General features: G+C 62.4%; 211 protein-coding genes, 1 tRNA gene and 2 pseudogenes (1 of these 214 running past the window's edge). 129 read left to right on the top strand and 85 right to left on the bottom strand.

What is annotated here, in order from left to right; translation table 11 throughout:
* The 3 genes from GYH35_RS22970 to glmS form a co-directional block, all read left to right on the top strand.
* On the top strand, window positions 1–3,206 hold the 3' portion of the coding sequence (locus GYH35_RS22970; protein WP_161829589.1) for an amidohydrolase family protein. 115 nt of this gene lie to the left of the window's left edge; only the last 3,206 of its 3,321 coding nucleotides appear in the window; the start codon falls outside the window, past its left edge; its stop codon occupies window positions 3,204–3,206.
* A 71-nt stretch (window positions 3,207–3,277) separates the two neighbouring features.
* Window positions 3,278–4,648 carry a bifunctional UDP-N-acetylglucosamine diphosphorylase/glucosamine-1-phosphate N-acetyltransferase GlmU gene (glmU, locus tag GYH35_RS22965; RefSeq protein ID WP_202624517.1) on the top strand — a complete coding sequence of 457 codons (1,371 nt, stop codon included), beginning with the start codon at window positions 3,278–3,280 and terminating at the stop codon, window positions 4,646–4,648.
* A 135-nt stretch (window positions 4,649–4,783) separates the two neighbouring features.
* Window positions 4,784–6,619 carry a glutamine--fructose-6-phosphate transaminase (isomerizing) gene (gene glmS, locus GYH35_RS22960; protein WP_161829588.1) on the top strand — a complete coding sequence of 612 codons (1,836 nt, stop codon included), beginning with the start codon at window positions 4,784–4,786 and terminating at the stop codon, window positions 6,617–6,619.
* A gap of 65 nt (window positions 6,620–6,684) precedes the next feature.
* Here the strand turns inward: glmS and GYH35_RS22955 are convergent, their stop codons facing one another.
* Window positions 6,685–7,467: a PEP-CTERM sorting domain-containing protein gene (locus GYH35_RS22955; protein WP_161810332.1), complete on the bottom strand. Its 783-nt coding sequence runs from the start codon at window positions 7,465–7,467 to the stop codon at window positions 6,685–6,687.
* Between the two features lie 168 nt (window positions 7,468–7,635).
* The gene (locus GYH35_RS22950; RefSeq protein ID WP_161829587.1) at window positions 7,636–10,317 is read right to left on the bottom strand and encodes a LuxR C-terminal-related transcriptional regulator; all 2,682 of its coding nucleotides are present in this window, start codon (window positions 10,315–10,317) and stop codon (window positions 7,636–7,638) included.
* Window positions 10,318–10,454: 137 nt separating this feature from the next.
* Between GYH35_RS22950 and GYH35_RS22945 the strand changes: the two genes are divergently transcribed.
* The 12 genes from GYH35_RS22945 to GYH35_RS22890 all read left to right on the top strand — a co-directional run bounded on the left by GYH35_RS22945 (window position 10,455) and on the right by GYH35_RS22890 (window position 25,264).
* Entirely contained in the window at window positions 10,455–12,014 is a 1,560-nt protein-coding gene (locus tag GYH35_RS22945) for a hydantoinase/oxoprolinase N-terminal domain-containing protein (RefSeq protein ID WP_161829586.1), read from the top strand.
* On the top strand, window positions 12,011–13,132 hold the full coding sequence (locus GYH35_RS22940) for a DUF917 domain-containing protein (RefSeq protein ID WP_161829585.1): 1,122 nt from the start codon (window positions 12,011–12,013) through the stop codon (window positions 13,130–13,132). Before GYH35_RS22945 ends, GYH35_RS22940 begins: the two co-directional genes overlap by 4 nt.
* A gap of 4 nt (window positions 13,133–13,136) precedes the next feature.
* Window positions 13,137–14,390, top strand: a complete 1,254-nt coding sequence (locus GYH35_RS22935) for a cytosine permease (protein ID WP_161810336.1) — start codon at window positions 13,137–13,139, stop codon at window positions 14,388–14,390.
* Between the two features lie 123 nt (window positions 14,391–14,513).
* Complete coding sequence (locus GYH35_RS22930) at window positions 14,514–16,616, top strand: TonB-dependent siderophore receptor (protein ID WP_161829584.1); 2,103 nt, start codon at window positions 14,514–14,516, stop codon at window positions 16,614–16,616.
* Window positions 16,617–16,634: 18 nt separating this feature from the next.
* Window positions 16,635–18,434, top strand: a complete 1,800-nt coding sequence (locus GYH35_RS22925) for an amidohydrolase (protein WP_161829583.1) — start codon at window positions 16,635–16,637, stop codon at window positions 18,432–18,434.
* 5 nt (window positions 18,435–18,439) lie between these two features.
* Window positions 18,440–19,927, top strand: a complete 1,488-nt coding sequence (locus tag GYH35_RS22920) for an aldehyde dehydrogenase (protein ID WP_202624515.1) — start codon at window positions 18,440–18,442, stop codon at window positions 19,925–19,927.
* Between the two features lie 56 nt (window positions 19,928–19,983).
* A complete protein-coding gene (locus GYH35_RS22915; RefSeq protein ID WP_161829582.1) occupies window positions 19,984–20,754 on the top strand; it encodes an SDR family NAD(P)-dependent oxidoreductase in 771 nt (256 codons plus the stop codon).
* Window positions 20,755–20,774: 20 nt separating this feature from the next.
* On the top strand, window positions 20,775–21,974 hold the full coding sequence (locus GYH35_RS22910) for an ABC transporter substrate-binding protein (protein WP_161829581.1): 1,200 nt from the start codon (window positions 20,775–20,777) through the stop codon (window positions 21,972–21,974).
* Complete coding sequence (locus tag GYH35_RS22905) at window positions 21,974–22,849, top strand: branched-chain amino acid ABC transporter permease (RefSeq protein WP_161829580.1); 876 nt, start codon at window positions 21,974–21,976, stop codon at window positions 22,847–22,849. Before GYH35_RS22910 ends, GYH35_RS22905 begins: the two co-directional genes overlap by 1 nt.
* On the top strand, window positions 22,846–23,838 hold the full coding sequence (locus GYH35_RS22900; RefSeq protein WP_161810342.1) for a branched-chain amino acid ABC transporter permease: 993 nt from the start codon (window positions 22,846–22,848) through the stop codon (window positions 23,836–23,838). Before GYH35_RS22905 ends, GYH35_RS22900 begins: the two co-directional genes overlap by 4 nt.
* Complete coding sequence (locus tag GYH35_RS22895) at window positions 23,835–24,557, top strand: ABC transporter ATP-binding protein (protein ID WP_161829579.1); 723 nt, start codon at window positions 23,835–23,837, stop codon at window positions 24,555–24,557. Before GYH35_RS22900 ends, GYH35_RS22895 begins: the two co-directional genes overlap by 4 nt.
* The gene (locus GYH35_RS22890; RefSeq protein WP_161810344.1) at window positions 24,554–25,264 is read left to right on the top strand and encodes an ABC transporter ATP-binding protein; all 711 of its coding nucleotides are present in this window, start codon (window positions 24,554–24,556) and stop codon (window positions 25,262–25,264) included. Before GYH35_RS22895 ends, GYH35_RS22890 begins: the two co-directional genes overlap by 4 nt.
* A 4-nt stretch (window positions 25,265–25,268) precedes the next feature.
* Here GYH35_RS22890 and GYH35_RS22885 read toward each other — a convergent pair whose 3' ends face one another.
* A complete protein-coding gene (locus GYH35_RS22885) occupies window positions 25,269–25,754 on the bottom strand; it encodes a hypothetical protein (RefSeq protein ID WP_161810345.1) in 486 nt (161 codons plus the stop codon).
* Between the two features lie 16 nt (window positions 25,755–25,770).
* Window positions 25,771–26,178 carry a c-type cytochrome gene (locus tag GYH35_RS22880; RefSeq protein ID WP_161810346.1) on the bottom strand — a complete coding sequence of 136 codons (408 nt, stop codon included), beginning with the start codon at window positions 26,176–26,178 and terminating at the stop codon, window positions 25,771–25,773.
* A gap of 134 nt (window positions 26,179–26,312) precedes the next feature.
* On the opposite strand from GYH35_RS22880, the gene GYH35_RS22875 reads away from it, so the two are divergent.
* From GYH35_RS22875 to GYH35_RS22865, 3 genes are all read left to right on the top strand, one after another.
* Complete coding sequence (locus GYH35_RS22875; protein WP_161829578.1) at window positions 26,313–26,795, top strand: FKBP-type peptidyl-prolyl cis-trans isomerase; 483 nt, start codon at window positions 26,313–26,315, stop codon at window positions 26,793–26,795.
* A gap of 200 nt (window positions 26,796–26,995) precedes the next feature.
* Window positions 26,996–27,265 carry a DUF2934 domain-containing protein gene (locus tag GYH35_RS22870; protein ID WP_202624513.1) on the top strand — a complete coding sequence of 90 codons (270 nt, stop codon included), beginning with the start codon at window positions 26,996–26,998 and terminating at the stop codon, window positions 27,263–27,265.
* A gap of 69 nt (window positions 27,266–27,334) precedes the next feature.
* Complete coding sequence (locus GYH35_RS22865; RefSeq protein ID WP_161810349.1) at window positions 27,335–27,763, top strand: CBS domain-containing protein; 429 nt, start codon at window positions 27,335–27,337, stop codon at window positions 27,761–27,763.
* Between the two features lie 18 nt (window positions 27,764–27,781).
* Here the strand turns inward: GYH35_RS22865 and leuA are convergent, their stop codons facing one another.
* On the bottom strand, window positions 27,782–29,479 hold the full coding sequence (leuA, locus tag GYH35_RS22860) for a 2-isopropylmalate synthase (protein ID WP_161829576.1): 1,698 nt from the start codon (window positions 29,477–29,479) through the stop codon (window positions 27,782–27,784).
* A gap of 376 nt (window positions 29,480–29,855) precedes the next feature.
* On the opposite strand from leuA, the gene GYH35_RS22855 reads away from it, so the two are divergent.
* The gene (locus GYH35_RS22855; protein ID WP_161810351.1) at window positions 29,856–30,365 is read left to right on the top strand and encodes a hypothetical protein; all 510 of its coding nucleotides are present in this window, start codon (window positions 29,856–29,858) and stop codon (window positions 30,363–30,365) included.
* Between the two features lie 42 nt (window positions 30,366–30,407).
* Here GYH35_RS22855 and GYH35_RS35170 read toward each other — a convergent pair whose 3' ends face one another.
* Window positions 30,408–30,530, bottom strand: a complete 123-nt coding sequence (locus GYH35_RS35170) for a hypothetical protein (RefSeq protein ID WP_268894954.1) — start codon at window positions 30,528–30,530, stop codon at window positions 30,408–30,410.
* A gap of 53 nt (window positions 30,531–30,583) precedes the next feature.
* On the opposite strand from GYH35_RS35170, the gene GYH35_RS22850 reads away from it, so the two are divergent.
* A complete protein-coding gene (locus GYH35_RS22850) occupies window positions 30,584–30,751 on the top strand; it encodes a hypothetical protein (protein WP_161810352.1) in 168 nt (55 codons plus the stop codon).
* 9 nt (window positions 30,752–30,760) lie between these two features.
* Here the strand turns inward: GYH35_RS22850 and cysQ are convergent, their stop codons facing one another.
* From cysQ to cysD, 3 genes are read right to left on the bottom strand one after another with little or no spacing between them, the layout of a single operon-like run.
* Window positions 30,761–31,561: a 3'(2'),5'-bisphosphate nucleotidase CysQ gene (gene cysQ, locus GYH35_RS22845; RefSeq protein ID WP_161810353.1), complete on the bottom strand. Its 801-nt coding sequence runs from the start codon at window positions 31,559–31,561 to the stop codon at window positions 30,761–30,763.
* Window positions 31,562–31,571: 10 nt separating this feature from the next.
* Window positions 31,572–33,497, bottom strand: coding sequence for a sulfate adenylyltransferase subunit CysN (gene cysN / locus GYH35_RS22840; protein ID WP_161810354.1), 1,926 nt, complete (start codon window positions 33,495–33,497; stop codon window positions 31,572–31,574).
* A gap of 2 nt (window positions 33,498–33,499) precedes the next feature.
* The gene (gene cysD, locus GYH35_RS22835) at window positions 33,500–34,402 is read right to left on the bottom strand and encodes a sulfate adenylyltransferase subunit CysD (RefSeq protein ID WP_161810355.1); all 903 of its coding nucleotides are present in this window, start codon (window positions 34,400–34,402) and stop codon (window positions 33,500–33,502) included.
* A gap of 271 nt (window positions 34,403–34,673) precedes the next feature.
* Here cysD and GYH35_RS22830 point away from each other — a divergent pair, with 271 nt between their 5' ends.
* The 9 genes from GYH35_RS22830 (at window position 34,674) to GYH35_RS22790 (ending at window position 44,575) form a co-directional block, all read left to right on the top strand.
* Window positions 34,674–36,170, top strand: coding sequence for an efflux transporter outer membrane subunit (locus GYH35_RS22830; protein WP_161829575.1), 1,497 nt, complete (start codon window positions 34,674–34,676; stop codon window positions 36,168–36,170).
* Window positions 36,171–36,213: 43 nt separating this feature from the next.
* Window positions 36,214–37,656 carry an efflux RND transporter periplasmic adaptor subunit gene (locus GYH35_RS22825; protein WP_161810357.1) on the top strand — a complete coding sequence of 481 codons (1,443 nt, stop codon included), beginning with the start codon at window positions 36,214–36,216 and terminating at the stop codon, window positions 37,654–37,656.
* Between the two features lie 5 nt (window positions 37,657–37,661).
* A complete protein-coding gene (locus tag GYH35_RS22820) occupies window positions 37,662–38,378 on the top strand; it encodes an ABC transporter ATP-binding protein (protein WP_161811328.1) in 717 nt (238 codons plus the stop codon).
* Window positions 38,378–39,589: an ABC transporter permease gene (locus GYH35_RS22815; RefSeq protein WP_161810358.1), complete on the top strand. Its 1,212-nt coding sequence runs from the start codon at window positions 38,378–38,380 to the stop codon at window positions 39,587–39,589. The genes GYH35_RS22820 and GYH35_RS22815 overlap by 1 nt, the downstream gene beginning before the upstream one ends.
* A gap of 27 nt (window positions 39,590–39,616) precedes the next feature.
* Window positions 39,617–40,411, top strand: coding sequence for a phosphatase PAP2 family protein (locus tag GYH35_RS22810; protein WP_161829574.1), 795 nt, complete (start codon window positions 39,617–39,619; stop codon window positions 40,409–40,411).
* Window positions 40,412–40,477: 66 nt separating this feature from the next.
* On the top strand, window positions 40,478–41,587 hold the full coding sequence (locus tag GYH35_RS22805; protein WP_161829573.1) for an S-(hydroxymethyl)glutathione dehydrogenase/class III alcohol dehydrogenase: 1,110 nt from the start codon (window positions 40,478–40,480) through the stop codon (window positions 41,585–41,587).
* A 27-nt stretch (window positions 41,588–41,614) separates the two neighbouring features.
* A complete protein-coding gene (fghA, locus tag GYH35_RS22800; RefSeq protein ID WP_161810361.1) occupies window positions 41,615–42,460 on the top strand; it encodes an S-formylglutathione hydrolase in 846 nt (281 codons plus the stop codon).
* Window positions 42,457–43,638: a multidrug effflux MFS transporter gene (locus GYH35_RS22795; RefSeq protein ID WP_161829572.1), complete on the top strand. Its 1,182-nt coding sequence runs from the start codon at window positions 42,457–42,459 to the stop codon at window positions 43,636–43,638. The genes fghA and GYH35_RS22795 overlap by 4 nt, the downstream gene beginning before the upstream one ends.
* 70 nt (window positions 43,639–43,708) lie before the next feature.
* The gene (locus tag GYH35_RS22790) at window positions 43,709–44,575 is read left to right on the top strand and encodes a DUF4351 domain-containing protein (RefSeq protein WP_161829571.1); all 867 of its coding nucleotides are present in this window, start codon (window positions 43,709–43,711) and stop codon (window positions 44,573–44,575) included.
* Window positions 44,576–44,586: 11 nt separating this feature from the next.
* Here GYH35_RS22790 and GYH35_RS22785 read toward each other — a convergent pair whose 3' ends face one another.
* From GYH35_RS22785 to def, 4 genes are read right to left on the bottom strand one after another with little or no spacing between them, the layout of a single operon-like run.
* Window positions 44,587–45,018 (bottom strand): OsmC family protein, encoded by a 432-nt coding sequence (locus tag GYH35_RS22785; protein WP_161810364.1) that lies wholly within the window; start codon window positions 45,016–45,018, stop codon window positions 44,587–44,589.
* A complete protein-coding gene (locus GYH35_RS22780) occupies window positions 45,015–45,458 on the bottom strand; it encodes an OsmC family protein (protein ID WP_161829570.1) in 444 nt (147 codons plus the stop codon). The genes GYH35_RS22785 and GYH35_RS22780 overlap by 4 nt, the downstream gene beginning before the upstream one ends.
* Window positions 45,458–46,936: an NADP-dependent succinate-semialdehyde dehydrogenase gene (gene gabD / locus GYH35_RS22775; protein ID WP_161829569.1), complete on the bottom strand. Its 1,479-nt coding sequence runs from the start codon at window positions 46,934–46,936 to the stop codon at window positions 45,458–45,460. Before gabD ends, GYH35_RS22780 begins: the two co-directional genes overlap by 1 nt.
* A gap of 38 nt (window positions 46,937–46,974) precedes the next feature.
* On the bottom strand, window positions 46,975–47,508 hold the full coding sequence (def, locus tag GYH35_RS22770) for a peptide deformylase (RefSeq protein ID WP_161829568.1): 534 nt from the start codon (window positions 47,506–47,508) through the stop codon (window positions 46,975–46,977).
* A gap of 85 nt (window positions 47,509–47,593) precedes the next feature.
* Between def and GYH35_RS22765 the strand changes: the two genes are divergently transcribed.
* The gene (locus tag GYH35_RS22765; protein WP_161810368.1) at window positions 47,594–48,214 is read left to right on the top strand and encodes a nucleotidyltransferase family protein; all 621 of its coding nucleotides are present in this window, start codon (window positions 47,594–47,596) and stop codon (window positions 48,212–48,214) included.
* Between the two features lie 161 nt (window positions 48,215–48,375).
* Entirely contained in the window at window positions 48,376–48,558 is a 183-nt protein-coding gene (locus GYH35_RS22760; RefSeq protein ID WP_161810369.1) for a hypothetical protein, read from the top strand.
* Window positions 48,559–48,567: 9 nt separating this feature from the next.
* On the opposite strand, the gene GYH35_RS22755 is transcribed toward GYH35_RS22760, so the two are convergent.
* Complete coding sequence (locus GYH35_RS22755) at window positions 48,568–48,969, bottom strand: response regulator (RefSeq protein WP_161829567.1); 402 nt, start codon at window positions 48,967–48,969, stop codon at window positions 48,568–48,570.
* A 348-nt stretch (window positions 48,970–49,317) separates the two neighbouring features.
* Between GYH35_RS22755 and GYH35_RS22750 the strand changes: the two genes are divergently transcribed.
* From GYH35_RS22750 to GYH35_RS22740, 3 genes and pseudogenes are all read left to right on the top strand, one after another.
* A complete protein-coding gene (locus tag GYH35_RS22750) occupies window positions 49,318–49,740 on the top strand; it encodes a response regulator (protein WP_161829566.1) in 423 nt (140 codons plus the stop codon).
* A 118-nt stretch (window positions 49,741–49,858) separates the two neighbouring features.
* Window positions 49,859–54,199 (top strand): annotated as a pseudogene (locus GYH35_RS22745) (response regulator); the annotation flags it as partial.
* A complete protein-coding gene (locus GYH35_RS22740; RefSeq protein WP_161829564.1) occupies window positions 54,181–56,274 on the top strand; it encodes a response regulator in 2,094 nt (697 codons plus the stop codon). The pseudogene GYH35_RS22745 and the gene GYH35_RS22740, both read left to right, overlap by 19 nt.
* A 1-nt stretch (window position 56,275) precedes the next feature.
* Here GYH35_RS22740 and GYH35_RS22735 read toward each other — a convergent pair whose 3' ends face one another.
* On the bottom strand, window positions 56,276–58,609 hold the full coding sequence (locus GYH35_RS22735; protein ID WP_161829563.1) for a penicillin acylase family protein: 2,334 nt from the start codon (window positions 58,607–58,609) through the stop codon (window positions 56,276–56,278).
* A 349-nt stretch (window positions 58,610–58,958) separates the two neighbouring features.
* Between GYH35_RS22735 and GYH35_RS22730 the strand changes: the two genes are divergently transcribed.
* The 6 genes from GYH35_RS22730 to GYH35_RS22705 all read left to right on the top strand — a co-directional run bounded on the left by GYH35_RS22730 (window position 58,959) and on the right by GYH35_RS22705 (window position 62,965).
* Window positions 58,959–60,494 (top strand): DEAD/DEAH box helicase, encoded by a 1,536-nt coding sequence (locus GYH35_RS22730; RefSeq protein WP_161810375.1) that lies wholly within the window; start codon window positions 58,959–58,961, stop codon window positions 60,492–60,494.
* Window positions 60,495–60,948: 454 nt separating this feature from the next.
* Window positions 60,949–61,140, top strand: a complete 192-nt coding sequence (locus GYH35_RS34645; protein WP_202624511.1) for a hypothetical protein — start codon at window positions 60,949–60,951, stop codon at window positions 61,138–61,140.
* A gap of 110 nt (window positions 61,141–61,250) precedes the next feature.
* Entirely contained in the window at window positions 61,251–61,523 is a 273-nt protein-coding gene (locus GYH35_RS35165; protein WP_161829562.1) for a helix-turn-helix domain-containing protein, read from the top strand.
* Window positions 61,520–61,735 carry a hypothetical protein gene (locus GYH35_RS22715; RefSeq protein WP_161829561.1) on the top strand — a complete coding sequence of 72 codons (216 nt, stop codon included), beginning with the start codon at window positions 61,520–61,522 and terminating at the stop codon, window positions 61,733–61,735. The genes GYH35_RS35165 and GYH35_RS22715 overlap by 4 nt, the downstream gene beginning before the upstream one ends.
* 247 nt (window positions 61,736–61,982) lie before the next feature.
* Window positions 61,983–62,606, top strand: coding sequence for a hypothetical protein (locus tag GYH35_RS22710; protein ID WP_161829560.1), 624 nt, complete (start codon window positions 61,983–61,985; stop codon window positions 62,604–62,606).
* A 5-nt stretch (window positions 62,607–62,611) separates the two neighbouring features.
* Window positions 62,612–62,965, top strand: a complete 354-nt coding sequence (locus tag GYH35_RS22705; protein ID WP_235936850.1) for a nuclear transport factor 2 family protein — start codon at window positions 62,612–62,614, stop codon at window positions 62,963–62,965.
* 18 nt (window positions 62,966–62,983) lie between these two features.
* On the opposite strand, the gene GYH35_RS22700 is transcribed toward GYH35_RS22705, so the two are convergent.
* The 3 genes from GYH35_RS22700 to GYH35_RS22690 are packed head-to-tail and all read right to left on the bottom strand — an operon-like array spanning window position 62,984 to window position 66,368.
* The gene (locus GYH35_RS22700; RefSeq protein ID WP_161829558.1) at window positions 62,984–64,153 is read right to left on the bottom strand and encodes an ABC transporter permease; all 1,170 of its coding nucleotides are present in this window, start codon (window positions 64,151–64,153) and stop codon (window positions 62,984–62,986) included.
* A gap of 8 nt (window positions 64,154–64,161) precedes the next feature.
* Complete coding sequence (locus tag GYH35_RS22695; protein WP_161810381.1) at window positions 64,162–64,890, bottom strand: ABC transporter ATP-binding protein; 729 nt, start codon at window positions 64,888–64,890, stop codon at window positions 64,162–64,164.
* On the bottom strand, window positions 64,887–66,368 hold the full coding sequence (locus GYH35_RS22690; protein WP_161810382.1) for an alpha/beta hydrolase: 1,482 nt from the start codon (window positions 66,366–66,368) through the stop codon (window positions 64,887–64,889). The genes GYH35_RS22695 and GYH35_RS22690 overlap by 4 nt, the downstream gene beginning before the upstream one ends.
* Before the next feature lie 138 nt (window positions 66,369–66,506).
* Between GYH35_RS22690 and GYH35_RS22685 the strand changes: the two genes are divergently transcribed.
* From GYH35_RS22685 to GYH35_RS22675, 3 genes are read left to right on the top strand one after another with little or no spacing between them, the layout of a single operon-like run.
* Window positions 66,507–67,316: a class I SAM-dependent methyltransferase gene (locus GYH35_RS22685; protein WP_161810383.1), complete on the top strand. Its 810-nt coding sequence runs from the start codon at window positions 66,507–66,509 to the stop codon at window positions 67,314–67,316.
* A gap of 47 nt (window positions 67,317–67,363) precedes the next feature.
* Window positions 67,364–68,167 (top strand): DUF3014 domain-containing protein, encoded by an 804-nt coding sequence (locus tag GYH35_RS22680; RefSeq protein ID WP_161810384.1) that lies wholly within the window; start codon window positions 67,364–67,366, stop codon window positions 68,165–68,167.
* A gap of 33 nt (window positions 68,168–68,200) precedes the next feature.
* Entirely contained in the window at window positions 68,201–69,340 is a 1,140-nt protein-coding gene (locus GYH35_RS22675) for a hypothetical protein (RefSeq protein WP_161810385.1), read from the top strand.
* Here the strand turns inward: GYH35_RS22675 and GYH35_RS22670 are convergent.
* Complete coding sequence (locus tag GYH35_RS22670; RefSeq protein WP_161810386.1) at window positions 69,337–70,215, bottom strand: alpha/beta fold hydrolase; 879 nt, start codon at window positions 70,213–70,215, stop codon at window positions 69,337–69,339. The two genes, GYH35_RS22675 and GYH35_RS22670, sit on opposite strands and share 4 nt — an antisense overlap.
* A gap of 102 nt (window positions 70,216–70,317) precedes the next feature.
* Here GYH35_RS22670 and GYH35_RS22665 point away from each other — a divergent pair, with 102 nt between their 5' ends.
* Window positions 70,318–70,776 carry a hypothetical protein gene (locus GYH35_RS22665; RefSeq protein WP_161810387.1) on the top strand — a complete coding sequence of 153 codons (459 nt, stop codon included), beginning with the start codon at window positions 70,318–70,320 and terminating at the stop codon, window positions 70,774–70,776.
* Window positions 70,777–71,189: 413 nt separating this feature from the next.
* Window positions 71,190–72,128: a putative Ig domain-containing protein gene (locus tag GYH35_RS22660; RefSeq protein WP_161810388.1), complete on the top strand. Its 939-nt coding sequence runs from the start codon at window positions 71,190–71,192 to the stop codon at window positions 72,126–72,128.
* A 63-nt stretch (window positions 72,129–72,191) separates the two neighbouring features.
* Here GYH35_RS22660 and GYH35_RS22655 read toward each other — a convergent pair whose 3' ends face one another.
* Entirely contained in the window at window positions 72,192–73,109 is a 918-nt protein-coding gene (locus GYH35_RS22655) for an alpha/beta fold hydrolase (protein ID WP_202624509.1), read from the bottom strand.
* A gap of 172 nt (window positions 73,110–73,281) precedes the next feature.
* Between GYH35_RS22655 and GYH35_RS22650 the strand changes: the two genes are divergently transcribed.
* Window positions 73,282–74,112, top strand: a complete 831-nt coding sequence (locus tag GYH35_RS22650; RefSeq protein ID WP_161829557.1) for an SDR family oxidoreductase — start codon at window positions 73,282–73,284, stop codon at window positions 74,110–74,112.
* Between the two features lie 2 nt (window positions 74,113–74,114).
* A complete protein-coding gene (locus GYH35_RS22645) occupies window positions 74,115–75,212 on the top strand; it encodes a glycerophosphodiester phosphodiesterase (RefSeq protein WP_202624507.1) in 1,098 nt (365 codons plus the stop codon).
* On the opposite strand, the gene GYH35_RS22640 is transcribed toward GYH35_RS22645, so the two are convergent.
* Window positions 75,181–75,996: an alpha/beta fold hydrolase gene (locus tag GYH35_RS22640; RefSeq protein ID WP_161829556.1), complete on the bottom strand. Its 816-nt coding sequence runs from the start codon at window positions 75,994–75,996 to the stop codon at window positions 75,181–75,183. The genes GYH35_RS22645 and GYH35_RS22640 overlap by 32 nt on opposite strands.
* A 183-nt stretch (window positions 75,997–76,179) precedes the next feature.
* Here GYH35_RS22640 and GYH35_RS22635 point away from each other — a divergent pair, with 183 nt between their 5' ends.
* Window positions 76,180–78,558, top strand: a complete 2,379-nt coding sequence (locus GYH35_RS22635; RefSeq protein WP_161829555.1) for an autotransporter outer membrane beta-barrel domain-containing protein — start codon at window positions 76,180–76,182, stop codon at window positions 78,556–78,558.
* Between the two features lie 4 nt (window positions 78,559–78,562).
* Window positions 78,563–80,194, top strand: coding sequence for a caspase family protein (locus GYH35_RS22630; protein WP_202624505.1), 1,632 nt, complete (start codon window positions 78,563–78,565; stop codon window positions 80,192–80,194).
* A 3-nt stretch (window positions 80,195–80,197) separates the two neighbouring features.
* Here the strand turns inward: GYH35_RS22630 and GYH35_RS22625 are convergent, their stop codons facing one another.
* A complete protein-coding gene (locus GYH35_RS22625) occupies window positions 80,198–80,974 on the bottom strand; it encodes an SDR family NAD(P)-dependent oxidoreductase (protein WP_161810393.1) in 777 nt (258 codons plus the stop codon).
* 310 nt (window positions 80,975–81,284) lie between these two features.
* On the opposite strand from GYH35_RS22625, the gene GYH35_RS22620 reads away from it, so the two are divergent.
* From GYH35_RS22620 to GYH35_RS22605, 4 genes are all read left to right on the top strand, one after another.
* Window positions 81,285–81,473, top strand: a complete 189-nt coding sequence (locus tag GYH35_RS22620) for a hypothetical protein (RefSeq protein ID WP_161829554.1) — start codon at window positions 81,285–81,287, stop codon at window positions 81,471–81,473.
* An 89-nt stretch (window positions 81,474–81,562) separates the two neighbouring features.
* Window positions 81,563–81,871: a DUF559 domain-containing protein gene (locus GYH35_RS22615; RefSeq protein ID WP_161810394.1), complete on the top strand. Its 309-nt coding sequence runs from the start codon at window positions 81,563–81,565 to the stop codon at window positions 81,869–81,871.
* 90 nt (window positions 81,872–81,961) lie between these two features.
* The gene (locus tag GYH35_RS22610) at window positions 81,962–82,360 is read left to right on the top strand and encodes an MbcA/ParS/Xre antitoxin family protein (RefSeq protein WP_198683052.1); all 399 of its coding nucleotides are present in this window, start codon (window positions 81,962–81,964) and stop codon (window positions 82,358–82,360) included.
* The gene (locus GYH35_RS22605; protein WP_161810395.1) at window positions 82,357–83,061 is read left to right on the top strand and encodes an RES family NAD+ phosphorylase; all 705 of its coding nucleotides are present in this window, start codon (window positions 82,357–82,359) and stop codon (window positions 83,059–83,061) included. Before GYH35_RS22610 ends, GYH35_RS22605 begins: the two co-directional genes overlap by 4 nt.
* Here the strand turns inward: GYH35_RS22605 and GYH35_RS22600 are convergent.
* The 6 genes from GYH35_RS22600 to GYH35_RS22575 form a co-directional block, all read right to left on the bottom strand.
* The gene (locus GYH35_RS22600; protein ID WP_161810396.1) at window positions 83,052–84,107 is read right to left on the bottom strand and encodes a 2-oxoacid:ferredoxin oxidoreductase subunit beta; all 1,056 of its coding nucleotides are present in this window, start codon (window positions 84,105–84,107) and stop codon (window positions 83,052–83,054) included. The genes GYH35_RS22605 and GYH35_RS22600 overlap by 10 nt on opposite strands.
* Window positions 84,108–84,109: 2 nt before the next feature.
* Window positions 84,110–85,948, bottom strand: a complete 1,839-nt coding sequence (locus GYH35_RS22595; protein ID WP_161810397.1) for a 2-oxoacid:acceptor oxidoreductase subunit alpha — start codon at window positions 85,946–85,948, stop codon at window positions 84,110–84,112.
* On the bottom strand, window positions 85,909–87,738 hold the full coding sequence (locus tag GYH35_RS22590; protein WP_161829553.1) for an FAD-dependent oxidoreductase: 1,830 nt from the start codon (window positions 87,736–87,738) through the stop codon (window positions 85,909–85,911). Before GYH35_RS22590 ends, GYH35_RS22595 begins: the two co-directional genes overlap by 40 nt.
* 84 nt (window positions 87,739–87,822) lie before the next feature.
* A complete protein-coding gene (locus GYH35_RS22585) occupies window positions 87,823–89,100 on the bottom strand; it encodes a lipase family alpha/beta hydrolase (RefSeq protein ID WP_161810399.1) in 1,278 nt (425 codons plus the stop codon).
* A 19-nt stretch (window positions 89,101–89,119) separates the two neighbouring features.
* Window positions 89,120–89,557, bottom strand: coding sequence for a copper chaperone PCu(A)C (locus tag GYH35_RS22580; RefSeq protein ID WP_161810400.1), 438 nt, complete (start codon window positions 89,555–89,557; stop codon window positions 89,120–89,122).
* Window positions 89,554–90,444, bottom strand: coding sequence for a LysR substrate-binding domain-containing protein (locus GYH35_RS22575; protein WP_161810401.1), 891 nt, complete (start codon window positions 90,442–90,444; stop codon window positions 89,554–89,556). Before GYH35_RS22575 ends, GYH35_RS22580 begins: the two co-directional genes overlap by 4 nt.
* 221 nt (window positions 90,445–90,665) lie before the next feature.
* On the opposite strand from GYH35_RS22575, the gene GYH35_RS22570 reads away from it, so the two are divergent.
* The 4 genes from GYH35_RS22570 to GYH35_RS22555 all read left to right on the top strand — a co-directional run bounded on the left by GYH35_RS22570 (window position 90,666) and on the right by GYH35_RS22555 (window position 93,645).
* Window positions 90,666–91,205, top strand: coding sequence for a peroxiredoxin (locus GYH35_RS22570; protein ID WP_161810402.1), 540 nt, complete (start codon window positions 90,666–90,668; stop codon window positions 91,203–91,205).
* Between the two features lie 83 nt (window positions 91,206–91,288).
* The gene (locus tag GYH35_RS22565) at window positions 91,289–91,846 is read left to right on the top strand and encodes a carboxymuconolactone decarboxylase family protein (protein ID WP_161829552.1); all 558 of its coding nucleotides are present in this window, start codon (window positions 91,289–91,291) and stop codon (window positions 91,844–91,846) included.
* An 11-nt stretch (window positions 91,847–91,857) separates the two neighbouring features.
* Window positions 91,858–92,337: an NUDIX domain-containing protein gene (locus GYH35_RS22560; protein WP_202624503.1), complete on the top strand. Its 480-nt coding sequence runs from the start codon at window positions 91,858–91,860 to the stop codon at window positions 92,335–92,337.
* Window positions 92,338–93,645 (top strand): NAD(P)/FAD-dependent oxidoreductase, encoded by a 1,308-nt coding sequence (locus GYH35_RS22555; RefSeq protein ID WP_161810404.1) that lies wholly within the window; start codon window positions 92,338–92,340, stop codon window positions 93,643–93,645.
* On the opposite strand, the gene GYH35_RS22550 is transcribed toward GYH35_RS22555, so the two are convergent.
* From GYH35_RS22550 to GYH35_RS22530, 5 genes are all read right to left on the bottom strand, one after another.
* Window positions 93,626–94,108, bottom strand: coding sequence for a YajQ family cyclic di-GMP-binding protein (locus tag GYH35_RS22550; protein WP_161810405.1), 483 nt, complete (start codon window positions 94,106–94,108; stop codon window positions 93,626–93,628). The two genes, GYH35_RS22555 and GYH35_RS22550, sit on opposite strands and share 20 nt — an antisense overlap.
* A 9-nt stretch (window positions 94,109–94,117) precedes the next feature.
* Window positions 94,118–95,173, bottom strand: a complete 1,056-nt coding sequence (locus GYH35_RS22545; RefSeq protein ID WP_161829551.1) for a Gfo/Idh/MocA family oxidoreductase — start codon at window positions 95,171–95,173, stop codon at window positions 94,118–94,120.
* Window positions 95,174–95,215: 42 nt separating this feature from the next.
* On the bottom strand, window positions 95,216–96,349 hold the full coding sequence (locus tag GYH35_RS22540; protein WP_161810407.1) for a DUF3667 domain-containing protein: 1,134 nt from the start codon (window positions 96,347–96,349) through the stop codon (window positions 95,216–95,218).
* Window positions 96,350–96,476: 127 nt separating this feature from the next.
* Window positions 96,477–98,147 (bottom strand): amidohydrolase, encoded by a 1,671-nt coding sequence (locus GYH35_RS22535; RefSeq protein WP_202624502.1) that lies wholly within the window; start codon window positions 98,145–98,147, stop codon window positions 96,477–96,479.
* The gene (locus GYH35_RS22530; RefSeq protein WP_161810408.1) at window positions 98,144–99,103 is read right to left on the bottom strand and encodes a LysR family transcriptional regulator; all 960 of its coding nucleotides are present in this window, start codon (window positions 99,101–99,103) and stop codon (window positions 98,144–98,146) included. The genes GYH35_RS22535 and GYH35_RS22530 overlap by 4 nt, the downstream gene beginning before the upstream one ends.
* Window positions 99,104–99,201: 98 nt before the next feature.
* Here GYH35_RS22530 and GYH35_RS22525 point away from each other — a divergent pair, with 98 nt between their 5' ends.
* The 3 genes and pseudogenes from GYH35_RS22525 (at window position 99,202) to GYH35_RS22515 (ending at window position 103,833) form a co-directional block, all read left to right on the top strand.
* The gene (locus GYH35_RS22525) at window positions 99,202–100,401 is read left to right on the top strand and encodes a CaiB/BaiF CoA transferase family protein (protein WP_161829550.1); all 1,200 of its coding nucleotides are present in this window, start codon (window positions 99,202–99,204) and stop codon (window positions 100,399–100,401) included.
* Window positions 100,395–101,671 (top strand): annotated as a pseudogene (locus GYH35_RS22520) (MFS family transporter). The gene GYH35_RS22525 and the pseudogene GYH35_RS22520 overlap by 7 nt, the downstream one beginning before the upstream one ends.
* Before the next feature lie 11 nt (window positions 101,672–101,682).
* The gene (locus GYH35_RS22515) at window positions 101,683–103,833 is read left to right on the top strand and encodes a PQQ-dependent dehydrogenase, methanol/ethanol family (RefSeq protein WP_235936839.1); all 2,151 of its coding nucleotides are present in this window, start codon (window positions 101,683–101,685) and stop codon (window positions 103,831–103,833) included.
* Here the strand turns inward: GYH35_RS22515 and GYH35_RS22510 are convergent.
* A complete protein-coding gene (locus tag GYH35_RS22510; RefSeq protein WP_161810410.1) occupies window positions 103,830–105,113 on the bottom strand; it encodes a peroxiredoxin family protein in 1,284 nt (427 codons plus the stop codon). The genes GYH35_RS22515 and GYH35_RS22510 overlap by 4 nt on opposite strands.
* A gap of 175 nt (window positions 105,114–105,288) precedes the next feature.
* Here GYH35_RS22510 and GYH35_RS22505 point away from each other — a divergent pair, with 175 nt between their 5' ends.
* The 3 genes from GYH35_RS22505 (at window position 105,289) to GYH35_RS22495 (ending at window position 107,105) form a co-directional block, all read left to right on the top strand.
* Window positions 105,289–105,684, top strand: a complete 396-nt coding sequence (locus GYH35_RS22505) for a DUF4398 domain-containing protein (RefSeq protein WP_161810411.1) — start codon at window positions 105,289–105,291, stop codon at window positions 105,682–105,684.
* Window positions 105,685–105,720: 36 nt separating this feature from the next.
* A complete protein-coding gene (locus tag GYH35_RS22500; protein WP_161810412.1) occupies window positions 105,721–106,530 on the top strand; it encodes an OmpA family protein in 810 nt (269 codons plus the stop codon).
* A 104-nt stretch (window positions 106,531–106,634) separates the two neighbouring features.
* Entirely contained in the window at window positions 106,635–107,105 is a 471-nt protein-coding gene (locus tag GYH35_RS22495) for a host attachment protein (protein ID WP_161810413.1), read from the top strand.
* Window positions 107,106–107,201: 96 nt separating this feature from the next.
* Here the strand turns inward: GYH35_RS22495 and GYH35_RS22490 are convergent, their stop codons facing one another.
* Complete coding sequence (locus GYH35_RS22490; protein WP_161829549.1) at window positions 107,202–109,628, bottom strand: ATP-binding protein; 2,427 nt, start codon at window positions 109,626–109,628, stop codon at window positions 107,202–107,204.
* A 140-nt stretch (window positions 109,629–109,768) separates the two neighbouring features.
* Here GYH35_RS22490 and GYH35_RS22485 point away from each other — a divergent pair, with 140 nt between their 5' ends.
* The 12 genes from GYH35_RS22485 to ygiD all read left to right on the top strand — a co-directional run bounded on the left by GYH35_RS22485 (window position 109,769) and on the right by ygiD (window position 125,078).
* Entirely contained in the window at window positions 109,769–111,562 is a 1,794-nt protein-coding gene (locus tag GYH35_RS22485; protein ID WP_161829548.1) for an ABC transporter ATP-binding protein, read from the top strand.
* Window positions 111,559–112,644, top strand: a complete 1,086-nt coding sequence (locus GYH35_RS22480; protein WP_161810416.1) for a sulfate ABC transporter substrate-binding protein — start codon at window positions 111,559–111,561, stop codon at window positions 112,642–112,644. The genes GYH35_RS22485 and GYH35_RS22480 overlap by 4 nt, the downstream gene beginning before the upstream one ends.
* Window positions 112,641–113,477, top strand: a complete 837-nt coding sequence (gene cysT / locus GYH35_RS22475; protein ID WP_161810417.1) for a sulfate ABC transporter permease subunit CysT — start codon at window positions 112,641–112,643, stop codon at window positions 113,475–113,477. Before GYH35_RS22480 ends, cysT begins: the two co-directional genes overlap by 4 nt.
* A complete protein-coding gene (gene cysW, locus GYH35_RS22470; RefSeq protein WP_161810418.1) occupies window positions 113,477–114,337 on the top strand; it encodes a sulfate ABC transporter permease subunit CysW in 861 nt (286 codons plus the stop codon). The genes cysT and cysW overlap by 1 nt, the downstream gene beginning before the upstream one ends.
* On the top strand, window positions 114,334–116,469 hold the full coding sequence (locus tag GYH35_RS22465; protein ID WP_161810419.1) for a sensor histidine kinase: 2,136 nt from the start codon (window positions 114,334–114,336) through the stop codon (window positions 116,467–116,469). The genes cysW and GYH35_RS22465 overlap by 4 nt, the downstream gene beginning before the upstream one ends.
* Before the next feature lie 3 nt (window positions 116,470–116,472).
* Window positions 116,473–117,147: a response regulator transcription factor gene (locus tag GYH35_RS22460; RefSeq protein WP_161810420.1), complete on the top strand. Its 675-nt coding sequence runs from the start codon at window positions 116,473–116,475 to the stop codon at window positions 117,145–117,147.
* 151 nt (window positions 117,148–117,298) lie between these two features.
* A complete protein-coding gene (locus GYH35_RS22455) occupies window positions 117,299–118,669 on the top strand; it encodes an FAD/NAD(P)-binding protein (protein WP_161829547.1) in 1,371 nt (456 codons plus the stop codon).
* 4 nt (window positions 118,670–118,673) lie between these two features.
* Window positions 118,674–119,348 carry a response regulator transcription factor gene (locus GYH35_RS22450; protein WP_161810422.1) on the top strand — a complete coding sequence of 225 codons (675 nt, stop codon included), beginning with the start codon at window positions 118,674–118,676 and terminating at the stop codon, window positions 119,346–119,348.
* 593 nt (window positions 119,349–119,941) lie between these two features.
* The gene (gene mprF / locus GYH35_RS22445; protein ID WP_161829546.1) at window positions 119,942–122,494 is read left to right on the top strand and encodes a bifunctional lysylphosphatidylglycerol flippase/synthetase MprF; all 2,553 of its coding nucleotides are present in this window, start codon (window positions 119,942–119,944) and stop codon (window positions 122,492–122,494) included.
* Window positions 122,491–123,828 (top strand): virulence factor family protein, encoded by a 1,338-nt coding sequence (locus tag GYH35_RS22440; protein WP_161829545.1) that lies wholly within the window; start codon window positions 122,491–122,493, stop codon window positions 123,826–123,828. The genes mprF and GYH35_RS22440 overlap by 4 nt, the downstream gene beginning before the upstream one ends.
* Window positions 123,829–124,000: 172 nt before the next feature.
* The gene (locus GYH35_RS22435) at window positions 124,001–124,198 is read left to right on the top strand and encodes a hypothetical protein (protein WP_161810425.1); all 198 of its coding nucleotides are present in this window, start codon (window positions 124,001–124,003) and stop codon (window positions 124,196–124,198) included.
* A 94-nt stretch (window positions 124,199–124,292) separates the two neighbouring features.
* Window positions 124,293–125,078, top strand: a complete 786-nt coding sequence (gene ygiD, locus GYH35_RS22430) for a 4,5-DOPA-extradiol-dioxygenase (protein WP_202624500.1) — start codon at window positions 124,293–124,295, stop codon at window positions 125,076–125,078.
* Window positions 125,079–125,234: 156 nt separating this feature from the next.
* On the opposite strand, the gene GYH35_RS22425 is transcribed toward ygiD, so the two are convergent.
* From GYH35_RS22425 to GYH35_RS22410, 4 genes are all read right to left on the bottom strand, one after another.
* Window positions 125,235–125,690, bottom strand: coding sequence for a DUF4168 domain-containing protein (locus GYH35_RS22425; RefSeq protein ID WP_161810426.1), 456 nt, complete (start codon window positions 125,688–125,690; stop codon window positions 125,235–125,237).
* Between the two features lie 143 nt (window positions 125,691–125,833).
* Complete coding sequence (locus tag GYH35_RS22420; RefSeq protein ID WP_161810427.1) at window positions 125,834–126,805, bottom strand: YcjF family protein; 972 nt, start codon at window positions 126,803–126,805, stop codon at window positions 125,834–125,836.
* Between the two features lie 28 nt (window positions 126,806–126,833).
* Window positions 126,834–127,757, bottom strand: a complete 924-nt coding sequence (locus GYH35_RS22415; RefSeq protein WP_161829544.1) for a DMT family transporter — start codon at window positions 127,755–127,757, stop codon at window positions 126,834–126,836.
* 174 nt (window positions 127,758–127,931) lie between these two features.
* Entirely contained in the window at window positions 127,932–129,776 is a 1,845-nt protein-coding gene (locus GYH35_RS22410; protein ID WP_161810429.1) for an ABC transporter ATP-binding protein, read from the bottom strand.
* 80 nt (window positions 129,777–129,856) lie between these two features.
* On the opposite strand from GYH35_RS22410, the gene GYH35_RS22405 reads away from it, so the two are divergent.
* Complete coding sequence (locus tag GYH35_RS22405) at window positions 129,857–130,294, top strand: hypothetical protein (RefSeq protein ID WP_161829543.1); 438 nt, start codon at window positions 129,857–129,859, stop codon at window positions 130,292–130,294.
* A gap of 265 nt (window positions 130,295–130,559) precedes the next feature.
* On the opposite strand, the gene GYH35_RS22400 is transcribed toward GYH35_RS22405, so the two are convergent.
* Together GYH35_RS22400 and GYH35_RS22395 are read right to left on the bottom strand one after the other, a co-directional pair.
* Window positions 130,560–131,582: a sulfate ABC transporter substrate-binding protein gene (locus GYH35_RS22400; RefSeq protein ID WP_161829542.1), complete on the bottom strand. Its 1,023-nt coding sequence runs from the start codon at window positions 131,580–131,582 to the stop codon at window positions 130,560–130,562.
* A gap of 32 nt (window positions 131,583–131,614) precedes the next feature.
* The gene (locus GYH35_RS22395; RefSeq protein WP_161829541.1) at window positions 131,615–133,027 is read right to left on the bottom strand and encodes an OprO/OprP family phosphate-selective porin; all 1,413 of its coding nucleotides are present in this window, start codon (window positions 133,025–133,027) and stop codon (window positions 131,615–131,617) included.
* A gap of 416 nt (window positions 133,028–133,443) precedes the next feature.
* Between GYH35_RS22395 and GYH35_RS22390 the strand changes: the two genes are divergently transcribed.
* From GYH35_RS22390 to trpA, 7 genes are read left to right on the top strand one after another with little or no spacing between them, the layout of a single operon-like run.
* Window positions 133,444–134,829 carry an anthranilate synthase component I family protein gene (locus tag GYH35_RS22390; RefSeq protein ID WP_202624498.1) on the top strand — a complete coding sequence of 462 codons (1,386 nt, stop codon included), beginning with the start codon at window positions 133,444–133,446 and terminating at the stop codon, window positions 134,827–134,829.
* Window positions 134,826–135,431, top strand: coding sequence for an anthranilate synthase component II (locus tag GYH35_RS22385; RefSeq protein ID WP_235936838.1), 606 nt, complete (start codon window positions 134,826–134,828; stop codon window positions 135,429–135,431). The genes GYH35_RS22390 and GYH35_RS22385 overlap by 4 nt, the downstream gene beginning before the upstream one ends.
* Window positions 135,428–136,471 (top strand): anthranilate phosphoribosyltransferase, encoded by a 1,044-nt coding sequence (trpD, locus tag GYH35_RS22380; protein ID WP_161829540.1) that lies wholly within the window; start codon window positions 135,428–135,430, stop codon window positions 136,469–136,471. Before GYH35_RS22385 ends, trpD begins: the two co-directional genes overlap by 4 nt.
* A 1-nt stretch (window position 136,472) precedes the next feature.
* Window positions 136,473–137,345, top strand: coding sequence for an indole-3-glycerol phosphate synthase TrpC (locus GYH35_RS22375; protein ID WP_161810434.1), 873 nt, complete (start codon window positions 136,473–136,475; stop codon window positions 137,343–137,345).
* Between the two features lie 58 nt (window positions 137,346–137,403).
* Window positions 137,404–138,012: a phosphoribosylanthranilate isomerase gene (locus GYH35_RS22370; protein ID WP_161829539.1), complete on the top strand. Its 609-nt coding sequence runs from the start codon at window positions 137,404–137,406 to the stop codon at window positions 138,010–138,012.
* Window positions 138,009–139,253, top strand: a complete 1,245-nt coding sequence (gene trpB, locus GYH35_RS22365) for a tryptophan synthase subunit beta (RefSeq protein WP_161810436.1) — start codon at window positions 138,009–138,011, stop codon at window positions 139,251–139,253. Before GYH35_RS22370 ends, trpB begins: the two co-directional genes overlap by 4 nt.
* On the top strand, window positions 139,253–140,023 hold the full coding sequence (gene trpA / locus GYH35_RS22360) for a tryptophan synthase subunit alpha (protein ID WP_161810437.1): 771 nt from the start codon (window positions 139,253–139,255) through the stop codon (window positions 140,021–140,023). The genes trpB and trpA overlap by 1 nt, the downstream gene beginning before the upstream one ends.
* A gap of 535 nt (window positions 140,024–140,558) precedes the next feature.
* Here the strand turns inward: trpA and GYH35_RS22355 are convergent.
* Window positions 140,559–142,055 (bottom strand): putative bifunctional diguanylate cyclase/phosphodiesterase, encoded by a 1,497-nt coding sequence (locus GYH35_RS22355; protein ID WP_161829538.1) that lies wholly within the window; start codon window positions 142,053–142,055, stop codon window positions 140,559–140,561.
* 188 nt (window positions 142,056–142,243) lie between these two features.
* On the opposite strand from GYH35_RS22355, the gene GYH35_RS22350 reads away from it, so the two are divergent.
* The 3 genes from GYH35_RS22350 (at window position 142,244) to GYH35_RS22340 (ending at window position 143,946) form a co-directional block, all read left to right on the top strand.
* Window positions 142,244–142,804: an LOG family protein gene (locus tag GYH35_RS22350; protein WP_161810439.1), complete on the top strand. Its 561-nt coding sequence runs from the start codon at window positions 142,244–142,246 to the stop codon at window positions 142,802–142,804.
* Window positions 142,805–142,907: 103 nt separating this feature from the next.
* Window positions 142,908–143,279, top strand: coding sequence for an aspartate 1-decarboxylase (gene panD, locus GYH35_RS22345; RefSeq protein ID WP_161810440.1), 372 nt, complete (start codon window positions 142,908–142,910; stop codon window positions 143,277–143,279).
* A 13-nt stretch (window positions 143,280–143,292) separates the two neighbouring features.
* Entirely contained in the window at window positions 143,293–143,946 is a 654-nt protein-coding gene (locus GYH35_RS22340) for a DedA family protein (protein ID WP_161810441.1), read from the top strand.
* Window positions 143,947–144,162: 216 nt separating this feature from the next.
* On the opposite strand, the gene ubiB is transcribed toward GYH35_RS22340, so the two are convergent.
* The 9 genes from ubiB to dapF are packed head-to-tail and all read right to left on the bottom strand — an operon-like array spanning window position 144,163 to window position 152,059.
* Window positions 144,163–145,800, bottom strand: coding sequence for a ubiquinone biosynthesis regulatory protein kinase UbiB (gene ubiB, locus GYH35_RS22335; protein WP_202624496.1), 1,638 nt, complete (start codon window positions 145,798–145,800; stop codon window positions 144,163–144,165).
* Between the two features lie 3 nt (window positions 145,801–145,803).
* Window positions 145,804–146,397, bottom strand: coding sequence for a ubiquinone biosynthesis accessory factor UbiJ (locus GYH35_RS22330; protein WP_161810442.1), 594 nt, complete (start codon window positions 146,395–146,397; stop codon window positions 145,804–145,806).
* A gap of 1 nt (window position 146,398) precedes the next feature.
* Window positions 146,399–147,166, bottom strand: a complete 768-nt coding sequence (gene ubiE, locus GYH35_RS22325) for a bifunctional demethylmenaquinone methyltransferase/2-methoxy-6-polyprenyl-1,4-benzoquinol methylase UbiE (RefSeq protein ID WP_161810443.1) — start codon at window positions 147,164–147,166, stop codon at window positions 146,399–146,401.
* Between the two features lie 42 nt (window positions 147,167–147,208).
* Window positions 147,209–147,607 carry a gamma-butyrobetaine hydroxylase-like domain-containing protein gene (locus GYH35_RS22320; RefSeq protein ID WP_161810444.1) on the bottom strand — a complete coding sequence of 133 codons (399 nt, stop codon included), beginning with the start codon at window positions 147,605–147,607 and terminating at the stop codon, window positions 147,209–147,211.
* Window positions 147,608–147,632: 25 nt separating this feature from the next.
* Window positions 147,633–148,961, bottom strand: a complete 1,329-nt coding sequence (gene hslU / locus GYH35_RS22315) for an ATP-dependent protease ATPase subunit HslU (protein WP_161811339.1) — start codon at window positions 148,959–148,961, stop codon at window positions 147,633–147,635.
* A 19-nt stretch (window positions 148,962–148,980) separates the two neighbouring features.
* The gene (gene hslV, locus GYH35_RS22310) at window positions 148,981–149,517 is read right to left on the bottom strand and encodes an ATP-dependent protease subunit HslV (RefSeq protein WP_161810445.1); all 537 of its coding nucleotides are present in this window, start codon (window positions 149,515–149,517) and stop codon (window positions 148,981–148,983) included.
* 20 nt (window positions 149,518–149,537) lie between these two features.
* Window positions 149,538–150,440, bottom strand: coding sequence for a tyrosine recombinase XerC (gene xerC / locus GYH35_RS22305; RefSeq protein WP_161829537.1), 903 nt, complete (start codon window positions 150,438–150,440; stop codon window positions 149,538–149,540).
* Between the two features lie 24 nt (window positions 150,441–150,464).
* Window positions 150,465–151,205 (bottom strand): DUF484 family protein, encoded by a 741-nt coding sequence (locus tag GYH35_RS22300; RefSeq protein ID WP_161810447.1) that lies wholly within the window; start codon window positions 151,203–151,205, stop codon window positions 150,465–150,467.
* Window positions 151,206–151,240: 35 nt separating this feature from the next.
* Window positions 151,241–152,059 carry a diaminopimelate epimerase gene (gene dapF, locus GYH35_RS22295; protein WP_202624556.1) on the bottom strand — a complete coding sequence of 273 codons (819 nt, stop codon included), beginning with the start codon at window positions 152,057–152,059 and terminating at the stop codon, window positions 151,241–151,243.
* Window positions 152,060–152,165: 106 nt separating this feature from the next.
* On the opposite strand from dapF, the gene GYH35_RS22290 reads away from it, so the two are divergent.
* Entirely contained in the window at window positions 152,166–152,807 is a 642-nt protein-coding gene (locus GYH35_RS22290; protein WP_161810449.1) for a ParA family protein, read from the top strand.
* Here the strand turns inward: GYH35_RS22290 and GYH35_RS22285 are convergent.
* Window positions 152,804–153,685: an SDR family oxidoreductase gene (locus GYH35_RS22285; RefSeq protein WP_161810450.1), complete on the bottom strand. Its 882-nt coding sequence runs from the start codon at window positions 153,683–153,685 to the stop codon at window positions 152,804–152,806. The genes GYH35_RS22290 and GYH35_RS22285 overlap by 4 nt on opposite strands.
* Before the next feature lie 202 nt (window positions 153,686–153,887).
* On the opposite strand from GYH35_RS22285, the gene GYH35_RS22280 reads away from it, so the two are divergent.
* Window positions 153,888–154,409: a GbsR/MarR family transcriptional regulator gene (locus GYH35_RS22280; RefSeq protein ID WP_161810451.1), complete on the top strand. Its 522-nt coding sequence runs from the start codon at window positions 153,888–153,890 to the stop codon at window positions 154,407–154,409.
* Window positions 154,406–155,380: a TIGR01777 family oxidoreductase gene (locus GYH35_RS22275; RefSeq protein WP_161810452.1), complete on the top strand. Its 975-nt coding sequence runs from the start codon at window positions 154,406–154,408 to the stop codon at window positions 155,378–155,380. Before GYH35_RS22280 ends, GYH35_RS22275 begins: the two co-directional genes overlap by 4 nt.
* Here the strand turns inward: GYH35_RS22275 and GYH35_RS22270 are convergent.
* The 6 genes from GYH35_RS22270 to GYH35_RS22245 form a co-directional block, all read right to left on the bottom strand.
* Entirely contained in the window at window positions 155,358–156,437 is a 1,080-nt protein-coding gene (locus GYH35_RS22270; RefSeq protein ID WP_161810453.1) for a 2Fe-2S iron-sulfur cluster-binding protein, read from the bottom strand. The two genes, GYH35_RS22275 and GYH35_RS22270, sit on opposite strands and share 23 nt — an antisense overlap.
* 8 nt (window positions 156,438–156,445) lie before the next feature.
* Window positions 156,446–157,687, bottom strand: a complete 1,242-nt coding sequence (locus GYH35_RS22265; RefSeq protein ID WP_161829536.1) for a heme biosynthesis HemY N-terminal domain-containing protein — start codon at window positions 157,685–157,687, stop codon at window positions 156,446–156,448.
* 6 nt (window positions 157,688–157,693) lie between these two features.
* Window positions 157,694–158,668, bottom strand: coding sequence for a uroporphyrinogen-III C-methyltransferase (locus tag GYH35_RS22260; RefSeq protein ID WP_161810455.1), 975 nt, complete (start codon window positions 158,666–158,668; stop codon window positions 157,694–157,696).
* A 134-nt stretch (window positions 158,669–158,802) separates the two neighbouring features.
* Window positions 158,803–159,573, bottom strand: coding sequence for a uroporphyrinogen-III synthase (locus GYH35_RS22255; protein WP_161829535.1), 771 nt, complete (start codon window positions 159,571–159,573; stop codon window positions 158,803–158,805).
* Window positions 159,570–160,505, bottom strand: coding sequence for a hydroxymethylbilane synthase (hemC, locus tag GYH35_RS22250; protein WP_202624554.1), 936 nt, complete (start codon window positions 160,503–160,505; stop codon window positions 159,570–159,572). The genes GYH35_RS22255 and hemC overlap by 4 nt, the downstream gene beginning before the upstream one ends.
* 49 nt (window positions 160,506–160,554) lie before the next feature.
* Window positions 160,555–161,667 carry an AI-2E family transporter gene (locus GYH35_RS22245; RefSeq protein ID WP_161810458.1) on the bottom strand — a complete coding sequence of 371 codons (1,113 nt, stop codon included), beginning with the start codon at window positions 161,665–161,667 and terminating at the stop codon, window positions 160,555–160,557.
* A 114-nt stretch (window positions 161,668–161,781) separates the two neighbouring features.
* Here GYH35_RS22245 and GYH35_RS22240 point away from each other — a divergent pair, with 114 nt between their 5' ends.
* The 3 genes from GYH35_RS22240 to GYH35_RS22230 are packed head-to-tail and all read left to right on the top strand — an operon-like array spanning window position 161,782 to window position 162,851.
* Complete coding sequence (locus GYH35_RS22240; RefSeq protein WP_129641315.1) at window positions 161,782–162,093, top strand: DUF883 family protein; 312 nt, start codon at window positions 161,782–161,784, stop codon at window positions 162,091–162,093.
* A gap of 27 nt (window positions 162,094–162,120) precedes the next feature.
* Window positions 162,121–162,558, top strand: coding sequence for a phage holin family protein (locus GYH35_RS22235; RefSeq protein ID WP_161810459.1), 438 nt, complete (start codon window positions 162,121–162,123; stop codon window positions 162,556–162,558).
* Window positions 162,555–162,851 carry a YqjK family protein gene (locus GYH35_RS22230; protein WP_161810460.1) on the top strand — a complete coding sequence of 99 codons (297 nt, stop codon included), beginning with the start codon at window positions 162,555–162,557 and terminating at the stop codon, window positions 162,849–162,851. Before GYH35_RS22235 ends, GYH35_RS22230 begins: the two co-directional genes overlap by 4 nt.
* On the opposite strand, the gene GYH35_RS22225 is transcribed toward GYH35_RS22230, so the two are convergent.
* From GYH35_RS22225 to GYH35_RS22195, 7 genes are all read right to left on the bottom strand, one after another.
* Complete coding sequence (locus GYH35_RS22225) at window positions 162,845–163,585, bottom strand: LytR/AlgR family response regulator transcription factor (RefSeq protein ID WP_161810461.1); 741 nt, start codon at window positions 163,583–163,585, stop codon at window positions 162,845–162,847. The two genes, GYH35_RS22230 and GYH35_RS22225, sit on opposite strands and share 7 nt — an antisense overlap.
* A gap of 23 nt (window positions 163,586–163,608) precedes the next feature.
* On the bottom strand, window positions 163,609–164,724 hold the full coding sequence (locus GYH35_RS22220) for a sensor histidine kinase (protein ID WP_161810462.1): 1,116 nt from the start codon (window positions 164,722–164,724) through the stop codon (window positions 163,609–163,611).
* Window positions 164,725–164,734: 10 nt separating this feature from the next.
* Entirely contained in the window at window positions 164,735–165,646 is a 912-nt protein-coding gene (locus GYH35_RS22215) for an NAD(P)-dependent oxidoreductase (RefSeq protein WP_202624494.1), read from the bottom strand.
* Window positions 165,637–166,086, bottom strand: a complete 450-nt coding sequence (locus tag GYH35_RS22210) for a DUF4124 domain-containing protein (protein WP_161829534.1) — start codon at window positions 166,084–166,086, stop codon at window positions 165,637–165,639. The genes GYH35_RS22215 and GYH35_RS22210 overlap by 10 nt, the downstream gene beginning before the upstream one ends.
* Window positions 166,087–166,110: 24 nt before the next feature.
* Window positions 166,111–166,449: a P-II family nitrogen regulator gene (locus tag GYH35_RS22205; RefSeq protein WP_161810464.1), complete on the bottom strand. Its 339-nt coding sequence runs from the start codon at window positions 166,447–166,449 to the stop codon at window positions 166,111–166,113.
* Window positions 166,450–166,638: 189 nt separating this feature from the next.
* Entirely contained in the window at window positions 166,639–168,075 is a 1,437-nt protein-coding gene (locus GYH35_RS22200) for an ammonium transporter (protein WP_161829646.1), read from the bottom strand.
* 154 nt (window positions 168,076–168,229) lie between these two features.
* Window positions 168,230–168,568 carry a P-II family nitrogen regulator gene (locus GYH35_RS22195; RefSeq protein WP_116807584.1) on the bottom strand — a complete coding sequence of 113 codons (339 nt, stop codon included), beginning with the start codon at window positions 168,566–168,568 and terminating at the stop codon, window positions 168,230–168,232.
* 319 nt (window positions 168,569–168,887) lie between these two features.
* Between GYH35_RS22195 and ubiK the strand changes: the two genes are divergently transcribed.
* Entirely contained in the window at window positions 168,888–169,130 is a 243-nt protein-coding gene (ubiK, locus tag GYH35_RS22190; RefSeq protein ID WP_161810465.1) for a ubiquinone biosynthesis accessory factor UbiK, read from the top strand.
* 121 nt (window positions 169,131–169,251) lie between these two features.
* On the top strand, window positions 169,252–170,763 hold the full coding sequence (locus GYH35_RS22185) for a YifB family Mg chelatase-like AAA ATPase (RefSeq protein ID WP_235936836.1): 1,512 nt from the start codon (window positions 169,252–169,254) through the stop codon (window positions 170,761–170,763).
* An 81-nt stretch (window positions 170,764–170,844) separates the two neighbouring features.
* Here GYH35_RS22185 and GYH35_RS22180 read toward each other — a convergent pair whose 3' ends face one another.
* Window positions 170,845–171,354 carry a c-type cytochrome gene (locus tag GYH35_RS22180; protein WP_202624492.1) on the bottom strand — a complete coding sequence of 170 codons (510 nt, stop codon included), beginning with the start codon at window positions 171,352–171,354 and terminating at the stop codon, window positions 170,845–170,847.
* 242 nt (window positions 171,355–171,596) lie between these two features.
* On the opposite strand from GYH35_RS22180, the gene GYH35_RS22175 reads away from it, so the two are divergent.
* The 3 genes from GYH35_RS22175 to GYH35_RS22165 all read left to right on the top strand — a co-directional run bounded on the left by GYH35_RS22175 (window position 171,597) and on the right by GYH35_RS22165 (window position 172,259).
* A tRNA-Arg gene (locus GYH35_RS22175) sits at window positions 171,597–171,673 on the top strand.
* A 26-nt stretch (window positions 171,674–171,699) separates the two neighbouring features.
* A complete protein-coding gene (locus GYH35_RS22170) occupies window positions 171,700–171,885 on the top strand; it encodes a hypothetical protein (protein WP_161810467.1) in 186 nt (61 codons plus the stop codon).
* Between the two features lie 71 nt (window positions 171,886–171,956).
* Window positions 171,957–172,259, top strand: coding sequence for a hypothetical protein (locus tag GYH35_RS22165; protein WP_161829532.1), 303 nt, complete (start codon window positions 171,957–171,959; stop codon window positions 172,257–172,259).
* Here GYH35_RS22165 and GYH35_RS22160 read toward each other — a convergent pair.
* Together GYH35_RS22160 and GYH35_RS22155 are read right to left on the bottom strand one after the other, a co-directional pair.
* Window positions 172,252–172,581: a hypothetical protein gene (locus GYH35_RS22160; RefSeq protein WP_161810469.1), complete on the bottom strand. Its 330-nt coding sequence runs from the start codon at window positions 172,579–172,581 to the stop codon at window positions 172,252–172,254. The genes GYH35_RS22165 and GYH35_RS22160 overlap by 8 nt on opposite strands.
* 21 nt (window positions 172,582–172,602) lie before the next feature.
* Entirely contained in the window at window positions 172,603–172,950 is a 348-nt protein-coding gene (locus GYH35_RS22155; protein WP_161829531.1) for a hypothetical protein, read from the bottom strand.
* 476 nt (window positions 172,951–173,426) lie between these two features.
* Here GYH35_RS22155 and GYH35_RS22150 point away from each other — a divergent pair, with 476 nt between their 5' ends.
* The 4 genes from GYH35_RS22150 to GYH35_RS22135 all read left to right on the top strand — a co-directional run bounded on the left by GYH35_RS22150 (window position 173,427) and on the right by GYH35_RS22135 (window position 179,817).
* The gene (locus tag GYH35_RS22150) at window positions 173,427–173,930 is read left to right on the top strand and encodes an Ig-like domain-containing protein (protein ID WP_161829530.1); all 504 of its coding nucleotides are present in this window, start codon (window positions 173,427–173,429) and stop codon (window positions 173,928–173,930) included.
* Window positions 173,931–173,997: 67 nt separating this feature from the next.
* Window positions 173,998–178,251, top strand: coding sequence for an RHS repeat domain-containing protein (locus GYH35_RS22145; protein ID WP_161829529.1), 4,254 nt, complete (start codon window positions 173,998–174,000; stop codon window positions 178,249–178,251).
* Window positions 178,248–178,586 (top strand): hypothetical protein, encoded by a 339-nt coding sequence (locus GYH35_RS22140; protein WP_161829528.1) that lies wholly within the window; start codon window positions 178,248–178,250, stop codon window positions 178,584–178,586. Before GYH35_RS22145 ends, GYH35_RS22140 begins: the two co-directional genes overlap by 4 nt.
* A gap of 31 nt (window positions 178,587–178,617) precedes the next feature.
* The gene (locus GYH35_RS22135; protein WP_161829527.1) at window positions 178,618–179,817 is read left to right on the top strand and encodes a hypothetical protein; all 1,200 of its coding nucleotides are present in this window, start codon (window positions 178,618–178,620) and stop codon (window positions 179,815–179,817) included.
* A gap of 52 nt (window positions 179,818–179,869) precedes the next feature.
* On the opposite strand, the gene GYH35_RS22130 is transcribed toward GYH35_RS22135, so the two are convergent.
* Window positions 179,870–180,241 (bottom strand): response regulator, encoded by a 372-nt coding sequence (locus GYH35_RS22130; protein ID WP_161810475.1) that lies wholly within the window; start codon window positions 180,239–180,241, stop codon window positions 179,870–179,872.
* A gap of 257 nt (window positions 180,242–180,498) precedes the next feature.
* Between GYH35_RS22130 and GYH35_RS22125 the strand changes: the two genes are divergently transcribed.
* The 3 genes from GYH35_RS22125 to GYH35_RS22115 all read left to right on the top strand — a co-directional run bounded on the left by GYH35_RS22125 (window position 180,499) and on the right by GYH35_RS22115 (window position 181,944).
* On the top strand, window positions 180,499–180,978 hold the full coding sequence (locus GYH35_RS22125; protein ID WP_161810476.1) for a hypothetical protein: 480 nt from the start codon (window positions 180,499–180,501) through the stop codon (window positions 180,976–180,978).
* A gap of 167 nt (window positions 180,979–181,145) precedes the next feature.
* Complete coding sequence (locus GYH35_RS35490) at window positions 181,146–181,430, top strand: hypothetical protein (RefSeq protein ID WP_161810477.1); 285 nt, start codon at window positions 181,146–181,148, stop codon at window positions 181,428–181,430.
* Window positions 181,420–181,944, top strand: coding sequence for a helix-turn-helix transcriptional regulator (locus tag GYH35_RS22115; RefSeq protein ID WP_161810478.1), 525 nt, complete (start codon window positions 181,420–181,422; stop codon window positions 181,942–181,944). Before GYH35_RS35490 ends, GYH35_RS22115 begins: the two co-directional genes overlap by 11 nt.
* A 70-nt stretch (window positions 181,945–182,014) precedes the next feature.
* On the opposite strand, the gene GYH35_RS22110 is transcribed toward GYH35_RS22115, so the two are convergent.
* From GYH35_RS22110 to GYH35_RS22100, 3 genes are all read right to left on the bottom strand, one after another.
* Window positions 182,015–182,434 carry a type 2 periplasmic-binding domain-containing protein gene (locus GYH35_RS22110; RefSeq protein ID WP_161810479.1) on the bottom strand — a complete coding sequence of 140 codons (420 nt, stop codon included), beginning with the start codon at window positions 182,432–182,434 and terminating at the stop codon, window positions 182,015–182,017.
* 9 nt (window positions 182,435–182,443) lie between these two features.
* On the bottom strand, window positions 182,444–183,634 hold the full coding sequence (locus GYH35_RS22105) for a hypothetical protein (RefSeq protein WP_161829526.1): 1,191 nt from the start codon (window positions 183,632–183,634) through the stop codon (window positions 182,444–182,446).
* A 249-nt stretch (window positions 183,635–183,883) separates the two neighbouring features.
* Complete coding sequence (locus GYH35_RS22100) at window positions 183,884–184,786, bottom strand: LysR family transcriptional regulator (protein WP_161829525.1); 903 nt, start codon at window positions 184,784–184,786, stop codon at window positions 183,884–183,886.
* An 86-nt stretch (window positions 184,787–184,872) separates the two neighbouring features.
* On the opposite strand from GYH35_RS22100, the gene GYH35_RS22095 reads away from it, so the two are divergent.
* Window positions 184,873–185,664 carry an NAD(P)H-dependent oxidoreductase gene (locus GYH35_RS22095; protein WP_161810482.1) on the top strand — a complete coding sequence of 264 codons (792 nt, stop codon included), beginning with the start codon at window positions 184,873–184,875 and terminating at the stop codon, window positions 185,662–185,664.
* On the opposite strand, the gene GYH35_RS22090 is transcribed toward GYH35_RS22095, so the two are convergent.
* Window positions 185,661–186,401, bottom strand: coding sequence for a sulfite exporter TauE/SafE family protein (locus GYH35_RS22090; RefSeq protein WP_161810483.1), 741 nt, complete (start codon window positions 186,399–186,401; stop codon window positions 185,661–185,663). The two genes, GYH35_RS22095 and GYH35_RS22090, sit on opposite strands and share 4 nt — an antisense overlap.
* Window positions 186,402–186,640: 239 nt before the next feature.
* Here GYH35_RS22090 and GYH35_RS22085 point away from each other — a divergent pair, with 239 nt between their 5' ends.
* Window positions 186,641–187,009, top strand: coding sequence for a RidA family protein (locus tag GYH35_RS22085; protein ID WP_161811343.1), 369 nt, complete (start codon window positions 186,641–186,643; stop codon window positions 187,007–187,009).
* Here the strand turns inward: GYH35_RS22085 and GYH35_RS22080 are convergent.
* Window positions 187,006–187,422 (bottom strand): Lrp/AsnC family transcriptional regulator, encoded by a 417-nt coding sequence (locus tag GYH35_RS22080; RefSeq protein ID WP_161810484.1) that lies wholly within the window; start codon window positions 187,420–187,422, stop codon window positions 187,006–187,008. The two genes, GYH35_RS22085 and GYH35_RS22080, sit on opposite strands and share 4 nt — an antisense overlap.
* On the opposite strand from GYH35_RS22080, the gene GYH35_RS22075 reads away from it, so the two are divergent.
* From GYH35_RS22075 to GYH35_RS22055, 5 genes are all read left to right on the top strand, one after another.
* A complete protein-coding gene (locus GYH35_RS22075) occupies window positions 187,406–188,299 on the top strand; it encodes a TolB family protein (protein WP_161810485.1) in 894 nt (297 codons plus the stop codon). The genes GYH35_RS22080 and GYH35_RS22075 overlap by 17 nt on opposite strands.
* A gap of 16 nt (window positions 188,300–188,315) precedes the next feature.
* Window positions 188,316–189,143 (top strand): uroporphyrinogen-III synthase, encoded by an 828-nt coding sequence (locus GYH35_RS22070; RefSeq protein WP_161829524.1) that lies wholly within the window; start codon window positions 188,316–188,318, stop codon window positions 189,141–189,143.
* A 191-nt stretch (window positions 189,144–189,334) separates the two neighbouring features.
* Window positions 189,335–190,048 carry a response regulator gene (locus GYH35_RS22065; protein WP_161829523.1) on the top strand — a complete coding sequence of 238 codons (714 nt, stop codon included), beginning with the start codon at window positions 189,335–189,337 and terminating at the stop codon, window positions 190,046–190,048.
* Window positions 190,045–191,412 (top strand): sensor histidine kinase, encoded by a 1,368-nt coding sequence (locus GYH35_RS22060; protein ID WP_202624491.1) that lies wholly within the window; start codon window positions 190,045–190,047, stop codon window positions 191,410–191,412. The genes GYH35_RS22065 and GYH35_RS22060 overlap by 4 nt, the downstream gene beginning before the upstream one ends.
* Before the next feature lie 320 nt (window positions 191,413–191,732).
* Window positions 191,733–194,696: a TonB-dependent receptor plug domain-containing protein gene (locus GYH35_RS22055; protein ID WP_161829522.1), complete on the top strand. Its 2,964-nt coding sequence runs from the start codon at window positions 191,733–191,735 to the stop codon at window positions 194,694–194,696.
* A 58-nt stretch (window positions 194,697–194,754) separates the two neighbouring features.
* On the opposite strand, the gene GYH35_RS22050 is transcribed toward GYH35_RS22055, so the two are convergent.
* Window positions 194,755–195,678: a LysR family transcriptional regulator gene (locus GYH35_RS22050; RefSeq protein WP_161810488.1), complete on the bottom strand. Its 924-nt coding sequence runs from the start codon at window positions 195,676–195,678 to the stop codon at window positions 194,755–194,757.
* A 119-nt stretch (window positions 195,679–195,797) separates the two neighbouring features.
* Here GYH35_RS22050 and GYH35_RS22045 point away from each other — a divergent pair, with 119 nt between their 5' ends.
* Window positions 195,798–196,160 carry a rhodanese-like domain-containing protein gene (locus GYH35_RS22045; RefSeq protein ID WP_161810489.1) on the top strand — a complete coding sequence of 121 codons (363 nt, stop codon included), beginning with the start codon at window positions 195,798–195,800 and terminating at the stop codon, window positions 196,158–196,160.
* Between the two features lie 65 nt (window positions 196,161–196,225).
* Window positions 196,226–196,642 (top strand): DoxX family protein, encoded by a 417-nt coding sequence (locus tag GYH35_RS22040; RefSeq protein WP_161829521.1) that lies wholly within the window; start codon window positions 196,226–196,228, stop codon window positions 196,640–196,642.
* A 117-nt stretch (window positions 196,643–196,759) separates the two neighbouring features.
* Here GYH35_RS22040 and gcvA read toward each other — a convergent pair whose 3' ends face one another.
* Entirely contained in the window at window positions 196,760–197,680 is a 921-nt protein-coding gene (gene gcvA, locus GYH35_RS22035) for a transcriptional regulator GcvA (RefSeq protein WP_161810491.1), read from the bottom strand.
* 143 nt (window positions 197,681–197,823) lie between these two features.
* Here gcvA and GYH35_RS22030 point away from each other — a divergent pair, with 143 nt between their 5' ends.
* From GYH35_RS22030 to GYH35_RS22005, 6 genes are all read left to right on the top strand, one after another.
* A complete protein-coding gene (locus GYH35_RS22030; protein ID WP_161829520.1) occupies window positions 197,824–198,315 on the top strand; it encodes a GNAT family N-acetyltransferase in 492 nt (163 codons plus the stop codon).
* A gap of 145 nt (window positions 198,316–198,460) precedes the next feature.
* Window positions 198,461–198,787: a LysR family transcriptional regulator gene (locus tag GYH35_RS22025; protein WP_161829519.1), complete on the top strand. Its 327-nt coding sequence runs from the start codon at window positions 198,461–198,463 to the stop codon at window positions 198,785–198,787.
* Between the two features lie 66 nt (window positions 198,788–198,853).
* Complete coding sequence (locus GYH35_RS22020) at window positions 198,854–200,086, top strand: cytochrome-c peroxidase (RefSeq protein ID WP_161810494.1); 1,233 nt, start codon at window positions 198,854–198,856, stop codon at window positions 200,084–200,086.
* 1 nt (window position 200,087) lies between these two features.
* A complete protein-coding gene (locus GYH35_RS22015) occupies window positions 200,088–201,161 on the top strand; it encodes a metallophosphoesterase (RefSeq protein ID WP_161829518.1) in 1,074 nt (357 codons plus the stop codon).
* 38 nt (window positions 201,162–201,199) lie between these two features.
* Entirely contained in the window at window positions 201,200–201,601 is a 402-nt protein-coding gene (locus GYH35_RS22010; RefSeq protein WP_161810496.1) for a c-type cytochrome, read from the top strand.
* On the top strand, window positions 201,601–201,993 hold the full coding sequence (locus GYH35_RS22005) for a rhodanese-like domain-containing protein (RefSeq protein WP_161810497.1): 393 nt from the start codon (window positions 201,601–201,603) through the stop codon (window positions 201,991–201,993). Before GYH35_RS22010 ends, GYH35_RS22005 begins: the two co-directional genes overlap by 1 nt.
* Before the next feature lie 4 nt (window positions 201,994–201,997).
* On the opposite strand, the gene GYH35_RS22000 is transcribed toward GYH35_RS22005, so the two are convergent.
* The 8 genes from GYH35_RS22000 to GYH35_RS21965 form a co-directional block, all read right to left on the bottom strand.
* A complete protein-coding gene (locus tag GYH35_RS22000) occupies window positions 201,998–203,119 on the bottom strand; it encodes a trans-sulfuration enzyme family protein (protein ID WP_161810498.1) in 1,122 nt (373 codons plus the stop codon).
* 136 nt (window positions 203,120–203,255) lie between these two features.
* Window positions 203,256–206,363 carry an efflux RND transporter permease subunit gene (locus GYH35_RS21995; protein WP_161829517.1) on the bottom strand — a complete coding sequence of 1,036 codons (3,108 nt, stop codon included), beginning with the start codon at window positions 206,361–206,363 and terminating at the stop codon, window positions 203,256–203,258.
* 3 nt (window positions 206,364–206,366) lie between these two features.
* A complete protein-coding gene (locus GYH35_RS21990; protein WP_161829516.1) occupies window positions 206,367–207,437 on the bottom strand; it encodes an efflux RND transporter periplasmic adaptor subunit in 1,071 nt (356 codons plus the stop codon).
* 2 nt (window positions 207,438–207,439) lie between these two features.
* Window positions 207,440–208,855, bottom strand: a complete 1,416-nt coding sequence (locus tag GYH35_RS21985) for a TolC family protein (protein ID WP_161829515.1) — start codon at window positions 208,853–208,855, stop codon at window positions 207,440–207,442.
* A 97-nt stretch (window positions 208,856–208,952) separates the two neighbouring features.
* Window positions 208,953–209,612 carry a TetR/AcrR family transcriptional regulator gene (locus tag GYH35_RS21980; protein ID WP_161810502.1) on the bottom strand — a complete coding sequence of 220 codons (660 nt, stop codon included), beginning with the start codon at window positions 209,610–209,612 and terminating at the stop codon, window positions 208,953–208,955.
* 51 nt (window positions 209,613–209,663) lie between these two features.
* Entirely contained in the window at window positions 209,664–211,460 is a 1,797-nt protein-coding gene (locus tag GYH35_RS21975; RefSeq protein WP_161829514.1) for a DAK2 domain-containing protein, read from the bottom strand.
* 46 nt (window positions 211,461–211,506) lie between these two features.
* On the bottom strand, window positions 211,507–212,316 hold the full coding sequence (locus GYH35_RS21970; protein WP_161829513.1) for a general secretion pathway protein GspB: 810 nt from the start codon (window positions 212,314–212,316) through the stop codon (window positions 211,507–211,509).
* A complete protein-coding gene (locus GYH35_RS21965) occupies window positions 212,316–213,959 on the bottom strand; it encodes an ExeA family protein (protein WP_161829512.1) in 1,644 nt (547 codons plus the stop codon). The genes GYH35_RS21970 and GYH35_RS21965 overlap by 1 nt, the downstream gene beginning before the upstream one ends.
* Before the next feature lie 245 nt (window positions 213,960–214,204).
* Between GYH35_RS21965 and GYH35_RS21960 the strand changes: the two genes are divergently transcribed.
* The 10 genes from GYH35_RS21960 (at window position 214,205) to GYH35_RS21915 (ending at window position 228,483) form a co-directional block, all read left to right on the top strand.
* Window positions 214,205–215,131, top strand: a complete 927-nt coding sequence (locus tag GYH35_RS21960) for an ABC transporter ATP-binding protein (RefSeq protein ID WP_161810506.1) — start codon at window positions 214,205–214,207, stop codon at window positions 215,129–215,131.
* Entirely contained in the window at window positions 215,124–215,948 is an 825-nt protein-coding gene (locus GYH35_RS21955) for an ABC transporter permease (RefSeq protein WP_161810507.1), read from the top strand. Before GYH35_RS21960 ends, GYH35_RS21955 begins: the two co-directional genes overlap by 8 nt.
* Window positions 215,949–216,143: 195 nt before the next feature.
* Entirely contained in the window at window positions 216,144–216,662 is a 519-nt protein-coding gene (locus GYH35_RS21950) for a RidA family protein (RefSeq protein ID WP_202624489.1), read from the top strand.
* Between the two features lie 9 nt (window positions 216,663–216,671).
* The gene (locus tag GYH35_RS21945; protein WP_161829511.1) at window positions 216,672–217,493 is read left to right on the top strand and encodes a MerR family transcriptional regulator; all 822 of its coding nucleotides are present in this window, start codon (window positions 216,672–216,674) and stop codon (window positions 217,491–217,493) included.
* Between the two features lie 184 nt (window positions 217,494–217,677).
* The gene (locus GYH35_RS21940) at window positions 217,678–221,397 is read left to right on the top strand and encodes a DUF4132 domain-containing protein (RefSeq protein WP_161829510.1); all 3,720 of its coding nucleotides are present in this window, start codon (window positions 217,678–217,680) and stop codon (window positions 221,395–221,397) included.
* Between the two features lie 28 nt (window positions 221,398–221,425).
* Window positions 221,426–222,490: an ATP-binding protein gene (locus GYH35_RS21935; protein ID WP_161829509.1), complete on the top strand. Its 1,065-nt coding sequence runs from the start codon at window positions 221,426–221,428 to the stop codon at window positions 222,488–222,490.
* Window positions 222,487–224,829, top strand: a complete 2,343-nt coding sequence (locus GYH35_RS21930) for a DUF5682 family protein (RefSeq protein ID WP_161829508.1) — start codon at window positions 222,487–222,489, stop codon at window positions 224,827–224,829. Before GYH35_RS21935 ends, GYH35_RS21930 begins: the two co-directional genes overlap by 4 nt.
* The gene (locus GYH35_RS21925; RefSeq protein ID WP_161829507.1) at window positions 224,826–225,953 is read left to right on the top strand and encodes a VWA domain-containing protein; all 1,128 of its coding nucleotides are present in this window, start codon (window positions 224,826–224,828) and stop codon (window positions 225,951–225,953) included. Before GYH35_RS21930 ends, GYH35_RS21925 begins: the two co-directional genes overlap by 4 nt.
* Window positions 225,950–227,962, top strand: a complete 2,013-nt coding sequence (locus GYH35_RS21920) for a hypothetical protein (protein ID WP_161829506.1) — start codon at window positions 225,950–225,952, stop codon at window positions 227,960–227,962. The genes GYH35_RS21925 and GYH35_RS21920 overlap by 4 nt, the downstream gene beginning before the upstream one ends.
* A complete protein-coding gene (locus GYH35_RS21915; protein WP_161810513.1) occupies window positions 227,962–228,483 on the top strand; it encodes a GNAT family N-acetyltransferase in 522 nt (173 codons plus the stop codon). Before GYH35_RS21920 ends, GYH35_RS21915 begins: the two co-directional genes overlap by 1 nt.
* A gap of 14 nt (window positions 228,484–228,497) precedes the next feature.
* On the opposite strand, the gene GYH35_RS21910 is transcribed toward GYH35_RS21915, so the two are convergent.
* Window positions 228,498–229,010, bottom strand: a complete 513-nt coding sequence (locus GYH35_RS21910) for a hypothetical protein (RefSeq protein WP_161810514.1) — start codon at window positions 229,008–229,010, stop codon at window positions 228,498–228,500.
* Window positions 229,011–229,087 lie beyond the last annotated feature (77 nt).

The following is a 229,087-nucleotide window of genomic DNA, read 5'->3' as shown; positions in this document are numbered from 1 at the left end:
CCGAAGCGGGCGCCGCTTCCAACCTGGTTCGCCCCAGGCAGGAACGCGATCAGACGCTGCCGCTGCAGCCCACGCGTCAGATCAAATTCGATACCGACGAAGGCACGTGGCTATCCGTCGATGTGTCACCCGATAGCAAGCGCGTCGTGTTCGACATGCTTGGCGACATTTACACGCTGAGCGCCGCGGGCGGGAAGGCAACCGCAATCGCACGCGGCATGGGGTTCGATACTCAACCGACCTATTCTCCCGACGGCGCCTGGATTGCATTCGTCAGCGACCGCTCCGGCGCCGAGAATGTCTGGGTCATGCGGCTCGATGGCTCCGACGCCCGGCAGATCAGTTTGGGCGGCGACGATAGTGTATTGGTGTCTCCCGCATGGAGCGCCGATGGCAAAGCCATCTATGTGAGCCGATTCCTGTGGAGCGCTGACAGCTATCAGCTGTGGCGTTACGACCTGGACGGCACGGAAACATTGGTCGTGCCGATCAAGGCGCCCGGCCAACCGCGTGACAAAGGACAAAGCTCACTTGGCGCGGTCGCTTCTCCCGATGGCAAGTACATCTACTTCGCGCGTCGCAATGGCACCTCGAACGATCGCAAGGTTGACGAGTGGTCCATCGTTCGTCGCGAGATCGAGAGCGGCGCCGAGCAAACGCTGGTGCCCACGCCGGCAGGGCGCGGCCGCCCGAACGGCGCGTATTTTCGGCCGGCGCTTTCGGCCGATGGCAAGTTGCTGGCGTATGCCACGCGTTTCGAAGGCCGCACGGGCTTGCGACTCCGCAATCTGAAAACCAACGAAGATCGCTGGCTGGCGTTCCCGATCGAGCACGATCAGATCCATGCTCAGAGCTGGCAGGACCTCGTGCCGCGCTATGCGTTCACTCGCGATGGTCGATCGGTGATTCTCAGCCGTAACGGCAAACTCGAAAAACTGTCGGTCGATGGCGGCGCCAGCGCTGCAATCCCATTCACTGCGACCGTCGATGTTCCGCTAGGGCCGCTGACGCGCGTTGCCGTGAAGCAGGAAACAGGTCCGGTGCGTGCGCGTCTCATACAAGCGCCGGAGCAATCGCCCGATGGCAAGCTCGTCGCGTTCTCATCGCTGGGTCACGTGTATGTCATGCCTCTTGTCGACGGCGCGAAACCGCGGCGGCTGACCTCGAGCGAGACGCCGGAGTTTCATCCGAGCTGGTCGCCGGACGGCAAACAGATCGTTTTCATCACCTGGACCGCGAAGCAAGCCGGGCAGGTGTGGATCGTCGACGCGAACGGCGGCGCGCCTCGACAGATCACGAGCGTCGCCGGCTATTACTCACATCCGATCTTCACGCCCGATGGCAAGTCGGTGCTGGTCGTGCGATCGGAGAATGAGGCGCGCCTGCGCAGTTCGATGGAATTCGGGCAGCATGTTCGCGACGCCGCGCTGATATCGCTGCCGGTCGAAGGCGGGGTGGCGAAGGTCGTTGCGACCGGCACGTTCGGTGGCAAGCCGCATTTCTCGGCAAGCCCGAATCTCGTTTACCTGCGCCAGGCTGCCGGTCTGAGCAGCGTCGATCTCGGCAACGGTGAAATCCAACCTGCAGTGGATGTGCAGGGCCCGAACTGGTATTTCGCCGAGAATCTCGCGCAGGTGGATGACAGTCGTTTGAGTCCCGATGGCAAGTGGGTGCTGGCCATCATTGCGCAGCAGGCTCACATCGTCGCTGCGCCCAAGCCCGGAGAGACCGTCGATCTGCTCAATCCGGGGCGCGAACATCGTCGCATCACCGATGTGGGGGCCGACTTCATCGAGTGGGCCGACGGCGGCAAGACAGTCACCTGGTCGGTGGGATCGACGTTCTACCGTCGCTCGCTCGCAGACATCGAACTGAATCCCGCGACGAAGCCTGGTTGGAGCGCCGATGTTTCGAAGCGCGGCCTGGATTCGTTTCCAGCAGTTGTCGAAGTGCCACGCGACGATCCTCGCGGCAGCCTGGTGCTTCGTGGCGCTCGCGTGATCACCATGCGCGACTCGGAAGTGATCGAGAATGCCGATGTGTTGATCCACGACGGCCGCATCGCTGCCGTCGGCCCGAGTGGCTCGCTCAAGCTCCCGGCCGACACGGAAGTTCGCGATGTCACAGGCAAGACCGTCGTGCCCGGGTTCATCGACGTGCACGATCATGTGGCCGACATTCGTCGCGATGTGATTGCGATGGAGAGCTGGGGCCTGCGTGCGCGACTGGCTTATGGCGTCACGACCGCATTCGATCCGTCCTCGCTCAGCATCGATATGTTTGCTTATCAGGACCTGGGCGATGCTGGCATTCTGGTCGGCTCGCGCGTGCCGAGCACGGGAACGGCGATGTTCTCGTTCAACCGCTTGTCTTCGGTGGATGAGGCGCGTGCGCTGCTGACTCGCTATCGAGATCACTATCGCACCCGGAACGTGAAGCAATATCTGATCGGCAACCGGCAGCAACGGCAATGGCTGGCGCAGGCCGCGAAGCAAGTCGGTGTGATGCCGACCACCGAAGGCTCGCTGTCCTTGAAGCTCGATCTGTCTCAGATCATGGACGGCTATTCCGGCAGCGAACACGCTTTGCCGACGCCGCTGTATAACGACGTCATCCAATTCGTCGCGCGCAGTGGCACGAGTTACGACGCCACGTTGCAGATCAAGAACGGCGGTCCCGGCGCGCAGGATAACTTCGTCGCTCGCGATCGGCCCTTCATGGATGAGAAGTATCGCCGCTTCCGGCCGTATTACATCGCAGCTCAGCAGACATTGGCGCGGGAATGGATCGAGCCGTCGACCCTGCTTTATCCACGCATCGGTGGCGACGTGGCTCGCATTCAACGCGCCGGCGGCGTCACCGCGATGGGCTCGCATGGTGAGATTCAAGGGCCGGGATTCCATTGGGAGCTGGAGGCGCATGTGGAGGGCGGCATGACTCCGCTCGAGGCTCTGCGTGCCGGCACTATCGGCGGAGCGGAGGCGATAGGTCGGCGCGACGAATTCGGCAGCATCGAGCCGGGCAAGTTCGCGGATCTGGTCGTGCTCAATGCCGATCCGCGGGACGATATCCGGCGCAGTCGGGATATCGGGTTCGTCATGAAGAACGGCCGCCTTTATGACGCCAATACGCTCGACGAGCTCTGGCCACGCCAGCGGCCGCTCGAGCAGCCCTGGTTCGGCGTCGACGGCCCGCCCGTCCACTAGCGATAGCGGGCGCATGTCCCGATAATGCGGCCCTACCCTGGCCGCATTGGCCTGCCACCGTTCAATCGCCCATGCCCTTGTCCATCGTCATCCTGGCCGCCGGCCAGGGCAAACGCATGAAATCGGACCTGCCCAAGGTGCTGCAGCCCCTGGCCGGTCGGCCCATCCTGTCGCACGTGCTGGATACCGCCAAACAGTTCAACGCCGACGCCATTCATATCGTGTACGGCCACGGCGGCGAACAGGTGCAAAAGGCGCTCGCGGCCGAGCCGGTGAAGTGGGTGCTGCAGGCCGAGCAACTCGGCACCGGGCACGCAGTGGCGCAGGCCATGCCGGCGATCCCCGACGATCACGATGTGCTGATTCTGTATGGCGACGTGCCGTTGGTTCGTCAGCCGACCTTGCAAACATTGCTCGAGCAATGCAACGCCAAGGCCATGGGCGTGCTCACGGTCGTGCTCGCCGATCCGACCGGCTATGGCCGCGTGGTTCGTGACAACGCCGGCAATGTCGTGCGCATCGTCGAACAGAAGGATGCGAACACCAAAGAGCGCGCCATCGGTGAGATCAACACCGGCCTCATGGCCGTGCCCGCAGCCTCGCTGCGCAAGTGGCTCGCCGAGCTGAAGAACGACAACTCACAGGGCGAGTATTACCTCACCGACATCATCGTCATGGCCGTGCGCGCCGGCATGAAGGTGAACGCGGTGATCGCGCCGACGGAAATGGAAGTGCTCGGGGTCAATGACAAAGTGCAGCTCGCTCAGCTCGAAGGCTCGTTGCGCGCCGAGCGTGCGCGTGAGCTGATGATCAATGGCGTTACGCTGGCCGATCCGGCGCGCATCGACATTCGCGGCAAGGTCACTGTCGGCCGCGATGTTTTCATCGATGTGAATGCGGTGCTCGTCGGCGATGTCGAGTTGGGCGATCGCGTCCGCATCGGGCCGAATTGTTACTTGAAGGACTGTCGCATCGCCGCCGACACGGAGATCCATCCGAACTGTGTCATCGATCGTGCTGTGGTCGGGCCGCGCAATGTCATCGGCCCGTTCGCCCGCCTGCGCCCGGAAAGCGTCCTGCACGGCGACGTGCACATCGGCAATTTCGTCGAGGTGAAAAAGAGCGAGATCGGTCAGGGCAGCAAGGCCAACCATCTGACCTACCTGGGCGACGCCACCGTCGGCAGCAAGGTCAACGTCGGCGCCGGCACGGTCACCGTGAACTACGACGGCGTGAACAAACACCGCACCGAAATCGGCGACGGCGCCTTCGTGGGGTCCGGCTCCATGCTGATCGCCCCGGTCAAGATCGGGCCGAACGCCAACACCGGCGCCGGCTCGACCATCACCAAGGACGCCCCGGAAGGCAAGCTGACCCTGGCCCGCGCCCGCCAGGTCACCATCGAGGGCTGGAAACGGCCCCAGAAAAAGCCCAAGGAGTAGGGGCGGTAGCGAGCGCCCTTAAGGGCGCTTCCCGGCCGCCAGCCGAGTTGTGAGACTTTCCGCAGCCGCTGGGAACCCCGGTCGGCTACACTCACTTTTTCATAAACCTGCGACTCAAACGGATCCTTATCCCCCATGTGCGGCATCGTCGGCGCGATTGCGGATCGCAACATCGTTCCCATCCTGATCGAAGGCTTGCGACGCCTGGAGTATCGAGGTTATGACTCGGCCGGCCTCGCCATTCTGAATGGCACCGGCCACCTGCGCCGGCTGCGCACTGTCGGCAAAGTTCGTAAATTGCAGGATGCCCTGGCCGAGACCCCGGTCGAAGGCCACCTGGGTATCGCGCACACCCGCTGGGCGACCCATGGCGTGCCGTCCGAGCGCAACGCCCACCCGCATATCTCGCGGGACGGCATTGCCATCGTTCACAACGGCATCATCGAGAATCATGAAGAGTTGCGTGAGGAGCTGAGCAAGCTCGGCTATCAGTTCACCTCCGAGACCGATACCGAAGTGATCGCGCACCGCATTCACTTCCACAAGCAGAAGCTCGGTGACATCTTCCGCGCGGTTCGGGCTACGGTCGCGGAGTTGGAAGGCGCCTATGCGCTCGCCGTCGTTTCCGAAGATGCGCCCGACAGCATGATCCTCGCCCGTGCCGGTTGCCCTGTGGTCATCGGTGTCGGCAACAACGAAAACTTCGTCGCCTCCGACGTCGCCGCGTTGCTGCCGGTGACTCGCAAGTTCATCTTCCTCGACGAAGGCGATCTCGCCGAGATCCGTCGCACCAGCGTGCGCATCGTCGATCACGAAGGCAACAACGCCCAGCGCGAAGTTCGCGAAAGCTCGCTGTCCGCCGATGCGGCCGAGAAGGGCGAGTACGCGCACTACATGCTCAAGGAAATTCACGAGCAGCCCCGCGCCATCGCTCAGACGCTGGAAGAACGCGTCGCCGGCGGCAAACTGCTCGAAGCCGCGTTCGGTCCGCTCGCGACCGAAGTGTTCCGTCGCTGCGAGGCCGTGCAGATCGTCGCGTGCGGCACGAGTTATCACGCCGGCGCGGTTGCCAAGTACTACATCGAGCAGATTGCGCGTCTGCCTTGCTGGGTCGAGATCGCGAGCGAATATCGCTACCGCAATCCGGTCGTGCCCAAGAACACGTTGTTTGTTTCGATCTCGCAGTCCGGCGAGACCGCCGACACGCTGGCCGCGCTGCGCATGGCCAAGCAGTCCGGTTATCTCTCGACGCTGTCGATCTGTAACGTTCCGGAAAGCTCCCTGGTGCGCGAATCCGAGCTGGTGCTGCTGACGCGCGCCGGCCCGGAAATCGGCGTCGCGTCGACCAAGGCGTTCACGACCCAGCTGTGCGCGCTGGGCATGCTGGTCATCGCGCTCGCCAAATTTCATGGCACCGATCCGGAGCGCGAGCGCGGCCTGGTGCAACGCTTGATCGAAATCCCCGGCCTGATCGAGAAGACCCTGCATCTCGATGAGACCATCAAGAAGCTGGCCGAACGCTTCGCCGACAAGCATCACGCGCTGTTCCTCGGCCGCGGCCAGATGCATCCGATCGCAATGGAAGGCGCGCTGAAGCTCAAAGAGATTTCATACATCCACGCCGAAGCCTATCCGGCCGGCGAGCTCAAACACGGCCCGCTCGCGCTGGTCGATGCCGACATGCCGGTCATCGCCGTCGCCCCGAACAACGACCTGCTGGAAAAGTTGAAATCGAACCTGCAGGAAGTGCGCGCCCGCGGCGGTGAGTTATATGTATTCGCCGATCCGGATTCCGGCTTCCAGCCCTCCGAAGGCGTCACCGTCATCACCATGCCGAAGCATGTCAGCCACTTCCAGGCTTCCGCGGTCTACACCGTGCCGCTGCAGCTACTGGCGTATCACTGCGCCATCCTCAAGGGCACGGACGTGGATCAGCCGCGAAACCTGGCGAAGTCGGTGACGGTGGAATAACAGCGGTATTTGCGGGCGACCTGGCTTGCTAAGCCAAGGTCGCCGCCGCTTCGAGTTGGGTCAAATCAAATCGGGGCGCGCCGACGGCGCCGCCCCAGGAATGCGCCAAGCGCCACACCGAACGCGAGCAGGCCCAGGCTGCCGGGTTCCGGCACGGGGGTGGCGGGCGGTTCTCCGTTGGGGGAGTCACCGCCGGGGACAGTGCCCGGGGGGTTGTCCAAGCCACCGCAGCCCGTGAAAACATCGCAGCCTCCGTCTTCAGGGTCGGTGCCGACGTCGCTGGGATCCGGCCGGTTGGAGGGCGAATCGGGCGGCAGCAACGGTTCGACATCCAACGGATCCTCCGGCGTAGAGGCGCCGGGCTCAAACGGACTTTGCGGGCCTGGCATGCCGCCACCGCCACCGCCGCCGCCGAAAGAGCGCTGATTGAGCGCAAGGATCGACTCGGCCGTGCCAAACCCAGCGTTGAAACTCGAGGGCGCCGCCGAGCTATTCGTGGTTTCGACTGCAGCGGAAGGCCCCGAACCGGTTTCAGACGGCGCGTCGCCCGTGGAGTCGGTGCCGCCGGCCGGCGCGTCGTTGTCTTCGGCAGGCAGAGTGAATGCATCTGAGTAGCGCCCGGACTCACCGCTGACGGGATGGAGAAGCGCCAAGGTTTGATCTGTGTGCCCGGCCACGTCGACGTTCTCAGCCATCTGTGCAGGCAAGGTCTGCGGCGTCGATCCGGAGGTAGCCGCGTCGGCGTCGGGGCCAGCGTCGGTGTGGAACGTCAGCACCGCCACGGCAGTGGATGAAGCCAGCAGGCTTCCGAGTGCGATGAAAAGTGTCTTCTTCCTATTTGCGGACATACGACCTCCGGTCAATTGCAAAATAGGATCAGCAAGAACTGAGCCAGCCGGGTCGATGTTCGCGTTTTCAAAGGATTACGCTAAGAGGACATCGGCATCGCAAGTGTCGCCGTTAGCTCTCTCGACACACTCCGCCAAAGCGCTCAAAACATAATGCATGCGTGCTTGTCATAACGTGCGATCCAGCAGCTTCTGCTCTCGCGACAAGCGCACAGCATCTCTCCGTGAATTTACGCCTAGCTTTTCGTAAAGCGATTTCAAGTGATACTTCACCGTGTTCGGCGAGATCTTGAGCAGGCGCGCGATCTCTTTGTTTGTGTAGCCTTGATCGAGATGCTTGAGCGTCGACAGCTCCGGCGCGCTCAGCAGCGTCGACTCGCGGCTTTGAGCGGAATGTCGCTCGAGGGATTTGCGCAGGCGGCGCAGGAAATTTTCGCGAAAACGATCGGTGTTGCGCATCGTGCTGTGACGCGCGTCGATGGTGGCGGACAGGCTGATGAAGCGCCAGCAATCGAGGAACGGCCCGATGAAGCCCTGGAACATGGACATGCCGACCGCTTCGTCGAAGCGGGCGATCGCCGGCTCGGGCTCTTTCGCGAGCCGATGCGCATGCGCGGCGAGAATACATAACGTTATCAGCAGCCGGCCGTGACCATGTTGCCGGGCCCAGCGCTCGGTGCTGTCGATTTCCGCCAGGGCAGCCTGATGATCGCCGCTGCACAGATGAATCTTCGCGAGACACACAGACGCCGCGAGCGCGACATGTCGGTAAGCAGGAATCTCTTCCTGCATCGCTGCCGCCAGCTCATGAATGCCGATGTCCTGTGCGCGCTGGCTCGCCGAGTCGTTGCGTCCGGCGTGGATCAGCGCCTCGACTTCATAGATATCCGCCAGCATCTGCAACTGCTTCAGATGACGCCGATCCGCGATCGCTCGCATCCCCGCGATCAACCGCTCCGCATCCGCCGGGCTCTTGCCGAACGCCGCGCGAATGGCGGTACAGAATCCTGAGGCATAGATCTCGAACCAGCCGTCGGACTGCTCCATGTGAGGCAACGCCCAATCGAGCAGCGCCATCGCTTCATCGATGGAATCCCGTTCGAACAGAGCCTCCGCCTGATACACAGCGCAGTTCGCGGCGAGATCGGATCGCGGCCCGTACGCGTGATGGATGTCCGCGGCGGCTTCTTTCAATACGACTTGAGCCTCATCGAGTCGACCTTGCGCGAGCCGGATCCGTGCTTCGAGCAGGCGAGTAAACATCTCTCCATAAAGCGAGCCCAGCGCACGATGATGTTCGCGAGCGCGTCGGGTCGGCTCGACCGCTCGCTCGAGCCAGCCGCAATCGCAATATTTCTCCCCCAACGTCTCGCAGACGTTGGAGAGCATCAGGTGATCGTTCGACGGCAGGCTGAGGATCAGCGCTTCCTTGGCGAGCAGGTCTTCGCGCTTCACCGGCGCGTTCTCGTAGCCCGACAGCACTTCGCCGACCAGATTGACTTCGGTCCAAAGATCCGGCGACAGGCTGGCGCGATCCACCGAGTTGCGGAACAGATCGTAACTGGCGCGCGCCGTCGTCATCTCGCCTTGCTTGATCAAGCGATAAACATTCGCCAGCGTGAGTCGCGGATAACGCGCGATAGTCGCGCTGGACACATGAGTGAGTCCGGCGAGCAGCGTCTCGATTCTTCCTTCCGGAATCATGCGCCAGCCGCCGGCATCGTCGAGAATGACGGCGAGAAACTCTTCGTCGGCCGCGCCGATCGCATGAGCCACTCCTTCGGCCATCTGTCCATGCGAGCTGAACCAGTTCGCCGCCTGCCGATGCAGCTGTCGGAACATCGCCGGATCGCGGCGGGCGAGCCGATCGCGCAGGATCTGGGCGAACAGCTGGTGATAGCGATAGGTGAGATGTTGCGAGTCCAGCGGCATCAGAAACAGATGCTGCTTCTCCAACTGCTCCAACATCATCTGGCCATCGGTGCGCTCACACAGCAGATTGACCAGGTCGCCGTTCAACCGCTCCAGGATGGCGGTGCGCGCGATGATGTTCTCGATCTCGGGCGGCAGACTCGCCAGCACTTGCTCCGAAAGGTAACTCGCGAGCTCCCACGCCGGACCGGAGAAATTTGCGATCAGCTCCGCGCGGTCACAACCTTTGCGCAAGGACAATGCAGTCATCTGTAGCGCAATCGGCCAGCCTTCCGTGCGTTTCACGAGGCGCGCGACGTCGTCATCGGCGAGTTGCTCGGACGCCGCACGATTCAGCAGCACCTGCGCCTCGTCGAGCGTGAACTTCAGATCGTCGACGCCGATCTCGACCAGATCTTCATTCGCCGCGAGCACGGCTTGTCCCAGCTTGGGGTAATCGCGTGAGGCGATCACGATGTGCAGTCGGGCGGGCGCGAGCTTGATCAGCCCACGCATGAAATGAAGAACGTCCTCGCTCTCGGCGCGGTGGAAGTCATCGAGGATCAGGACAGTGTCGCGTTCGGCATTCGAAAGCCGGTTCACGATGGCGGACAGTGCGGCGCGCGTGGGCATGCTCTCGCCGCTGGCGCCGCCGCCGATCGCCACCATCAGGTACTCGGCGAAGCGGGCCGCGTCGGACTCTTCTTCTTCGAGCGTGAGCCAGGCGACCTCAACGCCGCGCTCTACCAGCAGCCGATGCCACTGCGCGAGCAAGCTGGTCTTGCCATAGCCGGCCGGCGCATGCAGAAGGGTGAGCCGGCGCGAAACCACGTCGGCGAGGCGCTGAATCAGCAGATCGCGCGGTACGTGCTGGCTCGGCCGGGCCGAAGGCGCGATCTTGGTGAGTATCGGATCACCGAGGCTGTTCACGGGTGCCATGGTAACGGTCGGGGGTTCGGTCGAGCATAGCAAATCAACAGCGCTACCCATCGTCGCGCCCCGACTGCCCATCGGCGTCGCCAGTCTTACCCGTCTTAGGGCTGGGCGTGCGCCGTGGCCCACGTAGACTGCCGGCCATGCGACTGGGTATCGATGTAGGAGGCACGAATACGGATGCCGTTCTGATTTCAGGACGGACCGTGTTGGCCTCGGCAAAGCGGCCGACCACCGGCGACGTGAGCAGCGGCATTGTGAGCGCGACTCGCGCCGTGCTCGATGCTGCCGCCGTTCAGGCGGCGGAGATCGAAGGCGTGATGATCGGCACCACGCACTTCGTCAATGCACTGGTCGAGCGCAAGGGGCTGCTCGGTGTCGGCGTACTGCGTCTCGCGGGTGCAGCCGGCGAAGCCTTGCCGCCGATGAGCGGCTGGCCCGACGACCTGAAGCGTTGCATCGGCGGCGTGAGCTTTCAGCTGCCCGGCGGCTACGAGTTCGACGGCCAGGAAAACACGGCGTTCAACGAGACCGCGGTCCGCAACGCCGCCCTGCAATTGCGCCGGAAAGGGCTGCAGTCCGTCGCCATCTCATGCGTGTTCTCGCCGATCAATCGATCGATGGAGCAGCGGGCGGCGCAGCTGGTCAAGGAGGTCGCGCCGGACATTTCGGTCACAGTGTCGAGCGCGCTCGGCCGCATTGGCTTTCTGGAGCGTGAGAACGCGACCATCTTGAATGCCTCGCTCTCTCGCATGGCTCGCCATGTGATGGCGTCGTTCACCGCCGCCTTCTCCGAGATGGGCATTCACGCGCCGCTGTACGTGAGCCAGAACGACGGCACATTGATCTCAGCGAAGTACGCCGCGCAGTATCCCGTGCTCACGCTGGGCTCCGGCCCGACCAACAGCATGCGAGGCGCAGCGTTTCTGACCGGCATTCAGGACGCCATCGTCATGGACGTAGGCGGCACGACGACTGACATTGGCGCGCTGGTGAATGGCTTCCCGCGCGAATCTTCCATCGCGGTCAACATCGGCGGGGTCCGCACCAACTTCCGCATGCCCGACATCCTGTCGATCGGCCTGGGCGGCGGTACACGCATTCATTTAGATAGGGACGGTTGGCCGAGCGCCATCGGACCCGACTCGGTGGGCTATCGCTTGCCGGAAGAGGCTTACCTGTTCGGCGGCTCGACGCTCACCGCGAGCGATATCGCTGTGAAGGCGGGACTGGCGCGTTTCGGCAATCCAGAGAACATTCCATCGCTCAAAGCGGGCGTGACCGAACAAATCCTCGCGCGCTTCCGCTCCATATTCGAGGACGGCATCGATCGCATGAAAACGTCGGCCGGCGATGTACCCGTCGTGCTGGTCGGCGGTGGCAGCATTCTGGTGCCGCCGGAATTGAAGGGCGCGTCGCGAGTGGTCAAGCCCGATCACGCCGCGGTCGCGAACGCCGTCGGCGCGGCCATCGCTCAAGTGGGCGCCGAAGTGGACCGCATCGTCGCCTACGACAACCAGAATCGCGATGAGGCGCTTCAAGACATAGAGCGCGAGGCGGCAGAGCGCGCAATCGCCGCCGGCGCCGATGCGAGCACCGTTCGATTGGTCGATGTCGAAGAAACCTTCCTTTCTTATCTTCCCGGGAACACCGTGCAGCTGCGTGCAAAGGTGGTAGGAGATCTGGCGGTGAGTGCCGCATGAGCGCCTCACCCAAACTTCAAGGCAGGACGCTGAGTCTCGACGACGTGGCCGATCTGGCGCGCGGCTGCGCCTTCCTCGGCTCGGGCGGCGGCGGCGATCCGCACACGGCATTCATGGAAATCGAGGCGGCGCTGGCCGATGGCAATGTCATCGAGCTGATCGATGTGACTTCACTGCCCGACGACGCGTTCCTCGCCCCGTGCGGCTGGATCGGTGCGCCGACGATTTCAGCGGAGAAGTTGCCGAGCGGACGCGAGGCGTTGCAAGGACTGCGCAGGCTGGAGTCAATTTCCGGCCGCCGGGTAGACGCCGTGCTGCCCGTCGAAGTCGGCGGCAGCAACGGGCTCGCCGCGCTGGTATTGGCGCTGCGGGCCGGCGTTCCAGTCGTGGACTGCGACGGCATGGGCCGTGCATTCCCCGAATCGCAAATGGTGATTTTCAATATCCGCGGCCAGAAGGCCTGTCCCGCCATCCTCACCGATGACAAGGGCAATTGCGTCGTGCTCGAGACGGTCGATAACGTCAGCGAGGAGCGCCTGGCGCGTTCCGTGGCGGTGACGCTCGGCGGCTCGTGCCATCTCATCGAATATTCCGCGTTTGCTCGCGACATGAAAGCGAACGCCCTGCGCGGCACGATCTCCGATGCGCTCGCCATCGGCAGAAGCATTCGCATTGCGCGCGAGGGCGGGCGCGATCCTTTCGAAGCATTGTTCGACGCGCTGAAGACGTCGCGACAGTTCGACAAGGCCGGCGTGCTGTTCGACGGCAAGATCGTCGACCTGAAGCGCGAGACTCGCAACGGATTCTCCGTCGGTCGCGCCGTGATCGATGCGTTCGGCGGCGGGCAGCGCCTCGAAGTGGAATTCAAGAACGAAAATCTGATCGCGCGCCTGAACGGCGAAGTACGCGCGCTGGTGCCCGACATCATCAGCATCCTCGACCGCGAGACGGCCGAGACCATCGTCACCGAATGTTTGAAATACGGTCAGCGCGTCAAGGTCGTCGGAGCGAGCGCTCCGCAGGCGTTGCGTTCACCGCAGGCTTTGGCTGTTCTGGGACCCGACGCTTTCGGGCTCCCCGGGCCCTATCGCTCGATCGCCGAGCTCAACGGCTGGTAATCCCATGGTCAGCGCCGTCACCGAATCCAAGCCGACCGAGCATTTCGCCAATGAGCCAGTGCCGGAAAGCGAGACCGTCGGTGGCTGGCGAGTCGCGCTGATCCTGATTGGCTTCGCGATCTCGCTGCCAAGCTTTCTCAGTAGCGCGCAGATATCCACCGCGTTGGGAATGCGCGATGCGGTGGTAGTCGGCCTCGCCGCCGGATTGATTCTGTGCGCGATGGGATGTCTTACTGCGTTGGTCAGCGTTCGCACCCGGCTCACTACCTATCTGCTCGTGCAGCGGTCGTTCGGCGTCCGGGGCGCGGCGTTAGTAAACATCGCGATCGCCTTTGTGCACTTCGGCTGGTTCGGCGTGAACGCGTCGTTCTTCGGTGATGCGATGGTCGCGGGCACGCAAGAAGTCCTGGGTGTGTCGGGACCGTTCGCAGCGTTCGTTGTGGTCGGCGGCCTGCTCATGGCAATCACGACGATTTACGGATTCCGCGCGCTCGACCGATTGGCATTGATCGCAGTTCCGATCCTTGCACTGATTTTGGGCGCGGTGGTCGTGATGGCCGTGCGCCGTTACGGCGTCGTATCCGCGCCCGACCCCACGCCGCCGGAGCCGATGACGTTCGGTATCGCGCTGTCCGCACTGATCGGCGGCAACATGCTGACCGTGGCGGCAATGCCCGATCTCACTCGCTATATCCGCACCGCCGGTCAGTCGGTGTTGGGCATGGTGCTGTCGTTTCCGGTAGCAACGCCGCTGCTCACGATGGCGGCGGCCATCCCGGTGTTGGCCACGGGTGAAATCGACATCATGAAGCTGATCATGGGCTTCGGTCTCGGTGTGCCGGCTCTGCTGGTGCTGATTCTGTCCACCTGGACCATCAATTCCGCGAATCTCTATTCGGCGAGTCTCAGCCTCACCGCGACTTTCCCCAGCGTTCCGCAGTGGAAATTCACAATGGTCGCCGGCGTATTGGGCTCGCTGCTGGCGGTCGGCGGCATTCTGGACGCGTTCGTGTCGTTCCTGCTGTTGCTCGGCGCGATCATTCCACCGATCGCCGCCATCTACGTCATCGATGCGTTCCGCTCGAACAGCACACAGGCGTCGGTGCATTGGCCGGCAATCGTCACCTGGGCGGTGTCGGCCGGCATCGCGCTGCTCGCCAATTCAGGTTACTTCACGTTGACCACGGTGCCCGCGCTCGATGCAACGCTCGTTGCGTCATTGATTTACGGCATCTGGTCGCGGCGTGGGCGGGTATGAGCGCCGCCTGCATGGGTAGTTCGTGACACGCGATGGGTAGTGGGCTAGCCACCGTCGGCTTCCAGCCATAGCTTCCATTTCAACGCTGGCGATATTTCCAAAGATCAGCATGGGGAGTGAAGGATGAACAAGATTTCCATGGCCGTTGCCTGCGCGCTGGCACTAGCGTCGGCGCAGCGCACGCAGGCCGCCGAAGGCGAAACGCTCGAGGAAGTGACTGTCCTCGCGGATCGCGCCGGCGCCGCGACCAAAACAGACACATTGCTCGTCGAGATTCCACAGTCCATCAGCGTCGTGACCGCCGAGCAGATCATGGAGCGCGGCGCGACCAGCTATCAGGAAGTATTTCGTTACTCGGCCGGTGTCGCGACCGAGCTCTCCGGTGGCGACACTCGCTCGGACTACTTCGCAGCCCGTGGCTTTGCGCTGAAACAGTTTCTGGATGGGCTCAACAAAACGCCGAAGGGTTTGTATGGCTCGACCACGGAAGTATTCACGTTGGAGCGAGCCGAAGTTCTGCGCGGCCCGTCGGCGGTGTTGTATGGCGCCGGCAGCTCGGGCGGTTTGCTGAACGCGGTCAGCAAACGGCCGCAGTGGGAAGCTGGCGGTGAGATCGGCCTGCAGGCCGGCAACTGGGACCGCAAGCAATTACAGGCGGATTTCACCGGCCCGCTGAGCGATGAATTCGCCGCCCGCTTCGTCGGCGTGGTCCGCGACGGCGATCTGATGTGGGAAGGTCAGGCCAACGACAAATACGTCGCCATGCCGTCGCTCACCTGGAAGCCCGGCGAGAATACCGACGTGACGCTGATCGGCTTGTATCAGAAGGAAGACATGGGCACGCAGACCTATCTGCCCATGTCGAAGACGCTGCAAGCCAATGCCGACAATCCGAAGATTCCCATCGATTTCTTCGCCGGCGAGCCGGGCTTCAACCACATGAAGACGGATCAGTACGCCATCACGCTGCTGGTGAACCATCGCTTCAACGATCTGCTCGCGGTGTCGAGCAACACCCGTTATCTGGATCAGAAGGTGGACTACGGCGAGGTGTATCCGACCTTCAACTTCGGCGTCGATACCTTCATCGATCCGGAGCGGACGACGTTGTCGCGCGCGTTCTATCTGCTCGACGACTCGTACACCATCGTCAATTCCGACAATCACGCGCAGTTCGATTTCGACACGGGCCCGTTCTCGCACAAGGTGCTGGTCGGCATCGACTACACCTTGTTCGAACAGGATCGGCGCGAGGGCTATTCGTGCGTCGCCTACTACCCGGGCTGCTTCGAGGCGATGACGATCCCGCTGAACGTCTACAACCCGGTGTACGGACAGGCGTTCAACTATGGCTACAGCAATGGGTTCGACAGCCGCAGCACTCAGCTAGGCGTGTATCTGCAGGATCAGATGAAGGTCGGCGACCGCGTTTCGTTCGTACTGGGCGTGCGTCGTGACCGCGCCACGTCCGAAGCGACCTTGAGCCCGAAGGACACGGTGGATGCGACCACCTTCAAGGTCGGCGTGATTGCCGAAGTGTTCAAAGGGTTCTCGCCCTTTGCGAGCTACTCCGAATCGTTCTCGCCGATCTTCGGCGGCGACTTCTACGGCAATCCCTACAAGCCGCAGGAAGGCGAGCAGTACGAAGCCGGCATCAAATGGCAGCCGTTCCGGAACAGCTTGATCACGGCGACCTACTTCGACATCGAAGACAGCAACTTTCTCACCAGCGATCCGACCAACCTGCAGAACTTCATTCAAAGCGGCGTGATCGGCTCCAAGGGCGTCGAGCTGGAAGCGGAGGTGAGTTTCGACATGGGCCTGCGGGTCAACGCCAGCTGGAGCTACACCGACGCCGAAGTGATCGAAGGCACGTCGTCGCATCCGGCCGGCGATCGCATCGAGGACCTGCCGAATCATCTCGCCTCGCTGTGGTTGAGCCAGATGCTCTACGTCAACAACGATCTCACGATGCGCTTCGGCGCAGGCGTGCGTCGCGTGGGCGACAAGCTGGATTACTACCAGATCCAGAAGACGCCGGCGGTGACGCTGGTGGATGCGAGCGCCGAAGCGACTTACAGGGATTGGAGCCTGTCGCTCAATGTGAACAACCTGGCCGACAAGGAGTACTACGCCACCTGCGCCGCGTGGGCCGTGCCGTTCGACGGCATGTGCACGCCGGGCCAGACGCGCAGCATCCTCGGCACGGTCAGCAAAAAGTTTTGAAGCAGGTGTGAAGGTTCGATGAGAGTGCAAGCAACGCGGCTCCTGGTGCTGGCGATTGCGGGTCTGGCGGCGGCGTGCTCGAAACAAGAGCCGCCCGCTGCGAGCGCCGCGGCCGCAGATATCGTTTTCAAGAACGGCCACATCTACACCGTGGATCCTGCGTCGCCGACGGCGACCTGGATTGCAGTCAGTGGCGGGAAGATCGCCGCGCTCGGCAACGACGAAACGACCCAAGCGCTCATCGGACCCGACACTCGCGTGATCGATCTGCAAGGCAAGCTGTTGTTGCCAGCCTTTCACGATGCGCATACCCATCCGGTGTGGGGTGGGTTGAGTCACAGCGGCTGCAATCTCTACGACGGCAACTCGCCCGAGGACTATCAGAAGATCGTCGCCAAATGCGCGGCCGAGGAGCCGGGCGACGGCTGGATCTACGGCTCGGGCTGGAAGGACGGGTTGTTTCCGCCCGACGGCGTGCCGGATAAAAAGTTGCTCGATGCGGTCGTGCCGAATCGGCCGGTGGCCTTCACGAATGTCGGCGGACACGGCATTTGGGTGAACTCCAAAGCGCTCGAGGTCGCAGGCATCACTCGCGCCACCAAGGACCCGCAGAACGGCCGTATCGATCGCGACAAGAAGGGCGACCCGATCGGTTCGTTCCAGGAAGCGGCGGTCAAGTTGATCGTCGATAAATTGCCGCCGCCTTCGGACAAGGCGCGCGAGCAGGCTCTCGGCTACGCGCGCGATTACTTCAACAGCAACGGCATCGTCGGTTGGCATGACGCGCTCGTGCCGATTGGCGGCGGTGAGGCCGGCCAATCGATTCCGCCGGGCGTGCCTGAGACCTACGCGACGATGGCGAAGAACGGCGCGCTGAAAGGCCACGTGCGTCTGGCGCTCGCATGGGATGCGAAGCGCGGCGTCGAACAGGTTGCAGATTTGATCGCGGCCGCGGACAAGCTGTCGGCGGCCGGCGTGTCCGCGAAGTCAGTGAAGTTTCTATTGGACGGCGTGCCGGCACAGCGGACTGCCGCGCTGATCGAGCCGTACTCCGACATGCCGAATTTCAAAGGCGATCTGCACATCGAGCCAGCCGTGCTGAAGGATGCGGTGACGCGCCTCGATGCCGAAGGTTTCCAGGTGCATATCCACGCGATTGGCGATCAAGCGGTGCGCACAGCATTGGATGCATTCACGCAGGCTCGCGACAAGAACGGCGCGAAGGATCATCGGCACCTGCTGTCGCATGTGAATCTGATCTCTAAAGAGGATCTGCCGCGCTTCAAGGATCTGGGCGTCGTCGTGATCTTCCAGCCGCTGTGGGCGTGCATGGACGATTACATGGTCCTGGTGCGCGATCGGGTCGGGCCGACTCGCATGGAGCATATGTATCCCGTCATGAGCCTGCTGAAGGCGGGAGGAAAGGTTGCGTACGGATCCGATTGGCCGGTCGCATCCGCCAATCCGCTCGAAGGCATCGAAGTCGCATTGACCCGGCTTGCTCCGGGCACAACCAGCGGCGAAATGCTTGCTCCGGATGAGCGTGTAACGCTCGAGCAGGCGATCCAGAGTTACACCATCGACTCGGCGTACGCATCTCACTTGGACGATCGCAGCGGCTCGCTCGTGGTCGGCAAGAGCGCCGACCTGGTCGTGCTCGATCACGATCTGTTCAGGATTCCCGCGAACGAGATCGCCAAGACCAAAGTATTGCTGACGATGTTCGCTGGCGAAGCCGTGCATGGCGATCTCGCTCTTGTGCCCGCACCTGTCGAAAACGCCTCGGCTGCTCTAGGCCGGGCGGCTCATCCGGAGTAAGCGCGGTGACTGCGGACAAGCTGGTCGAGTATCGCAATCTCTTTATCGGTGGCGCATGGGTCGCGCCGGAAGACGGCGGAATGCTGGAGAGCATCGACCCCTCCACTGGCAGGCCGTGGGCGTTGGTCGCCTACGGTGGAGCGAAGGACATCGACAAAGCCGTGGCTGCTGCACGCCAGGCGTTTGGTCCCTGGAGTCGGATGCCTGGGCATGAACGCGCCGCGCTGATGCGCCGGTTCGCCGATATATATCGTGCGCGAGCACCTGAGTTGGCGGTCTTGGAGACGCGTGACAACGGACGCGCGCTCCGCGAATCGCGCGTCGATATTGGCGGTCATGCCACTGCCTATCACTGGTACGCGTCGATGGCCGACAAGAACGGCGGCCGAACCATTCCGATCGACGACAGTGTTCACGCCTTCACTACACGCGTGCCGGTCGGTGTTGTCGGTGCGATCACGCCGTGGAACGTGCCGATGATGGCGGCGATGTGGAAGCTCGGCCCGGCGCTGGCTGCAGGCTGCACCGTCGTGCTGAAGCCTGCCGAACAAACGCCCGTGACTTCATTGGAGCTGGGCAAGCTGTTCGAAGAAGCCGGATTCCCAGCCGGTGTCGTGAACATCGTGCCAGGTTACGGCAAGGGCGGCGCGGGCGAGCGGCTCGTTCAACATCCGGATGTGAACAAGATTGCGTTCACCGGCGAAGGCACGACGGCGCAAGCCATCCTGCGCGCAGGGGCGGATACGCTCAAACGTTTCACCTTCGAACTTGGCGGCAAAGCGCCGCACATCATCTTCGCCGATGCGGATGTCGAGCAGGCGCTCAATGCCGCGACTGGCTCTGCTTGGGCGCTGTGCGGCCAGAGCTGCGCCTTGGGTTCGCGTGTTCTGGTCGAGCGGCCCATCTACGATCAAGTCGTCGCTGAATTCTCTCGCCGCGCCAAACGTGTGCGTGTCGGAATGCCGCTGCAGGAAAGTACGCATATGGGCCCGCAGGCGCACTCCGAACAGCTTGCAAAGACGCTTTCGTACATCGATATCGGTCGCAATGAGGGTGCGAAGTTGGTCGCCGGCGGTCGGCGGTTGCAGGAAGGCGAGCTCGCTGCCGGCTACTTCATCGAGCCGACGGTGTTCGCGAACGTTCGCAACGACATGCGGATCGCTCGCGAGGAAATCTTCGGTCCGGTGGCGGCGTTGATCCCGTTCGATGGCGAAGACGAAGCCATCGCGCTCGCCAATGACAGTTCCTATGGTCTCGCGGCCGGGCTGTGGACGCGCGATGTCGGTCGATCGCTGCGGGTTTCGTCGCGCATCGAAGCGGGCATCGTTTGGGTCAACACCTATCGCTTCATTCGCTGGTCGACGCCCTACGGCGGTTTCAAAGCCAGCGGCTGGGGTCGCGAGAACGGGCTGGAAGGTTTCGACGCGTATCTGGAAACACGCACCACCGTCATCAGCACCGCCGGTCGCTTTCCAGACGCCTACGCTCAGTAAACAACTCGCCGGCGCCGCGACTGCGCGCCGGGCCCAAGATTCGGGAAGGGGGATTCATGCGCCTTGCAGGCAAACTCGCCGTCATCACGGCGGCAGCTTCGGGAATGGGACGGGCGGGCATCGAGCTGTTTCTGCGTGAAGGCGCCAAGGTCGCAGCTATCGATATCAATGCCGGTGCGCTCGCAGAGCTCGCTGCGGAGATGAAGCAGCGAGGCCACACTATCGAAACAGTGCAGGCCGATCTGTCGCGGCCGGAGGAATGTCGTCGCTCGATCAACGATGCCGCGGCGAAGCTCGGCGGCATCGATGCGCTCTGGGCACACGCGGGCACTCCCGGCCCCGGCAACGTCGAGGGCATGGATCTGGCCGAGTACGAGAAGGCGATGATGCTGAATGTGACTTCGGCTGTCCTCGGTGCTGGCGAAGTCATCGGTTATATGCGCAAGCGCGGCGGTGGCTCACTGATCTTCACTGCGTCGGTCTCCGGTCTCGTCGGTTCGATGTTCAGTCCCATCTACTCAGCCGCCAAATTCGCGGTGGTAGGGCTGACCAAATCGCTCGCGCTTCGATTCGCGGCGGACAACGTGCGAGTCAATGTTGTGTGCCCAGGCCTTGCGGATACGCCGATGAAAAGCGGCTTCACCGGACGTTCGGGCGACCCCGAGGAAGCGGCGGCGAATCAGACGCGATTGCTCGCGAATGTTCCGATGGGACGGCTCTGCAAGGCCGAAGAAGTGGCGCATGCCGCGCTGTGGCTCGCCTCCAATGACTCGTCTTTTGTTACTGGAGTGGCGCTTCCCGTGGACGGAGGTTTCACCGCGCGCTGATCCATGGAGGGGGACTCGCGTTGGCCCGATTGAACAAACAACTACTGCTGCGGCTCGCCGGCGTGGTGGCGGCAGTGTGCTACATGTCCGCACACGCAACGGAGCCGCTCAAGATCGGCGTATTGGCGCCCATCACAGGCGCGACGGCGGCGGACGGTGCGAGATTGCTGAAGGCGCATCAGCTCGCGGCCAGGGAGATCAACGCTGCCGGCGGTATTGCGGGGTTGGACGGCGCGAAAGTCGAGCTGCTGATCGCCGATACTCAATCGAAACCAGAAGTCGGACGACACGCCGCCGAGCGCCTGATAGCACGCGATGAGGTCAGTGCGCTGCTCGGAGCCTGGGCATCGGCGGTCACGATGCCTTCGATGCAAGTGGCCGAGCGCTATCGCACGCCGTTCATTGTCACCAGCGCCGTTACCGATTCGATCACCGAACGCAATCTGCAGTTCGTGTTTCGCGTGTCGCCTAAGGGCAGCTGGGCGGCGCGGGACGTCGGCGGCTTCATCAATTATCTGCGCAGCAAAGGCGCCGCGATCGATAAGGTGGCGCTTGCGTACGAGGACGGCCCGTTCGGTCAGGCCGTGTCGAAAGGCTATAAGAAAGGTCTGCCCGCGCAAGGCATTCGGATCGTCGGCGAGGAAACCTTCCGCACCGGGTCGCCCGACATGTCCACGCAGGCTGCCAAACTGAAGGCGACCGGCGCCGACCTCGTGCTGATCGTCTGTTATGTCGACGATGAGGTCGTTCTGCTTCGAGCGCTCGCGGCTCAGCGCTACAAGCCGATGGTGTTGGGCTACGGCGGCGGACATGTGCATCCGACGTTGCTGCAACTCGGGCCGATGGTCGAAGGTGCGTTTGGCATCGTCGAATGGATGCCCGATCTGAAGAAGGCCGCGACCGAACAGTTCGCCAAAGCTTACAAGGCGGCGTACGGCGAGATGCCTCTGAGCAATGCGGCTCAGGCATACGCCGCGACTTGGGCCGTGGCGCTTGCCGCCGATGCTGCCCGAACTCGGGATCCCATCAAGCTGCGCGATTCGTTGCGAGCCCTGCGGCTCGATAACGGGCCGGCATCGTTATTGCCCAACGATGCTTTGGATTTCGATGCGGCGGGCCAGAACAACGTCGGCAACGTGATCTCACAGGTCATCGGCGGTCGCTTCGTCACCATCTGGCCGGAAGCTGTCGCGAGCCAGCCCCTCAGGTTGACGCGCTGATGTCGTTCGAAATCTTCCTGCAAGCCATTGTCGGCGGCCTCGCAAACGCGGCGCTTTATGCATTGATCGCGGTGGGGCTGACGCTGGTGTTCGGCGTGATGCGCATCATCAACTTCGCTCACGGCGAATTTCTGATGATCGCGATGTATGCGGGCTACTTCGCGTGGTCGTTGTTGGGCATCGATCCCATTGTCGCGATTGCCCTGGTGACGCCGGTGCTGATGGTTCTGGGTGCGCTGCTGTACAGCTCGGTCATGCGATTCGCGTTGCGCGTGCCGGAGATCAATCAGATGGCAGCGACACTCGGGCTGTCGTTGCTGCTCCAGCATCTGGCGTTGGTTGCGTTCACTGGCGACAACATGCTGGTGACTCAAGCGCGTGCGATTGCGGGTGTGGAACTTGGGCCCGTCGTCGTGCAGGTCAATCAACTCATCGCTTGCGGAATTTCGATTGTGCTGCTCGGCGCGTTGTATGTAGTTCTGCAACGTACGGACTTCGGTTTGATCATGCGGGCGGTTGCGCAGTCGCGCGATGGCGCGGCGCTGTCCGGCATCGATGTGACTGGCGTTTACAAATGGGCGGTGGCGGTGGGCATCGGCACGCTCGGTGTGGCCGGGCCGCTGCTCGTGTCCCTTCTGTATGTGAATCCGCATGTCGGTGCGTTGTTCACCTTGAAGGCTTTTGTGATCGTGATCCTGGGTGGCCTGGGGAGCTTCACGGGTGCGCTAGTGGGAGCGTTGGTGGTTGGCTTGGCCGAGAGCATCGCCGGTGCATGGTTCTCTGCTTCGATTGCCGCGGCCGTGCCATTCGTGATTCTGATCCTGATCCTGCTGACGCGACCGGAGGGACTGATGAATCGGAGCGTCCGAGCATGAGCAATTTTCGGACTGCGACGATCGTGGCCGGCGTGCTCCTTGTCGCCTTTGCGGCGGTGAGCGGCGATCGCTACTTCATGGACATCTTCATCTTCACCTGCTTCTACGGGACGCTCGCCGTCTGCTGGAACATGATGGCTGGGCTGACCGGGCTCATGTCGCTCGGTCACGCGCTGTTCGTCGGCATCGGAGCATACAGCGTCGCGTGGGGACTATCGGTGCACGGATGGTCGCCCCTTGTGACGTGGCCGCTGGGCGTGGGCCTTGCTGTGGCGGCTGCGGCCGCTATTGGAATGCTTTGCTTTCGCTATGGATTGCGCGGCTACTTCTTTGCCATCGCGACGCTGGCGTTTGGCGAGGTCGCGTTCTTCACGGTGTCCGCGACCGAAGCGTTGGGCCGCTCGGATGGGATGATCATGCCGATCTCCGCGGAAGACATTCCTGGGCAGCTGCAGTTTTTCGAGAAATGGCCGTATGCGCTGATCATCATGACCATTCTGATCGGCACTATCGCTATCGGCGAGGCGCTGATGAAGTCGCGCACGGGCTATTACTGGCGTGCGTTGCGTGACAACGAGCAGGCGGCGGAAGCGCTGGGTGTGAATGCGCGCGCGTTCAAGCTGCGATGTTTCATGCTCAGCGCCGGCATTTCGGCGCTCTGCGGCGCGTTCTATGCGAACTATGTCGCTTTCGTCGATCCGCGCTCGGTGCTCGGCGTGGAGTTGTCGATTCAGATGCTCGTGTATTCGATTGTTGGCGGCATGTCGCTGTTGTGGGGACCCTTGATCGGCGCGGCGGTGCTTGTGCCATTCAGCATTCTGTTGCGCGACTACAGCGCGATTCCAGGTAGCGACATCGTTGTCTATGCGGTGTTGCTTGCCGTGCTGGCACTGGTGCTGCCGCAAGGTATCGCCGGTTGGTTCGTTGCCCGGTGGCAGCGGCGCCGGCTAGCTCGTCGAGCCAGCCGAACGGCGGAAGTCGTTTCATGACGTCGCTGCTCGAAGTTCAAAGGGTCAGCAAGTCGTTCGGTGGCTTGCACGCGCTCAGCGATGTCAGCTTTGAAGTCGGAGCTGGCGAAATATTCGCCGTCATCGGACCAAACGGTGCTGGCAAGACGACTTTGTTCAACTGCCTTGCCGGCGCGGCGACGCTCACGTCAGGTGCGATTCGCCTCGGCGGGCAGCGCATCGACGGCCGACCGCCGCATGAGATTTGCCGTCGTGGTCTTGCGCGGACGTTTCAGCTCGTGAAGCCGTTCCGTGGCATGACAGTGCTGGAGAACGTCAAGGTCGCGGCATTTTCTCGATATCCCTCAACGAAACAGGCGACGGCGGCGGCACGGGCCGTGCTCGATCGCATCGGCATGGCGGGTCTGGCGGAGCACGATGCTGAAACGTTGAATGTCGCGCAGCTGCGCCAGCTCGAGATTGCGCGAGCGCTGGCGACGGAGCCGCAGCTGTTGTTGCTCGATGAGATGTTGGCCGGGCTGACTCCGACAGAGTCGACGGCGATGTGCGAGCGCATTCGTCAGCTGCCGCGCGCTGGAATCGCGGTGATCGTCGTCGAGCATTCGATTCCGGTGGTCACCAGCCTTTGTGCTCGGGCGGTGGTTCTATGCTTTGGGAAAGTTCTTACCCAGGGTTCTACATGCGAGGTCATCGCTAACCCGCGTGTGCAGGAAGCGTATCTGGGTAACGCACAGTCATGAGCGCGCTCCGGCTGAAGAATGTCTGCACCGGCTACGGCCCTATCGACGTGGTTCGTGGCATCGATCTCGACATCGCCCCCGGTCAGCGGGTTGCGCTCGTCGGATCGAATGGTGCGGGCAAGAGCACGCTCGTGCGGGCGATCAATGGATTGCTACCGTTGCGTGAGGGCCGCCTCGAGTGGGGCGGCGAGTCCATCAGTTCCTCGAGCGCCCCTCAGCGCACGCGTGCCGGCATCGCAACGGTGCCGGAAGGGCGGCTGCTGTTTCCGGAATGCACGGTGCTCGAGAACTTGATTGCTGCCGCGACGTACGGCGAACCGAAAGCTCATCGCACGCAAAGTCTGGAGACGGTGTTCGAGTTGTTTCCACGCCTGCATGAGCGGTCGAAGCAGACGGTGGGAACACTTTCGGGTGGCGAGCAACAGATGGTCGCCATCGGCCGCGCTCTGATGACTCGGCCGCGGCTGCTCATCCTCGATGAGCCTTCGATCGGCCTCGCGCCGAAAGTCGTCGCCGAGATTTTCGATGTCCTGGGCCGCCTGGCGAAGAGCGGCTTCAGTTTGCTGCTGGTCGAGCAGAACGTACAGCTGAGCCTGCGCTCCACCGATTTCGCCTACGTGCTGCGCCAGGGGCAGATCGTGTTCTCTGGCGAAAGCAGCGCGCTGCTGGATCATCCGGAAGTGAGACGCGCTTACCTGGGCGATTGAGCCGCTACGTGGGGCGGGTGTTCGCCGATTCCATCTGCGATAGAAACGACGCCGGATCGAGTACGAAATGCGCGGCTCGCGATTCGGCGGCAGCCCGCAGCAGTTGCAGGACATCCCGCGGCACGACGGTCATCGTTTCAAGCGTCACGATCGCGAGGCGCAGTTCCTGCGCGATGCGAATCACTTGTTGGAAAAGCGCCATGTTCGGCTGGCGCAGATCGAAGCGTACGAGGATCGAGTCCACCCGGCCTTTGCTACGGAACAACTGGATGTCGTCCGTCTGCTCGCTGCCCCAGATCGTGAGCTCCGAGTGCCACGACTTGCCTTTGCTCAAGGCGCGGCCAAGGATTTCCTCCAGCTTCGGATGACGATATGACGACCACGCCGGGCTGGCGTCGAACGTTCCTTCTGCGGACAAAGACAGCACGTCGCCGTCGGCGTCGAGCCAGTCTTGCGGCAGAAATACGATGGTGAATTGCCAGACCGCCATCAGCTGAGGATCGGCCTCACTTCTTGCACTGACTCGGATCCTTGCTCGACTCTTGCAGATACGCGATCACGTCGCGGCGATCGGCCTCTTGGGAAAATCCCGGGAAGCCCATGATCGTGCCAGGCAAGGTGAGATACGGCGCGGTGAGGAACTCATCGAGCGTCTGCTCGTTCCAGACCCAGCCGGACGCGCGCATCGCTTCGGAATAAGGAAATCCAGGGACGGTGCCGGCTTTGCGGCCGAACAGGCCACAGTGCATCGGTGCGTTTTCGGTGCTGGCGGAGAGCGAGTGGCAGGCGGCGCATTCCTTGGTGTACAGCTCGCGGCCGCGAGCTGCATCGCCACCTTTCGAGCCGCACGCCGACAAAACCAGCGGCAGAGCACAGGCCAGCAACCAGGATCGATTCAACTTCGGCACAGACATTCAGACACCTACCGTCGCCCCAGACGGCGCCGGAGTATATCCAACCTGCCGCGGCTGTCCCGGGTCGGCGATGCGTTTGCGCCCTCGATGGTCCATAATGCCGGGTTTCGGCCACCTGACTTTCGGGCCCTGTCATGCAAATCACCAAAGACGCCGTCGCACTGATCCACTACACGCTGACCGACGATGAGGGCAAGACCATCGACAGCTCGGCCGGCGGCGAGCCGCTCGCCTACATTCATGGCAACGGCAATCTGATCCCGGGCCTGGAGCGCGAGCTCGAAGGCAAGGGCGAGGGCGACAAGCTGGACGTGAAAATCACGCCGGCCGACGGCTATGGCGAATTCGACAAGGCGCTGATCCAGCAGGTGCCGCGCCGGGCGCTCAAGGGTGTAGGGAATCTTCATGTCGGCATGCAGTTGCATGCTCAATCGGAGCATGGCGTGCGCGCCGTGACCATCACCCACATGCAGGGTGACATGGTGACGCTCGACGGCAATCACCCGCTCGCCGGTAAGAATCTGAACTTCAAGGTCGAGATCGTCGGCGTGCGTGCCGCGACCGAAGAAGAGCTGTCGCACGGCCATGTGCATGGTCCGGGCGGGCATCATCACTAACTGACGAATCGCCGCGGCGTGCGCACTATCGGCGTGCGTACGCCGGAGATCCCGCACCAGCCGGGTCGCGATCGGCAGCTTCGTTGATCGCGATTTTCCGACATTTCCCGGTCATATCCGCACCGTAGAATGGCGCCGCCTCGGTGGCACATTCCATGCTTAATTGAGGGAGTCATCCCTCACGGTTCGAGGAAATGTCGATGGAATTCACCCCTGATTCCTCACCCGCCAAGCGCAGCCGCGCCCAGCCCAAGCCAGCAGCGGCAAAAAAACCGCGCGCTGCTCGCAAATCACCGACAGCTACAGCTGCTGTAGTCGCCGCCACGCCCGAGCCGACACCGGAAGATGTGGGCGGCATGATTGCGACGGCCGCTTACTACCTGGCGGCAGCTCGTAATTTCTCCCCGGGTCACGAGCTGGACGACTGGCTGGAGGCCGAGCGCGCCGTGCACGCCAAGCTGTACGGCTGACGTCTGCACGCATTTCATCGCATCCGCTTTTGGGAGTAGGCTGGTCCTCGCATACGAAGGAGGGCCGCGATGCTACGCGTTAGTTACCTGCTTGCCTTCAAGAACAAGACCGTCTGGACCATCGGTCCGGAAGAGCCGGTGCTGGAGGCCATTCAGCTGATGGCCGACAAGCACATCGGCGCCCTGCCAGTGATGCGCGATGAGGAACTGGTCGGCATCGTCTCGGAACGCGACTACGCCCGCAAAGTGATCCTGCTGGGCCGCTCCAGCTCCGACACCCCGGTCTGGCAGATCATGAGCTCGCCAGTGACGACGGTCTCTCCCGATGAAGGAGTCCACCGTTGCATGGAGCTGATGACGGAACTGCGCATCCGCCACCTGCCGGTCATGGAAAAGAACCGGCTGGTGGGAATGATCTCGATCGGCGACCTGGTGAAGGCGGTGATCGAAGAGCAACAGCAAACCATCACCCAGCTGGAACGTTACATCGCTGGGTAATGGTTGCCGTTTGGCTGCTTATCCCTGCGCGGTCGCGACGGGCATCGCGTCGTCGAGCAGGCCGCGCTGAAGGGCGCGGTTGACGGCGCTCAGCACTGCGAGCAGGGAGGCGGTGACGATGTTCTCGTGATAGCCGACGCCGAACAGCGTGGCGCGTGCCGGCGTGGTGATTTCGACGAACGCCATCGCTTTGGCGCCGCTGCCGGTGCCCACCGAATGTTCTTCATACGACAGCACGTCGAAGCGCAGGCCCAGCGCGTCGACGATGGCGTCGATCGGGCCGTTGCCTTCGCCGTGCAGGAGCGCGCCTTGGCCGTGGCATTTGAGCTTCAGGGACAGTCGCTCGATCTCGTGCTGATCTCGCAGGGACGTCAGCTGGTGACCGCCATAAACATACGCGCCGTCATCGGCGAGGAATTCTTTCTGGAACAGCGACCAGATCTGCTCCGACGACAGTTCCTTGCCGGTCGCGTCGGTGACCGCCTGCACGACCTGGCTGAACTCGATCTGCAAGCGCCGTGGCATGGTGATGCCGTAGTCGCGCTCGAGCAGATAAGCGATGCCGCCCTTGCCTGACTGGCTGTTGACGCGAATGACCGACTCGTAAGTGCGGCCGACATCGCGCGGATCGATCGGGAGATACGGAATCTCCCAAATATCGCCATCGCGGCGTGCGGCGAAACCTTTCTTGATCGCGTCCTGATGCGAGCCGGAGAACGCGGTGAACACCAGGTCGCCGACATACGGATGGCGCGGATGGATCGGCAGCTGATTGCAATGCTCGGCAATGCGCGCCGCTTCGTTGATGTTCGAGAAATCCAGGCCCGGGTTCACGCCCTGGGTGTACATGTTCAACGCCAGCGTGACGACATCGACGTTGCCGGTGCGCTCGCCGTTACCGAACAACGTGCCTTCAACGCGATCCGCGCCGGCCATCATGCCCAGTTCGGCGGCGGCGACACCGGTGCCGCGGTCGTTGTGGGGATGCAGCGACAAGATGATGCAATCGCGGTTCTTTACGTGACGCAGGAACCATTCGATCTGATCGGCATAGATGTTCGGCGTGGCCATCTCAACGGTCGCGGGCAAGTTGATGATGACCCGACGCTCGGGCGTCGGCTGCAGCACCGCGTTCACGGCGTCGCAGATCTCCACGGCGAAATCCAATTCCGTGCCGGTGAAGCTTTCCGGGCTGTACTCGAAGCGCCATTCGGTTTCGGGATGACGATCGGCATGCTCGCGTACGCACTGCGCGGCTTTCACAGCGATATCCGTGATGCCGGCGCGGTCCAATCCGAATACCACGCGACGTTGCACCGTGGACGTGGAGTTGTAGAAATGAACGATCGCGCGGCGGGCGCCCTTGAGGGCCTCGTACGTGCGAGCGATCAGCTCGGGGCGACACTGCACCAGCACCTGAACGGTCACATCGTCCGGAATCAGGTTCTGCTCGATCAGCTCGCGGCAGAAGTCGAAGTCGGTCTGCGATGCCGCCGGGAAGCCGATTTCGATTTCCTTGAAGCCGGTCTTCACCAGCAGGTCGAACATGCGCCGCTTGCGGGCGCCGTCCATCGGCTCGATCAGGGCCTGGTTGCCATCGCGCAGATCGACGCTGCACCACATGGGCGGCGCGCTGATGACTTTGTTGGGCCAGGTGCGGTCTGGCAACGGGATCGGGGCGAACGAACGATATTTGGTTGAAGGTTCCTGCAGCATGGTTCCGTTTCCTGTATCGCAGCTGGCAATGACCTTGTCAGCCGCTGAAGCGATGGCGAACTAGAAGCTTGTTTTTTGCGCCAGTCCCGAATCTCATTTCAGAGGGGGAGGCGGGGGTGTGATTTGTTGCGTCTAGCGACGCAGGTGCAGGCGCGCACGCAGCAGCCCACTGCCATGGGGGGGCAGAGCAGACATTTGCTGGATCGTACGCATGTGCATGAATCTAGCAGGGCACTTGCGCGAAACGCAAGGAGTTCCTGCGGCAATCCGTTATCGGCGTCCCCTCGGGGTAGGGGAACTGCTCCCCGGGGCCCTGGGTTGGTTGGATATGGTGCAACGGACCAATCCTCGGTTCAGCCTTTGGAGGATGGGCTTGATGGCCCTGGTGCTGGCGGTGTTTCAGCCGGCCGCGAGCCAGGAAGGGCCTTTCCAGATCGTCTGGGTGGTGATCGGCGAGGCGTCCAGCGGCTCCGACACAGGTCCGGCATATGCTGGACGCCAATTATTCATGGCCTCCGACCTGGTCTCCAGGAGCCTCGCCAACGTGCGCATCGAGCACGTCGAAGTCGAGCCCGTCGTCAACGAGCTCGCCATAGGGCAGCGACTGTGTCTCGCGAAGATGAGCATCCGGACGCTCGGGCCCGGCAAGGAGAAGGTCGGCGGAGCGCCGCTATCGATCTCCGTGCGACAAGATCAAAAGCCTCGTCTGGGCCTAAAGCGAAGCAAGCGAGATATTTGTTTGCAACCGACCGCAGCCGGTGAATATCCGGTGCGCCTCACCAGCATGTTGCCGGCAAGCGATGGCAGCACGCGCGGCGCGCAAGTGTACTTGCGGGTGAGCGATCCGAACAAAACAAACGACCCGGCCGCCGCGGACATTCCCTAAAGTCCGTTAGCGGGTATTGCCCTATCGGGCGGACCGCAAATTTCACGCGTTCTTCACGCGCGCTATCACTTTGCCGTCACGATGCGGCGGCAAAGTCGCCAGCATGAAAACCAGACACTCATTGCATGACTGCATGGCCGCGCCTTCGGTTGCTGAAGCGCTCATGTCGCGCACCTGGAGCCGCTCTGGACAGGTTTTACAACTGTGGAGTACGACTCGTGAACATTCATACCAGGCTCGTTGGCGCTTTCGATGCCATTATTCTTTCTACGCTGGCGGTCATGACCGTCGTGGTGACGGCCGTGTTGCTGAATCCGTCGCTCAGCAGCGGCTCGTTTGAAACGATGGGCAAGCGTGCGACGGTGACGATCGAGCAGATCGCCTAGAGCAAGGGACTAGCGCAGCGACAGGATCTGCAGCCAATCGCGCCCGCGATCGCCGTACACAAGGAAGTGCGGGTTCAGCAGATCCGCCTTGGTGTTGTAAGCCAGGCGCTCACCGTTTGTTTTGATCACCACGCCACCGGCGGCCTCGACGACTGCTTGCGCGGCTGCCGTATCCCATTCGCTGGTCGGACCGAAGCGCGGATAGAAATCCGCGCTGCCTTCCGCGATCAGGCAGAACTTCAGCGAGCTGCCGACGGCAACCAGTTCGTACGGCGCCAGCTTCGGCAGATATCGATCGAGCGAATCGCCACGATGCGAGCGGCTGCCGACGATGCGTAGCGGAGTGTTGGCCGGCGAGCACACACGCAGCGGCTCTGGCTTTTGCCCGTCTACTTGTTTGAACGCGCCGACGCCAGCTGCGCCAGTGTACGTCGTGCTCGTTACAGGCACATGTACGACGCCGAGCGTGGGCACATGGTCCTCGATCAGCGCGATGTTGACCGTGAACTCGCCGTTGCGAGACACGAATTCCTTCGTGCCATCGAGCGGGTCGACCAGCCAATAGCGCGTCCATTGACGCCGATGCTCGAAGGAAATGTCGCTCGCTTCCTCCGAGAGCACCGGCACATCCGGTGTCAGTGCACGCAATCCCTGGGCGATGATCTCGTGCGAGCGCAGATCGGCGACGGTCAGCGGCGACTGGTCGGTCTTGTGCGTGACTTCGAACTGTTCGCTGTAGACGCTCAGGATCGCGTCGCCGGCCTGCTGGGCCAGCTTGACGACATTCGGCAACAGTTCTGATGCAGCCACGACGGTTTCCTTACAGGCCGGACAACTCGTCCGCCGGATACAGCATACCGGCGTCGCGCAGCTTGTTCATGATGTCCTCGGCCGCGGCTTCCGGGGACGAGAGTGCGGTCCGCAAATGAATCTCCGGCTTCTCCGGCGCTTCGTATGGAGAATCGATGCCGGTGAAGTTTTGCAGCTCGCCGCGACGGGCCTTCTTGTACAGGCCCTTCGGGTCGCGCTTCTCGGCTTCTTCCAGCGGCGTATCGACGAACACTTCCAGGAACTCGCCCGGTTGCATCAGCTCGCGCGCCAAACGCCGCTCTGAACGGAACGGCGAGATGAACGACACGAGCACGATCAGGCCCGCGTCCACCATCAGCTTGGAAACTTCGGCGACGCGACGGATGTTCTCGACGCGGTCCGCATCGGTGAAGCCGAGGTCCTTGTTCAGGCCGTGACGCACGTTATCGCCGTCGAGCGTGTACGTGTGTCGACCGAGCGAATGCAGGCGCTTCTCCACCAGATTCGCGATCGTCGACTTGCCAGCGCCCGACAAGCCCGTGAACCACAGCACGCAGGCGCGCTGACCCTTCAATCCTGCGCGCGCATGTTTGTTCACATCGAGCGCCTGCCAATGGATGTTCTCCGCACGACGCAGCGCGAAGCTGAGCAGGCCCGCGCCGACGGTGTCATTCGAGATCTTGTCGATCAGGATGAAGCCGCCGGTTTCGCGATTGTCCGTGTACGGATCGAACGCGACGGCGCGGTCCAGGCTGAGATTGCACACGCCGATCTCGTTGAGCTCCAGCTGCTTCGCGGCCAGATGCTCCAGCGTGTTCACGTTCACCTTGTACTTCGGCGCAGTGATGCTGCCGGTGACGGTGCGCGAGCCGAGCTTGATGAGATACGGACGGCCGGGAAGCATCGCTTCCTCGTGCATCCAGATGATGGTCGCCTGGAACTGATCGGCGACGGCCGGCGGCGAGGCCGCTGCGGCGATCACGTCGCCTCGGCTGATGTCGACTTCATCGGTCAGAGTGAGTGTGATCGATTGTCCTGCGACTGCCTGCTCCAGATCGCCGTTGTGAGTGACGATACGGGCGACCTTGCTGGTGCGTCCTGACGGCAACGCGCGGATCGTGTCGCCCTTGCGGATCACGCCGCTGGCGATGGTGCCGGCGAAACCACGGAAGTCCTGATTCGGACGATTCACCCACTGCACGGGCAGTCGGAACGGCCGGTGCTGCAGATCGTCTTCGATCTCGACGCTTTCGAGATACTCCATCAGCGTCGGGCCCTGATACCAGGGCGTCGCGGAGCTGCGCTCCAGCATGTTGTCGCCGCGCAAAGCGGACAACGGCACGGGCACGATGTTTTCGAGCCCGATCTGGGACGCGAACTCGCGATATTCGGTGACGATGGTGTCGAAGATCTGCTGCGAATAGCCGACCAGGTCCATCTTGTTGATGGCCAGCACGACATGTTTGATGCCGATCAGAGACACGATGTAGCTGTGCCGACGTGTCTGAGTCAGCACGCCTTTACGAGCATCGATCAGGATCACGGCGACGTCGGCGGTCGAAGCGCCGGTCACCATGTTGCGCGTGTATTGCTCGTGGCCCGGCGTGTCGGCGACGATGAACTTGCGTCGATCGGTGGAGAAGAACCGGTACGCAACGTCGATGGTGATGCCTTGCTCGCGCTCGGCGGCGAGGCCATCGACCAGCAAGGCGAAATCCAGCTCGCCGCCCTGCGTGCCGACTTTCTTGGAGTCGGCTTCCAGCGTGCTCAGCTGGTCCTCGAAGATCATCTTGGATTCGTACAGCAGCCGGCCGATCAGGGTCGACTTGCCGTCATCGACGCTGCCGCAGGTGATGAACCGCAGCAGGCTCTTGTGCTCGTGCGACTTCAGGTAGGCCTGAATGTCGGTGGCGATGAGATCGGATTTGTGAGCCACGATTAAAAGTAACCTTCCTGCTTCTTCTTCTCCATCGACGCGGCGCTGTCGTGATCGATCACGCGGCCCTGTCGCTCGGAGCTGGTCGTCAACAGCATTTCCTGGATGATCGCGGGCAAGGTCGCGGCCTCGCTCTCGATGGCGCCGGTCAGCGGGTAGCAGCCGAGCGTGCGGAAACGCACCGACCTCATTTCCGGCCGTTCGCCGGGCTTGAGCGGCATGCGGTCGTCATCGACCATGATCAGCGTGCCGTCGCGCCGGACCACCGGGCGCATGGCGGCGAAATACAGCGGCACGATGGGAATGTTTTCCAGATAGATGTACTGCCAGATGTCCAGCTCGGTCCAGTTGGAGAGCGGGAACACGCGCAGGCTCTCGCCCTTGTTCTTGCGGGCGTTGTATTGGCTCCACAACTCGGGGCGCTGACGCTTCGGGTCCCAGCGATGCTGCGCGGAGCGGAACGAGAACACTCGCTCCTTGGCGCGCGACTTCTCCTCGTCGCGACGGGCGCCGCCGAAGGCCGCGTCGAAGCCGTATTTATCCAGCGCCTGCTTCAGGCCCTGGGTCTTCATCACGTCGGTGTGCACGGCCGAGCCGTGCGTGAACGGGCCGATGCCGCGATCGAGGCCGTCCTGATTGATGTGCACCAGCAGCTGCAGACCGAGCTCCTGGGCCATCTTGTCGCGGAACGCGATCATGTCGCGGAATTTCCACGTGGTGTCGACGTGGAGCAGCGGAAACGGCGGCTTGGCCGGATAGAACGCCTTCATCGCCAGGTGCAGCATCACCGCGCTGTCTTTGCCGATGGAGTACAGCATTACCGGCCGCTCGCACTCGGCTACCACCTCGCGGAGGATGTGGATCGACTCGGCTTCGAGTCTTTGTAAATGGGTCAGTCTGGTCATCGAAGAATTGTGCGTTAACACCCTTATGCCTGCATATCGCAACTGGTACGGCGCCGCTCACGTCTGGTTATAAGCAGGTCACCGGTCAGCGCGCCGTCAGCTTCGTGAAGCTAAAATCGCGGCCTTTTCAGATACATATGCTTACAATTGTTTAACACTACTTGGCCTGCCCCCGTGCTGAACTTGCATCCTGGCGCGGCAACTAACAGCAGGCCAGCTCCTGGCCGGCCATGTGTGTCGAGGGCTGGCCATCACGATTGAAGCCGTCAGCATGCCCAGAACGCTCTCACACCTGCACTTGCCGTCGCCGTCGAAAACGGCATCCCGCGTCGGCGCGTTCCGCTCGGTCGTGGCCGGCGCTGTTGCCCTGGCGCTGACCGGCTGTGCCGTGGGGCCGGACTATCGCCCGCCTCAGACAGCCACGCCGGACGAGTGGCACGAGTTGCCGACGACCGGCGTGCGCGTGGAATCTCCCGACGCGCCATCGCTCGCCGCCTGGTGGACCACGCTCAACGACCCGCAATTGAATGAATTCATCGAACGGGCGCTCGCCGAGAATAAGTCGGTGAAGCAGGCTTACGCCCGCGTCGTTCAGGCTCGTGCTCAACGCGCCATCGCTGCTTCAGGTTTCTGGCCGAACATCGGCGCGTCGACCGGGGCCAGCCGCACCGAGTCCGAGTCGAACTTCAACGAGCGCGGCGAGGCGGTCAGCACGGTGGGCGAGAGCTATAGCACCGGTCTGTCAGCAAGTTGGGAATTGGATCTTTTCGGCGGTCAGCGGCGCTCGTACGAAGCGGCCACTGCGCAGCTGGCCGCGACGGAAGCTGAGTTGCGGGACGTCCTGGTCGTTCTGCTCGGCGATGTGGCGTTGAGCTACGTTGGAGTGCGGACCGCGCAATCGCGGCTCGATTTCGCCGAGCGCAATCTCGAATCACAGCGCGAGGCGCTCGACATCACTCGCTGGCGGGCCGATGCCGGTCTGACGACGGTGCTCGATGTCGAGTCGGCGAATACCAGCTACCAACAGACGCGCTCGCAGATTCCGTTACTGGAATCGAGCCTGGTCCAGAACATGAACCGGCTGGCCGTGCTCACGGGCCAGACCCCGGGCGCGCTGGAAGCCGTGCTTCAACAGCGCAAACCCATTCCGATTGCGCCGGTCGATATCGTCGCGGGTGTGCCTGCCGATGTATTGCGACGTCGCCCGGACATTCGCAGTGCCGAACGCCAACTGGCGGCGCAGACGGCGCAGGTCGGCGTCGCGACGGCGGCGCTGTATCCGAGCCTGTCGCTGAATGGCTCCATCTCCTGGCAATCGTTGACGGCCAGCGATCTGCTCGACGGCTCCAAGGTCGAGCGCAGCGGGTTGACCTTGAGCTTGCCGATCTTCAACGGCGGAGCGCTTCGTCAGAACATCAGAGTTCAGAATGCGCTGGTCGATCAAGCGCTGGCCTCGTACGAGTCTGTCGTACTCGCCGCGTATGAAGAAACGGAGAACGCGTTGGATGCCTGGACCAGCGAGCAACGGCGTCATGCAGCGCTGATCGAGGCGGTCGGAAGCGCGCGGCGCGCGGCAGAACTGGCGCTGGTTCAATACAACTCCGGTCTGGTCGATTTCCAGACCGTGCTCACCGCCGACCGGCAGCTGATTTCGCTCGAAGATTCGCTCGCAGTCAGCGACGGCGAGATGACATCCAATTTGATTCGTTTGTACAAGGCGCTCGGCGGTGGCTGGTCGGTGTTCCCGGCTGCGACCACTGGCAGTTGATCCCGCATCTCATCTATAGCCCCAGCGCAGTTGCAAGGCCCGCATGGATACTGAAACCACCAACTCCACCGATCTCTCGCGCACGTTGCGAGAAGGGCTCGACGCTGCGCCGGCGTGGCAGCGCTACCTCAAGTGGGCAGCGATCGCGCTGGTAATCCTCGCGGCTGCCTATTTCACATTCGGGCGTGGCGACAGCAAGGCGGTCACCTACACCACGCAGGACGTGGTCAAAGGCGATCTGACCGTCACTGTCACGGCCACGGGCAACCTCGAGCCGAGAAATCAGGTCGAGATCGGCAGCGAGCTGTCCGGCACGGTCGCCAAAGTGAATGTCGACGTGAACGACGAGGTCAAAGCGGGCCAGGTGCTCGCGTCGCTCGACACGACTCGTTTGAAAGCGCAGGTGCTCCAGCAGGAAAGCTCGCTTGCTTCGGCCGAAGCGCGCGTGTTGCAGGCGGATGCCAGCGCCAAAGAAGCTCGAGCGAACATCGCGCGCTTGCAGAAGGTGCGTGAGTTGAGCGGCAACAAGCTGCCTTCGCAGCAGGATATGGATGTCGCGGAAGCTGCTGTCGCGCGTGCCGATGGCGAGCTCGCCGCTGCGAGAGCGGCAGTCGCTCAGTCGCGTGCAAGTCTGGAAGCCGTGCGCACCGATCTCGGCAAGACCGAGCTCCGCTCTCCTATCAATGGAGTGATTCTGGTCCGCTCGGTCGAGCCGGGTCAGACCGTCGCCGCTTCGTTGCAAGCGCCGGTGCTGTTCATCATGGCGGAAGACCTGAAGAAGATGGAGCTGCACGTGTCGGTGGACGAAGCCGACGTGGGCTCGGTCGAAGTCGGCCAGGAAGCCTCGTTCACGGTCGATGCCTATCCGAACCGGCGCTTCTCGGCGCACATCACGCAGGTTCACTTTGCGTCGAGCAACACCAAGGCGTCGACGTCTTCGAGCAGCTCCAGCCAGGCGAGCGCGACCTCGACCGGCGTTGTGACTTACGAAACCGTGCTCGAAGTGGACAATCCCGAGTTGCTGCTGCGTCCGGGCATGACCGCAACCGCTGAGATCGTGACAACGAATATCGAAGACGCCGTGCTGGTGCCCAACGCGGCGCTGCGCTTCTCTCCGGAAACCGCCGAGCCGGCCGACGCCGCGCGAGGCGGCGGCCCGTTGTCGGCGATCATGCCGAGAATGCGATTCGGCGGTCCCCGACAACAGCAGAAGGGCACCGGCCGCCGCATGGGCCGTGCCTACATTCTCGAAGAGGGCAAGCCGGCGTTGGTGATGTTCCGCGCGGGGGCAACCGATGGCCGCATGACTCAAGTGCTGCCGTTCGAGCGGCCGCCCAATGCTCCCGAAGGCGGCGCCGTCCGCATGGGCGGCGGCAATGGCAATGCGCCTCCGGGCATGACGCCGGAAGAAATGCAAAAGGCGTTCGAGCGCAAGCTCGAGCCGGGCACGAAGGTCATTACGGACTCTGGGACGTCTGCGCCGTGACCGGCATGCCTTCCGGTCCGACGCCTATCATCGATCTGTCGCAGGTGACCAAGATCTATGGTCACGGCGAAGGCGAGGTGCGCGCGCTGCGTGGCATCGATCTGCGCATCAACGCGGGTGAGTTCGTCGCGGTGATGGGGCCCAGCGGCTCCGGCAAATCGACGTGCATGAACATTCTCGGCTGCCTCGATACGCCGAGCGGTGGGGCTTATAAATTTCTCGGCGTGCCGGTCGGCAACATGAATGCCGATCAACGTGCGTTGTTGCGCCGGAATTATCTCGGCTTCGTGTTCCAGGGCTTCAATCTGTTGAGTCGCACGACGGCGCTGGAAAACGTCGAGCTGCCGCTGGTGTATCGGCACGTTCCCAAAGAAGAGCGCCGTGCGCTGGCACACAAGGCATTGCAGGAAGTCGGACTCGGCGGCCGTGAGACTCACGTCCCCAGTCAGCTGTCCGGCGGTCAGCAGCAGCGCGTCGCGATTGCGCGCGCCATCGTGACTCAGCCGCAAGTGCTGTTCGCCGACGAGCCGACCGGCAATCTCGATACGGCCACCAGTGTCGAGATCATGAAGCTGCTCACCAGCTTGAACGAGCAGCGCGGCATCACCATCGCGATGGTCACGCACGAGCCCGACATCGCTGGCTGGACCCGTCGCATCGTGCGCTTCCGCGACGGCCACATCGAAAGCGATCAGGCCAATGAGCCGGTGCGGGAACACTGATGTTCGGTAACGCCATCATCCTCGCGTTGCGAGAGATCCGTCGGAACGTACTGCGTTCGACGCTGACTATTCTCGGCATCGTCATCGGCGTCGGTGCGGTCATCACCATGGTCACCATCGGTGAAGGCGCGACCGCGCAGGTCCAGGCGGACATTCAAAAGCTCGGCTCGAATCTGCTGCAGGTCTTTCGCGGCCAGGGATTCGGTGGCGGCGGCGGTTCGCGTCAGGCCGCTCCGCCGTTTTCCATGGACGACGTCGAAGCCATCAAGAACGAAATTACCGGCGTCCGCACGGCGGCGCCGACCATAGGCAACGGCGCTCAGGCCATCTACGGAAATTCCAACTGGGCCACTCAGGTACAGGGCACCGACGATCAATACATCTCGGTGCGCGACTGGCCGCTCGCCAACGGTCGTAACTTTTCCGAGTCCGAGCTGCGCGCCGGCGCGGCAGTGTGCATTCTCGGCGCCACGGTTCAGCGCGAGCTGTTCGGCGCGGAAGATCCGATCGGCACGAGCATTCGCCTGGGCAAGCTGTCGTGCCAGGTCATCGGCACTTTGTCCTCGAAGGGCCAGTCGGGTTTCGGTCAGGATCAGGACGACCTGGTGGTCGTGCCGATCAGGACCATGCAGCGACGGATCGTCGGCAACTCCGACGTGAGCTCCATCATGGTGTCGGCGCGCGATGGCGTGTCGACCGAGAAAGTACAGGCCGACATCGAATCGCTGATGCGCGAGCGGCGCAAGATCCGCCCGGGCGCCGATCCCGACTTCAACGTGCGCGATCTCAAGGAGATCAGCAGCGCGATGACTCAGACGACACGCGTGCTCACAACCTTGCTGGCAGCCGTCGCGGCGGTCAGCTTGCTGGTCGGCGGCGTGGGCATCATGAACATCATGCTCGTGTCCGTCACCGAGCGAACGCGTGAAATCGGTACACGCCTGGCGGTGGGCGCCATGGCGCGAGATGTACTACTGCAATTCCTGATCGAAGCGGTCACGCTAGCCGCGTTCGGCGGCATCATTGGAATCGCGTTGGGATTGACGGCCGGTGCGCTCGCCACCAACGCGTTCAATGTGCCGTTCGTGCTCAACATGGGCATCGTGATGCTGTCCTTCGGCTTCTCGGCGGCGGTCGGCATCATCTTCGGTTATTTCCCTGCACGGCGCGCCGCGCAGCTCGACCCCATCGAGGCTTTGCGACACGAGTAGCGGCAGGGATCCAGATGAGTGACGGTCATGCCATCACGCTCTGCGATCATCTTGTGTGCACTGCTGTTGTCCGCCTGCGGCACGTTGCCGGACGGCAAGGGTTGGGGAGAAGAGGCGACGCTGACGCCTGGCTGGGATCGCGTCCGCGAATCTGCCGTTAATGCGGCCAAGGACCCCTGGACCTGGGGTCCGCTGCTCGGCGCCGCTGCTTTTCAAATCGACGACTTCGACCGACGCACCTCCGATTGGGCGCGTGAGCACACGCCGGTGTTCGGCTCACAGAGCAGCGCCGAGCAATGGAGCGATGACCTGCGCTCCGCTTCCAGCGTCGCTCACTACGCCACCATTCTCGCGACGCCGGGCGGCGACGAGGCCGGCGAGTGGCTGTTCAACAAGCTCAAAGGAACATTGGTCGGCGTGGCCGCGGTGAGCGCGACGGGACAGATCACCAACTTGATGAAAGAAGAGTTCGATCGCGAGCGGCCGAACGGCGCCGATGGCGAAAGTTTTCCCTCCGGCCACAGCTCCTCGTCCGCCGTACACACACGACTCGCGTCTCGCAATCTGCAGTCGATAGAAATGTCCGACGCCACGCGCACTACCCTCGACGTTGGATTGCATGCGCTGACCATCGGCACGTCGTGGGCTCGCATCGAAGCGGGGTGGCACTATCCGGCGGACACGCTCTTCAGCATGGCGCTCGGCAATTTCATCGCATCGTTCGTCAACGACGCCTTCATGGGCCTGGCCGAGTCGAATTCGGCGCTGGCGTTGCAGGTGGTCGATGAAGGCGCGGTGCTTCGGGTGCAGATGCGCTTCTAGGCGGGTGGCGCGGCCTCGCGCGAAGGAGGACAATCCTCCTTCATCAATAACACCAGCAATCCGAACATGAAAACCCGCGCCGCCGTCGCTCTTGCCGCTGGCAAGCCCCTTGAAGTCATGACCCTGGACCTGGACGGGCCGCGCGATGGCGAAGTGCTGGTGGAGATCAAGGCGTCGGGCGTCTGTCATACCGACGAATTCACGCGCTCGGGCGCCGACCCGGAAGGTTTGTTCCCGGCCATCTTCGGTCACGAAGGCGCCGGTGTCGTGGTCGACGTCGGCCGCGGCGTGACCACGCTGAAGAAGGGCGATCATGTCATTCCGCTGTACACGCCGGAGTGTCGGCAATGTAAGTCGTGCCTGTCCCAAAAGACGAACCTGTGCACGGCGATTCGCGCCACGCAGGGCAAGGGCGTGATGCCGGACGGCACCAGCCGCTTTTCCATCGGCAAGGACAGGGTGCATCACTACATGGGCTGCTCGACGTTCTCCAATTTCACCGTGATGCCGGAGATCGCGCTCGCGAAGATCCGCGAGGACGCGCCGTTCGACAAGGTTTGCTACATCGGCTGCGGCGTCACGACTGGCATCGGCGCCGTCATCAACACGGCCAAGGTCGAGCCGGGCGCGAACGTCGTCGTGTTCGGCTTGGGCGGCATCGGCTTGAATGTGATTCAAGGCGCGCGTCTGGCCGGCGCGAACAAGATCGTCGGTGTGGACATCAATCCGGCCCGCAAGGCGCTGGCCGAACAGTTCGGCATGACTCACTTCGTCAACCCGAAGCAAGTGCAGGGCGACCTGGTGCCTTATCTCGTAGCGCTCACCGATGGCGGCGCGGACTATAGTTTCGAGTGCGTCGGCAATGTCGATCTGATGCGCCAGGCGCTGGAGTGCTGTCATCGCGGCTGGGGCGAGTCGATCATCATCGGCGTGGCCGGCGCGGGTCAGGAAATCAAGACGCGGCCGTTCCAGCTGGTCACGGGACGCGTGTGGAAAGGCACGGCGTTCGGTGGCGCGCGCGGCCGCACCGATGTGCCGAAGATCGTCGACTGGTATATGGACGGCAAGATCAAGATCGATGAGCTGATCACGCATCGGATGCCGCTCGACGACATCAACAAGGCGTTCGATCTGATGCATTCGGGCGAATCGATCCGCTCGGTGGTGATCTATTGATTCAACCCTGAATTCGAGGGCGCGGTCATGACACTCAATCTGATTTCGGAGCATGCCTGTTTCGGCGGCTGGACGCGTTTCTATTCGCACGAGTCGCGCGAGTGTCGGACGGAGATGCGCTTTTCCGTGTACGTGCCGCCGCAAGCGGCGCAGGGCAAAGTGCCGGTGTTGTACTACCTCGCCGGCCTGACCTGCACCGAAGAAACATTCATGATGAAAGCGGGCGCGCAGCGTGTTGCCGCTGAGTTGGGTTTGATGCTGGTTGCGCCGGACACCAGCCCGCGCAAGGCGCGGCAGCCTGGCGACGACGCCAGTTGGGATTTCGGGCTCGGCGCGGGGTTCTATGTCGACTCCACTCAGGCGCCGTGGTCGCAGAACTATCGCATGTACAGCTATGTGACGAAGGAGCTGCCGGAGATCGTTCAATCGCTCGACTCGGGACGTGCCGATCGGCAGGGAATCTTTGGTCACTCGATGGGAGGGCATGGCGCGCTCGTGTGCGCTTTGCGGAATCCCGATCGGTATCTCTCGGTCTCGGCGTTCGCGCCGATTTCGGCGCCCATGCAGTGTCCGTGGGGGCAGAAAGCGTTCGGCGGCTATCTGGGCGCGGATCAGAGTCAATGGAAGCAATATGACGCCAGCGAGCTGATCCGCACGCAGCGTTATGCGCGGCCAATCTTCATCGATCAGGGCGCTCGCGACAAATTCCTTACCGAGCAGTTGAAGCCGGATATTTTTGCGGACGCTGTGCGTGAATCGGGCAGTGAGCTGCAATTTCGTATGCATCCGGGTTACGACCACGGCTATTACTTCATCGCCACCTTCATGGAAGATCATCTGCGGCATCACGCGAGGCAACTGACTCCTTCGTGACCCGATCGTCGCGCCGCCTACCCAGCTGGCTGATCCTTGTCGCTGCGATGACCGCCATCGGGCCGGTCTCGATCGACATGTATTTGCCCGGCTTTCCCGACATCGAGCGGGAGTTCGCTACCCGTGGTGTCGAAGTCACGATGGCGGCTTTCATCATCGGCATCGCCGTCGGGCAGCTGTTCTACGGCCCGATCAGCGATCGCTTCGGCCGCAAGCCGCCGCTGTATGTCGGCTTCGCCGTTTATATGGTCGGCGCGCTGGGCTGTGCGTTGGCCGCCAATATGACGATGCTGACAGTGATGCGCGTCGTGCAGGCGCTGGGCGGCTGTGCGGGGTTGGTCATCGGCCGGGCGATCGTGCGCGATCGGTGTGAGCCTCACGAAGCGGCGCGCGCCTTTACTACGCTGACGATGATTGTCGCACTAGGACCCGTCTTTGCGCCGGCAGTGGGCGGCGTGATCGTCACATACCTCGGTTGGCGCGCGACCTTTGTTGTGCAGGTGGGAATTGCGCTGGCGCTGATGCTGACCATGCATCGGGTGCTCACGGAGTCGCATGTGACTCGCGATACTTCCGTGAGCTTCGGCGACATTCTCGGCAACTACGCGCGGCTGAGTCGCGATCGTCAATTCATGGCGCTGTCTTTGCTACTCGGCTTCTCGATGGCGTCGATGTTTTGTTACGTGACCGGTGCGCCGAAGGTGATCACCCAGAACTATGGGCTGTCGGCCCAGCAATTCGGCGCGCTCATCGGCTTGAATGGACTGGCCTTCATGTCGGCCAGCGTCTTGAACATGCGTGCACTGCGGACGATGACGCCACGTCAGGTGCTGGGCCGCTACGTGTGGGCGTCGCCTGTGCTCGGGCTCGCTTTGCTTATCTTGAGCTTATTATTTGCTCTGCCGCTCTACGTGGTCGTTGGCCTGCAACTGATTTTCTTCCTCACCGTCGGCCGCGTCGGCCCCAACGTCTCCGCCCTCGCCCTCGCTCCTCACGGCCGCGCCGCCGGCACCGCCTCCGCGCTGATGGGTGCTACGCAATCTGCTCTGACTACTTGCGCGGGCATTGCCGTCGCCATCTTCAACGACGGCACCGTGCATACGCTCGCCGCCATCATGGCGACGGGCGCGGCGCTCGCGTTGTTGTGTTATCTGTGGATCAGGCGGACGCTGAATTAGCGGGTTAATTCGTTTCTTAGCGTCAAGATTCAGGTCACGGCCGGGGCGAACTTCGACTTATGGTTCGCCCATGCCAACACAAGAACACGAAGCCCTGGTCCATCTATTTCGTAACAGCCCGAACCTCGCGCCAAAACTCATGCGCGATACGTTGGGCGTTGAGTTGCCCGCGCACTCGGATGTAAAGATCGCGTGCGCGGATCTAACTGAGGTGCAGCCCACGGAATATCGCGCGGATCTCGTCCTATCGCTTTCGAATGGCGAGCCAGCATATGGCCTGATCGTCGAGATTCAATTGAGCATGGATGCGAGAAAGCGCTTCGTCTGGCCAGCATACGTTGCCAGCTTGCGCGCGCGCTGGCGTTGTCCGGTTTGTTTGCTGGTGGTGTGCGCTGACTCTGCTGTGGCCCGATGGGCGGCGAAGCCAATCCAGCTCGGATGTAAGAATCTGTTCGCTCCACAGATCCTCGGGCCTGACGTGGTGCCTGAAATCCTTGATGCCGTCGATGCAGAAATGGACCCGGAGCTGGCGGTGCTATCGGCGATGGCGCATGGTCACGATGCCGATGTGGCAAAGGCCGCGCGTATTGCAGCTCTTGCGCAGGGGGTCAGCTCAGGACTCGACGATGACCGGTCCAAGTTATATCTTGATTTGGTAATCAATTCAGTCAGTGAGGCCGTCCGTAAGGAGCTGGCGAAAACTATGCTTCCCTTCAAATATGAGTATCAGAGTGATTTTGCCAAGCACTATGTGGCGGAGGGGCTGACGCAAGGGCGCGTCGCGCTCATTACACGGCTGCTGGCTGCGCGATTTGGTTCTTTGAGCGACGCAGTGCGGGGGAAAATCGCAGCCAGTACCATAGAGGAACTGGATGCGATCGGCGATCGCTTGCTCACCGCCGCGAGCTTGCAGGAAGCGTTAGCTCCGAAGAGCTAACGCCCGTCCAATCAGGTCCAGCCTTCCAGCTTCGTTTCCATCGTGATCTCCGCCTTGAGCAGGCGAGAGATCGGGCAGCCGGCTTTCGCGGCTTCGGCGGCTTTTTGAAAGTCCGGAGGTGTCGCGCCCGGGACCTTGGCGCGGACTTTCAAATGTACGGCGGTGACCGTGAAACCGGCGTCGGTCTTCACCAGAGTCACGGCGGCCTCGGTCTCGATCTTCTCGGCTGTCTTGTTCTCCGTGCCCAACTGCGCCGACAAGGCCATGCTGAAGCATCCGGCATGAGCTGCGGCGATCAGCTCTTCGGGATTCGTGCCTTTGCCTTCCTCGAAGCGGGTCGAGAAGGAATATTGGGTGTCGCTGAGCACGCCGCTTTCGGTGGAGATCGAACCCTTGCCGTCTTTCAGGCCGCCTTTCCAGACGGCGGATGCGGTGCGTTTCATGCCGTTGCTCCAGTGGGAGTGGGTTGAGACTCGACGAGAGTGATGGTGTGCGACAGCTCGGCTGTCTTCGCCATGATGGCGCTGGCCGAGCAATATTTCTCAGCCGACAGCTGCACGGCACGCTCGACCTTTTTACGGTCGAGCGCGTGACCCGTCACGGTGTAGTGCATCTGGATCTTGGTGAAGACTTTCGGATCGGTGGTGGCGCGTTCGGCCTCGATGTCGACAACGCAATCGGTCACCGCCTCACGGCCGCGCTTCAAGATCAGCATGACATCGAACGCGGAGCAGCCGCCCAGGCCGAGCAGCAGCATCTCCATCGGCCGGAATCCGAGATTCCGGCCTCCGGCGTCCGGGGCGCCGTCCATGACGACGGAATGTCCCGAGCCGGACTCGCCGAGGAACATCACGTCCTGAACCCATTTGATCCGCGCTTTCATCAATTGATTCCACCGATGCAGAGGTACTTGATCTCGAGGTAGTCCTCGATGCCGTACTTGGAGCCTTCGCGGCCGATGCCGCTTTCCTTCACGCCGCCGAACGGCGCGACTTCGGTGGAGATGATGCCTTCGTTGATGCCGACGATGCCGCTCTCCAGCGCTTCGGCCACGCGCCACGCGCGGGCGATGTCACGCGTATAGAAATAAGAAGCCAGGCCGAACTCCGTCGAGTTCGCCAGCCGAATGACTTCCTCTTCGGTATCGAACTTCATCAGCGGCGCCACCGGGCCGAAGGTTTCCTCGCGTAACACGAGCATGTCGGCCTTGATCCCCGTCAGCACCGTAGGCACATAGAAATGCCCGCCGCCTTCGACGCGCTTGCCACCCACGACGACCTTCGCGCCCTTGCTCACCGCATCGCGCACGTGCTCTTCGACTTTGACAACCGCTTTGTCTTCGATCAGCGGCCCGATGATCGTGCCCTGATCCAGGCCATTGCCGACCTTCATCGCAGCAACCTTCTCTGCGAGGCGCGCGGCGAAGCGGTCGTAAATGCCGCTCTGAACGTAGATGCGATTGGCGCAAACGCAGGTCTGACCGGCATTGCGATATTTGGAAGCGATCGCGCCGTTGACCGCAGGCTCGAGGTCCGCGTCGTCGAATACGATGAACGGCGCGTTGCCGCCCAGCTCCAGCGAAACCTTCTTCACCGTGCCCGCGCACTGAGACATCAGCAGCTTGCCGACCGGCGTGGAGCCGGTGAACGTAAGTTTGCGCACCAGAGGATTGCTGGTGAGCTCGCCGCCAATGGGCTTCGAATCGCCCGTGACGACGGAGATGACGCCGGCAGGCAAGCCTGCCTTCTCGGCCAGCACGCACAAGGCGAGTGCCGAGTACGGAGTGAGCTCGGACGGTTTGATCACCATCGTGCAGCCCGCCGCGAGTGCCGGGCCGACTTTGCGAGTGATCATCGCGGTCGGGAAGTTCCAGGGCGTGATCGCCGCACAGACACCGATGGGCTGCTTCAACACGACGATGCGCTTGTCCGGGCCATGCGACGGAATCACATCGCCATAAACGCGCTTGCCTTCTTCCGCAAACCATTCGATGAACGCCGCGCCGTACGCAATCTCGCCGCGGCTTTCCACCAACGGCTTGCCCTGCTCGACGGTCATGAGCACGGCGAGGTCTTCCTGATTCGCCATGATCAGATCGAACCATTTGCGTAACAGCTGCGCGCGCACTTTCGCAGTACGCGAGCGCCAATCGGGCAGCGCTTTATCGGCCGCTTCGATGGCTTCGCGCGTTTCCTTGGCACCGCAATTCGGCACCGTGCCGATGAGTTGCCCATTGGCGGGATTGAGGACTTGTTTCACTTCGCCGCTGGCTGCATCTACCCAGCGCCCAGCGACGAAGGCTTGCTGGCGAAACAGACTCGGATCGCGAAGAGAAAGCGTGCTTTGAGGGGCGGCGGCCATGGAATGCTCCGGCGGGAAATGAGGGACAGCGCGGCGACTCAGTCGTCGACCAGCTGCTGACCGGGAAACAAAGCTTCGTTGAAACCGAAACTGCGCAGATCGCGGATGCGCATGGGATAGAGGATGCCGTGCAGGTGATCGACCTCGTGTTGCACGACGCGCGCGTGAAAACCATCCACCGTGCGATCGATGGGCTCGCCCTTGGTGTCGAAGCCGCGATAACGCAGCCTGGTATAGCGCGGCACCAGGCCCCGCATGCCCGGCACCGACAGGCAACCTTCCCAACCTTCTTCCATCGTATCGGTGAGCGGCTCCAGCACGGGATTGATCAGCTCCGTGTACGGCACTTCCTCGGCCTGCGGGTAGCGGGGATTCTTGCCCACGCCGAAGATCACGACTTGCAACGACGTGCCAATTTGCGGAGCCGCGATGCCGGCGCCGTTCAGCGCGGCCATGGTGTCTTTCATATCCTGGAGCAGGGCGTGCAGCTCGGGCGTGTCGAAGCGCTCCACAGGTTTCGCTACCTGCAGCAGCACGGGATCGCCCATTCTCAAGACCGGTCGGACCGACATAACTCTTCGCGCGGGAGTGGAGTGAGATACCAGTATAGTATCGCCCTGCGTCCTGGAGCTTGACCCAAAACGTCTGTCATCCATCATGTCTTCGCCCCCTCATGTCCTGGTGTTGGCCGCCGGCGCGTCCCGGCGCCTGGGTCAGCCGAAGCAACTGGTGAAACTGGCCGGCCGGCCGGCGCTGCACATCGTTGTCGCGAATGCAGTCGCCGTCGCGGGCCATGCGGTCACCGTGGTGGTGGGGGCGCACGCGAAAGAGATGACTCATCTGCTGGCGCATTCGCCGGCATCGGTGATCGTCAATCGTCACTGGGAAGAGGGCATGGCGTCGTCGCTGCGCTTCGGAGTCGCATCGCTGCCGCCCGGGTGCCAGGCCGCGATGGTGCTGCTGGGCGATCAAGTGGCGGTGACCGCCGACGATCTCAAGCGTCTGGTGAGCGCCTGGAAGGGCGAGGAAAGTATGATTGCGGCCAGCGTGTACGAGCAGCGCGTCGGCGTTCCCGCGATCTTTCCACGGTTGAGTTTTACCGAGCTGGCCGAGTTGCGCGGCGATCAAGGCGCACGCATGGTGCTCGAACGTAATAACTACCGTCTGGTCCGCGTGCCCATGGCAAACGCCGCCATCGACCTGGATACGCCGGAAGATCTAGCCCTGCTGAACGAACGCTTTCAGCGGGTGGAATCGGCCTACAGCGAAGGACATTAAAAGATTGCGCGTTGTCATCATCCTGCTGCTCGTCGCCTTCGTGATTGCCGTCATCTGGATGCGCGCCAGGCGCAAGCGCTGAGCGACTGCCGCCAGCGGGGAAACATCGCCACTCGCTCGGTCGTTTACCTCTGGACACACGTTCGCAGAGGTAAAAGGCCATGCAGGAATTCTTCCAACAGCATCTGGCTTGGGCGATAGGGCTGATCGTGCTGGCGATCGCGCTGACCGTCTTCGTGTTCCGCAAGCGGCTGTTCGAGCGCGGCTATCGCAAGGGCGAGGCGGCGAATCCGCAGCGTGTGAAGGAGCAGAACCGGCCCGATGAATGGAGCCGGAGTCACTGACGCGGATGCCTAATCCTGCGGCGACGGGGCGGCGACGCCCAACGATGCGAGCGCGCCGATGAGCATCGATGCCGTGTATGGCTTCACCAGCACGCCGATGCGCTTGTCGGCCGCGAACTTGTCCTTGAGCTCGCGCTCGCTTCGGCCGCTGGCGATGAGGATGGGCACATTCTGTAATCTGGCGCGCATTTCAGCGGCCAGTTGGTCGCCCGGTCGATCCGGCAAGCCCATATCGACGATCACCGCCGCCACATGCGGCGCATCGGCCAAAGCAGCGGTCGCTTCGCTGGCGTCTCCCGCCTGTAGCACCTGGAAGCCCACATCTTCGAGGGCATCCACGGCGAACATGCGTACCAGCATTTCGTCTTCGACGATGAGAACGCTGGCGGGTCCGGAGTGCTGATCTGTCATGGGTTGTGGTTATTGCGTGGCTGCGCCATGCCGTCCATTTAGCGCCAAGCGGCGGAGTGTACTGTAGTCGTGGAGTCGAGCGTATAACCTCCGGTAATGCTTGGGGAAAGTACGTCATAACGTACCTCGTGTAAGATTTTCAAGGACATATTTGCCGTCATACCGTGGCGACGCGGAACTTTCTACACGAGCGGCGCATTGGGTGGTCTGCGTCGCGACCTGACTCGAAACAACGACATATTCTCAAGGTGCCGCGAGTTCGGGTGCAGTAGGGCGTGACACCCCGACGGGTCGTTTTTGGCGCAAACACATTTCCGGGAGTAGCGGCGCGGTGGACGTGCTCATCGCATGCAAATGAATTCCGATCCCTCCGCAACGACCGCTCCGCGCGTACTGCGCGTATTGATAGTCGAGGACGAATCGCTGGTGAGCCTGTTCCTGCAAGGCGTGTTGCGGGACCTGGGGCATGAAGTCAGCGGTATCGCCCCTTCCTTGAGAACTGCCCTGGCGTTTGCCGCGGGCACGCCAACGGACCTGGCCATTGTGGATGTCGGCCTGGCTGGCGACGGCGGGGACGGCATCGATGCGGCCGTCGCTTTGCGCGCCCGCCATGGAATTCCCGCCCTACTCATGACCGGAGCCCCGCTGGCTTCGCTGGGTGAGCGGGTCAAGGACGCCCAACCTCTGGGTTTCCTCGCGAAGCCTTATACAGAAGCGGACGTGGAGCGAGCGTTGACAGCGGCAGTGGCACAGCTGCCGTTACAGATCTGAGCAGCTCCGTCCCGTACCTGGACCGTCGACGGGTGAGCTAATGGCCCAAGCTGTAATTGATACGACATCGTCATTGGAACGAGGCGACATCCTCAAGGCCCTGCGCCTGTTGAAGCGCGGCGACTTTTCGGTGCGCATGCCGATGGATCTCGCCGGCATCGACGGCGAAATCGCCACGGCCTTCAACGATGTCGTCGAGCTCAACGACTCCATGACGCGGGAGTTCGCCCGCCTGCGCGAAATGATCGGCCGCGAAGGCCGCATCTCCGAGCGCGCCCGCCTCAACACCGCCAGCGGCAGCTGGTCGCAATGTATCGATTCGGTGAACGGCCTGGTCGGCGAGATGGCGTATCCGGTGTCCGAAGTGGCGCGCGTCATCGGCGCCGTCGCGAACGGCAACCTGTCGCAGACCATGAACCTCGAAGTCGACGGCCGGCCGATGCGAGGCGAATACCTCCGCATCAGCACCGTCGTGAACACGATGGTGGATCAGCTTGGATCGTTCGCCTCCGAAGTGACGCGCGTGGCGCGCGAAGTGGGCACGGAAGGCAAGCTGGGTGGTCAGGCAAACGTGAAGGGCGTGGCCGGCACCTGGAAGGATCTCACCGACTCCGTGAATCACATGGCCGCGAATCTCACCGGCCAGGTGCGAAACATCGCCGAAGTCACCACCGCGGTGGCCAGCGGCAATCTTTCCAAGAAAATCACCGTCGACGTCAAAGGTGAAATGCTGGAGCTGAAGAACACCGTCAACACGATGGTGGACCAGCTCAACTCGTTCGCGTCCGAAGTGACGCGCGTGGCGCGCGAAGTGGGCACCGAAGGCAAGCTCGGCGGCCAGGCGAAAGTGGAAGGCGTCGCCGGCACCTGGAAGGACCTCACCGACAACGTGAACCACATGGCCGCGAATCTTACCGGCCAGGTGCGAAACATCGCCGAAGTCACCACCGCGGTGGCCAGCGGCAACCTCTCCAAGAAAATCACCGTCGATGCGCGCGGCGAAATTCTGGAGCTGAAGAACACCGTCAACACGATGGTGGACCAGCTCAACTCGTTCGCGTCCGAAGTGACGCGCGTGGCGCGCGAAGTGGGCACCGAAGGCAAGCTCGGCGGTCAGGCGAAAGTGGAAGGCGTCGCCGGCACCTGGAAGGACCTCACCGACAACGTGAACCACATGGCCGCGAACCTCACCGGCCAGGTGCGAAACATCGCCGAGGTCGTGACCTCGGTGGCCGACGGCGATCTCAAGCGCAAGCTGGTCGTGGAAGCGAAAGGCGAGATCGCCGCGCTGGCGAACACCATCAACGGCATGATCGACACGCTCGCGACATTCGCCGACCAGGTGACGAACGTGGCGCGCGAAGTGGGTACCGAAGGCAAGCTCGGCGGTCAGGCGAGCGTGCCCGGTGCTGCCGGGTTGTGGCGCGACCTCACCGATAACGTGAACCAGCTCGCCGCGAACCTCACGACGCAGGTGCGCGCCATCGCCGAAGTCGCGACCGCCGTGACCAAGGGCGATCTCACCCGATTCATCACGGTGGAAGCCTCGGGCGAAGTGGCCTCGCTCAAGGACAACATCAACGAGATGATCCGCAATCTCAAGGACACGACCCAGAAGAACAACGAGCAGGACTGGCTGAAGACCAACATCGCGCGCTTCAATCGACTGTTGCAGGGCCAGCGCGACATCCGCCACGTCTCGAACCTGATCCTGTCGCAGCTGGTGCCGCTGGTGAACGCGCATCAGGCGCTGTTCTATCTCACGCGCCAGGATGGCGGCGAAAACATTCTCGAATTGGTGGCGAGCTATGCCGCGCCCAATCGTCGTCGGCCGCCGCAGCGCTTGCGGTTGGGCGACGGCCTCGTCGGTCAGTGCGCCGTCGAGAAGCGCTCGATGCTGTTGACCGATGCGCCACACGACTACATGCGCATTACTTCCGGCCTCGGCGAAGCCAAGCCTTCGACCGTGATCGTGCTGCCCGCGCTGTTCGAAGGCGAAGTGAAGGCCGTGCTGGAATTGGGCTCGTTCGAGCGCTTCAGCACCATTCACACGCTGTTCCTCGATCAGCTGATGGAAAGCATCGGCATCGTGCTCAACACGCTGGCCGCGAACATGCAGACCGAAGCGCTGCTCGCACAGTCGCAGTTGCTCACGGGCGAGCTGCAGAGCCAGCAGGAAGAGCTGAAGAAGACCAACGACCGTCTCGAGCAGCAGGCCACGACGCTGCAGCGGTCGGAAGATCTGCTGCGCTCCCAACAGGAAGAGCTGCGCGCCAAGAACGAAGAGCTGGTGGAAAAGGCCAACCTGCTGTCGTGGCAGAACAAGCAGGTGGAAGCGAAGAACCAGGAAGTGGAGCGCGCCAAGGAGATGCTCGAGGAGAAAGCCGAGCAGCTGGCGCTCACGTCCAAGTACAAGTCCGAGTTCCTCGCGAACATGTCGCATGAGCTGCGCACGCCGCTCAACAGCCTGCTGATTCTTTCCAAGCTGCTCGCCGACAACGCCGACGCCAATCTTACCGGCAAGCAGATCGAGTTCGCGCAGACCATCAATCGCGCGGGCACCGAGCTGCTGGCGCTCATCAATGACATTCTCGACCTCTCGAAGATCGAGTCGGGCACGGTGACCCTCGACGTGAGCACCGTGCACTTCGCCGAAGTGGTGGACAACTTGCAGCGCAGCTTCGAGCAGGTGGCCAGCGATCGGAAGCTACAGCTGAAGATCGAGGTGGATCCGTCGTTGCCACGGACCATGATCACCGACGAGAAGCGCCTTCAGCAAATTCTGAAAAATCTGCTGTCGAACGCGTTCAAGTTCACGCACGAGGGCGGCGTCGAGCTGTCCATCTATCGCGCCAGCAACGGCTGGAATCCGGGCAATCAGTCGCTCAATTCGGCATCGTCCGTGGTGGCGTACTCGGTGCACGACACGGGCATTGGCATCGCAGCGGACAAGCTGCGCGTGATCTTCGAAGCGTTCCAGCAGGCCGACGGCACGACCAGTCGCAAGTACGGCGGCACTGGCCTGGGCCTGTCCATCAGCCGTGAAATCTGTCGCTTGTTGGGCGGCGAGATCATGGTGGAGAGCAAGCCCGGTGTCGGCAGCACGTTCACGCTGTATCTGCCGATGACCCACGATTTCTCGAAGGCGGCAGTGACGCACGCTCCGGTGCAGCCGACCACGCTGCTGCATACCCATGCGCCGTCGCAGATCGTGGTGAGCCGCGAGTCGACGCCGCTGCTGGTTGCGTCCGAGCTCACCGACGATCGACAAAACATTCACCCGGGCGACCGGGTGCTGCTGATCATCGAAGACGATGCGAAGTTCGGCCGCATCCTGCTCGATCTCGCGCACGATCGCGGCTTCAAGGCAGTCGTGTCCGCGACCGGCAGTGGCGCGTTGCCCCTGGTGCGTCGATTCAATCCGTCCATCATCACGCTCGATATCAACTTGCCGGACATGGACGGTTGGCGTCTGCTGGACATTCTCAAGCGCAGCGCCGAGACGCGGCACATTCCCATTCACATCATCTCAGTGGACGACCCGCGCGAGCGTGGTTTGCAGATGGGCGCGTTCTCGGTGCTGGAGAAGCCGGTGGATCACACCACCTTGCAACGGGCGCTGTCCCGCACCGAAGATTTCATCGCCCGCAAGGTGAAAGAGCTGCTGCTGGTCGAGGACGACGACCTGCAGAGCGGCGAGATTCAAAAGCTCATCGGCAACGGCGACGTGCACCTCACGCGAGTGACGAACGGTCAGGAGGCGCTGCAGGCGCTCAAGACCAAAGAGTTCGATTGCGTCGTGCTCGACCTGGTGCTGCCGGATATGGATGGCGTGCAACTGATCGAGACCATTCGTCGCGACACCTCGCGCCGCCTGCCGGTGATCATTCATACCGCGAAGGATCTCAATCCGGCCGACGAAGCGAAGCTGCGCAACCTGGTCGAGTCCTTCATTCTCAAGAGTCCCGAGTCGCACGAGCAATTGTTCGACGAGACCGCGCTGTTCCTGCATCGCCATGTCGAGCGCATGCCGGACGAGCAGCGCGAGATCATCGAGAAAGCGCGGCGTCGCGAGCCCGGGCTGGCTGGACGCAAAGTGCTGATCGTCGACGACGATATCCGCAATATCTTCTCGCTGACCGGCGTGCTCGAGCAGCACGACATCGAAGTGCTGCACGCCGAGAGCGGCCGCGAAGGCATTGCCATGTTGAACGAAACCCCCAGCATCGACATGGTGCTGATGGACGTGATGATGCCGGACATGGATGGTTACGAGACCATGCGACAGATCCGCAACAGCGACCGTTTCCGCAAGCTGCCGATGATCGCGATCACCGCCAAGGCCATGAAGGGCGACCGCGAGAAATGCATCGAAGCAGGCGCGTCGGAATACATTTCCAAACCGGTTGATGTCGATCAGCTGGTTTCGATGATGCGCGTGTGGCTGCGGCGCGTTTGAACAAAGGCATGCAGGCCCTGGGCCCGCGAACCGCTGGCGCTCACGAGGAAGCGCCGGCGTTGGACGCTACTGGCACTTTGCCGGCGCTGCCGATGCGCGCGACCATCCTCATCGTCGATGACGAGCCGAACAATCGCTTCGCGCTGGCGCAGGTGCTGGCCGAGCTGGAGGAAACTGTCGTCGAAGCGGCGTCGGGCGAGGATGCGCTCCGTTTCCTGCTGCGCGAGGAGTGCGCCGTCATCCTGCTCGACGCCAACATGCCGGGGATCGACGGCTACACCACCGCGGAGCTGATCCGACGTCGCGAGCGCTCGCGACACATTCCTATTATTTTCGTCAGCGCCATCGATCGCGATGACGAGCACATCGCGCGCGCCTATACGATGGGCGCCGTCGACTATGTATTCAAGCCGGTCGATCCGGTGATCCTGCGCTCCAAGGTCGCGGTGCTGGTCGATCTGTACCGCAAGAGCGCGGAAGTGGAGCGCAAGGCCGCGCTCGAACGTTTCCTGCAGGAAGAGAACTTTCGCATCCGTCAGGAGAAGCTCGAAGCCGAACGGCGGTTGCGCCAGGTCGAGGAACGGCAAGCAGCCATCGTGCGCTCGCTGCCCATCGCGCTATACAGCGCCTCGATCGACTCGGGATTTGCCGGGCCGCGCTTCATCAGCGACGTGATCGCCGATCTGATCGGCTTCTCGCCGCATTTGCTCGTCGAAGATCCGCAGCTGTGGGTCGACAACATTCACCCCGACGACCGGGAGCGCGTACTCAACGAAGTCGCCATGATCCCGACCGTAGGCGGCATGTCGACCGAATACCGCTGGATCTGCGCCGACGGCTCGCATCGCTGGTTCCTGGATCGCGCCGTGCTGAACCGCCAGGATGGCCGGCCGTTCGAAATCTTCGGCAGCTGCCTGGACATCACCGATCGGCGTCGCGTCGAGCAGCAGCTCATCCAGTCGCAGAAGATGGAAGCCGTGGGTCAGCTGACCGGCGGCATCGCGCACGACTTCAACAACATGCTGACAGTCGTGATCGGCAACCTCGACTCCCTGGCTCGCGCGCTGAAAGGCACGGGCCGCAATTTCGACCGCGCGCAGATGGCGCTCACTGGCGCGTTGAGTTGCGCCGAGCTGACGCGTCGTATGTTGGCGTTCGCCCGTCGTCAGCCCTTGCAGCCGAGCGCGGTGAATCTCGGCGAGGTCAGCCGGAATATCGCGAAGCTGCTGGGCCGGACGCTCGGCGAGCGTATCGAGATCGATGTACTCGTCCATGACGGGTTGTGGAATGTGCTGGCCGATCCGGCACAGGTGGAGTCGTCGCTCATCAATCTCGCCGTGAACGCGCGCGACGCCATGCCGGAAGGCGGCACACTGACGATTGAAACTCGCAACGTCGGTCGTAACGAACGCGATCAGGATCTGCCGGAAGGGGAGTTCGTGTTGCTCTCCGTGACCGATACGGGCGCCGGCATGACGCCCGAGGTGCTGGAGCGCGCTCTCGAACCGTTCTTCACCACCAAGGGCATGGGCCATGGCACCGGCCTGGGTTTGAGCATGGTGTATGGCTTCGTCAAACAATCGGGCGGCCACGTGAAGATCATCAGCATGCCCGACCGCGGCACCAGCGTGAGAATCTATCTGCCGCGCACAGACGCAGCATCGAGCGTGATGGCGGCGGCTGGCGAGGATCTCTCGCTCTCCGGGCACGACCGAACCATTCTTCTTGTCGAAGACGATGCCGGCGTCCGTGCCGTCACGGCGGCGATGCTGAAAGAGCTGCAGTTCAACGTCATCGAAGCGGATAACGGCGCCCGCGCGCTGGATATCGTCGATCGGGAGTCGGAGATCGATTTGTTGTTCACCGACATCGTCATGCCGGGCGGCATGAACGGTTTCGAGCTTGGCCGCTTGGCGCGTGAGCGCCGGCCGCAGCTGCCAGTGTTGTATGCGACTGGCTACTCCGCTTCGTACGCCGCGCCCGAGAAGGGCGCGGATATGTTGGCCAAACCGTATCGCGAAGCTGACCTGCGCAGCAAGTTGCGCGGGCTGTTGCCGGTTCGCGCGAGAGCGTGAATCAGCTGCCTTTCAATTCCAAACTGCGCACCGTATCGGCCGCAATCTCGGTCTCCATGAACGGCAACTTCAACCACTGTCCGATCGAATACAACTTCGTCTGATCGGAAACAAACGCTGAATCCTCTTCCTCGGACTGCGAATACGACAGGAGACCTCTCGCATCCACTTCGCCCCTGTCGGTCCACGTCACTACTTGCATCCAGCTGTTGCCCGTGACGATCGGTGTATAGCCCTTGCCGGGCTGCAGCTTCCCCAGCACCATGCTGAACATGCCCGTCGCGTGGGCCCCGCCGGGAATTCCGATCTTCTCGCCATTGTGCTCTGTGTACTGAACCTCGCCCCACGGCGCATCCAGCGGGATCTGCGCCTCATTCAACTTCTGCGTTGCCGTCGCCAACGCGAGCATGACTGCCTTGCGAACCGTCGCGTCGCTCGCATTGAGCTGCCTCGGCGTACGCACTGGATCGTTCGCATCGAACGGCACCGCCCACAGATTCGGCGTCGCACTCATCAGAGGCCACGCTTCCGTCCACACTTGCGCGCCCCGGCTCGTGACGGTCTGCTTGCGATCCCACGCCGCCAGTACTTCGCACGTTCTCGTCACATCGATGCTGCTCTTCTCCGCCTTCACCGTCTTCGGCTCGTGCTTGCAGATCGCCAGCACGTCATCGAGCACCAACTCCGCGCCGAAATTGCGATGGCTGAACAACAGATCCTGCAGACGCTGCGCATCGAATCGGTTCGCTTCCTTCGCTTGCAACACTTCGTTCACGAACACGAGGCCCGCGCGCGTGCGCAGCGAGCGTTCCGTTCGCTCGGGTCCGATGATGGGCGAATATCCTTCCAGCGGTTGCGAGGGATTCGACAGCCAATAGCTGTCGTTCGAATTTGTCACATAGTCGTCGCGCACCAGGTGCGGGGACTGTTCGGCCGGCAGGATTCCCGGTTGCTGAGCTCGCTGATCGATGCGCCATTCGCAATCCGGCGCGCCTCGCATTACTACCGCCGGCCACGGTCCCCATTTCTTCACCGTTGCGCTCGCGCATGCCTTGAGCAACGCTTCATCCACATTCGGCACAACCGAGAGATCCGCGTACAGCGCCGTGCCCTGTCGATCGGCCGCGATCGTATTCACCCACGCGACGCCCTGTGACGTTTGCATCGCCGCCAGCATGTCGCCGACCGATCTGGCGCGCGCAAACTTCAGGTACTGCTCCGTGGAGCGGTTGTTATCGAGATTGGAATCGCGAATCGCGTACGCGCGCTCGCGTGTCCACGGCAGATCCTTGTCTTCGAGCATCGGGCCGAAGTGGCTGTGGTAAGTCGTGTGCTCCTGGCTTTTCACCGAGCCGTCCGGCTGCTTCACATCGATGTTCACCGCGTGCGATGTGAGCTTGCGTGTTTCGTCGCCATATCGATAAGTCAGCGGATCCTTGGGATCGAGCGTCAATTCATACAGCGTGTATCTCAGCCCCGTGGATACAGTGTGTGACCATGCGACATCGTGATTGAAGCCGATGCTGACGAAGGGCGTGGTGATCAGCCCGACGCCCATGACATCCAATTCGCCCGGCACCGTGAGATGCGCCATGTGGAAGCGACTCCCGCCCGACCACGGATAATGCGGGTTGCCCAACAGCAAACCTTTGCCGTTCACGGTGGCTTGCTTGCCGAGGGCGATGGCGTTCGAGCCGTACATCGTCACGTCCTCGGCGGCGGGCGGCGCGACGAACGTAATCTTTTCATCTTTCGTAGGAGGCGCTGCGTTGGCGATCGCCGCTGGAGAGCGGCCGAGGCCATAGCGAATGCCGACACCGATGCCCATGCGCGTCATGTCCGTGGCTTCGATGGGTTTTACCCACGGCTGGTTACGACAGCTTGCGGGCAGTTGCTCGCCAGTGTGGTCCGCAAGATAGCGGTTGTATCCCGCGACGTAGCCGGCCTGGAGGGCGGCCATTTCCTCCGGAACGCGCGCGACCGCGTGCGCGAGCGCCTGATCGGTGATCACCGATTTGTGAAAGATGTCGGCTTCGAGGCGACCGTCCTCCGGGCCGAAGAACTTGGATTGTTCGCCTCGCGCATTCACGAATTCACGTGCCAGCGTGCATACGGCATCGGTGGCGACTGCATACGCGAAGCCGTAGCCGAGGCTGCCCCAATCGTCGGCTTTGATATGAGGCATCCCGTGGGCCGTCCAGCGCACTGTGGCGTTGTAGCGTTCCTTGCTCGCCGCCGTGTCGTTCGAGGCGGGTTTGCTACAACCGACGGTGACTGCGGCACAAGCCAACATGAGCGCCGCGCTGCCTGTTGTTCGATGGATTCGAGAAGTCATGTCCGTGTCCTCCCCTTCCGAGATAGCGCATATCGATGCCTCAAAATTACAACGTCGCGCCGTCGAGCGCTTTGCCTTCAGGGCCGCACTTACGCAAACGGGCCATTCCTGCCTCTTGAGTTCCCCCGGGTCGGCCACATGATGCGGACAGGCCGTCGCCCTGCAGAATTGCGCTCGTCAAATCGCGCCAATCCAGGTAGAGTGCGCGTCCATCTCAGCCGCCATCCGGTCGGCTTCACCCCTCGGGTTCGTCGGCCCCGCAGTTTGAACATGGGCCCGCCTCGATTTGTCTCCCGCCTCACTGGATCCGAAACGTAAGTTTCTGCAGGCTGGTTGAGGAACTGTTTCCATGCCTTTTGCTGCCCTCGGGCTCATCCCCGAACTGACTCGTGCGCTCGCCGATCGTGGCTACACCGCACCCACTCCCGTGCAAGCGCGAGTGATTCCCGAAATTCTCGCTGGCCGCGACGTGCTGGCCGGCGCCCAGACCGGCACCGGCAAGACGGCCGGCTTCACGCTGCCGTTGCTGCAGCGTCTGCAAGGCGGCGCGCCATCGAGAGCGCCTCGTGTTTTGATTCTCGTGCCGACGCGCGAACTGGCGTCGCAGGTCAACGAAAGCATCCAGAGCTACGGCAAATATCTGCGCCATCGCAGTCTGGTGATCTTCGGCGGTGTGAGCATCAATCCGCAGATCGAGAATCTGCGCCGTGGCGCCGACATCCTGGTCGCGACGCCCGGCCGCTTGTTGGATCACGCACAACAACGGACGGTCGATTTGTCGCGCGTCGAGATCTTCGTGCTCGATGAAGCGGATCGCATGTTGGACATGGGCTTCATCGCCGACATCCGCCGCGTGATCAAGCTGCTGCCGAAACAACGGCAGAATCTGTTGTTCTCGGCGACGTATTCGGATGACATCCGGAAGCTCGCGCAGGGTCTGCTGCACAACCCGGTGGAGATCGAAGTCGCGAAGCGTAACGCCGCGGTCGATACGGTCGAGCAGCGTGCTTATTTCGTCGCGAAGGAGCAGAAACGTGCGTTGCTGTCGCATCTGATCCTCGATGGCGACTGGCAGCAGGTGCTGGTGTTCACGCGCACCAAGCATGGCGCGAACCGGTTGGCCAAGCAGTTGGAGCAGGATGGCATCGAGACGGCGGCGATTCATGGCAACAAGAGCCAGAACGCGCGTACGGCTGCTCTCTCGGACTTCAAGAACTTCCGCATTCGCGCCCTGGTTGCGACGGAAGTGGCTTCACGCGGACTCGATATCAAAGAGCTGCCGCATGTCGTGAATTACGAGCTGCCCAATGTGCCGGAAGACTACGTGCACCGAATCGGTCGCACCGGGCGTGCGGGCGCGACGGGATTGGCGGTGTCGCTGGTCTCGTCGGACGAGTCGGGCCTGCTGAAGGATATCGAGCGGCTGCTGCGTAAGTCGGTACCCAAGGCGGATGTGCCGCACTTCAAGCCGGCGCCGCCGCCGGTTCGGGGTGGAGATGATCGAGAGGATTCACGTGATCGCGGGATGTCACAACCGCGTCAGTCGCAGTCCGAGCTGGTCCGCTCGCAAGCCCGACAAGGTCGGCCGCAAGGTCAGCAAGGCCGACCGTCCCATCAGCAACATGGCGATGCTGCTCGCCCCGCTGGCGAAGGCCCAGGCCGCCGTCGTCGGAAGCGTCGCGGCAGTGGCGGTGGGCAGCCGCAGGCTCAGCAGTCGCATCAGAATCCTCATCAACCGCGTCACGCGCACGGCCAGCGGCCGCAACGGTCGCATGGACACGGGCAGGGCCAAGGACATGGCGGCGGCCACGGCCAGGGCCGGTCGAATCAACAGCGCAACTCATCGCGCGGTCACCGCGGTGGGGATCGGAACAGAACCGTTTAGTAAGGAACGTAAGAGGTCGCCGCTGCCACTCGGCCGGCGACACGCTCGAAAGGGTCGACCGAGACGCGCCTTCTGCCTGCAATTTAACGTTCGAGTTTCCGCGGAAACGCGGAAACTCCCTTTCCAAACATTCGATCAATCGCATCGATGCGGCCCTAGGCCGCTTCACCCTTCCTTCCCGCGGCGACCGCGCAACCGATAGGCCGCCGTCTGATTCCGCACTTGATGCAGGCCAGAGTTGCCCGCGGCTCGCTGCGTGAGAGTTGTGCGCGCATTTGCCGCGGTCGATCGCGCGTTCCCCGCTAGGATTTCAGAAACATGTTTGCGCCACTTCCATCGGCCGACATGCAAGAGTGAGGTGCTTTGCTCGTGGCTCCCGTTCGTGGCGTTAGCCGGCAAAGCGCCATACGTCACTGACGTATTACGGCAATGACGTATACCATGGAGGGGTTCGATGTTCACCTTCATCGAGACTAGGCTGTTTTCACGCCTTGCTGATGATACCTTCCCGACGATCAGCTGGCGCGCTTGCAACATCATCTCAATGAGAACCCGGAGGCCGGTGACATCATTCGAGAATCGGGCGGTGTTCGGAAACTGCGGTGGAGCGCGGCAGGGCGGGGAAAGCGCGGTGGGCTTCGAGTGATTTGTTACCTGAGATCGAAGCAGGTGAGATCTGGTTGCTCACGCTGTATGCCAAGAATGTTGCCGAGAGCATTTCGGGCCGGACCTTGAAGAAGATCAAGGAGGAGATAGATGGCCAGTCGAAAGAGAGACATTGGTAAAGAGATTCTCGAGGGAATCCGCGAGATCAAGCGCGGTGAGCACGGCCGCGTAACTAAGGTACCCTCCGTGTCCAGTATCCGAGAGCAGACGGGCTTGTCGCAGGCGGTGTTCGCCCGCTTACTCGGGGTATCTGTTCGAACGTTACAAGAGTGGGAGCAAGGGCGACGCGCGCCCTCGGGTGCCGCCCGTACCTTGCTGCTCGTCGCAGCCAAGAATCCTCACGCGCTCCTGGATGTAGAGTGAAGGTCATCGATCACGATCCGCAGACCTGGTTCTTGCTCGAAGACGAGGGCGCATTGTTCCTCGACGGCAACTACAACCATAGCTTCGTGGGATATGACTGGATGATCCAGCTGAGCGCAGGCGAGGTGGCTAAGTATCGGGCGCGCGGGCCCGACGAGCTGTACAAAAAAGCTTCAGCGGCTAGCGAAGCATGGAAGCAGGCATCGCGGTGACTATTCCAGCGCCGTCTATTACAACAATGGCTTCGGGAAATCTCAGCCTGCTCATTACAGCGGACGTCACCTGGGACTCATTCGTTGGGCTTATCGCTGGACTCGATGAGCCGTCTCTGCAATCCCGTCATTCGCGAGCTATACGAGACCCTGCGCACAGAGACGCCGTGCCTCGACAATAACTGAGAGGCGCTCTACAAGGCGCCAAACTCCGAGAGAGAACAAGGATGTCAGGACGAGAGGCCCTATGGAACACAACTGGACGTTGATTGCCATTTGGATGGGTTTCGCGGCTATCGTCGCGGGCGGAATTCGCATTCTCCTGCTGGCTTCCCGCCGCGGCCGCCCCGGAACGCCGCCGGTGGCGAATCCAAATCCGTGCTCTGATTTATATCAAGGGATTGCCGCTTTCCTGATCTTGCTCATTGGGCTGCCGATACTTTGGATCGGCGGCCGATCGTTGGCCGACGAGCTCGCTGTGTTCTGGAAGCTGGAAAGAAAGACGATGTATATCGCCGATGTATACACCGAGCATGAAAGGTCGTTCCACGAGGGCGGGGTCAGCTATTCGTTGCTCGTCGTGCTTACCGGTAAGATCGATGGCGAGCCTCGTGAGGTTCAGACATGGATCGGCGCATCGGGATCTCTGCTCGGAGTAAAGTCTCAGTTCGAAGCGTTGCGCGGTAAACAGCTGAAGATCTGGACGTCGCCAGGGTCGTCGCACTTCAGACTGCAGAGACATTTCGTTTGGGACGGAATTTTCGTGGGTCTCCTCGGAGTGTCGTTTGTTCTGGTGTCCGCTGGCGCGATGATTTACGGTTGGCGCAATCGTTCTCGGCGCCAAGGTCCGTGTTGGAGGAACTTCCAGTGAATGATATGCACGAACTGATCGACCTCGAGGAACAGGGATGGCGCGCGCTCTCGACGGCAGGCGATGCCGGCAAAAAGTTCTATGCGTCCGTTCTGCGCGAGGATGCGGTCATGTTGTTTCCCGGCGGCATGCGTATCGCTGGGCGCGAGCGCATTCTTGAATCTCTCGGTACGCAGCCCTGGGATTCATTTCAGATCGAAAACCCGACTGTAATTCCACTTGCAAGCAACGCGGCGGCGCTTGTGTACACAGCAAAGGCGCAGCGAAAGGGCAGCGAGCCGTATGTCGCACTGATCAGCAGCACTTATGTGCACGATCGAACGTGGCAGTTGGTGGTGCACCAGCAGACGCCAGCGTGAGTTTGCGATGATGTGCGCTCATCCCAGAATCGCCTCCCGCTGATAGAGCCTGATCGCGACACCGACCAGCAACGCCCCCAGCGCCAGCGTCGTCCCGGCGCAGATCAAAACATGCAGCGCCGGGATCGAATCTCCGCGCATCAGGCTGGTCGCAATCAGGTGCTGATTCAAACTCGGCACCGCCATCAAGCCCGCGCTGGGCTTCGTGCCGGTCACGACCGCGAACATGATGGGCGCGATCGGGAACATCATCACCACCGACAACCATGACTGCGCCTCGCGATTGCTTCGGGTGAACGAGGCGACGACGGTCATCAGGCCTGCGCCCATCGGCACGAACGTGATCATGATCGCGAAGATGGCCAGGATCACGCGCGGCCCGAAGTTGGCCGACATCCCCAGCGCTTCCAGCGGAATGAACGTGAGCACGACGCCAAACGTCGCGAGCGTCAGCAACAGCGAGACCGACATGAACGCCGACGTCGCCAGCATCTTGCCCACGATCAACTGCGAACGACTCACCGGCAGAGTCAGCAGCGGCTCGAGCGAGCCGCGCTCGCGTTCGCCTGCGGTGGTGTCGATCGCGAGGTAGAAGCCGCCCACCAGCATCGACATGAAACAGAAGTAAGTCATCATGCCGAGGATCAGCAGCGACCGCCCCGCCGGCGTAGCTACGTCCAGCGTGTGAACACCAACCGGCTCGATCACGGTCGGATTGATGCCCCGAACCATCAATCTCAACACCGCCAGCTGATGCCCATACGCACTGAGCAACTGCCGTGCGCGATCCGCACTCGGCGACGTATTGCTGTTGGAGGTATCGACGACTAACGACAACGGCGCCGACTCTCCAGCCTGCAACGCCTTGCCGTAGTCCTCGGCGATGAGCAGCACCATGTCCTGCTGTCCCGAGCGCACGGCGTCCATCGCCTGGTCGCTCGTGAGCTCCACATCCTCGACCTTCACGCCGTTCTCGCGCAGGAACTGCACGAGATTGGGCGCGTACGTCGCGCCGGCAATAGGCAGGTTTAGCGGCTTGTCCTGATTCGCGACAGCGCGTTTCGACACCATCGTCGTCGTCAGGCCGAAGATCACCGGTGCGAGCAGCACGCCAAAGAAGAAGGCCGATACGATCACGCGACGGTCGCGCAGGTTCTCCAGCACTTCCTTGCGGAAAACAGTCCACATCGCGCCCATCACGCCACCTCGCCTTGATCGGCAGCGCGCACGAACGCTTCTTCCAGATCCGGAGCACCGGTCGCTTTGAGAATTTCCGCCGGCGTACCGCGCACGACCACGCGGCCGTGCGAGATGATCACGATGTCGTCGCACAGGGCAGCGACTTCCTGCATGACGTGACTGGAGAACAGCACACACCGCCCCGAGTCGCGCAGCTCCCGAATCAGCTCACGCAACATGCGCACGGCATTGACGTCGAGGCCGTTGGTCGGCTCATCGAGAATGATGGTCTGCGGTCGATGAATCAGTGCACGCGCCAGCCCGACTTTGAGCCGCTCGCCTTGCGAGTAACCTTTGGCGCGCCGTTCGGCGACCGCACCCAAGGCAAGGCGCTCGACCAGTCGGTCGATAGAGCGATTCAGTTCGGCGCCGCGCAATCCGTGCAGCTCGCCGTAGTAACGAATGTTTTCCCGGCCGCTGAGATGTGCATACAGCCCGCTCGCGTGGGGCAGCACGCCGAGCGAGCGGCGCACCGCCAAAGGATCAGTGCTGCAATCGTGCCCATCGATCAACGCGCGGCCTTCGTTGGCGCGAATGACCGTGCTCAGGATGCGCAGGGTGGTGGACTTGCCGGCGCCGTTGTGACCGAGCAAGCCGGTGATCTTGCCGTCGCCGGCCGAAAACGAAACATCCTGCAACGCCTGCACCGCGCCGAAGCGCTTTTTCAATCCGTCGACTTGAATCATGGAGCGGGCGCCGAGCGTGACAGCAGGAAGGGAGCGGGGGCGACGTTCTTCAAGCAATCGGCGTCCAGCGATTGCGCATTGCCAGTGGCGATGAATTCAGAGACCACGCGCGGCATGCAGCCGACCGCGATCTGTCCATGACCCTGGCCATCGAGCACCAGATGCCGGGCATTCTTCAATCCCGCCACGACTTGCTCGCCATAGCGCGCCGGAGTCACGGGATCGTTGCCGCCGGAAAGCACCAGCGTCGGAATCGCGCTCTGCAAGGGACTGCTGAATGCTTCATCGACCGGGCCGCGCGGCCATTGTTCGCAAATAGTCCGCATTGCTTGCATGAACGTTTCGCCGATATAGGTTTTGGCGAGATCGGCATCCGAAACAGGATGTTCATGCCAGCGCGGCGCGTCCTCGCTGCAGACCACGGCGAAGTGCATGCCGTTGGCGATTTGCGTGTCCAGGCTTCGCTTGATCATCAGGTACTGCGCAGCCAAGCCTTCCGGTTGCCCGGTCTCGGCCTCGTGAATGAGCAGCGGCAGCGTCGACAGCGTCTCGTCGGAATAGCTCAGCAGTCGAACGGCGGCGCTCAGCTCAGACGCCCCAAGCTGCGTGTTCGTCGGCTCAGCGCTCAGGGGATCCGGAATGGAGAGTGAAACCGGCTTCTCGAGCACGCGATTGCGCAGCGTCGCGAAGGTGCCCGCGATGTTTGGAAAGGTACGCTTGCAGGCCGCGTTCGAATCGCAGCGGGCGAAGGCTTTGTCGATGGCAGCTTGCGCATCGAGTGCGACATCCGGTCCCAGCGGCAACTGCGGCGGCACGACGCCATCGAGAATGGCCACGCGCACCCGTTGCGGATAACGCCGCATGTAGTGTTGCGCCACTCGCGTGCCGTACGACACGCCATACAAATCGAGCCTTTGATAACCGAGCGCCGCGCGAACATCGTCGAGATCGCGCACAGCGACGCTGGTCGTGTAGTAGCGGGGATCGCCCGGCAACTTCGCGAGACACGAACGCGTCAGCTCGCGCAGCTGCTGCGGATCGCTGAAGCTGATATCGCTCTCGTCGGGAAACGCGCAGTCGAGACGATTCGATCGTCCGGTGCCGCGCTGATCGACGATCACGATGTCCCGATCGCGCCGGATTCGCGCCAGCGCCGGAGCGATGGAGATATAGAAGTCGCTCGCGGCTTGGCCGGGCCCGCCGCTCAGCACGAACAGCGGATCGCCCGCGGCCTCGGTACGCAGCGAGCGAACGACCGCGACATGCAGCCGGATCTGCTTGCCCGACGGCTGCTCGCGATTCTCCGGCACCGACAGCCACCCACACCGAGCTGCCACGCCGCCGCCGGCGATCTCACTCTGCAGCCGGCAATCTTCGAGCTTCAAGCCCGCGGCGTGAGCCTGGAATGCGCTGCAAAAGATCCATGAAGCCAGGCCCAATGCCGCCAGACTGCGCAAGCTCTTATGAATCGCCGACATCGATTTCCCGGGGTGAACGATCACGGGCGGCAATGGTATCAGGGCTCCCTGCCCAAGCCCGGGAACCTGTGTGCGCCCCTGGCGGTCTGTTACATTCGCAATCCAACAACTATCCCAACGACCCCCTGGAGTTACGTCATGCGTTCATCGCCGTTACTCGCCACCGTCGCCGCCGTTGCCTGCGCGCTGCCGCTGACGGGAGCCTTCGCCAAGGATGAGGCTCTGGCCAAGGCAGTCGCGTCCGAGCACCGTTCGCCGAATTTCGTGGCGCGCGATCAGGCTCGCAAACCGGAACAAGTGCTCGAGTTCATCGGCGTGAAGCCCACCATGACAGTGGTCGAAGTTTCCCCGGGCGGCGGCTATTGGACCGAGATCCTGGCGCCGTACCTGCATGACAAGGGCACTTATTACACGGCCATCACGCCGCGTGCCGCCAGCGAGCGGGCCGCGGCCTCTGCCGATACGTGGCAGAAAAAGCTCGACAGCGACAAGGCGCGCTACGGCAACGTGAAGATCGGCGATTTCGGCGGCGGTAAGTTCGAGCCCGCGCCGGCGGGTTCGGCCGACGTGGTGTTCACTGCCCGCAACGTGCATAACTGGATGGGCCAGGGCACGGCCGAGCAGGCGTTCGCGTCGTTCTACAAGACGCTCAAGCCGGGCGGCATCCTGGTCGTCGAGGAGCATCGCGCGGCCACGGACAAGCCGCAGGATCCGAAGGCCGCCAACGGGTATGTGCGCGAGGACTACACGATCGCGCTCGCCGAGAAGGCGGGCTTCAAGCTGGCCGGCAAATCCGACCTGCTGAACAATCCCAAGGACACGAAGGACCATCCGAAGGGCGTGTGGACCCTGCCGCCGACGCTGGCCCTGGGCGATACCGATCGCGCCAAGTACCAGGCGATCGGCGAGGCCGACAACTTTCTGCTGAAGTTTCAGAAGCCGCAATGACGCAGTCAGCGAACTGACTCAACGGTGACGGCGGCGAGGAGCCACTCGTGGAAGACGAACAAAAGAAATGGTTGTACTGGGCGATTCCCGCCGTGGTCGCGGTGGCCATCGGGGCAGCGTTGTACTACGGGCGTTCGCATCGGCAGGCTGAGCAGGCCAAGCAGACGCCCGCGGTGAGCGTGCCCGAGGCCCCGCCGGCGTCGACGGAGCCCCCGGTGCGCAATCCACTGGGGGAAACGCCGCCGCCGAAACCGCTCCCGCCGCTCGCTGACAGCGATCCTTCGTTGCAAGAATCGTTAGGCGGTGTGTTCGGTCGCACGCTCGATCCATTCCTGGTGCCGAAGAACATCATCCGGCACACGGTCGTGACCATCGACAACATGCCTCGCAAGAAGACGGCGGTGCAGATGTGGCCGGTGAAGCCCATTGGCGGCGAGTTGATCGCCACGGGCGAGGGCGAGGAGCTCACGCTCGGTCCAGGCAACTACGCGCGCTACGAGCCGGTGATCAAGATCCTGATGAACACCGACACGGCGCAGATCGCGACGCTGTACAAACAGTACTACCCGCTGTTCCAGGAAGCGTATGTGTCGCTCGGCTATCCCGACGGCTATTTCAACGATCGGCTGGTCGAGGTGATCGATCATCTGCTGGCGACGCCGGATGTGCCGGGCCCAATCAAGCTGAAGCGGCCGAGCGTCAATTTCGTGTTCGCCGATGCGCAGCTCGAAGAGCTTTCCTCCGGACAGAAATTGCTGATACGCATGGGCAGCGCCAATGCGGCCATAGTGAAGGAAAAGCTGCGCGAGTTGCGCCAGGCGATTGCCAAGCAGGAGGCCGCGGCGAATTGATCGGCGAGCGTCATTGAAGACAGGAGTGTCGTCATGAGCAAAGTCGTATTGATATCGGTGGCCTCATCCGTGGGCCTCGGCTTGTTGAGCCTGCATCTGGTGAAGCAGCTGAAGGAAGGCGAGGCCACTATCGCGGATCTGCAAGCGCAGGTCGCAACGTTGCAAGAGCAGCAGCAACGCGAGCCTGCGCCGCTCCCGCGCGAAAACACTCCACCGCCCGAAGTCATCGCTCCGCAGCCGAGCGAAGTCATCGGCACGCCGCCCAAAGAACCCCCGAAGAAGGTCGGCGTCGTCACCGCGAACGGTCAGTTGATGCCCTCGAGTCCGCCCAATCGCGAGGACCGCATGCGCATTTATCGCGAGCATCGCGAGCGTCAGCGGCAGTTGATGCAGGATCCCGAGTATCGCGAGGCCATGCGTGTACAGACGCGAGGCAACTTCGCTCGCCAGTATCCAGGCGTGATTCAAGAGCTGGGTCTGGATTCTCAACAGGCCGAGGAGTTCTTCGACCTGCTCGCCGATCAGCAGATGCGGTCGAACGAGCAGATGCAGCCGATGTGGGACATGGAAGGTGTCGATCCCACCGATCAGGCGGCGATGCAGGAGCGCCAGCGCAAGATCGCGACGCAGGCTGCGGAAAATCAGCGCAAGAGCGAAGCAGAGATGGCGGCGCGCTTCGGTCAGGACAAACTGCAGGCGTGGAAGGAATATCAATCCACCATGGGCGTGCGTTTCGAGCTGGAGAACTTGCGCAGCACGCTGGCGTCGAGCGGGATGCCGCTCAATGAAGAGTTGAGCAAGCCCATGCTCAAGGCACTGGCGCAGGCACAGACGCAGGCGCTTACGGCCGAGGCGCCTGAATATGCGGCAGCCGTGAGTCGCGGCGCCGCCCCCGCGCTGGCGGCGCGCGTAGTGACCAGCAACAACTTCGATGACAGCACCATGGAGCGTCACATCGAAGCGCAACGCAAGCGCAATCAACGCACGCTCGACGCGCTGTCCCCCTATCTGTCGTTCGAGCAGCGCGAGGCGATCGAGCAGCAGCAGGAAGCTCAGTTGAAAATGCAGGAAGCGCAGTACCGCCTGATGCGCGCTCAACGCAAGACCGACCCAAACAGCAACGGCACGTATTTCGTGGAAGGGTCGTCGAACCTGATGCCGCTCCGGCCCTAGCTTCGAGCGGCGTGCACGCGACCGAGGAAGTCACGGATCAGCGGCAGCACGGTCTCGAAGTGAGACTCGAGCAGCCAGTGGCCGCCATCCGTGAGGTGCAGCTCCGCGTCAGGCAGATCACGCAGATAGGCACGGGCCGAACCTTCCGGCATGTAACCGTCGCGCGGCCCCCAGACGATCAACGTCGGCGGACGATGCTCGCGCAGGTACTGCTGATAGCGTGGAAACCACTCGACGACATTTGCCTTGATGGCCTCCATCAACTGCACGGATAGCCGGCGTCGGACCGGTGTGTTCATGAGCGGCCAATGCAGCTTCCACAGATCGGGCGGCACGAGCTCGGCGTGCCGCTCGTCGGTCTCGCCAATGAACTCATCGCGAAAGCCGTGTTCGCCGACGGCCTCTTCCAGCACGGCATGATGCTGCGGCGACGGATCATCCCAATAGCGCTTGATCGCGGCGTACTTCGGGCCCATCGCATCCTGATAGATGTCGCCATTCTGGATGATCAGAGCCGCGACTCGCTGCGGGGCGCGCATCGCCAGCCGCAAACCGATCCACGAACCGTAGTCGTGTAAATAGAGGGCGTAACGGTCCAGGCCGAGTGCGCTCGCGAATTGCTCCAGGAACGACGCATATGCCCCGAACCCGTAATCGAAGTCGTCGGGGTCCGGCGTATCGCTGTATCCGAACCCGGGATAGTCCGGCGCGATCAGGCGCCAGCGGTCAGCCAGCGCAGGCAGCAAGCGACGATACTGAAACGAGGAACACGGGTAGCCGTGGGGTAACAGCAGCAGCGGCGCGTCGCGCCGGCCCGCTTCCCGATAGAAGATTTTCAGTCCGTTGAGGTCGAGATAGCGGTGCAGGGCGCTCATACCGCTAAATGAGTCGCCCTTCGGCCAGTTCCAGTCGCCTACGACTACCGCCGTTGCATCGGTTGAGTAATATGGCGGAGGTTCGCTCTGGGTAAGACTTCTATGTACAAACAATCATCCATTCGCACCGCCGTGTTGATAACCGTGGCCTTGTTGGGAGCTGGCGCTTGCAGCAAGGAACAGCCTGTCGCCCAGACGGCAGCTCCGCCGCCAGCGCCGGCGGAGCAGTCGCCGGGCACCGATGAGCTGGGCCAGCCGTCGGATCCGCGTTTCATCGGCAGAATCTGGGTGTCGACGACGCCGGGTCACTCGCGCGGCACATTGATGATCTTCCTGCCGGATCGCACGCTGTTGATGGACTCGTGCTTCGAGACCTATCGCGTTTCCAAATGGGGCGCGGAAGGCGATCGCATTCGCTGGATCGAGGATGCCATTCCCATCGAAGCGACCCTGTCGATGCCGAACGAAAACGAGCTGCGATTGCAGCTGGCAGGACAGGACAGAGTGCAGTCGTTCGTGGTCGCGACGGTGCCAACCGTTTGTCCCGATATGCCGCGCTAATTTGCGCGGCAGCTCGCCGCTGAGCGAGTGAACCGTCGGTGTTTCACGTAAGCGAAATCACCCAAATGTTTTTGCTGCGATCCGCTCATTGCAAATCGCGCACTGCGAATTTCGCCGCGAAATAAAACCCGCCTCGTAGCTTTTTCACGAGCGCGCTTTGTCCGATGTTTGTAATTCAAGCGCAGTGAATGCATTCGCAGACATGTCTGAGCGTTACGACATTTTGCGCAAACGAATTTCTTTTCGTTAACTGCGCGCACCCACGAGCGACACTTCGTCACACCGACAAGCCTCAATGCATGCGGTGGCCGACCAGGATGAGTCAGGCAGAACGATAGATCGCGGACCTGGGTGAGCGCCGTTTCGCATGCGTAAGCGACGCGGCTCCCGTGTCATACCCGCGAGGATCGTCCATGCGCACTTCTTTCAAGTGCACGCCCACTCTGGGCGTGTCCGCACTATTTTTTGCCCTGGTCTGCGCGTTGTCCTTGCTGAGCGGCATCGCTCAGGCGACGCCGACGATCTCCGGCACGCCGAAAACGACGTTTGGTGTGAACTCCTGGTACAGCTGGGCGCCGACGGCGCGCGATCCGGCCGTCGAGCAGCGGAGGCTGCGTTATTCCATCGTCAACAAGCCTTCGTGGGCGCAGTTCTCGGTGTACTCCGGAAAGATCGAAGGCGTGACGCCCGCGACACCGGGCACCTGGTCGAACATCCGTATCACGGTCAGAAGCGCGACGGGTACCGCGACTCTGCCGGCGTTCTCGATCACGACATACAAGAGTGGCACCAGCGGCGGCACGACCAATCGTCCGCCGGTGTTGAGCGGCACGCCGCCGAGCTCCGTGACTGCGGGTAACGCATACGCGTTCCGGCCGACCGGCTCGGATCCCGAGGGCCGCACGCTCACGTGGTCGATCACGAATCGTCCGGCCTGGGCAACGTTCAGCACCGCCTCGGGCGCGCTCACCGGCACGCCGACCGCTTCGCAAGTGGGCACTTATTCGGGCATCGCGATCAGCGCGAGCGACGGCACCAATCGCACTTCGCTGCCGTCCTTCAGCATCGCCGTGAACGCCGCTGGCAGCAGCACGGGCTCGGCCACGCTGAGCTGGACGCCCCCGACCAGCAACACCAACGGCACGACGCTGACCAACCTCGCGGGTTACCGCATCTATTACGGCACCAGCTCGAGCAGTCTGAATCGCACCATCCAAGTGGCGAATGCGGGTGTGACACGCTACGTGGTGCCGGATCTGTCGGCGGGAACGTGGTACTTCGCGGTGCGCGCGTACTCTTCGACTGGCGGCGAAAGCGCTAATTCGAACACCGCGTCGAAGACCATTCGCTAATTAGAAAAATCGCGAGCTGCTCTCCCGTGGCCGACACGGGAGAGTAGCGGACGCGAACGGCGGTCATTGCTTGCGGCGTGACAGCCAGTCCACCATCGTGTTGCTGACCAGCTCCGGCGCATCCTGTTGCACGAAGTGACTCGCGCCAGGCACGGTCATGATGGTCAAGTCCTTCTCTACCCATTGCCACGTGCCATTGAGCGCGCCCGGCAGTAGCGCCTGATCCTCCAATCCGTGGAACATCAGCACCGGCACTTGCACCTTCGGGAACGTGAAGTTCGCCGGCGGCGGCGGAGCATCCGGCTTCGGGTAATTGGCCTTGTAGTAGTTGAGCATCGCCTCGACGTCCGATTGCTGGAATGCTTGCAGATAACGTTCGCGGGCGGCCGGATCGGTTACCCATTGGGTGAGGCGCTCCAGTGAGATCGCCTTGTGCGCCTCCGGCTTCTGGAAGTTGAAAGCGTACTCGCTGTTTTTCTTCTGCTGCGGATTGGTGGCGATCTCGCGTGCGATGCCGGCGGGGTGCGGCAGGTTGCAGATGATCAACAGCCGCGTGATGTCGGGCTTGCGCATGGCCACGTTCCAGGCGACCGAGCCGCCCCAGTCGTGGCCGACGATCACGGCGCGCTCCACCTGCTCGGCCTTGACCACCGCGGCAATATCGCCGACCAACAAAGGCATGGCGTAGTTCTCCACGCCTTTGGGTTTATCCGAAAGGTTGTAGCCGCGCAGATCGACGGCCACCGCTCGATAACCGTTGTCGGCGAGCGCGCGCATTTGTTTGCGCCACGAGTACCAGAAGTCCGGAAAGCCGTGGATCATCACGACCAGCGGCCCCTGGCCCAATGCCGCATAGTGGATTTTCACGCCGGTGGCGTCGGCGTACTTGTGCTCGACCTGATCCCACACATCCGTCGTGTCGGCCATCGCGATTCCCCCTTGCAGGACAAACAAGATTACGGCCCAAGCCCAGCTACGCATGCGAGCTCCTTCGCTTCCGTTTCCGAGTGGTCTGGCTCGCCGACTATATAACGCTGCGTGGTCCGTGACTGCCCGACAGTAGGACCGAGCAGACGATCGTAAAAGTCAGTCCTATGCTCGCTGTGCGGATCGGGCCTATGATGAGGCGTCCTCCAACCGGTCGGAGCTTCGTATGTCTCTTCGCGGCAAGACACTCTTCATCTCGGGCGCATCGCGCGGCATCGGCCTGGCGATTGCGGTGCGGGCGGCGAAAGATGGCGCCAATATCGCGATCGCAGCCAAGAGCGATCAGCCCAATCCCAAATTGCCCGGCACGATTCACACCGCCGCCGAGGCCATCGAAGCCGCGGGCGGCAAGGCGTTGCCCATGCAGGTCGATATTCGCGACGAGAATGCGGTCGCCGCAGCGGTGAAGAAGACCGCCGACCATTTCGGCAGCCTCGACATCCTGGTGAACAATGCCAGCGCCATCTCGCTGAGCGGCACGCTCGACACGCCGATGAAACGCTTCGATCTGATGTTCGGCGTCAACGTCCGTGGCACGTTCGTGTGCTCGCAGGCGTGCGTGCCATACCTGAAGGAATCGGCGAAGGCCGGGCGCCAGCCTCACATCCTCAATCTGTCGCCGCCGCTGAGCATGAAGCCGCGCTGGTTCGGGCCGCACGTCGCTTACACGATGGCGAAGTACGGCATGAGCATGTGTGTGCTCGGCATGGCCGAGGAGTTTCGGGCCGACGGCATCGGCGTCAATGCGCTGTGGCCTCGCACGGTCATCGCGACGGCTGCGTTGAATGTCATCGCACTGGCGGATCCGAAGAAAGGCCGCAAGCCGGAGATCATGGCGGACGCGGCGCATGTCATCCTGACGCGCGATCCTCGCAGCTGCACCGGCAACTTCTTCATCGACGACGAGGTGCTGGCGAGCGCCGGAACGAAGGATCTCGATCAATACGCGGTCACGCCCGGCAACCAGCAGTTCCAGCCGGACTTCTTCGTCGACTGATCGTGAACCGCCTGCTTCGCTTTGGTTTCTTGGTCGCAATGGTGTCGATGATGAGCGGACCGGCGCAAGCGCAGTCTCCTGTGCAGGACAAATGGGCGACATTGGACGGCAAGCCGCCGCTAGTGATCGCACATCGCGGCGCCTCGGGCTATCGGCCCGAGCACACGCTCGCGTCGTACTTGTTGGCGATCGAGTTCGGCGCCGACTATGTCGAGCCCGACCTGGTCGCGACGCGCGATGGTCAGCTGATCGCGCGACACGAGCCGCTGCTCGATGACACCACCGATGTGAAGTCGCGACCGGAATTTGCATCGCGCCGGAGCACCAAGACGCTCGACGGCAAGGAAGTCACGGGATTCTTCGCCAGCGACTTCACGCTTGCGGAGATCCGGCAGCTCCGTGCCGTGCAGCCGAATCCGGCGCGCTCCAAGGAGTTCGACGGCAAATTCACCGTGCCGACGTTCGAAGAGATTCTCGATCTGGTCGAGCAGGAATCGGCGAAGCGTGGGCGACGCATCGGCATCTATCCAGAGACCAAGCATCCCGCCTTCCATCTGCAGCTGAACCTGCCGCTGGAAGATCGGCTGCTCGATGCGTTGAATCGACGCGGCTTGAACAAGGCAGGCACGCCCATCTTCATCCAGTCATTCGAGAGCGCGAATCTGCAATACCTGCGCGCCAAGACGCCGTTGCCGCTCGTGCAGCTGATGGACGAGGGATCGCTCATCTATGACGACAGCGGCAAGCGAGTGGTGAGCGTGAGCATTCCCGATTACGGCGATCGTCGCGGCGGGGAGGGGCCGAAGAGTCTCGGCGACGTGGCGAAGTACGCGAACGCGATCGGACCCTGGAAACGTCAGATCCTGCGCGATGTCGGGCAGCCGAAGTTGCTCACGACGTCGGTGATCGAGCAGGCTCATCAAGCCGACCTTCGCGTGCACACGTATACATTCCGCAATGAACCCGCGACGCTGGCGCCGGAGTACAACAACGATCCATTGCAGGAATACCGGCGCTTCTACGAACTCGGCATCGATGGCGTATTTTCCGATTTCTCCGATACGGCGCTCAAAGCCCGGACGGCGTGGGCGTCACGCTGATCGCCGGCCAGTCGCGCACCCAGCAGCAAACATGATCGAATCCTTCGATGGTTCGTTGCTGTGCCCGGGGGTAACGCGCGAAATATCGTTCCGTGGTTGCGAGCGGCACGACCAGATCGTTCGCGCCCCGCAAATGTAACTCGGGCCAGGGATGCGGCTTGTCGCTCAGCGCTGGATTCAATGATTGCGACAGTCGCAGATACTGGTGGTGCCCGGTCCAGGCGTCCGTGTCCAGATTGGCAGCGACGGTAACGACAGAAACAACATTCTCCAGCCGCTCAGCGATCAACACAGCGAGCGAGCCGCCACCACTGTAACCGACCAACGCCACGCGCTCGGCGCCGATCCGACGCTGCGCTTCTCGCACTGTCGCCACCATGCTGTCGACGACTTCGGATGAGTAACGCGCGCCGGTCCAGAGCTCGACGTTACATTTGTCTGAGCGAAGGCCGTTGTAACACGGGCGAGTGACATAAGCGGCGGGCGCCGCCGAGCGCATCAACATTTCCAACGCAACCGGCCGACGCGTGGTGGGATCGTCGCTGGGCCTGCGGCCGAGCCAGGGAATGCCGTCGCTCTCCAGGAATATCGTCAACGGCCGATTGGCATGATCGGCAGCGGCGCCGCGTTTCAGATAGACGATGCTGGGAAACTCACCGGCCGTAACATGAACGATCTCGAGCCCCGCCTCTCGGGCACGCTGATCCAGGCGCTGCCCGGCAGAAGTGCAGCCGCCAAGGAGCAGCACGGCGAACATGGCATTAAGGGCAACCCTGACGTTCATGAGATGCGATTGCGACCTGCGTCACAACGGAAGTCAACCACCGGCGGCACAGTTCGCCCCGCCATAGGCGTGCGCGCCTGCACTTATGGCCCGTTGCAGTCGAGCGAGAGTGACGGATAACTACGTGCCGCGGAAGTGTGGCGATTGGCGAGCCAGCTCATAAAAATCAAGGGAGAGCTTGCAATGAAGGTAGCGGCGCTCAGAGCAGCCGGACGGACGTGGGCAACATGGATGAGCGGCGTGGCGCTGCTCGCACTGGCGCCGCTGGCGCAGGCCATTCCGCCGAGTTTCAGCAGTCAGGTCAATATTCCGATTCCGGCGCCCAATCAGAGCGTCGCCATCAATCTGCGAACGGCGGGTGCGCTCAGCGGCTCGCCCCTCATCGATATTACGGACCTGGGCCAAGGCGTCGTGTGGGTCACGAATGGTGGCGTCACGACGGGAACCGATCTGAGTATCGACGTCTACGATCCCAATGACGCGGGCGGTGTCTGTGTCGTAATCGCCAGCGGCAGCCTTGGCTACACGCCCACCCCTGGCGACACTTTGTTCGTGCCGATTCAGGCAACGAACCAGCAGGGTGAAAGTGGCTCGACCGTGCCTCCCGGCATCACCATCATCAACGCCCCGGGTCCGGGCATCGTGATTCCGGGCAACGAGACTCACGAGGACAGCTGCGCGGATTTGAACCAAGCACCGGTCGCGAGCATCAACGGCGGCAATCAGACAGTGAGCGATACCGACGGCGCGCCGGGCGAGACGGTCAGGCTTACTGCAAGCGCCACCGACCCAGAGGGCGAGTTGCTGACCTTTGCATGGTTCGTCGGCAACGATCAAACACCGGTGTCGACATTGCAGGAACCGGCCATCGCGTTGCCCGATGGAGTCTCGGTGGTTCGCGTTGAAATTACCGATGCCAATGATGAGACCGGCTCCGCCGAAGTCACGATCACTGTCGGCAACGCAACCGGCCCCGCCGCGAACGCGGGCTCGGATCGCAGCGTTGCCGATACTGACCGCGAAGATGGCGAAGATGTGACGCTGGACGCGAGCCTGTCCACTGATACCGACGGTCAGATCGTGACCTATCGCTGGTCTCGCATCACTGACGGCGAGACTGAAACACTGCTCGGCACGAGCAGCGCGCCGACACTGCAGACGCGCTTGCCGAACGGCGAGAACCTCATCCAATTGCTGGTGACGGACAATTCCGGTCTGCAAGCGTCGGATACGGTGATCATCACCGTGGCCGCCGGTCCGGTGATCACTACGCTCGCGGATATTCCCAACCTGTCGCCGAATCAGCGCCGCGTCGCGCTGGCGTTGGACCGCATCTGCAATCAGTTGCGCGATCTGTCCGGGCTCACCGCCGATCAACAGGATCTGCTGATCCGTTGCAACGGTCTGCAGGTCAACAACACCACGGCCAATCAGATCGATGCGCTGGACGAAATGGTCGCCGACGATTTCGCCGTCGCGCGCACGCAGACGCTGCTGTTCGCGAATACTCAATACGCCAGCGTCATGGATCGGTTGATGGCGCTGCGTGGCGGCGCAAAGGGACTCAGCCTGGCGGGCCTCAACATCATCGTCGATGGCAAGTCCGTGCCGCTGGCTCAGCTGCAAGACATGGTGAAGGGCCTGTTGGGCGGCGGCGCCAGCGCCGACGAGCCCGGCGGCTTGCTCAGCGACAAGTGGGGCATGTGGGCGCGTGGCAATTACAGCTTCGGCGACAAGGACCGCAGCAACAGCAGCCCGGCCTTCGATGCCGATCAGTGGGCGTTGGTCGGCGGTCTGGACTACCGCTTCAACGATAAGTGGGTCGGTGGCGTGTCGCTCGCGTACGGCCAGTCGAGCATCGAATTCAATCCACGGGATGAAGGTGGCCTCGATACGGACACCTGGGCCATCTCGCTCTATGGTTCCACCTACGCGGCGAAAAATTTCTACTTCGACGCCATCGTCAACGTCGCCAACGCCGACTACGGCGCCGATCGGAACATCACTTATGTGGACGGCGCCGGGCTGGTGAACGTCGACGCACATGGCGACACCGATGGCATGACGTACAGCGCCGGCCTGTCGGGCGGTTACGATTTCCTGGTCGGCGGGCTCACGTTGTCGCCGACAGTGGGTCTGTTCTACATCGACGCGACGATCGACGGCTTCACCGAGCGCGGGGCTGGCGGCTTGAATCTGATTTACGACGAGCAGACCTTCCAATCGTTTACCGGCAACTTGGGCTTCCGCGTCACTTACGCGTGGAACCTGAGCTGGGGCGTGCTGCTGCCACACCTTCGCGTCGATTACGTGCGTGAGTTCAAGGACGATGCCGATGTGTTCGGTGTGCGCTTCGCTGCCGATCCGAATGCGACCAGCACGCCGCCCATCCTCGTGGAAACAGACAACCCGGATGAATCGTACTGGCGCCTGGCCACGGGCCTCTCGGCGCAGTTCATCCACGGCATTTCCGGATATGTCGAGTATCAGCGGCTGGAGAGCTTCGAGTTCATCAACTTCCAGGACGTGAGCATGGGTCTGCGCTTCCAGCGCAGCTTCTAACACTATGAAAACGCTTCATCTGCCGAAGACTCTGGGTCGAATCGCGGCGCTGCTCGCACCGAGCTTGTTCGTTATCGCCTCAGCGGCGGCGCCCGGCGCTGCCGCGACCAAGGGCATGGTGAAGCGCTCCGATCTGGAGATCGTCGACTGCTTGTTGCCGGGACAGGTGCGCCAGCTCGGCAACAGCAGCTTCCTGTCGCAGCGACGACCGATTCGGACCACCGCATCGGAATGTTCGATTCGCGGCGGCGAGTACGTCGCCTACGATCGGGCCGACCTGCAGTCGGCGCTGCGCATCTGGATGCAGGCGGCGGAGTCGGGCGATGTCGAAGCCCAGACCAATGTCGGTGAGATCTACGAGCGCGGTATGGGCGTGACGCCGGACTATGAAGCGGCGGCCAAGTGGTATCAGAAGGCTGCGGACAAGAACTACGCTCGTGCGTTGTTCAATCTGGGCACGATGTACGAGCAGGGTCTGGGTGTGCCGCAGGATGGGCTCAAAGCATTGAACCTGTATCGGCAGGCGTGGGGTGTGCCGGAAGACAGCATCATCTTCACGTCGGCCGCGCAGCGCGAGCAGGAAGAGTTGCGTAAAGAACTCGATGCCGCCATCGCGGAAAAAGATGCGCAGCTTGGCCTGCTGCAGAAACAACTGAAGGACTTGCAGGAGCAGCTCGCGAAGCAGCCGGCCGTCGAGCAGACCGCCGACAACAGCAGCAAGGAAATCGAAGCGCTGAAGCGCTGGATCGCGCAGCTCGAGCAGGAGCGTCGCAAGAGCACCGAGCGTCTGGCCGGCATCCCGAAGACTCGGACTCCGCAGGGCACGACCGAGTTGGCCCAGCTGCCGCCCACCGCTGACGAGCGCACGCTCCAGGGCATGAACTTCGGGCGCTATTACGCCATCGTCATCGGCAATCAGAACTATCAAAGCATCGAGAGTCTGGAAACTCCGAAGTACGACGCCGCCCGTGCCGCCCGCATCCTTGCCGATCGTTACGGCTTCACCGTCTCCATTCTCGAAGACGCCAACGACATTACGATGTTGAAGGCCATCAACGATCTCAATGCCGTACTCAAGCCGGAAGACAATCTGCTCATTTACTACGCAGGCCACGGCGCGCGTTTGCAGAGTGGCAAGAGCGAAGCGGGCTATTGGCTGCCGGTGAACGCGGACGCGCCGCCCAAAGATACGTTCTGGGTGCCGAACGAGCAGATCACCGGTCATCTCGGCCGCTTGCCCGCGAAGCGCGTGCTCGTGGTCGCCGACTCGTGCTACGCGGGTTTGTTGTCAACGGATCCGAGCTATCTGTTCCTGAACGACAAGGTCACTTACTCGAAGGACTACATCAAATTCAAGCTGCCGAAACGGGCTCGGCTGCTGCTGTCCTCCGGCGGCGATAAACCGGTGCTCGATGAAGGTAGTGGCGGCAACTCCGTGTTCGCGCGCGCGTTCCTCGATGAGCTGGAAAACAACCAGGGCATTCTCTCCAGCCCCGAGCTGTTCAGCCGGATCCGCAAGCGCGTCGAGATTGCCGCACAGAAGAACAAGTTCGTGCAGGTGCCCGAGTTCAAGTCGATCAAGGGCGCGGGGCACGAAGTGGGCGACTTCTTCTTCGTGCCGCGAGTCAGGAGCTAGGCGCTAGCCGCCGCGGCCGACGACGCCGCCGCCATCGATCACGATGGTCTGGCCCGTCATGAACGAGCCGCTCGGGCCGGCGAGGAACACGGCGGCGCCCGCAATTTCATCGGGCTCGCCGATTCGACGCAGCGGATAGACCTTCACGGTCTGCTCGTACACTTTCGGATCGTCCCACAGAGCTTTGGCGAAATCGGTGCGGATCAGGCCGGGCGCGATGCAGTTGGCGCGGATGTTCTTCGGTCCCCACTCGGCGCACAGGTTACGCGCGAGCGCCATGTCGGCCGCTTTCGACAGACCATACACGCCGAGTGTCGGCGAGCCGAGGATGCCGGCGATCGATGAGATGATGATCACCGAGCCGCCGCCCCGTTGCGCCATCTGCGGCAGCACCATGTTGCACAACCAGAAGTTACTGCGCACGTTGCTGTTCATCACTTTGTCGTACGCATCGTCCGGCATGTCGATGGACGGACCGTAGTACGGATTGACCGCGGCGTTACACACCAGCACGTCGATGCCGCCCCATTGTTTGATCGTGTCGTCGACCAGCTTCTGCATATCTTCCTTGCGGTTGATATTGCAGGCGAGCGAGATCGCTTCGCCGCCCTTGTCTTTGATGGCTTTGACCACTTCCTCGCAAGCATCGAGCTTGCGGCTGCTGACCACGACTTTCGCGCCATGTTCCGCCATGCGCTCCGCGATCGCACGACCGATTCCGCGGCTCGAGCCGGTGATCACCGCGACTTTGCCGGTGAGATCGAACAGAGTGGATGTCATGACGCATTCCCCATCGCTAACAGCGGACGACGTATTTGTTATCGAGAGTTTGATCATAACCAAGCGATCGCACGACTCATACCGAGAATTCAAAAGGACGGCGGTCAAATGACGGTTTTGTGTGCGGCGATCGGCAAAGTTTCGTCGAGCGCACTGCAGGTCGGAAACCAGACCCGGTACCGCCGGGACTTTCCGTTTCTGTGCGCCCTGTCGCTAAACGGCGGCACTTTTGTGCCGATGTCTCGGACTGAGGCTGCGGAACTGCCTACGCGAGCGGAACGTTCTTGGATCGGAGAGACGCGAGGTTGTTATGAAATCCAAGCAATGGGGCAAGCATTTACGGGAGCTGGTGAACGCCAGCTTGGATCCGATGGTCTACGCTCTGCAGTGGGCCCAGGACCCGCGTTGTATGCAGCGAGGGCTGCAACACCGCCGCGTCGGTGCAGCGATTGAACGTAATGCAACGGTCTGCCGTCTGTGGTTGGGCAAGCAACGCTGAAATCCGTGGTACTGGTTGTGGCAATTTCTCGGCAATCCGCCAGTTAATTGCACTGATTCGAGCTGAGCGCGGCAGGTACGCTGCGCTCCATGCTGACAAAAGACTTCAAGGATCGAAGTGCGAAAGAGCGCATCGCGCGCGAGTCGCAAGCGCTCGCTGAACTGCTCGCGGCTCGCGAGCTGCGCGAATTCCCTTCCACCCGTCAATGTGAAATCGGCCCGTTCGTGGTCGAGTGCCTGTTCGCCGAGCAGGCTCTGGTCGTCGAGCTGTCTCCCTCCGATGCACGCCTGAAATTCCTCACCGACATGGGTTACCGCGTGCTGGCCATCGATCCCCGCGAGTTGAGCCGCCATCCGCGGCGAGTCCTCAGGCGGCTGCACGCCGCACTGAAAAGGTGACCCATGTCCGATCTACAGATCCCCGGATTGCACTGGCGTTCAGTCCAAAAATGGAGTAATTTCGCAGTTACTCCATTGGAGGACTGGACCATGATGCAGCCTCATAGTCTCGAGCGCGCCGGTTTCGACCCGGACGAGCTAGGTTCCGCCGCCCTGACGGCCTTCTTCAATATCACTGCCGCCTGGCGCCTGGGCGCCGAAGAAGAGCGGGTGCTGCTGGGCTCGCCGCCCCGTTCGACCTTCTTCAAGTGGAAAAGCGAGCGGGCTGCGAGGGTATCCGCGGACACCCTGGAGCGCATCAGCTATGTGATGGGCATCTATAAGGCGCTGCATATTCTGTTGCCGACGCAGGAAGTCGCCGACGCGTGGGTGAAGAAGCCCAATTCGGCGCACGGCTTCGGCGGCAAATCGGCGCTCGAGCGCATGCTTGCCGGTCGCGTCGTCGACCTGGCGGATGTGCGTCGTTATCTGGACGCGCAGCGCGGATGACGGCCGAGCCACGCGCGGTCACGCTCCGCTGGCAGAAGATGTATCGAATCGTCGCGTCCCGGCACCCGCCGGTGAACGTGTTCGAAAACATTCTGCCGCCGCAACAGAGGGAGCTGGGTTATTTCATCGAAGGTCTGACCAACGACCGCCTGCGTGACGAGAGCGGCGAAGCGCCGGTGATGCCCGATGAGGATCGAGTGCATGGGCCAGGCGCCACCATCGTGATGGCTCCATTCACACATACTGGATTTCCAAGCCGGTTCAGCGACGGCACTTTCGGCGTCTACTATGCCGGGCACACGCTGGAGACGGCGGTGCGCGAGACTGCCTATCACCGCGGCATATTCATGGCGTCGACCAATGAGAGTCCTTGCGAAGTCGACATGCGAGCTTACGTGAACCGGCCGGTGCAACCGTTCCTGGATGTGCGCAGCCCGCGTTTCGATCATCTGCATCAGCCCGACGACTACAGTCCGTCGCAGGCGTTTGCCAAACCGTTGCGTGACCACGGCCACTGGGGGCTCGTGTATCGAAGCGTTCGACACGAGGGCGGCGAATGCATCGCGGCGTTCAAACCGCAGGCAGTGAGCATTCCGATGGCGGGCGCCGCGCTGGCCTACGTATGGGATGGCGAGCGCATCAGCAAGGTCTACGAAAAGTCCGAAGTGCTGTTCGATTTCAGCGCGCCGCCTCAGCGGTAGCGCGACAGAATCTTCTCCAGCCCCTTCGATCCGGGCGTCAGCTTCGCAAACGGCAGCTGATTCACGGGCAGGGCGGTCGTGCCGCTCACTTCGTGAAAGTCCGGGCTTTTCTCGTCGATATAGATCAGCCCGGTGACATATTCGTTCTGCGCCAGCTTGTCGCGCAGATAGTTGAACGCCTGACCTCGATGCGTCGGATCGTAGGAAGGATCCAGTTTGCGCAACAGGATCCGACTTCCATCGTGCATGGTGACCGGCATCGTATCGCCTTGCGCGTACTGTGCGGTGATCTCACGCGCCGGCGGAACGAAGTCCGCGTGCACGACTTCGTCGTAATGGTCGCGCACGAACTCGTAGCTCTTGGTCGAGCCTTCGTGATCGTTGAACGTCACGCACGGCGACAGCACGTCGATCAGCGCGAAACCGCGGTGCTTCAAGCCGGCGATGATCAGCGGCACCAACTGCTCTTTATCGCCGGAAAAGCTGCGAGCCACGAACGTGCCGCCGAGCGTGAGCGCGGCGAGCACCGGATCGATGGGCGGCTGCAGATTTTCTTCGCCCTTTTTGGCTTTCGAGCCGATGTCGGCGGATGCGGAGAACTGGCCCTTGGTCAGCCCATACACGCCGTTGTTCTCGACGATGTAGAGCATGTTGAGATTGCGCCGCATCGCGTGCGCGAACTGGCCGAAGCCGATGGACAGCGTGTCGCCATCGCCGGAAACGCCGATGTAGTGCAGGTCTTTGTTCGCGGCGATCGCGCCGGTCGCGATCGAGGGCATGCGGCCGTGCACGGAGTTGAAGCCGTGGCCACCGCCGACGAAATACGCGGTCGTCTTGGATGAGCAGCCGATGCCGGACAACTTCACCAATTGTTCCGGCCGCATCGACATCTGCCAGCAGGCTTCGATGATGGCGGCGGTGATCGAGTCGTGCCCGCAGCCGGCGCACAGCGTCGACATGCCGCCCTCGTAGTCACGGCGGGTCAGGCCGAGCTCGTTCTTGGGAAGGCCCGGATGCGCGATCTTTGGCTTGGCGATGAAGCTCATGATCAGCTCCCCACGGCGAGACGCTTTTCGGGAATGGATGCGAGCACGCCATCGACGATGACGCTCGACGACATCGGCAGACCGCTGTAATGCAGGATGGAGTGCAGCTTGGCTTTTTCCACTGCCGTTTCCAGCGTCAGCAGGCTGCGCAGTTGGGCGTCGCGGTTCTGCTCGACCACGAAGACCTGCGAATGCGACGCGAGAAAGTCCTCGACCTCCTGGCCGAACGGGAAAGCCCGCACCCGCAGGTAATCGATCTGCACCCCGCGACGACGCAGCAGATCCAGCGCCTCACGCACGGCGCCGTCGCAACTGCCTATCGACAGGAGGCCGAGACTCGTCGGACCGCGGCTGTCGAGCACGGCCTTCGGCACCAGCGTCTTGGCAGTATCGAACTTGCGCTTCAGACGATCGAGCACGATCTGGTATTCGGTCGAATCTTCCGTATACCCGCCGTACTGCGTGTGACCCGAGCCCCGTGTGAAATAAGCGCCTTTCGGATGCGTGCCGGGCAGCGTGCGATAGGGAATGGCATCGCCGTCTTTGTCGAAGTAGCGGTAGAACTTGTCGATCTGCTCCAACTGCTCTGTGGTGAGCACCTTGCCGCGATCGGGCGCGTAGGCGTCGTCCCATTTCAGATCCGGACACATCCAGTCGTTCATGCCGATGTCGAGATCGGACATGACGAACACCGGCGTCTGCAGGCGCTCGGCGAGGTCGAACGCGTGCACGGCCATATAGAAACATTCTTCCGGACTGTTCGGGAACAGCAGCACGTGACGCGTATCGCCGTGCGAGGCGTACGCTGCGATCATCAGGTCGCATTGCTGGGTGCGCGTCGGCATGCCTGTCGATGGGCCGACGCGTTGGATGTCGAAGATTACCGCCGGCACTTCGGCGTAGTAGGCCAGCCCGATGAACTCGTTCATCAAGGAAATGCCAGGGCCGCTGGTCGGTGTGAACGCGCGAGCGCCATTCCAGGCTGCGCCGATGACGGTGCCGATCGCGGCGAGCTCATCCTCGCATTGGACGATCACGTAGTTGCGCTTGCCCGTCTCGGGATCGATGCGCCACTTCTGGCAGAAGCTCTTGAAGCCATCCATCAACGATGTCGACGGGGTGATCGGATACCACGCACCCACCGTGGCGCCGGCATACATGCAACCGAGCGCCGCCGCCGTGTTGCCGTCGATCATGATGTGATTCGCCGTCTTGTCCATGCGCGTCACGCGTAGGGGCAACGGGCATGGGAAATGTTCCTTGGCGTAGTTGTAGCCCAGTTCCAGCGCTTTGACGTTGGAATCGAGCAGCGACTTCTTGTTCGCGTAGCTCTCGCCGAGCAGCGAGCGCATGACATCGAGCTCGATGTCGAGCAGCGCGCCCAGCACGCCGGCGTAAACGATGTTCTTCAGCAGAATGCGCGAGCGCACGCCCTGGAAAGTCTCGTTACAAATGCGAGCCAGCGGCACGCCGAATATAGTGATGTCGTCGCGCTTCAGCAGCGCGGGCCGGGGCCACGTCGAGTCGTAGAGCAAGTAGCCGCCGGGACTGACTTCCTTCACGTCTTTCGCGTACGTTTCGGCATTCATCGCCACCATGAAGTCGATGCGCCCGGAGCGGGCGACATAGCCGTCGCGCGAAATGCGGATCTCGTACCAGGTCGGCAGTCCCTGGATGTTGGAAGGGAAGTAGTTCTTGCCCATGACCGGAATGCCCATCCGGAACATGGATTTCATCAGCAGCGTGTTGGCGCTGGCGGAGCCGGTGCCGTTGACGTTCGCTAGCTTGATGACGAAGTCGTTTATGCGGTCCGGCGAGTCTGGGCTGGCTGCGTGCTGCATGGAGTGGTCTCGTCGCTCGCATAAGGAATGCGGATTTTCGACTTCTGCATATCCCACGCCGCCGTCGGGCAGCGCTCGGCGCACAGTCCGCAATGTACGCAGACGTCTTCGTCTTTGACCATCACCCGCGCCGTATGTTGCAACGGTGCGGATACAAACAAGGGCTGCGTGGCGCGCAATGACGGGGCTTTCAGACGCTGCCGCAACTCGGCCTCGGCGCCGTTCGGCGTCATTGTCAGGCAATCCACCGGGCAGATGTCGATGCAGGCATCGCATTCGATGCAAAGGCGCGCGTCGAATACGGTCTGCACATCGCAGTTCAGACAGCGCTGCACTTCGGCGGCGGCCTGCTCGGCGGTAAAGCCCAGCTCCACCTCGATATTGATCTTCTTGAAACGCTCCTTCAGGTCGACGTGCGGCATCAGCCGCCGCTCGAGCGGGTTGTAGTCGTTCTTGTAGGCCCACTCGTGCAGGCCCATCTTGCGGCTGGACAGGTTCAGCGTAGGCGGCAGGCGCTGAGTTACATCCTGGTCCTGACAGTACTTATGAACCGAGATAGCGGCCTGATGGCCATGCGCCACGGCCCAGATGATGTTCTTCGGCCCGAATGCCGCGTCGCCGCCGAAGAAAACATCCGGCCGCGTCGACTGGAACGTGGTCTGGTCGACCTTCGGCACATGCCATTGATCGAACTCGATGCCCAGGTCGTTCTCGATCCAGGGAAACGCGTTCTCCTGGCCGATGGCCAGGATCACATCGTCGCAGGCAAAGAATTTCTCGCCGGCCACGCGCTCCGCGGTGATGCGGCCGTTCGCATCCAGGTCGTATTCCATGACATCGAACAGCATGCCGGTGAGCCGGCCGGCTTCGATGACGAACGATTTGGGCGCGTGATTCACGACGATCTCGACGTTCTCGGCTTCGGCATCTTCCAGCTCCCACTCGGAGGCCTTGAAGAAACCGCGCGGTTTGCGCGCCATCACTTTCACATCGTCCGCGCCCAGCCGCAGTGAGGAGCGGCAGCAATCCATCGCAGTGTTGCCGACACCGATGATCAACACGCGCCGGCCGATGTTCTTGACGTGGCCGAAGGCCACGGACTCCAGCCAGTCGATGCCGATATGAATATGAGCGGCGGCGCCCGGATCCTTGCGTCCGGGCAAATTCAGATCCTTGCCCTTGGGTGCGCCGCTGCCGACGAACACGGCGTCGAACTCACCGGTGGCGAGCAGTTGTTTCATGCTCGACACCGGTGAGCCCAGACGCAGATCCACCCCCAAATCGACGATATAGCCGATCTCCTCGGCCAGCACCTGCTCCGGCAGCCGGAACGACGGAATATTGGTGCGCATGAGTCCGCCGGGTGTATGCCACTTCTCGAAGATCGTGACTTCGTAACCCAGCGGCATGAGATCGTTGGCCACGGTGAGCGAAGCGGGCCCGGCGCCGATGCAGGCGACGCGCTTGCCATTCTTCTGGGCCGGCGCCTTCGGCAGATACGGCCGCACGTCGTCGCGATGATCGGCGGCGACGCGTTTCAAACGGCAGATGGCGACCGGCTCTGCTTCGACGCGGCCGCGTCGACAGGCGGGCTCGCAAGGCCGGTCGCAGACTCGGCCCAGAATGCCGGGGAAAACGTTGGATTCACGGTTGACGAGATAGGCAGCCGTGAACTGCCCCTGCGCAATCAAGCGGATATATTCGGGAACGTCCGTATGAGCGGGGCACGCCCATTGGCAATCGACGACGCGATGATAATAGTCAGGATTTGCAGTATCGGTTGGTTGCACCGTTACTTAGCCCCCTATCAACGACGACACTGCGCTGAAACGTTGCCGGCGCGGTGATTACTCGATCGGTGAGCTAGCGTACACCTAAGCAGTGCGGGGCACCACCGGAACCGCCGAACTGAACTCTGGAGTAATAATGGGATCTAAAATGCGCCGGCGACTGTCGAGCGTCAGGCGATCCCAATGCACCTTTTGTGTGGCTGCCGCCCGCAACTCGGTGTCGCTGACTGTGCGGACGATCTCGTTTGCCGGCGCAGGTCGCGTGGTGGACAGTCGCCCCGTCGTTCCTTCCTTCAGGATGTTGCTGACCGCGGCCAGCACTTCATTATTGTTGGTCAGCGCGCCGTGATTCTCCTGAACGAACCACGTATCCGCACCTTCCCAGAGCGCGCGAGCCAGCGGCACCGTGCCATCGCCATCGCGCCGGACTGAATATTCGAAGCCGCCGTCGCACAATCGTAGTGACGTCACTGTTTCCTGATTCGTGCCGACGATGACGGCGCAGCGTTCATCGGGCGGGGGCATGCGGCTGCGCACTTTGCCGGCCCGGTTCAGCATCGCGGCATCGGGCGCGAGATCGTCCTGGGGCCACTGCGCGGGGTCGAACAGATTCGGCTCATCGGCCGTCAGCGCCGACGGCAACATTTGATAGAGGCCGGGCAGCGTGAGAAACACGGTGCGCGCGAGTTGCTCCGCCGTACTGAGCTGATCGAGTGCGGCGATTTTGCGAACCGTCGGATAAGCGGCGCGCATGGCCTGCACCGGCGCGAACGATCCTTGGTTGGGTGCGCCGAGTTGCACCAGCCGTTGGATGCGCCGGTCGCGATCGTTCGCCAACGCGATTCTCGCAACCAGGCCGCCCATGCTGTGCGCGACGATGTGCACCTTGCGGGCGCCGGATTTCTCGATGGCGCGCGTCAGTGCCCGAGCCAGGGTCTCCAGATCGGCGCGCCAGTCAAAAGGATGGAACACCGGCAGGAAGCCGGCGATCTCCAGCGACAGGCGCAGTTTCAGATAACCGGGCAGCATGACGCCGAGCGCACGCAGCGACTTTCCGGCCGGCAATGCCAGCTGCGACAGCCCGCCCTGTGCGATGGCCATCGGATGCAGCCAAAGCAACGACGTTATTCGTCGCCGCAACGATCCCAAGCGCGAGCCCATGATGCCGGGCAGGATGAACACCACCTCGCCACGACCGTTGCCGCGAGTGGCCGAGAGCTTCGCCAGTTGCGCCAGCTCGCGATACTCGAACTCGCCGAAGTACGCACTCAATAGCGCCGCGTGTGCCCCCGATCGCAATAGCGCGACGATCTGGTCTTCGTGTAAGTCGGCGGGACTCGGAAGGGCGGGCGGATTGGACATGTGTAGCTAGTAAACGCCCTTAGCGGCTGCCGAGTTCAACGACCTGCACTTGCACCGTCTGCGCCGGGGCATGCTGGAACTGCAGCGTCATCGGGAAGCGCAGGCCGGCCGTCAGTGGCTGGCGCAATTCCACCAGCATGAAGTGGGCGCCGCCCGGAGCGAAGGTGAACGGCTCGCCAGCCTCGAGCGGCACGTTCGACAGCGGCCGCATTTGCATCATGCCGTTCTGTTCGCTGTTGGTGTGCATTTCGATGTGATCGGCAACGGTCGTGGTCGCGGACAGCAGCGTGTCGGCGTCCTTGGTCGTGATCTTCATATACACGGCCGCGACTGTAGCGCCTGCTGGCGTCGCATTGGCCCATGCATCGTCCACGCGCACCGGTGCGCCGATACGATCGCAGCCAGCGGCGATCAGCACGATGGATACAAGCGCCAGATTTCTCAGCAGGTGGATCATTCGGCCATCGCCGTTTTGATGACTTCGCACATCGCGTTGATTGCCTCGGTGCGAGAAGTGCTCTTGCGCCAGACCGCGCCGACCGTACGAGTAGGCACGGGCCGCGCGAACTCTTTGACCGCGAGCCCTTGACCCGAGCCGAACGGACCGCGCGTCGCCAGATCCGGCAGTAATGTGATGCCCAGGCCGGCGGCCACCATCTGTCGCAACGTTTCCAGACTGGTGGCTCGATAGTCCTCGTTCTCTTTCACGTCGATGCGATTGCACACATCCAGCGCTTGATCGCGCAGGCAGTGGCCGTCCTCGAGCAGCAGCAAGGTCTCGCCACTCAGATCGTCGAGCTTGATATGCGCCTTCTTCGCCAACGGGTGATTGTTGGGCACCGCGACGTTGAAGTCCTCGTGATACAGCTCGCGCGATTCCAATCCGTCCATGGGCACGGGCAGCGCCAGGATCGCGACTTCGATCTCGCCGTCGCGCAATTTCTCGAGCAGCTGCTGCGTCTGATACTCGTACAGCATCACTTTGAGCTGCGGCAACTGCTTGCGCAGCCGTCGAGCCACCAATGGCAATAGGTAGGGACCGATGGTCGGGATCAATCCGAGCTTGAGTTTGCCGGATAAGGGGTCATGTTCGTTGCGGGCCAGCGAGATGATCTCGTCGCTCTCCTGCAGGATGCGGCGCGCGAGCGGTAGGATCTTCGCGCCGGTCTCGGTCAGCGTTACCCGCCGCGGCTGTCGCTCGATCAATTGCACGCCGAGGTAGTTTTCCAGCTTCTTCAACTGCGCCGACAAGGTCGGCTGGCTGACGAAGGAGCGCTCGGCGGCTTTGCCGAAGTGCTTGGTATCGGCGAGGGCCACGAAATAACGCAGGTCGCGCAGGTTCATGGGCGAGTAACCCCAATCGTCACGAAGGATGGGTAGAATAGCCTCATAGGCGGAGTCTATCAAAAATACCGAAACAATCGATTGGCGATTGCAGGTTCCGCCCGCATAATTGCATCCGTCGCCGCAGAGGACTCCAAAGCCGGGGTTCTTCACGGCACGTTTTTCAAAACCGCGCCCAGCCGAAAGCCAGCGCAAAGTAATTGTCGATGGAGGAGTGATACATGTTAGGTGTTGGACAGAAATTCCCGCAGTTCTCGCTGACCGGCGTGGTGTCGAACGATTTGAACAACGCTTTCCAGCCGTTCGATTCGAACAGCTCGGCCGGCAAGTGGAAGATCGTGTTCTTCTGGCCGAAGGACTTCACCTTCGTCTGCCCGACCGAGATTGCCGCGTTCGGCAAGCTCAACAAGGAGTTCGCGGACCGTGACGCCGTCGTCTACGGCGTGAGCACCGATTCCGAGTTCGTGCACCTCGCCTGGCGCAAGGACAAAGAAGAGCTGCGCAACCTGCCGTTCCCGATGCTCTCGGACATCAAGCGCGAGCTGACCTCGGCGCTCGGTGTGCTCGATGCGGAAGCCGGTGTCGCGCAGCGTGCGACGTACATCGTCGACCCGCAGGGTGTGATCCGCTTCGCGTACGTCACCGACCTGAACGTCGGCCGCAGCCCTGAAGAAGTGTTGCGCGTGCTCGATGCTCTGCAGACCGACGAGCTGTGCCCCTGCAACTGGAAGAAGGGCGAAGACACGCTGCAGGCTGCTTAAGCCACAGCGTCAATCGCTCGATGATCGATGCCGGCGCGGATTTTCCGCGCCGGCATCCCCACAAAACTGGTGGAGGATTAGTAATGTCTCTCGAAACGATCCGCGATCAGCTGCCGGATTACGCGCGCGATCTGAAGCTCAATATCGGCAGCGTGCTCACTCCCCAGGGCGCCCCTGGCCTGAACGAAAAGCAGATTGCCGCTGTCGCCTTGTCGACGGCGATTGCCGCCCGCAACCCGCACCTCACGCTCGCCATCGAGTCGTGGGCCAAGCCGCACCTGGATGACGCGCATGTAAACGCTGCGCGCGCGGCCGCTGCGATCATGGGCATGAACAACATCTATTACCGCTTCCTCCACCTGGTGGAAGACGGCGAGTATTCGACCATGCCGGCCCGGCTGCGCATGAACATCATCGGCAACCCGGGCATCGACAAGCTCGACTTCGAGCTGCTGTCGCTGGCGGTGTCGGCCGTCAACGGCTGCGGAATGTGCATCACCTCGCACGAGAAGAAGTTGCGTGACGGTGGCATCAGCCGCGAGCAGATCCAGAGCGCCGTGCGCATCGCCTCGGTGATCCATGCCGTCGCCGGCGTGTTGGAGTATCACGCCGAATCCGCCGCTGCCGCAGCGAGCGTGTGAGAAAACCGGACATGGCGGCTATACTGGCCGCCATGTCCCCTCGCCCCACGAGACTGTCCGCCGGCGTGGTTGTGATTCGTGAGACTCACGAGGGCTGGCTTTACCTGTTATTGCGGGCCTATAACCACTGGGACTTTCCCAAAGGCATGGTCGAGGCGGGCGAGGAGCCGTTGGCCGCCGCCATCCGCGAAGTGCGCGAAGAGACCCTGATCGTCGATCTGGACTTCGCCTGGGGTGAGATCTACATCCAGACCAACCCGTACAGCCGCGGCAAGGTCGCCCGCTACTACCTCGCCAAGACCCCCACCGTCGAAGTATCGCTGCCCGTGATCGAAGCGCTCGGTCGCGCCGAGCACAACGAGTTTCGCTGGGTCGACAAGGCGCAAGCGCTGCGACTGGTTTCTCCCCGGGTTGCCCCCATTATCGAGTGGGCGGCCGGCTACATCGAGCCGCGCCAGACCGCTCTGGATATGGGTGAGGCTTCCGCATAGATGAGCGATAAGCAGGCCAAAGAAAAACAAGTCGTCGTGGTCGGTGCCGGTTTCGCCGGGTTGAATGCCGCGAAACGCCTGGGCAATGTCGCTGGCATCGCCGTCACGGTGATCGATCGCGAAAATCATCACCTCTTCCAGCCGCTGCTATATCAAGTCGCGATGGCCGCGCTCAGTCCGGCCGACATCGCCGTTCCCATCCGCAGCCTGCTCGCCAGATATCGAAACATTCGCGTGTTGAAGGCGACGGCACAGAGCGTCGACACGGCGAATCGCAAAGTCGTCACCGACGTTGGCGACGTTCCCTACGATTACCTCGTGCTCGGCTGCGGCGCGCAGCACGCCTATTTCGGCCATGAAGAATGGGAGCCGCACGCGCCCGGGCTCAAGTCGCTGCCGCAGGCTACCGAGATACGGCGTCGAGTGCTCGAAGCATTCGAGATCGCCGAACGCGAGACCCATCCCGAAGAGCGGCGACGACAGCTCACCTTCATCGTCATTGGCGGCGGCCCCACCGGCGTCGAGTTGGCGGGCGCCATCGGTGAGATGAGTCGCTTCACGCTGGATCGCGATTTTCGCAGCATCGATCCCCGTCAGACGCGCGTGATTCTGGTGGAAGCCGGTCCGAGAATTCTCGCGACCTTCGACGACAAGCTCGCCGCGCGAGCGATGCGCGATCTGGAGTCGTTAGGCGTGCAGGTGTGGACGGGCGCACGCGTGACCGATGTGACCGCCGAAGGCGTGGTCATCGGCAATGACAAGATTGCAGCCGCGACCGTGCTTTGGGCGGCCGGTGTGCGTGCGGCCGATCTCGGTCGCACCTTGGGCGTGCCGGTCGATCCCGCCGGTCGCGTGTTCACCGGGCCGGATCTGACCATCGAAGGTCATCCCGAAATTTTCGCCACCGGCGACATGTCGAGTCGCGCCGGTCCCAATGGTCGACCGCTGCCGGGCGTCGCGCTGGTCGCCATGCAAGAAGGCATCTATGCGGCGAACGTGATCAGGAAAGAAGTTCGCAACGGCCCGCAAACGCCGCGTCCCGCGTTCGAGTATGTCGATCTCGGACAGATGGCGACGATCGGACGCAGTCGTGCAATCAGTGAGTTTCGTGGCTGGAAACTTACCGGCGTGCCGGCGTGGTGGTTCTGGTTGTTGGTGCACATCTATCGACTGAGCGGCTTCCGCAACCGCTTGTCGGTGCTGATCCAATGGGCGTGGTCCTATATGACGTTCGGGCGCGGCGCGCGCTTGATCGTCGCCAAGGACTGGCAGTCGTATCCGGACAGAGCTAATCCCGAAAGTTCTTGAACTGCAGCGGCATGTCGAGCTTCGCGCCGCGCGCCAGTCGAATCACCTCCTGCAGATCGTCGCGACTCTTGCCGGTGACGCGCACTTGCTTGTCCTGGATCGCGGCCTGCACCTTCAACTTTGAATCCTTGATCAGGCGCTGCAGCTTCTTGCCCAGCTCGCTTTCGATGCCCTCGCGCAAGGTGACGACCTGGTGCGCCGTCTGCCCGAGCACGACCGGATCTTCGACCTTGGTGCAGGCGACATCGATGCCGCGCTTGGACAGCTTGAGCATCAGGATGTCGAGCATCTGCTTGAGCTGAAACTCCGCCTTCGCGTGCAACGTGACCACCAGGTCCTTCAACTCGAATTTGGCATCCGTACCCTTGAAGTCGAAACGCTGGCCGACTTCGCGATTGGCCTGATCGACGGCATTGCTCACTTCGTGGGCATCGAGCTCGGAAACGATATCGAACGATGGCATGGCGGTACTTCAGCGGCTGACGAGAGGCGCGGCGGGCTGCAGGTCGATGCGGCAACCCATGGCGCTGCTGGTGAGCGCGGCCTCGATGACCCGGATTGTGTCATACGCCTGTGCGGCTGACACCGGGACCGGCTGGTCCTCTTCGATGGCCTCGCGCATCTTTTCGTAGAACGTGAGCCAGCGGCCGGTCTCGGGTGTGATGACCTCGCGACGGCCAGTTTCACCATGCACCAGCGTGCCCCACTGCTCGGTGGGCTCGCCGCCGAAGAAGTGCTCGTCGGGCTCGACGCCCGCTTTCAGCTGCTCTTCCTGTTGATCGAGGCCGGCCTTCAGGAACGAAGCCTCCGAGCCGTTGACGCGATATCGATAGCCGCCGTCGGCGCACATCAGACTCACGCCGAGCGTCATGCGTAACGCGCCTTGGCCCATCAGGATTTCGAATCCATCCACGGTCTTGCTGTTCGGGCGCTGGCTGAAAACATTGGCGTACAACCACTCGGGCTGGCCGAACAGCATCAAGGCCTGATCGATCAGGTGCGTGCCCAGGTCGTAGAGAATGCCGTTGCCGGGCTCGTCGCGATCTTTCCACCTGTCGGTAACCTGGGGCCGGAACCGATCCCACCGCGCATGAAAAGAATTGATCTTGCCGAGGCGACCTTGCTCGATGAGCTTCTTGATCGTCAGGAAATCGCTATCCCAGCGCCGGTTCTGGAACACTGACAGCTTGCGCTGGGATTGCGTCGCCAGGTGTTCCAGTTCACTGACTTCAGCCGTGCTCGGTGCGAGCGGCTTGTCCACGACGACATGTTTACCGGCGCGCAAAGCCGCGGCCGCATGCGGGACATGCAATGGACTCGGCGAGGCAATCGCGACCAGGTCGATGTCCTTGCGCGCGAGCAGTTCATCGGCCGTTGCGAGCACGTCGACATCGCCGAGATATTCTTGGGCTGGCGCGGGTTTACTGGTCACGACCGCGGGAATATGAAAGCCCGCGGCCCGCAGCAGCGGCGCATGAAAATACCGACCCGCCACGCCGAATCCGATGATGCCTGCTCGTAGTGCCATATCCCTATATTGCCGCCAAGGCGGCCCGATTGCGAAGCGTCGTCAACCGGTCATGCCGATCGCGACCAGGATGACGCCAAAGAGGGTCAGCACGAAGGTGATCATGATGGTCAGCAGGAACAGCCGCACCCACGCACCGAAGCGCGAGGTTCCGTAGGCGCCGCGCAGCTGCTTATAAAGATGCAGCGGGGGCACGATACCGATCGCCGTGCCCCAGATCCACGCGCTCACGCCCAGGTCGTACAGGAGCGTGACGACGACGGCGAACAGCATCATGAAGCTGATCGAGTAGGTGACGAAGATGGCGTGGTCGTAGGCGTGAATGTCCCGGCGCCAGAAGAACAGCAGCCACATGAACGGCACGCTGAGCGGAATCAGCGCCCATGAAAACTTGTAGCCGGTGGTCTTGAGCTTGTAAGCGAGCAGCGCGGGATTGTTGCTGGCCTGCTCGACCGCGCTCTTCAGCCGGCTCTCGGTTTCCGAAATTTTGTCGCCGACGTCGGGCGCGGCCGGCGCTTTTGCCTCGCCGTTCGCTTGCTGCTCTTGCGCGAACTTCACGATTTCTTTCCAGTCGCCCGCGATCAGGGCTTGATTGGCTTCGCGCGTCGCCATCAGGGCCGCGATGTGGTCCTCGAGTTTCTTGCGCTCCGACGCGCTGGGTTCCAGCTCCGCAAGGCGTTCACGCGCAGCCTCGATCTGATCGTCGAGCTTTTCGATGTTGTCCGTGACGTTTTCCTTGAACTGCGCGCCGACACCCAGCGGATCGCTGTCGGCCAGTTCGGTCTCCAGGCTGGTGCCCGTAAACGGGATGACGGCGAACATCAGGAACACGATGAACAGATACAGCGCCATGGGCGAGACGAACTTGGCGCGTTCGCCGTCGATGTAGCGGCGGGTCAGACGGCCCGGCCGAAACAGCAGCTCCGGGATGGTGTGCCAGACCTTGCCTTCGAAGTGGAACACGCCGTGCAGGATGTCGTGGCCCAGCGAGATCAGGCTGCGATGCACGTGGGTGGCCTGGCCGCAATTGGAGCAGTAAGCGCCGCTGACGGTGGCGCCACAGTTGCGGCACTGGCCGTGCTGGTGGTCTTTTGCTTCGCCCGCGGCAGGCTCGACGGCCCGAGCGATCACGCCGCCAGTGATGACATCCGCCGCTGCTTCGCTGTGTCCTTCCATGGACGCGAAAATATAGTTGTTTGATGGCGTTGTAAAAGTCCTTCCTGGCCTTTTACAACGCCTCGCTTGCGAAAAGCGCGGTTTTCGCGGCGCTCGACGGGCCGTCCATGGCCCGGCATCTGCGTAGTCAGGTCTTGTCAGTGCCAAACCTGAGCCTGCCATCGACCAGCGTGCTCAGCACCTTGGCGCGCGTGATCTGTTCCGGTGCGCAGCTAGTCAGGTCGGTATCCAGGATGGTGAGATCGGCCAGATATCCCGGCGCGATCAGTCCCAGCCGGTCTTCCTGGTAGCCGGCATAGGCGTTGGTCGTTGTATACGCCGTCAATGCTTCCTGCACTGTGATCTTCTGTTCCGGCACCCAGCCGCTCGGATTCGCGCCGTCGATGGTTTGCCGGAGCACCGCCGCGCCGATGCCGAGCAGCGGATCGATCGGCGCCACCGGCCAATCCGATCCGAACGTAACCTTGGCCTTGGCGTCGAGCAGCGAGCGAACGGCCCACGCGGTGTGCAGGCGTTCCGGTCCCAGCGGCTTGATGGCCCAGCGACCGTCGTCGATGGCGTGATAGGGCTGCATCGACGCGATGATGTTCATCTTCGCGAAGCGCGGCACATCGCTCGCCAGCAAGTGTTGAGCGTGCTCGATACGGAAGCGCCGATCGCGCGCGCCGTTCTTGGCGATGGCCTCCTCGAACATGCCGAGCACTTGGTCATTACCTTCGTCGCCGATGGCGTGCACTGTGATGTGCAGACCCGCCGCATCCGCGCCCAGGATCAATTCGCGCAGCTTTTCCGGTGGCGTGCGATAGATGCCGTGATTCGATGGATCGTCCGCATACGGTTCATGAAACATGGCGGTCCGTGACCCCAGGGAACCGTCGACCAGGCCTTTGAGCGCACCCCAGCGCACCCAGTCGTCGCCCCGGCCCTCGGCCTCGACCAGCGCGTCGAGCTTGCGCCAGTCCTCCAGCGGTACGAAGGAATAAAAGCGCATGCCGATCTTGTTCGCTTTGCGCAGCCGGCGCAGCGACTCGTGCGTGACCCAATCCAACTCGGTGACATGAACCTGCGTGACACCCTTCGACAGCGCGTGCGCCGAGCCGACGCCAATCGCGGCGTCGATATCTGCATCGCTCGGCGTCGGAATCGCAGCCTTCAACAAATCCTTCGCCTTGTCTTTGATCAAGCCGGTCGGCTCGCCCTTCTCGTCGCGAACGATCAAGCCGCCTTCGGGATCGGGCGTGTTGCGATCGATGCGCGCCAGTTGCAGCGCCAGCGAATTCAACAACGCGACGTGTTGATCCAAGCGCACGACCGCCACCGGTGTGTTCGGCGTCACCGCGTCGATCCATTGGCGCGACGGCAGTTCGCCACCCCACATCTGCTCGTCCCAGTTGCCGCCTTGCAGCCACTGTCCGGGTCGCAGTGCCTTTGCCGACTGCGCGATGCGGTCGACGAATTCTTGTTTGGTCTTCGCCGTGCGCAACTCCGGCGAGCTGAGCCCGAACGACGCCCGCAGGAAATGCGTGTGATTGTCCATGAAGCCGGGCATGACGAATGCCCCTTTCAGATCGACGATGCGCGTGCCCCGGCTCGTAAGCTTGCGGACGCGCTCGTTGTCTCCGACCACCGCAACCCGATTGCCCGACAGACCGAACGCATTGGCGAGCGGCACATCGCGCTGACCGGTCCACACCTTCGCATTCATATAAGCGACGTCGAGCGGGCGCTCGGCGGCGAGCAGGCGCCGGGAAGCGAGCATCGCACCCATGCCGGCCAGCATTTCGCGTCGATTGATCAAAGCACGTCTCCCGGCTGCGGCTGGCCATCGATGCTTGGGGCAAGCAGCTTGGCCTGCGCATCCAGTACCTTTAGAAACAAACGGGCGGCGGGCGAGAGCGAGCGGGCCGCATGCGTGACGATACCGATGGAGCGGGCCACGGTGGGATTGCGAAGTTTGCGATAGGCCAGCGTCGGCGAATCGAGCTGCGCCAGTGTCAGGCGGCTGAGCGCGCTGATGCCCAAGCCCGCATTCACCAGGCTGCCGATGGTCGTCGGCTGTTTGCAGTTGAACAGCGGCTCGGCGGCGACGCCAGCTTCTTCCATCGCGCCATCGATCATTGCGCGCAGTCCGGTCTCCGGTGAAAGGATCACGAACGCGCGAGTTGCGAACACGGACCAGTCATGCTCTTCACGATGCGCGAGCATGTCGTCGTTGCGACAGACCAGGACGACTTCGTCACGTAGCAACGGGCGATAGCGCAGGTCGCTGCTGATCGGTGGGGGTGTCGATAAGCCGATGTCAGCGCGACCGTCGAGCACGGCTTTGTGAACGGGCCGGCCGACGTCTTCCCAGATCTGGATGCGCACATCGGGCTGTCGCTCGCGGAAGCTCACGATGGTGCTGGGTAACAACAAGGCGGCCACCGAAGGAAACGCGGCAATACGGACGACGCCTTGCCGGCCGGCGACGAAGTCGTCGAACTCGGCGAATACCTCCTGGTATTCGTTCATGAGTCGGCGGGCCAGCGGTTCCAGTCGTTCGCCGGCCGGAGTCAGGCGCAGCTTACGTGTATCTCGGTCGAACAGACGTGCGCCCAATTTGCCTTCGATCTGCTGGATGGTGCGGCTCAGCGCCGGCTGCGAGACCCCGAGGGCCTCGGCCGCATCGCCAAAGCTGCCGGTGTCCGCCAGCGTCAGAAAGGCCGAGAGCTGTTGCAGGTTCAGGCGGGATTGCATCGAGGTGAACTGTTCCACGGTCTGTCACGGATCGGCAATAGCTTTCAGTCCGGCTATGCATAAATAACCTCGGCGGCATGGCGGCTGCCGGGGGCGGCCGCCGTATGCTCGCGCCCATGATTCCACTGCTGGCAGGCACAAGAATTCTGGAGCTGAGCGCGGTCGTCATGGGCCCGTTCGCCGGCCAGATCCTCGCCGATCTGGGCGCCGAAGTAATCAAGGTCGAGCCGATCGAGGGCGACGTCGCTCGCGCTTCACAGCCACAGGCCGATGGCATGGGCGCGCTGTACGTCAACAACAATCGTAACAAGCGAGCCATCGCCGTCGACCTGAAGAGCCAGGGCGGCAAAGCCATCATCGATAAACTCATCCAGCGCAGCGACGTGTTACTCCACAACATGCGGCCGGATGCGGCCGACCGCCTCGGATTGAGCTATGACGCCGTCGCCGCCATCAATCCGCGCATGATCTATTGCTCGGCCATCGGCTTCGGTCAGCGCGGACGCTATCGAGGCCGACCTGCTTTCGACGACGTGATCCAGGCCGCGGCCGGGCTGGCCGGCATCGCCGAACACAATGGCGAAGATCCGCGCTTCATTCCAACGATCCTGGCAGACAAGGTCGGGGCACTGCATGCCGTGTACGGTATTCTCGCCGCGTTGGTCGCGCGGGCGCATGGGCGGCAGGAAGCATTGCGGGTCGAGGTGCCGATGTTCGAAGCGCTCACGTCGTTCGTTCTCAACGAGCACCTGGCCGCCGCGACTTTCAAAGAAGATGGCAAGGTCGGTTATTCGCGAGTGTTGTCGCCCGATCGCCGTCCCTATCGGACGCGCGACGGCTGGATCGCGGTGTTGCCTTATACGGCCGAGCAGTGGCGGCGTTTCCTCATCGAAGCCGGGCGCGCGGATGTGCTCGAGCAGCCGTGGTTCCATCAGGCCGACAGCCGGCATGCGCACATCGACTATCTATACAGCGTGATCGCAGCCGTTCTTCCGCAACGTGATTCGGCGACGTGGCTGGAAGCACTGTCACGCCTCGACATTCCCTGTTCGCAGGTCAATCGACTGGAGGATCTGCTCGAAGATCCGCACCTGTGCGACGTCGATTTCTTTCATGTCGGCGAGCGTTATCCGTCGACCATCAAACGCATGCTGCCACAGCCCGTCGTGTTCGGCGGCGTCGCGCCTCAAGCTGATATTCCTCCGCCGCCGCTGGGTGAGGACACGGGTGTTGTGCTCAGAGAGTGCGGGTATTCGGAGGCGGAAATCGCAGACCTGCTCGCGCAGGGCGTCGCACGAGGACCGGTGCAATCGTGAGCTTCGTTCTCAGTCATCGTCAGCGGCTCGCGGCCATCGCCACCGGCTCGGCGGGCAACCTGATCGAGTGGTTCGACTTTTACATTTGCGCGTTCACCGCGCTGTACTTCGCATCGAGCTTCTTCCCGGAAGGCGATCGGACCGTACAGCTGCTGAACGTGGCTGGCATCTACGCCGTTGGATTCTTGATCCGACCGGTCGGCGGCTGGTATTTCGGTCGTTCGCCGATCGTCATGGCCGCCGCGCCGCGCTGGTCGCGTCCGTGTTGATGATGGGCGCCGGGTCGTTGCTGATCGCGGTGCTCCCGACGTACGCGATCATCGGCGCTTGGGCGCCGGCGTTGCTGCTACTGGCGCGACTGATCCAAGGTTTCTCGACAGGCGGTCAATTCGGCGCGGCTGCCACTTATCTAAGTGAAGTGGCCAGCGACGCGCGGCGTGGCTTCTACGCTTCCTTTCTGTATGTGACGTTGATCGCCGGGCAGCTGTGCGCGTTGCTCACGCTGGTCGCGCTTCAACAAGTTCTCGATGAAGCCGAGCTGCGCGCGTGGGGCTGGCGAGTGCCATTCGCCATTGGTGCTTGCATGGCGATGATCGTGCTTCTGCTGCGTGATCATCTACACGAGACGACGGACAACGCGACTGCGAAGTCGGCCGAGGCCGGCAGCCTGCTCGCTCTGCTTCGTCATCCCAAGGCGCTGCTCGTCGTCATGTCGCTCACCGCCGGTGGCGGCCTGTGTCTGTACACGTTCACGACGTACATGCAGAAGTTTCTGGTCAACACTGCGGGCATGGATATCGAGCTCACCAGCAACGTGATGCTCGCGGCCATGCTGGGTTTCATGTTGTTGCAGCCGGCGATGGGCGCACTGTCCGATCGCATCGGTCGCCGCAAATGTTTGTTGTTGTTCTCGGGCTTGATGACGCTGAGCGCGGTGCCGATCCTCACGGCGCTGTCGACCGTAAAGGACGCGGGCCTGGCATTCCTGCTGGTGCTGTGCGCGCTCACCATTCTCAGTCTCTACACGTCGATCAGCGGCTTGTTCAAGGCCGAGCTGTTTCCGCAGCACATTCGCGCGCTGGGAGTAGGGTTGGCGCATAGTATTTCCATCGCGGTCTTCGGCGGCACGGCCGAGTACATCGCGCTGTTGTGCAAGCGGGCCGGGCAGGAACATATCTATTTCTGGTACGTTGCGGCGGTCTGCGCCGTTGCGTTCTTCACCGCTTGGTTCATGCGTGAGCCGCGTCGCGTGAGCATGATGGATAAGTAAAAGGGGAGACGATGGGGCGCAGTCGATGGCTGGTCCGGATGCTCCTGGTTGTCGGAGCATTGAATCTCGGCGCTTGCGGCAAGCGGGAAGAGCCAGCGAAAGCACCTGCGACAGAAGGCGCGCATGAAGCCGCTCCTGAAGCGTCCTACGGACGAGTCGATCAGGCGCGTGTTGTCGCCGCCGATAGTGAGCCGCAGAACTGGTTCACGACGGGACGCACATTCTCCGAAGAGCGCTTCTCGCCGCTCGAGCAGATCAACATCGGTAACGTTCAGCAGCTCGGCTTCGCCTGGCAATATGACCTGCAAACCGAGCGTGGATTGGAAGCGACGCCCGTGGTCGTCGACGGCGTGCTGTTCGCGAGCAGCAACTGGAGCAAGGTGTATGCGCTCGATGCCCGCACCGGCCGTGAGTTGTGGGCGTTCGATCCCCAGGTGCCTGGCGAATGGGCGCGCAACGCCTGTTGTGACGTCGTCAATCGCGGCGTCGCCGTGTGGCAAGGGAAAGTTTATGTGGGCACGCTCGACGGGCGGCTGATTGCGCTCGATGCGGCCACTGGCAAGCCGCTGTGGAGCCAGGACACCCTCGTCGATCGTTCGCGTTCGTACACGATAACCGGCGCGCCGCGCATTGCTGGCGGCAAGGTGATCATCGGCAATGGCGGCGGCGAGTTCGGCGTGCGTGGTTACATCACCGCCTATGACGCCGAGAGTGGCGCACAAGCGTGGCGCTTCTTCACCGTGCCGGGCGATCCAAAACATCCGTTCGAACATCCCGAGCTCGAAGCTGCGGCGAAGACCTGGGATCCGAACAGTCGCTGGGAAGCGGGCGGCGGCGGCACGGCGTGGGATTCGATGGCCTACGATCCGCAGCTCAATCTGTTGTACGTCGGCACCGGCAACGCGAGTCCGTTCCCACAATCGATCCGCAGCCCCAAAGGCGGCGACAACCTTTATCTCAGCTCCATTCTTGCCATCGATCCGCAGACGGGCCGACTGGCCTGGCACTATCAGACGACACCCGGCGAGTCGTGGGATTACACGGCCGTTCAACACATCGTCCTGACCGATCTGCAGATCGGCGGCACGATGCGCAAGGTGTTGTTGCAGGCGCCGAAGAACGGCTTTTTCTATGTGCTCGATCGCGCCACCGGCGAGCTGCTGTCGGCACAGAAATATGTCGACGTGAACTGGGCCAGTCATGTCGATCTGAACACCGGTCGTCCGATGCCGACCGGCAAGGGCGATTACTCGAAGGAGCCGAAACGCGTCGCGCCGGGTCCGTTCGGGGGCCACAACTGGCAGCCGATGGCGTTCAGCCCCAAGACGGGCCTTGTTTATATTCCGACGCTGGATCGCACGGCGTATTACGCGGTCGATCCCGAGTACAAATATATCCCGCGCCGCTCATTCAACACCGGCCGCGACTTCACTGCGGCGTACGTGGCGCAAGTTCGCGATGGCGCCGAAATGACGCGCAAGGGCGCGTTGAAGGCATGGGACCCGATCGCGCAGCGTGAAGTCTGGCGCGTCGATTATCCATGGTTCTACAACGGTGGGTTGCTGGCGACCGCGGGCAACCTCGTGTTTCAAGGCACCACGGACGGATATTTGAAAGCGTACACGGCCGACACCGGCAAGCTTGCGGCGGAAGTGTTCGTCGGCACGAGCATCATGGCCGCGCCTGCGACTTATGCCGTCGACGGCGAGCAGTTCATCGCGGTTCTTGCGGGTTACGGCGGCGCGCAGCTCGATGAATTTCTGGAAGGCTCAGCTGCGCGCAAGTATGGAAATACCGGCCGCATCGTCGCCTTCAAGCTGGGTGGCGGCAAGGTGCCGGTGCCGCCGGAGAAAGATTGGGATGCAAACATTCCGCCGTTGCCTGCGCGCATGCACGCCGATGCGGCGACGTTAGACCGTGGCGCGCTGTTGTTTGGACAGCATTGCGGCGTGTGTCACTCGCTCAGCGACGAACCCGGCGGTTATCCGAATCTATTGCGACTGACGCCTGGCAAGCATGCCATCTTCGACGAGATCGTCCTACGCGGTGCGATGGCCGGTCGCGGCATGGCGGGCTTCTCGAATGAGATCAGCGAAGCCGACGCGCACGCGATTCACGCCTATCTGATCGACAAGGCGTACGAGGCTAGCGCCAAGCGCTAGCCCGACGTTGCTGGTACAGGCTCCGCCAGCAGCTGATCGATCAGGCCGCGAAACTCGGCGACGTATTCCTCGTAGTGTTTGCCCGTGGCGGGCCCGGAGAATCCGACATGAATGTCGCGCACCGTACCGGCCCGGTCCACAACAATCGTGGTGGGATAACCATAGATCCCGGTCAGCGTAGGTAGCGCCTTGCTGGCTTCGTCGGTGTCGGACACGCCGGCGATCAACGTCGTGAACTCAATACCCAGATCCTTGCGGTAGCCTCGGACGGCCTGCGCGGCGCGATCGAACTCGCCGTGGCGCTCGAACATCAGCGCGACGATCTCCACGCCCTTGGGTCGATACTCTTTGTAGAACGGCACCAGGAACACGGCTTCGTCGTGACAATTCGGGCACCAGCTGCCGCCCAGCGTCACCACGACCACCTTGTTTCGAAACTTCTCGTCGTGGAGCGACACTTCGTTACCCTCCAGATCGCGGAAGGTGAAGTCGAAGCGCGATTTCTCGTCCTTCAGCTGCGTGTCCGGTCCCTTGCCTTCGAGCGTGGCGTCGTCGTTGCGTCGGGCCTTTACCGTCGAGTGCGACGCCAGGCCCTGCCACATCTCGCCCTCGAGCTCGCCGTGCCCATTCACTTTCACCTTGTACAGATACGCAAGGCCGCCGGCGAAGGTCGACAGCTGTGCCTGCTCGCCATGCACCTGGCCTTCCAGGAAGCGGTGATCGCCCGTCGTCGTCATCACCGTGCCGGTGATGCGATCGTGTTGTTGCTCGAAGATCGCGACCGCGGGGCTGCTCTTGCCGTCGCTGGTCAATGTCATTTCCCAGCGGCCGGCGAGGTCGGCGTTATCGGTCAGCGGCTCTTTATAGAAACGATATGCTGCGCTTTGGTCCTGGAGCCGGGCGTGGAAAGGAATCACTTGTTCCTTGCTCCGGTCCTTGATGAGCGTGACGCTGCCCTCCAGCCGGTCGCGATACATGCGTGCCTGCAGGGAATTCTCATATCCAGGAAACACGGCGGTCAGCTCGCCATCGGTGAGCTTCACGTTGTCGACGCGGGTGCGTTCGGCCGCATTCTCTAAGTACAAAACGAAGCGATCGTTTTCTTTGCCGATCTCCAGGCCGAACGGCGCTTCGCCGCCGGGCAGCGTGAGCGTCGCGCGATAGCGGCCTGTCTGTGGTTCATCTACAGGCCTGCCGCAGGCTGCAAGGGTGACGAGCAAGCCCGCCAAGGCCAGGCGCGAGATCGACCCAAGAGCTGAATTCCAAACCGCTGCGTACATGCACTGCTCCGTTTCGGTAAGAGGCAGTGTCGGGCGTCTGCCTGCGGACTGCAACAACGTCGCGCTCCACCGCACACTTGACACGAAAAAAATAGTGGTCCCGGGGGCGCGGAACCACGCTGACGAATGGCGCGTTTTCGGACCACTGAATCCAACGCATACCCGTGGAGGCAATATGAGAACCCCGAATTTCCGGGCCGGACTGCCGATCGCCGGCGTGCTTGCTGCCGGCGTGCTCGTGGGTTGCAGCAGTGTTTCCGATGTGACCAGGGAACGCGTCGCTCGCAGCGAAACGTCCTTTCAACAGGCGCAGCAGGCGGTGGGCCGCTCCGAAGCCGGCGCCCTCGAGCTGCAGCGTGCCAAGGACAATCTAGAGCAGGCCAAGGCTGCTCTGAACAATAAGGAAAGCACCAAGGCCGAACGTTATGCGCAACTGGCGCAACTCGATTCGGAACTAGCCATGTCGAAGTCACAAAGCGCGGCGGCCCGTAGGGCAGCCGACGAGTTGACGGCGAGCATTCAACAATTGCGGCAGGAAATTTCCCGCGGCGCTGTGGCCAGCGATCAGTAATGGTGGACAGCAGACTTCAACCACCGGAGAAGGATTATGAACCGTTCATACCAAGTGTTGTTGACCGCTGCTCTCGCAGGTCTGCTGGCCGCGTGCAGCTCGACGCCGGAACGCATCGAAGATTTGGAAGTAGCGCGCGCGGTCGTGCCGCAGGTGGAAGCTTCGCCGCGAGCGGGCATTGCTGCGAGCAACGTTTCTGAAGCACGCAAAGCGCTGGATCGTGCCAATAAGATGGCCGATGAGGGCGGCAAGCTCGGCGACATCGAATATGAAGCGCAAGTGGCGGCACGCAACGCTCAGATCGCCAACGAGAAGATCCTGGCGGCGCAGGCGCGCGAGGAGATCGAGAAGGGCACCGCCGAGCGTCAGTCTGTTTTAGCGGAGGCGCGTGAAGCGCAGGCGCGGGCTGCCGAACGGCGCGCCAGCACGCTGGAGCAGGAGCTTGCCGACATGCGTGCACGTAAGACCGATCGAGGCATGGTGCTCACGTTAGGTGATGTGTTGTTCGATACGGGCAAAGCCACGCTGAAGCCGGGTGCTTATGGCACGGTCGATCGGCTCGCCAATGTATTGAAGGAATCGCCGGATCGGAAAGTGATGATCGAAGGTCATACCGATAGCACCGGCTCCGAGGAGTTCAACCAGGCGTTGTCGGAGCGTCGCGCAGCAGCCGTGCAGACGGCATTGTTGGAACGCGGCGTGGGCGCGAATCAGATCACCGCCGTGGGCAAGGGTATGGCGTTTCCGATCGCCAGCAACGCCGACGCCGGCGGCCGCCAGCGTAACCGTCGCGTCGAAATGATCTTTACGGACAATAAATCGCAGGTGGCTTCCGACGTGAACTAGTCGGACGAATGTCGCAGTCATCCTCTGTCTTGTGTTGTCGTAGTCTCCTCCGCCGGTGGGCGGAGGAGACTTTTTGCTGTTTGTCTGTTGCAAAGGGAGCAGTCATGAATGTACGCATTGTCGTGGCCGATGAACGTCAGGCGAGCTTTTACGACGCCGTGACCCCCAGATCGCCGTTGACCGAGCGAGCTTCGCTACGCAATGAGAGGACCGGAAAAAGAGACATTGAAATGGAAACCGACCGTCCGGGCCGACGCTTCGGCGGCACGGGCGTCGGCGGCACGGAAGGTCATCATCATGGCGTGACGGGTGAGAAGAGCACTGTACTGCATGAGTTGACTTTGTTTGCCAAGGAAGTGGCGCGAAAGATCGAGACAGACCGGGCGCGGAACGAGTTCGATCGATTGGTGTTGATGGCGGGGCCGAAAATGCTCGGCCTGTTGCGCCAGTCGTTGTCCAGCCCGACCCAGTCGATGCTGGCGGGGGAGATCTCGAAAGATATTCTGCGACAGGGGCCGGATGTGATTTTGAAGGCGGTGCCGATTGAGGCGTTCGAGACTTATCGGATGCAGTAGGTCAGTCACGAGCAGTGGGTAGCGTCTGCCGGGAAGGGGGTGTCTCCTCCCGGCACCGGGCGCCCGCCGGAGCGCATTGCGCTCCTCGCATCACGTTCAGTTCGGCACCCACAGCAGCGCGACCGTGCGCACATCGATATCCGTCTTGCGTGGCTTCACCGATGTTTGCTCGATGGTCACCGTTGCGGGGTCGAGCTCGCTGCGAAGTCGGCTCACTTCCGATTCCAGCTCGCTCTGCATTTCTGTGAGCCGCTGCTGAATCACCTCGCGGTTTTCCTCCGCGCGATCGATGTCGCCACTCTCCTTGCTGAGCCGGCCGGCGCTGCGAGCGGCGCTGCCGACTCTTTGCGCATTGCCGACGCTGATGGCTTTGCGGCCGAGCAGCGCGCCTAGGATAGACGTACCGACGGAAATCGCTGTCTGCACCTTGTGTTGTGACAAATCGGAGCGCTCCCGCTCGACCCGCTCATCGGCGCGGCGCAACTGATCCTGTAGCGTCGCCAGCTTCGGCGCATATTTCTTTCTCAACTTCTCGATCTCCGCGTCGCGCTTCTCGCGAAGGGCGAGGCTGAGTTTGGCGCGGAAGTCGCCTTCGCTCGTGCCGGGTGCAACGGATTGGCCGACGGTGGGGCAGTGAAAGATCGGTAGCGTAGAGCTCGAATACAGATGGGTCGCCAGCTCCTTCTGCCACGAGCGATAGTTCTGAGCACGCAGCAACGCAGCTGGCGCCTCGGCGTATCGCGCATTCTGCGGCGGCTCATTCGAAAGCTCCTTCTGCAGATCGCCACCGACGCCGACGTCCGCCTGCGACCAGTCGACGTGGGATTCGCTGTCATCCAGGGGGGCGATGAGCGAGCGGGTTTCCCAAACATCGAGGCCGGCGGCTTTGTCGACGAAGTGCAGGCGTGCGATGCCGAGAACGCGAGGCAAGTACGTCGCATCGGCCTGCGATGTTTCGAGATAGAGCTCGTCGACGCCGGCGGGGATGACCGGCTTGTCTGAGATCGGAGTGCCTTGTGAAGCTCGGCTGGTTTCCGCAGCAGCAGCGGTAAATTCTCGTCGCGTCGCCCGGGCCGGAGCCGGCGATGTCAAGGAAGGAACGTCGGGCGAGGGCGCCGCACGCGACAGCTTCGCTATCTCTTGCAGCGTCAGCGGGCCGCGAAGATAGGACAGGGTCCAGCGCGTGCGGAACAACACAGGCGCGGCGTCGTGCACGTTCCGCATCAAGAACACGCGGTTGCCCAGATTCGCGAGCAGCTTCTCCAACTGCGCTTTATCCAACCCTTCGCCGGCCGCGCCGAGCAAGCCGTCGATCACTCGCGCCTTGTCACGCTCCGTCTGCAAACGTCCGATGAACCACGTGCCGGCATTTGACAAACCTTTGTAATCGAGATCGACTGGATTCTGCGTCGCCAAGACGACGCCCAACCCGAACGCGCGCGCCTGCTTCATCAATGTGAGCAGCGGCAACTTCGACGGCGGCATGGCGCTCGGCGGGAAATATCCGAAGATCTCATCCATGTACAGCATCGCGCGCAAGCTCGACGTGCCCGACTGGCGGCGCATCCACGCGACGACCTCACCCAGCAGCAACGTCACCACGAACATGCGCTCGGCATCGCCGAGATGCGCGATCGAGATCACTGAGATCCGCGGTTTGCCATCGGCCGTGAACAACAAGCGCTGCACATCGAGCGGCTCGCCCTTCATCCACGCGGCGAAGCTCGGTGAGGCGATCAGGTTGTTGAGCGACATGGCCAACTGCATGCGCTCTTTGGCCGGATAGAAGGTCTCGAGGTCGAACACGCCGACCTTGTCGAACGGCGGCTTCTGAATGCCCTGAATCAGTGCGGCGAGCGACAGGTCGCGGCCGGCGGTCCAGGCCTGGTCGAACAAGGTCGACAGCAGAATGTGCTCGCGACTCTGTAGTGGATCGGCCTCGATGCCGGCCAGCCCGAGCAATCCACCAACTGTCGCACTGACACGCTCGCGCGAGGCGCCGGCGTCCAGGCGCTGCTCTTCGGGCGGTGCCGCAAAAGACTGTAAGACAGAGAGCGGACGGCCCGCCTCGCTGCCGGGCGTGTAGATCGCGATATCCACGGCCTCGCGGAACCGGGCGATACGAGTGCCGTCCTGGTCCCAGTCCGCCAAACCCTTGCGCCAGGTTTCCGCGGTCTTGGTGGCCGCTTCTTCCGGACTGATGCCTTGCCGGGCCGCGGCGCCGGCATCGATCCAGGGCGCGAAATCCTCGGGTTGCAGCGAAGGAAAGCTCAACAGCAGGTTGCCGAGGTCGCCTTTGGGATCGATGGCGATGGCTGGCACCCCGTCGATGGCCGCTTCCTCGAGCAACGACAGGCATAACCCGGTCTTGCCGCTGCCGGTCATGCCGACGCAGACCGCGTGAGTGGTCAGATCGCGCGAGTCGTAGAGCAGCAAGTCGGGGCGATCCGTGCCGCGCTCGGCGTCGTATTCGCGGCCCAGATAGAAGGAGCCGAGGGCTTCGTAGGAGGGAACGGTCGCCATGGAAAAAATTGCTCGTTGCAGGGACGGCGGCTAAGAACTTTTAGCGATGACGCGGCGTCGTTCGCTTCTGACGTTATAACCGTTTTGTAACCCGTCGATTACTGACCTTATCACTGCTGGCCGGTAAGCTCCCGGCCCGTATGTCCATCACGCTCGATCAAGTCACCAAACGGTATCAGGGCTCGCCGGTCGTCAACGACGTTTCGTTGGAAGTCGGCGAAGGCGAGTTCTACGTCCTGCTCGGCCCGAGCGGTAGCGGCAAGAGCACCCTGTTGCGTGCGATCGCGGGTTTGACCGGCGTCGATCATGGCCGCATCGCGTTGCACGGCAACGATGTCACGCACGTGTCGGCGCGGCAACGGGGCGTCGGACTGGTGTTCCAGAATTACGCGCTGTTCCGTCATATGACGGTCGGCGAGAACATCGAGTTCGCGCTCAAGGTCCGGCGCATGAAGGCGGCCGAGCGTCGCGAGCGTCGCAAGGAGCTGCTGCGTCTGGTGGCGCTAGAGGGCATGGACGATCGACTGCCGACGCAATTGTCCGGCGGTCAACAGCAACGCGTCGCGGTGGCGCGAGCGCTCGCTCACAAGCCTCCCGTGTTGTTGCTCGACGAGCCCTTCGGTGCGTTGGACGCCAAGATCCGCGAAGAACTGCGTCGAACGATTCGCCAGGTGCAGCGTGAGCTGAAAATCACCACCGTGCTGGTGACGCACGACCAGGAAGAAGCGTTCGCGATGGCCGATCGCATCGGCGTGATGAATCTCGGTCGCTTGCTCGAGAGCGGCAGGCCGGACGAGTTGTATGCGCGGCCGGCGACGCGCTTCGTCGCAACCTTCCTTGGCGCAGCGAATCTGTTGCTGGCTCGTCAGACCGAGCAGGGCATCCGCTTCGGCGCGGCTCCCGTGAATGCGCGACGTGTCGAGAAGCTGGAAGGCGGACGCGAGCAGGAAGTGGTCGCGGTGTTGCGTCCCGAAGAAGTGGAGCTGGCGCCGACCCGAGACAATCTGCGCACCAACTTCATCGCGAATGGCATCGTCGAAGAGCAGGTCTTCACCGGTGCTTTCGAGCGCATGCGCGTGCGCATGGCCGATGGCGCCGCCAATGCTCACATCGCGAGTCCGAACACGAATGGCGGCAACGGCTCGGCAGCCTTGCTGGATGTCACTCGCACTCAGCACGAACAGCGCTTGTTCCCGCTGGCGCTCGGTCAGTCGGTCGCCATCGGTGTGCGTCGAATTCACGTGCTGCCGACGCCGCTGTCCAGCTACACCGCTTACGGCTCGGATGAAGCGTCGTGCGAGCGTCTGTCTCAGCATCCGTTCCTGGTCGAGCTCGCCAGTCGGATGAAGACGCGCATCATCAAGCGCAGTGAAGCGCCATTGGTTGCATGCGATGCGCCGGCGAGCGCGCCCGTGTCTGGCGTGGCGGTGATCGCGGCCGGCCAGAAGACTGCGGAACAATTGCAGTGGCTGTTGCAAAACGGTGCGGGTGAAGTGCTGGTGCTGCCGGCGCATTCCTCGGCGCCGCAACGAGTGCTTATTCATTGGGCCGACGATTCGGCGCGCCGTTCGACGCTCGCCGTGGCCGCCAGTTTGTTACGTCACGTTGCGGCCGAAGCCGTTTACGTCGGCATTCTGCCGGAAGGCTCGGGTGGCGAGTCGCAGCGTCCGTTCGGCGTACGCACTCTGCTCGATGCTCGCTCCGAAGCGCAGGCTGTGCATGGTCTCGAAATGCGAACCGAGTTGCGATTCGGCGCCGCGGCCGATGAGTTGCAGCGGCAATTGACCGAGTCGCAGGATCCGATGCTGATCCTAGGTGTGTCAGATCCAGCGCAACTGCGCGGGACGTTCGGCGCGTTGTTCACGTCCGGCTCGACCTATCCGATGATGATCGTGTACCGGCCCAGCAAGGACAGCGAAGGAGCCGTCGAATGAACCGATTCAATAGAAGAACGTTCACGGCTTGTCTCGGCATGCTGACGCTGCTTGCAGGTTGCGGCGGCGGCGATGACGCCGGTCGTGTGACATTGCTCAATGTCAGCTACGACCCGACGCGTGAGTTGTATCGCGAATTCAACGAGAGCTTCTCGCAGCGCTGGGAACAGGAGCACCAGCAGCGCGTGACGGTCAAACAATCGCATGCCGGCTCGGGCAGCCAGGCGCGTGCGGTGATCGACGGCCTCGACGCGGATGTCGTCACGCTCGCGCTCGCCTATGACATCGATTCGATTCAGACCAAGGGCAAGCGCCTCGGCGCGGACTGGCAGAAGCGTCTGCCCGACAACAGCTCGCCTTACACCTCGACCATCGTGTTCCTGGTGCGCAAGGGCAATCCGAAGCAGATCAAGGACTGGCCGGATCTGATTCGCGACAGCGTTTCGGTCGTCACGCCGAATCCCAAGACCTCTGGCGGCGCGCGCTGGAACTATCTCGCCGCGTGGGGCGCCGTGCTTCGCAATGAGCTCGGTGGCGACTGGTCAAAGCTGGACGATCCCGCGGCCGAGCAGGCAGTGGCCGCTGCTCAGAAGAAAGCCGAAGAATATGTGACGCAGCTGTACAAGCACGTTCCGGTGCTCGACAGCGGCGCGCGCGGCGCGACGAATACGTTCGTGCAACGTGAGATCGGCGATGTGTTGCTCGCCTGGGAAAACGAAGCGCTGCTCGCAATCAAAGAGCTCGGTCCCGACAAAGTCGAGATCGTCATCCCGAGCAGCAGCATCCTGGCCGAGCCGCCGGTGGCGGTGGTCGATACCGTCGTCGATCGACGTGGCACTCGGCAGATTGCCGAGGCGTATCTGAAGTATCTGTATGAAGAGCCGGGCCAGGAGCTGGCCGCGAAGCATTACTTCCGCCCGCGCAATGCCGCGGTCCTGGAAAAGTATAAGGATCAGTTCCCGACGCTCGATCTGTTCACCATCGATCAGGTGTTCGGCGGCTGGAAGGCGACCCACGCGAAGCACTTCGCCGACGGCGCGTTGTTCGATCGGATCTATGGCAGCGGGGGCGCGGCCAAATGAGCTTTCGGCAGCCGTCCATCCTGCCGGGCTTCGGCCTGACGCTGGGCTTCTCGACGTTCTTTCTCTCGGCCATCGTGCTGGTGCCGCTGGCGGCGCTGGTGATGAAGACGGCGACGATGGGTTGGAGCGATTTCTGGCGTGTCGCGACCGATGCGCGCGCCCTGGCGTCGTATCGATTGAGCTTCGGCGCATCGATGTTGGCCGCGACCTTGAATAGTGTGTTCGGCTTCATCATCGCCTGGACGCTGGTGCGCTATGAATTTCCGGGCCGCAAACTGATCGACTCGCTGATCGATATGCCGTTCGCGTTGCCGACCGCGGTGTCGGGTATCGCGTTGACGGCCGTGTTCGCGGAAAACGGCTGGATTGGCCAGTACCTCGCGCCGCTCGGCATCAAAGTGGCGTACACCTGGATCGGCGTGGTCGTGGCGCTGACGCTCATCGGCTTGCCATTCGTCGTGCGCTCGGTGCAACCGGCAATCGCCGAGGTACAACGCGATCTTGAAGATGCGGCCGAAACGCTCGGCGCCGGTCGCTTCACGATTTTCCGCCGCATCGTGCTGCCCACCGTGTTTCCCGCGCTGGCCACCGGCTTCACGCTGGCGTTCGCTCGAGCGGTCGGCGAGTACGGTTCGGTGATCTTCATCGCCGGCAACCTGCCGATGCGCACCGAGATCACGCCGTTGCTGATCGTCATCAAACTGGAGCAGTTCGACTACAAGGGTGCGGCCGCGCTCGGCTTCATCATGCTGACCATGTCGTTCGTCATGCTCTTGTCCATCAACCTGCTGCAAGCCTGGAGCCGTCGGCGCATGGTCGCCGCGGGACGCTGATGGCGGGCGGTCCTTCCAAAGAAATGCTGGCGGAAATCGCCAGCCGCCCGGGCCGGGATACGCTGATCTCGTCGGCCGTAAAGTACGTTTTCATCGCGCTTTCGCTCGGCTTCCTGGCGGCGTTGCTGTTCGCGCCGCTGGCGACCGTGTTCATCACGGCGCTGAGCAAGGGCTGGGAGATGTACTTCGAGAGCTTCAAGGACGAGGACACGCTGGCCGCGATCAAGCTGACATTGACCGTGGCCGCCATCGTCGTGCCAACGAATACGATCTTCGGCATCGCCGCCGCCTGGGCCATCGCGAAGTTCGAATTCCGCGGCAAGAGCTTCTTGATCACCCTGATCGACCTGCCGATCGCCGTGTCGCCGGTGATATCCGGCCTCGTGTACGTGCTGTTGTTCGGCGCGCAGGGCTGGTTCGGCCTGTGGTTGCAGGAACGGGACATCAGCATCATCTTCGCCGTGCCGGGTATCGTGCTCGCGACCATGTTCGTGACGTTCCCGTACGTCGCGCGCGAGCTGATTCCATTGATGCAGCAGTTGGGCAACGACGAGGAAGAGGCGGCGATCACCTTGGGAGCGGGCGGCCTGATGACGTTCTTCCACGTCACTTTGCCGAAGATTCGCTGGGGCCTGGTGTACGGCGTGATCCTGTGCAACGCCCGCGCCATGGGCGAGTTCGGCGCGGTCTCGGTGGTGTCCGGCCATGTCCGCGGTCTCACGACCACCATGCCATTGCACGTGGAAATCCTTTATAACGAGTACAACTTCGTCGGCGCGTTCGCCGTGGCCTCGCTGCTGACGGTGCTGGCGGTCCTGACCCTGATCATCAAATCCTTAGTGGAGATGAAGAGGAAGTGATCGATCGCTTCTTCTCCTACGTCGTCGACCGGATTCAGCAGTTCATCGACGGGCTGCAGATCGATACCTCGCGCGCGAGTCTCGGGGTCTGGATTGCGGTCATCAATGTCGCGATCGTGTTGCTGCTGGTCGGCGGCATTTCCATCTCGGCCATCGGCTCCCTGCGCGACCTGGCCGATCAGCAGGGTAAGTCGCGCGTTCAGCTGGCCGGCGCGATGGCCCGCGAGGACATACGGCGTTTCAGCGAAGACGCGCTGAGGGACGCCAAGTCGGTCGCCGATCGCCAGACCTTGCAGCGCCTGCTCGCGGACCGACGCTCGACCACGATCGGCCCCTATCTGCGCCGCTCCTGTAATTCAGAAACGATCGCCTCCTGCGCCGTGTTCGAAGGCGGCCGACTGGTTGCTCAGGCCGGCGTGCAGCTGCCTTGGGATTTGATCGCAACGACTGCCGCAGAGCAGGGCGAGCGGTTCATGGCGACGCCGACGGGATCGCAATATGCCTTGCTCGGCGCGTCCGCTCAGATCGGGGGAGCTACGGAACGGCGCTTGTACGTCGCTCGTCCGCTGGATCCGAAGATGGCGCAGATCCTGACGGACCGCGTCGGCACCCAGGTCCGGCTGATCAACTATCGGCTGTTCAACGAAGAGCGCAAGGGCGACGACGACTTCACCCGCCTGCATTCGGCGGGCCTGTCCGATGGCAGCTCGGCAGTAGTGCGGCTCGATGAGCTGGACCTGTACGCGGCGAGCTTCCCGATCTTTGCCGTGTCGGGCGAAGCCATCGCATTCCTCGAAGCGCGCCTGCCATCGTCGGATATCGATGCCTCCGTCGGCGGTCTGGCGAAACGTTTGCTGGTCACCGCGCTCATTCTGGCGGCGCTGGCCGTGCTGGCCGGCATCGTCCTCGGCCGCCAGGTGACTGGCCCGGTCACGACGCTGACCGACGCGGTGGAAAAACTAGGCCAGGGGGATTTTTCGACGTCCATTCCCGTGGGCGGCACTCGCGAGGTCGGCAAGCTGGGCCGCACCATCGAGGACATGCGCAACAACCTGATCGAGCTGACAGGAACGTTGCGCCGTCGCGAGGCGGAAGCGCAGGCGGTGCTCGATGGCATCGTCGAGGGCGTGTACGCCGTCGACAAGTCGCGAGTCATTCGATACTTGAACCCGCAGGCTGCCCAATTGCTCGGCGTGCAAGCTCACGAAGCCATCGGTCGTTTCTGCGGCGATGTGTTGAAACCCTGCCGCGATTCGAACGGCATGCGTCCTTGCGACACCGACTGCCCGATCCTGCGCGCACGCCACGAAGGCAGCTCGCAGGCGACAGAGCGTTTACAGCTGAGCGACGGCGCGCCTCGCACCACCATCATCACCAGCTCCGGTCCGGTCGACGAGCTGCAGGTGCAGGTCATTCGCGACGAGACCGAACTCGAAGGTGTGCGGCGGGCACGCGATTCCGTGCTGGTCAATATCTCGCACGAGTTCCGGACGCCGCTCGCCGCGCAGTTGGCGTCGATCGAACTGCTGCGTGACGGCTTCGATACGATGACCACCGATCAGCAGAAGGAGCTGGTGTTGTCGTTGGAGCGCGGCGCGTTGCGGCTGACGCGGCTCATCGACAATCTGCTCGAGAGTGTGCGCATCGAGTCCGGCCAGCTCAGCATCCGTCATCAGCCGGTGGCGCTCGCCGAGGTCGTCGAAGATTCCGAAGCGCTGGTCGGCGCGTTGCTCACGCAGCGCCGGCAACGATTGGAAGTGAACTTGCCCGAGGATCTGCCGAACATCGACGGCGACGGCCCGCGTCTCACGCAGGTGTTCGTCAATCTGCTCGCCAATGCGAGCAAGTTCGCGCCGGAAGACAGCATCGTGCGCATCGGCGCCGAGCAGGCCGGCGAGTTCGTCACGAGCTGGGTCGAAGATGAAGGTCCGGGCGTGCCCGAGATCGAGGGCAACTCGATCTTCGATCGTTTTTATCGCAGCGGCGGCCAGGAACCGGAGCCCGGCGGCCTGGGTCTGGGATTGTGGATCGTGAAATCCATCGTCGAGCGGCATGGCGGCACCATTGCCACGCGGCGCACTGCCGAGGGACGCACACGTTTCGAAGTGAAGCTGCGACAGACTGCCGAGTAACCAATGAAGATTCTATCCGCGGACGATGACAAGGACTTGCTGGCGCTGATCGCCTTTACGCTGTCGCAGGCGGGCTATCTGGTCGTCAAAGCCAGCGACGGTGTGCAGGCGTTGCGCGCGTTCGAGAGCGAAGGGCCGGACCTGGTGATCCTGGATATCAACATGCCGGGCGCCTCGGGCTTTCAAGTGTGCGAACAGATCCGGACCAAATCGCGTGTGCCGGTGATGATGTTGACGGTGCGTGGCGAAGAGGAAGATCTGGTGCGTGCTCTGGAGCTGGGCGCCGACGATTATCTGAGCAAACCGTTCAGCCCACGTACGCTGCTCGCACGCGTCAAAGCGCTGCTGCGCCGGGCCGGCATGGAGAACACTGCGCCGCTCGCGGCAGGTCGCATCCGGCTGGATGTGGACGAGCATACGGTGCAGGTCGGGTCGAATCCGCCGCTGCGCCTCACCAAGCTCGAGCTGCGCTTGTTACAAATGTTGATCGCCAACTCCGGCCACACGGTGAGCTCGGATCGTTTGCTGATGCAGGTGTGGGGTCACAAAGGCTCGGGCGATCGTCAGTTGCTCAAACAGCTGGTGCATCGTCTGCGCCAGAAAATCGAGGTCGATCCGGCCGCGCCTCAGATGCTGCAAACCGCGCCGGGCGCGGGTTACAAGCTCGTCGTCGATTGATCCCGTCCGTGTGGTTATAAATCGGTTGTAGAGTCATAGCATTCCCTGCGCCGATTCGTGACTCGCACGTTACAGACTTGATACCGCGCGCTCGCCTACGCTGTCGCTTCCTGGTTAATGGGAGCGACGATTGGCAGGACTGCTTCGAACCGTGGTTATTGTCGGGGGCGGCTTCAGCGGCACGGTGGTGGCCGCGAATCTGTTGCGCCGTCCGCCGCCGGGCCCGACTCGTCTCATCCTGATCGAGCGTGCAAATGAGCTGGCGCGTGGCGCTGCCTACGCCGACCGCGGTTTCCCTTATTTGCTCAACGTGCCGGCCAGTCGTATGTCGGCAAACTCGGCTGCGCCCAAGGAATTCCTCGAGTTCGCGCAACGGCGCATTCCGAAGGTCACCGGCGAAGATTTCTTGCCGCGCGCCCTGTATGGCGACTATTTGAGCGAGGTGTTGCTCGCCGCGCAGCTGAGTGCGCCTGGAAATATTCGTCTTGAAATCGTCCACGGCTCAGTCGTCAACCTGCGTCGGATCGAACGGCATCTGCCGTTGCGAGTGGAGCTGGAGGACGGCCGACGTTTCACCGCGGACGATGTCGTGCTCGCGCTCGGCAATCCCAAGCCTGCGTCGTTGGCGGCGGCAAGGGACGTACTGACTCATCCGGCGTACATCGCCGACCCCTGGACCGTCGATCTCAAGTTCAATCGGTCGCAGACCGTGCTGTTGATCGGCACGGGTCTCACCACTGCGGACATCATCAACGTCGCTGCGTCCGATGCCCAGCGATTGCCGACGTTGCATGCCTTGTCGCGCCACGGGTTGGTGCCGCCTCGGCAAACACCTTTCCGCCCGGATGCATTCAAGGGCGACGGCAATGCGCTGCTGCTGGCCGCATCGACGTCGCTGCGACGACTGGTCAGTTCCGTGCGGTTGCTTGCACAGGAAGCCGAGCAGATGGGCGGCGATTGGCGCGAGGCGATCACCTTCGTCCGCAACATGGCGCCGACGATCTGGCAACGCCTGCCGGAGCGCGATCGCGTGCGCTTCCTGCGCCATGTGCGGGCGTACTGGGACATCTATCGACATCGTCTGCCGCCGGAGCTGATCCAGAAGATCGATACGCTCCGCCATTCGGAACGACTGACGATCCACGCCGGCCACATCAAACAATTCATTCCTCGCGACGATCGCATCGAAGTGATCTGGCGTCCGCGCGGCTCGCAGCAGCTGCGCGCTCAGCAATTCGATCGAGTCATCAACTGCACCGGTCCTGATTACGCAATCGCGCGCTCCACCGAGCCGCTGTGGAGCAACCTCGTGCAATGCGGGCTGTGTGTGCCGGACACATTGGGGCTGGGGTTGCGTACCGGGCCGCATGGCGCCGTCATCGATGCCGATGGCTGGCCGGGTCCGCACCTTTTCTATGTTGGGCCGATGTTGCGCGCCGACCATTGGGAGGCAACCGCGGCTCATGAACTCCGCGGGCACGCTGAAAAGCTCGCTGCGCTACTGGCTACGGAGCGGCGCTGACGCTATGAGAATTCTGGTCGTCGATGACGATGCCGATCTGCGAGCACTGATCGGTTTCACGCTGATGCAGGCGGGATTCGATATCTGTACCGCGGTGGATGGCGAGAGCGCGCTGCAGGCGTTCCAGCAAAACTCGCCCGACCTGGTGCTGCTCGATGTCAACATGCCGGAGCCGAATGGCTTGAAAGTCTGTCGTGAGATTCGCGGCCGCTCGCCCGTGCCCATCATGATGCTGACGGTGCGGGATGTCGAAGAGGATTTGATCGAGGCGTTCGATTCGGGCGCGGATGACTACGTGCACAAGCCTTTCAGCCCGCGCGCATTGTTGGCGCGAGTGCGAGCGTTGATTCGACGTTCGGAGCCGTTGGACGCAGCGCCTGTGACGGCTGGTCAGCTGCGCCTGGATCCGGAGCAGCGGAGCCTGCAGTTCGGTGCAGCGCCGCCGATTCGACTCACGCCGCTGGAGTTGAAAGCGATGCAGTTGCTGATGGTGACGCCGGGAAGAACAGTCACCGCGGAGAAGTTGTTACTTCATCTGTGGGGTCGCGCCACTGCCCGCGAACGCCGCACGCTCAAGCAGCTGATCTATCGCTTGCGCCACAAGATCGAATCGGATGCGTCGACGCCAGAAGTCCTGCAAACCACGCCGGGTGCGGGCTACAAGCTGGTGGCTGAGTAAGATCGTGTCGCTATGTGCTCATAGCGCGTAACCGTTGCACGCGCCGGAGATCTAATACTCGTTGCGGCAGCTGACCGGCATGTGACCCAGTATCGACTGATCGCATGACCTGCGCTGAGTAAATTGCCACTCAAGCGACACGGCAATCGACCAAGGATTGCAGTGTCGGAGGCTGCAAGCCGTTTCTCCCCCTGGGCCGGCAGTCTTGGTTAGCCCTCTCGTCGCCTACCCTCACCGGCGACGAGAGGGTCCTTTTCCGACGCCGCTTTCATACTTCCTCGCGAATACCCAGCTCATGCTGACCTTGTCGGCCAGCTGGGATGGCGTCAGCGATGCGCGCTGGCGTGCGACGGTGAGCAGTCGCCGATGCGTTGGCGTTTGAAGCAACTTCATAGGGCGTTCGACCTGCCGGCGGATATCCCATTTCGAGATACTCTAGCATTTCACAAAGCGAGGTAAACGCGGGCGATGGCCCTTAGACCGCGGCCGGGGCGGTCCGACGCCCGACCGGCGTGTGTCAATAACGTAATGTTCTCGAGACCGCCGCACGGCAGAATGCCGGCTCTCATCGGTGACACAGGAATCGCCGGACAGTGGCCGAGGCAGCGGGCGGGTGGGCAAAGTGGCGCATCTGGTTGATCGCGGCCGGCGCCGGCCTGATCAGCTTGCTGCTGTTCGATGCCTTCCGGGTGCTGCTCGCCGAAGTGCATTTCTCCAAGGTCATGCAGCAGATGGAGGCAGAGCCGCTGCCCGACCTGCTGCTCGCGCTGCTGGCGACCGCCGTCAGCTATCTGGTGCTCACGGGCTACGACCTGTCCGCCATGAAGTACGCGGAAGTGAAAATCCGTCGGTCCACCGTCCTGCTGACTTCCTTCATTGCGTATGCGCTCGGCAATACCGTCGGTTTGGGTGTTCTGACGGGCGGCGCCGTGCGTATGCGGCTATACACGGCGGCTGGCGTCGACGCGAACAAGGTCGCGCAAGTGATCGCGTTCAACGCCAGTGCATTCATGTTCGGCACCGCGGCGTTTGGCGCGGCCGGATTGTTATGGGGCGCCGACGGCGTTGCTCATCTTGCTCACATGCCAGCATGGCTGCTGCGGGTGATCGCCGTGGCCTTGCTGTTCACCGTGCTTGGATTCGTTGCACTCGCTGCGCGACGTCGCGAAGTCATGATCGCCTGGCGTTGGAAAGTGCGCTTGCCGCCGGCAAAGCTGGCCGTGCAGCAGCTGGTGATTTCGGCGCTGGATCTGATCGCCTCCGCCGCGACGCTCTGGTTCCTGTTGCCGCCGGGCGCAGTCGAGCCGGGCGAGTTCATGGCTTGGTATTCGATCGCGCTGGTGCTCGGCATCCTGAGCCATTTGCCCGGTGGCCTGGGCGTGTTCGAGGCGGTCATTCTGCTCGCGTGTGGCGACCGCGCGCCGGTGGAGCAGATCGTCAGCGCGTTGGTGCTCTATCGCGTCATCTATTATTTGTTGCCGCTGGTGCTGGCCGCCGTATTGCTGGCTGCGTATGAAGTTCGCTCCGGCATCGCTGCTCCGATCGGTCGTGCAGCAGTGCGACTCTCGCCGATGCTGCTGGCAACGATGACGTTCATCGCCGGCGGCTGGCTGCTCGTCTCCGGTGTGACGCCGGCGTCGGCACAAGCCGTCGACATGCTGGCGCTGCGTGTGCCGCTGACTTTGGTCGAGGCTTCTCACTTTCTCGGCAGCGTCACGGGCTTTGCGATGATCGTCATCGCGCGCGGCTTGTTACATCGCCTCGATGCCGCTTGGTGGTCGGCGTTCCTGCTGGCACTGGCGGCGGCCGTTCTGGCAATGCCCAAAGGGTTTGCGTTGGTGCAAGCGGCTTACCTCGTGGTGCTGGCGATCCTGTTGTATCTATCGCGTGCACAGTTCGATCGGCGCTCCGCGCTGTTCTCGAATCCGTTGCGAGGCGTGTGGCTGATCTCGGTGGTGTGGATGGTCGGCGCGACAGTGTTCCTGCTGTTCTTCGCTTATCGGCGCGTCGATTACACCAACGAGCTGTGGTGGCAGTTCGAGTTCAACGCCAACGCGCCCCGTTCGCTGCGCGCGATGATGGGCGTGATGGTTGCCGGTTTGGGCATAGCGCTCTGGCAGCTGTTGCGGCCGTCGCCGGGCGCGCCGGCGCTCCCCTCCAGCGAAGAGCTGGATAGGGCGAGCAATATCGTGCGCACTCAGCCTTCGGCCGAAGCGAACCTCGCGCTGATGGGCGACAAGCGCTTGCTGTTCTCGACCCAGGGCAACGCATTCATCATGTACGGCCGGCAAGGGCGCTCGTGGATTTCATTGTTCGATCCGGTCGGTAAGCCATCGGAATGGCCGGAGCTGATCTGGCGGTTCATCGAGCTCGCGACCGATCACGGCGGTCGCGCGGCGTTCTATCAAGTGCGCGGCGATATGTTGCCGCTGTATCTCGATGCAGGATTGCGTGCCTACAAGTTGGGTGAGTACGCGTACGTGCAGCTGCAAGAGTTCACGACCAAGGGCTCGAAACGCTCGCATCTGCGACAGGCGATCAATCGAGGCGAACGCGACGGACTCGAGTTCGCGTTGGCTTCGCCAGCGGAAGTGCCCGCGCTACTGCCTCAATTGCGCCATGTTTCGGACGCGTGGCTGGAAGGTCAGGAAGCGCGCGAAAAGGGCTTCTCGCTGGGCTCGTTCGAACCGTCGTATCTGTCGCGGCAGTCGTTCGCCATCGTGCGCCAGCAGGGGCAGATCGTCGCGTTCGCCAATCTGCTGAGCACAGAAACGAAAAGCGAGGCCAGCGTCGATCTGATGCGTCAGCTGCCGCTGGCGCCGCCGGGCACGATGGATTTCCTGTTCACCAAGCTCATGCTTTATTTTCAGGGCGAGGGCTTTCAGCGCTTCGGGCTCGGCATGGCGCCGATGTCCGGCATGGCGAGTCACGAGTTGGCGCCGCGTTGGCATCGCTTTGGCCGGATGCTGTTCGACCATGGCGAGACGTTTTATAACTTCCGCGGATTGCGCGGATTCAAAGATAAGTTCGATCCAGTGTGGGAGCCTCGCTATCTGGTGGCCGGCGGCGGACTGACGCCTCTGCTCACGCTCGCCGATGTGGCGACATTGATCGGCGGCGGCTTGCGAGGAATCATTGCGAAATGACGTGGTATCGCCGCTGGCTCCTGCTGTTGCTGTTGATGCTTGGGTCGAGTGCGCTTGCCGAGACGATCTCGCACGGCCGCTTCGAAAAACTCACTGTGTATCGGCCGCAAGGCGAAGCGCGACAGACGGTGTTGTTCTTCTCCGGCGAGCGCGGCTGGACAGCTGAGCTCGAGCCCATCGCGCAATCGCTTGCTCGACAGGGCGCGCTGGTGGCAGGTATCGACGCGCCCGCGTTCTTTCGCAATCTGGAGCAGGATGGCGGCAAGTGTGTCTCGCCCGATGGCGACCTGGAAAACCTGAGTCACTTCCTGCAAGCCTACTATCGATCGCCCACTTATCGGCCCGCGTTGCTGGCCGGCTCGGGTTCCGGGGCGGAGTTCGTGTATGCAATGTTGGCGCAAGCGCCCACCGGCACGTTCGGTGGCGGGATCTCGCTGGGGTTCTGTCCGACGCGTGCGCTGAACAAACCATTGTGCTCAACCGGCAAGACGCCGGGCTCGCCGCAACTCGCCGCGCCGTGGACCGTGCTGCAAGGGATTGGCGATCGACAGTGCCGGACCCAGGCTAGGCAATTCCTGGCCGACAGGAAGCAGGCCGAGGTGATCGCCGTACCTGGCGACGACTATGGCGAAGGCGACTTCCACACCTGGGAGCCGCAATTCGCAGCCGCGTTCCAGCGTCTGGCCGGTCGCACGCGTGGCTTGCCGGCGGTGAGCGCCACCGAGCTGAAAGACCTGCCGCTCGTTGAAGTGCACTCGAACAGCAACTCGGACACCTTGGCCGTGTTGATCTCCGGCGATGGCGGTTGGGCAGGCATCGATAAGGAGCTCGCGGCCGCCTTGTCGAAGCAAGGCCTGCCCGTGGTCGGACTCGATTCGCTGCGTTACTTCTGGAAGAAGCGCACGCCCGAGAGCACCGCGGCCGATGTGGATCGACTGTTGCGCCACTACCTGAGCGCCTGGAAAAAGCAATCGGTGGTGCTGATCGGTTTCTCGCAAGGCGCCGACGTGATGCCGTTCGTCGTGAATCGGTTGCCGGCGGCCACCCGCGAACGGTTGCACATGGTGGCATTGCTGTCGCTCTCCGACACCGCGGTGTTCGAATTCCATTTGCAGAACTGGCTTGGCGCAGCCAAGGGCTCTCTGCCCGTGACTCCCGAGCTGTTGAGAATGAAAGGCGTTCGCGGCTTGTGCGTGTATGGCGCGGATGAAACAGGCTCGCTATGCGCCAAGCCGGCCGCTAAATCATTGCAAGTAGTGAAACTTAGCGGCGGCCATCATTTCGATGGCAACTACACCAAGCTGGCCGCGTTGCTCTTGAGCCACATGCGTTGATGTGTTCGATATACCGCGACGATCTGAGTGAGGTGGTCACTCGTTGCGTGCTTGCGGTACGCTGCGCCGGCAGCTCCCAATGACGGGAACTGCAAATAACCTGATGCGTTACTTTGCGCGCAGACGCTCAGCGGCGGCGCTTGACCGGATAGGGTCCGGGGAGCAGCGAGACATGAACAACAACGCGGACACGCAGACCTGGTGTGAGTGGCAACAGGCTGTGGTTGAGCTGATTCGTGAAGATTTCAGCGAAGTGCTCACCGAGGTGGGCGAGCAGGACGTGGATTGGGACGCGTGGCGCCCACTCTACGTACAAGGGCTGTCGCCGCGAGAGGCGGTAGCGGACGCGTTCCTGCTACTGCCGGCCTGACGCCCGAAATACGCATAACACTTATGCGCTCCGGCCCATGGTAAGCAGGGCCGGCTAGTCGAATACTTGATGCTCTGTCACAGCGGAGCCGCCCGTGAGCGCATCCCAACGTTTGCCCGTGATCTTCTTCGGTCACGGCAATCCCATGAACGCCCTGGCCGACAATGTATACACTCGGGGCTGGCGGCAGGTCTGCGAATCCTTCCCAAAGCCTCGAGCGGTGTTGTGCGTCTCGGCACATTGGTATGTGCCGTACACCGCAGTGACCGGCATGCAGTCGCCGCGAACCATTCACGACTTCGGTGGTTTTCCTCGCGAGTTGTTCGAGTTCGAGTATCCCGCGCCCGGCAGTCCCGATATTGCCGCCGAGGTTCGTGGTTTGCTCGGGCCGGCAGTGAGGTTGGACGACGCGTGGGGCTTGGATCACGGCTCGTGGAGTGTGCTGTGCCACTGCTATCCCGAGGCCGATGTACCGGTCATTCAACTCAGCATCGATGAGACGCTGACGGCGCAGGAACATTATTTGCTCGGTGGCTCGCTCGCGCCGCTGCGGGAGCGGGGCATTCTCATCGTGGGCAGCGGCAACCTCGTTCACAACTTGCACGCATACGGCTGGGGCCGGCGCGCCGTCGAGCCCTACGATTGGGCAGTGCGCTTCGAGCAGCAGGCGCGTGCGTGGATGCTCGCTGGCGATCATCAGCCACTGATCAACTATGAGAAGCTGGGAAAGGATGCGACGCTCTCGGCGCCGACGCCGGATCATTACTTGCCGTTGTTATATGTATTAGGGGCACAGCTGCCCGGCGACCAGGTGAGCTTTCCGATCGAAGGCGTCGACGGCGGCTCGATCTCGATGCTGTCGGTGCAAATAAATAGCTAACCTAAATTCGGCTTCCCAGGCACATGGATGTGCCCGCCGCCTTCCGGCCGTCAGATAAAAAGACAGCCCGAAGGTTGAAAATACTTCGGGCTGTCGGGTGCAGGAAAACTCGGCTCCACTGCCGGAGTCGAATGTGCCGGGTGACGCTATCTCAAATCAGCCGCCACCCTGACGTTCCTGCAACTTCGCCGCGACGCGCTCGCGCACGTCGGCATTAGCCGTCATCGTTTCCACGATGTGGTTGAATTCATCGACCTTCAGGCCCGACTTCTCGACTGCCGCGATCATGTCGGATTCGGCCTTCTGCTTCACTTGATCCGCCTGGGCGGGCTCTTTCGCGGTCTGCAGGTCGGACGCCGCCTTTTCCTGGATCGTCTGCACTGCGACGTAGGCATCGGCGAACTGCTCGATCTTCTGATCGCTGATCTGCGCCGACGCAGCGGAGCTCGACTCTGGCGCCTCGTTCATCGGGGGAGTCTGTGCTTCGCCCGCTGGAGATGGATATTCCTGGGCAGGCGATGCGGGCTCTTGCACCTGCGCCCATGCCGCAGGGGCAGCTACGGCGCTGGCAGCGAATAGCGCGGTGTAAACAAGGTGGGAACGTAAGCTCATGAGGATCTCCTCGTCTTGCGGCAATCTCACGTTGTGAATACCGCGGGTGCAGATGAGGTTCCGCGCGAGCAAATATTTTGTAATTCGTTGTCGTCAGCGGCCGACGCGTGTGGTCGGCTCGCGGACGTCACATTCGGCAGACACTATGCGTTCTTCACCATCGACATCACCTGGCCCGCGTCGAGCGTGCTGGCTTTGTGCTGAATCTCGGACGAGTACTGACCTTGCAACTGCTTAGCCTGGCCGAGCAATGACTGATAGGTTTGTTGAATCAGGGCAGTGTTCATCTGACGGCCGCCGGAGTAATAGCGCTTCGCCAGCTGGCCGAGGGCATAAGTAGTAGCAAAGGAAAATGCGGCACCCGCGGTCGCTCGTCCCAACCCGCGGCCCAGGCCGCCAGCAACGCTGCCGAGCAAGCCACCAAGCAGCTTGCGACCGATTTGCTCGACGTATTGCGAGGTCAGGCCCACGCCGGCGGTCGCGATAAACTCACGAATGTGACCTTTGTCGAGCTGAAAGCCGTAAGCCTGGCCGATCCGATACACCAGCTTGATCTGCAGCGGAATGATGGCCATCGTCGCCAACGACTGCGGCAACAGCTCGATGGCGCCATTCACGATCGAGTGATTGAGGATGTACTTGTCCATTTCGGCATCGGACAGGGTCGCTTGCCGACTGACGTTTTCGATGGGTTGTGCAGTCGCGGCCACTGCTGCGACTGGTGTATTCGGCAGCGGAGCTTCGGCGAGCGCCGCCGCTTCTTTCTCCACTTGTACTGCTTGCTGAGTATCGAGCCCCAGCGCGCCCCGCAACTCCTGCAAGAACTTCTGCTCGGCCGGGCTTGCCACTGCGTCGGCGTCACAGACGCAGACAGCCATCTCATAGGCGAGCTGACGATGCGACGGATCGGTGAGCGCAGCGGCGGCTTGCGAAACGTCCACGCGCTTGAGCAGCACGTTCTGATAAAGCTGCGACATTTGCGGCGCGCCGGCTTCACCGCTCAACGACTCGGCGATGCGCTTGATCTCTGCACGCTCGCGCTCGTCCTTTGCGCCATCGGCGAAAGCGGCCAGCAGGGCGATGGTCAGGACGGCTTCTTGCTCGCGTGCATTCATCAGATCACCTGTTTCGTGTGGCGCTCCGTTACTTCTTGGCCGAAGCGCGCTGTTGACTCAAGGCCACGCCTCCCAGGATCAATGCACCGGCGACGGCCATGCTGAGAGTGAGCGGCTCGCTCAGGAACACCCAGGCCCAGATTACGCCGAACAGCGGCACCAGATAAGTGACCGTCGACGTGCGGGGCGCACCGATCCGATACAACAACCTGTAATAAAGGAAATACGCCAGGCCGGTGCACAGTGCCCCCAACATGACCGCGGACAGCCAGGAAAGTGCCGGCACCGGCGTGCTCGGCCAGGTCATGAATGCCAACGGCGCGACTACAATGGCTGCACACATCACCGTGCCGGCCGCGACGGCGCTGGGCGGCAGGTCGTGCAAATAGCGCTTGGTGAAATTGCCGCCAAAGCCATAAAGGATCGAAGCGAACACGCCCGCGAGCGCCGCCGGCAGCACACTGCCACCCGACGTCTTGCCGCTGGCAAGCGCGGCTACACCGATGAAGCCGAGCAGCAGGCCCAGCGCGCCGCGCCTGCTGATCTTTTCGCCAAACAGCAGGAACGCCACGATGCTGGTGAACATCACGACTGTCGCGTTACTGATTGCGACCACACCAGCCGGCGCCCGTTGTGCGGCCCAGGCAAAAAGCACGAACGGCGCGGCCGAATTGACGATGCCGATGCCCAGGAACCGCAACCAATGCGATGGCTTGATCTGATCCTTCACCCGCAACAGGAACGGCAACAGGATCAGCGCACCCAGCGCCAGGCGCACTTCGACGAGCGCGAACGCGCCGAAGTCTTTCGCGGCGATACGCATGAACAGAAACGAACTGCCCCACACCGCGCCGAGCAGCAGGAGCTCCGCCGGTGTCAGCCACGCGCTGGTGGCGGGGGCAATGGGAGCGGCCGCGGTCGTGGACCGCAACGATGAGTCAGAGCTGGACATGGGTGAACCAGGGAAGTTAACGGCGCGCCTTCATTGACGGCCGTGGATGAGCAGGTGGCTCGCTAGAAATATCATTTGCGACCGGTGCTGTCACCGTGTTTGCCCGATATCGGGACGCACTGTGCCGGTCCGGATAGCTTTAGTTGATGTACCGGCGGCATCGATAAATCTGGGCTAACGATAGCCTTTCGCCTGCAGGGAGAACAGGTGTGAGTAATGACCGTTCAACTGCATCAGCTCGTCATGGCCGCCGCGCTCGATGATGCGGCCGTTCTCGATCACCACGATCTGATCCGCCATGCGCACGGTGGAGAAGCGATGCGAGATCAGGATGGCGATCCGGCCGCGCGTCAGCGTCCGAAAGTGCTCGAAGACAGTCGCTTCGGCGCTGGCGTCCATCGCCGAGGTCGGCTCGTCCAGCACCAGGATGTCGGCACGCGAGCGCATGAAGGCGCGTGACAGCGCGATCTTCTGCCACTGGCCGCCGGATAGCTCGCGACCGTCGTTGAACCATTTGCCCAGCGGCGTGCGATAGCCGGCCGGCAATGTTTCCACGATGGGCGCGGCCATGCCTTTTTCGCCTGCATCGCGCCAGCGCTCCTCGTCCTCGAAGTGACGCACGTCACCGGCGCCGATGTTCTCTCCGAGCAGCAGTTGGTAACGAGTGAAGTCCTGGAAGATCACGCCGATGCGATCGCGCAGCGCTGCTTCGTCCCACTCCTGCAGATCCTGGCCGTCGAGCAGGATGCGGCCCGAGGTTGGCGCGTACAAACGGGTCAGCAGCTTGATCAGCGTCGTCTTGCCCGAGCCGTTCTCGCCGACCAGGGCCAGCGATTCGCCGGGGCGGATGTGCAGATCGATATCGATCAACGTCGGCTGCTCGGCGCCCGGATACGTGAAGCTCACTTTCTCGAAGCGAATGCCGTCCTCGGGTTTGGGGCCATGCACGGCCACGCCCTTGCCGCCATTCACCGGCGTTTCCAGATAGTCGTACAGCGTGGACAGGTACAAATTATCTTCGTACATGCCGCCGACCGCGGACAGGATTGCCGACACCGCCGCTTGTCCTTGCCGGAACAACATCAGATACATCGTCATCTGGCCCAGCGTGATGCGCGTCGCGATAGCGGAGAGCGCGATCCACGCATACGCACCGTACAACGTGACGGTCGCGATCAGGCCGAGGAAGAAGCCCCAGGTGTCGCGACGGATCGTGAGGTTGCGATCCTCGTGGTAGAGCTTGTTGAAAATTTTCCGGTAGCGATCGAGGAACAGCGGTCCCAGACCGAACAACTTCACTTCCTTGGCGTGGTCCTCACGCGCCAGCACGGTCTCCAGATACAGTTGCATGCGCGTTTCTGGCGAGCGCCACAGGAACAGTCGGAATTTATCGCCGGAGAATTTGGTCTCCGCCAGAAACGCGGGCAGGCCGGCGAGGATCAGTAGTGCAACCGCCCAGGGCGAGAAATGCAGCAGCAGGGAGCCGAAACTCAGCAGCGAAATCGCGTTCTGCGCCAGGCCGAACGTGCGCGTCACGAGCGAAAGCGGACGGCTCGATGCCTCACGCCGCGCGCGGGTGAGTTTGTCGTAGAAGTCGGAGTTCTCGAAATGCGACAGTTCGAGGGTCAGCGCCTTTTCGAGGATCATGACATTCACGCGCTGCCCGAGCTGCGCGCGGAGTAGCGATTGACACAGATTGAGCCCGCGCTGCGCGCCGGCGATGGCCGCGACGAGTGCGCCTTCTCCCGCCACCAGCCATAAAGCGTGCTGAGTGAGTGCCTCTCGCGTGCTGGGTGTTGCCTGGATGGCGGCGACGACCGCGTCGACGATAAGCGCACCGACGTAAGCGACGGCGGCAGGCAACGCGCCGGCGATCAAGGTCATGAGACCGAAGGCGATCGTGAGCGGACGACTCGTGGTCCACACGAGCTCGAGCGCGCGAGTGCTGTAGGCAAATACCCCAGCGAAGCCGCGCGCCAGTTCGGGTTTTGTATTCGTCGGACGTCGCAGCGAACTCATGCGTGTTTCGTCGTCGATTGCTTTGTCATCTGCGCCAGCACAGAATCTCCAACATCATTGAATCGAGAGATGGCCATCTCATGAGCAACCCCGGGGACAAGCGCTCCCAGGAGCCTGCCCGCCCAGCGACACCCGCCGAGGACTCCCAGACCGACAAGCGCTCCGGACGGATCGCCTATGATGAGCGCGGCAATTCGATCTGGGAATGGCAGCTCGAGACCGGCGTCTACAGCCGCGACATCAGCACGCAGCGGTTGAAGAAGCTCGATCTGAACGACCTGTCCATCGCCGACACCGCCATCCAGCAGCGCCCGCCCGATCTGGGCGGCTTCAATCCTTACGACAATTCCTCGTCAACCCGCGGCAACGTTGGCAAGAACGATCCTTACAATGGTGGCAATCGCGCCCCACTCAAGCCCGCCGCCGAGCCCAAGCGCAAGCCGACGGACCTGAAGAAGCTGCAGGAGTGGATGGAGTTGAGAAAGCGCGTCGAGCAGAACAAGCGCGACGACGAATAAACGCGACGACTAGTACAAGAGACCGTCGTTACACGAGGACTGTTTGTCGATTTTGGCCGGCCGCACCTATAACGCGTCGGCGCATGCCAGGAGGGGGTACGTCCTCCCGGCAGCTTTTCGGCACAGGGATGGGGCCGAAACAGCAGGGCTCACCATGGACGTGACGCGAGGAGCGCAATGCGCTCCGGCGGGCGCCCGGTGCCGGGAGGACGTACCCCCTCCTGGCATGTGCAAGCCACTGGGCCCTCCTAATTCTTACTCCTTCTTACTCCGGCGCGTAAATCTGATCGAACACGCCACCATCCGCGAAGTGCACCTTCTGCGCCTGCGCCCACCCGCCGAAATCCTTGATCGTCACCAGGTTCAACTTCGGGAACGTCTTCTGGTACTTCGCAGCCACCGTCGGATCGATCGGGCGGTAGAAATTCTTCGCGATGATTTCCTGGGCCTCCGGGCTGTACAGATACTTCAAGTACTCGGTCGCCACCTCTCGCGTGCCCCGACGCAGCACCACCTTGTCGACCACCGTCACCGGCGGCTCGGCCAGAATGCTCAGGCTCGGCACCACGATTTCCACCTTGTCCGGGCCCAGTTCCTTGATGGACAGGAACGCTTCGTTTTCCCACGCCAGCAATACGTCACCGATGCCGCGTTGAACGAACGTCGTCGTCGCGCCTCGAGCGCCGGTGTCGAGCACCGGCACGTGACTGAACAGCTTCTTCGTATATTCCTTCGCCGAAGCCTCGCTGCCGCCCGGCTGCTTCAACGCCCAGGCCCAGGCCGCGAGATAGTTCCAGCGCGCGCCGCCCGAGGTCTTGGGATTCGGCGTGATCACTTGCACGCCCGGCTTGATCAAATCGCCCCAGTCCTTGATGCCCTTCGGATTGCCCTTGCGCACCAGGAACACGATGGTCGAAGTGTAGGGCGAGGAGTTGTGCGGCAGGCGGGACTGCCAGTTCACCGGCAGCAGCTTGCCCGTGGAGGCAAGGGCGTCGATGTCGCCCGCGAGCGCCAGCGTCACGACATCGGCCGGCAAGCCGTCGATGACGGTGCGCGCCTGTTTGCCCGAGCCGCCGTGCGATTGTTTGATCGTGACCTTGTCGCCGGTCTGCTTTTCCCAATGCGCCGCGAACGCCTTGTTGTACTCCTCGTACAGTTCGCGCGTCGGATCGTAAGAAACATTCATCAGACTCACATCGGCGGCCTGCGCCACCGGACCGCTCAACGCCAGGCCGGCGAGCGCGATGCCCGCCCAGCGGCGCCATGAAAAAATCCTGAAGCCGGTCATGTGTCGTTCTCTCCGGTAATGACAAAGAAAAATCAGAAGCCCACCGCGAAGCGGGTGAACAGAGCTTTTTCGTCCGCACGGTCGCCGGCGGCGGCGCCGCCATCGAAGCTGGTGACGTCGTAGTTGAGCGACCACTTGTAGTTCTGGGTCAGATACCAGTTCACGCCCACGCCCCAGGCGCTGGCCTTGCTGGCAGCGCTCGCGGGATTCGCAAACGAATCGGCGCCGCCGATGAACGCGTCGTCATCGATATCGAGCTCGTGATAGCGAGCAACCAACTCGAGCGCGCCCCACGTGCCTTGGCTGGGATCGAAGATGGATTGCGGCGTGAAGCCGCGGAACGATTCATCCTCGCCGGTCGCGAACCAAGCGAACTGCACTTGCCAGGCCGTGTTGTCGAGCGTGTCACGGCGCAGTCCCGCGGTCGGCGTCAGTCGGGACACCTCTTGAGAAACTGTCACATACTCGCCGAGCACGCCGAAGCTGCCGATCGAGTAGTACGCCTGCGGCGTCCAGCGCAAGCGCTCGCCATCGGCGATCGTGCCGTTGACACCGGCCGTCGTGCCGCGATAGCTGAAGAATGTTTGCTGCCCGGGCGTGCGATAGCTGGGCAGAAGTGTGGTCGTCGTGCTGCCAGTCGAATTCACATAGGTGCCTGCGATGCCGAAGCCGAGGCCGCGCAATGCGAAGTTGTCCGAGTTCAGGAAAGGTTGGACGAACACGCGAGCCGCCCAATCCCCTTTGGTGTCGTTCTCGGCATCCGCGTTCGGTGTGTTGCTGTCGCTGCTGCTACCGTCGCTGACGCCGTTGAAATAGCCGAGTGAGTAATTCACTACGCCGCCGGAGAGGTCGCCGCCCAGTTGCAGACCCAGATCGCGATTGGGAACGAGGCTGGTTGGCAAGCCGCGCTCGATGAAGCGGAGGTCGGTGGACGAGACCAGGCGCTCCAGACCGACCGGCACTTTGAACTTGCCCGCGGTGACGACGGCCCACGGCTTCAAACGCGCAGCGACGAATGCATCGAGAATGATCGTGCGACCGCCGGCGAAGTCCGGCGTGAACCGAAAGTCATAAATGTTATTGAACGTGCCTTCGAGCGTCGGACGCACTCGGCGTAGAAGCCAGGTGTCGGCGGTCTCCGGCGTGACATCGTCCGCGAAGTAACGGCCATCGAAATGCAGTACGCCGCGAAAGCGCGCGACGTTCGCGCCATCAGCCGATTGAATGCGGAAGCCCTGCTGAGGCGAGGCGCGCACGACCGGCGTCGTCGGGGCGGCGGCCTTCGCGGCTTCCTCACTCAATTCCAGCTTGCGCTCGAGAATGCGGATCCTCTGCTCCTGGGCTTCCAGCCGATCACGCAGCTCCGACAGCTCGTCGGCTTGTGTACCGGCGGCCGCCAGGCTCAGCACCACCGCGATACTTCCGGCCAGCAGATTCGACGCCATAAAACTGCCCCCCGATCGGTTGTTGGTGGTGGCACGCTGCCTCAAGCAGCCCCTAAGTCCATCGTAGGAGTGGGCAGGTGAAGGATCAGTCGGCGTGCCGTGACAAACGGGTCTCAAGCCGACCGGGTAGGTAGAACTTGCGGACCCGCCGGGGACCCGGGTCTAACCCATTGCATACAAGGAAGTTGACTCCCCCTCGGGCGGCCGGTAATACTCACGCGCATGACTACGTCGCTCGCAATTCACCGCTGGTGGTGGCGACCCTCACAGGAGAGGGCCGCTGGAGCTTGTTGGGCGTAACAAACACACACTAGTCAAGCATCCAAAGAACCCATCTCCGCGCACCGATCCGGAGATGGGTTTTTTATCGCCCCTCGCCGGACCGAAGAGCACGGTTCAACGCCGAGGACAGTTCATTGCAACCACCCTTCGACATCGCCGCAGACCTGGACACACCAGTCTCGGCCTATCTGAAGCTCAAGCCCTTCAAGCCGCGCTTTTTGCTGGAAAGCGTCGAGGGCGGCGAGCGTCTGGCGCGGTATTCGTTCATCGGCTTTGGCGACTGCCTGGAAGTCCGGCTCGACGAGCGGGGCTTGAGCATCGACGGGCGCATCGGTCCGCCGCCACAAACCCAGGCTGAATTGCTGAGTGCACTGCGCAGTGCATTGGCTCGCGCCCCACAGCCCAGTCCTCAGATTCCCGGCGTGCCCTTGCCGGGCGGCTTGGTCGGCGCCGCGAGCTACGACCTGGTGCGACGCTTCGAGCGACTGCCGCCGCGAACTCCGCTGGCCGAGCCCACTCCCGAAGCGCACTACCTCGCGCCTCGATCGCTTCTGGTCTTCGACCATCTCACTCGCGGCGTCGCGCTCTTGCACGCCGGCAGTGAAAGCGAGCGAGTGGCTCTGCGTCGCGAGGTGGTGAAGGCGTTACGCGGCGCCATTCCCCCGAGCGACAAGAAGATCAAGTATTCGCCGGCCGTGGGCAGCCTGAGCGAAGAGCAGTACATCCAGGGCGTGCATCGAGTGAAGGAGTACATCGCCGCCGGCGATGTGTATCAGCTGGTGTTGTCGGTGCGCTTCGCCGGCCTGTGCGAGCTGGAGCCGTTCGAAGCGTATCGGGCGCTGCGTCTGCTGAATCCTTCTCCTTATATGTATTTCTGCGAGCTCGGCGACTCGACCATCGTGGGCTCGTCGCCCGAAGCGCTGGTGAAGCTGTCGCGCGGTCGCGGGTCGATGCGTCCGATTGCTGGCACCCGGCCGCGCGGGCGCGACTCGGTCGAAGATGCCTTGCTGCAAAAAGAACTGCTCGCCGATCCGAAAGAAAACGCCGAGCACATCATGCTGGTCGATCTGGCTCGCAACGACCTGGGTCGGGTGGCGAAGGCCGGCACCGTCAATGTGAATCCTTATCGCAGCATCGAGCGCTACAGCCACGTGATGCACATCGTCAGCGGTGTGAACGGCGAGCTCGCTCCAGGCAAAGATGCCTTCGATTTGTTTGCTGCCGCGTTTCCCGCTGGCACGCTGGTTGGAGCGCCAAAAGTGCGCGCGATGGAAATCATCGACGAACTGGAGCCCGTGCGACGCGGCTTCTACGGCGGCACCGTCGGCTACTTCGGTCATGGCGGCGACATGGATCACGCAATCACCATTCGTACGATGGTGTTCCGCGGCGATACCTATAGTTATCAAGCGGGCGCGGGTGTGGTCGCAGACAGCGTCCCCGCTGCGGAATATCAAGAAGTCCTGGCCAAGAGCGCCATCGTGCGCCGTGCGCTGGCGTTGGCGGAGGAGGGGCTGTGAGCAATCCAGAAACAGCACGTTTGTTGCTGATCGATAACTACGATTCGTTCACTTACAACCTGGTGCAGGCCTTCATGGTGCTGGGCGCCGAAGTGCTCGTGCATCGTAACGACAGCATCACCGTCGACCAGGCGAAGTCGCTGAATCCCACGCATCTGTGCATCTCGCCGGGCCCGGGCACGCCGTACGACGCGGGCGTGTCGATGCGCATGATCGAAGCGTTTGCCGGTGAAGTGCCGATCTTCGGGGTGTGTCTCGGCCACCAATCTCTGGTCGAAGTTTTCGGCGGCAAAGTGGTTCGCGCGGGTCGCCTCATGCACGGCAAGACGTCCCTCGTGCATCACGACGGCCAGAGCATCCTGAAGCACATGCCCGAACCGTTCGAAGCCGGCCGCTATCACTCGCTGATCGCGCAGCCCGACACGCTGCCCGATGCGCTCGAAGTGACGGCGCGCACCGATGAAGGCGAGATCATGGGAGTGCGGCACAAGACCTTCAACATCGAAGGCGTGCAGTTCCATCCCGAGAGCGTGCTGACGCCGCAGGGCCCGGTGCTGATGGGCAACTTCCTGCAGCAGCGTTCCGGCAAGCGAGCGGCATGACCATGCGCCAGACGCTGGAACGATTGCTCGATCGCACCAACCTGAGCGAACAGGAAGCTTCGGAGCTGCTCGTCGCGTTGACGGATCCCACGTTGGCGCCGGCCATGGGCGGCGCTGTTCTCGCAGCATTGCGCGCCAAGGGCGTGACGGCGGATGAAGTGCGCGGTTTCGCGAAGAGCATGCGCAAGCTCGCGCGTCGCCCGGAGTTATCGCCCGGTGGTCCGCTGGTCGACATGGTCGGTACGGGCGGCGATGGTTCGGGCAGCTTCAATCTTTCCACCGGTGCGGCGTTGTTGGTTGCGTCGATGGGCATTCGCGTCGCGAAGCACGGCACCAGTTCTGTTTCCAGTCGCAGCGGCAGCGCCGATGTCATCCGCGCGCTTGGACTGGGCTTGCCGCTCGATGAGCGAGCGTCGGGCGAGTGTCTGGATGCGACCAGCTTTACGTTCTTCTTTGCGCCTCACTACCACCCGGCGATGAAAGCGGTGATGCCGATCCGACAGGCGCTCGGTGTCCGTACCGTGTTCAATATTCTGGGCCCCTTGTCGAATCCCGCCGAACCCGACTTTCATTTGATCGGCGCGTACAACGTCGATATCGCGGAATTGATGGCCGAGACGATGGCGGGCATGCCGCTGAAGCGTGCTTACGTCGTGCACGGTGCGTCGGGCTGGGATGAAGCGACGCCGATCGGGCCGTTCACGGTGTTCGATGTCACGCCCGGCAAGGTCGTGCGCTCGACGCGCAGTGCCGAGGAATTCATGCTGCCCCAGTGCAGCGTCGAAGAGTTGAAGGGCGGCGATGCGGCCTATAACGCCGAGCATCTGCGCGCCGTTCTGGAAGGCCGGGAACAGGGTGCCCATCGCAACGCGTTGATCTTACAGGCCGCTCTCGTGCTCGAATTGCTGGGCAAAGCCGCTTCGGCGCAGGATGCAGCGCACATGGCGCAGGACGCCATCGAGAGCGGCGCCGGGCGGCGCCTGTTGGAAAAATTGACGGCTTTCGGCCAGAAGCAATCGGCCGCGAGCCAGGGGCGCTGACATGTCCGGCCTGCTTGCTCAAATGACTCAATCGAGCCAGACGCGGCTCGAACAAGCGCGTGCGCGCGAACCCGAAAAGGCGTTGTGGGCGCGAGCCTGCGATATGCCGCCGGCGCCGCCGTTGCGCCTGTCGCCGGAAGGTTTCGATGTGATCGCCGAGTGCAAGCTGCACTCGCCGTCGGCAGGCGATCTGTCCGCCAATACCAGCGATGTCGAAAGCCGCGTCACCGAATATGCATGTGGCGGTGCATGCGCCGTGTCCGTGCTCACCGAGCCGGTGCGCTTCGGCGGTCAGCTCGAACACCTGACGCGCGCCGCGCAGGTGCTCGCTCCTCACAACGTGCCGGTGATGCGTAAAGACTTTCTCATCGATCCTTACCAGGTGATGGAAGGTCGCGCGGCGGGTGCAGGCGGTGTGCTGGTCATCGTGCGCATGCTCGACAAGAGTCGCATCACGGCGCTGCTCGACTGTGCCTGCATGTTGAAGATGTTTGTGTTGCTCGAAGCGTTCGATGCCGCCGATCTGGAGATCGCGCGCGAAGTGCTGGCGCTGCGTCGGAGCCACGATGAAAAGATCCTGGTCGGGCTGAATTGCCGCGATCTCGACAAGCTCACCGTCGAGTTGTCGCGCCTGTCCGAGCTGGCCCATAGCATGCCGCAGGGTTTTGCGCCGGTTGCCGAGAGCGGAGTGAATACGCTGGATGACGTGACGAAGATCGTCAGTCTCGGTTACCGCGTCGCCTTGATCGGCACGACGCTGATGAAAGCGCCGCAGCCGCGAGAACTGCTGGGCAAGTTGCTTTCGACCGGTCGTCAGACCGCGATGGGCATGGCCACTCGCAGGCTGCGCATTGCGAAGGGCGAAGTGAGCTGATGGCCTTACGATCTGCAACGCTTCGCCTCGATGCGGCGACCACGCGCACGGGCCAGCTGTGAGCGAGAGCATCTGGGTCAAGGTCTGTGGGCTGACCACAGCGGATGCTGTTGCGGCGGCGGTCGACGCCCGAGCCGATGCAGTTGGCTTTGTGTTCGCGGAGTCGAAGCGCCGAGTGACGGCGGTCCAGGCGGCCGAGCTGGCGCGCGATGTGCCTCGTGACATCCTGCGTGTCGCGGTGATGTTGCACCCATCGCAGGCGGAGCTCGACGAAGTATGGTCACAGTTCCGACCTGACGTTCTGCAAACGGACGTCGATGACCTCGCGACCTTGCAGGTGCCCGCTGGCTTGCAAGTGACGCCGGTGTTTCGCGCAGGTCGCGCGTTGCCGGCGACTTTGCCGACGCGGTTGCTGTTCGAAGGCCCGGTCAGCGGCACTGGCGAGACGACGGATTGGTCGGCAGCTGCCGAGCTCGCTGCACGAACGCAGCTGATTCTGGCGGGCGGGCTGAAGCCAGCGAACGTGGCCGACGCGATTGCGATCGCCCGCCCGTTCGGCGTCGACGTGAGCAGCGGCGTGGAAGCGCGGCCCGGTGTGAAGGATCCGCAAAAGATTTATGACTTTGTCCGTAACGCACGTGCGGCGGGCAACGGAGCAGTGAAATGAAACATTCCTTGAGCAAGAGCGAGCAGCAGGCGCTGATCGCCAATGTCCAGCAGGACGCCTACCCCGACGAGCGCGGCCGGTTCGGGCCGTTCGGCGGCCGCTACATTCCAGAAACGCTGGTGCCGGCGCTCGACCGTCTGCAGGTCGGCGTCGACCGCTATCTGCGCGATCCGGACTTCCTGCGTGAGTTTCATGACGAGCTGCATAATTGGGTCGGTCGCGCGACGCCGCTGACCTTCGCGCGCACACTGTCCGAAAAGTGGGGCGCAGAGATCTGGTTGAAGCGCGAAGATCTCGCGCACACCGGCGCGCACAAGATCAACAACTCCATCGGCCAGGTGCTGCTGGCGAAGAAGCTCGGGGCGAAGCGAGTGATTGCTGAAACTGGCGCGGGCCAACACGGTGTGGCGTCGGCCGCCGCCTGCGCGCGCCTGGGCATGCCCTGCACTGTATATATGGGCTCGGTCGACATGGAGCGCCAGGCGCCCAACGTCGGCCGCATGAAGTTGCTCGGCGCGACGGTCGTTCCCGTCACCAGCGGCGATAAGACACTTCGCGCTGCGGTGGATGAAGCGCTGCGCGACTGGGTATCCGATCCGAATGGCACGTACTACTGTCTGGGCTCGGCAATCGGTCCGCATCCGTATCCGTACATCGTGCGTGAGTTGCAGTCGGTCATCGGCCGTGAAGCTCGTGTGCAGATTCTCGAGCGCACCGGCAAGCTGCCCGATCTGGTCGTCGCGTGTGTCGGTGGCGGCTCGAACGCGATCGGCATGTTCCATCCGTTCGTCAAAGACAAAGACGTGCAGATGCTGGGTCTCGAAGCGGGCGGCATCGGTACGGGGCTCGGTCAGAACGCGGCGTCGATCGCGTACGGTACGCCGGGCGTTCTGCAAGGCTGCTTCTCCTTGTTGTTACAAGACGAGAATGGCCAGATTCAGGAAACGCACTCGGTGTCGGCCGGCCTCGACTATCCCGGCGTCGGTCCCGAGCATGCGCTGCTGGCAAGCATCGATCGCGTGAAGTACGAAGCTGTGAATGACGATGACGCGCTCGCCGCACTGGCCGAGTGTTGTGCGGCCGAAGGCATTCTGCCGGCGATCGAATCGTCCCACGCGCTGGCCGGTGCGAAACGCTACGCCCTCGCCAATCCCGGCAAGCGCATCCTGATCGCGCTCTCGGGTCGCGGCGACAAAGACATGCCGACGCTGCAACGTACTCTGTTGAAGGATGTGCTCTGATGCCCGCCCGTGATTCCATCAGCACCGCGATTCGCGATCGGCGTGAGACCGGCCAACCGGCGTTGATCGCTTACATCACCGCGGGCTTTCCCAAAAAGGAAGGCTTCATTCAGCAACTGAACGCGGTCGGCGCCGTGGCCGATGTCGTCGAAGTCGGCGTGCCATTCACCGATCCCATGGCGGACGGCACGACGATTCAGCGTTCCAGTCGCGCAGCTCTGGAGCAAGGAGTCTCGTTGCGGTGGATTCTGCAGGAGCTGACGCGCGCGGAAGTGAAGCCGCGGGCGCCGTTGCTGTTGATGAGCTACCTGAACCCACTGCTCGCTTATGGCATCGACAAGCTGCCCGAGGACGCGGCACGCGCTGGCATCGCGGGCTTCATCGTTCCCGATCTGCCGTTCGAGGAAAGTCATGAGCTGCGCAATGCGCTGGACGCACGCGGCCTCGCGCTCGTTCAGTTTGTCACGCCGGTGACACCAGTAGAACGAATGCAGATGCTCACCGAAGGCAGCGGCGGATTCATCTATGCGGTTACCATGACTGGCACCACTGGCAAGAACGTCGCGGTGCCCGAGGAAGTGCTGGAGTACTTCGCTCGAGTGAAGAAAATCTCGCCAGTGCCGGTGTGTGCGGGCTTCGGCATTCGCAGTCGCGAGCAGGTTCAGCGACTGGCGCCGTTCATCGATGGCGCGATCGTTGGCTCGGCGCTGGTCGAAGTGCTGGAGCGAGGCGACGATCCGGCGCAATTCCTGCGATCGCTGCGTGAGTAGCATCGCCACTGTCGCGCGCGAGCGACGGTAAATATTTCCAATTCATGAACGAGTCGCTGCATCTCCACGATGCAGCGGCGCGCTCGGCCCATCGTTCACTTGCGCTGTAGCCGCGAGCTTAGGAACAATCCGCCGCCTCGATTCTTAAGAACGTCAGTGGGTGCAATGCACGTTCGACGTGTTCAGGCGGGAGTGATGGCGTCGAAGTCTCCAGGTTTTTTCGCATCGCTGTTCGGGGCCAAGAAACCCCCGAAGCAGAGCCAGACGATTTCTCAAACCAAAACCAATCCCTATCACGCCGTTTCCGTTCTGCCCGGCACCGATGCGTGTGCCGCGGCCTATCGTTTTTCCGGCCAGCGGTTCTTATCCCGGCAGGCGCCGCGCTTGCCATTGCCCAGCTGCGATGTCGCAACGTGCGGCTGTCGCTTCAAACATCATAAAGATCGACGCTCCGGTCCGCGACGAAACAGCGACGTGGGCATGATGATGGCGGGGTATTCCGGAAACGAGCGCCGCCAGTCTCGCGGCCGTCGCTCTACCGATCACTACTAGCGCTTTCCGGCGAGAACGCCGACAAGCGGCTCTGTGTGCGAAGCATGTCGGCTTCGGTCAGCTCCGGAAGATCGGCGCGCAGTTTTTGCAACAGCGCTTCGAACGCCGATGGCGGCACGGCCGGACTGCAGAAGAATCCTTGATACTGATCGCAGCCGAGCTCGCGCAGATAGCCGAGTTGCTCGGCGGTTTCGACGCCTTCGGCCACGACTCGCAGCCGCAAGTTGTGAGCAAGCGAGATGATGGCCTTGACGATGGACGCATCGGCCGGACTCGACATCAGGTCGCGGACGAAGCTGCGATCGATCTTGAGCTTGTCGAGTGGGAAGCGCCGCAGGTAACTCAGGCTGGAGTAGCCGGTGCCGAAGTCGTCGATGGAAATGTGCACGCCCATGGTGCTCAGGAATTCCAGCGTCGACGCGGATTTCTCCGCGTCGTCCATGATGGCGCTTTCGGTCAGCTCGAGCTCCAGGTAGCCGGGTTGCAGCTGGGCTTCTTCGAGCGCCGAGCGAATCACCGCGACCAGGTCGACATGCCGAAACTGCTTGGCTGAAAGATTTACCGCCACGCGCACCGGCGACATTCCTGAATCGATCCACGCACGCACCTGACGGCAGGAGTCGCGCAGCACCCATTCGCCGATCTGCACGATCAGCCCGGTATCTTCGGCGATCGGAATAAACACATTCGGCGGCACGAGGCCGCGCGTGGGATGGCGCCAACGCAGCAGGGCTTCGGCGCTTCGTATGCGATTAGTGCCGATATCGACCTTGGGCTGATAGTGCAGCTCCAGCTGCCCCAGCTCGACCGCGCGGCGCAAATCATTTTCCAGCGACAAGCGTTCGTCTGCGGCGTTCGACATTTCCAGCGCATAGAAGCGATAGCTGCCGCGACTCGCCGCCTTCGCGACGCGCAGGGCCATCTCCGCCCGGCGCAACAGGATATCGAACGTATCGCCGTCGAGCGGATACATGCTGATGCCCATGGTCAGCGAGGTGTGAATGTCGAACGAAGCGATCACGAACGGCTCGCGCACCGCCTCGGTGATTTTGTTGACGAGCGTTTCGGCATCGCGCGGACCCTTCAGCTCGCGCGCAATGATGGTGAACTCGTCGCCCGCCAGCCGTGCCAGCACATGGTTGTGACCGAGGATCGCGCGCAATCGCTGCGCCAACCCGAGCAGCAGCTCGTCGCCGGCCTGGTGACCGAGGGAATCGTTGATGGGTTTGAGACGATCGACGTTCAGGACGATGACCGCGAATTCGTTGGCGCTGTGCTTGGAATCGAGGATGGCCTGCGCGGCCACGGAAGCCGCAGCGCGTCGGGTGGGCAGGCCGGTCAGGTAGTCGGCGCCGTCACGCCGGCGCAGGACCCGCTCGCGATGCAGCTGGATCGCAAACCACGTGGCGATGGCCGTCGGCGCCGCGAGGATCGCGAGCAGCGGCAGGTACGCCAGCCAGTATTGAAGAGTCCCTTGCATGTACCCAAACGGTCGTCGTGCCCCGCGGCCGCGAGACATCTGTTGAACATATCGGGCACTGGCCACCCGGCTTGAGATCCAGTGCTCCAAAGAACACTGACAGGCGTCGGTCAAGTCGCGAAGTGTGCGCTGGTTCGCACGCCTCGTCGTCTCGATTAACGTAATGGCGCCTCGGTTACAATCGGGCCATGCGTTCCATCTGTGTGTTTTGCGGGTCCAGCCCCGGCAATCGGCCCGAATATCTGGATCTGGCGCGGGAAACCGGCCGCCTGATCGCCGAGCGGCAGCTCACCCTGGTCTATGGCGGCGGCAAAGTGGGGCTGATGGGCGCCCTGGCGGATGCGGCCCTGGCCGCTGGCGGGCGGGTCATCGGCATCATTCCGCAGATGCTGCTGGATCGCGAAGTCGGCCATCCGGGCCTGACCGAGCTGCGCGTCGTCAGCTCCCTGTCCGAGCGCAAGTTCGTGATGGGCGTGCTGTCCGACGCGTTTCTGAGCCTGCCGGGCGGCATCGGCACCCTGGACGAGCTGTTCGAGGCCTGGAGCTGGTTTCAGCTGGGGCTGCACAAGAAGCCGAGCGGACTGCTGAATTTCCAGGGTTATTACGATCAGCTCGTGCAGTTTCTGGACCTGGCCGTGTCGGAGGGCTTCCAACGGCCTCGGCACCGGGCGGCGCTGCTGGTCGGGACAGAGATCGAGTCATTGCTCGATCAGCTAATGGCTGCTTCCAAAGACGCGCCAGCGACGTAATTCTGCGGCCCCGTGTCGCCTTGACACAGGTGCCCCCTGCCTGCAGCCTTCGGGCCGCGATCTGCAGGGCTGGCGCCAGGCCCACCGACTGAAGAGGACCCTCATGCTCCGAACCATGCTCCAGGCCAAGCTGCACCGAGTGCGCGTGACCCAGGCCGATCTCGATTACGAAGGCTCGTGCGGCATCGACGAAGGTCTGCTGGAAGCATCCGGGCTACGGGAAAATCAGTACATCGAGCTCTACAACGTGAACAACGGCGAGCGTTTCTCGACGTACATCATCAAGCAGCCCCGCGGCTCCGGCGCGATCCAGTTGAACGGCGCCGCGGCCCGCCGGGCCATGGTCGGCGACCTGCTGATCATCTGCGCCTACTCGCAATATTCCGACGCCGAGGTCGAGAAGCACGAGCCCATCGTCGTGCTGGTCGACGAGCACAACCAGCCCCGCGTGAAGCCGCTGCGAGCCGCGTCCTGAGGCGCCGACCCGCATGGAGCTGATCACGTGGTTCGTTGATTTCATCCTGCACCTCGACAAGCACCTCATCGAGCTCATCGCCGATTATCACTACTGGGTCTACGCGATCCTGTTCGTGATCATTTTCTGCGAGACCGGCGTGGTGGTGACGCCGATTCTCCCGGGCGATTCGTTGTTGTTTGCTCTAGGTGCGCTGGCGGCGGTCGATACCACGGGCACGCTCAATGCGCCGGCGTTGTGGGCGTTGTTGATGGTGGCGGCCTGGCTGGGCGATGCCACCAACTTCCGCATCGGCCGGGCGATCGGGCCGCGAGCGTTCAGCGGCACCATTCCCTGGCTGAAAAAGGAATATCTGGATCGGACGCACGCGTTCTACGAGAAGTACGGCGGCAAGACCATCGTGCTGGCGCGCTTCGTGCCGATCGTGCGTACGTTCGCGCCGTTCGTCGCCGGTGTGGGCGATATGAACCGGGCGAAGTTCTTCACCTACAACCTGCTGGGCGGGTTCCTGTGGGTGACGATTTTCATCTGGGGCGGCTACTTGTTCGGCAACGTACCGCTGATCAAGGAGAACTTCGGCATCGTCACGATTGTGATCATCGTGGTGTCGGTGATGCCGGTAGTGTGGGAGCTGATCCGCGGCGGCCACAAGCCCGCCGGCGCATAACGCAGCCACAGTAGTTTTTTTATTGTGGCCTGCGGCCGGCCCCGGATCGCGACCGCTGCGCGGCGCGAGGAAAGTTGCTTGAATTGTGGGCGGGTGCCCAACGCAGCCGCAGTTAGTTTTTGAGGTGCCTGCGGCCGGCCCAGATTGCGCCCGCTGCGCGGCGCAAGGAATTCTGTTCCGGGCGCCGCAGGCGAAAAAAATAAAATAGTTGCTGCGTTATCTGCGGAGAGTGAGCAGACCCACGATGCTCGCTCCGAGCAACGTGTAACCCAGCCAATCCGGGCCCGCTCCCGCCGCGATAAGAATGATCCCGCTGAGCGCCCCAACGGCAGTCACTATCGTCACATCGCGGCGGCGGCCGTCTTCCTTGATGGTCAGTTTCAGCCGTTCGATCTCCGTCGTATCGATGGGCACTCTGAACCGTCCGTCCGACGCGCGTTGAACCGCGTTCTCCACCAGCGGCGGCAGCTGATGTAACGCCTGCAACATATCCGGCAGCTGTTTGCGAACATCTCGGGCCAGCGCTCGCAGGCTCCACCGTTCGGCCATCCACTGGCGGAGCAGCGGCTGTGCCGTCTTCCACAAATCCAGATCCGGATACAGCTGACGGCCGACGCCTTCGATCTGCAGCAGCGTCTTCTGGATCAGCATCAGCTGCGGCTGCAGCTGCGCGTCGAAGCGTTGAGCTGCTTCGAACAGGCTGATCAACACCTGGCCGAAGGATATCTCCCGCAACGGTTTGTTCGCGATCGGCTCGCACACCGTACGTACCGCCGACTCCAGTTCATCGACGCGAACATGCGCGGGAATCCAGCCCGAATCGATGTGCAGCTGAGCGATGCGGCGATAGTCGTGCTCGAAGAACGCCAGGAAGTTCTCCGCGAGATAGTGCTGATCGCGGGGCGCCAGCGTTCCGACGATGCCGAAGTCGACCGCGGCGTACTGCGGCTGCTCGGGATTGTCGAGCAGCACGAAGATGTTGCCCGGATGCATGTCGGCATGGAAAAAATTGTGGCGGAACGCCTGTGTGAAAAAGATCTCCACGCCGTTCTCTGCCAGGCGCTGGATGTTAGCGCCGCGCCTCTGCAGCTCCGCGATGTCGTTGATCAGCACGCCTTGCACACGCTCCATCACCATCACGTTGTGGCGCGTGTAATCCCAGTAAACCTCGGGCACATACAACAGCCGTGAGTTTGCAAAGTTGCGTTTCAGTTGCTGAGCGTTGGCCGCCTCGCGCTTCAGATCCAGCTCATCGATGATGGTCTTCTCGTACTCGCGCACCAGCTCGACGGGCCGCAGACGCGGCGCGTCGCTCCAGTAGCGGTTCGCGAGATCTGCGAGCGCATACAAGACCTCGACATCGCGCTCGATGAGCTTGCGAATGCCGGGCCGCACGATCTTGACGACCACTTCCTTGCCGTCCTTGAGCTGTGCGCCGTGCACTTGAGCAATCGTGGCGGCCGCCAGCGGAGCGGCATCGAAACGAGCGAACACATCGCTGGTCGGGCGCTCATAGGCGGCCTCGACGATGGCGCGCGCGGCGTCGTTCGAAAACGGCGGCACGCGGTCCTGCAGTTTCTCCAGCTCATCTGCGATATCCCGCGGCAGCAGGTCGCGACGCGTCGAGAGCGTCTGGCCGAATTTCATGAAGATCGGACCCAGCTCCTCGAGCGCGAGACGCAATCGTTCGCCGCGTGAGAGCGAAGCTTTACGCCGGAACCAGGTGTTCGGCGAAAGATAGAACGCGAACCGCACCGGCCGGAACAGGTGGGTCGCGAGAATGATCTCGTCCAGGCGATGGCGCACCAGGACGCGTTGGATCTGCAGCAGCCGGGAAATAACTCTCAGGCGCATGCGTCAACCGCGCTTGCGTTCGAGCAGTGACAGGCGAGCCTCGAAGCGATCGACATCGTCGCGCAGCTTGTCGACGCCAGTAATGAATTCATCCGCCTCGGTCCGGCTGGGAGCATCGCGCCCTTCTTCTTGGAGATATTCAGAAACATTTTGCGCGAACGTGTCGACAGCCCGGCGTGCGAAGCCAAGCGCCGAGCGCGCCGCATTGCCGACCTGATGGGCAGCGACATCGCCAATGACGCGCGACAGCTCTTCTTCCAGATCCGGCCGCGCCTGCTTGAGCAACTCGCTGAACGTTTGCGCGATCTCGGCATCGCCATGAATGTGCACCGAACCTGTTCGCAGCGCCGCTTCGGGCGCGGGCCCGGCCATGCGGAGCAGCGACAGGGGCGTGCCCGACAGCGTCGCGTTCGGCGTGCCTTCGTGCTGCGTGTCGAGCGACATTTGCTCGCCGTTCGATCTGAAATAGATGCTGAGCGGCATGCCTTCGACGTGCAGCGCCATCACCTTGGAGTCCAGGCGGCGGCACAACGCGCGGGCGGCCGACGACGCGGCGATATTCCGGTTGAGCAGCGATTCCAGCGGCGTCAGGCGCATGTCAGAAACGATAGCCCCGATGCAGGGCGACGATGCCGCCGGTGAGGTTGTGATACTTGCAGTTCTCCAAGCCCGCCGCCTGCATCATTTCGATCAGCTCGGGCTGCTTGGGGAACTTGCGAATCGACTCGGCGAGATAGCGATAGCTGTCTTCATCGCGCGCGACGACTTTGCCGAGCCACGGTAACACCGAGAACGAATACGCGTCGTACAGCGGCTTCAAGCCAGGCACGACGGGATGCGAGAACTCCAGAATCAACAGCTGCCCGCCCGGCTTCAGCACGCGCTGCATGGAGCGCAGGGCCGCGGCTTTATCGGTGACGTTGCGCAGGCCAAAGCCAATGGTCACGCAGTCGAAGCTGTTGTCGGGAAAGGGCAAGCGCTCGGCATTGGCGAGCGAGAAGCGAACATTGTTGACGAAGCCGCGGTCGGTCATCGCATCGCGACCTTCAGCCAGCATGGCGGCGTTGATGTCGGTCAGCACGACCAGGCCATTCTCACCGACCTGCTTGCACATGCCTGCCGAGAGGTCGCCCGTGCCGCCCGCCACATCGAGCGCGCGCTGGCCGGGGCGCAATCCCGTCTGCGACAGCGTGAACCGTTTCCACAGTCGGTGGGTGCCCGCCGACATGAGGTCGTTCATCAGGTCATAGTTGCTAGCGACCGATTCGAAAACGGCTCGAACCCGCGCCTGTTTTTCCGCGACCGGCACCTGCTGGTAGCCGAAGTCGGTCGTGGCGTTCGGGGGAGGGGTGGAGTTGGCGGTCATGGGTCGTCGCTGGCTGTGACGACCCATTCTAATCGTTTTGCGCTAGGGGCGCGGCTTCAGCGAGAAGGGCGCCGGCTTCTTCGGCAGCACGGTGGGGTAGGCAATGCCCAGTTCCTTCAGCCGGTCCAGATAGTTCTGCCATTTCTGTGCCCGGTCCCGGCCCAGTTCGTACAGGTAGGCCCAGGTATAGAGCCCGGTGTTGTGGCCGTCGTCGAACACCAGCTGGACGGCGTAATTGCCCACCGGCTTGACCTCGGCGATCGTGACTTCGTGCTTGCCGAGCTGCAGCTGCTCCTGGCCGGGGCCATGGCCGCGCACCTCGGCCGAGGGCGAGTAGACCCGCAAATATTCATACGGCAGCTCGAACACCGAGCCGTCGTCGAAGCTCACTTCCAGCACGCGGGATTTGGTGCGCGATTTGATGTTGGTCGGATGCGGCATGGCCGGCCCCAGCAATGGATGAGGACTACAGAATGTAGCGCGTCAGGTCCTCGTCCTTCACCAGCTCGCCGAGGTGCTTGTCGACGTACTCCTGGTCGACGGTGACGTTGAAGCCGTTCTTGTCGGCCGCTTCATACGACAGCACTTCGAGCAGCCGCTCCAGCACCGTGTGCAAACGGCGTGCGCCGATGTTTTCGGTGCGCTCGTTCACTTGGTAGGCGACCTCGGCGATACGACGGACACCGCTCGCGTCGAACTCGAGCGTGACGCCTTCGGTGGCGAGCAGCGCCTTGTACTGCGTGCACAGCGACGCGTCGGGCTCGGTGAGGATGCGAATGAAGTCTTCGACCTTCAGCGCATCGAGCTCCACGCGAATCGGGAAACGGCCCTGCAGCTCGGGGATCAGATCCGACGGCTTCGACATGTGGAATGCGCCGGAGGCGATGAAGAGAATATGGTCCGTCTTCACCATGCCGTGCTTCGTGGTGACGGTGCTGCCTTCGACGAGCGGCAGCAGGTCGCGCTGCACGCCTTCACGCGACACGTCGGCGCCGTGCGTTTCCTGGCGACGGGCGATTTTGTCGATCTCGTCGATGAACACGATGCCGTTCTGCTCGGCGTTCTGTAACGCGCGCATCTTCAGCTCTTCTTCATTGACCATTTTCGCGGCTTCTTCATCCGTGAGCAGTTTGAATGCTTCACGAACTTTCACCTTGCGCGTCTTGGTGCGCGAGCCGCCGAGATTGGAGAACATGCTCTGCAACTGGTTGGTGAGATCTTCCATGCCGGCGGGCGCCATGATCTCCACGCCCACGGGCAGCGCGCGCACTTCGATCTCGATCTCCCGATCGTCGAGCTGGCCTTCGCGCAGCATCTTGCGGAATTTCTGGCGCGTTTCGCCGTCGCGAGGCGTCGGCTCGGGCTCGGCGGTGAAGCCGAGCGACTTCGGCCGAGGCAACAATGCGTCGAGCACGCGCTCTTCGGCGGCATCCATCGCCCGATGACGGACCTTCTCCGTCTCTTCCTCGCGAGTCATCTTGACTGCGACGTCCATCAGATCCTTGATGATGGAATCGACCTCGCGGCCGACGTAACCGACTTCGGTGAACTTGGTGGCTTCGACCTTGATGAACGGCGCGCGAGCGAGGCGAGCGAGGCGCCGGGCGATCTCGGTCTTGCCGACGCCGGTGGGGCCGATCATCAGAATGTTTTTCGGCGTGATCTCGGCGCGCAGCGCTTCGGCGACCTGCATGCGGCGCCAACGGTTACGCAGCGCGATGGCGACTGCGCGCTTGGCGGCGCCTTGACCGACGATGTGCTTGTCGAGCTCTTGAACGATTTCGCGGGGAGTCATTGACATACAGGTGGAAGAGTTACTTCAACTCTTCGATCGTGAGATTACGATTGGTGTAGATACAAATGTCGGCGGCAATGTTCAACGCCTTCTCGACGATCGTGCGGGCATCGAGCTCGGTGTTCTGTAACAACGCGCGCGCGGCGGATTGGGCGAACGCGCCGCCGGAGCCGATGGCCATGATATCGTCTTCGGGCTCGATGACGTCGCCGTTGCCCGAAATAATGAACGAGCTTTTCGTGTCGGCGACACACAGCAAGGCTTCCAGCCGTCGCAGGCTGCGATCGCTGCGCCAATCCTTCGCGAGCTCGATGGCGGCGCGCGTCAGATTGCCATACTGCTGCAGCTTGGTCTCGAAGCGCTCGAACAGCGTGAATGCATCGGCGGTGCCGCCGGCGAACCCTGCCAGCACTTTACCGTCGTACAGGCGCCGCACTTTGCGGGCATTGCCCTTCATCACGGTGTTCCCTAACGAGACCTGCCCGTCACCCCCGATGCAGACGACACCGTTGCGGCGGACGGAAAGGATGGTAGTTGCGTGGGGTGATTCGCTCATGGTGTCTGCTTTTCGCGCTGTCAGGTCTTGCGGCGCGCCCGCGGGTGGGCCGCATCGTAGATCTTGGCGAGGTGCTGAAAATCAAGGTGGGTGTAAATCTGAGTCGTTGCTATGTTCGCGTGGCCCAGCAGTTCCTGCACGCCGCGCAGGTCCTGGCTCGATTCGAGCAGATGGGTGGCGAACGAGTGACGGAACATGTGCGGATGAACGTGCACGCCCAGGCCCTGATGCTTTGCCCACGCCGCGACTTGCTTCTGCACCGAGCGCGGGCTGATGCGATCGCCGAGCTTGCCGACGAATAGCGCGCTATTTCCTACGTCGGCGAGCTTGGCGCGCTCGAGCAGCCAGCGGCCGATGGCTTCAACGGCGTGGCGGCCAACCGGGACCACGCGTGCCTTGCTGCCTTTGCCGAGCACGCGAACGGTCCGGTCCGCGAGGTCGATGTCGGTGAGGTCCAGGCCGACCAGCTCGGACAAACGCAGGCCGGAGGAATAAAACAATTCCATGATGGCCTTGTCGCGCACGCTGATTTCTTCGTCGGTGCGGAAGCTCAGCAACCGCGTCATCTGATCGACGTCGATGGTCGCGGGCAAACGCTTCTTCGCCTTCGGGGCTTGCACCTCGACTGCGGGATTCAGCCTGGTCACGCCTTCGCGCAACAGGAAGTTATAAAAACTTCGGAGCGCGCTCAAACGTCGTTGGATGGTTCGAGGCGAGGCGCCTTTGCGATGCTCGGCGGCGGCAAAGGAACGAACGTGCTGACCGTCGACGCGCGACCACTCGGGCACGCCTTCCTTATCGCAGTGAGCGACGAAACGTTTCAGGTCGCGGCGATAGTTGGAATCCGTGTGCGGCGACATGCGCCGCTCCACGGACAGGTGGTTGAAGAACTTGGGCAGCCAGGCCAGGGCGGACTCATCCATCGATCGACGCCCACGACCGCGAAATCAAGCGGCCGCGACGGCCTCGCTCACCAGGTCGCCGATGCGCGCCAGGAAGTCGGTGCTCATCGTGGGGTGGAAACGTTGCGCGTCCGGGCTGCCGATCGCGAGCAGGCCGAAGCCGGCTTCGCGGCCGAGCGGCACGAGCGCGGCGGAGCCGATCTCGACGGTGCCGGCGCCGAACAGGAAGTCACGTTGGCTGTCGCGAATCTGACCGCAGCGGGGGCGGGCGGACTCGAACAGCGTGTCGAACATTTTCAACTCCGTGGCGTTCGCATCGATCAAGCGCAGGTGACGGCTGTCGATGCCGCTGAAACCGGTCTGACGCGACGGCGCGAGCAGCAGCAGCCACTCGGAAGCGCCGAAATCTTCACGCAGCGATGTTTCCATAGAATCCAGCAACGTAGCGGCGCTGCGCGCACGAACCAGGCGACACGCGAGGCGGTGAATCTTCGCAGCGAGCACGTCGTTGCTTCGAGCTACATCGATCAGCTCGCGCAGGCGCGACTCCAAGGACTGATTCTTGTCACGAAGTGCGGAGACCTGACGCTCGACCAGCGACACGGTGGCGTTGCCACGGCTGTGCGGGAGCTTCAATTTGGTCAGCAGGGCGGCGTGACGTTCGAAGAAATCGATATTGTTCTGCAAGTAGTCGGCGATCTCGGTCTCGCTGGGCCCAGCGTCGTCCAGCTTGCCGCTGACCGCGGGGGTGAGGTTCTCCACATCGCGGACCGGTTGCTTGCTCATACTGGTGCCTTGTTCTTCCGCTTGATTCCTAACGCTCAAACTTCCACCGTCCCTTCGAAAACGGTGACCGCCGGGCCGGTGAGCCACAGCGCTTCGCCTGGACCCGGCCAGCGCACGATCATGCGACCGCCCGGCGCGTCCACCTGCACTTCCTCTTGCAGCAAACCCCAACGTCGTCCGACGGCGACGGCCGCGCACGCGCCAGTCCCGCAGGCTTGTGTCTCACCGACGCCACGCTCGAACACCCGCAAGCTGATGTGAGTCGGGCTCACCACTTCCATGAAGCCCACGTTGGTGCGCTTCGCGAAGCGGGAATGATTCTCCACCGCGGGCCCCAGTGTGTCCACGGCGGCATCCCGCACCGAGGGCACTTGCATGACCGCATGCGGATTGCCCATCGACACCGCCCCGATCTGCAGTTCCTTTTCGCCGACACGCAGCGGATACACGTCGGCTTCGCGTGAAGCGTCGAACGGCAGCGCGGCGGGAGAAAAGTTGGGCACACCCATATCGACGGAAACGAGGCCGTCATCCCTCAAGAAGCCTTTGATCTGGCCGCCGGGGCTGTCCATCTGCACGCTGGCCTTGCCGAGCTTGCGAGCGACCAGGCTGGCGATACAACGGGCGCCGTTGCCACACTGCTCGACCTCGGAGCCGTCGGCATTGAAGATGCGATAGAACACATCGAAGCCGTCTTTGGACGGCGGCATCAGCACCAACGCCTGATCGAAACCGATGCCGACGCGGCGGTCGGCGAGGCGGCGAAACACTTCGGCGGAGGGCAATTCCATGCCGGCCGGAGCGTCGAACACGATGAAGTCGTTGCCCAGGCCCTGCATCTTGGTGAAAGACAGGCGCATGCCGGCAAGCATATCATTCGCAACAACGCGAAACCCAGCACAGTCAGGCCCGCCCCGACGGGCCCAAGATTGTTTTCTTTCCGGCGAAGCGAGGATTTTCATGCGCCACTTGATGGTAATGAACTCCAAGGGCGGCAGCGGCAAGAGCACCCTGGCGACCAACATCGCTTGTTACTTTGCGGGCCAGGACGCCAAGGTGGCGATTGCCGACTACGATCCGCAGCGGTCCAGCCTGGACTGGCTGGCGATGCGCCCGGACGATCTGCCCAAGATTACCGGCGTGCCGGCCTATGACGAAGGAATACGAGGCGTGCCGCGCGATACCGACGTGCTGGTGATCGACGCGCCGGCCCGGACGCATGGCGGGGAGATGAACGAGCTGGTCCGGCGGGCCGAGACCATCGTCATTCCGGTGATGCCGTCGCCCATCGATATGAAAGCCTCGGCGCGCTTCATGGAAGAGCTGCTCGAGCTGGGCAAGGTGCAACGTCAACAGGCGCGCTTGGGGATGGTGGCGAACCGCGTGCGAGAAAACACACTGCTGTTCGACGAGCTGGATCAGTACCTCGACAAGCTCAAGGTGCCGTACCTGGGTCAGCTGCGCCAGTCGACCAACTATCTGCGGGCCTACCAGCGCGGCATGAGCATTTTCGAGCTGCCCGAGTATCTGGCCAGCCCGGACTGGGAGCAGTGGAAGCCCATCACCAAGTGGCTCGATAGTAAAAAGAGCCAGCCGAGTTAGCGTTCCAGGCTGGCGCGAATGCCGGCCTCCGGGTCGGTATAGCGCGGCTTCACGCCCAGGTGTTTCAGCATGCGATCGTTGCTGACCCGGCGCGATTCGTTGAGGAAGGACAGGCGTTCGGGGCTGAACGTGAGCTGGGCTTCTTCCATCGAAACGCGCGGCGGCGGCGGCAGGCCGGCGATCTTCGCGACCAGGTCGAGGAAGGCAGTCGAGCTGATGGAGTTGCCATCGGTGACGTTGTAAACGCCACGCGCTTCTTTGTTCTCGATCGCCGCCTCACAGGCCGCGACCAGGTCATCCACATGAATGCGGTTGCTGATGCCGGCGTCTTCGGGCCGCACCACCGGCTCTGACTTTCGCAATCGTTCCAGCGGCAATCGATCGGGGCCATAGATTCCCGGCACTCTCAACACGACCCGCCGGACGCGTCGTTCGTGACACCACACCCGGGTCATTTCCTCGGCGCTGACCCGCCGGCGGGCGCGATCCGTCCGCGGCATCACCGGCGTGCTTTCGTCGACCAGGCCGCCCTCGGCGTCGCCATACACACCGGTCGTGCTCATATAAACGAAGCTCTTCGGCGGCACGAACGCCAGGTGCAGGAAACGGTCGAGCCGCAGGTCGCTCTCGCCCGAGCTGGGCGGCGGCGCCAGGTAAACGATGGCTTCCTGATCCAGGCGCTCGGGAAGGCTGGCCCCGGCCCGCACCCGATCCAGGTCGATGGCGAGGGTCTTCAAGCCCTGGCGGTCCAATGCGGCGGCCTTGTCGTTCGCGCGGACCAGGGCGGTGACCTCATACCGGTCACGCAGGCGGGCGGCCAGGCGCTGGCCCACATAGCCACACCCGGCAATCAGGATATGAGGGCGAGCCGCGCTCATGCGCGCCCTCGGGTCATCGACTTGACACGGCGTCGGTGCATATTTAAATTTCAGAAAAGACAGAAATTACGGATGGGTCTAGACTGCGGCGATGAACCGCTATCGGATGCAGCGACTCCCCTGAGTTCAACGCGCCTGATGATCGCAAGACCAACTTAATCGAAGACTTTTCGCGGTATGAAGCCGCGAGGGCAGGAAGTAAATGCAGCTTACCCCGACGATGCATCGTTGCGTGCTCCATTGGGGCGAAATGGCCAGCCGTTGGGGCGTCAGCCGTTCGGTGGCCCAGATCCACGCCCTGCTGTTCCTGGCGCCGGCGCCGCTGACCGCGGACGAGATTGCGGAAACGCTCAATGTGGCGCGCTCCAACGTGAGCGTCAGCATCAAGGAGCTGCAGGCGTGGGATCTGGTCAGCGTGACTCATCAACTGGGCGATCGGCGCGACTACTTTCAGGCGCGCAAGGATATATGGGAAGTGCTCACCATGATCATGGATGGGCGTAAGAAGCGCGAAGTCGACCCGACTCTGCAGATGCTGCGTGAGGCTACTGCCGACGCCGGGAAGGATCACGAGACGCCCGAGCAGGTGAAGCAACGCATTGCCGATATGCTCGAGTTCGTCGAGGAGCTATCGGGTTGGTACGACCAGATCCGCACCATGCCGCGACCCACGCTGCTGAAGCTCATGCGCATGGGCACGAAGGTCGCCAAGATCGTCACATGAGCCGGCCCGAGTGGCAGCGCATGCCGCGGCGGGTCGTCCGCTCGGACGCGCCCGGGATCATGCTGGTCACCGGCGCGACGGGTTTCATCGGTCGCAGACTCTGCCGCAGGTTGCTCGCCGATGGTCACAGCGTCGTTGCGCTGACGCGCGATGCTCAGCATGCCCGCGACGTGTTCGGCTCCATGGTGCGCGTGATTACATCGCTCGACGAAATTCTTTCGAGCGAGCGCATCGATGTGATCGTCAATCTTGCGGGCGCGCCCATTATCGATCGGCTGTGGACTCCAGCGCGTCGCACGGAATTGCTCGACAGTCGGTTGAGCGTCACAAACAAGCTCACCGAGCTGATCGCCCGGCTCGAACACAAGCCCGATGTGCTGATCAATGCGTCGGCGATCGGTTACTACGGCGTGCGCGGCGACGAGGAAATCACCGAAGCGGCACGTGGGCAGCCCATCTTTCAATCGCATCTATGCCAGGCATGGGAGCTGGCGGCACAAGCGGCCGAGGAATACGACGTTCGTGTGTGTCGGCTGCGGTTCGGTATCGTGCTAGGTATGTCGGGCGGCACGCTGCCGAAGCTGATTCCGGCCGCTCGCATGCGTCTGCGCGTGGTGCTGGGCACCGGGCGGCAATGGCAGTCGTGGGTCCACATCGACGATCTGCTCGACCTGTTGTGGTTCTGTATCAAGCAGGAAGACATGAGCGGCGGCATCAATGTCACTTCGCCGCAGCCGGTTCGACAGCAGGAGTTTGCGGAGACATTGTCGGCGCAATTCGGTCGATCGATTCCGGTGCGCGTGCCGGCTGGAATCTTGCGAGCGACGCTCGGTGAAATGTCACAGCTGCTGCTCGAAGGGCAAAAGGTGCTGCCCACCAAAGCGCTGAGCGCCGGCTTCGCATTCCGCTATCCCGAACTGAAAGCGGCGCTCGCCGACCTGCTGCGAGCTAAAGATCCTGTGAAGGCATGAACGCGCTGCCGAGCTTGGCCAGCACGTCGGGCGCGTAATCGAACGAATCGAAGAACAGTTGCTCGGGCGGCAGGCCACGATGCGTGAACTCGTGGCGGATCGTCTCGACCATCACTGGCGGGCCGCTGGCATAAACGTCGAGGTTGGCGAGGTCGGGATGATCTTCCAGGGCCGCGGCGTGAACCCAGCCCGTTCGGCCTTGCCACCGGTCTTCGGGACGCGGCGCCGAGAGCACGGGGATGTAGTGCAGATTCGGATGTTTCTGGCACAACGCTCGGAGGTGAGCGTCCTCGTACAGATCTGGAGCAGCCTGCGCACCCCAATAGAGATACAGCTGCCGGCGATCGCCGACTTCGAGCAGGCTGTGAAGCATCGAGCGCAGCGGCGCGTAGCCCGTGCCGCCGCCAATCAACAACGCCGGTCGCGGCGATTCGCGACGGAACCAGAACTGTCCGAGGGGCCCTTCGATCCGCAGCAGTGATTTTTCCAGCGTGCCATCGAACAGTTGCTGCGTGAATTCGCCGCTCGACACGCGACGGATATGCAGCTCGAGCATTTTGCCGTCACCCGGCGTGCTCGCAATCGAGAAACTGCGGCGCCGGTTCTGCGGCAGCATCACGTCCAGGTATTGGCCAGGCACGAAATGGAAATATTCGCTGGCCGGCACCCGCAGGAACACCGCCATGATTTCGGGCGTGAGACGCTCCAGCCGCTCGATGCGACAGGGCAGGCTCTTGACGACGATCTCCGGCACCGGCGGCCGGATCTCGCGCACTTCGATGGTGAGATCTTCGCTCGCTGTGTGCGCCTGACAGAGCAGGGCATAACCGTCGCGTTCTTCATCCGCCATCAATCCCAGCGGGCGGCCGTGCGGATAACTTACTTCGCCCTGACGGATGCGGGCACGGCACGACGAGCAATGCCCGCCCTTGCAGCTGTGAGGAAGATTCAATCCCGCGCGTAACGCGGCGTCGAGAATGGTCTCGCCGCGTTCGACAGTGAGGATCTGCTGCGACGGTAGCAGCGTGACGCGAGCGTAGGGCCGGGGAGCGGACATGAGAAAACTCAGCTTCTCCGCCGATCGCTCTGTCTGCGTTCCTGGAAGCGGCGCGCGCGAATCTTCGGGAGGTTGGCTTTGCGGCCCACGGCGAATGCGAGAGCATCGTTCAACGCTTTCACCGAGCGTTCGCGCTCGCCCAGCTGATCCATCAGGCTCGCGAGCAGCTGATACGCCTCGAGGCGCGGGCGGATCGCGATGCTGGTTTCGAGGAAGCTACGTGCTTTGCCGTAGAGCTCTGCACGAGTGGCGAGCTGCGCGCACGTGAACAACAAGGCCGCATCTTCGCCGTGCTCCGCTAGCCAGCCTTCCGCACGATCCAACGTCTTCAGTGGCTCGTCGGTTTCGAGTTCGCCGTACGCCAGCACCGCGGACTCGTTCCACTGTTTGTTGATGCAGTCGCGCAGGGCCGATTCCGCAGCTTCGTGATCGCCACAAGCCATGGACGCGCGCGCGTACGTGACGACGATTTCCGGATGCTTGGCCAGCGATCGGGACGTTTCTTTCCAGGCGGCTTTCAATTCATTCAGATCGCACTGGGTGCCGGCGTCTTTCAGACGATCCAGATGAACCTGCGCGACGGTTTCGTCTGCCATCGCGGCTGTGATGCCACGAGTGCTGCGGAGTCGCGGTTCCAGTGCCTGCAGCTTTTGCCAATCGCCGAGCTGTCGATAGACGCGAGCCAGCAGCAGCAAGCCCCGCGCATTCTGTTCTTTGGTCGCTTCGAGTTGTTCGAGCGTGGTCAGCGCAGCCTGCAGTTGCTTGTGCTTAAGCAACACCTCGGCCTGCATGACCAGCGCCGGCGCGCGACGATCGGGCGCAACTTCCAAAGCACGCTGCAGAAGTTCGTCGCGACGTTCCGCCGCGCCCTGCAGGTCGGCGGCGCGAGCTGCCGTCAGGTAGTGAGCGGCGGGATACTCCGCTTCACGCACGTTCCGGGTCAGGGTGGTTTCGGCCGCTTCCCAATTGCCCTCGGACAATTCCAGGATGCCTTGAGCAAAGCTGCGACGTGCACGCTCATGGCGTCGTGCTTCTTGCGCTTCCTTCCACGCGCGGCGCGCGGTGATGAGCTTGATCAACAATCTCACCGCGAAGTAGCCGGCGATCAGCACCAGGCCGAACGTCACCGCCGACATTTCGATCAGTCGTCCGGCGAAGCGCAGCGCTACGTAACCCGGATCGCCCAACACGATGTTGGCGAGCAGGCCGGCGATGATCATCGCCGCGGCGATGTAAAGGCCGCTTCTCATCCGTGCTTACTCCGGACCTCGGCGCGACGGAACCATCCGGCGCAGGGCGTTCGTCGAGCCGCTCACGCTCGGCAGCTGGGGATCGACATTGATCGGCTCCAGCGCCTGCACTTCGTTCAGCAGCGCCTGCGTCTCGGGCTTGGAGAGATCGAAGAATTCTCCGAGCGAGCGGCGCGCGCCGGCCAGCGCCGTGCGATAGGCCTGCTCGTCATGACGGATCACTGCCGTGCGGGCCGCGAAGAACAACAACTGCAGATGCTGGCGTCTCAGCAGCGCTTCCTCGGCCGTGATCACGCTGCCGGACACTCCGTCCACTTTGCGCACGACGATGAGATTCGAGAAGGTCTCGCTGAGAACGGCGGCGGCGCGAGCAAACATTCCGTCCGGCAGCTTGCTGCGATCGAGGCCGTTGCGCTCGGTCAGCAGGATGCCTTTGACCGGGGCCTTGCTGGCGCGCTCTTCGGCGCTGATCAGGCGGGAGAGAATGCCGGTGGTATCCGGTAACTGCACGGCGCGCAGCGCTTGCAGCTCCTTGGCGATCTCCTGGCGAACGGCGGCGAACGACGCGTCTCGCAGCGATGCCAGGCGCAGATCCGCCGATTCCAACGCGACGATCGCGGTTTCGACGTCACGTTCCAGCGTCAGCCGGCGCTGCGCCAGCTCGAGAAGAAACAATGCCTCGGAACGTGACCATGCGCGCTCCGGCCCTTCGGCACGACCGCGCAGCTCCTCGACCGAAGAGGCCAGCTCCTGCAGTTGTTGAGGCGCGTCGTTGAGCGTATCCAGACGACGGTTCAGATCGCGATGTGCCTGCCGCTCGCGGCTGGCCTGGCTCTTCAATTCGGCGCGCAGCAGCTCGCGGTCCGAGTTGGATGCGGCCAGCGTGTCGTTGGCGGTGTCGAGCTTGTCCCGCATCGAGTCCAAACGGAACAAGCTATAGCCGGCGATCGCCAGCGCGAGCACGGCGATAGCTGTCGTCAATCGACTGTACGTGTGTGCACGACGGGTCCTCGACGAATCGCCGGGAGCAGACGAGCTGATGGTTTCAGGACCGGTTTCGGCCATAGGAGAGGACGCTGCTTGCGACCTGCGTATCCTAACACGCAGCGCCGTTTTCAAGCCGCCCGGGCGCGAGTCCTCCAGCGGGCCAAAGCACCTATCATCGAGACATCGTCGGCGCCGTTCGCGACAATCAGCGTCCCGTTCAAGCCCGCCGCCTGGGCCGCCTCAGCGATGCGCCGACTGGCCACCAGCAGTGTAGTTTCGCGCAGAAGCGCGCGGCCACGCTCGGACAGCATGCCAATCAGGTTGTGCAAGGTTTCGATGCTGGTCGCCGTGACCACGTCGATGCCTTCGAGCTGCCAGCGCGTTTCGAGCGCGTCGCGGGTCGCGTCGTCGATCGATGGGCGAATGCGCCGATATACGTCGCGAGTTTCGACGATAAAACCGCGCGCAGTGAATGTCTCCTGCATCAGCTCGCGGCCGCTCGAGCCGCGCACGATGAGCACCTTCGCTCCGTCGGGCAATGTGAGATCGGGATGCGCGAGCAAAGCTTCGCTGTTGAAACCGGCTTCAGGAACGATGTCGGCCGGCAGCGATGTCTCTTTCAACGCCGCCGCGGTCGCCTTGCCAATGGCGGCGATGCGCGTCGTCGGACCCTTCTCGATCAAGTGCACGCCGTGAGCGACTGCGTTGACGCTCACAAATATGATCAAGTCGTGGCCACGCGCCGCTTCGGCGGTGACCGGTTCGATCTCGACCGCGGGAAATGCGATAGCGGCCGCGCCGTTTCGCTGCATTTGTTCGCACAGGCCGGCTGCTTGCGCAGCCGGACGCGTAACGAGAACAGTGAGCTCGGCCAGTGGCGGCATGACCTTCGGAATCATGGCGACTCCTGCCGCAAGCGTTCGAGGAGTGGGCCGGCGCCATCTTTCAACAGCTCTTCGGCCAGCCGCACACCGATGGCTTCGGCATCGTCGATGCTGCCGATATGCGCGCCACGATACATCTCTTTGCCGTCGGGCGAACCGATCACACCGTGCAATTGCAACCGATCGCCGCTGAGCGTCGCGAATCCGGCGATCGGAGATTGGCAGCTGCCTTCGAGTCGCTGCGCGAACGAGCGCTCGGCTACACAGCATTGCCATGACTGAGCGTCATTCAGCGCGCGCACGTAAGCGATGTTGCGTGCATCGTCATCGCGGCATTCGATGCCGATGATGCCTTGACCGACGGCCGGCACCGATTGTTCCGGTTTGAAGTATTCGGTGATGCGGCTCTCCAGGCCGAGGCGGATCAAGCCCGCGGCGGCGAGGATGATGGCGTCGTAGTGGTTTTCATCGAGCTTGCGTAACCGCGTATCGACGTTGCCACGCAAAGTGATGAGCTCCAGATCCGGTCGCACATTCTTCAACTGACATTGCCGACGCAAACTCGACGTGCCGACGCGCGCGCCTTGCGGAAGGCTCGCGAAATCCTTGTAGTGCGTAGAAACAAACGCGTCCCGTGGATCGGCACGCGGCAGCATCGCGGCCAGCATGAAACCCGGTGGCATATCGCTCGGCACATCTTTCATGGAATGCACGGCGATATCGGCACGATGCTCCGACATGGCCAGCTCGAGCTCTTTGATGAACAGCCCTTTGCCGCCGATGTTGGCCAGCGGGCGATCCAGGATGCGGTCGCCTTGCGTGGTCATGGGCACCAGCTCGACCTTCAGGCCCGGGTGCTTGTTTCTAAGCAAGGCCGCGACGTGCTCGGCCTGCCACAGGGCCAGGCGGCTCTGCCGCGTGGCGATGCGCAATGTATGTTCGGAGATACTCATGACAATTCTATAAACCAGCCAGCGAGGCGCTCGCCGGGGCGGATCATTCCGCCGACAAGGCCTTGGCTGCTACTTCCGCGCGCCGCATTTCGAGCCTGAAACGAACCAGCGCAATGATCAGCGCGAGTACCACCGGCCCGAGGAACAGGCCGATGGCGCCGAAGGCGGCCAATCCGCCGAGCACGCCGATGAATACGGTGAGCGTACCGACATTGGCGCGGCCCGACACCAGCATCGGCCGCACCACATTGTCGACCAGCGACACCAGGATCGCACCCCAGATCAGCATGAAAATCGCCCAGCCCCAGCGGCCCTGCGCCGCCAGCACGATCGCCGCCGGGCCCCAGACCAGCCCGGTGCCGCCGAACGGCAGCAAGGCGAACAGCGCGGCGATCACGCCGAAAACGATGGGCGAGGGCAGACTCGCGAGCAGGAAAGCGATGCCGACCAGCACACCCTGAATGAGCGCCGTCAGCCCGGTGCCATAAACCATGGCGCGTGTGACCGCCGCCAGATGGTCGAACAGCTTGGCCTTGTGCGTCTCGGCCATCGGGATCAGCTCGCGCGCGGTCTGGATCATCTCGCCGCCGTCGCGGATGAAAAAGAACAGCATGAATTCCATCAGCACGAAGCCGACCACCGTGCCGATCGCGCCGATGAAGGCCTTGCCGGTCAGCGAGGCCAGCGACTGCAAGGTCTCCTTGGAGGCTTGCGTGATCCAGCTTTGCAGCTGCGCCAGATCGATGTCGAGCGTGTTGTTGAGCCAGTCCAGGCCTTGCCGCACCCAGGGAACATTCGCCAGATTCAACACGTTGCCAGTTGTCTGGCCGGCGACTTTGTCTTGCACGATCTGCAGCAGGTCGCCGACCTGGGCCGCGAACGCCGCGCTCAGCGCGGTCAGCGGACCGATGATGACGACGAATGTGAGCACGGTCAGCAACGCCGCCGACCATTGGGGTTTGCCACGCAGCCGGGCGGCCAGCCGCACATGCAGCGGATAAAGCAGAAACGCAATGAAGATCGCCCACAGCAGCGGCCCCAGGAACGGCTGCACGATCTTGAACAAGGCCAGGCCCAGCACCAGGCACGTCACCAATGCGAACGTGCGTGCGTAGAACCGATCTTTCACCGGTGCGACGCGTGGCGGCTGGGTCATGGGTCTTCCATTCCGTGTGGGCCGCGGGCCCGCGGCAAAGGTCGCCATGCTAGCACCGCCGCACGCTCACTGGTTTGCTAACATCTGCAGCTTGCAGCTCGAGAGGAACGACTCATGAATGCCCGAGTAGAAGTGACTACCGATCAACTGGTCGCCGACTTGAAGACCGTCATGGAGGATGCCGAGGCGCTGCTCAAGGCCACCTCGACGCTGACCGGCGAGAAGGTCCAGGAAGTGCGTGCCCGTGCCGAAGAGTCGTTGCGCCAGGCCAAGGTGCGCCTGAGCGAAGTCGAGGAAGAAGCGATGCGCCGCGCGCGCGAGATCGCCGACGCCGCCGACGAGTACGTTCAGGAGAACCCGTGGCAGGCGGTCGGCATCGCCGCCGGCGTCGGCCTGGTGTTGGGGCTGCTGCTCGCCCGTCGCTGATCGCGGCCTCGCGAGTCGACTCAAGCCATGGCAGTGGAAACGCACGATCCGCACATCACCGCCCACGCCCGGAGCGCGGAGGAAACTCCGCGACCGGTGCACGGCCTGTTTCAGTCGCTCAACAATTTCCTGGCGACCTTCGTCGCCATCGTGCACACCCGGCTGGAGCTGCTGACCACCGAGTTGCAGGAAGAGGTGCGGCAGGTTGGAGCGATTCTGCTCTGGGCTTTCGTCGCGGCGTTCGCCGCGATGATGGGATTGTTCCTGGTCGCGCTGGCGGTGATCTTCGTGTTCTGGGACACGCACCGGCTGGCCGCGTCCGTGGCCATGATCGGAATGTTCATTGCGGTCGCGGTCGTGGCGGGCTTGATCTTGCGTCACAAGCTGGCGACCAAGCCGCCGCTGCTCGACGATACATTGGCCGAGCTCGCCAGGGACCGGGATCAGCTCAAGGCGCGTTTGTGAGCGAACGTTTCAACCAGCTGGCGGCGAAGCATTCCAACCTGCGCCTGCGTGCAGCCGTGCAGCGTCGCGAGCTCGGCTCGACCATGAACGAGATCGAGCATCATCTGAGCGGGCTGGACCGAGGGCTCGGCGCCGCTCAACGCCTGGCGAAAAACCCGGCGGTATTGATCGGCGGCGTGGCCGTGGTCGCGTTGATCGGGCCGAAACGGCTGATGCGCTGGGTGAGTCGCGGCGCGTTGATCTATTCCACCGCGCGGCGCTTCATGCACCTGCGGCAGCAGCGAGGTCAGTGACTCTCGCCGCGAATGCGCCGGAGCAGCTCGGAAGCGTGGCGCCGGCTGACTTCCAGCACGTCGCCGCATTCACGAACTCGCACCACGTATTGGCCTGAATCCGTGCGTTCCACGGCGGAGATGTATTTCTCCGCGATCAGGGCATTGCGATGGATGCGCACGAAGTCCGGGGCGAACTCTTCGGCGAGCGCCTTGAGCGATTCGTCGATCAGGCTTTCGCCGCCCTTGTGGCGCACGGTCACGTACTTCTGATCGGCGTTGAAATAATAAATATCCGCAAGCGGGATCAGCTTGAGCGTTTCGCCGAGCCGCGCGCAGATCTGTTCGCGACGATGGTCGAGCCGGGCCGATTCGGCGACTTTCACCAGACGGTTCGGAGAAATGCGCGAAGCGTGGCGCAAGGCATGCGCGAGCTTTTCCTTGCGAACCGGCTTGAGCAGATAACCGACTGCTTCGGTCTCGAACGCTTCCACGGCGTATTGATCGTAAGCGGTGGTAAAGATCACCGCCGGCGGGTCTTCCAGCGAATCGATATGGCGGGCGATCTGAATGCCGGACAGGCCGGGCATGCGCACGTCGAGCAGCACGACGTCGGGGCGCAGCTCGCCGCAGGTCGCGAGTGCTTGCTCGCCATTGTCGGCCTCGCCGACGACTTCGCAGTCCTCGATTTCTTCCAACAGCCGCCGCAACCGCTCCCGCGCAGGCGACTCGTCATCGACAATTAACAGACGCATCTGTGTTGGTTACCCGACCCCGGCTAGCCGCTTACCATATCGTCGCCAGCATACGGAAAGATCAGCCGGGCGCAAAATTCCCCGTCCCGCTGCTCGGTCTCGATCCTGGCGCGGCCGGGCCAGGCCAGCTCCAGGCGCTGGCGGATGTTCTCCAGCGCCATGCGGTTGCCCTCGCGATTGACGTAGCCGGACTGGGCCAGGATGGGATTGCGCACCTCGATGTGCACCTGATCGTCGTGACGCCGGCCGACGATGGAAACCTCGCCGCCGCGCGGCAATGTCTCGACGCCGTGATACACGGCATTCTCGAGCAGCGGCTGCACGATCAGGCTCGGCACGAGCGCGCGCATCGGCAGCTCATCCACATCCCAACGCACGGTGAGGCGCTCGCCCAGGCGCAGTTGTTCGATTCGCTGATGGGTGCGGGCGATGTCCAGCTCGTCCTTCAAGGAAATACGAGCGCTGGCATCGCTCAAGCTGGCGCGGAACAAATCGGCGAGATCTTCCACCGCCTGTTCGGCGCGCTCCGGACTGGAGCGGGTCAACGCGGCGATGGTGTTCATGCTGTTGAACAGGAAGTGCGGGCGAATCCGTGCTTGCAGAGCGCGGATGCGGGCCAGCGCTTCCAGCTCGATGGTTCGCTTCCACTCGGCGCTGACATAGAAATATCGCAGCGCCAGCGCGCTCACGATGAAGCCGACCGCAACGTTTCTCAGCACGAAGCTGGCATGCTCGCGGGGGAAGAAGCTCGGACCGACGCTCTCGATGTCGCCGCTCCAGATGCGACCCACCTGAAACACGGCTTCCGAAACGATGCCGATGGTGAGGACCAGCAGGCCGATTGCGACCATGGCCGCGCGCGCCGGCGGCATCGTCTGCAGCCACGCACGCGAACGACACAGCACGGCCGAGCAGGTGAGCCCGATCCACAACAGGAACATCGAGCTGCCGGCCAGGTCCATCCAGAAATTGTCGTGCAGGGCCTGCCGCGCCAGCGCGATCACCAGCGCCACCAGCTCGCCGATCAACACCACCACGAACACGGCCGGCGAGTCGCAAAAATCCGGCAGGAAGAAAGTCGGCGCCTTGGTGGCCGGCGATGACGGCGTGGCGCGGGAGTCGGAGACGGACGCCGCCATGGCTGGACGATTAAGGTTTGTGTCGCGGCGTGCTGCTGTCCCGGGCTGCGGCGAACATCGCATCCTTGAGTCGGAACAGCGTGGAAATGTCTTCGTCGCCATGACCCTGCTCGATCAGGCGCCGGTAATGAACCAGCGTCATCTCGATCAAGGGCAGCTGCACGCCATGGCGCGCGGCCATCTCGCGGCAGATTTTCAGATCTTTCTCGTGCAGCTTCACGCGAAAGCCGGCCGGATAGCTGTCTCGCAGGATATTCGGCGCGCGATTCACGAAGTACCAGCTGGAGCCGGCGCCTTTGCCGAGCGTGTCGATCAGCCGATCGAGCGGCAGATCCTCGGATTTGGCGAACGCCATGGCTTCGGCGACCGCCTGAATGACGCCCGCACACATGATCTGATTCGTAGCCTTCGCCGCCTGGCCCGAGCCGCTGGCGCCGAAGTGCGTGACGGCCTTGCCCATCGCTTGCAGCACCGGCTGCGCGCGTTCGAATGCTTTTTCATCGCCGCCGACCATGACGGCGAGCGTGCCGTCGCGCGCACCCTCGGTCCCGCCGCTGACCGGCGCATCGAGAAACTGCGCGCCCGCTTTATGCAGCCGATGAGCAGCGGTTCGCGCCGTGTCGGCGCTGACGGTGGAGCAGTCGATGACGATGGTGTCCGGCTCGATGACCGGCAACAGTTCATCGATCACCGCGAGCACATCCGCATCCGCGGACACGCAAGTCACGATGACATCGCACAGGGGCGCGAGATCGGCGAGTTTGCCGACGGCCTTGCAGCCGGTTTCCTGGGCGAGCGCGGTGGCCTTTTCAGCCGTGCGATTCCATACGGCGCTCAGCAGTCCCTGCTTGTGAAGATTGCGCGCCATGCCCAGGCCCATTGCGCCCAGGCCGACAAATCCAGCTCGCAGGGTCACTGGCACAACACATCCATGGAAGCCTTGGCCGAGGCGCGCGCGGCATCGAGCTCGGCGTCGGTCAGATAACGGCGCTCGCCGTCCTTGCCTTCTTCGTACAGTCTCTGCGAATTCATGTATTGATCGTAACGCTCGCGCGCCTTGATGCAACGGTCGGCTTTGTCCTGAGCGCTTGCGGCTGCGGCGGCCTTCTGTTCGGCCGGCGAGTTGCCCGCCGCCGGTGGCGCGCTGGTGTTGGCCTTGATGGCCGCCTGCGAGCGCTCCTGGGCGGCGACGATGTCGGTACGCTGGGATTGCACGTTGAGCCGCTCGGCCGGCAATGACGGCGGCTTGTCGGTGTACTGGATGTTGCCTTTCTCGTCCTTGTACTTGTAGACGTCGGCGTGCGCGGCGCCGGCGGCCAGCGAAGCCGCGGCCAGGGTCAGCAACAAGACGGATCTGAGCATGGCGGTCTCCAAACAGTCTCTTTCTTAAATGGCCCGGGCGTCCGTTTCACCGGTGCGAATGCGGACGGCGTGACCCAAGGGGATCACGAAGATCTTGCCGTCGCCGATCCGGCCGGTGTTCGCGACCTGCACGATGGTCTCCAGCACCTGGTCGACCCGATCGTCGTCGATCGCCACTTCGATCTTGCACTTGGGCAGGAAGTCGACGACGTACTCGGCGCCACGGTACAGCTCAGTGTGCCCGCGCTGGCGCCCGAAGCCTTTGACCTCCGTCACCGTTACGCCGGCCACGCCGGCTTCCGATAGCGCCTCCCGCACCTCGTCCACTTTGAAGGGCTTGATGATGGCGACTACCAGTTTCACGCCGCGGTCCTATGTAAAAAGCGTCGGCAGTTTAGCAGGACGACTCCGGGGGAGGGATTAAGACAGTCCCTGTCATGCGTCGGGACTGAGCAGTGGGTCACGTTGTGGGGGCAAGTTGTAGGGAACGGCCGGCGCCAAAGAAAACGGGCGCCGCAGCGCCCGTTTTCACCCATGCCGTGTTTGCCAGGCTTAGAGGTTGTAGCCTCGCTCGCCGTGCTCGGTCGTATCCAGGCCCTCGGTCTCGACTTCGTCGCTGACCCGGAGCCCGATCACCACATCGATGAGCTTGAAGGCGATGAAGGACACGATGCCCGACCAGACGATGGTCGTGCCCACGCCCCACAACTGGGCCATGACCTGCGTGCCCATGCCTGCGTAACCCCAGGTGCCGGCGACGTAGTCGTAGATGCCGGTGCCGCCGAGCGAGGGGCTGTTGAACACGCCGGTCAGGAGGGCGCCGAGGATGCCGCCGACGCAGTGGACGCCGAACACGTCCAGCGAGTCGTCGTAGCCCAGGGCCGACTTCAGCTTGGTGACCGCGAACAGGCAGACCACACCGGCGATCAGGCCGATGACGATCGCGCCCATCGGGCCCACCCAGCCGCAGGCCGGAGTGATGGCGACCAGGCCGGCCACCGCGCCCGAAGCCGCACCGAGCATCGTCGGCGTGCCGCGGAAGATCCATTCAGCGAAGGTCCAGGCGATGACCGCAGCGGCGGTGGCGACGAAGGTGTTGATGAACACCTGCGCGGCGAACGCATTCGACTCGAGGTTCGAGCCGACGTTGAAGCCGAACCAGCCCACCCACAGCAGCGAGGCGCCGATCATGATCAGCGGCACGTTGTGCGGCGTCATCGCCGTGGTGCCGTAGCCCTTGCGCTTGCCGACCAGGATGCAGCCGATCAGGCCGGCGATGCCCGCGTTGATGTGCACGACCGTGCCGCCCGCGAAGTCGAGCGCGCCTTTCTGGAAGAGGAAGCCTGCGGTTGCAGTCGCGGCTTCAGCAGCTGCCGGGTCGGTGTACGCATCCGGACCGGCCCAGAACCACACCATGTGCGCGACCGGCAGGTAGGAGAAAGTGAACCACAGCACCACGAACGCCAGCACCGCGGAGAACTTCATGCGCTCGGCGAAGGCGCCGACGATCAGACACGACGTGATGCCCGCGAAGGTCATCTGGAACGCGGCGTACAGATACTCCGGAATGTAGACGCCTTTGCTGAAGGTCGCCGCCGCCGTCAGGTTGCCGGCCGCATCCAGCATGCCCGCCAGGAACATGCGATCGAAGCCGCCGAAGAACGCGTTGCCGCCGGTGAATGCGACGCTGTAGCCGTAGATCGCCCACAGCACCGACAGCAGGCTGAACACCACGAACACCTGCATCGAGATGGACAGCACATTCTTCGAACGGACCATGCCGCCGTAGAACAGCGCCAGACCGGGAATGGTCATCAGGATGACCAGCAGCGTGCTGGTCATGACCCAGGAAATATCGCCCTTGTCGAACGTCGGCGCAGCCGGTGCAGCGGCCGCTTCTTCCGCCGGAGCAGCAGCAGCTTCGGCCGGCGCAGCTTCCGCGGCCACAGCGGCAGGTTCCGCGGCCGGAGCGTCTTGCGCGAGCGCCATGTCAGGCGCTGCGATTATCGCGAACGCGACAAGCGCGAGACTCCATAGGTAAGTGAGCACGCGGCTCGTTGCCAAGGGTTTTTTCACTGTCGTTCTCCTACGCAAGAGATAGATCGTTGTTGCTGCCAGGTGCTGCTGTTGGAAACAAATAGATTCACACTGCCTCGACGCCGGTCTCGCCGGTGCGGATGCGCACGGCTTGAGCGAGGTCGATGACGAAAATCTTGCCGTCGCCGATTTTTCCCGTGCGCGCGACGTTGGTGATGGCTTCGACCACTTGCTCGGCGATCGAATCGTCCACTGCCAGCTCGATCTTGGTCTTCGGCAGAAAATCCACGCGGTACTCGGCTCCGCGATACAGCTCGGTGTGACCGCGCTGGCGCCCGAAGCCCTGCACCTCCGTGACCGTGATGCCTTGAACCCCGATATCCGCGACGGCCTGTCGGACGTCATCCAGCTTGAAGGGCTTGATGATCGCGGTTATCAGCTTCATTGCATTCCGGCTCCGGGTTCATGGGCGCGCGCTCGGGACTAGTAAAACTAGTCGTAGTAATTCCCCGCTTCCCAAGCGCGCCGCATCGGAAATGCATCATCTGTGCCACGAATTCGTGCAAGCAAACCAACGCCGCCGTGGCCGACAACAGGGCACTGGCGCACTCTCTCGGTGCGAAAATTCCGGCGCTTTGCTTCAACTCGGAGCAAAATGCCGCCAACCGTGGACTGACTGCCCCGTAACCGTGGACCGATCTCCACGGACGGGCGATTTTGAGGCTTAATGCCGTCCCCGATCCGCATCTTCAGGAGTCTGCCCCGTGGACCCTCGTTCGCTCGATGAGCTCGCCCGTCGTCTCGCTTCCGCCGTTCCGCCGGGCGTGCAGGCGCTGCGCCGTGATTTGGAAGAAAACTTCAAAGCCGTGCTGCAAGCCGGCTTGAGCAAGCTCGATCTGGTGTCGCGCCAAGAGTTCGATGTGCAAGCCGGCGTGCTGCGCCGGACCCGCGAGAAACTCGAGGCGCTGGAAGCGCGCCTGGCCGAGTTGGAAAAGAAAAATCCCTAACCGATTTGTCGCCTCGCCGCGTTGCCATTTGGTGGCGATTCGGCGTGTTATCCGCGCTCGCAGCGCGTGGCCCGCCTGAAAGAATCGGCAAACGTTTCTTTGTGGAGGGCCAGGGATGGCGATGGCGACTGTCTTGAGTCGCGCGCAACATGGAATGGAAGCGCCGCTGGTACGTGTCGAGGTGGATCTCGGCCCGGGCTTGCCGCGCTTCGCCATCGTCGGTCTTGCCGAAGCTGTCGTAAAAGAAAGTCGCGATCGTGTGCGCGCAGCGATCGCCAACTGCGGGTTTGGGTGGCCGGAAGGGCGCGTCACTGTGAACCTTTCACCGGCGGATCTTCCGAAAGATGGCGGCCGCTACGATTTGCCGATCGCGCTCGGCATCCTGCTTGCCTCGGAACAGCTGCCTGCCGACTCGCTGCGCGATTGTGAGTTCTATGGCGAGCTCTCGCTCAACGGCGAAGTGCAATCGATGCAGGGCGTGCTGCTCGCGGCGGTCGCGGCCACGCGAGCCAAACATTCCATTTTTGTTCCCCGAGCAAACGTCGCCGAGGCGGCGTTGGTCACGGGATGTCGAATCGCGATTGCCTCCAGCCTTCCCGACGTTGTTGCTCACGGCAGCGGTAAGGCGCCGCTGTATTTCATCACGGGCGCCGCGCCCGATAGCGCCGCTGGCATCGACGCGGATCTATGCGAGGTGCGCGGCCAGGAGATCGCCAAGCGCGCTCTGGAGATTGCCGCTGCCGGCGCGCACTCGCTGCTGTTCATCGGTCCTCCCGGCACTGGAAAGAGCATGCTTGCTCAGCGATTGCCGGGCCTGCTGCCGCAAATGAGCGAGGAGGAAGCGCTGGAAGTGGCTGCCGTGCGGAGCGTGGCCCGACTTCCGATCGATACATCGCGCTGGCGAACGCGGCCGTTTCGCACGCCGCATCACTCTGCGTCTTCAGTCGCCCTGGTCGGCGGCGGCTCGCGGCCGCGACCCGGTGAGATCTCACTTGCCCATCACGGCGTTTTGTTTTTAGACGAGTTGCCCGAGTACGAGCGCGCGGCGCTCGAGGTTTTGCGCGAGCCGTTGGAGACCGGCGTGATCACGATCTCGCGCGCTGCTCATCAGGCTGAATTCCCGGCATCGTTTCAATTTGTCGCTGCGATGAATCCTTGTCCCTGCGGATACCTGGGTGACGAGCGTGGCATCTGCCACTGCACGTCCGAGCAAGTACGCAAATACAGAAACCGCCTGTCAGGTCCGCTGATCGATCGTCTCGATCTGCACGTTGAGGTGCTGCGCGTCCCGCACGAAACGCTGCGTGCGCCCGATCCGCAGGCTGAAACGACAGCAACCGTAGCGGCGCGTGTCGGTCGTGTCCGTGAGATTCAGCTCGCCAGGCAAGGATGCGCGAACGCTCGTCTGTTGACGCGTGAAATCGAACGTCTATGCAACCCCACAACGCGCGCTCGCAACCTGCTCGATCAGGCTGCGAACAAGTTCTGCTTTTCCGCGCGTGCGTATCACCGGGTGCTGAAAGTGGCGCGCACGATCGCCGATCTGGCCGATGTCGAGCGCATCGATACGGCCCATGTCAGCGAGGCGATGCTGCTACGAAAGCTGGATCGCGCCGATAAGCCGGCAAAGTGAAAGCGGGGCCGGCGCTCGAATGGCGCGGCGAAGGGACTGCTGCGCTCGGGGCGCCCGAGCGCAGCAACTGAAACGGCGGGATTACTTCGAACCGGCGACCATGTAGTCGACCGCATTCAGGATCGACTTGTCAGCCAGATCCGCGCGGCCACCCTTCGGGGGCATGAAGCCGCTGTTGCCCTGGAAGCCTTCCAGCGAATGCTTGTGCAGAGTGTCCATGCCCTTGGCAATACGCGGCGCCCAAGCCGCCTTGTCGCCGTACTTCGGCGCACCGGCAACGCCGGCGCCGTGGCAGGCCATGCAGGCCATGTTGAACACTTCCTCGCCACCCAGTTCCTTGGCCGGCTCCGCGGCCGCCGCCTGAACGGGCGCCAGCGCCGAGTTGTCCTGGCCCGCGACCGCGACCTTGGCCACCGGCGCAATGCGCTCGGCCACCACGGCCTGGTTCACCGGGTCGGTGATCACATGCTGTTCCTGCGTACCGGACGCGACGATGCGCGCCAACACATATAGAAGGATGGCAATGCCGATCAAAATGCCGAGTACCAGCATGAAGGTGTCAAAGAACTTTCTATCGTGCTCGGCGCTCACTTCGGCTCCAACAACAGGCTACAGGGGCGGGAAAGCCACATGGCAAAACGGCGCGCAGTATAACGGCGTCGCCGTTCCCGATAAACTCAACAGGCTAACTCTTTGATCGGCCGGAGATTCCCGGCTCGGTCTTGGGCTGGCCGCCCAGGCCGGCTATGATGCGCGCCCCATCCGCCGGCGCTGTCCGGCCAGGGATAAGCCGGCGAGTCCCGCCGGCGGGACTGCTACAATCGTCCCCGCACGCGCCCGTAGCTCAGTTGGATAGAGTATCGGTTTCCGAAGCCGAGGGTCACTGGTTCGAATCCAGTCGGGCGCGCCATTCCTAAAGATCGATAAGGTGGATCCATGACCGCCTTGGAAGAAGCCGAGCGCGCTGGTATCGACCTGAGTCTCATCGATGTGAGTCTCGCCTATTCGTACGAAAAGCGCGCCGAGCAGCATCAGGCAGCGCTCGAACTTGCTTTGGAGCTGGAACGAGTAGGACGTAAGTTACGTGGTGCAGCTCAACCGACTGATCGAACGGCTGTCTGACGCAGGCCTCGAGCCCGAAGCTCTCATTTCTCGACAACCCGGCGCCGGGAGCCACACTCAATAACCTGTACTTGGAGACGGAACTCGGTCCAATCGACCTGTCGGGTTCCATCAAGGGCGTGGGTGATTTCGAGCGGGTGCGAGCCGTATCCATCGAAATCGAACTGTTCGGACGCCGCTGTCGTGTCATGTCGATCGAGGCTCTCATTCGAGCGTCCAGTCCCGCGGGCGACGGGCTGCCTTGGCGTCATGACGTGTTGCTGGAGGGAAGTATTCCCAACCTGGAGAGTTCGACTAAACGGTTCGAACTTTCCCGGCGCGCCATGCCTGTTTTCGAGGCTGAGACTCTGCCCAGCATTGCTCCGATCACATGATCACTGACACAGCCTGCGCATAGCCGCACGCCATTGCGCTCGTGGTATAGACCGTCACCGGCATGTTCGCCTTGGTCCTCGATGCGAGCAGCACCGCAAACGTTTCCATGGCGCCGTCGCTGTTGCGTGGAATGGCGAACCAGTCGCCGGGGCTCGCCGGCGAGATGTCGGTGACACCGCTCAGACGAAAGAAGATGCAGTCCATCGTTTCGTGGTTGGGCTGGAGCTGACTTACAACAGCCGTATAGGTAGCGCTCGTTGCAGGTGTCGAGATCGAACCGATGAGAACGGCCACAGCGGTGGCGAGTAGAAAGTGCTTCAAGCTCGTGCTCCTGGAATCATCTCAGCGCGGCGGGTAGTCGACGCCGACGATGATGGGGTAAAGGCCCTCGAGACAACCGTTGGTTCGCAAGGTGATGGGTGCATCGGCAGCTTGCGCCATGAGTATCAGCGGATAGATGTAATTCTTGAAATTTGTATTGCCCATCTCGGCGATGGCAAAGGCATTCGAACAGCTGCCTGCCGGCGAGCCGCTCGGAACTGCATTGTTAGTGGTGTCCGTCAGACGAATGTAGAGCTGATCCTGTCCAAGGATTGGCGCGATCGTGCTTATTCTTCCGGTGAGATCGCCCGCTGAAACTGCCAGAGGCGCGGCTATTGCCGCCATCGCAAATAATATCCGCTTCGGCACGGCCGGATCCTTGCTGAGTTTTCTAAGGAGTCGTTCGGCTGGCGGGATGGTACGACTCGACAGTTCATCACCATCCCTGGCAGTTCTGTGGAGCCGAAGAGTTGCAGTGACAACCGCTGTCTGTCAAGCGCGTCCGCGATCCCCGTGAACGATAGGAAAGATATATTTGGAGTTCTGGAAACGCGCACGCGACATTGCAAATGTCTGGAATGAGGAGAAACCCTGAATCTGTTCGATCGATGCGAGCGCGGTGTTGACAAATTATGGTGGCTCGTCGCAATTTACTCGTACTAATCACCAGATGGATCTGATCGAACAAAGACAAGCCTCGGTATCAGGGAAGAGTTGAACGTTTGCCTTTCCCTTGCGAGCTCAGATGACGATGAGCTCGTGGTCGCGTACGCGCGCGTCGTCCGAGCACATCCGCGATCTATGGCACGGAGATGGGGATGCTAACGAATCCACTGCGGCGAGGGATGAGTCTGTTTCTGCTGTTGATCGCGGCAAGCGGTCACGCGGCGGAGACCGCGACATACACATACGATTCGTTGGGCAGGCTCAACACGGTGCAAACGGCGGGCGGTCCGGCAGACGGTTCGACCGTAAGTTATCAGCTCGACCCGGCCGGCAATCGCACACAGCACAGCTCCACTCGTCCTACCGGATCAACACCTGTCAGTGTCAGTCCGCCCAGCAGCGTGGCAAATGCCACCGGCGTTGGCGTAACACTCATCGTCAACGTGGGCAGCGCTTCCGCGGTCGGCACGGTGACCTTCACCGAAGGTGGCGTGTTCTTGGGTTCGGCAGCAGTCATCAATGGCCAGGCGACCATCATTCTGGAGGACTACCCGCAAGGCCTCCACACGATCACCGCGAGTTATTCCGGAGACAGTGTGCACGCTCCGGCGAGCGCCACGTATCAGATCAGAGTGCAGAATCTTGCCTGGCTGCCGGCGGTTCTGAATTTGCTATTGGAATAGCAGCGTCAGTCGTCACGACACGCGTCACTGAAATCATCTCGGTCGACTAGGACGGTTGGGGGATCGAATGAATCGTTTGCGAGCTGCGACCACGAGCCTCGTGTTTGCCCTGCTGGGTCTCATTAACGGCACGGCTGCCGGACAAGCCATCGATCAGGAATTCAAACCCAAGAATTTCTCGGTAGTCGACGAGCGCGGCGTCGATCTGGCGGAGCGCACGTTCGTCGTCGCCCACTCGATCTCCATCGGCGATCCGGAGAACGGAGGGCTGAGCTACTCATTCAGTCATTCCTCGCCAGGCCAGTGGCTCATGTATCACAGCGTGCTCGCTTTCATGCGCCTGGATGTCTCGACGGATCCGGACACCGGCTCCGTCGCCTATAACTATACGCTGCGCTTTCAGGGCAAGACCGAGCTCTTGCTGGGCGATGGCGTGAACTATTTCGGCGATCTGGGATCGCGACTGAGCTTTTGCGGCGACTGGTGTGCGACTGCCGTGTTGTCGGACGGGACACAACTCACATTCGACAGCACGCCCCTCGGGGTCGCTTGGAGCGTCAATAGCAACAGCTACATCTTGCGTGTGCTGTCGGCGCAAAAGCCCAACGGAGAGCGCTTGGACTTTCACTACGTCCCAAACACTGCGACGATCCGTTCCATTACGAATAACCACGGATATCAGCTGCGCTTCAATTTCGCAGAACCCGTGAACGGCGTGCTGGCGCCGGTCAGCTCGGTGGTGCTGTTCAACATGGCCGTGGATGCATGCAATCCCGACGCTGCCTCTTGCCCGGCCTTCAGTCGCACCTGGCCCAGGCTCTCCTTTCAATTCGCGTCCGGGACGGTATCCATCACGGAAACCGACAACTCGACGACTGTTTACACGCGCGTATTCGGCAACGGTGGCGATCGGGTCACGCACGTCGACGGGCCTGGTGCCAAAGACATTGACATCACCTATCAGGACTGCGGCCCATTGACGCCGCCGTCCAGTAGCAGCTGCCTCGCCGGAGGTAATCGCATCGGCGGCTTTCGCGTGCAGAACGTCGTCATAGACGGGCGCACGTGGACGTATCAGTGGGATACCAGTCTCACGAATCCCGGTCTGATCCAGCACGGTGTCAGGGTCACGAGCGCCGCCGGGAGCGTTGGTTACACCACCGACGTCGCCCCGGTGGCGGGTACGGCGTTCGGTGAGATTTATGGACCGGCCGCGAGGATCGCAGCAATCCGCGATGAGCTCGGTCGCCTTACCAGGCTCGAACACGTCGGTCACTTGAATCCACAGCTCTCCAAGATCACCTATCCAGAAGGCAACGGCGAGCAGTACACCTACGATCAACGAGCAAACATTACCCAGATACGGCGCTTTGCCAAACAGGGTTCGGGGCTGGCCGATCAGATCACAACCATCACTCGCGGTGAGGGAGACACGCCGCTGTGTTCCCAGGCCGCGTATTGCAACAAGGCAATTCGCATTCGAGATGCTCGTGGCTACGTCACTCGCAACGAGTGGAATCCCACGACCGGCGTTCTGCTCAGTACAGAGCGCGGATTGCAGGGGCCCGACAATAATCTGACGTGCTACTTCGGGTCGAATCTCTGTCCGTTCACGAGCTACGGCTACACGGCTCTGAACGCGTACTTTTACAACGCCGCCGGTCAGATGGCCGCCGCGACTCCGGCTCTGCTCAAGCGCACCAGCTCGGTGGAATGCGAGACCGCATCGTCGTGTGCGGCCAGTGCTCAAATCGTGACCACGATGGGCTACGGTCCGTCGAACGTCGGCAACAATCGGCTGCTGCGCACCGTAACGATCGCGAAGGGCGGGGTCTCGGCGACGACCGGCTATGACTACGACGAGGTCGGCAATCGAGACGAAATCGACGGGCCGCGCACCGACGTTGCTGACATCACGAAGACTGTTTGGGACCTGCGCCGCCGGCAGAACTATGAGATCGGTGCGGATGCGTCCACTACACGGCAGCTGTACACGCCCGAGGGGTATATCGAGAGTATCTCCCGTGGCGTCATGAGTCCCTCCAACGTGTTCACCGCCTACGAGGTGGTGAGCAGGAACTATGACGGCGGCGGCAATCTCATTCGAGAGACGTCGCCGAGCGGCGTGACGCAGTTCGCCTACGATGGCGCCGCGCGTCGAACGTGCACGGCAGTGCGGATGAATCCGAATGTCTATGCCTCATTGCCTGGCGCATGCACGCTTTCCCAAGCCGGGCAGTATGGTTACGACCGGATTACGCGCAACGTTTACAACGCGGCGGGAGAGGTCACTGCGATTCAGCACGGTCTCGGCACTTCGCTACAGCAGAATTACGCGTCGTATGGCTACACGCCCAATGGCAAGCGGGACTGGATGGAAGACGCGAATGGCAACCGCACCGACCTGAACTACGACGGCTTCGATCGACTTGCGTACATGGAGTTTCCGCAGGTGGCGGTGGGGCAGCATGCGGAGAATCCATCGGACTACGAGCAGTACGGCTACGATGAGAACAATAATCGCCGCAGCCTGCGGCTGCGCAGCGGCGAAACCATCATCTACGAATACGATGCGCTGAATCGCGAGAAACTGCGGGATCTGCCGGGTACGGCGCTCGATGTGCACTCCACCTATGACTTGCTGAGCAGGAAGCTGTCGGCCACCTACCAGACTATCGGTGGCTCCGGCGTGGTGTACACCTACGACGCGTGGGGCAGGGTCGAGACCGAGACAGCGTATGGACGCGTGCTGTCCTATCGCTACGACGAGGCTGGCAATCGCACCCGGCTCACCTGGCCGGATGGCCAGTTCATCAAGTACACCTATGACTCTATGAATCGTATGGATCTAGTGCAGGAGAATGGTGTTGCCAGCGGGCCCGGCTTGCTGGCGGATTACTCGTACGATGTTTTGGGTCGCCGCGACCTGTTGAGCCGTGGCAACCAGACGGTCACCGACAACGACTACGACGGAGCTTCGCGGCTGTCGGGCCTGACGCAGAATCTTTCGGGCGGTGCCCAAGATCTATCGGTGGGCTTCACGCACAATCCGGCGAATCAGATCGCGACGCGCACGTTATCGAATGACGTTTACAGTTATGCGCCCGGCACGGTTCTCAACCGTCCCTACATTCCTGACGGGCTCAATCGTTACTCATCCGTCGATGGCACCAGCTTCGGTTACGATGCCCGAGGCAATCTGACGGGCAATGGCGCGCGCACGTTCCAATACGATTTGCTGAACCGGTTGACTTCCGTCACCAACGGCAGTGGCTCAACAACCCTCCTTTCCTTGTCTTACGATCCGCTCGGTCGATTGCGGCAGACCGTCGGCAGTGCGACGACTCAGTTTCTGTACGCCGGCGATCAGTTGGTAGCGGAGTTCAACGGCTCATCGGCGACGACCTTGCGTCGCTACGTGCCCGGCGCGGGAGTCGACGAATTTCTGGTCTGGTACGAGGGCGCCGCTCTTTCCAGCGAAACGCGGCGTTGGCTGCATTCGAATCACCAGGGCTCGATCATCGGTGCGAGCGATGGCGCGGGCGAGCTGGTCGGCTCCGCATATTCGTACTCCGCCTATGGCGAGCCCAACAGATGGAGTGGCTCGCGCTTCAAATTCACCGGCCAGGCGGCGCTGCCCGAGGTGCAGTTGTATCACTATAAGGCTCGTGTCTACGATCCCGGGCTGGGCAGGTTCCTGCAAACGGATCCGGTGGGCTATGAAGATGGCACCAATCTGTATGCGTACGTGAAAAACGATCCGCTGAACCAGAACGATCCCAGCGGGGAATTCGGTGTGGTAGGCGCGGCCTACGGGGCACTAGCGGGAGCCATGGGAGGCTTCGTTGCCGCTGGTGGTGGTTTCAAAGAGAAGCTCGTTGGCACTCTGGCAGGAGCGGCGGCGGGTGGTCTCGTTGGGCTGGTTGCGCCCCACACCGCTCACTTTGTCGGAATGGCCGCGGCCGGCGCAGTTGCCAGTGCCGCTGGCCAGGCTCTGGGCTCGACTACGACGGCGGCCATGGAGAAGGGACTGGAGAATGTGGAGCTTTCCGACGTGAAGGTCAGCGCGACCACCACCGCTGCCGGGGCGCTGGGCGCCGGAGTGGGAGGAGTCGTCGGCAAAGGCATTGCTTCGATGACTACACGCGGTGTCATTGGGCAATCTCTCGAGCTTGCGGGGACACCCACCACCGCTGGTGTGGCGGCAGGTACAGTCGTTGAAGGCGCGGTCATCGGAGTTGCCGAGAGCGCTGCACCAGCCATCGACGACATGGCGAAAAAGACCATCGAAGAAATGAGGAAGCCGGTGCCAACCAGATGAAGATCATCGGTTTTGCCTTTGTGATTCTTCTGTATGCGTACGCTTGCTATCTCGGCGTGCGTGGCTATTTCCTGGTGGCCGCCAAGCTGCGTCGTAACGCGCTCGGTTCCGTGACTCGCAACGCACTGACGTACGCATGGTTCCTGGTTTTCATTGCCCTGGTGGTGCCCTTTGCGATCTTCTTTCCTCTCTGGGTGAACACGGAATGGATGGTCTTTGCTGATGACGAGGACAGCAGAATGTTGCTGTTGTTGTTAGGCGCTGCGTGTCTCGCGTTGGCTGCATGGACGGGGTGGCGCCGAAGCCGGCCCAGCGCCGATTCGTTGGTCTACTAGGAACAGGTGGGTTCAAACAAACGGAGTCGACATGAAAGCATGGAATGCGAGATTGTGGGACAGAGTTGCGCGCAGGATTTTGATTGCTGGCTGCTGTGTCATCAGCATGGCGCTATCGGTCGATGCAAGCGCCGCGATAAGACGTTTCGAAATGGCGCTGTTTGGTAACAGCAATCCCGGCTATACCGATCTGGCATGGTTTTCGGCGGGCCAATCGCAACCCGCCGGGCGCGCCATCATGAGTCTCGATGGGGTCTATCAAAATCCCAATCTGGCTGGATACCTCGCCAGTCTCGGCTATGACTGGTCGCGTGTTGCGGCCGTAGTGATCGACGAGCCGTACTGGTTTGCGACCGGCGCCACGAACTGGGAGAACCCATGTGCGCCTGGCGACCCGCGCATCAATGCCATCTGGGCGACGGAGACTTATCTCCAGAACGCGGCTGCCGCGGTCAAGAGCATCGCGCCGGCGACGCGCTTCTGGGTGAACTTCAGTGAGCCCGAGATGACCTGGATGCAGGCGTCCTGCATTTTCAACCGTTCCTATATCGACGTCATATCGCTCGATAAGTACATGGTGCCTTTCAGCACGGTGCAGCCGTATTACAACTGGATCGTCTCGCATCGCTCCAAGAACAGCCAGCAACTGGCGTTGGTGCCGGGGACGTTCCATCGCAACTCACCCAGCTACCAGAATCCCTCCACGCCCGCGTCGTGGCTGGCGGGTTACTTCAACTATGCCAACAGCCTCAACGCGCAGGGGTGGGACGCTCCCATGGTGTGGTTGGTCGCGGGCTTCTTTGGTTGGGACGAGCTGGAGGTGATTCCGGGTGAGTTCTGGCACGGCATTACCCATCCGACCGCCGCGCCCATCCTCCAAACCTGGCAAGCCCAGTTCAATAATCAGGGCTACAACACCATGGCCGGCTTCATCGAGTCGCTCGATCCTGCCAGCGGTCTGGTCACTGGCTGGGCCGTGGATAGAACCGCTGTGATTCCCCCATACGTCGACATCTATGTGGACGGCGGCTACTGGGGCACCACCGTGCCCAACGGATACCGCGGCGACATCGCCAATCAATACGGCATCAGTGTGTCTCAGTGGAGCTTCACGCTGCCCTACAACGACGGCGGCTGTCACTCGATCCAGGCCTTTGCGGTCGCTCACACGGCCGAAAGCTGGAATCACACCACGCTGAAGACCCTGATCGGGTCGTACTTCTGCTTCTGAAATGACAGCACGGCTCGCGGGTCCACGAGATCCGCGAGCCGTGCGCCGACGCTCAAGCGTGCGCTTCGGCGATCAGCAGCGATCTCAACAATTCGACCAGGGTGGCGTCGTCGAACGGTTTGGCCAGGATGGTCAGTTCGTGATCCGAGGCGAACCGGCGGGTCTCTGGTGTTTCCAGGCCCGTGGTGAGAATGACGGGCAACTGCGGCTGCTGATGAAGCAGGTGCTGGACCACCGTCGCACCGCTGCTATCGGGTAAGGCCATATCGACCAGCGCGGCATCCCATTCGACGCCCACCCGATCATCGATCACGGTGCTGCCGAGGTAAGCGCAGTCGACATCGAACCCCGCTTCGCTCAGTGCTTCGCGGAGCGAGAGCGCGACGAGGAGTTCGTCTTCCACAAGCAAAATGCGCGCAGTCATGGCAATGACTTCACTAACAGCTGGTTTGGCCAGGCCGTTTTATTTAGTGGGCTGAGAGTGCCAGATGTATCGAATTACGCGCCCCTGGAGATCAGAGCTTATGCGTACGCAGGCAGGGCACGCCGATGGCCCATAAACATGGGTTAAGCGTGGCCAAAGGCCTCAGGCAGGGGGCTTCGCCAGCGCGAGCCTGGAGAAGGGCGCGGCGAACGCGCTGACTCGGCTCCGCAGGGTCGAAGCGCCCACGGAAGCCAGCGTTGGGAGCAGGCTTCTATGACGGCGCAGTAACGCTGGAAGTCGCAAGGCAAAGTCACATACACGTTGGCGTCGAATTTGTTGAAGCGCCGATAGTGGCTCGGGTTGCCCTCGATGCTCGCCAGTACGACGGGTACTTTGCAAGTGAGCGGATGAGCGCGCATCAGGTCGAGCACGCACAACCCGCCGATGCTGGTCATTTCCAGACTAAGGAACACCAGCTGCGGCATGTCGGCAGGGCGGCCCGTAAATACTCCCGTCGAAAACAGGTAGTGCAGAGCTTCGCTTCCGTCCATCACGTGCAATACGCGGGCGCGCGGCGCCACTTGTTCGAAAGCAACGAGCGTGGTCTGCGCATCCAGCAGGTGGTCGTTGACGACGAGAACATCGGCGCTTGGAACCATACGAGCCGCACTATGAAAAAGGAGTCGATGGCATCAATTGAAAGTCAGTGCGCGCGGATGAAGTTCCGCTTGGAATGAATCTCGCCTCGAGTCGCGCATCGGCGACGCGAGCTGCGCGATTAAGCGGCGAAATGCCCAATCAATCGCTCGATTCTGTGCATCCCTCATCCGGCATGCTCTTGGCGCGGGGTTGTTGTGGTGGTTGTCATTTGACAACCAGGCATGTTAGTCTCGAGGAACGCAAGATGCGGCGAGCGAAGCATCCGAAGAAGGAAGTCGAGCAGGCGTTGAGGTATGCCGAGCAGCATGGTTGGCGGGTCGAGCCTGGAGGCAGTCACGCCTGGGGCCGAATGTATTGTCCTCGGAACGTTCCGGAATGCCGGTGTGGAGAGTTTTGTATCGCGAGCATCTGGAGCACGCCAAGGAACGCGGGGAATCACGCGCGTCAGCTGCGGCGCATTGTTGATAACTGTGTGTTCCGTGAAGCTGTTGGCGCGGAGTGCGCGGAGGAGTCGAACGATGGAATATGACTTTGAGCTGAGATTCAAACTCGCCGATCCGGGCCCGGTGGGGGACGATGTGGTCGAGCGCCTCGGCGCCGCTGGGTGCGATGATGCGACGGTCGGTGTCGGTTTGCCAGGGAGCGTCGCGTTGATGTTCACTCGCGAGGCCAGCTCGGCGAAGCAAGCGATCGTCAGCGCGCTCGAAGATGTGAAGCGCGCGATTCCCGATGCGGAGCTGATCGAAGTCAGCCCGGATCTGGTGGGGCTCACGGATATCGCCGAACTCGTAGGCGTTTCACGCCAGAACATGCGCAAGCTGATGATAGGGCACGCCGCCACATTTCCCGCGCCGGTGCACGATGGCAGTACGGCAGTGTGGCGCCTGGCTCCCGTGCTCGAATGGTTGAACGGGCGCAGCGGCTACGCCATCGACAAGCACTTGTTGGATATTGCGCGCATGGCGATGCAGATCAATCTCGCGAAGGAGCTGCGGCATCTGAAGCAGCCCGTGGAGAAGCGGATCAGCGCGTTGGTCGCGTGAAAAGCAAGCGGCCCCGGCGCGCGCTAAGTCGCACCGGGGCCGCTTACATCATCAACTCACAATCGTTCGATTACAGCTTCGCGACCGCCTTGACGGAGCCGTCCACCGCGCTCGAATCGATGTAGCCGATCGCCTTCGGATCGGAGGCGACCCAGGCTTTCACTTCGGCATCGCTCTTCAGCTCCTTCGGCGGAGTCGCTTTGCCGGTGAAAGTCAGGCGCGCCCAAGTGGCTTTCGCCTGTGCGCTCGAGCGACCGGTGGCCTTCTGATAGAAGTCACCGCGAATGCCCGCCGCTTCCGGCTGATCCGCCAGCGCCGCGGAGCTGCCGTCCGGGAACGTCGTGCTGTTGCCGAGATACAGAGCAGAGATCTGCTCCGGGCTCAGGCTGGCCGCGGCGTTTTTCGGATTGACGATCACCACCACTTCCGCATTCGCGGCGCCGGCGCCGAGCGCCAGGGCGGCGAGCACACACCATTTCAAATTACGCATGGCTCACCTTTAGAACAAGAAGTCGGCCGTGAGGGTGTACATGTTGACGCTGTCACTGAATCCAGCCGGCGCGGCGCTCAGGAAGCCCTTGCCGCCATCCTTCGGATTGATGTGATCGTACTGGCCCTTCAACACTGCGCCCTTGAGGAACGCGAACGCGGGCAGTTCGTAACGCAGGCCAACGCCATAGCTATCCTGATCGCTGGTGGCGGCGGCGAGGTTGTCGAGCTGGGTATCCAGCGCGATGCCGACCAGCGAAGTACGCGGAATCAGATTCGTCGAACGAGGGCTGTCCACGGTCAACGTCGCGTAAGTCACATACGGCGCGAAGCTGCCAAAGCGATGACCAGCCGTCACGTAGGCGCCGGTGAGCTCCGGCACGACCACGCGTTCGCTGCCGCGCTTGGCGTACTCGGAAATCACGAACGTGCTGCCATTGTCGTACTGCAGGCCGATGTTGAAGATCGGCGACTTGTTGCCCTCGAAGCCGACCTTCGCCGCCGCATCGGCAAAGCCCGCCGCCCGCAGCGTGTTCACGAGGCCCTGCGTGCTGCGCATTTCGCCGTCATACGTCTTGGTGTGATAGCCGATGCGGCCAGTGAACGAGCCGATTTCGCCGCTCACCGCCAGGCCGTACCAATCCTTAACGTCGATGGAGGCGTCGCCGCCAGCGGCGATGGGCAGAGTCAGTTCGCCGACGCCCGCGTAAGGCTGCACGGTGACTTTCACCGGGCCGGCGTTCAAGCTCCACACTGCATCGACACCGGTCATCTGGTACACGGGGCTGATGCCGTAGACTTCCAGCGGCGGACGCGCCCAGGTGTTGGCATAGCCGAGATACACGGAGTCGGAGAACATGAAGGTCGGCGGACGGGTCAGACCGCCACGGATCGCCAGATTCGACAGCGGCTGCCACTTCACGTAGGCCCAGTCGAGGCTCGGGCCGAAGTCGCCATCGGGCTGAGTCTTCACCACGCCCTGCGCCGTGACCGACCACTGGTCATGAAAGCGCACGGTGCCCTGCAATCCGACGATCGAGTCGTATTCCAGCGAGCCGGAAGAATCGATCGCTTCCTTGTTGGTCGAGGAACGGTACAGCACGCCGTCTTTGTCCACTTCGGAGTAACCCGCCGTGCTGAAGCCGCTGTAGTGAAAATCCACTGCCGAGCTGACCGTCGGCAGCGCGGCGCAAACTGCCACCGCTAGAATTGAACCGCGCAAACGCATGAGATAAATGCTCCTGAACAAAATCGTCGCAAGACTGGGTTGTCGATGAACCGGACTCTCAATCGAGTCGCGTATCGGGAAGCAGGCGACGGTTCTTGAGCAGGTCTGTGGCTGCGTTGCGCAACCCACGAACTGGCTCACAACAGAGGGCGCGCGATAGCCTCATTCGCCAGTTAGACGAAACCCTAAGCCAGCTCATTCGTGTCGATGTTGCTACGGACGCTACGTTCGGACCGCGCGAACGATCTGTTCGCGCAGCCACCGTTGCGCCGGATCGACATGGCTGCGCTCGTGCCAGACCATGCCCATTTCATATCCTGGAACATCGATGGGCGGAGAAACGATGAGCAGTCCTTCGGTGCGTTGCTGAATCAGCCGCGCGGGAATCAGCGCAACCAGATCGCTTTGGGCAACGACTTCGGGAACGAACAGGAAATGTTGAGTCGAGAGCACGACGCGGCGTTTGCGGCCGCGGCTCTCGAGCGCCGTGTCGGTCCCGCCGCGGAAGCCTCCGCCATCCGGCGAGACGAGCATGTGGTCGAGCTCGCAGAATCGGTCGAGCGTCAGCTTGCGTTTGAACGCCGGGTGCTGCTTGCGAGCGATCAGGACGTAGCGTTCCTTGTAGAGCATCTGACGATGCAGATGCTCGGGAGCGGCATCCATTGCGAGCAGAGCGATGTCCAGGGCGCCGCTCTCCAGCTGCTTGAACATTCGAGTGTGGCTGGCCTGATGTACGGCGATTCTCGACAGCGGTGCTGCTCGTCGCAGCGACGGCAGTAGCGGCAGTAGGATCGCCTGCTCCGCATAGTCCGCGGCGGCAATTTGCCAGAGCACGTTCGCTTGCTTCGGATCGAAGGCGCGACTCTTGTTCAGAACCTTTCGGACTTCGCCGAGCGCCGCTTGTACGGCGGGTAGCAGCGCCTTGCCGCGAGCTGTGGGGATCATCCCGCCGGCTGCGGGCGACAACAGCGGATCGGAAAACATCTCCCGGAGCTTACGCAGCTGCACGCTCACCGAAGGCTGACTCAAATGCAGCCGCTGCGCGGCGCGCGTCACGTTGCGCTCGGTGAGTAGCGTTTCCAACGTGACCAGCAAATTCAAATCGACGCCGCGCAAATTGTTCATCGCTATAGCCCGTATCAAAACTATTCATTTCCGCTATGGCTGGCAGCATCGCATAGTGCGCGCCGGAACGCATCGACAGGTGAGCCATGAAAGTATTGATTGTGTATGCGCATCCGGAGCCTCGTTCCTTGAACGGAGCCCTCCGGGACTTTGCCGTCACGCATTTGCGCGACTCCGGGCATGAGGTGATGGTCTCGGATCTGTACGCGATGGGCTGGAAGGCTGCGCTCGATGGCGACGACTTTCTGAACCGCGACGCGAGCGCGCCGCTGAAGGTGGAGTTGGCATCGAAGTACGCCTTCGCGAACAACGCGCAGTCAGCCGATATCGCCGCCGAGCAGAAGAAATTGCTGGCGGCCGACGCCGTCATTCTGCAGTTCCCGCTGTGGTGGTTCACCATGCCGGCCATCCTCAAAGGCTGGGTGGAGCGCGTGTACGCGTATGGGTTCGGCTATGGCGTGGGCGAGCACTCGGAGCGCCGGTGGGGAGATCGCTACGGCGAAGGTACGTTCAAGGGCAAGCGCGCAATGTTGATCGTGACGGCGGGAGGCTGGGCCGAGCACTACGCCGAGCGTGGGATCAACGGGCGGATCGATGACCTGTTGTTCCCTATCAATCACGGCGTGCTCCACTATCCAGGCTTCGATGTGCTGCCCTCGTTCGTGATCTATCGTACGGGGCGCATGGACGAGGCGCGCTATCTGCGGACGCGGGCCGAGTTAGGCGAGCGCCTGGATACGCTGTGGACCGCCCAGCCGATTCCTTATCGCATGCAGAATGGCGGCGATTATCATATTCCGTCGATGCAGCTGAAGAGCGAGCTGGGCATCGGCCGGCAAGGATTGGATATTCATCTCGACGAGCGCCGATCTGGCTAGAGCGCTGCGTAGATGAGATGCAGCGCCAGCAGACCCAAGCCGACAAAGAACCATCGCCGGAATCGCTCCGGCGAAACGCGGCGGCGGATTCGGCCGCCGAGCAGCATGCCGAGCAAGGCGGGGACGATGGCGAAGGTGGAGTGGGAGATGGATTGAAACTGCAGGGCGCCGTGCCAGAGCAATCCCAGTCCGAGCGCCACGGTGGAGACGGTGAATGAGAGTCCGAGCGCTTGAACCAGTTCGTCGCGAGCGAGGCCGAGCCCGGCGAGATAAGGAACGGCGGGGATGACGAATGTTCCAGTCGCGCCGGTGATGAATCCGGTGGCGATGCCGACGGTGGGGCCCGCCCATCGCTCCGCCTCCGTCGAGACATTCATATGAAAGTTGAAGAGGCCAGCAGTGGCGTAAAGTAACAATGCGCCACCGAGAGCGACGCTCGCGATAGTCGACTTGGCGGATGCGATCACGCTTGCGGCGAGGGCCGTGCTCACGAAGATCGCAAGCAGCGTGGGCCATAGCCGCCTCACGAGAGAGCCAAGTCGTGGTCCCTCGGCGAGCTGCCACACATTAGTAATGAAGGATGGCAGTAGCAGGATTGCGGCCGCCTCGGCTGGCGGCATCCGAAGACTGAGCAACCCCATCGCAACCGTCGGCAGCCCCAAGCCGACAACGCCTTTCACCGCGCCCGCGAGCAGGAAGATGAGCGCGACGTAGGCGGTGGCGGTCGTGAGTGTCATGGCGGAGTCTTGCTCGCACTGGCCGAGCCTCACAATGTGATTCTCACAAAGCCTGCCGTCGGCAAACGCGAAAGCGCAGGCCGGTTCGCATCGATTGCCGCCGAAGTGGCGGCAGGGCCGTCAATTGGCCGGCCTGTATTCCCGCGTACATGCGGCAAACTTCGCCCATGCAACGACGACACGTGTGCGCGAGCATTCTGGGTGGCGTGGTGTTTCCGGCTTCCGTGGTGGCGACAGCGATGAGTAGTGAAGCAATCAATTCCAGCGGCCTGTCTTACGCTCAGGCCCGTCTGGTCGAGCGACCGAGCAAGCTCTTGTTTATCAGCGGCCAGGTGCCCGCCGACGCAGAAGGCAAAGTGCCCGAGCGATTTGAAGATCAGTGCCGACTCGTCTGGCGCAACATCGAAGCTCAACTCACCGCCGCGGGAATGAAGCTGACTGATCTCGTCAAAGTCACCGTATTCCTTTCCGATCGCCAGTTCCGCGCAGCCAACGCAGCCGTGCGCAAGGAAGTCCTCGGCGCGCACGCGCCGGCGCTGACCATCATCATCACCGGCATCTACGACGAAGAGTGGTTGCTCGAGATCGAAGCGATCGCAGCGGCCTAGGCGTCCTTGTCGCGTTTGAGAATCAGTGAAGTGGTTACGTCGATCACATCCGGCAAGGTCGCAATGTGGTCGCGCGTCGAGTTGAGCTGCGACGTTGCGCGCGCCTCGATCTCGACCGCAAGATCGATGTCGCCACTCAAGGAATAGCAACGACGAACATCCGGCAATCCCGTGATTGCAGCCACAGTCTTGGGCGCCGGGGTCTTGGCCAGCTTGAGTAACAGCAGCGCCGACAACCGATCAGCATCAGCAACGCGAGCGTGATAGCCGAGAATGACACCGGATTCTTCCAGTTTGAACAGCCGCTCGCGCACGGTGCTCCGAGCCAGCGCCACTTTGGCTGCAATGGTTTTCAACGGCATCCGCGCGTTCGTGCGCAGAAGCGAGACAATCTGCATGTCGATCGCATCCATGGTCGCTCTCCGCTGCTTTCACTGGGCAGCCATCAGCATTTTCATTGTCAGCATTGCGTGGTCGCAACCGGAGGACACGCCGAGGCGCTGGACGCCGCCCGCGATCTCGTCGTCCGGTTACGAATCATCGCCAACCTTCACGCCCGACGGGCGCGAGATGTACTTCCTCAGCGCCGACCCCGACTTCGACAAGTATCGAGTCATGGTGTCCCGCTGCCAGCGCGGCGCTTGGAGCAAACCGGAAGTCCCCTCGTTCGCCCAGCCGCTGCCCATCGTCGAAGCCGATCCGTTCGTGACCTATGACGGCCGTCGCTTGTACTACATTTCGACGCGTCAGGATCCCAAGCATGAGGATTTCGACATCTGGATGGTCGAGCGCTCGACCAACGGTGCGTGGAGCGAGCCGAAGCGTTTGCCTGAACCGGTGAACTCGCCGACGTCGGAGCTGCTGCCGCGTGAGGACATGCAAGGTCGCTTGTACTTCGGCTCCGCTCGTGAGGGTGGCGCAGGTCAGGGTGACATTTACATGGCCACGCGTCAGGCCGATGGCAATTGGCAGGTCGAGAATGTCGGCCCGCCGGTGAATACGCCTGCGTTCGAGTACGAAGCGGAAGTGTCACGCGACGGCAGCACCATGATCGTGGTCGCGCATCGGACCGAGCGTTCGCATCTCTATCAATATAAGTGGCGCGACGATCGCTGGGTGGAGGTCGGAGAGATTCCGGCGCTGGCGGAGCAATTTCAGGTCGGGCCGCTGCTGTCACCGGCCGGCGACCGGCTGCTGTTCGCGCAACGTGATGGCGAGCGGTCCGGCGAGATGTTCCTGATCGATCTCGCGCCGAAGGCCGCCGAGGTCTGGCCTCCGCGCTGCCGTTGATGGTATAGCAGGAGGAATGGCAACACTCACTGGTCGCACCATCGCGGTCCCCGAGACTCGGGAGCTGGATGTCTTCTCTGCAATGCTCGAACGCCGGGGCGCGACGGTCCTGCGCTGTCCGCTCGTGGCGATTCTGGATGCGCCCGATCCCAAGCCGGTGCTCGACTGGCTGCACGATTTCAGTGCTGGCTCGTGCGACGACTTGATCCTGCTGACAGGCGAAGGCTTGCGCCGCTTGCTCGGCTGCATCGATAAGAACGAGCCGTCACTGCGCGAGCCGTTCGTGCAGCGCTTGGGTGCGGTGAGAAAGATCACGCGAGGTCCGAAGCCGGCGCGAGCATTGCGAGAGTTGGGACTCAAGCCCGAGATCGCGGCACAGTCGCCGACCACGCAGGGCGTGATCGATTCGCTGCGTGCCGAGAATCTGCAAGGTCGCAAAGTGGGTGTGCAGCTGTATGGCACTGAACCCAATCGGCCGCTGATCGAGTTCCTGCAATCGGCGGGAGCGCAGGTGCGGACGGTGGCGCCTTATGTGTACGCCGACAAGCTCGCCGACGACGCGGTTCGCGACCTCATGCAAAAGATGGCGGCGGGCAGCGTGGACATCATCGCGTTCACCAGCACTCCGCAAATCGAGCGTCTGTTCAACGTCGGCCCGCCGGAGCTGGTGCGAGCCGCCTTCGAGAAAACCGAGGTCGCAGCCATTGGCCCGGTCGTGGCCGATGCGCTGAAGCGGCACGATATTCCCGTACGGCTGATGCCAGAGGACTCGTTCTTCATGAAGCCGCTGACCACGGCCATCGAGCAGGGCATCGGTACGCCGAACGGCGCCTCGGAAGGTTAAAAAGACCGGCCGTCCCTGGCCGCCGGCGGCAGCGCGCCTGAAGTGGGGATCAGGGCGGTGCCGACCAAGTACGTCCAAGCGTGCCTGTTTCGTACTGCAGTTTGTTTGGCGTTTGGTCAATGGCGTGTAACAGTCTGTAACCGCGTGCGCCGTGCTTGAGAATTGCCCGGGGCCTGCCGTACAAGAGCGGCATGCGAGCCGCCGCCCACCTACTCATAGTCGAAGACGATCCCGAAATCCGGCAGATGGTTGCCGATCTCATGCGCCGTGAAGGCTTCGAGGTCGACGCAGCCGAGGATGCGCGGGGCATGGACGATGTGCTCGCGCGCCGCCGACCGGACTTGATCGTGCTGGACCTGATGCTGCCGGGCGAGGATGGCTTGAGCATCTGCCGCCGCCTGCGGGCTCACAGCAACTTGCCCATCCTGATGCTCACGGCGAAGAGCGATGAGGTCGATCGGGTGGTCGGTCTGGAAATGGGCGCCGACGACTACCTCGTCAAACCGTTCGGACCGCGCGAATTGCTGGCGAGAGTGCGAGCGTTATTACGACGAGGCGCCTCGACGCCGCCCGTCGTTCGCGAGCGGCGCTTCTCGTTCGGCGGCTTCGTCATCGATCTCGATGCGCGCGAGCTCGTCGATCAGAACAAAACGGCGGTTGCACTGACAGCCGCCGAGTTCGATCTGCTCGCATGCTTCATTCAGCATCCGCGACGCGTGCTGACCCGTGAGCAGATTCTGAGCTGGACGCGCGGGCGCATGGCCGATCCGTTCGATCGCACGGTCGACATGCAGATCTCCCGCTTGCGACGCAAGCTCGATACAGCCAGTCCGTCTGCCAAGCTGATCACGACCGTGCGCAATGGCGGCTATCTGTTCACCGCGCACGTCGGGAACGTCGCGTGATCACACGGCTCACATTTGCGTCGCGACTCGGCTTGATCGTCGTGCTGAGTTTGATCGTTGGCTGGATCGCGTCGACGGCCATCTTCTATATGGCGACGGCCAGAGAAGATGGTGAGTCACGGCCACTGCCGTTGCCCCAGCAGATTGCGGCAATCGTGCAGCTCCTCGAGCAAGCCAGTGGCAGCACGGAACGTTCGCTGATCACTCGCGCCGTCGGCTCGGCGAAGTTCAGCGTGCAGCTCGTGAGTGCATTGCCGCTGCTGCAAACGCCGCAGACTCGTCCGTTCGAACTGCGAGCGCAGCTGGTGGAGAAGGCGCTCGATGAGATCGGCGGACGACCCTTCAGTCTCACATTCGACGCCGCTGCCGGCCACAACAAACGGCCGCCGCAGTTCTCCTATATGAAGCCGACCGATCTGGAGCTGCGCGTCCGCTTGCAGACGGGAGAAACATTGGTGATTCGCGGCTATCACCGGCCGACGACCAATGTGTACGGCATGCCGATCGGGTTCATTGCCGGTCTGGTCGGCACGCTCACGGGCTTGATGGCGTTGATCATCATGCATCGACAGACGCGCCCGTTGGCGCGACTGGCGGCAACGGTGGATCAGTTCGACTTCTCCGGACAGCCGACGATGCTCGCGGAAACACGTTCGGCTGCGCCGGAGATTCGCGCGCTCATCGCTGCGTTCAATCGCCTGCAGGCTCGCTTGGCGCAACTGCTGCGTGCACGAATGGCAATGCTCGGCGGCATTTCACACGATGTACGAACATTTGCCACACGCCTGCGCCTGCGCGTCGATCACATTCCCGACAAGATGGATCGCGAGCGCGCCGTCGCCGACATCGACGACATGATCCGTCTGCTCGACGACGCTCTGCTCGCCAGTCGAGCCGGCGCCGGCGAGCTGGTCGAAGAGCTGGTGGAGTTCAGGCAGGTCGTGCGAGACGAAGTCGACGATCGTTCTGCGGAGCGAGCGCCGATCCATTTGCAGTCGGTCACGAGCGAGGAAGACGCCATCGTGCTCGGCGATCGAGTGGCCTTGCGCCGAGTCGTGGCTAATCTGATCGACAACGCTCTGCAGTACGGACGCGCCGCGCACGTACGTGTGGATGCAAGCGATCGATCTGTGCGGCTCACGATCGATGACGAAGGGCCCGGTATTCCAGCCGAGCAGCGCGAAGCTTTGCTCGAGCCGTTCGTCCGTTTGGAAACATCTCGCAATCGCCGCACCGGTGGCGCCGGGCTCGGACTCGCCGTCGTGCGCAGCCTGGTGGAAGCGCACGGTGGCGCAATCAACATCGGCGACGCACCCACCGGCGGCGCGCGCTTCACGGTCAGTCTGCCGCTCTTTCACGCTTGAAATCGCTCTCGGCGAGCGAAACCGATCTGTATCTTTTTTGACGCCGATTCCGACGTACAGAATCACAAACGGATTGTCACGTCGGAATTCGCAAATTTCATGCGCGCTATTGCAATGATTTATTAAGCGCGTTGACCCTCGCTGACACTGTCACGTACAACACTTCGAGTGCTTCACAAAGCACCAAACAAAGTTCGCGGCGACCACGAGCGATGCAACGAGCGCCTCGCGAGGATGCTGCGAACGACTGACGATAGAACACATACCAGCAGTGTTCGCCCAGGCGGCGGGTCACGGCCGCGGATGTAGTGGGGGACAATATGAAGTCGAATCGTAGCCCGTGGGTCCGGCGCGTCCGCACGTCGCGTGACGTCGTCGCCATCAATCGGAAGTTGCGGGATGGTGTGCGCGGTGTGCTGGCAGGCTCGCTCCTGCTCGGCAGCGGCGCGGTCATGGCGCAACAGGCCGGCGTCGAAGAACTCGAAGTCATCGTAGTGACCGGCTCGTATATTCAAGGCACGGCCGAAGACGCGGCGCTGCCGGTCGACGTGTTCACCGCCGACGATCTGCAGATGCAAGGCTCGCCCACGATGGTGGACCTGGTGAAGTCCATTCCCGCCGTGCAGGGCGTGCTCGGCGAGTCGAATCAATTCGGCTCGGCGCAATCCACCGGCAGCAGCAACATCAATCTGCGCGGTATCGGCGCGGTGCGTACCTTGGTGCTGATGAACGGTCGTCGCATCGCCGGCTCGCCGACCGGCAACGGCGTCGACACCAATCTGCTGCCGATGGCGGCGATCGGTCGTATCGAAGTGCTGAAAGACGGCGCTGCCGCGACCTACGGTTCCGATGCGGTCGCCGGTGTCGTCAACTTCATCACCAAGACCAACGTCGAAGGTCTGTCGCTCGATGCCTCGTACAGCTACATCGATGGCTCCGATGGCGACTACCATGCAAATGCCTTATGGGGCCATCGCGCCGACACATGGAACGTCCTGGTCGCCGCGGGCTATCGCCATCGCTCCGAACTGAACACCACGGAGCGCGACTGGGCGGTGCGCTCGTACGATGAGAATCCGCAAGGCGGTTACTCGGGATTCGGCAATCCGGGTCAATACAACACAACGGCGCTCACACGAGCGGACGGCACGGTGGACGCCGCAGGGTCGTTCCGAGATCCCGGCTGTACGGCGTTGGGCGGATTCGAGGTTCTGCCCGGCGATGGCTGCCGCTTGCAGTACATCACTTTCGACAATCTCGCCGAGCGCGAAGAGCACTACCAGCTCTACAGCGAATTCAACATGGATATCGGCGAGAAGACGGCGTTCCATCTCGAAGCGCTGTATGCGGTTCACGATGCGCCGGAAGAAAATTCCTCGCCGTCGTATGGTCCGCAGCAGGGCGCGAATCTGACTCAGACGCGCACCACCGGTCTGCTGTCGCCGAACTACATCATTCCGCTGAGTAATCCGGGTCTGCGCGCCATCCTGCCGTTGCTCGACGCGGGCGATCGTGCCGACGTCGTGGAACGTCGCTTCGTGGTCGCAAGCGGCCTGCAGTGGCGTCCGCTGGGCAACGGCGGCAATCCGCTCACTGGCGAGGGCAAGAAGGACGAGCGCTTGTTCGATGGCTTCCGCGTGTCGGCGGGCTTGAATGGCGAATTCGGTCCCGACATCGGCTGGGATACCGCTGTGACGTACAGCGAGAACACACGCGAGGTGAACACGCCGGACATCCTCGCCTATCGTTTGCAGCTCGCGTTGAATGGTTTGGGCGGTCCGAACTGTGCACCGGGCGGCACCGCGGGCCAGGGCGGATGTTTGTTCTTCAATCCGTTCTCGAATGCCTTCGCGGGCAATCCTTCCACCGGCGCCGTCAACAATCTCAACTACGACCCGGCACTCGCGAACGATCGGTCGGTGGTCGACTGGATGTTCGAGGACACCGGCGCGACGGACACTTCCTCGACGCTGGCCGTCGACCTGGTGTTCAACGGCGAGTTGCCGCTGTCGCTGCCGGGCGGCGCCATCGGTTGGGCGGCCGGCGGTCAGTATCGCGACGAAGGTTACGAGCGCGAAGTCAACTACTGGTCCGACATCGATCTCAATCCCTGCGTCGACACGCCGGTGAACGGCAACATGGGCTGCACGACGCAGTTCGGCGTGTTTACGTTCTTCGGTCCGCAGCGCAATCAGGACCTGAGCCGTGATGTGTTCGGCGTGTTTGGCGAAGTGAATCTGCCGCTGCTCGAGTCGTTGCAGGCGCAAGTCGCGTTACGTTACGAGGACTACGGCGGCCTGGTCGGCTCGACCACCAACCCGAAGATTTCGCTACGGTGGCAGGCGCTCGATTGGCTGGCGTTCCGCGGCTCGGCCGGCAGCACGTTCCGTGGTCCGCAGCAGACGCAGTTGTTGGACGGCTTCAGCACCACGCTGGTCTACACGGGTGTCAATCGCGGCTACAAGCCCTATGACAACTACGGCAATCCGGATCTGAAGCCGGAAGAGGCCGATACGTTCAATTTCGGCACCATCGTGCAGGCGGGCAACTTCAAGGCCTCGCTGGATTACTGGCGATTCAACTTCGAGAACCCGATCGGCACCGAGGGCGGCACCGAACTGGTCGCGACGTTCTTCGGCGTGAATCCGGGCGATCCCAACCGCTGCAACGACCCGGCATACGACGCGTTGCAGACTCGCTTCACGTTCACGACCGCCGGTGCTTGCAGTGCCGCCGCACTGATTCGTACTCGCGTCGATGTGATCAACGGACCGGAAGAAAAGATCTCCGGCCTGGATGCCAGCCTGTCCTATCTGTTCGAAGGCGTGGCGGGCGGCGACTTGCTCGTCGGCGCGGACGGTTCATACACCTTGAAGTACGAGCGCGATGCGCTGTTCGTCGAGGGTGTGTTGATCCAAGAAAAGGACGACTACGCCGGCACTCGTGGCGGCGCAGGCACCGGCTCCCTGCCCAAGCTGCGCGGCTCGACGTATCTGGATTACAGCCTCGGCAACCACGGGTTACGCTGGACCACCCGTTACATCGATGGCGTGACGGATGTGCGCTCGAGCGTGCCGGACGGACGCCGGGAAATCGGATCGTTCCTGACGCACGATCTGGTGTATCGCCTGGAACTACCGGCGGAGACCATGCTCACTGCGTCCGTGATCAACCTGACCGATCGAGATCCGCCGCTGGCGCTGCTGGATCTGAGCTACGATCCGTTCATCGGCAATCCGCTCGGCCGTTACTTCAAGCTGGCGTTCAGCAAGAAGATCTACTGATCTGATCGTAGACCGAAACAAAACGCCGCTCGATCTCGAGCGGCGTTCTTTATTTGCGTCAGTCCTCCAGCGACCAGCCTTTCTCCCACGGCGGCTCCGGCCCGAACGTGTTCGCGACAAAGTCGACGAACGCTCGCACCTTCGGCATCAGATTGCGCCGCTCCGGATAGACCGCGTGCACGGCAATTTCCGGTGGACTGAACTTGCATAGCAACGGCTTCAACTCGCCCGAGCGCAGTTGATCGCCCAAATAAAACGTCGGCAGCTGGATGATGCCGCCGCCCGCGATGGCGGCTGCGCGGTTCACCAGCCCGTTGTTGGTGTGAAGATTCCCATTCACCGGCACCACATGTTCCTGACCGTCGCTATCGGTGAAGCGCCATTCGCGCGGCGTGCTCAGCGGCGTATAGAGGATGCAGTTGTGCTCGAGCAGATCTTCGGGACGCTCCGGTGTGCCGTGCTTCGCGAGATACGCAGGCGAGGCGCAGATGACCTGGCGCGTCGGCGCGATCTTGCGCGCGATCAAGTTTGAATCTCGCAGGCGTCCGATGCGGATCGCGACGTCGAATCCTTCTTCGACCAGATCGACTTGCCGATCGTCCAGACTCAGCTCCACGGTCACGCCCGGATAACGCTCCATGAATGTTTGTATTGCCGGGCCGAGCTGCAGGATGCTGAAAGACATCGGTGCAGACACGCGCAGCGTGCCGCGCGGCTCGGTTTGAAAACGCGCGACTTCGAGCTCGGCGTTCTCTATCTCACGCAGGGCGCTGCCGCTGCGGCGAAACAACTCCGCGCCGGCTTCGGTGAGACTGAGCCGGCGTGTCGTGCGATTCAACAATCGCGCCCCCAGTTTCTCCTCCAGGCGGGTGACAGCCTTGCTGACCACGGGCTGTGACATTTCCAGCGCCTCGGCCGCGGCCGTGAAGCTGGAGAGCTCGACTACTTTGACGAAGATTGCGATGTCGGTGAGGTTTTGCATTTGGGTCAACTTGGGGAATAAATCCCATGCCGCCAGGGCCGATGATCCGGCGCCGGCGCTGGGACTACCGTAGCACCCATCAGGTCGGGCGTCGCCTGGCCGCCGAACAAGGTGCTGTCATGTCCACTCAGGATACCCTCCAGGCGCGGGATTTTTTCGCCCAGAAGCTGGCTTTTCTCACCGGCCCGTACGAGCTCAGCGGCCAGCTGCGCCGGAACGAGCCCATCGTCATCGTCGATGTCCGGCTGCCCAGCGATTATCAGGCCGGCCACATTCCCGGCGCCATCAACCTTCCCCAGGGCAAGTGGCACACGCTCGCCGGCCTTCGCAAGGATCGCACGGCCGTTCTTTATTGCTATAGCCAGACCTGCAAGCTCGCCGCAGCCGCGGCCGTCGAACTGGCGTCGGCCGGCATTCCCGTCGTCGAGATGGAAGGCGGCTTCGAGGCTTGGGTCAAGAACGATTTGCCCGTCGAGCGCTGAGCGCTCTGCCGGGCTGAAGCTCGATTCCGTTGATCGATCATCATCATCATTCAAGAGGTGTTGTCATGTTCTCCAGTCCGCAACAGGTCGGCAATGCGTTGTTACGCGTCTCGCTGGGTCTCATGTTCATTGCTCACGGTCTGATTCTGAAGTTCTTCACGTTCACGCTCGCGGGCACGGCGCAGTACTTTGCGTCGATCGGATTGCCCGGAGCGCTGGCGTATGTGGTGTTCGCGTTGGAGACGGTGGGCGGGGTGCTGTTGGTGATCAATTACCGCACGAGGTGGGTTGCGTTGGGTTTGATTCCGGTGCTGTTGGGGGCGCTGTGGGTGCACATCGGCAATGGCTGGGTGTTCAGCAATGCCGGCGGCGGGTGGGAATATCCGGTGTTCTTGGTTGTTATCAGTGCGGTGGTCGCGCTGCAGGCTGCGCCGGCGCGCGTGAAGAGTACGCTCGGATCGGCTGCGGCGACCCTCGCGTAAGAGATTCCTTAGATGTGCGCCCGCCTTCGGCGGGCGCGAGTCCTGGGTGGCAACGCGTGCGGTTGTATCTAAAAAAATAGCCCCTCGCCCGCTTCGGGGGGGTGGGGGCCGCCCCAACTATTGAGGTTCCAACCTCTCGCCTTCCGGCGGCGGAAACTCGCTGCAGACTTCTCGTAGCCAATCTCTGAATCGAATGACCTTCGGCACTTCGAAGTTATGCGCCGGTGCGACGAAGTAATACGAGTTGTGCTGCCTCACACTCTGCGTCGACGGGCGCACCAGCCGTCCCGACGCGAGATCGCCCGCCACCAGCGACCATCTCGCCAACACCAACCCATGACCTTGTTCAGCCGCGGCCAACACCGACGCCGAATCATCGAGGATCGGCCCTCGCTCGATGCGTGTCGTATCGCCTCCGACTCGGCGAAGCCAATCCACCCACGGCTCGCTTGCGCTGTGAAGCAGCGGGTACTTGTTCAGATCACCCAAAGTCGCAATCGGACCGAGCTTGGCGTGGAGCGCGGGGCTGGCGACCGGGAACACCCAATCGTCGAGCATCTTCTCCGCCTGCAACTGCGGCCAGCTGCCCGAGCCATACCGAACCGCCGCGTGAAAATCCGTCTGCATGAAATCGACGAGCTCGCGACTGGCGCTGAAGCGCAGGTCCACCTCGGGATGCTTCTGATAGAAATCGCCGAGCCGCGGCAGCAGCCACTTTTGCAGGAACGAGCCGAGCAGGCTGATGTTCAGCAAACCGCTGCTGCGATCGAGCCGTAACTGGTCGACGGCCCGTGTCAGCTCGCCCATGCCTCGTTGCACGCCAGGCAGCAAACGCGCACCCTGTGGCGTGAGGCGCACCGAGCGGCTGTGCCGGACGAACAGTGGGGTCTCGAGGAATTCTTCGAGGGACTTGATGTGCGAGCTGACGGCCGCGGTCGTGACGTTCAGCGACTGGGCCGCGCCCGTGAAGCTCAAATGGGCGGCGACGGCCTCGAAGGCCCGCAGGGCGTTCAAAGGCAATTTGTTGTCAGCGCCCATCGTTCCGCCGCTTCGTTCAAAATTCTTTTAATCCATGAACCCGAAACGCTACACGAACCCTCGCATGCGCAGCGAAAATATATCGATTCACTTAATGATGCAAGGTACGATGACGGCGGTGCCAAGCGCGGTGGGAGCAAGCCATGACCAGCCTGCACATTGAGCCGGCGACGCCGGCCGACGTGCCGACGATCCTGCAGTTGATTCGCGAGCTCGCGGAGTTCGAGCGGCTGCTGCATGAAGTGACGGCGACCGAAGAGCAGCTGCACGAGCAGCTGTTCGGTCCGAAGCCAAAAGCCGAAGTGATCATGGGGGGGCTGCAGCCCGGCGGCGAAGTCGCGGGTTTTGCGCTCTACTTTCACAACTTCTCGACGTTCCTGGCCAAGCCCGGCATCTATCTCGAAGACTTGTACGTCCGTCAGCAGTATCGCGGCCGTGGCTATGGCGAGCAGCTGCTGCGTCGTCTGGCGGGCATCGCGCTCGAGCGTAACTGCGGTCGGCTGGAATGGTCGGTGCTCGATTGGAATCAGCGCGCCATCGATTTCTACAAGAGCCTCGGCGCGGCGCCGATGAATGAGTGGACCATCTATCGCGTCACCGGGTCAGCCTTACAAAAGCTCGGCAATGGCCGCTGAATGGCGCGCGCAATCGATTCTTTCGATCAGACTGATCGGAAATAACTGCCGAACAATGGGTCGCGATTGCGTTTAGCGTGCTGGCGGCTGACACGGACGCGGTGTATTTTCGGGCGCAATCAGGGGTTCGAAGAACGAGGGTCGCATGTCCATTCGCGCCTTGCGCTACCTCATCGCACTTGCCGAGTGCCTGAACTTCACGCGTGCGGCGGAGCGCTGCTCCGTCACTCAATCCACGCTCAGCATTCAGTTGCGCAAGCTCGAGGAATATCTCGGCGTGCGTTTGTTCGAGCGCGATCGCTCGCATGTCGCGCTCACCGACGATGGCCGCAAAGTGCTTCGCTTCGCTCGCGTCGCTGTGCGTGCAGCCGATCGTATCGTCTCCGTCAGCCGCAACGGCCGCACTCGTCCAGCCGTTGCCGCGGAGGCTCTTATTGAAGAGATCAATTGTCACCGCTTGCCCATTGATTAGACTAAATCTAATTTAGACAAGGGCTACGACTCAGAAACGAGCGCAGCCTCGCAGGGGAGACACAGCATGGGACCGCCGATTCATACCGTGCGCGTGGCGACGTGCGCCAGCATTTTGTCTGGCCTGTTTGCGATGGGAGCCGCGCTCGCCCAACCGTTGGGCCTGCCTCCCGTGCCCGTCCCAGCCAACAATCCGCAAACGCCCGAGAAAATCGCGCTCGGCGACAAGCTCTTCAACGACAAGCGTTTCAGCAGCACCGGCGAAGTGAGCTGCGCGACTTGTCACGATCCGAAGAAAGCGTTCACCGATAGTCCGCTCGTGACGTCGGAAGGCATCAACAAACTCACCGGCACGCGCAACGCGCCGACGGTGATCAACTCCGCGTACTACAAGCTGTTCTTCTGGGACGGCCGTTCGCTCGACATGGAAGACCAGGCTCAGCATCCCATCGTCAATCCGGTGGAGATGGGCCTGGTGAATCACGATCCGGTGCTGAAGATCGTGCGCACCGATCCCGACTACGTCGCACGCTTCAAGAAAGTGTTCGACAAGGAAGGCGAGCAGATCACGATGAAGGAAGTGCAGCAGGCCATCGCCAGCTTCGAGCGCACCATCGTGTCGGGCGATTCGCCGTTCGATCGCTGGTATTACGGCGGCGATGAGAAAGCCGTGAACGACCAGGTGAAGCGCGGCTTCAACGTCTTCCTCACCAAGGGCCGCTGCGTCTCGTGCCATACGATGGAGCAGGACTACGCGCTGTTTACCGACAACCGCTTCCACAACATCGGTGTCGGCGTGAATCGCATTCAACAGGAAATCCCGCAGTTTGCGCCGGCATTCCTGACCGCGAAGAGCGCGGGTACGGACGTCGACAAGGCCGTGCTCACGAACCCGAAAGTCTCCGAGCTGGGCCGCTTCGCCGTGACCGAGACGCTCGATGAGATCGGCGCATTCAAGACTTCGACGTTGCGTAACGTCGCGGTGACCGCGCCGTTCATGCATGACGGCAGCTTGAAGACGCTGCGCGATGTGGTCGAACACTACAACAACGGCGGCGTCACCAAGAAAGACGATCCGGTGAACGACTTCCTGAGCGGCGGCATTCGCCCGCTCAATCTCACCGACGATGAAATCAGCGACCTGGTCGCGTTCATGGAGTCGTTGACCAGCCCGCAGTTCGCCGCGCAGAAGGCCGCAGCGGCGAATCCTGCTTCCTGCAATGTGAAGACCACGACGGTGGCGAACGCCAGTCCGGTAACGCCAGCCAGCAATTCCGGTAGCGGCGGAGAGGGGATGTAACATGGACATCAAATACGATCGCCGCAGTTTCATCAAAACATCGACGGTGAGTGTCGGCGCCGCGGCGCTGCCGCTGACCATGGTGGAGCTGGCATTCGCGAAGCCGAGCGACAACTTCACGTTCGCGTACATCTCGGACTCGCACATTCAGCAGATCAAAGGCACGCAGTTCGTGCGCAACTGGGATCGCGGTCTGATCCGCGCAGTCGCTGAGACGAATCTGCTCACGCCGAAGCCGGACTTCATCATGTACGGCGGCGACCTGGCGCAGATGGGGAGCAAGCCCGAGCTGGATCACGGCGCGGAGATCCTTTCCAAGCTCAATGGCAAGGTCTACCACGTCATGGGCGAGCACGATTACTACCTCGACCTGGGCGAATACTGGTCGAAGCTGTTCGGCAAGCAGTACTACAGCTTCAACCACAAGGGTGTGCACTTCGTGGTGTTGAACAGCATCCTCACGTACGACGAGTGGACCTTCAACCGCTGGCCGAGCGCCGAGCAGCGCATGGCCGAGATGGCCGGTCTGGACAATCCGAACGGCTCGCCGTTCATGGTCGGCGACCAGCAGCGCGAGTGGCTGAAGAAGGATCTGGCGAAGGTGAAGAAGGACACGCCGATCGTGGTGTTCTCGCATTCGCCGCTGCAGAAGATCTACAAGGGCTGGAATTTCTGGACCGAGGACGCGGAGCAGGTGCAGGCGCTGCTCGCGCCGTTCGACAAGGTCACGGTGTTCTACGGCCACGTGCACCAGATCCAGTACAACCAGATCGGCAACATCGCGTTCACGTCCGCGATGGCGACGGCGTGGCCGTGGCCGTATCCGCAAAGCTATGCGCAGGCCCAGCAGTTGCTGCCGAAGCTGACGGTGCAGATGAATCGCGCCGATCCGTTCTTCGAGCGCGACGCCACCGGCTGGCAGTTCATCGATGTGAACAGCGGCCGCGCCAGCGCGACGTTCAATCTGTACAACAACACCACGCGAACCGTGGCGTTCGATCCGCAGGCCGGGCATCCTAAGGACCAGACCTATCAGGATGAAGACAAGCGCATCTCGCCCCAAATGCACTATTGAGGCTCGCGCCTACAGCTCACGACGCCAAGGTTACCCACATGAAAATCGCATCCGTCATTGCTTGTGCCGCGCTGGCGCTGGGCGCCTCCGCTGTGGCCAGTGCCGATGAGTTCACCAAGGAAGACCTGGCCCGCTGGCAGGAACAGTTCGACGGCGTTGTGAAGGAAGGCCGCGCGCTGTGGACCGATGCCAAGCTCGGCAAGAACGGCGTGGTTTGCGCGCAGTGCCATCCGAACGCCGCGAACACGCATCCGGAAACCTATCCCAAGTTCCAGAAGCAGCTGGGCAAGGTCGCGAACTTCTGGGAGATGGTGAACTGGTGTATTCGCAATCCGCTGGAAGGCGATGAGCTGGCGGCCGACGATCCGAAGATGACCGCGTTGCTCACCTATGCGACCTGGGAACGTCGCGGTGTGAAGCTGGAGCCGGGCAAGCACTGATGCGCCGGTTCGCTCACTCGTTACTGGCGGCTGCGGCGTTCACCTTCGCCGCGGTTTCTCATGCAAGCGACACTCCGAAGATCGATCAGGCGTCACTGCTGAAACGCATCGAGAAGAAGGATCCCTCGATGTTGATCCTCGACGTGCGCACGCCGGAAGAGTTCGCGGCGGGCCATGTTCCCGGCGCCATCAATATTCCTTACACGCACCTGCCTTCGCGCATCTCGGAAGTTGCCGATGCTGGTGACAAGGACATCGTCCTGTACTGCGTCACCGGCATTCGGGCAGAGAAGGGCGCTGAACGCCTGCGAGAAAACGGCTTCCAAAAGCTGCTACATCTCGACGGCGACATGAAGGCGTGGGAAGAGAAGAAGCGTCCGCTCGAGAAATAGCTTCTTAGCCGAGCGCCTGATCCAGATCCGCGATCAGATCCTCTGCACTTTCCAATCCGACCGACAATCGCAGCAGATTCTGCGGCGTCACTGTGTGCGGGCCTTCCACCGATGCGCGGTGCTCGACTAGCGATTCCACGCCGCCCAAGCTAGTCGCGCGAATAAACAACTGCATCTTCGCGGCGACAGCGAACGCGGCGTCGCGGCCGCCGCGCACATTGAACGACAGCATCGCGCCGAAGCCGCCCTTCATCTGACGTTGCGCGATCGCATGGCCCGGATGTGTATCCAGCCCGGGATAGAACACGCGCTCGACGTTCTTGTGACTTTGCAGGAAGCCGGCGATCCGGCTCGCGTTGTGAGTCTGTGCACGCACGCGGCATGACAGCGTTGTGAGGCTGCGGCGAATCAGCCAGCAATCGAAGGGCGACGGCACGCTGCCGACGGTTTGCTGATAGTCGCGCAGCTTATCGGAGAGACCGCCGCGATCGCGTGTGACGACGGCGCCGCCCATCACGTCGCTGTGGCCACCGAAGTACTTGGTGCTCGAATGCATGACCAGATCGGCGCCGAGCTCGAGCGGCCGCTGCCACACGGGCGTCGCGAAGGTGTTGTCACAACAGACCATGGCGCCACGACCGTGCGCGAGTTCAGCGATCGTCTCGATGTCGCTGATGTTGAGCATGGGATTCGATGGTGTCTCGATCCAGACCAGACGGGTCTCTTTGCGGAGCGCATCGCGAACCGCATCGACGCGAGTCATGTCCACGAACGTGTGCGTAACACCCATCGGTGTGAGGATGTCGCGCAGTTGTTTGGCCGTGCCGTGGTACGACTCGATTGGGGCGATCACGTGCTCGCCCGGCCGCAACAGGCTGAACACCGCCATGGACGCGGCTGAACCCGAGCCGTAGGTCGTTGCATCTTCACCGCCTTCGAGGGCAGCGATGCATTCCTCCAGCGGGCGGCGACCTGGATTATCCGCGCGACTATAGGAGAAACCACGCGACCATTCCCCATCGATGTCACGCTCGTACGTCGTGCTCAACTGAATCGGCGGGGCGACGGCGCCGGTGGCGCGCTCGACATCTCGTCCGGCATGGACCGACAGGGTTTCGAACTTCATCGTGGCTTCCTGGTCAGGAGCCAGGCACTTTACTGCAAAGTCCGCGGGCCGGCATGTTTGTTGTCCGAATGCGGGCACATAAAAAAAACGCTCTCCGCCTTGCGACGGAGAGCGAGTGGGGGTTCGAGGAAATGGGTTAAGGCGTCGCCGGCGAGATATGTCCCGGCGCTTCCGGTGAAGTTGCAGGCGCCACAGCCGGCTTCTTGACTTCGATGGTCGGCGGAATGAGCTTGTACATGACCGGCGTGACGATGCGCGCGATCAGCGTCGAGGAGATCAAGCCGCCGATGATGACCCAGGCCAGCGGCGAGTACATGCCCGCATTCTGCAGCGCCAGTGGCAGCAATCCGCCGATCGCCGTCGCGCTGGTCAACAGAATCGGCAGGAAACGAATCTCGCCGGCCCGCTCGATGGCTTCATCCAGCGGCACGCCTTCCGCTCTGAGCTGATTCGTGAAATCGACCAGCAGGATCGAGTTCTTGGTCTCGATGCCGATGAGCGCGATGAAACCGATGGTCGCGGTGAACGAGATGCTGTAGCCCGCGAGCCCCAGCGCAAGAATGCCGCCCGCGATACCAAATGGCACGACACTCAGCACGATCAGAGTGCTCTTAAAGCTGCCGAACTCCAGCACCAGCACTGCGACGATGCCGAGCAACGCCACGATGGTCGCCGCCTGCAGGCCGCCGAAGCTTTCGGCGCGACTCTCCAGTTCGCCGCCCGGCACATACGAATAGCCTCGCGGCCACTGCATCTCGTCGAGTCGACGCAGCACTTCGGTCGTCACGCGATCCGTGTTGTAACCATTGTGAACTTCGGCGTTGATCGTGACGGCGCGAGCGCGGTTGTAACGATCGATCTGCGTCGGCGCGCCGGTGAATTCCAACTGCGCAAGTTGACTCAGCGGTAATGTCGCGCCGCTCAGTGTCGTCACGCGCACTTGATCGAGCGCGTGGATGTCCGCGCGTTCGGTGATGGGCGTGCGAACCATGATGTCGTACTGCTCGCCGTCAGTTTCTTTGTAACGGCTCGCCGGCACGCCCGCGACCGCCAGGCGCACGGCGCGATCGAACTCGATGGCCGGCACGCCGAACAGCGCGGCTTTCTGGGAGTCGATCTTCAGCTGCAGATCGGTGCGCTTGATGCGCACGGGATTCTCGACGTCTCGCGTGCCTGGCGTTTCCTTGATCACCTGCTCGACGCGCGCAGCAAGGCGATCCAGCTCATCCAGTTCCGGGCCAATGACGCGAATCGCAATCGGCGCCGTGATCGGCGGACCGTTCTGGAACTCCTTCACATAGATGTGGGCGTTCGGATACTGCTTCAGCTCCCGACGCAGTGTTTCGAGCTTCTTTGGCGTGTCGGTCGTGTCGTATTCCTTCAGCTTGACGAAGATGTCGCCGTAGTTCGTGGCGCCTTCGTTGCCGAACTCGTTGTAGTAGATCTTCGGGTTGCCGTGGCCGAGATTGGTGAAATACGACGCGACATCGGGCATCGCGGACAGTCGGTTCTCCACGAACTTCAGCGCACGATCCGTTTCGGCAATGCTGCTGCCGTCGGGCGTCTCGACGGTGATGAGGAAGTTGGGCGTGTCGGCCTTCGGGAAGAGACTGAAGCCGATGATGCCGCCGACGCCAATCATGATGACCAGGCACGCCGCCAGCGAGCCCCACACCGTCAGGCGCGGCTTGGCCAGCGCCCGGTGCAGCAACGGCTGATAGAAACGATGAATGCCGCGCTGCACCGACTGCAGCAGCCGATTGCCCTCCGGGTTCTCGTGCTTGCTGAGGATGCGGCTGGCGAGGAACGGGATGATGGTCAGCGCGATCAGCAACGAAGCCATCACGGTCGACAACACCGCCGTCGGCAGCACGCGGATGAATTTGCCCGACGGACCGGACAGCATCATCAACGGCAGGAACGCGAAGATGATCGTGGCCGTGCAGCCCAGGATTGCGAGAAAAATCTGCCGTGTCGCCAGGATCGCCGCTTCGGTGCGTGAGTGACCTTCGCGCAAGAAGCGTGAGATGTTCTCTACGACCACAATCGAGTCGTCCACCAGCAAGCCGAGCGCAACGACGAAACCCGCGATCGAAATCTGATTGAGCGAGTACCCGACCATGTGCAGCGTCGATACGCCAATCGCGAGCGACAGCGGAATCGAGATCATTACGATGCTCGCGGCGCGCAACCCAAGCGGCAGCAGTGTGATCGCGACCAGGGCAATGGCGATCGCGAAGTCGGTGGTGAGTCGATTCAGTCGAGTGGCGACGTTCTCCGATTGATCGAAGCCCAGTTCCAGCTTGATGCGTTTGGGCAACTGCTGCTCGAACTTCTTGGCAGCTTCGAGCACGCGCTCGCGCACCTCGAAGATGTTGTAGCCATCTTTCTGATTCGCTGTGACGAACACGGCGCGCTGACCGTTGAAACGCCCGGTGTATGTGTGCTCCTGCGTGTCCCAATGCACTTCGGCAATGTCACGAATGCGCACGGTGCGGCCATCGACCGCGGCGACGACGGTGTCGCGCACTTCATCCAACGACTCGTAACTGCCCGAAGTCTTGACGCTGAAGCTGCGGCTGCCGACGTCGATAGCGCCGCCCGGCACGGTGGTGTTCTCGCTCTGCAAAGCTTCGATCACTCTGCTCGGCGCGAGCTTCAGCTCGGCCATGCGAGGCAAGTCGAGCGCCACACGCAGCTCGCGCGCCGGGTAGGCCCAGGTTTCGGACGTTCGCACGCCATCGACTGCCTTGAGCAGATCCTTGAGATCGCGAGCCTGATCTTCCAGCTCGCGATACGGCGCATCCGGCGACACCAGTGCAAACTGCACGATGTTCACCAGGCCGGGGTTGCTCTTCTTGATTTCGAGCCGCGCGATCTCGGCCGGCAACGTCGGCCGCAGCGCGTTGATCTCGCGCACGACCTCGTCATATTTCTCTTCGGCGTCGGCGGTGCTGTAGAACTCGGGCAGGATCGTGGCCAGGCCGTCGTTGCTGAAGCTCTCGATCTTCTTGATATCGTCCAGCTCGCTGATCCGATCCTCGATGGGCTTGACCACCAGGCGCTCGACGTCGCGCGGCTCGGCGCCCGGATAGGCGACGATGATCTGATAGATGGGAATCGGGAAGTACGGGTCTTCCTGGCGCGGAATGCTCGAGAAAGACGAGATGCCGAGCGCCACCAGCATGGCGAACGCCACCAGCGTGAACTGGTAGCGCTTGATGGGGAATTCCAGGAAGCTCATGCGCTACTCCCGGTTCGCGGTCATGGGTTCGGCGATAGTCACTTCCTCGCCGTCTTCCAGGTATTGAGCGCCGTCGGTGATGACTTGCTCGCCGGCCTGCAAGCCGGTGTTGAGCGCGACCGTCTCGCCTTCGATGAAGGCCACGTCGACTTCGCGTTGTCGCGCATGTTGCTGGTCCAGCACGAACACGCGAGCGGTGCGGCCGTCGCCTTCGACGATGGCGCCGATGGGAACGTAGATGCGCTCGCCGGCTTTCGCCGTCGACGGAATGATGGTGAGCTTCGCCACCAAGCCGCTCTTCAGCGGCAGATCGGTGGGATCGAGAGACACCTCGATGCCGAACATGCCGCTGCTCGCATCCGAAGCACCGGACACCTCGGTGACTTTGCCTGTCAGCGTCTTCCCGGGCAGGGCGTCGAGCCGGATCTGAGCTTCGTCGCCCAACTTCACTTGCACGATCTCGCGGTCGGCCAGGCCGGTGCGCACGATGAAGCCTTTGTCTTTCGCGCCGAGCACGAGGATGGGGTTGCCGGCCTGCACGAGCTCACGCTCTTCGGCGAGCCGACGGAGCACGGTGCCGTCGTGGGGCGCAACGATGGCAGCGTAGCTCCAGTTGAACTTCGCCGAGTTCAATGCCGCTTCATTGACCGCGAGCTGGGTTCGCAGATCCTGCAGCTGTTCGAGGCTGATGACCTTGTCGGCGTACAGGCGCTCGCCACGCTCGAGATCGCGACGCGCTTTCTCATGAGCCTGCGCAGCCTGCTCGACTTGCGCGTCGATTTCCGTCTGCTCGATCTCGGCGAGCTTCTGACCTTTGCGCACCTGGTCGCCTTCGGTCACCGACAACCGGCGAATGACGCCGCCTACTTTGAACGACAGCCGGATCTCATCTTCATTGGCGAGCAAGCCATTGGTTCGAATGGAGGGCGCGGCCGGACCGGCGACTGCCGCGGCCGTGCGCACTCGCGCGAGCTCGACGACGGGCTGATCGCTGGCGCCGCTGTTACAACCAGCGAGGGCGAGCAAAGTGGCCGATAGCAGCAGCGGAGGTAGGACACTGAACGGGCGCAGCATGATCAGACTCCTGGATCGAGCGGGATGTCCCCCGTCGAGGTCGCATATTCCAGCTCGGCGCGGCGCGCGAGCACATTGAAGCGGGTGAGGTTGTGATTCAGCTCGGCGCCGGTGAGCGCGCTGCGAGCATCGATGAACTCGACCTGGCTGATCACGCCCTCGTCACGTTTGCGGCTGGCGATGCGAAAGGCTGCCCGCGCCGCGTCCGCGCGAGCGGCGGCTGTCGCCAGCGAATCCCGCGCGGTAGTGAGTCGATCGTAAGACTGTTGCACTTCGAGGCGGATTTGCTGGGCGATTTCTTCCTGACGCAACACCAGCTGTTTCTCGGCGGCGCGTGCTTGATGAACTCGCGCGGTGTCGCCGCCGCCATCGAAGATGCGCCAGGTGAAAATCAGCGACGCCGTGCCGAAGTTATAACCGTCGCCAAAACGATAGTCCTCACCCTGCGTGCCCGCATCCACGCCGAGCGACAAAGTCGGCCATTTCTGCTTGCGAGCGATCCGCGTCTGCTCTTCGCTCGCGCGGCGCAATTGTTCGGCCTGTGCGATTTCCGGACGGCGATCCAGCGCCATCGACCAAAGCTGTTCGAGGGCGGCTTGGTTCGCGCCCGCATTGTTTGGCGGCGAGGACGGCTCGATCGACGATTGCAGCTGCCGATTGAGCAGAAAGTTGAAAAAGCTCTGCGCCTGAGTGGCCAGGTTCTCGGCTTCACGTTTCTGTTGCTCGACATCGAGCAACTCCGCCTTGGCCCGGAGCACCAGGTCTTCGGTGATCTTGCCGTTGCCGAACAACGATTCGTTGACCCGCAGGTTCTCCCGTAACAGCGCTTCGCTCGCGGCAACGATCTCGACGGAGCTGCGCGCTTTCAGCCAGTCCACATACGAAACAGTAATGTCACGGCGGAGCGCCCGGGCAATCGCCATTCGATTGAAACTGCTCGCGTCCAACAATGCGCGCTGAGCGCGAACGGCGGCCGGAATTGCCGGCGCATACAACGGCTGGCGCAGCAGTAATCGCGTGTCCTGCTCTTCGGTGCGCAGGAACGGAATCGTCTCATTGGCAAGTTGAGGAAAGCGCGCCGGCTGCCCTTGAGCGACCAGCATCTCGTTCAAGGTCGAGTAAACCGGATTGAGCGAAGTGCCGATCGGGATGTCGATCACGCGGCCACCATCGGCGCGCGTGTAACGCGCTTCGAACGACACCTCGGGAAAGAAGCGCGCGCGGGCTTCGGAAAGCGCTTCGGCCGCCTTTTCGACTTCGAGATGTTCGCTCTGGAGGGCGAGGTTGCTGCGCAATCCTTCGGCCACATAGTTCGCGACGATGGTGTCGAAGTCGCCGCCGTTTGCCGGCGCCTGCGCCCAAGCGGCGCTCGCGCTCAGGCACAGTCCGATCGTCGCCAGAAGAGGTGGCGCTCGCATGCTCTCGTTCCCTTTGGTGGCGTTCCCTTCCATCCCGGCCGCCACAGTTGTTCAGTCGTTAGACAAGTGTCAAAAAATGCTCAAATAAAAACCAGCTTCAGTCGGCCAACGGCCGCGCGGCGCCGGCCAGCGTGTAGCGAATCATCGCGATGGCCTGTTGCGTGAGCTGGGTGACGCTGATGCCGGCCTCGGCCAGCGGCCCGGCCTTGGTGATCGCGATCTGGGTCAGGCCGTGGGTGAAGCCCCAGAGCACTCGGGAAGTTACCTGCAGGTCGCCGACGTTGGCGCGGATGCTGCCGTCACGTTGACCCGCTTCGAGTGACGCGACCACCACGTCATGCACCTTCATGCCCATCTGGAACACGGCCGCTTCGACGGGACCTCTTTCCGCGGGGTCGCTCGCACGCAGCTCGAGGCGGGCGCAGGCGTCGAAATAATGGGGAAATTCCAGGCCAAAGGCCATGTAAGCGCGGCCCATGGCCTCGATCTGATCGATGCCCATGCGGGCCCGGGCGCCGGCTTCTTCAAAACGGGTACGGAGTACTTCCATCGCGCGTTCGGTAATGGCGAGCAACAGTTCGCTCTTGTCCTTGAAGTAGACGTATACCAGAGCTCGACTTAGGCGAGCCTTACGCGCGACCGCATCCATGGTGACCGCTTCCCAGCCCAGCTCGCCATACAGGCTCTCGGCCGCGTCGACGATCTCATTGCGTCGGCGGTCTTTCTCTTCCTGGCGGCGATCGGCGATGTAGGACATGGCGCTATACTGCGCCCGCCGTTGACACGGTGTCAACGACTGAATTGATGTCTAGGACGGCTGGATTCCTACGACCAGGGTGCCCGGCCCCCCATGGGCGGTGAGGGTGCTGCCCACAGGCATCACGAAGGCGCTCTCGATCCGAGGATGCGCTCGTCGCAACCGATCGAGCAAATCGTGCGCTTCAGTTGCCGCGTTCGCATGACCGATGCCGACGCGATAGGGCTGGCTGCTCTTCATGCGCCGGATGATGAATCGGACCAACTTGTCGCGTCGATTGCGACGGCCGAACAACATGCCCGCGGGCGCGATGCGGCCATCCGGGTGACTCGCGAGCACTGGCGAAAGGCCCAGCATATTTGCGATGGAGCGTACTGCCGGCTTCACACGCCCGCCGCGCACGGCGTAATCGAGCGAGCCGATCAGCGCATAGGTGCGGGTGAGAGGAATCATCTTGCGGACGGCAGTGACGATGTGGGACGCATCGAAGCCCTTCGCTGCCAACTCCGCGGCGTAGATCGCCAGCAAACCCTGACCGATCGATGCATTGCCTGAGTCGAGCACCTCGATCGCGCTGGAGCTTTGCACCCGATCCGCTGCCGATTGCGCGGCGTTGTATGTACCACTGACTTTGGCGGTGACGCTGATCGAAACGACCGCCTCGAAATGCGAGCCGAGAAATTCGAACTGACGACGAAAATCGCCGGCCGGCGGCTGCGACGTCTTTGGATGGACCGGATTGAGGACCAGCTCCGCGAGAAACTCCTCCGGCGACAAGCCAACCTTGTCCAGGTAGCTTTGCTCGCCAAACTGAATGCGCAACGGCACGACATGAATGCCGAGCTCATCGAGCACGTCGTCGGGGATATCGGCGACTGAGTCCGTCACGACAGCGACTCGTCGCAGCTCATCGTGAGCCGCTTGTTGTTGACGCTGCATGTCATCGGCTTTCTGTCCGCTGACCGCGCCGAACAAGCTGGCGATGCGAAACACCTCGGCCGGGTCGTTGACGTGAATGTGAACTTTGGATTTGCGATTCGTGCCGGCCAGCACCAGCGACGAGCCGAGCGCGGCCAGATGCTCGCGTAACTTGCGACGATCGATGTTGGCGCTCGTGATCGTGCATTCGGTGCAGAAGCGATGCGACAGATCGTGTGTTTCTCCGGCGGTCGTTTCGTGGTCTGCGGCCGTTACCGAGACGTCGGCGGGTTCGGCATCGACGTCACGATGCAGATGGTCCGTCATGCCCTCGAGCAGATCGACGAAGCCCTGCGCTCCCGCGTCAACCACGCGCGCGATACGTAGCGCTTCCAGTTGGTCCGAAGTGCGCTGAAGTGAGGTTCGCGCCTTCTTCAGCGCCTGTGAGAAAAGACTGAGGTAGTCGTGCAGGCCGGTGGCAGCGAGGCGCGCAGTCTCGGTGGCGAAGTCCGTGATCACAGTGAGCACTGTTCCTTCGCGGGGTTCGGCCAAACTGTCGCGGGCGTAGATTGCGCCTGTTGTCACTGCAGTCGCGAACTGAGAGGTGGATAAAGCGGCGTGCGAGGCAGCGCTGTCGCCCATGCCGAGAAAGAACTGCGCCAGGATGGCGCCGGAGTTGCCACGAGCGCCATCGAGTGCCGCATCGGCGGCGCGAGTGAGTGTGGCGCCGGCGTGATCGTCCGCGCCCCGGCGAAGGCTGGCGAGCACGGCGCTCATGGTGAGCGCCATGTTTGTGCCGGTGTCGCCATCGGGCACCGGAAACACGTTGATCCGGTTCAAATGTTCCTGATCGGCGATCAGGCGCTGGATGCCGGCGCGCAGCAGGCGGCTGAGACGGGCGCCGTTCAGTTCGAGCACTGGTGCAGGCATGAGACGTCGGTTCGTCGCTCGCGCCTGCGAGGATTCACAGGCGGGGTTATTGTCTTGGGAGCAAGAAACGCAGACCGCGCTGATTCAAAATCACGCCCTCGGCCGTGATGCGCTCGACCGTCGGGCCTTCCTTGGTCGCTTCGCCTTCCAGATATTTCCGCATGTTCACGAACACGAAGCGCTCGCTCGGCTGCTGGGAATTCACGTGAATGTCCAGGTGCAGGTCGGGAAGATTGGTGCCGCTCGACACCAGGTCGTCGAACGTCGGCAATGTTTCATTGCCGACCAGCGCGCCGGTGCCGGCAGCTGGCGCATTCGCCGCCTGTCGTGATTCGAACACCGCGCCCGAAGGCAGCGGCTGCACGGCGGGCGGCTGGATCTGACGCACCATCGGCGGACCTTCGGGTACGGCGCCCGCGCCGGCGAGGTGAGAATTCGCCGGGTCCTCGGGATAGCTCTCGCCATAGCCGTTCGCTTCATCCGCCAGCGAGCGCACCGATGGATCGGTGGGCACGGTCTGCTGATAAGTCGGTTGTGCCGGCGGCTGCTGCTGATACTGATATTGATACTGCTGCGTCGGAGCAGGCGCGGCCTGAGGCGGCGGAACGTTATAAGTCTGCTGAGGTGCGGCTTGCACCGGAGCCTGCTGAGCGGGCTGCACCGGCTTCGCATCGCCATCGCGAATCAGCACGACCATCAACACACCGAGATTGACGACCAGCAACGCCGCGACGGCGGCGACCCACCACGGCCGCTCGGCATTGCGTCGAACCACATGCACATCGGCCAGCGAGGGGCCGACATGGCGTTGACGCTCGTTCTCGGATTTTTTCAGGGCATCGAGAATGAAGCTCATCAGCTCGTTCCCCGCGCCTGCGCTACGAGCACCGGCGTGCCGGGCGAACCGCCCAGCGAGTCCAGTACGATCTGGGTCTGCACGCCGGCGATGCCGTCGACGTTCAAGCGATACTGGCGCTGAAAGTCCTCGACCATTTTCACCAGGTCCTCATCGTAGTAATCGCTGGCCGGCTCCCCGTCCGCTTTGCCGGCGACCGTATTCAGTTTGGTGCGCAGCCAGCGCACGCCATCGCCTTGCATGCCGGGCGACAGCGCCCGCGCCGAGCCGAGCTGCGGCCGCCACAGCACCAGATAGTCGCCGTACCACAGCCGAGACAACGATGCGATCGACACCATCCTGGTCTCATCCGGCAAGTTGATCTTGGCGGTGTCGCCCACCAGGCCCGACACCACCACCTGGTGCGCGTTGCTGTCCTCGTCGATCAGCGTCAGGATCGCGGGACGATTCAAAGTCCGCAGCTGGCCCCAGGTGCCTTGCTGATAAACACAGGCGAGCCCTTGCTTGGTCGCCTGATCGCACGGCCGGCCGCCCTTGGGCGTGAACTTCGCACCCCACAGCGAGAACAGCTGGCTGAACGCACTCTCGGTGTTCGTCATGCCGACCTTTTCCACCAAGACTTCGGCAACGTCTTGCGGGCGCGGGGGCGCGGGCGGCAGAGCTGCTGCCTGCGCGACCTGCACCGGTGCAGCTTCAACGACAGCCGGCGCGGCAGCGACAGGTTCTTCAGCGTCGGTCGTTCGCGTGAGTTGCCAGATGCCCAGCGCCAGACCGAGCACGGCGACACTGCCAGCCGAGCCGAGCAGCAGCTTCATCCACGGCGGACTGACCGAGCGACCCGACACTTCACTCGCAGCTTCGCGGATCATTCCCGGTCCGATGCGATGTTGTTCCTGGGTGAACGCGCCGAGCAGCGCTCGATCGCAAATCACATTGATGATTCGCGGTACGCCGCCGCTCAAGCGATGCACTTCGCGCAACGCCGCGCTGCTGAATATTTCCCCGGCGGCGCCGGCGACCTTCAGTCGGTGATTCACATACGACGCCGTTTCGGTACGCGATAGCGGCGCGAGGTGATACCGCCCGGTAATGCGCTGAGCGAGCTGCCGCAGCTCGACCCGATCCAACAGTTCGCGCAACTCGGGCTGTCCGATGAGGATGATCTGCAGCAGCTTCTTGGAAGCGGTTTCGAGATTGGTGAGCAGGCGCACTTGCTCGAGCGTGGCCGGCATCAGGTTCTGCGCTTCGTCGACGATCACGACAATGCGGCGGCCCTTGGCGTTCGCTTCCAGCAGGCGGCGGTTCAGCAGGTCGACCAGATCCTTGATGCTGGTGGCGTCTTCATCGCGCATGAAGATGCCCAGCTCTTCGCAAATCGTCAGTACGAATTCAACCGGCGTCAATTGCGGGTTGAGGATGACGGCCACGTCGGCGTGGCCCGGCATGCGCTCCAGCAGCGAGCGCACGATGGTGGTCTTGCCGGTACCGACCTCGCCGGTGAGCTGAATGAAGCCGCCGGCCTCGGTGATGCCGTACAAAAGATGCGCGAGCGCCTCCGCATGCCGCTCGCTCATGAAGAGGTAACGCGGGTCGGGAGTGATCGCGAAGGGCTTCTCGCCCAGGCCAAAAAAGCTCGTGTACATGCTGAGTTGCGCTATCGCAAGGCCGTCATGATGCGCCCTGAAATCGTGCCGTCAAGCCGCCGTGACGGCCAAATGCCCGGCCGCTGTCGGCTAACCGACACACCCAATACCAACAGTTCGTCGCAGGCACGACATTGGTGACCGCCGCCGCCTTGCTGGGTGGGGCCGGGCCCGATACCCTTCGCAGCCACTTTTTCCACTCCGATCAATGTCATCGCCGCCTGACCAGGCGGTGCGAAGGCGCCATGCAAGCACTGACCTTCCAGCAGCTCACAAAGACCTACAAGAACGGCGTTCAGGCACTCAAGGGGATCGACCTGGCCGTGCAGGAAGGCGATTTCTTCGCGTTGCTGGGACCGAACGGCGCCGGCAAGACCACGGCCATCGGCATCGTCACCTCATTGGTCAACAAGTCCAGCGGCAAAGTTCAGGTATTCGGCCACGACATCGATACGGAGCTGGCGATCGCCAAGTCCTGCATCGGCCTCGTGCCCCAGGAAATCAACTTTAATCAATTTGAAACAGTCACCACGATCCTGCTGAACCAGGCGGGTTTCTACGGCATTCCGCGCCATGTGGCGTCGAAGCGCCTGGAGAAATATCTGACCGCACTGCAGTTGTGGGAAAAACGGAACGCGGTGTCGCGCACCTTGTCAGGTGGCATGAAGCGGCGCCTGATGATTGCCCGGGCGCTGATGCATGAGCCGCGCTTGCTGATCCTGGACGAGCCCACTGCGGGCGTGGACATCGAAGTGCGTCGCACGATGTGGACGTTCATGCGCGACATCAACGCCGCCGGCACGACCATCATCCTGACCACGCACTATCTGGAGGAAGCGGAGAATCTGTGCCGGCACGTCGCCATCATCGACAAGGGCCGCATCATCGAGAACGACCGCATGAGCCGCGTCCTGCGCAAACTGCAGACCGAGGTGTTCGTGTTCAACCTGCGCAACCCGATCGCGGCGGCGCCGGTGCTGCCGGGCTACGCTGTCAGCATGCCGGACGATCATTCGCTGGAGATCGAGGTCTCCAAGGAACAGAGCCTGAACGACATTTTCTCGCAACTGTCCGCGTCCGGCATCGAAGTGCTGTCGATGCGCAACAAGACCAACCGACTGGAAGAGCTGTTCATGCGGCTGGTGAATCAGAAAGAGGCCGCCCATGGATAAAGCCGTCGAATCTTCCAGTCTGTCCCCGTCGGTGAAAGAGCCCGTGCTGCTGAAGACGAACATCGTCGGCTTCAACACCATCGTGCTGCGCGAGTTCAATCGCATCATTCGCATCTGGGGCCAGACCATCGTTCCGCCCGCGATCACCGCGACGCTGTATTTCGTGATCTTCGGCAGCCTGATCGGCGGCCGCATCGGCGACATGGGCGGCTACTCGTACATCCAGTACATCGCGCCCGGCTTGATCATGATGTCCGTGATCACCAACTCGTACGGCAACGTCGTGTCGTCGTTCTTCGGTGCGAAATTCGGCAAGCACATCGAGGAGCTGCTGGTGTCGCCGCTGCCGGGCTGGCTGATCGTCGGCGGCTATGTGATGGGCGGCATCACGCGCGGCCTGATCGTTGGCGGCGTGGTCACCGCGATCACGTTGATCTTCACGCACCTGAAGATCTACAGCATCGGCGTAGTGATTTCGGCGGTGCTGCTCAGCTCCATCGTGTTCTCGCTGGCCGGCATGATCAACGCCGTGTTCGCGAAGAACTTCGATCAGATCTCGTTCATTCCGACCTTCGTGCTGACGCCGCTGACCTATCTGGGCGGCGTGTTCTATACGATCAAGCTGCTGCCCGACTGGGCCCAGGGCATTTCGCACGCCAACCCCATTCTTTATATGGTGAACGCGTTCCGCTTCGGCTTCCTGGGTGTGTCCGATGTCAATGTGGGTCTGGCCTATACGATCATGATCGGCGCCGCGGTCGTTCTGTACGTCAGCTGTGTGTGGCTGCTGCATCGGGGCGTCGGCACGCGCGAATAGACGTCATCCATGAGCGAGCGCCTGAGATCGAGCGTCGATGGATTGCGCATCCAGGCGGACATCAGTCCTCGAGCCCTGGCTCGCGTCGCAAGGGAAGATCGTACTGGTCTATGACGTGCCGTAGCCCCCGGGCTTGACTCTCCCGCCACTGGAGAGTTGAGAGTCGCGCTTCCACTGCAATTCAGGGAGCACAGCGTGAACGTCAACGAGCCCAGTTCATCCACTCGGCGCGATGTGATCAAGACTGCATTGGTCGGCTCCGCCACCCTTGCAGCGCCCGTCGCGGCTGCACCGAGCGACCGGGCCAGTCGCAATTTCCGACTCTACGATCCGGACAAACTGCCTCCCAGCACCGGCTTCTCGCAGGTAGCGGAAATAACGAGAGGCAAGCTGCTGTACATCGCCGGCCAAGTGCCGCGCAATGCCGCAGGCGATTTGGTCGGGAAGGGCGATTTCCGCGCGCAGCTCGAACAGGTTTTCATCAACCTGGGTATTGCCGCCGCCGATGCAGGCGCATCGTTTGCGGATATCGTGAAATTGAACTACTACTGCGTCGCCAGCATTGAACCCGCCCAACAGCGTGCAGTCGTAGAGGTGCGGGACCGCTATGTAAACACGCAGTCCCCGCCGGTGAGCACGTTCGTCTTCGTGAGCCGACTCGTGCATCCCGATTGGCTGGTCGAGATCGAGGCCGTGGCGGTGCTGCCGTCGTGAGGAAATGCGATGCTCCGAATCGGTGAGTTTGCTCGCCTGGCGAACGTCTCCATCAAGCTGGTGCGTCACTACGACGAGATCGGTCTGCTGCCCGCGCACGCCATCGATCCGAACACCAACTATCGTTACTACTCCGTCACGCAGCTGGCGCGCATCAACGAGCTGCTCGTTTATCGCAGCCTCGGGTTTTCGCTTCAGGAAGTCAGGAGACTGCTGCGCGCCGAACATTCGCCTGAGCAGCTGCGGGAGATGCTTCTGCAACGGCGCGCTAGCCTGCAGGTAAGAATCGAGGCGGAGCGTGCGCGGCTCGAGGAAGTAGAGGCGCGCATTTCACAAATTGAAAGGGAGGGGGCGCTGCGTCCGTATGAAACGACGATTCGCAGCCTGGATGCCGGGTTCGCTGTGAGCCTGCGACGTACGTGCGATTCATACGATGAGATCGGCGACATGCTTCAGGCCCTGCGTGCGAAGCTGCCTGCAAAGTCCGCGGTGATGGGACAGGGCGCGATCTGGCATCGTTGTCTGGGCACCTCCAGCAGCATCGACTGCGAGGCGCTGCTGTTCGTCGACCCGGACAGGTCGTTACACTGCGACGGCTTGACGCTCGTCAAGGTGCCCGCCTGCACAGTGGCTTCGGTCATGCTCGACGACACAGTTGAGAATCCCCGCTCAGCGTACCGAGCAGCGGTCGACAGAGCTAGCCGCCTGGGGTATCGAATTGCAGGTCCGATGCGGGAGCGATATTCCAGTCAAGCAGAACCGGGCGGCTCCATCGAGGTGCAGTTTCCGCTTGCGCCCGCGAGTCGCCGTCCTTCCTGGTCGCATTTGTGAAACCAAGCGCGCCTGGCGCGCGGGCGTGATCAGACAGCCCGTGCACATGGGTGGTGGCGACCGCCATGTGTTTGGCCGCTGCTGCGCGCGAGAGTGAGTTCTCAGTCCCGGACCGGGTTGCTTGATTCAGCCGCTTGCCTCATTACGATGGCGAGCGGGTGCCAGCAACATCAATGGACTAAGAATGAAGCGCTTCGAACTGGTCGCAGGGACTTCCAGCAAGTTCTGGGAGGTCTCGGTCTCGGGCAGCGATCTGACGGTACGTTTCGGCCGGATCGGCACTAGCGGCCAGACCAAGACCAAAGCCCTGGCCAGCGCGGCGGCTGCCGAGAAAGAGCGGGACAAGCTGATCAAGGAAAAGACCGGCGGTGGCTACAAGGAAGTGACAGTCGCCGCGGGCGCGACCTTGGCGCCGGTGAAGACCGAGCCTCGCGAGACGTCCGCCAAACAAACGCCAGTTGCGGAGTCGCCGGTTGAGCAGCCCGCACCCTCCCAACCCGCAGTTGCCAAGGTAGCCGAGGTCGCGCCGGCGCCCGCACCGTCGAAAGATATCGAATGGCCCACCGGCGGCTTTCAATGGACCGCCGAGCTCCGCAAATCCCTGCCCATCGTGCGTGGGATCAACGTGCCGCCCTTGCCGGCGCTCCAATCCTCACCGCTCGAGCCGTTCGAGTTCAAGGACGAAAAATACCTCTCCGCGGGCAACATGCAGGCGCTGGCCAGCGCCGCGGGACGGCCGTGGACTTACTGGGGCGCCGCCGGCTCACGCGAACGCATCACTACCGAGTCATTGCGGCAGGCCGACCACGAATTCTGGCTGGAAATGTTTGCTCAGACGCTGTGCGCGTTTCAGCCGAAGGGCATGGACTGGGTCATCTCCTGCGGCCGATCCTTGCACGGCATCGCCTTCATGCTCGAGGTCACGCTCGAGATGTGGGCCATCATGAGCAAGAACCCTCGGTACTACCCCACTCAGCTATTCGGCGATCTGCGCCACGCCATTGCCGCTGCGGACGACGCGGAGTATGCGGCGGCGCTTGCTGTCGCAACCAAGGTGCGTGCTGCCGGAAACAGCGAGCACCTGATGCCTACGGCTTATTTGTTTCCGCATCTGACGGAATGGGTGCTGGAGGCCATGGAGCGCAAACTCGACAGCACCGATCTGGTGCTGGCTCAAAGCGTCATCCCGCCTGAAGCGCTGTATGCACATCTCCATTCCAAGCAGTGGTATCTCTATTACCTTGCCGGCGCGCTGCTGTTACAGGCGCATTTGCATGGTGAGCGGGCGTTCGATCTGCTGGCGCTGGCTTTGAAGAAGGCAGGCGATCGCGACAACATCGAGCGGGCGTTGCGTCTGCTGACTGCCATGCGCGTACCCCAGCTGATCGAAGTGCTGGTCGACCGTATCGAAAGCAAAGAAGTGCGCGCGGCGCTCGATAAGGAAGCCGAACGCTATCCGGCCGCTGTGTTGCAGACGTGTCTGCAGAAGTGGCTGGCCAACAGCGATCGCTCGCTCGAAGGTTGGCTGGTGCGCCTTGCCTTGCGCAAGCAGGAAGCCGCACAAAGCGCGCTGGCGACACTCGATGCTGGCGGCCGCGCGAAGTTCGAAGCGTTGCTCGCAGCGTTGAATCGCACCGACGCCGATCCGGCGAGCTTGCCGGAGTTATTGCGCAATCCTCCCTGGTTGCAGAAACGCAAGGCACAGGAGTTGCCAACACTGACGCTGCAACAGCTGCCGGTCACGGACACGTTGCAGTGGTCGCAATCGGAATTGCAACAGCATGCCGGCTTCAAGCCGAACTCCTATGCGCTGAACAACAAGCCGGCCAACGAGCCGCAGGATCACTACTTACTCAAGTTCCTGGACATCGCGCCCACCTCGTTCGAGCGCATTCTGCGCGGCGAGCCGTTTCGACCGGAGGATCAGCAGACGCGGGAGTATCGGCGCGGCTATGTACTGGAGCATGTCATGCTGCTGCCGGAGAAGGTGGTGCTGTCGCTGTGGAACAGCTTTCCGGCCCAGGGGTGGTATTCGTGGTCGGACCACAACACGCCAGCGATTCTCGCGCTGCTCGCTCGCCATGGTTTGAAGGCCCTGCCTGGTTTCCTGGCTTACGCGCAAGCAAACACTCTCGAGGGTCTGACGATCGCGGCAAAGATAGATTCTGCCGCGCTAGCGCCGATGGCGCTGCACGCGCTGCGTAATCTGAAGAAAGCGAAGTCCATTGCAGCTCAGTGGATTTCAGCGCATCCGCGCACGACGGCGATCGTGGCATTGCCGGTTGCATTTGGTACGCCGCGTGAAGAGCGCGACAACGCGCGATTCGGTCTGCGCTGGCTCATGCAGAACGGCTTCGAGAATGTCGCAAGAGACGTAGCAAATGAATACGGTGCGGAGGGCGCGGCGGCTCTGCAGGCATTGCTCGATGCCGACCCGCTGCTGGTGCTGCCTGCGAAGATGCCGAAGATTCCTCCGTTCTTCGTTCCTGCCTCGTTTCGACGCCCGGAGTTGCCGGACGGCGGGGCCTTGCCCGTGAGCGCGTGTGAATACATCGGGAACATGTTGACGATCAGTCGGCTGGATGCGCCGTATCCCGGCATTCAGATCGTTCGCGAAACGTGTACGTCCGCTTCACTCGCGGAGTTTGCGTGGGATCTGTTCGAAGCCTGGCTTGCGAGCGGCGCGCCAAGCAAGGAAGGTTGGGCGTTCCAGGCGCTCGGCTTGCTCGGCAACGATGAAACCGCGCGCCGACTCACGCCGCGTATTCGCGAATGGCCGGGCGAAGCTGCGCATGCTCGTGCAGTCACAGGCCTCGATATTCTCGCTGCAATCGGCACCGACGCGGCGCTGATGCATCTCAACGCCATCGCGGCCAAAGTGAAGTTCAAAGGCTTGCAGGACAAGGCGCGAGAAAAGATCGATGCGATTGCCGAAGCGCGCGGCCTGACGGCCGCCGAGCTGGCCGATCGACTGGTCCCGGATCTAGGGCTCGATGAGGACGGTCGACTGAAGCTCGACTTCGGTCCGCGACAGTTCTATGCGAGCTTCGATGAAACCTTGAAGCCGCTCGTGCGCGACGCCCAGGGCACGCGACTGAAAGATCTGCCGAAGCCGAACAAGAGCGACGACGCGGCGCTCGCGGAGGCGGCCACCGAACGTTACAAACAACTGAAGAAGGACGCCAAGTCGATTGCGAGCGTGCAGCTCATTCGCCTGGAGCTGGCAATGATCGCGCGCCGCCGCTGGTCCGCCGCGGACTTCAAGTTGTTCTTCGTCGATCACCCGCTGACGCGGCACTTGTCGGCGCGCCTGGTCTGGGGCGTGTATCGCGATGGCCAGATGGTCACCGCGTTCCGCGTGGCTGAAGACTGGACGCTCGCCGACGATCAGGACTCTTTGTATGAACTGCCGAGCGACGCGACGGTCGGTATCGCGCACGTACTGGAAATGCCGCAGCCGTTGCAAGCCGCCTTCGGCCAGATCTTTGCCGATTACGAGATCCTGCAGCCGTTTCGCCAGCTGGGCCGCGAGACATATGCGCTGACGGAAAACGAGTTGCGCGGCACCGAGCTGACGCGCTTCAAAGACAAGTTCGTCGCGACCGGCTCGGTCATGGGCTTGATCAATCGCGGCTGGGAGCGCGGCGCCGCGCAGGACGGCGGCTGGGTCGGACATTTCAGCAAGCCGATCGACGATCAGTACGAAGTGCAGATCGAGCTGGATCCGGGCACGGTGGTCGGCGACGTGAGCTACGAGCCCAAGCAGCGCATCCCGAGCGTGATGTTCCGCAAGTCCGGCACTTGGGACCAGCACGGCCTGGTGAAGTTCTCCAAGCTCGATCCCGTGCTCGCCAGCGAAGTGCTGCGCGATCTCGAGTTGATGGCTCCTTTCGCAGGTGAGTGACCCAATGAGTCAGGATGCGCGCCGTTCGATGCAACGACCTCCGGCGGAAGTGTTGTACGCCGAGGAGCTGGCGAAGCTCAAGAAGCGCGACCGCGACGCGACGCCGCCCGGCTGGCAGCTATCGATGAAGGCGGTGCTGCAATTCGTGGTGGGCGGCGACGGCATCGATCCGAAGATCGTGTGTGCGCCAAGTTTGATCGAGCGGGCGCTCGTGACACTCGCATCCAATCGCGCGCTGCTGCTGGTCGGCGAGCCGGGCACCGCCAAGAGTCTGCTATCCGAGTTGTTGGCAGCTGCGATCAGCGGCACCAGTACGCTGACCATCCAAGGCAGCGCCGCGACGACCGAAGATCAGATCAAGTATGGCTGGAACTACGCGCTGCTGTTGAACGAAGGACCGTCACCGCGTGCGCTCGTGGCGTCGCCGCTTTATCGCGGCATGCAGGACGGCCGCATCGTGCGCTTCGAAGAAATCACTCGCTGTCCGCCGGAGGTGCAGGACGGGCTGCTGTCCATTCTCTCGGAGCGGTTGCTGATGGTGCCGGAGCTGCCCGATTCGAACGCCGTGTTCGCTGCCCCCGGCTTCAACTTGATCGCCACCGCGAACACGCGCGATCGCGGCGTGAATGAGATGTCCGCGGCGCTCAAGCGTCGTTTCTCGTTCGAGACCGTTTTCCCGATTGCAGACTACGATCGCGAGCTGGCGCTGGTGCAGAGTGAAGTCGCTCGCATGCTTGCGCAAGATGGCATCAAGGCCCGGCCGTCGAGCGATGTGCTCGAAGTATTGGTGACGACGTTCCGCGAGCTGCGTCAGGGTGTCGATAAAGAAGGCGGCGCGAGCGAGAAGCTTTCGACCGTCGTCAGTACCGCTGAAGCGGTGAGCGTTGCATATGCGGTGACCTTGCGTGGTCACTATTTGCGAGGCGACGCCGGGCGACCGGCGGACATTGTCGAAGCCCTGGCCGGCGCAGCCGCGAAAGACAACAGCGACGACCTGAAGAAAATCCGTCGCTACATCGAGCATCGCGCCGGCAAGCGTAAGGGAGATCATTGGCGGGATTTCCACGCCGCCCGTCATCTGCTGCCGCAATGACCGTTCAGGTCCTCGGCATTCGTCATCACAGTCCGGCTTGCGCGCGGCTGGCTGCGCATCTGATCGAGACGCTCCAGCCGGGTGCGGTGTTGATCGAAGGGCCGAGCGATTTCAATCATCGCATCCGCGAACTGCTGCTGGATCACAAGCTGCCGATCGCCTTGTACAGCTACAGCAATTCGGGCGAGCGGCCGGCGCAGTGCTGGTTTCCGTTCCTCGACTATTCCCCTGAGTGGGTCGCGTTGCGCGCGGCGCATGCCGGCGGCGCCGATGTGCGATTCATCGACCTGCCTCATTGGCAATACCGGACGCTGCCCGATGCGCGTCGCAGAGTCGCCAGTGTCGAAAAGGATGAGCGGCGCTCACGTTATGCCGAGAGCGTTGCGGCGCTATGCCGCCGCTTCGCATGCGATGGCGATCATGCGCTGTGGGATCACTTGTTCGAGTCTTTGCCCCCTGACGCTCATGGCGAGTTGCGAGAGCGGCTGGATTTCTACTTTCACGAACTGCGCGGCGATGATCCAGGGACGGAGCAGGACCAAGCGCGTGAAGCGTATATGTCTCAATGGGTCGCGTGGATGCGCCACGAAGCCGACAAACGCAACGACCGACGCCCCATCCTCGTCGTGTGCGGCGGTTGGCACAAGCGACCGATCGAAACGACCTGGCCGACACTCGACGGCTCGATCCAGCCCGAAACATTCGCGCCGAGCAGTGAGCATGCGGCGGGAAGCTATCTCGTTCCGCATGAGTACCGGCAGGTCGATGCACTGGGCGGCTACGGCGCCGGCATGCAATCGCCGCTGTTCTATCAGTGGGCCTGGCAGGAAGGGTTGTCTTCCGCGGGCCAGCGTGCGCTCAAGCAAATCGCGTCACGGTTGCGAGGCAAACGCGTCGCTGTCTCGACCGCCGACCTGATTGCACTCGAGCTGACGCTGCAAGGGTTGAGTCGCCTGCGAGGCCACGCGGTGCCTTTGCGAGCGGACATTCTCGACGCTGTGCAAAGCGCGCTCGTGAAGGAGGCGCTCGACAGTCCCGCTCCTTGGGTCGGGGATCGTCTGCTCACAACGCAAGACCATCCGCTGCTGCGCGAGGCCCTGCTTGCGATTACGGGCGAGGGTGGCGGGCGACTGCATGCCGATACACCGTTGCCGCCGCTGCTGCATGACGTTGATCGTGAGCTCACAAGTCGCGGTGTGCAGATCTCTCGCAATAGACAAGATCTCGTGCTGGATCGACGTCGCGACGAAGATACGCCTCGATCTCAACTGCTGTGGCGTCTGCGGATCCTCGGTGTCGAAGGTGTGCAGCTGAAAGAGATTCGGGCGCCGAACGCCGCGCGTCGACTGCCGGAAGCGCTTCGATTCGAAGAGCACTGGTCGTGCACGCAGGACGATCGATGGTTTCCAAATCTCATTGAAGCGGCTGCTTACGGCGCGACGTTGGAAAGCGCTGCGCGGGCCCGACTGGTCGAGCGAGTTCATGAAGCGCAGGGCAGGCCCGCCACAATCGCTGCCGGTATGTTGCAGGCAATCCGCGCAGGATTGCTCGATATGGGCGAAGAGCTTGCCGCGCAGCTGGCTCGTGAAATTCCAACGATGCACGATCATGCGGAGATCGCCGCCGCCGCGCATGTGCTGCTCGATGTGGTGAGTGCCGGCTTTTGGGGGCTCGACACCACCGGTTTGATCGGCGCCACCCTGCTGGTGATGGCTGATCGCATTCTGTGGCTGCTCGATGGCTGCCAGGGCGATCGCACGGTGCATGCGGTGGGCGATGTCGATGCCGTTCGTGTCTTCGACGGGGTATTGCATCTGGATAGCCAGGCGTTCGACAAACGATTCTGTTTGGAGACATTGGCGCGGCTCGCAGTCAGCTCGACCGTTCCCGCCGCCATCCGAGGTGCGGCCTTGGCCGTCGCTTTCGTTCACCAAGGGCTCACGCCTGATCGCGCGGCCGCTCGCGAACAATTACTGGCGATCGCACGTACCGTTCCGCCCCGCGAAGCGCTCGGTGACTTTCTGTATGGATTGTTCTCGTGCGCAAGAGGGGTGGCGACTGAGAACGATGCCATCGTGCGCGCCATCCAGGCCGCGTTGGATAGCATGAGCGTCGAAGATTTCCTCGTGGCGTTGCCTCGCTTGCGAGCCGCGTTCGCCTGGTTTCCGCCGCGGGAGCGTGGCGCGTTGGGCGCATTGGTCGCCGGCGTGTTGGGCTTGTCACAAGCCGAGCGGCATCAGCTGCTGCAACTCAAGCAGGGCGCGGATGCATTCATCGACGCGCGTCGAATCGAAGGCCAGGCGCTGACTTGGGCGCGCGAGCTGGGGATCGTCACATGAAGGCGCCCGTCGAGTTGACGGCTGTGGAGCGCTGGCGCCTGCTGCTGGGTGAAGCGGCCGAAGGAAGTTTGCAGACGGGCTCGGGCAACGGCCCTGCGTACGGGATGGATCGTGCGCTGGCCTGGCTCTACGGACGCGAAGGTTCGGGCGACACGCTCGATCGTCATGGCGGCGATGCGCCTTCGCAGCTCTCCGTGCCTGAGTGGATCAATGAAATCCACGAGCTGTTCCCCAAGGAAGCCATCGAGCGGCTGGAGCGCGATGCCATCGAGCGCTATGGCATCGATGAAGTCGTCACCAATCCCGAAGTGCTCGAGCGCGCCACGCCCAATCCGGCGCTGCTCGAGGCCGTGCTTCGTACCAAACACCTGATGAATCCGCAGGTGCTCGCGCTGGCGCGGCAGCTCGTTGCCAAGGTGGTGAAGGAGTTGATCGAGAAGCTGGCCAAACAAGTGCAGCGCTCGTTCAGCGGCAGCCGGCGGCGTCAGCAATTGAGCCGGCAAGGGTCGTGGAATCAGTTTGCCGCTCGCGAGACGCTGCGTCGAAACTTGAAGAACTACGACACCGAGCGCCGCCGGCTCATCATCGAGCGACCGATGTTCTATGTGAATCATCGGCGCACGCTCGAGCCGTGGCAGATCCTGCTGCTCGTGGACCAGAGCGGCAGCATGGTGAGCTCGGTCATTCACTCCGCGGTGACTGCGGCTTGCTTGTCCGGATTGCCCGGCATCCGCACACACCTCATCGCGTTCGATACCGAGATCGTCGATCTGTCAGCGCAGGTCGACGATGCGGTCGAGGTGCTGATGAACGTCCAGCTCGGCGGCGGGACTGACATTGGCAAGGCGGTCGGGTATGCGGCCGATCGGATCGAGGCGCCGCGCCGGGCCATTGTCGTCATCATCAGCGACTTCTACGAAGGCGGGTCGCCGCACGTGCTGATCGACACAGTTCGATCGTTGCGGGCACAGGGAACGATCGTGCTCGGCCTGGCGGCGCTCGATGACAAGGCGGACGCCGCGTACGACCGCGAACTGGCCGGCAAGCTCGTCGAGCTTGGCGCGCACGTGGGTGCGATGACGCCGGGGCAGCTGGCGGCGTGGATTGCCGAGAAGCTGAAGTGACTATTCGCACCGACCTTCAGCATCTATCGCCCGAAGCGCTGGCGCAGGCTTCGAACGCCGGCATAGTGAAGCGCGCCGTGCGTGAGCTCGAAGCGGGCTATCGGCCGCAGATCGCCCTCGATGCCAGTGCGACGTTGACGGCCACGTTTTCGGACGGCGTCGTCACGACGTGGGCGAACGGCAAACCCATCGACCAGTCCGCTTGCACGTGCGGGGCTGCGCGAGTTTGTCGACATCGAATCATCGCCGCGCTCGCGTATCGGCAGGAGTCGTCGAGCGTTGAATCGGTCGCGCCTCCGAAGAGCGCGCCGCCGGGCACGGTCACGGATGAGATGCTCGAGAAAGTCATTCCCGCGGCGCTTATGAAGATCGCGAACGAACAGCGTGTCCAGGGAATCAGCGTCGATGTGCGTCGGCAGGCGAGCGGCGAACCTTGTGACACCGCTCGATTGCCGGCCGCGACGGTGCGGTTCTGGGCGGGCGCCGCGATTGAAGCGGCGCGTTGTGATTGCGTGCGCGCCGCGGCTTGCGAACACATCGCGCTCGGTGTGTGGGCGTTTCGTGTGGCCGACGCCGAGCATGCGGCCGAGAACGCCGTTCAAGTCCGGCTCGGCGATGCGGGCAGTCGAACTCGCATCGACCGAACCGCATTCGTCGCGCTGACCCGATCGCTCTTGGCGCATGGTGTCGTCGCGGGTGCGACGCCTCATGTTCAAGAATTCACGCGTGCTCAGGAAGTGGCTCGATCTGCGGGAGCGCAGTGGTTACGAAACACTTTGGACGATCTGGAGCACTGGGCAGGCGCGTACGCAGCTCGGAGTGCGCTCTATGAAGCGCGCGATGGCGCTCACTTGCTCGCCGAGTTGAATCTTCGCGTGGCGGCAGGAAGTTTGCCGGGTCGAGCGCAAGCGGTGCTTGGCATCGGTCAGGCGAGCGAGACGGAGCTCGATCGATTGCGTTTGATGTGCCTGGGCGCGCGCACGACTCGCGATGGCGATGTGCGTATGACACGCATGGTGCTTGCCGATCTCGACACCGGAACGAAGTTCGTCCTTAACAAACAGTGGACCGTGCCTGGTGAGCGCCTGGCCGACGAGGCTGCATTGAGAGCTTCGGAGCGCGTCGCCCCGGGTGTTCGAATGGAACAGCTCGCGCAGGGCCAGTTGTTGGCACAGCATGCGCGGCGGCTTGCCGATGGTACGGTTCGACTGGCGGGAACGCGAAGCTCGCAGAACAGCGTGTTGCCCCAGGCGGCAGATTGGTCGGTGCTCGGCACGCCGCTACGCTTTACGAGTCTGTCTGAGCTCGTTGCGCAAAAGCGGGCGAGCCCGACCGCGCAGATCGAGCCTCGTCACGCCGCTGGTCGCTTCGTCGTGTTCACCCCTGCGCGCGTCGATCAGGTGCTTTATGACTCGAACGAGCAGGCATTGCTTGCCGTGGTTTGCGATCAGGAAGATCGGCCTGTGCTCGTGCGTCGAACTCATGAGAGTCATGTGAAGCACGCGCTCGATGCGCTCGCCGGAGCATTCACCGGTCAGTTCGGCGAGCTGCGTCACGTCGCCGGCGTTCTGCATTGGGAACAAGGCGTGGCGATCATCGAGCCCTGGGCAATCGCCGCCGACCGGGTCGTCGTTCCAGACTTCTCGCCCGCCTGCGGCGCACTGGCGAAAATCTCGCTCGGTCACGCGCCGGTACAGACAACGGAGCCGCTGGCAGTAGCGCTGAGACAGTTGCGCGAGACTGTCGGCGCACTGTTACATCATGGATACGCTCGCCTTCGCGACTCCTGGCTCGAGGACGCGACCCAGCTGCAGGGCCGGTTGAAGGTGCTCAATCTCACCGCGCTGTCTCAGAACCTCGCTTCGTTCGTCACGCTCGTTCAACAGTGTCGTGCGCGTGCTGAGAGCGTCGAACTTGCCGAACCGCTGTTGCAGCTGGTCGCGCTGGTTCAGTTGCACGAGGACGCGCAGGCGGTGCTGCTGCTGGGTGAACAGGAGGGAGGCAGCTGATGAGCGTGACTGTCCGGGAAATGCTGTTGGAGGAAGTGGGCCTGGTCATCGACTACTTCCATGAGTCGAGCGCCGAGCATCTCGAACTGTTGGGTGTGGACCCAACGCGGTTGCCGGGCCGCGTGCAATGGCGGCAGCTTTACGAAACCGACTTCGGACAGCCGATCGAGCGTCGACGCAGCATGCTTCTGCTATGGGAGATCGACGGCAGGCCAATCGGGTTCTCCTCCGTGGACAAGATCGTGTATGGCAAAGAGGCCTACATGCATCTTCACATCGTCGATTCCGGGCAACGCCAAAGCGGCTACGGCGTGGCCTGCGTTCGCGAGTCTGTCGATATCTATTTCGACCGACTTCGGCTCGAGCGTCTGTATTGCGAGCCGAACGCCTTCAATGTCGCCCCGAACCGGACGCTGCAGAAGGCGGGATTCCAATACGTGAAGACACATCGAACCGTGCCCGGCCCGCTGAATTTCCACCAGCCGGTGACGCGGTGGGTATATAAAAGGTTCGCTGGCTGAACATCGATCGGCGCCTAACGCTGTCCACGTTCCGTTGGCCTGCGATCGTCGCTTCGTTTGTTCGAACTCGCCTCGCATTCGGCAGCCTGCCGGGTTTCACGGGCCATCTCCGCCGCTCTGGTCATGCCCTGCGAGCTGAGCACGCATAAATAAGTGATGAACATCGCCGGGATCAGCGCGATGGCAATGGCTTGCCAGCCCTTCTTGATCTTGACGCGCCGATACACTTTCCGGCCAGGCGGCGGATAGCGCCGGGTTGCGATGGTTTCAATCGATTGGCGCGCTGTCAGCAGCACGATCAGAATCGCCGCAGCCAGCGGCGCGCCCACGAAGGCACTGTAGATCAACACCGTCGAGCCCGGCACACCGAAGATCGCTTCGCACGGCGCATCCGCCGAGAACAAGCGGAACCGAGGCAGCACCCACCAATAAATTGCAGCTCCCAACAGCGTGCCGACCACGACATGCAGAAGCAGCCGGCGTCGGCGCTCCTTGGGCGAGTACTGAGGTGCAAACTCCGGATCCATGATATGCCCGACCGTCAGCTGGTGCTGATGACAATCCCGTTGCCTTCACTGTCGCGCAACTGAGCGAATCGTTGCCC

Origin of the sequence: Steroidobacter agaridevorans, from assembly GCF_009932555.1 — a bacterium.
Classification (GTDB): domain Bacteria; phylum Pseudomonadota; class Gammaproteobacteria; order Steroidobacterales; family Steroidobacteraceae; genus Steroidobacter; species Steroidobacter agaridevorans.
Note: the sequence above shows the minus strand (reverse complement) of the source record. Positions and strands in the feature narration are given on the sequence as shown.

Bases quoted from the DNA above. Each gene is read 5' to 3' on its own strand.
- glmU (WP_202624517.1), top strand. From the start codon at position 3,278: ATGCCCTTGTCCATCGTCATCCTGGCCGCCGGCCAGGGCAAACGCATG.
- glmS (WP_161829588.1), top strand. From the start codon at position 4,784: ATGTGCGGCATCGTCGGCGCGATTGCGGATCGCAACATCGTTCCCATC.
- GYH35_RS22955 (WP_161810332.1), bottom strand. From the start codon at position 7,467: ATGTCCGCAAATAGGAAGAAGACACTTTTCATCGCACTCGGAAGCCTG.
- GYH35_RS22950 (WP_161829587.1), bottom strand. From the start codon at position 10,317: ATGGCACCCGTGAACAGCCTCGGTGATCCGATACTCACCAAGATCGCG.
- GYH35_RS22945 (WP_161829586.1), top strand. From the start codon at position 10,455: ATGCGACTGGGTATCGATGTAGGAGGCACGAATACGGATGCCGTTCTG.
- GYH35_RS22940 (WP_161829585.1), top strand. From the start codon at position 12,011: ATGAGCGCCTCACCCAAACTTCAAGGCAGGACGCTGAGTCTCGACGAC.
- GYH35_RS22935 (WP_161810336.1), top strand. From the start codon at position 13,137: ATGGTCAGCGCCGTCACCGAATCCAAGCCGACCGAGCATTTCGCCAAT.
- GYH35_RS22930 (WP_161829584.1), top strand. From the start codon at position 14,514: ATGAACAAGATTTCCATGGCCGTTGCCTGCGCGCTGGCACTAGCGTCG.
- GYH35_RS22925 (WP_161829583.1), top strand. From the start codon at position 16,635: ATGAGAGTGCAAGCAACGCGGCTCCTGGTGCTGGCGATTGCGGGTCTG.
- GYH35_RS22915 (WP_161829582.1), top strand. From the start codon at position 19,984: ATGCGCCTTGCAGGCAAACTCGCCGTCATCACGGCGGCAGCTTCGGGA.
- GYH35_RS22905 (WP_161829580.1), top strand. From the start codon at position 21,974: ATGTCGTTCGAAATCTTCCTGCAAGCCATTGTCGGCGGCCTCGCAAAC.
- GYH35_RS22900 (WP_161810342.1), top strand. From the start codon at position 22,846: ATGAGCAATTTTCGGACTGCGACGATCGTGGCCGGCGTGCTCCTTGTC.
- GYH35_RS22895 (WP_161829579.1), top strand. From the start codon at position 23,835: ATGACGTCGCTGCTCGAAGTTCAAAGGGTCAGCAAGTCGTTCGGTGGC.
- GYH35_RS22890 (WP_161810344.1), top strand. From the start codon at position 24,554: ATGAGCGCGCTCCGGCTGAAGAATGTCTGCACCGGCTACGGCCCTATC.
- GYH35_RS22885 (WP_161810345.1), bottom strand. From the start codon at position 25,754: ATGGCGGTCTGGCAATTCACCATCGTATTTCTGCCGCAAGACTGGCTC.
- GYH35_RS22880 (WP_161810346.1), bottom strand. From the start codon at position 26,178: ATGTCTGTGCCGAAGTTGAATCGATCCTGGTTGCTGGCCTGTGCTCTG.
- GYH35_RS22875 (WP_161829578.1), top strand. From the start codon at position 26,313: ATGCAAATCACCAAAGACGCCGTCGCACTGATCCACTACACGCTGACC.
- GYH35_RS22870 (WP_202624513.1), top strand. From the start codon at position 26,996: ATGGAATTCACCCCTGATTCCTCACCCGCCAAGCGCAGCCGCGCCCAG.
- GYH35_RS22865 (WP_161810349.1), top strand. From the start codon at position 27,335: ATGCTACGCGTTAGTTACCTGCTTGCCTTCAAGAACAAGACCGTCTGG.
- leuA (WP_161829576.1), bottom strand. From the start codon at position 29,479: ATGCTGCAGGAACCTTCAACCAAATATCGTTCGTTCGCCCCGATCCCG.
- GYH35_RS22855 (WP_161810351.1), top strand. From the start codon at position 29,856: ATGGCCCTGGTGCTGGCGGTGTTTCAGCCGGCCGCGAGCCAGGAAGGG.
- GYH35_RS35170 (WP_268894954.1), bottom strand. From the start codon at position 30,530: ATGAGCGCTTCAGCAACCGAAGGCGCGGCCATGCAGTCATGCAATGAG.
- cysD (WP_161810355.1), bottom strand. From the start codon at position 34,402: ATGACCAGACTGACCCATTTACAAAGACTCGAAGCCGAGTCGATCCAC.
- GYH35_RS22830 (WP_161829575.1), top strand. From the start codon at position 34,674: ATGCCCAGAACGCTCTCACACCTGCACTTGCCGTCGCCGTCGAAAACG.
- GYH35_RS22825 (WP_161810357.1), top strand. From the start codon at position 36,214: ATGGATACTGAAACCACCAACTCCACCGATCTCTCGCGCACGTTGCGA.
- GYH35_RS22820 (WP_161811328.1), top strand. From the start codon at position 37,662: ATGCCTTCCGGTCCGACGCCTATCATCGATCTGTCGCAGGTGACCAAG.
- GYH35_RS22815 (WP_161810358.1), top strand. From the start codon at position 38,378: ATGTTCGGTAACGCCATCATCCTCGCGTTGCGAGAGATCCGTCGGAAC.
- GYH35_RS22810 (WP_161829574.1), top strand. From the start codon at position 39,617: ATGCCATCACGCTCTGCGATCATCTTGTGTGCACTGCTGTTGTCCGCC.
- GYH35_RS22805 (WP_161829573.1), top strand. From the start codon at position 40,478: ATGAAAACCCGCGCCGCCGTCGCTCTTGCCGCTGGCAAGCCCCTTGAA.
- fghA (WP_161810361.1), top strand. From the start codon at position 41,615: ATGACACTCAATCTGATTTCGGAGCATGCCTGTTTCGGCGGCTGGACG.
- GYH35_RS22790 (WP_161829571.1), top strand. From the start codon at position 43,709: ATGCCAACACAAGAACACGAAGCCCTGGTCCATCTATTTCGTAACAGC.
- GYH35_RS22785 (WP_161810364.1), bottom strand. From the start codon at position 45,018: ATGAAACGCACCGCATCCGCCGTCTGGAAAGGCGGCCTGAAAGACGGC.
- GYH35_RS22780 (WP_161829570.1), bottom strand. From the start codon at position 45,458: ATGAAAGCGCGGATCAAATGGGTTCAGGACGTGATGTTCCTCGGCGAG.
- gabD (WP_161829569.1), bottom strand. From the start codon at position 46,936: ATGGCCGCCGCCCCTCAAAGCACGCTTTCTCTTCGCGATCCGAGTCTG.
- def (WP_161829568.1), bottom strand. From the start codon at position 47,508: ATGTCGGTCCGACCGGTCTTGAGAATGGGCGATCCCGTGCTGCTGCAG.
- GYH35_RS22765 (WP_161810368.1), top strand. From the start codon at position 47,594: ATGTCTTCGCCCCCTCATGTCCTGGTGTTGGCCGCCGGCGCGTCCCGG.
- GYH35_RS22760 (WP_161810369.1), top strand. From the start codon at position 48,376: ATGCAGGAATTCTTCCAACAGCATCTGGCTTGGGCGATAGGGCTGATC.
- GYH35_RS22755 (WP_161829567.1), bottom strand. From the start codon at position 48,969: ATGACAGATCAGCACTCCGGACCCGCCAGCGTTCTCATCGTCGAAGAC.
- GYH35_RS22750 (WP_161829566.1), top strand. From the start codon at position 49,318: ATGCAAATGAATTCCGATCCCTCCGCAACGACCGCTCCGCGCGTACTG.
- GYH35_RS22735 (WP_161829563.1), bottom strand. From the start codon at position 58,609: ATGACTTCTCGAATCCATCGAACAACAGGCAGCGCGGCGCTCATGTTG.
- GYH35_RS22730 (WP_161810375.1), top strand. From the start codon at position 58,959: ATGCCTTTTGCTGCCCTCGGGCTCATCCCCGAACTGACTCGTGCGCTC.
- GYH35_RS34645 (WP_202624511.1), top strand. From the start codon at position 60,949: ATGTTCACCTTCATCGAGACTAGGCTGTTTTCACGCCTTGCTGATGAT.
- GYH35_RS35165 (WP_161829562.1), top strand. From the start codon at position 61,251: ATGGCCAGTCGAAAGAGAGACATTGGTAAAGAGATTCTCGAGGGAATC.
- GYH35_RS22710 (WP_161829560.1), top strand. From the start codon at position 61,983: ATGGAACACAACTGGACGTTGATTGCCATTTGGATGGGTTTCGCGGCT.
- GYH35_RS22705 (WP_235936850.1), top strand. From the start codon at position 62,612: ATGCACGAACTGATCGACCTCGAGGAACAGGGATGGCGCGCGCTCTCG.
- GYH35_RS22700 (WP_161829558.1), bottom strand. From the start codon at position 64,153: ATGTGGACTGTTTTCCGCAAGGAAGTGCTGGAGAACCTGCGCGACCGT.
- GYH35_RS22695 (WP_161810381.1), bottom strand. From the start codon at position 64,890: ATGATTCAAGTCGACGGATTGAAAAAGCGCTTCGGCGCGGTGCAGGCG.
- GYH35_RS22690 (WP_161810382.1), bottom strand. From the start codon at position 66,368: ATGTCGGCGATTCATAAGAGCTTGCGCAGTCTGGCGGCATTGGGCCTG.
- GYH35_RS22685 (WP_161810383.1), top strand. From the start codon at position 66,507: ATGCGTTCATCGCCGTTACTCGCCACCGTCGCCGCCGTTGCCTGCGCG.
- GYH35_RS22675 (WP_161810385.1), top strand. From the start codon at position 68,201: ATGAGCAAAGTCGTATTGATATCGGTGGCCTCATCCGTGGGCCTCGGC.
- GYH35_RS22670 (WP_161810386.1), bottom strand. From the start codon at position 70,215: ATGAGCGCCCTGCACCGCTATCTCGACCTCAACGGACTGAAAATCTTC.
- GYH35_RS22665 (WP_161810387.1), top strand. From the start codon at position 70,318: ATGTACAAACAATCATCCATTCGCACCGCCGTGTTGATAACCGTGGCC.
- GYH35_RS22660 (WP_161810388.1), top strand. From the start codon at position 71,190: ATGCGCACTTCTTTCAAGTGCACGCCCACTCTGGGCGTGTCCGCACTA.
- GYH35_RS22655 (WP_202624509.1), bottom strand. From the start codon at position 73,109: ATGCGTAGCTGGGCTTGGGCCGTAATCTTGTTTGTCCTGCAAGGGGGA.
- GYH35_RS22650 (WP_161829557.1), top strand. From the start codon at position 73,282: ATGTCTCTTCGCGGCAAGACACTCTTCATCTCGGGCGCATCGCGCGGC.
- GYH35_RS22640 (WP_161829556.1), bottom strand. From the start codon at position 75,996: ATGAACGTCAGGGTTGCCCTTAATGCCATGTTCGCCGTGCTGCTCCTT.
- GYH35_RS22635 (WP_161829555.1), top strand. From the start codon at position 76,180: ATGAAGGTAGCGGCGCTCAGAGCAGCCGGACGGACGTGGGCAACATGG.
- GYH35_RS22630 (WP_202624505.1), top strand. From the start codon at position 78,563: ATGAAAACGCTTCATCTGCCGAAGACTCTGGGTCGAATCGCGGCGCTG.
- GYH35_RS22625 (WP_161810393.1), bottom strand. From the start codon at position 80,974: ATGACATCCACTCTGTTCGATCTCACCGGCAAAGTCGCGGTGATCACC.
- GYH35_RS22620 (WP_161829554.1), top strand. From the start codon at position 81,285: ATGAAATCCAAGCAATGGGGCAAGCATTTACGGGAGCTGGTGAACGCC.
- GYH35_RS22615 (WP_161810394.1), top strand. From the start codon at position 81,563: ATGCTGACAAAAGACTTCAAGGATCGAAGTGCGAAAGAGCGCATCGCG.
- GYH35_RS22610 (WP_198683052.1), top strand. From the start codon at position 81,962: ATGATGCAGCCTCATAGTCTCGAGCGCGCCGGTTTCGACCCGGACGAG.
- GYH35_RS22605 (WP_161810395.1), top strand. From the start codon at position 82,357: ATGACGGCCGAGCCACGCGCGGTCACGCTCCGCTGGCAGAAGATGTAT.
- GYH35_RS22600 (WP_161810396.1), bottom strand. From the start codon at position 84,107: ATGAGCTTCATCGCCAAGCCAAAGATCGCGCATCCGGGCCTTCCCAAG.
- GYH35_RS22595 (WP_161810397.1), bottom strand. From the start codon at position 85,948: ATGCAGCACGCAGCCAGCCCAGACTCGCCGGACCGCATAAACGACTTC.
- GYH35_RS22585 (WP_161810399.1), bottom strand. From the start codon at position 89,100: ATGTCCAATCCGCCCGCCCTTCCGAGTCCCGCCGACTTACACGAAGAC.
- GYH35_RS22580 (WP_161810400.1), bottom strand. From the start codon at position 89,557: ATGATCCACCTGCTGAGAAATCTGGCGCTTGTATCCATCGTGCTGATC.
- GYH35_RS22575 (WP_161810401.1), bottom strand. From the start codon at position 90,444: ATGAACCTGCGCGACCTGCGTTATTTCGTGGCCCTCGCCGATACCAAG.
- GYH35_RS22570 (WP_161810402.1), top strand. From the start codon at position 90,666: ATGTTAGGTGTTGGACAGAAATTCCCGCAGTTCTCGCTGACCGGCGTG.
- GYH35_RS22565 (WP_161829552.1), top strand. From the start codon at position 91,289: ATGTCTCTCGAAACGATCCGCGATCAGCTGCCGGATTACGCGCGCGAT.
- GYH35_RS22560 (WP_202624503.1), top strand. From the start codon at position 91,858: ATGGCGGCTATACTGGCCGCCATGTCCCCTCGCCCCACGAGACTGTCC.
- GYH35_RS22555 (WP_161810404.1), top strand. From the start codon at position 92,338: ATGAGCGATAAGCAGGCCAAAGAAAAACAAGTCGTCGTGGTCGGTGCC.
- GYH35_RS22550 (WP_161810405.1), bottom strand. From the start codon at position 94,108: ATGCCATCGTTCGATATCGTTTCCGAGCTCGATGCCCACGAAGTGAGC.
- GYH35_RS22545 (WP_161829551.1), bottom strand. From the start codon at position 95,173: ATGGCACTACGAGCAGGCATCATCGGATTCGGCGTGGCGGGTCGGTAT.
- GYH35_RS22540 (WP_161810407.1), bottom strand. From the start codon at position 96,349: ATGGAAGGACACAGCGAAGCAGCGGCGGATGTCATCACTGGCGGCGTG.
- GYH35_RS22525 (WP_161829550.1), top strand. From the start codon at position 99,202: ATGATTCCACTGCTGGCAGGCACAAGAATTCTGGAGCTGAGCGCGGTC.
- GYH35_RS22515 (WP_235936839.1), top strand. From the start codon at position 101,683: ATGGGGCGCAGTCGATGGCTGGTCCGGATGCTCCTGGTTGTCGGAGCA.
- GYH35_RS22510 (WP_161810410.1), bottom strand. From the start codon at position 105,113: ATGTACGCAGCGGTTTGGAATTCAGCTCTTGGGTCGATCTCGCGCCTG.
- GYH35_RS22505 (WP_161810411.1), top strand. From the start codon at position 105,289: ATGAGAACCCCGAATTTCCGGGCCGGACTGCCGATCGCCGGCGTGCTT.
- GYH35_RS22500 (WP_161810412.1), top strand. From the start codon at position 105,721: ATGAACCGTTCATACCAAGTGTTGTTGACCGCTGCTCTCGCAGGTCTG.
- GYH35_RS22495 (WP_161810413.1), top strand. From the start codon at position 106,635: ATGAATGTACGCATTGTCGTGGCCGATGAACGTCAGGCGAGCTTTTAC.
- GYH35_RS22490 (WP_161829549.1), bottom strand. From the start codon at position 109,628: ATGGCGACCGTTCCCTCCTACGAAGCCCTCGGCTCCTTCTATCTGGGC.
- GYH35_RS22485 (WP_161829548.1), top strand. From the start codon at position 109,769: ATGTCCATCACGCTCGATCAAGTCACCAAACGGTATCAGGGCTCGCCG.
- GYH35_RS22480 (WP_161810416.1), top strand. From the start codon at position 111,559: ATGAACCGATTCAATAGAAGAACGTTCACGGCTTGTCTCGGCATGCTG.
- cysT (WP_161810417.1), top strand. From the start codon at position 112,641: ATGAGCTTTCGGCAGCCGTCCATCCTGCCGGGCTTCGGCCTGACGCTG.
- cysW (WP_161810418.1), top strand. From the start codon at position 113,477: ATGGCGGGCGGTCCTTCCAAAGAAATGCTGGCGGAAATCGCCAGCCGC.
- GYH35_RS22460 (WP_161810420.1), top strand. From the start codon at position 116,473: ATGAAGATTCTATCCGCGGACGATGACAAGGACTTGCTGGCGCTGATC.
- GYH35_RS22450 (WP_161810422.1), top strand. From the start codon at position 118,674: ATGAGAATTCTGGTCGTCGATGACGATGCCGATCTGCGAGCACTGATC.
- GYH35_RS22440 (WP_161829545.1), top strand. From the start codon at position 122,491: ATGACGTGGTATCGCCGCTGGCTCCTGCTGTTGCTGTTGATGCTTGGG.
- GYH35_RS22435 (WP_161810425.1), top strand. From the start codon at position 124,001: ATGAACAACAACGCGGACACGCAGACCTGGTGTGAGTGGCAACAGGCT.
- GYH35_RS22425 (WP_161810426.1), bottom strand. From the start codon at position 125,690: ATGAGCTTACGTTCCCACCTTGTTTACACCGCGCTATTCGCTGCCAGC.
- GYH35_RS22420 (WP_161810427.1), bottom strand. From the start codon at position 126,805: ATGAATGCACGCGAGCAAGAAGCCGTCCTGACCATCGCCCTGCTGGCC.
- GYH35_RS22415 (WP_161829544.1), bottom strand. From the start codon at position 127,757: ATGTCCAGCTCTGACTCATCGTTGCGGTCCACGACCGCGGCCGCTCCC.
- GYH35_RS22410 (WP_161810429.1), bottom strand. From the start codon at position 129,776: ATGAGTTCGCTGCGACGTCCGACGAATACAAAACCCGAACTGGCGCGC.
- GYH35_RS22405 (WP_161829543.1), top strand. From the start codon at position 129,857: ATGAGCAACCCCGGGGACAAGCGCTCCCAGGAGCCTGCCCGCCCAGCG.
- GYH35_RS22400 (WP_161829542.1), bottom strand. From the start codon at position 131,582: ATGACCGGCTTCAGGATTTTTTCATGGCGCCGCTGGGCGGGCATCGCG.
- GYH35_RS22395 (WP_161829541.1), bottom strand. From the start codon at position 133,027: ATGGCGTCGAATCTGCTGGCCGGAAGTATCGCGGTGGTGCTGAGCCTG.
- trpD (WP_161829540.1), top strand. From the start codon at position 135,428: ATGACCATGCGCCAGACGCTGGAACGATTGCTCGATCGCACCAACCTG.
- GYH35_RS22375 (WP_161810434.1), top strand. From the start codon at position 136,473: ATGTCCGGCCTGCTTGCTCAAATGACTCAATCGAGCCAGACGCGGCTC.
- trpB (WP_161810436.1), top strand. From the start codon at position 138,009: ATGAAACATTCCTTGAGCAAGAGCGAGCAGCAGGCGCTGATCGCCAAT.
- trpA (WP_161810437.1), top strand. From the start codon at position 139,253: ATGCCCGCCCGTGATTCCATCAGCACCGCGATTCGCGATCGGCGTGAG.
- GYH35_RS22355 (WP_161829538.1), bottom strand. From the start codon at position 142,055: ATGCAAGGGACTCTTCAATACTGGCTGGCGTACCTGCCGCTGCTCGCG.
- GYH35_RS22350 (WP_161810439.1), top strand. From the start codon at position 142,244: ATGCGTTCCATCTGTGTGTTTTGCGGGTCCAGCCCCGGCAATCGGCCC.
- panD (WP_161810440.1), top strand. From the start codon at position 142,908: ATGCTCCGAACCATGCTCCAGGCCAAGCTGCACCGAGTGCGCGTGACC.
- GYH35_RS22340 (WP_161810441.1), top strand. From the start codon at position 143,293: ATGGAGCTGATCACGTGGTTCGTTGATTTCATCCTGCACCTCGACAAG.
- ubiB (WP_202624496.1), bottom strand. From the start codon at position 145,800: ATGCGCCTGAGAGTTATTTCCCGGCTGCTGCAGATCCAACGCGTCCTG.
- GYH35_RS22330 (WP_161810442.1), bottom strand. From the start codon at position 146,397: ATGCGCCTGACGCCGCTGGAATCGCTGCTCAACCGGAATATCGCCGCG.
- ubiE (WP_161810443.1), bottom strand. From the start codon at position 147,166: ATGACCGCCAACTCCACCCCTCCCCCGAACGCCACGACCGACTTCGGC.
- GYH35_RS22320 (WP_161810444.1), bottom strand. From the start codon at position 147,607: ATGCCGCATCCGACCAACATCAAATCGCGCACCAAATCCCGCGTGCTG.
- hslU (WP_161811339.1), bottom strand. From the start codon at position 148,961: ATGACTCCCCGCGAAATCGTTCAAGAGCTCGACAAGCACATCGTCGGT.
- hslV (WP_161810445.1), bottom strand. From the start codon at position 149,517: ATGAGCGAATCACCCCACGCAACTACCATCCTTTCCGTCCGCCGCAAC.
- xerC (WP_161829537.1), bottom strand. From the start codon at position 150,440: ATGGATGAGTCCGCCCTGGCCTGGCTGCCCAAGTTCTTCAACCACCTG.
- GYH35_RS22300 (WP_161810447.1), bottom strand. From the start codon at position 151,205: ATGAGCAAGCAACCGGTCCGCGATGTGGAGAACCTCACCCCCGCGGTC.
- GYH35_RS22290 (WP_161810449.1), top strand. From the start codon at position 152,166: ATGCGCCACTTGATGGTAATGAACTCCAAGGGCGGCAGCGGCAAGAGC.
- GYH35_RS22285 (WP_161810450.1), bottom strand. From the start codon at position 153,685: ATGAGCGCGGCTCGCCCTCATATCCTGATTGCCGGGTGTGGCTATGTG.
- GYH35_RS22280 (WP_161810451.1), top strand. From the start codon at position 153,888: ATGCAGCTTACCCCGACGATGCATCGTTGCGTGCTCCATTGGGGCGAA.
- GYH35_RS22275 (WP_161810452.1), top strand. From the start codon at position 154,406: ATGAGCCGGCCCGAGTGGCAGCGCATGCCGCGGCGGGTCGTCCGCTCG.
- GYH35_RS22270 (WP_161810453.1), bottom strand. From the start codon at position 156,437: ATGTCCGCTCCCCGGCCCTACGCTCGCGTCACGCTGCTACCGTCGCAG.
- GYH35_RS22265 (WP_161829536.1), bottom strand. From the start codon at position 157,687: ATGAGAAGCGGCCTTTACATCGCCGCGGCGATGATCATCGCCGGCCTG.
- GYH35_RS22255 (WP_161829535.1), bottom strand. From the start codon at position 159,573: ATGATTCCGAAGGTCATGCCGCCACTGGCCGAGCTCACTGTTCTCGTT.
- GYH35_RS22245 (WP_161810458.1), bottom strand. From the start codon at position 161,667: ATGACCCAGCCGCCACGCGTCGCACCGGTGAAAGATCGGTTCTACGCA.
- GYH35_RS22240 (WP_129641315.1), top strand. From the start codon at position 161,782: ATGAATGCCCGAGTAGAAGTGACTACCGATCAACTGGTCGCCGACTTG.
- GYH35_RS22235 (WP_161810459.1), top strand. From the start codon at position 162,121: ATGGCAGTGGAAACGCACGATCCGCACATCACCGCCCACGCCCGGAGC.
- GYH35_RS22225 (WP_161810461.1), bottom strand. From the start codon at position 163,585: ATGCGTCTGTTAATTGTCGATGACGAGTCGCCTGCGCGGGAGCGGTTG.
- GYH35_RS22220 (WP_161810462.1), bottom strand. From the start codon at position 164,724: ATGGCGGCGTCCGTCTCCGACTCCCGCGCCACGCCGTCATCGCCGGCC.
- GYH35_RS22210 (WP_161829534.1), bottom strand. From the start codon at position 166,086: ATGCTCAGATCCGTCTTGTTGCTGACCCTGGCCGCGGCTTCGCTGGCC.
- GYH35_RS22200 (WP_161829646.1), bottom strand. From the start codon at position 168,075: ATGGCGCTCGCGCAAGACGCTCCGGCCGCGGAACCTGCCGCTGTGGCC.
- GYH35_RS22195 (WP_116807584.1), bottom strand. From the start codon at position 168,568: ATGAAGCTGATAACCGCGATCATCAAGCCCTTCAAGCTGGATGACGTC.
- GYH35_RS22185 (WP_235936836.1), top strand. From the start codon at position 169,252: ATGGCGACTGTCTTGAGTCGCGCGCAACATGGAATGGAAGCGCCGCTG.
- GYH35_RS22170 (WP_161810467.1), top strand. From the start codon at position 171,700: ATGACCGCCTTGGAAGAAGCCGAGCGCGCTGGTATCGACCTGAGTCTC.
- GYH35_RS22150 (WP_161829530.1), top strand. From the start codon at position 173,427: ATGAGTCTGTTTCTGCTGTTGATCGCGGCAAGCGGTCACGCGGCGGAG.
- GYH35_RS22145 (WP_161829529.1), top strand. From the start codon at position 173,998: ATGAATCGTTTGCGAGCTGCGACCACGAGCCTCGTGTTTGCCCTGCTG.
- GYH35_RS22140 (WP_161829528.1), top strand. From the start codon at position 178,248: ATGAAGATCATCGGTTTTGCCTTTGTGATTCTTCTGTATGCGTACGCT.
- GYH35_RS22135 (WP_161829527.1), top strand. From the start codon at position 178,618: ATGAAAGCATGGAATGCGAGATTGTGGGACAGAGTTGCGCGCAGGATT.
- GYH35_RS22130 (WP_161810475.1), bottom strand. From the start codon at position 180,241: ATGACTGCGCGCATTTTGCTTGTGGAAGACGAACTCCTCGTCGCGCTC.
- GYH35_RS35490 (WP_161810477.1), top strand. From the start codon at position 181,146: ATGCGGCGAGCGAAGCATCCGAAGAAGGAAGTCGAGCAGGCGTTGAGG.
- GYH35_RS22115 (WP_161810478.1), top strand. From the start codon at position 181,420: ATGGAATATGACTTTGAGCTGAGATTCAAACTCGCCGATCCGGGCCCG.
- GYH35_RS22110 (WP_161810479.1), bottom strand. From the start codon at position 182,434: ATGCGTAATTTGAAATGGTGTGTGCTCGCCGCCCTGGCGCTCGGCGCC.
- GYH35_RS22100 (WP_161829525.1), bottom strand. From the start codon at position 184,786: ATGAACAATTTGCGCGGCGTCGATTTGAATTTGCTGGTCACGTTGGAA.
- GYH35_RS22095 (WP_161810482.1), top strand. From the start codon at position 184,873: ATGAAAGTATTGATTGTGTATGCGCATCCGGAGCCTCGTTCCTTGAAC.
- GYH35_RS22090 (WP_161810483.1), bottom strand. From the start codon at position 186,401: ATGACACTCACGACCGCCACCGCCTACGTCGCGCTCATCTTCCTGCTC.
- GYH35_RS22085 (WP_161811343.1), top strand. From the start codon at position 186,641: ATGAGTAGTGAAGCAATCAATTCCAGCGGCCTGTCTTACGCTCAGGCC.
- GYH35_RS22075 (WP_161810485.1), top strand. From the start codon at position 187,406: ATGTCGATCGCATCCATGGTCGCTCTCCGCTGCTTTCACTGGGCAGCC.
- GYH35_RS22080 (WP_161810484.1), bottom strand. From the start codon at position 187,422: ATGGATGCGATCGACATGCAGATTGTCTCGCTTCTGCGCACGAACGCG.
- GYH35_RS22070 (WP_161829524.1), top strand. From the start codon at position 188,316: ATGGCAACACTCACTGGTCGCACCATCGCGGTCCCCGAGACTCGGGAG.
- GYH35_RS22065 (WP_161829523.1), top strand. From the start codon at position 189,335: ATGCGAGCCGCCGCCCACCTACTCATAGTCGAAGACGATCCCGAAATC.
- GYH35_RS22055 (WP_161829522.1), top strand. From the start codon at position 191,733: ATGAAGTCGAATCGTAGCCCGTGGGTCCGGCGCGTCCGCACGTCGCGT.
- GYH35_RS22050 (WP_161810488.1), bottom strand. From the start codon at position 195,678: ATGCAAAACCTCACCGACATCGCAATCTTCGTCAAAGTAGTCGAGCTC.
- GYH35_RS22045 (WP_161810489.1), top strand. From the start codon at position 195,798: ATGTCCACTCAGGATACCCTCCAGGCGCGGGATTTTTTCGCCCAGAAG.
- GYH35_RS22040 (WP_161829521.1), top strand. From the start codon at position 196,226: ATGTTCTCCAGTCCGCAACAGGTCGGCAATGCGTTGTTACGCGTCTCG.
- gcvA (WP_161810491.1), bottom strand. From the start codon at position 197,680: ATGGGCGCTGACAACAAATTGCCTTTGAACGCCCTGCGGGCCTTCGAG.
- GYH35_RS22030 (WP_161829520.1), top strand. From the start codon at position 197,824: ATGACCAGCCTGCACATTGAGCCGGCGACGCCGGCCGACGTGCCGACG.
- GYH35_RS22025 (WP_161829519.1), top strand. From the start codon at position 198,461: ATGTCCATTCGCGCCTTGCGCTACCTCATCGCACTTGCCGAGTGCCTG.
- GYH35_RS22020 (WP_161810494.1), top strand. From the start codon at position 198,854: ATGGGACCGCCGATTCATACCGTGCGCGTGGCGACGTGCGCCAGCATT.
- GYH35_RS22015 (WP_161829518.1), top strand. From the start codon at position 200,088: ATGGACATCAAATACGATCGCCGCAGTTTCATCAAAACATCGACGGTG.
- GYH35_RS22010 (WP_161810496.1), top strand. From the start codon at position 201,200: ATGAAAATCGCATCCGTCATTGCTTGTGCCGCGCTGGCGCTGGGCGCC.
- GYH35_RS22005 (WP_161810497.1), top strand. From the start codon at position 201,601: ATGCGCCGGTTCGCTCACTCGTTACTGGCGGCTGCGGCGTTCACCTTC.
- GYH35_RS22000 (WP_161810498.1), bottom strand. From the start codon at position 203,119: ATGAAGTTCGAAACCCTGTCGGTCCATGCCGGACGAGATGTCGAGCGC.
- GYH35_RS21995 (WP_161829517.1), bottom strand. From the start codon at position 206,363: ATGAGCTTCCTGGAATTCCCCATCAAGCGCTACCAGTTCACGCTGGTG.
- GYH35_RS21990 (WP_161829516.1), bottom strand. From the start codon at position 207,437: ATGCTGCGCCCGTTCAGTGTCCTACCTCCGCTGCTGCTATCGGCCACT.
- GYH35_RS21985 (WP_161829515.1), bottom strand. From the start codon at position 208,855: ATGCGAGCGCCACCTCTTCTGGCGACGATCGGACTGTGCCTGAGCGCG.
- GYH35_RS21980 (WP_161810502.1), bottom strand. From the start codon at position 209,612: ATGTCCTACATCGCCGATCGCCGCCAGGAAGAGAAAGACCGCCGACGC.
- GYH35_RS21975 (WP_161829514.1), bottom strand. From the start codon at position 211,460: ATGCCTGCACCAGTGCTCGAACTGAACGGCGCCCGTCTCAGCCGCCTG.
- GYH35_RS21970 (WP_161829513.1), bottom strand. From the start codon at position 212,316: ATGAGCTTCATTCTCGATGCCCTGAAAAAATCCGAGAACGAGCGTCAA.
- GYH35_RS21965 (WP_161829512.1), bottom strand. From the start codon at position 213,959: ATGTACACGAGCTTTTTTGGCCTGGGCGAGAAGCCCTTCGCGATCACT.
- GYH35_RS21960 (WP_161810506.1), top strand. From the start codon at position 214,205: ATGCAAGCACTGACCTTCCAGCAGCTCACAAAGACCTACAAGAACGGC.
- GYH35_RS21955 (WP_161810507.1), top strand. From the start codon at position 215,124: ATGGATAAAGCCGTCGAATCTTCCAGTCTGTCCCCGTCGGTGAAAGAG.
- GYH35_RS21945 (WP_161829511.1), top strand. From the start codon at position 216,672: ATGCTCCGAATCGGTGAGTTTGCTCGCCTGGCGAACGTCTCCATCAAG.
- GYH35_RS21940 (WP_161829510.1), top strand. From the start codon at position 217,678: ATGAAGCGCTTCGAACTGGTCGCAGGGACTTCCAGCAAGTTCTGGGAG.
- GYH35_RS21935 (WP_161829509.1), top strand. From the start codon at position 221,426: ATGCAACGACCTCCGGCGGAAGTGTTGTACGCCGAGGAGCTGGCGAAG.
- GYH35_RS21930 (WP_161829508.1), top strand. From the start codon at position 222,487: ATGACCGTTCAGGTCCTCGGCATTCGTCATCACAGTCCGGCTTGCGCG.
- GYH35_RS21925 (WP_161829507.1), top strand. From the start codon at position 224,826: ATGAAGGCGCCCGTCGAGTTGACGGCTGTGGAGCGCTGGCGCCTGCTG.
- GYH35_RS21915 (WP_161810513.1), top strand. From the start codon at position 227,962: ATGAGCGTGACTGTCCGGGAAATGCTGTTGGAGGAAGTGGGCCTGGTC.
- GYH35_RS21910 (WP_161810514.1), bottom strand. From the start codon at position 229,010: ATGGATCCGGAGTTTGCACCTCAGTACTCGCCCAAGGAGCGCCGACGC.